The sequence below is a fragment of the Nonomuraea sp. NPDC050451 genome, from assembly GCF_044458585.1.
In genome coordinates this window covers 75,675-305,669 of sequence record NZ_JBITHZ010000011.1, presented here as the reverse complement: position 1 = coordinate 305,669, position 229,995 = coordinate 75,675, and the positions used below count along the sequence as shown (strand labels likewise).

General features: G+C 68.7%; 202 protein-coding genes, 3 tRNA genes, 1 pseudogene and 1 riboswitch (1 of these 207 cut by a window edge). Of the genes and pseudogenes, 102 read left to right on the top strand and 104 right to left on the bottom strand.

Annotated features, from left to right (window positions below; translation table 11 throughout):
• From ACIBI9_RS31740 to ACIBI9_RS31720, 5 genes are all read left to right on the top strand, one after another.
• On the top strand, positions 1 to 1,375 hold the 3' end of the coding sequence (locus ACIBI9_RS31740; RefSeq protein ID WP_397227223.1) for a protein kinase. It extends 2,120 nt beyond the left edge of the window; only the last 1,375 of its 3,495 coding nucleotides appear in the window; the start codon falls outside the window, past its left edge; its stop codon occupies positions 1,373 to 1,375.
• 37 nt (positions 1,376 to 1,412) lie between these two features.
• Complete coding sequence (locus tag ACIBI9_RS31735) at positions 1,413 to 2,465, top strand: NAD(P)-binding domain-containing protein (RefSeq protein WP_397227221.1); 1,053 nt, start codon at positions 1,413 to 1,415, stop codon at positions 2,463 to 2,465.
• A 137-nt stretch (positions 2,466 to 2,602) separates the two neighbouring features.
• Positions 2,603 to 4,246 (top strand): protein kinase, encoded by a 1,644-nt coding sequence (locus ACIBI9_RS31730; protein ID WP_397227219.1) that lies wholly within the window; start codon positions 2,603 to 2,605, stop codon positions 4,244 to 4,246.
• A 113-nt stretch (positions 4,247 to 4,359) separates the two neighbouring features.
• Positions 4,360 to 5,358 carry a coiled-coil domain-containing protein gene (locus ACIBI9_RS31725; protein WP_397227217.1) on the top strand — a complete coding sequence of 333 codons (999 nt, stop codon included), beginning with the start codon at positions 4,360 to 4,362 and terminating at the stop codon, positions 5,356 to 5,358.
• Between the two features lie 12 nt (positions 5,359 to 5,370).
• Complete coding sequence (locus ACIBI9_RS31720; protein WP_397227215.1) at positions 5,371 to 6,381, top strand: aldo/keto reductase; 1,011 nt, start codon at positions 5,371 to 5,373, stop codon at positions 6,379 to 6,381.
• Between the two features lie 358 nt (positions 6,382 to 6,739).
• On the opposite strand, the gene ACIBI9_RS31715 is transcribed toward ACIBI9_RS31720, so the two are convergent.
• The 4 genes and pseudogenes from ACIBI9_RS31715 to ACIBI9_RS31700 all read right to left on the bottom strand — a co-directional run bounded on the left by ACIBI9_RS31715 (position 6,740) and on the right by ACIBI9_RS31700 (position 10,703).
• Positions 6,740 to 7,483: a hypothetical protein gene (locus ACIBI9_RS31715; protein WP_397227329.1), complete on the bottom strand. Its 744-nt coding sequence runs from the start codon at positions 7,481 to 7,483 to the stop codon at positions 6,740 to 6,742.
• 80 nt (positions 7,484 to 7,563) lie between these two features.
• Positions 7,564 to 7,629: pseudogene (locus ACIBI9_RS31710) on the bottom strand (hypothetical protein); the annotation flags it as partial.
• Between the two features lie 209 nt (positions 7,630 to 7,838).
• The gene (locus ACIBI9_RS31705; RefSeq protein WP_397227213.1) at positions 7,839 to 9,320 is read right to left on the bottom strand and encodes a sugar ABC transporter ATP-binding protein; all 1,482 of its coding nucleotides are present in this window, start codon (positions 9,318 to 9,320) and stop codon (positions 7,839 to 7,841) included.
• Positions 9,321 to 9,902: 582 nt separating this feature from the next.
• Complete coding sequence (locus ACIBI9_RS31700) at positions 9,903 to 10,703, bottom strand: DeoR/GlpR family DNA-binding transcription regulator (RefSeq protein ID WP_397227211.1); 801 nt, start codon at positions 10,701 to 10,703, stop codon at positions 9,903 to 9,905.
• Between the two features lie 162 nt (positions 10,704 to 10,865).
• Here ACIBI9_RS31700 and ACIBI9_RS31695 point away from each other — a divergent pair, with 162 nt between their 5' ends.
• The 6 genes from ACIBI9_RS31695 to ACIBI9_RS31670 all read left to right on the top strand — a co-directional run bounded on the left by ACIBI9_RS31695 (position 10,866) and on the right by ACIBI9_RS31670 (position 21,417).
• On the top strand, positions 10,866 to 13,397 hold the full coding sequence (locus ACIBI9_RS31695; RefSeq protein WP_397227209.1) for a PA14 domain-containing protein: 2,532 nt from the start codon (positions 10,866 to 10,868) through the stop codon (positions 13,395 to 13,397).
• Positions 13,398 to 13,685: 288 nt separating this feature from the next.
• Positions 13,686 to 14,753, top strand: coding sequence for an ABC transporter substrate-binding protein (locus ACIBI9_RS31690; RefSeq protein WP_397227207.1), 1,068 nt, complete (start codon positions 13,686 to 13,688; stop codon positions 14,751 to 14,753).
• A 1-nt stretch (position 14,754) separates the two neighbouring features.
• Entirely contained in the window at positions 14,755 to 16,740 is a 1,986-nt protein-coding gene (locus ACIBI9_RS31685; protein ID WP_397227205.1) for an ATP-binding cassette domain-containing protein, read from the top strand.
• Positions 16,733 to 17,692, top strand: coding sequence for an ABC transporter permease (locus ACIBI9_RS31680; RefSeq protein WP_397227203.1), 960 nt, complete (start codon positions 16,733 to 16,735; stop codon positions 17,690 to 17,692). Before ACIBI9_RS31685 ends, ACIBI9_RS31680 begins: the two co-directional genes overlap by 8 nt.
• A complete protein-coding gene (locus tag ACIBI9_RS31675; RefSeq protein WP_397227201.1) occupies positions 17,689 to 18,642 on the top strand; it encodes an ABC transporter permease in 954 nt (317 codons plus the stop codon). The genes ACIBI9_RS31680 and ACIBI9_RS31675 overlap by 4 nt, the downstream gene beginning before the upstream one ends.
• 153 nt (positions 18,643 to 18,795) lie before the next feature.
• Entirely contained in the window at positions 18,796 to 21,417 is a 2,622-nt protein-coding gene (locus ACIBI9_RS31670) for a protein kinase (RefSeq protein WP_397227199.1), read from the top strand.
• Here ACIBI9_RS31670 and ACIBI9_RS31665 read toward each other — a convergent pair.
• The 4 genes from ACIBI9_RS31665 to ACIBI9_RS31650 form a co-directional block, all read right to left on the bottom strand.
• Positions 21,396 to 22,328 (bottom strand): pirin family protein, encoded by a 933-nt coding sequence (locus ACIBI9_RS31665; RefSeq protein WP_397227197.1) that lies wholly within the window; start codon positions 22,326 to 22,328, stop codon positions 21,396 to 21,398. The genes ACIBI9_RS31670 and ACIBI9_RS31665 overlap by 22 nt on opposite strands.
• A 45-nt stretch (positions 22,329 to 22,373) precedes the next feature.
• Positions 22,374 to 23,495, bottom strand: a complete 1,122-nt coding sequence (locus ACIBI9_RS31660) for an MBL fold metallo-hydrolase (protein ID WP_397227195.1) — start codon at positions 23,493 to 23,495, stop codon at positions 22,374 to 22,376.
• A 162-nt stretch (positions 23,496 to 23,657) separates the two neighbouring features.
• On the bottom strand, positions 23,658 to 24,395 hold the full coding sequence (locus ACIBI9_RS31655) for a DUF3152 domain-containing protein (RefSeq protein ID WP_397227193.1): 738 nt from the start codon (positions 24,393 to 24,395) through the stop codon (positions 23,658 to 23,660).
• A 59-nt stretch (positions 24,396 to 24,454) separates the two neighbouring features.
• On the bottom strand, positions 24,455 to 25,693 hold the full coding sequence (locus ACIBI9_RS31650) for an NAD(P)/FAD-dependent oxidoreductase (RefSeq protein WP_397227191.1): 1,239 nt from the start codon (positions 25,691 to 25,693) through the stop codon (positions 24,455 to 24,457).
• Positions 25,694 to 25,855: 162 nt separating this feature from the next.
• Between ACIBI9_RS31650 and ACIBI9_RS31645 the strand changes: the two genes are divergently transcribed.
• From ACIBI9_RS31645 to ACIBI9_RS31620, 6 genes are all read left to right on the top strand, one after another.
• The gene (locus tag ACIBI9_RS31645; protein WP_397227189.1) at positions 25,856 to 26,752 is read left to right on the top strand and encodes a hypothetical protein; all 897 of its coding nucleotides are present in this window, start codon (positions 25,856 to 25,858) and stop codon (positions 26,750 to 26,752) included.
• 119 nt (positions 26,753 to 26,871) lie between these two features.
• Positions 26,872 to 28,791: a primary-amine oxidase gene (locus ACIBI9_RS31640; protein ID WP_397227187.1), complete on the top strand. Its 1,920-nt coding sequence runs from the start codon at positions 26,872 to 26,874 to the stop codon at positions 28,789 to 28,791.
• A 61-nt stretch (positions 28,792 to 28,852) separates the two neighbouring features.
• The gene (locus ACIBI9_RS31635; RefSeq protein ID WP_397227185.1) at positions 28,853 to 29,851 is read left to right on the top strand and encodes a LacI family DNA-binding transcriptional regulator; all 999 of its coding nucleotides are present in this window, start codon (positions 28,853 to 28,855) and stop codon (positions 29,849 to 29,851) included.
• Positions 29,852 to 30,134: 283 nt separating this feature from the next.
• Positions 30,135 to 30,854 (top strand): TetR/AcrR family transcriptional regulator, encoded by a 720-nt coding sequence (locus ACIBI9_RS31630; RefSeq protein ID WP_397227183.1) that lies wholly within the window; start codon positions 30,135 to 30,137, stop codon positions 30,852 to 30,854.
• Positions 30,851 to 33,370 (top strand): PEP/pyruvate-binding domain-containing protein, encoded by a 2,520-nt coding sequence (locus tag ACIBI9_RS31625; RefSeq protein ID WP_397227181.1) that lies wholly within the window; start codon positions 30,851 to 30,853, stop codon positions 33,368 to 33,370. Before ACIBI9_RS31630 ends, ACIBI9_RS31625 begins: the two co-directional genes overlap by 4 nt.
• 24 nt (positions 33,371 to 33,394) lie before the next feature.
• Entirely contained in the window at positions 33,395 to 34,204 is an 810-nt protein-coding gene (locus ACIBI9_RS31620; RefSeq protein ID WP_397227179.1) for an alpha/beta hydrolase, read from the top strand.
• A 15-nt stretch (positions 34,205 to 34,219) separates the two neighbouring features.
• On the opposite strand, the gene ACIBI9_RS31615 is transcribed toward ACIBI9_RS31620, so the two are convergent.
• The 4 genes from ACIBI9_RS31615 to ACIBI9_RS31600 form a co-directional block, all read right to left on the bottom strand.
• Positions 34,220 to 34,651 (bottom strand): type II toxin-antitoxin system PemK/MazF family toxin, encoded by a 432-nt coding sequence (locus ACIBI9_RS31615; protein ID WP_397227177.1) that lies wholly within the window; start codon positions 34,649 to 34,651, stop codon positions 34,220 to 34,222.
• 49 nt (positions 34,652 to 34,700) lie between these two features.
• Positions 34,701 to 35,777, bottom strand: coding sequence for an epoxide hydrolase family protein (locus tag ACIBI9_RS31610; RefSeq protein ID WP_397227175.1), 1,077 nt, complete (start codon positions 35,775 to 35,777; stop codon positions 34,701 to 34,703).
• A 103-nt stretch (positions 35,778 to 35,880) separates the two neighbouring features.
• Positions 35,881 to 37,161, bottom strand: a complete 1,281-nt coding sequence (locus tag ACIBI9_RS31605; RefSeq protein WP_397227173.1) for a hypothetical protein — start codon at positions 37,159 to 37,161, stop codon at positions 35,881 to 35,883.
• 5 nt (positions 37,162 to 37,166) lie between these two features.
• Positions 37,167 to 40,661, bottom strand: coding sequence for a PQQ-binding-like beta-propeller repeat protein (locus tag ACIBI9_RS31600; RefSeq protein ID WP_397227171.1), 3,495 nt, complete (start codon positions 40,659 to 40,661; stop codon positions 37,167 to 37,169).
• Between the two features lie 350 nt (positions 40,662 to 41,011).
• Here ACIBI9_RS31600 and ACIBI9_RS31595 point away from each other — a divergent pair, with 350 nt between their 5' ends.
• The gene (locus ACIBI9_RS31595) at positions 41,012 to 41,785 is read left to right on the top strand and encodes an acyl-CoA thioesterase domain-containing protein (protein ID WP_397227168.1); all 774 of its coding nucleotides are present in this window, start codon (positions 41,012 to 41,014) and stop codon (positions 41,783 to 41,785) included.
• A 57-nt stretch (positions 41,786 to 41,842) separates the two neighbouring features.
• Positions 41,843 to 42,928: a helix-turn-helix domain-containing protein gene (locus tag ACIBI9_RS31590; protein WP_397227165.1), complete on the top strand. Its 1,086-nt coding sequence runs from the start codon at positions 41,843 to 41,845 to the stop codon at positions 42,926 to 42,928.
• 28 nt (positions 42,929 to 42,956) lie between these two features.
• Here ACIBI9_RS31590 and ACIBI9_RS31585 read toward each other — a convergent pair whose 3' ends face one another.
• The 3 genes from ACIBI9_RS31585 to ACIBI9_RS31575 all read right to left on the bottom strand — a co-directional run bounded on the left by ACIBI9_RS31585 (position 42,957) and on the right by ACIBI9_RS31575 (position 45,584).
• Entirely contained in the window at positions 42,957 to 43,307 is a 351-nt protein-coding gene (locus ACIBI9_RS31585) for a VOC family protein (RefSeq protein WP_397227163.1), read from the bottom strand.
• Between the two features lie 96 nt (positions 43,308 to 43,403).
• The gene (gene gndA, locus ACIBI9_RS31580) at positions 43,404 to 44,828 is read right to left on the bottom strand and encodes an NADP-dependent phosphogluconate dehydrogenase (protein ID WP_397227161.1); all 1,425 of its coding nucleotides are present in this window, start codon (positions 44,826 to 44,828) and stop codon (positions 43,404 to 43,406) included.
• 63 nt (positions 44,829 to 44,891) lie between these two features.
• Positions 44,892 to 45,584 (bottom strand): HAD family hydrolase, encoded by a 693-nt coding sequence (locus ACIBI9_RS31575; RefSeq protein ID WP_397227159.1) that lies wholly within the window; start codon positions 45,582 to 45,584, stop codon positions 44,892 to 44,894.
• Between the two features lie 24 nt (positions 45,585 to 45,608).
• Here ACIBI9_RS31575 and ACIBI9_RS31570 point away from each other — a divergent pair, with 24 nt between their 5' ends.
• The 3 genes from ACIBI9_RS31570 to ACIBI9_RS31560 all read left to right on the top strand — a co-directional run bounded on the left by ACIBI9_RS31570 (position 45,609) and on the right by ACIBI9_RS31560 (position 49,886).
• Positions 45,609 to 46,280, top strand: a complete 672-nt coding sequence (locus ACIBI9_RS31570) for an SDR family oxidoreductase (protein WP_397227157.1) — start codon at positions 45,609 to 45,611, stop codon at positions 46,278 to 46,280.
• A gap of 5 nt (positions 46,281 to 46,285) precedes the next feature.
• Positions 46,286 to 47,320 carry an aldo/keto reductase gene (locus ACIBI9_RS31565; RefSeq protein WP_397227155.1) on the top strand — a complete coding sequence of 345 codons (1,035 nt, stop codon included), beginning with the start codon at positions 46,286 to 46,288 and terminating at the stop codon, positions 47,318 to 47,320.
• A gap of 82 nt (positions 47,321 to 47,402) precedes the next feature.
• Complete coding sequence (locus ACIBI9_RS31560) at positions 47,403 to 49,886, top strand: ATP-dependent Clp protease ATP-binding subunit (protein WP_397227153.1); 2,484 nt, start codon at positions 47,403 to 47,405, stop codon at positions 49,884 to 49,886.
• Positions 49,887 to 49,959: 73 nt separating this feature from the next.
• Here the strand turns inward: ACIBI9_RS31560 and ptsP are convergent, their stop codons facing one another.
• The 8 genes from ptsP to ACIBI9_RS31520 all read right to left on the bottom strand — a co-directional run bounded on the left by ptsP (position 49,960) and on the right by ACIBI9_RS31520 (position 56,526).
• The gene (gene ptsP / locus ACIBI9_RS31555) at positions 49,960 to 51,480 is read right to left on the bottom strand and encodes a phosphoenolpyruvate--protein phosphotransferase (RefSeq protein WP_397227151.1); all 1,521 of its coding nucleotides are present in this window, start codon (positions 51,478 to 51,480) and stop codon (positions 49,960 to 49,962) included.
• A 151-nt stretch (positions 51,481 to 51,631) separates the two neighbouring features.
• Positions 51,632 to 51,913 (bottom strand): HPr family phosphocarrier protein, encoded by a 282-nt coding sequence (locus ACIBI9_RS31550; RefSeq protein WP_397227149.1) that lies wholly within the window; start codon positions 51,911 to 51,913, stop codon positions 51,632 to 51,634.
• Between the two features lie 10 nt (positions 51,914 to 51,923).
• Positions 51,924 to 52,928 (bottom strand): zinc-dependent dehydrogenase, encoded by a 1,005-nt coding sequence (locus ACIBI9_RS31545; protein ID WP_397227147.1) that lies wholly within the window; start codon positions 52,926 to 52,928, stop codon positions 51,924 to 51,926.
• Positions 52,925 to 53,353 (bottom strand): PTS sugar transporter subunit IIA, encoded by a 429-nt coding sequence (locus tag ACIBI9_RS31540; RefSeq protein WP_397227145.1) that lies wholly within the window; start codon positions 53,351 to 53,353, stop codon positions 52,925 to 52,927. The genes ACIBI9_RS31545 and ACIBI9_RS31540 overlap by 4 nt, the downstream gene beginning before the upstream one ends.
• On the bottom strand, positions 53,346 to 53,654 hold the full coding sequence (locus tag ACIBI9_RS31535) for a PTS lactose transporter subunit IIB (protein ID WP_225963163.1): 309 nt from the start codon (positions 53,652 to 53,654) through the stop codon (positions 53,346 to 53,348). Before ACIBI9_RS31535 ends, ACIBI9_RS31540 begins: the two co-directional genes overlap by 8 nt.
• Before the next feature lie 3 nt (positions 53,655 to 53,657).
• Complete coding sequence (gene mtlA / locus ACIBI9_RS31530) at positions 53,658 to 54,779, bottom strand: mannitol-specific PTS transporter subunit IIC (RefSeq protein WP_397227143.1); 1,122 nt, start codon at positions 54,777 to 54,779, stop codon at positions 53,658 to 53,660.
• Between the two features lie 32 nt (positions 54,780 to 54,811).
• Positions 54,812 to 55,768 (bottom strand): 1-phosphofructokinase, encoded by a 957-nt coding sequence (gene pfkB, locus ACIBI9_RS31525; protein WP_397227141.1) that lies wholly within the window; start codon positions 55,766 to 55,768, stop codon positions 54,812 to 54,814.
• Positions 55,765 to 56,526, bottom strand: a complete 762-nt coding sequence (locus ACIBI9_RS31520) for a DeoR/GlpR family DNA-binding transcription regulator (protein WP_397227139.1) — start codon at positions 56,524 to 56,526, stop codon at positions 55,765 to 55,767. Before ACIBI9_RS31520 ends, pfkB begins: the two co-directional genes overlap by 4 nt.
• Before the next feature lie 88 nt (positions 56,527 to 56,614).
• Here ACIBI9_RS31520 and ACIBI9_RS31515 point away from each other — a divergent pair, with 88 nt between their 5' ends.
• Positions 56,615 to 57,469, top strand: a complete 855-nt coding sequence (locus ACIBI9_RS31515; RefSeq protein WP_397227137.1) for a hypothetical protein — start codon at positions 56,615 to 56,617, stop codon at positions 57,467 to 57,469.
• 8 nt (positions 57,470 to 57,477) lie between these two features.
• Entirely contained in the window at positions 57,478 to 58,425 is a 948-nt protein-coding gene (locus ACIBI9_RS31510) for a phosphotransferase family protein (protein ID WP_397227135.1), read from the top strand.
• Here ACIBI9_RS31510 and ACIBI9_RS31505 read toward each other — a convergent pair.
• Positions 58,412 to 58,870: a hypothetical protein gene (locus tag ACIBI9_RS31505; RefSeq protein ID WP_397227133.1), complete on the bottom strand. Its 459-nt coding sequence runs from the start codon at positions 58,868 to 58,870 to the stop codon at positions 58,412 to 58,414. The genes ACIBI9_RS31510 and ACIBI9_RS31505 overlap by 14 nt on opposite strands.
• Positions 58,871 to 58,962: 92 nt before the next feature.
• Between ACIBI9_RS31505 and ACIBI9_RS31500 the strand changes: the two genes are divergently transcribed.
• Positions 58,963 to 59,187 (top strand): 4-oxalocrotonate tautomerase family protein, encoded by a 225-nt coding sequence (locus tag ACIBI9_RS31500; RefSeq protein ID WP_397227131.1) that lies wholly within the window; start codon positions 58,963 to 58,965, stop codon positions 59,185 to 59,187.
• A gap of 4 nt (positions 59,188 to 59,191) precedes the next feature.
• Here the strand turns inward: ACIBI9_RS31500 and ACIBI9_RS31495 are convergent, their stop codons facing one another.
• The 5 genes from ACIBI9_RS31495 to def form a co-directional block, all read right to left on the bottom strand.
• Positions 59,192 to 59,539 carry an MmcQ/YjbR family DNA-binding protein gene (locus tag ACIBI9_RS31495; RefSeq protein WP_397227129.1) on the bottom strand — a complete coding sequence of 116 codons (348 nt, stop codon included), beginning with the start codon at positions 59,537 to 59,539 and terminating at the stop codon, positions 59,192 to 59,194.
• A gap of 10 nt (positions 59,540 to 59,549) precedes the next feature.
• Positions 59,550 to 59,966 (bottom strand): CBS domain-containing protein, encoded by a 417-nt coding sequence (locus ACIBI9_RS31490; protein ID WP_394501365.1) that lies wholly within the window; start codon positions 59,964 to 59,966, stop codon positions 59,550 to 59,552.
• An 87-nt stretch (positions 59,967 to 60,053) separates the two neighbouring features.
• Positions 60,054 to 61,460: a pyridoxal phosphate-dependent decarboxylase family protein gene (locus tag ACIBI9_RS31485; protein WP_397227127.1), complete on the bottom strand. Its 1,407-nt coding sequence runs from the start codon at positions 61,458 to 61,460 to the stop codon at positions 60,054 to 60,056.
• Positions 61,453 to 62,073, bottom strand: coding sequence for a helix-turn-helix domain-containing protein (locus ACIBI9_RS31480; protein WP_397227125.1), 621 nt, complete (start codon positions 62,071 to 62,073; stop codon positions 61,453 to 61,455). The genes ACIBI9_RS31485 and ACIBI9_RS31480 overlap by 8 nt, the downstream gene beginning before the upstream one ends.
• 7 nt (positions 62,074 to 62,080) lie before the next feature.
• Positions 62,081 to 62,620, bottom strand: a complete 540-nt coding sequence (gene def, locus ACIBI9_RS31475) for a peptide deformylase (protein WP_397227123.1) — start codon at positions 62,618 to 62,620, stop codon at positions 62,081 to 62,083.
• Between the two features lie 145 nt (positions 62,621 to 62,765).
• On the opposite strand from def, the gene ACIBI9_RS31470 reads away from it, so the two are divergent.
• Positions 62,766 to 63,560 (top strand): class I SAM-dependent methyltransferase, encoded by a 795-nt coding sequence (locus ACIBI9_RS31470; RefSeq protein ID WP_397227121.1) that lies wholly within the window; start codon positions 62,766 to 62,768, stop codon positions 63,558 to 63,560.
• Positions 63,561 to 63,582: 22 nt separating this feature from the next.
• On the opposite strand, the gene ACIBI9_RS31465 is transcribed toward ACIBI9_RS31470, so the two are convergent.
• Positions 63,583 to 64,098 (bottom strand): hypothetical protein, encoded by a 516-nt coding sequence (locus ACIBI9_RS31465; protein WP_397227119.1) that lies wholly within the window; start codon positions 64,096 to 64,098, stop codon positions 63,583 to 63,585.
• Positions 64,099 to 64,272: 174 nt separating this feature from the next.
• A complete protein-coding gene (locus tag ACIBI9_RS31460; RefSeq protein WP_397227117.1) occupies positions 64,273 to 65,202 on the bottom strand; it encodes a hypothetical protein in 930 nt (309 codons plus the stop codon).
• A gap of 130 nt (positions 65,203 to 65,332) precedes the next feature.
• On the opposite strand from ACIBI9_RS31460, the gene ACIBI9_RS31455 reads away from it, so the two are divergent.
• Both ACIBI9_RS31455 and ACIBI9_RS31450 read left to right on the top strand, forming a co-directional pair.
• Positions 65,333 to 66,268, top strand: a complete 936-nt coding sequence (locus ACIBI9_RS31455; RefSeq protein WP_397227115.1) for a GNAT family N-acetyltransferase — start codon at positions 65,333 to 65,335, stop codon at positions 66,266 to 66,268.
• A gap of 36 nt (positions 66,269 to 66,304) precedes the next feature.
• Positions 66,305 to 67,078, top strand: coding sequence for an arylamine N-acetyltransferase (locus tag ACIBI9_RS31450; RefSeq protein ID WP_397227113.1), 774 nt, complete (start codon positions 66,305 to 66,307; stop codon positions 67,076 to 67,078).
• A gap of 14 nt (positions 67,079 to 67,092) precedes the next feature.
• On the opposite strand, the gene ACIBI9_RS31445 is transcribed toward ACIBI9_RS31450, so the two are convergent.
• Genes ACIBI9_RS31445 through ACIBI9_RS31435 form a run of 3 tightly spaced genes read right to left on the bottom strand, consistent with a single transcriptional unit; the run spans position 67,093 to position 71,110 of the window.
• Positions 67,093 to 69,744: an ATP-binding protein gene (locus tag ACIBI9_RS31445; protein WP_397227111.1), complete on the bottom strand. Its 2,652-nt coding sequence runs from the start codon at positions 69,742 to 69,744 to the stop codon at positions 67,093 to 67,095.
• Positions 69,726 to 70,475, bottom strand: coding sequence for a DNA polymerase beta superfamily protein (locus ACIBI9_RS31440; protein WP_397227109.1), 750 nt, complete (start codon positions 70,473 to 70,475; stop codon positions 69,726 to 69,728). The genes ACIBI9_RS31445 and ACIBI9_RS31440 overlap by 19 nt, the downstream gene beginning before the upstream one ends.
• The gene (locus tag ACIBI9_RS31435; protein ID WP_397227107.1) at positions 70,472 to 71,110 is read right to left on the bottom strand and encodes a DNA polymerase beta superfamily protein; all 639 of its coding nucleotides are present in this window, start codon (positions 71,108 to 71,110) and stop codon (positions 70,472 to 70,474) included. Before ACIBI9_RS31435 ends, ACIBI9_RS31440 begins: the two co-directional genes overlap by 4 nt.
• A gap of 45 nt (positions 71,111 to 71,155) precedes the next feature.
• Here ACIBI9_RS31435 and ACIBI9_RS31430 point away from each other — a divergent pair, with 45 nt between their 5' ends.
• Together ACIBI9_RS31430 and ACIBI9_RS31425 are read left to right on the top strand one after the other, a co-directional pair.
• Entirely contained in the window at positions 71,156 to 73,021 is a 1,866-nt protein-coding gene (locus ACIBI9_RS31430) for a propionyl-CoA synthetase (RefSeq protein WP_397227105.1), read from the top strand.
• 74 nt (positions 73,022 to 73,095) lie between these two features.
• The gene (locus ACIBI9_RS31425) at positions 73,096 to 75,909 is read left to right on the top strand and encodes an NACHT domain-containing protein (RefSeq protein ID WP_397227103.1); all 2,814 of its coding nucleotides are present in this window, start codon (positions 73,096 to 73,098) and stop codon (positions 75,907 to 75,909) included.
• Here ACIBI9_RS31425 and ACIBI9_RS31420 read toward each other — a convergent pair whose 3' ends face one another.
• Entirely contained in the window at positions 75,910 to 77,070 is a 1,161-nt protein-coding gene (locus ACIBI9_RS31420) for a sensor histidine kinase (RefSeq protein ID WP_397227101.1), read from the bottom strand.
• A 2-nt stretch (positions 77,071 to 77,072) separates the two neighbouring features.
• Positions 77,073 to 77,729: a response regulator transcription factor gene (locus ACIBI9_RS31415; protein WP_397227099.1), complete on the bottom strand. Its 657-nt coding sequence runs from the start codon at positions 77,727 to 77,729 to the stop codon at positions 77,073 to 77,075.
• Positions 77,730 to 77,881: 152 nt separating this feature from the next.
• Between ACIBI9_RS31415 and ACIBI9_RS31410 the strand changes: the two genes are divergently transcribed.
• The gene (locus ACIBI9_RS31410; protein ID WP_397227097.1) at positions 77,882 to 79,321 is read left to right on the top strand and encodes a hypothetical protein; all 1,440 of its coding nucleotides are present in this window, start codon (positions 77,882 to 77,884) and stop codon (positions 79,319 to 79,321) included.
• 194 nt (positions 79,322 to 79,515) lie between these two features.
• On the opposite strand, the gene ACIBI9_RS31405 is transcribed toward ACIBI9_RS31410, so the two are convergent.
• From ACIBI9_RS31405 to ACIBI9_RS31395, 3 genes are all read right to left on the bottom strand, one after another.
• Complete coding sequence (locus ACIBI9_RS31405; protein WP_397227095.1) at positions 79,516 to 80,742, bottom strand: tyrosine-type recombinase/integrase; 1,227 nt, start codon at positions 80,740 to 80,742, stop codon at positions 79,516 to 79,518.
• Between the two features lie 1,306 nt (positions 80,743 to 82,048).
• Positions 82,049 to 82,113: transfer RNA gene (locus ACIBI9_RS31400), tRNA-OTHER, on the bottom strand.
• 915 nt (positions 82,114 to 83,028) lie between these two features.
• Positions 83,029 to 83,292, bottom strand: a complete 264-nt coding sequence (locus ACIBI9_RS31395; RefSeq protein ID WP_397227325.1) for an HNH endonuclease — start codon at positions 83,290 to 83,292, stop codon at positions 83,029 to 83,031.
• Between the two features lie 119 nt (positions 83,293 to 83,411).
• On the opposite strand from ACIBI9_RS31395, the gene ACIBI9_RS31390 reads away from it, so the two are divergent.
• On the top strand, positions 83,412 to 85,583 hold the full coding sequence (locus ACIBI9_RS31390; protein ID WP_397227093.1) for a bifunctional DNA primase/polymerase: 2,172 nt from the start codon (positions 83,412 to 83,414) through the stop codon (positions 85,581 to 85,583).
• Between the two features lie 841 nt (positions 85,584 to 86,424).
• Here ACIBI9_RS31390 and ACIBI9_RS31385 read toward each other — a convergent pair.
• The 3 genes from ACIBI9_RS31385 to ACIBI9_RS31375 form a co-directional block, all read right to left on the bottom strand.
• Positions 86,425 to 86,652, bottom strand: coding sequence for a hypothetical protein (locus tag ACIBI9_RS31385; RefSeq protein ID WP_397227091.1), 228 nt, complete (start codon positions 86,650 to 86,652; stop codon positions 86,425 to 86,427).
• Positions 86,653 to 86,754: 102 nt separating this feature from the next.
• Positions 86,755 to 87,015 carry a hypothetical protein gene (locus ACIBI9_RS31380; protein ID WP_397227089.1) on the bottom strand — a complete coding sequence of 87 codons (261 nt, stop codon included), beginning with the start codon at positions 87,013 to 87,015 and terminating at the stop codon, positions 86,755 to 86,757.
• A gap of 82 nt (positions 87,016 to 87,097) precedes the next feature.
• A complete protein-coding gene (locus tag ACIBI9_RS31375; RefSeq protein WP_397227086.1) occupies positions 87,098 to 87,334 on the bottom strand; it encodes a hypothetical protein in 237 nt (78 codons plus the stop codon).
• A gap of 1,079 nt (positions 87,335 to 88,413) precedes the next feature.
• On the opposite strand from ACIBI9_RS31375, the gene ACIBI9_RS31370 reads away from it, so the two are divergent.
• From ACIBI9_RS31370 to ACIBI9_RS31290, 17 genes are all read left to right on the top strand, one after another.
• Complete coding sequence (locus tag ACIBI9_RS31370; RefSeq protein ID WP_397227084.1) at positions 88,414 to 88,743, top strand: HNH endonuclease; 330 nt, start codon at positions 88,414 to 88,416, stop codon at positions 88,741 to 88,743.
• 6 nt (positions 88,744 to 88,749) lie between these two features.
• Positions 88,750 to 89,193 (top strand): hypothetical protein, encoded by a 444-nt coding sequence (locus ACIBI9_RS31365; protein WP_397227082.1) that lies wholly within the window; start codon positions 88,750 to 88,752, stop codon positions 89,191 to 89,193.
• A 2,043-nt stretch (positions 89,194 to 91,236) separates the two neighbouring features.
• On the top strand, positions 91,237 to 91,761 hold the full coding sequence (locus ACIBI9_RS31360) for a hypothetical protein (RefSeq protein ID WP_397227080.1): 525 nt from the start codon (positions 91,237 to 91,239) through the stop codon (positions 91,759 to 91,761).
• Entirely contained in the window at positions 91,697 to 93,358 is a 1,662-nt protein-coding gene (locus ACIBI9_RS31355) for a terminase TerL endonuclease subunit (protein ID WP_397227078.1), read from the top strand. Before ACIBI9_RS31360 ends, ACIBI9_RS31355 begins: the two co-directional genes overlap by 65 nt.
• A 200-nt stretch (positions 93,359 to 93,558) precedes the next feature.
• Positions 93,559 to 94,929: a phage portal protein gene (locus ACIBI9_RS31350; protein ID WP_397227076.1), complete on the top strand. Its 1,371-nt coding sequence runs from the start codon at positions 93,559 to 93,561 to the stop codon at positions 94,927 to 94,929.
• Complete coding sequence (locus tag ACIBI9_RS31345; RefSeq protein ID WP_397227074.1) at positions 94,926 to 95,552, top strand: HK97 family phage prohead protease; 627 nt, start codon at positions 94,926 to 94,928, stop codon at positions 95,550 to 95,552. The genes ACIBI9_RS31350 and ACIBI9_RS31345 overlap by 4 nt, the downstream gene beginning before the upstream one ends.
• Positions 95,553 to 97,097, top strand: coding sequence for a phage major capsid protein (locus ACIBI9_RS31340; RefSeq protein WP_397227072.1), 1,545 nt, complete (start codon positions 95,553 to 95,555; stop codon positions 97,095 to 97,097).
• A gap of 405 nt (positions 97,098 to 97,502) precedes the next feature.
• The gene (locus tag ACIBI9_RS31335) at positions 97,503 to 97,928 is read left to right on the top strand and encodes a hypothetical protein (RefSeq protein ID WP_397227070.1); all 426 of its coding nucleotides are present in this window, start codon (positions 97,503 to 97,505) and stop codon (positions 97,926 to 97,928) included.
• 880 nt (positions 97,929 to 98,808) lie between these two features.
• Positions 98,809 to 99,216, top strand: coding sequence for a hypothetical protein (locus tag ACIBI9_RS31330; RefSeq protein ID WP_397227068.1), 408 nt, complete (start codon positions 98,809 to 98,811; stop codon positions 99,214 to 99,216).
• 17 nt (positions 99,217 to 99,233) lie between these two features.
• The gene (locus tag ACIBI9_RS31325; protein ID WP_397227066.1) at positions 99,234 to 99,941 is read left to right on the top strand and encodes a hypothetical protein; all 708 of its coding nucleotides are present in this window, start codon (positions 99,234 to 99,236) and stop codon (positions 99,939 to 99,941) included.
• Positions 99,942 to 100,349, top strand: coding sequence for a hypothetical protein (locus tag ACIBI9_RS31320; protein WP_397227064.1), 408 nt, complete (start codon positions 99,942 to 99,944; stop codon positions 100,347 to 100,349).
• A gap of 466 nt (positions 100,350 to 100,815) precedes the next feature.
• The gene (locus tag ACIBI9_RS31315) at positions 100,816 to 101,331 is read left to right on the top strand and encodes a hypothetical protein (protein WP_397227062.1); all 516 of its coding nucleotides are present in this window, start codon (positions 100,816 to 100,818) and stop codon (positions 101,329 to 101,331) included.
• Between the two features lie 273 nt (positions 101,332 to 101,604).
• Positions 101,605 to 103,356 carry a hypothetical protein gene (locus tag ACIBI9_RS31310; RefSeq protein WP_397227060.1) on the top strand — a complete coding sequence of 584 codons (1,752 nt, stop codon included), beginning with the start codon at positions 101,605 to 101,607 and terminating at the stop codon, positions 103,354 to 103,356.
• A gap of 39 nt (positions 103,357 to 103,395) precedes the next feature.
• Positions 103,396 to 104,577 (top strand): hypothetical protein, encoded by a 1,182-nt coding sequence (locus ACIBI9_RS31305; protein ID WP_397227058.1) that lies wholly within the window; start codon positions 103,396 to 103,398, stop codon positions 104,575 to 104,577.
• 440 nt (positions 104,578 to 105,017) lie between these two features.
• Complete coding sequence (locus ACIBI9_RS31300; protein WP_397227056.1) at positions 105,018 to 105,551, top strand: hypothetical protein; 534 nt, start codon at positions 105,018 to 105,020, stop codon at positions 105,549 to 105,551.
• Between the two features lie 5 nt (positions 105,552 to 105,556).
• Positions 105,557 to 105,844 (top strand): hypothetical protein, encoded by a 288-nt coding sequence (locus ACIBI9_RS31295; protein ID WP_397227055.1) that lies wholly within the window; start codon positions 105,557 to 105,559, stop codon positions 105,842 to 105,844.
• Between the two features lie 91 nt (positions 105,845 to 105,935).
• Complete coding sequence (locus ACIBI9_RS31290; protein ID WP_397227054.1) at positions 105,936 to 106,883, top strand: peptidoglycan recognition family protein; 948 nt, start codon at positions 105,936 to 105,938, stop codon at positions 106,881 to 106,883.
• 393 nt (positions 106,884 to 107,276) lie between these two features.
• Here the strand turns inward: ACIBI9_RS31290 and ACIBI9_RS31285 are convergent, their stop codons facing one another.
• A complete protein-coding gene (locus tag ACIBI9_RS31285; RefSeq protein WP_397227053.1) occupies positions 107,277 to 107,666 on the bottom strand; it encodes a hypothetical protein in 390 nt (129 codons plus the stop codon).
• 776 nt (positions 107,667 to 108,442) lie between these two features.
• On the opposite strand from ACIBI9_RS31285, the gene ACIBI9_RS31280 reads away from it, so the two are divergent.
• Complete coding sequence (locus ACIBI9_RS31280; protein WP_397227050.1) at positions 108,443 to 108,739, top strand: GntR family transcriptional regulator; 297 nt, start codon at positions 108,443 to 108,445, stop codon at positions 108,737 to 108,739.
• On the opposite strand, the gene ACIBI9_RS31275 is transcribed toward ACIBI9_RS31280, so the two are convergent.
• From ACIBI9_RS31275 to ACIBI9_RS31205, 15 genes are all read right to left on the bottom strand, one after another.
• Positions 108,675 to 109,217, bottom strand: a complete 543-nt coding sequence (locus ACIBI9_RS31275) for a WhiB family transcriptional regulator (protein ID WP_397227323.1) — start codon at positions 109,215 to 109,217, stop codon at positions 108,675 to 108,677. The two genes, ACIBI9_RS31280 and ACIBI9_RS31275, sit on opposite strands and share 65 nt — an antisense overlap.
• A gap of 68 nt (positions 109,218 to 109,285) precedes the next feature.
• The gene (locus ACIBI9_RS31270) at positions 109,286 to 109,765 is read right to left on the bottom strand and encodes a hypothetical protein (protein ID WP_397227048.1); all 480 of its coding nucleotides are present in this window, start codon (positions 109,763 to 109,765) and stop codon (positions 109,286 to 109,288) included.
• Positions 109,758 to 110,174 carry a hypothetical protein gene (locus ACIBI9_RS31265; RefSeq protein WP_397227046.1) on the bottom strand — a complete coding sequence of 139 codons (417 nt, stop codon included), beginning with the start codon at positions 110,172 to 110,174 and terminating at the stop codon, positions 109,758 to 109,760. Before ACIBI9_RS31265 ends, ACIBI9_RS31270 begins: the two co-directional genes overlap by 8 nt.
• Before the next feature lie 276 nt (positions 110,175 to 110,450).
• Complete coding sequence (locus tag ACIBI9_RS31260) at positions 110,451 to 112,157, bottom strand: DNA polymerase (protein WP_397227044.1); 1,707 nt, start codon at positions 112,155 to 112,157, stop codon at positions 110,451 to 110,453.
• Between the two features lie 229 nt (positions 112,158 to 112,386).
• Positions 112,387 to 112,938, bottom strand: coding sequence for a hypothetical protein (locus ACIBI9_RS31255; RefSeq protein WP_397227043.1), 552 nt, complete (start codon positions 112,936 to 112,938; stop codon positions 112,387 to 112,389).
• A gap of 185 nt (positions 112,939 to 113,123) precedes the next feature.
• Positions 113,124 to 113,576 (bottom strand): hypothetical protein, encoded by a 453-nt coding sequence (locus ACIBI9_RS31250; RefSeq protein ID WP_397227041.1) that lies wholly within the window; start codon positions 113,574 to 113,576, stop codon positions 113,124 to 113,126.
• Positions 113,566 to 114,363, bottom strand: coding sequence for an AAA family ATPase (locus ACIBI9_RS31245; protein WP_397227039.1), 798 nt, complete (start codon positions 114,361 to 114,363; stop codon positions 113,566 to 113,568). The genes ACIBI9_RS31250 and ACIBI9_RS31245 overlap by 11 nt, the downstream gene beginning before the upstream one ends.
• A gap of 947 nt (positions 114,364 to 115,310) precedes the next feature.
• Positions 115,311 to 116,204, bottom strand: a complete 894-nt coding sequence (locus ACIBI9_RS31240) for a PD-(D/E)XK nuclease family protein (RefSeq protein ID WP_397227037.1) — start codon at positions 116,202 to 116,204, stop codon at positions 115,311 to 115,313.
• 1,325 nt (positions 116,205 to 117,529) lie between these two features.
• Positions 117,530 to 118,369, bottom strand: a complete 840-nt coding sequence (locus ACIBI9_RS31235) for a hypothetical protein (protein ID WP_397227035.1) — start codon at positions 118,367 to 118,369, stop codon at positions 117,530 to 117,532.
• An 887-nt stretch (positions 118,370 to 119,256) separates the two neighbouring features.
• Positions 119,257 to 120,807 carry a DEAD/DEAH box helicase gene (locus ACIBI9_RS31230; RefSeq protein ID WP_397227033.1) on the bottom strand — a complete coding sequence of 517 codons (1,551 nt, stop codon included), beginning with the start codon at positions 120,805 to 120,807 and terminating at the stop codon, positions 119,257 to 119,259.
• Positions 120,808 to 121,007: 200 nt separating this feature from the next.
• Positions 121,008 to 121,080: transfer RNA gene (locus ACIBI9_RS31225), tRNA-Leu, on the bottom strand.
• Between the two features lie 566 nt (positions 121,081 to 121,646).
• Positions 121,647 to 122,042, bottom strand: coding sequence for a hypothetical protein (locus tag ACIBI9_RS31220; RefSeq protein ID WP_397227031.1), 396 nt, complete (start codon positions 122,040 to 122,042; stop codon positions 121,647 to 121,649).
• A 36-nt stretch (positions 122,043 to 122,078) separates the two neighbouring features.
• A tRNA-OTHER gene (locus ACIBI9_RS31215) sits at positions 122,079 to 122,135 on the bottom strand.
• A 372-nt stretch (positions 122,136 to 122,507) separates the two neighbouring features.
• A complete protein-coding gene (locus ACIBI9_RS31210; RefSeq protein WP_397227029.1) occupies positions 122,508 to 122,696 on the bottom strand; it encodes a hypothetical protein in 189 nt (62 codons plus the stop codon).
• A gap of 71 nt (positions 122,697 to 122,767) precedes the next feature.
• Complete coding sequence (locus ACIBI9_RS31205) at positions 122,768 to 123,496, bottom strand: hypothetical protein (RefSeq protein ID WP_397227027.1); 729 nt, start codon at positions 123,494 to 123,496, stop codon at positions 122,768 to 122,770.
• Positions 123,497 to 123,912: 416 nt separating this feature from the next.
• Here ACIBI9_RS31205 and ACIBI9_RS31200 point away from each other — a divergent pair, with 416 nt between their 5' ends.
• From ACIBI9_RS31200 to ACIBI9_RS31190, 3 genes are read left to right on the top strand one after another with little or no spacing between them, the layout of a single operon-like run.
• A complete protein-coding gene (locus ACIBI9_RS31200) occupies positions 123,913 to 124,800 on the top strand; it encodes a hypothetical protein (RefSeq protein WP_397227025.1) in 888 nt (295 codons plus the stop codon).
• Positions 124,801 to 124,823: 23 nt separating this feature from the next.
• Positions 124,824 to 125,732: a hypothetical protein gene (locus ACIBI9_RS31195; RefSeq protein WP_397227023.1), complete on the top strand. Its 909-nt coding sequence runs from the start codon at positions 124,824 to 124,826 to the stop codon at positions 125,730 to 125,732.
• Between the two features lie 21 nt (positions 125,733 to 125,753).
• Positions 125,754 to 126,638, top strand: a complete 885-nt coding sequence (locus ACIBI9_RS31190) for a hypothetical protein (protein WP_397227021.1) — start codon at positions 125,754 to 125,756, stop codon at positions 126,636 to 126,638.
• 142 nt (positions 126,639 to 126,780) lie between these two features.
• Here ACIBI9_RS31190 and ACIBI9_RS31185 read toward each other — a convergent pair whose 3' ends face one another.
• Entirely contained in the window at positions 126,781 to 127,911 is a 1,131-nt protein-coding gene (locus ACIBI9_RS31185) for a UDP-N-acetylglucosamine--N-acetylmuramyl-(pentapeptide) pyrophosphoryl-undecaprenol N-acetylglucosamine transferase (RefSeq protein ID WP_397227019.1), read from the bottom strand.
• A 4-nt stretch (positions 127,912 to 127,915) separates the two neighbouring features.
• Positions 127,916 to 128,731 carry a formylglycine-generating enzyme family protein gene (locus ACIBI9_RS31180; RefSeq protein ID WP_397227321.1) on the bottom strand — a complete coding sequence of 272 codons (816 nt, stop codon included), beginning with the start codon at positions 128,729 to 128,731 and terminating at the stop codon, positions 127,916 to 127,918.
• A 139-nt stretch (positions 128,732 to 128,870) separates the two neighbouring features.
• On the opposite strand from ACIBI9_RS31180, the gene ACIBI9_RS31175 reads away from it, so the two are divergent.
• Genes ACIBI9_RS31175 through ACIBI9_RS31165 form a run of 3 tightly spaced genes read left to right on the top strand, consistent with a single transcriptional unit; the run spans position 128,871 to position 131,529 of the window.
• Positions 128,871 to 130,079: a cytochrome P450 gene (locus ACIBI9_RS31175; RefSeq protein ID WP_397227017.1), complete on the top strand. Its 1,209-nt coding sequence runs from the start codon at positions 128,871 to 128,873 to the stop codon at positions 130,077 to 130,079.
• A 15-nt stretch (positions 130,080 to 130,094) separates the two neighbouring features.
• Complete coding sequence (locus ACIBI9_RS31170; RefSeq protein ID WP_397227015.1) at positions 130,095 to 131,057, top strand: Ppx/GppA family phosphatase; 963 nt, start codon at positions 130,095 to 130,097, stop codon at positions 131,055 to 131,057.
• Positions 131,058 to 131,115: 58 nt separating this feature from the next.
• A complete protein-coding gene (locus ACIBI9_RS31165) occupies positions 131,116 to 131,529 on the top strand; it encodes a hypothetical protein (RefSeq protein WP_397227013.1) in 414 nt (137 codons plus the stop codon).
• 26 nt (positions 131,530 to 131,555) lie between these two features.
• Here ACIBI9_RS31165 and ACIBI9_RS31160 read toward each other — a convergent pair whose 3' ends face one another.
• Entirely contained in the window at positions 131,556 to 131,987 is a 432-nt protein-coding gene (locus tag ACIBI9_RS31160; RefSeq protein ID WP_397227011.1) for an ATP-binding protein, read from the bottom strand.
• Between the two features lie 88 nt (positions 131,988 to 132,075).
• Positions 132,076 to 132,621, bottom strand: coding sequence for a TetR/AcrR family transcriptional regulator (locus ACIBI9_RS31155; protein ID WP_397227009.1), 546 nt, complete (start codon positions 132,619 to 132,621; stop codon positions 132,076 to 132,078).
• Between the two features lie 103 nt (positions 132,622 to 132,724).
• Here ACIBI9_RS31155 and ACIBI9_RS31150 point away from each other — a divergent pair, with 103 nt between their 5' ends.
• Positions 132,725 to 134,296: an MDR family MFS transporter gene (locus tag ACIBI9_RS31150; protein WP_397227007.1), complete on the top strand. Its 1,572-nt coding sequence runs from the start codon at positions 132,725 to 132,727 to the stop codon at positions 134,294 to 134,296.
• A gap of 94 nt (positions 134,297 to 134,390) precedes the next feature.
• Positions 134,391 to 135,347: a GNAT family N-acetyltransferase gene (locus ACIBI9_RS31145; RefSeq protein WP_397227005.1), complete on the top strand. Its 957-nt coding sequence runs from the start codon at positions 134,391 to 134,393 to the stop codon at positions 135,345 to 135,347.
• Between the two features lie 27 nt (positions 135,348 to 135,374).
• Here ACIBI9_RS31145 and ACIBI9_RS31140 read toward each other — a convergent pair whose 3' ends face one another.
• From ACIBI9_RS31140 to ACIBI9_RS31125, 4 genes are read right to left on the bottom strand one after another with little or no spacing between them, the layout of a single operon-like run.
• Positions 135,375 to 136,652, bottom strand: a complete 1,278-nt coding sequence (locus tag ACIBI9_RS31140) for an AAA family ATPase (protein ID WP_397227003.1) — start codon at positions 136,650 to 136,652, stop codon at positions 135,375 to 135,377.
• Positions 136,649 to 138,070, bottom strand: a complete 1,422-nt coding sequence (locus tag ACIBI9_RS31135) for a hypothetical protein (RefSeq protein WP_397227319.1) — start codon at positions 138,068 to 138,070, stop codon at positions 136,649 to 136,651. Before ACIBI9_RS31135 ends, ACIBI9_RS31140 begins: the two co-directional genes overlap by 4 nt.
• 2 nt (positions 138,071 to 138,072) lie before the next feature.
• The gene (locus tag ACIBI9_RS31130) at positions 138,073 to 139,203 is read right to left on the bottom strand and encodes a hypothetical protein (RefSeq protein WP_394501335.1); all 1,131 of its coding nucleotides are present in this window, start codon (positions 139,201 to 139,203) and stop codon (positions 138,073 to 138,075) included.
• Positions 139,200 to 139,970: a hypothetical protein gene (locus ACIBI9_RS31125; protein ID WP_397227001.1), complete on the bottom strand. Its 771-nt coding sequence runs from the start codon at positions 139,968 to 139,970 to the stop codon at positions 139,200 to 139,202. Before ACIBI9_RS31125 ends, ACIBI9_RS31130 begins: the two co-directional genes overlap by 4 nt.
• 148 nt (positions 139,971 to 140,118) lie before the next feature.
• Here ACIBI9_RS31125 and ACIBI9_RS31120 point away from each other — a divergent pair, with 148 nt between their 5' ends.
• Positions 140,119 to 140,577, top strand: coding sequence for a hypothetical protein (locus ACIBI9_RS31120; protein WP_397226999.1), 459 nt, complete (start codon positions 140,119 to 140,121; stop codon positions 140,575 to 140,577).
• A 33-nt stretch (positions 140,578 to 140,610) separates the two neighbouring features.
• Positions 140,611 to 141,252: a TetR/AcrR family transcriptional regulator gene (locus ACIBI9_RS31115; protein ID WP_397226998.1), complete on the top strand. Its 642-nt coding sequence runs from the start codon at positions 140,611 to 140,613 to the stop codon at positions 141,250 to 141,252.
• Here the strand turns inward: ACIBI9_RS31115 and ACIBI9_RS31110 are convergent.
• The 5 genes from ACIBI9_RS31110 to ACIBI9_RS31090 are packed head-to-tail and all read right to left on the bottom strand — an operon-like array spanning position 141,206 to position 145,757.
• On the bottom strand, positions 141,206 to 142,027 hold the full coding sequence (locus ACIBI9_RS31110) for an ABC transporter permease (RefSeq protein ID WP_397226996.1): 822 nt from the start codon (positions 142,025 to 142,027) through the stop codon (positions 141,206 to 141,208). The genes ACIBI9_RS31115 and ACIBI9_RS31110 overlap by 47 nt on opposite strands.
• A complete protein-coding gene (locus ACIBI9_RS31105) occupies positions 142,024 to 142,743 on the bottom strand; it encodes an ABC transporter ATP-binding protein (RefSeq protein ID WP_397226994.1) in 720 nt (239 codons plus the stop codon). Before ACIBI9_RS31105 ends, ACIBI9_RS31110 begins: the two co-directional genes overlap by 4 nt.
• A 22-nt stretch (positions 142,744 to 142,765) precedes the next feature.
• Entirely contained in the window at positions 142,766 to 143,734 is a 969-nt protein-coding gene (locus ACIBI9_RS31100) for a phosphotransferase family protein (RefSeq protein ID WP_397226992.1), read from the bottom strand.
• Positions 143,731 to 144,921: an acyl-CoA dehydrogenase family protein gene (locus ACIBI9_RS31095; protein WP_397226990.1), complete on the bottom strand. Its 1,191-nt coding sequence runs from the start codon at positions 144,919 to 144,921 to the stop codon at positions 143,731 to 143,733. Before ACIBI9_RS31095 ends, ACIBI9_RS31100 begins: the two co-directional genes overlap by 4 nt.
• A 41-nt stretch (positions 144,922 to 144,962) precedes the next feature.
• Positions 144,963 to 145,757, bottom strand: a complete 795-nt coding sequence (locus ACIBI9_RS31090) for a CPBP family intramembrane glutamic endopeptidase (protein ID WP_397226988.1) — start codon at positions 145,755 to 145,757, stop codon at positions 144,963 to 144,965.
• A gap of 60 nt (positions 145,758 to 145,817) precedes the next feature.
• On the opposite strand from ACIBI9_RS31090, the gene ACIBI9_RS31085 reads away from it, so the two are divergent.
• The gene (locus ACIBI9_RS31085) at positions 145,818 to 146,162 is read left to right on the top strand and encodes a DUF6285 domain-containing protein (protein WP_397226986.1); all 345 of its coding nucleotides are present in this window, start codon (positions 145,818 to 145,820) and stop codon (positions 146,160 to 146,162) included.
• A 42-nt stretch (positions 146,163 to 146,204) separates the two neighbouring features.
• Here the strand turns inward: ACIBI9_RS31085 and mctP are convergent, their stop codons facing one another.
• From mctP to ACIBI9_RS31070, 3 genes are all read right to left on the bottom strand, one after another.
• Positions 146,205 to 147,812, bottom strand: a complete 1,608-nt coding sequence (gene mctP, locus ACIBI9_RS31080; protein WP_397226984.1) for a monocarboxylate uptake permease MctP — start codon at positions 147,810 to 147,812, stop codon at positions 146,205 to 146,207.
• Positions 147,809 to 148,018, bottom strand: coding sequence for a DUF3311 domain-containing protein (locus ACIBI9_RS31075; RefSeq protein ID WP_397226982.1), 210 nt, complete (start codon positions 148,016 to 148,018; stop codon positions 147,809 to 147,811). Before ACIBI9_RS31075 ends, mctP begins: the two co-directional genes overlap by 4 nt.
• Positions 148,019 to 148,803: 785 nt before the next feature.
• Positions 148,804 to 149,352 (bottom strand): VOC family protein, encoded by a 549-nt coding sequence (locus ACIBI9_RS31070; protein ID WP_397226980.1) that lies wholly within the window; start codon positions 149,350 to 149,352, stop codon positions 148,804 to 148,806.
• 78 nt (positions 149,353 to 149,430) lie between these two features.
• On the opposite strand from ACIBI9_RS31070, the gene ACIBI9_RS31065 reads away from it, so the two are divergent.
• Positions 149,431 to 150,321 carry an SDR family oxidoreductase gene (locus ACIBI9_RS31065; RefSeq protein WP_397226978.1) on the top strand — a complete coding sequence of 297 codons (891 nt, stop codon included), beginning with the start codon at positions 149,431 to 149,433 and terminating at the stop codon, positions 150,319 to 150,321.
• A gap of 51 nt (positions 150,322 to 150,372) precedes the next feature.
• Here the strand turns inward: ACIBI9_RS31065 and ACIBI9_RS31060 are convergent, their stop codons facing one another.
• From ACIBI9_RS31060 to ACIBI9_RS31035, 6 genes are all read right to left on the bottom strand, one after another.
• Entirely contained in the window at positions 150,373 to 151,317 is a 945-nt protein-coding gene (locus tag ACIBI9_RS31060; RefSeq protein WP_397226976.1) for a helix-turn-helix transcriptional regulator, read from the bottom strand.
• Complete coding sequence (locus ACIBI9_RS31055) at positions 151,299 to 152,885, bottom strand: CocE/NonD family hydrolase (RefSeq protein WP_397226974.1); 1,587 nt, start codon at positions 152,883 to 152,885, stop codon at positions 151,299 to 151,301. The genes ACIBI9_RS31060 and ACIBI9_RS31055 overlap by 19 nt, the downstream gene beginning before the upstream one ends.
• Positions 152,886 to 152,961: 76 nt before the next feature.
• Positions 152,962 to 156,456 (bottom strand): S8 family serine peptidase, encoded by a 3,495-nt coding sequence (locus ACIBI9_RS31050; protein WP_397226972.1) that lies wholly within the window; start codon positions 156,454 to 156,456, stop codon positions 152,962 to 152,964.
• A gap of 129 nt (positions 156,457 to 156,585) precedes the next feature.
• Complete coding sequence (locus ACIBI9_RS31045) at positions 156,586 to 157,209, bottom strand: TetR/AcrR family transcriptional regulator (protein WP_397226970.1); 624 nt, start codon at positions 157,207 to 157,209, stop codon at positions 156,586 to 156,588.
• Complete coding sequence (locus tag ACIBI9_RS31040; RefSeq protein ID WP_397226968.1) at positions 157,206 to 158,027, bottom strand: oxidoreductase; 822 nt, start codon at positions 158,025 to 158,027, stop codon at positions 157,206 to 157,208. Before ACIBI9_RS31040 ends, ACIBI9_RS31045 begins: the two co-directional genes overlap by 4 nt.
• Positions 158,024 to 159,214, bottom strand: coding sequence for a cytochrome P450 (locus tag ACIBI9_RS31035; RefSeq protein ID WP_397226966.1), 1,191 nt, complete (start codon positions 159,212 to 159,214; stop codon positions 158,024 to 158,026). Before ACIBI9_RS31035 ends, ACIBI9_RS31040 begins: the two co-directional genes overlap by 4 nt.
• Before the next feature lie 262 nt (positions 159,215 to 159,476).
• On the opposite strand from ACIBI9_RS31035, the gene ACIBI9_RS31030 reads away from it, so the two are divergent.
• The 3 genes from ACIBI9_RS31030 (at position 159,477) to thyX (ending at position 163,651) form a co-directional block, all read left to right on the top strand.
• Positions 159,477 to 161,603 carry an anthranilate synthase component I gene (locus ACIBI9_RS31030; protein ID WP_397226964.1) on the top strand — a complete coding sequence of 709 codons (2,127 nt, stop codon included), beginning with the start codon at positions 159,477 to 159,479 and terminating at the stop codon, positions 161,601 to 161,603.
• 50 nt (positions 161,604 to 161,653) lie between these two features.
• A complete protein-coding gene (locus ACIBI9_RS31025; RefSeq protein ID WP_397226962.1) occupies positions 161,654 to 162,829 on the top strand; it encodes an amidohydrolase family protein in 1,176 nt (391 codons plus the stop codon).
• Between the two features lie 132 nt (positions 162,830 to 162,961).
• Complete coding sequence (thyX, locus tag ACIBI9_RS31020) at positions 162,962 to 163,651, top strand: FAD-dependent thymidylate synthase (protein WP_397226960.1); 690 nt, start codon at positions 162,962 to 162,964, stop codon at positions 163,649 to 163,651.
• Between the two features lie 7 nt (positions 163,652 to 163,658).
• On the opposite strand, the gene ACIBI9_RS31015 is transcribed toward thyX, so the two are convergent.
• Entirely contained in the window at positions 163,659 to 163,949 is a 291-nt protein-coding gene (locus tag ACIBI9_RS31015) for a hypothetical protein (RefSeq protein ID WP_397226958.1), read from the bottom strand.
• A 305-nt stretch (positions 163,950 to 164,254) separates the two neighbouring features.
• Here ACIBI9_RS31015 and ACIBI9_RS31010 point away from each other — a divergent pair, with 305 nt between their 5' ends.
• Complete coding sequence (locus tag ACIBI9_RS31010) at positions 164,255 to 165,373, top strand: globin domain-containing protein (protein ID WP_397226956.1); 1,119 nt, start codon at positions 164,255 to 164,257, stop codon at positions 165,371 to 165,373.
• Between the two features lie 66 nt (positions 165,374 to 165,439).
• Positions 165,440 to 166,921 carry a sialidase family protein gene (locus ACIBI9_RS31005; RefSeq protein ID WP_397226954.1) on the top strand — a complete coding sequence of 494 codons (1,482 nt, stop codon included), beginning with the start codon at positions 165,440 to 165,442 and terminating at the stop codon, positions 166,919 to 166,921.
• A gap of 37 nt (positions 166,922 to 166,958) precedes the next feature.
• Here the strand turns inward: ACIBI9_RS31005 and ACIBI9_RS31000 are convergent, their stop codons facing one another.
• Positions 166,959 to 167,726, bottom strand: coding sequence for a helix-turn-helix domain-containing protein (locus ACIBI9_RS31000; RefSeq protein WP_397226952.1), 768 nt, complete (start codon positions 167,724 to 167,726; stop codon positions 166,959 to 166,961).
• A gap of 178 nt (positions 167,727 to 167,904) precedes the next feature.
• On the opposite strand from ACIBI9_RS31000, the gene ACIBI9_RS30995 reads away from it, so the two are divergent.
• The 5 genes from ACIBI9_RS30995 (at position 167,905) to ACIBI9_RS30975 (ending at position 172,064) form a co-directional block, all read left to right on the top strand.
• Entirely contained in the window at positions 167,905 to 168,984 is a 1,080-nt protein-coding gene (locus tag ACIBI9_RS30995) for a WD40/YVTN/BNR-like repeat-containing protein (RefSeq protein ID WP_397226950.1), read from the top strand.
• Between the two features lie 3 nt (positions 168,985 to 168,987).
• Positions 168,988 to 169,287 carry a hypothetical protein gene (locus ACIBI9_RS30990; protein ID WP_394501309.1) on the top strand — a complete coding sequence of 100 codons (300 nt, stop codon included), beginning with the start codon at positions 168,988 to 168,990 and terminating at the stop codon, positions 169,285 to 169,287.
• A 387-nt stretch (positions 169,288 to 169,674) separates the two neighbouring features.
• A complete protein-coding gene (locus ACIBI9_RS30985) occupies positions 169,675 to 170,361 on the top strand; it encodes a gamma-glutamyl-gamma-aminobutyrate hydrolase family protein (RefSeq protein WP_397226948.1) in 687 nt (228 codons plus the stop codon).
• 9 nt (positions 170,362 to 170,370) lie between these two features.
• Positions 170,371 to 171,288 carry an alpha/beta hydrolase gene (locus tag ACIBI9_RS30980; protein WP_397226946.1) on the top strand — a complete coding sequence of 306 codons (918 nt, stop codon included), beginning with the start codon at positions 170,371 to 170,373 and terminating at the stop codon, positions 171,286 to 171,288.
• Entirely contained in the window at positions 171,288 to 172,064 is a 777-nt protein-coding gene (locus ACIBI9_RS30975; protein ID WP_397226944.1) for an enoyl-CoA hydratase/isomerase family protein, read from the top strand. Before ACIBI9_RS30980 ends, ACIBI9_RS30975 begins: the two co-directional genes overlap by 1 nt.
• Positions 172,065 to 172,253: 189 nt before the next feature.
• On the opposite strand, the gene ACIBI9_RS30970 is transcribed toward ACIBI9_RS30975, so the two are convergent.
• Entirely contained in the window at positions 172,254 to 172,844 is a 591-nt protein-coding gene (locus tag ACIBI9_RS30970) for a class I SAM-dependent methyltransferase (protein ID WP_397226942.1), read from the bottom strand.
• Between the two features lie 128 nt (positions 172,845 to 172,972).
• Between ACIBI9_RS30970 and ACIBI9_RS30965 the strand changes: the two genes are divergently transcribed.
• The 12 genes from ACIBI9_RS30965 to ACIBI9_RS30910 all read left to right on the top strand — a co-directional run bounded on the left by ACIBI9_RS30965 (position 172,973) and on the right by ACIBI9_RS30910 (position 187,170).
• Positions 172,973 to 174,565: a sensor histidine kinase gene (locus tag ACIBI9_RS30965; protein ID WP_397226940.1), complete on the top strand. Its 1,593-nt coding sequence runs from the start codon at positions 172,973 to 172,975 to the stop codon at positions 174,563 to 174,565.
• Positions 174,562 to 175,236 carry a response regulator gene (locus ACIBI9_RS30960; RefSeq protein WP_397226938.1) on the top strand — a complete coding sequence of 225 codons (675 nt, stop codon included), beginning with the start codon at positions 174,562 to 174,564 and terminating at the stop codon, positions 175,234 to 175,236. Before ACIBI9_RS30965 ends, ACIBI9_RS30960 begins: the two co-directional genes overlap by 4 nt.
• Positions 175,237 to 175,363: 127 nt before the next feature.
• Entirely contained in the window at positions 175,364 to 175,960 is a 597-nt protein-coding gene (locus ACIBI9_RS30955) for a phosphoribosylanthranilate isomerase (RefSeq protein WP_397226936.1), read from the top strand.
• Positions 175,950 to 176,747: a GNAT family N-acetyltransferase gene (locus ACIBI9_RS30950; RefSeq protein ID WP_397226934.1), complete on the top strand. Its 798-nt coding sequence runs from the start codon at positions 175,950 to 175,952 to the stop codon at positions 176,745 to 176,747. The genes ACIBI9_RS30955 and ACIBI9_RS30950 overlap by 11 nt, the downstream gene beginning before the upstream one ends.
• 281 nt (positions 176,748 to 177,028) lie before the next feature.
• A complete protein-coding gene (locus tag ACIBI9_RS30945) occupies positions 177,029 to 177,610 on the top strand; it encodes a CDP-alcohol phosphatidyltransferase family protein (protein WP_397226932.1) in 582 nt (193 codons plus the stop codon).
• A 4-nt stretch (positions 177,611 to 177,614) separates the two neighbouring features.
• Positions 177,615 to 180,119, top strand: coding sequence for a sugar phosphate nucleotidyltransferase (locus ACIBI9_RS30940; RefSeq protein ID WP_397226931.1), 2,505 nt, complete (start codon positions 177,615 to 177,617; stop codon positions 180,117 to 180,119).
• Positions 180,120 to 180,389: 270 nt separating this feature from the next.
• The gene (locus ACIBI9_RS30935) at positions 180,390 to 180,902 is read left to right on the top strand and encodes an FHA domain-containing protein (RefSeq protein WP_185074355.1); all 513 of its coding nucleotides are present in this window, start codon (positions 180,390 to 180,392) and stop codon (positions 180,900 to 180,902) included.
• Positions 180,903 to 180,975: 73 nt separating this feature from the next.
• Positions 180,976 to 181,602 (top strand): MerR family transcriptional regulator, encoded by a 627-nt coding sequence (locus ACIBI9_RS30930; RefSeq protein ID WP_397226928.1) that lies wholly within the window; start codon positions 180,976 to 180,978, stop codon positions 181,600 to 181,602.
• A gap of 132 nt (positions 181,603 to 181,734) precedes the next feature.
• Positions 181,735 to 182,205 carry a bifunctional nuclease family protein gene (locus ACIBI9_RS30925; RefSeq protein WP_090771501.1) on the top strand — a complete coding sequence of 157 codons (471 nt, stop codon included), beginning with the start codon at positions 181,735 to 181,737 and terminating at the stop codon, positions 182,203 to 182,205.
• 147 nt (positions 182,206 to 182,352) lie between these two features.
• A complete protein-coding gene (locus ACIBI9_RS30920; RefSeq protein WP_397226926.1) occupies positions 182,353 to 182,973 on the top strand; it encodes a MerR family transcriptional regulator in 621 nt (206 codons plus the stop codon).
• Between the two features lie 118 nt (positions 182,974 to 183,091).
• Positions 183,092 to 183,191, top strand: a riboswitch (glycine riboswitch).
• A 168-nt stretch (positions 183,192 to 183,359) separates the two neighbouring features.
• Positions 183,360 to 186,188 carry an aminomethyl-transferring glycine dehydrogenase gene (gene gcvP / locus ACIBI9_RS30915; RefSeq protein WP_397226924.1) on the top strand — a complete coding sequence of 943 codons (2,829 nt, stop codon included), beginning with the start codon at positions 183,360 to 183,362 and terminating at the stop codon, positions 186,186 to 186,188.
• A gap of 184 nt (positions 186,189 to 186,372) precedes the next feature.
• Positions 186,373 to 187,170, top strand: a complete 798-nt coding sequence (locus ACIBI9_RS30910; protein WP_397226922.1) for a tetratricopeptide repeat protein — start codon at positions 186,373 to 186,375, stop codon at positions 187,168 to 187,170.
• Between the two features lie 209 nt (positions 187,171 to 187,379).
• Here ACIBI9_RS30910 and ACIBI9_RS30905 read toward each other — a convergent pair whose 3' ends face one another.
• Positions 187,380 to 187,730 (bottom strand): hypothetical protein, encoded by a 351-nt coding sequence (locus tag ACIBI9_RS30905; protein WP_397226920.1) that lies wholly within the window; start codon positions 187,728 to 187,730, stop codon positions 187,380 to 187,382.
• A gap of 82 nt (positions 187,731 to 187,812) precedes the next feature.
• On the opposite strand from ACIBI9_RS30905, the gene ACIBI9_RS30900 reads away from it, so the two are divergent.
• Entirely contained in the window at positions 187,813 to 188,403 is a 591-nt protein-coding gene (locus ACIBI9_RS30900) for an alpha/beta family hydrolase (protein WP_397226918.1), read from the top strand.
• A 1-nt stretch (position 188,404) separates the two neighbouring features.
• Here ACIBI9_RS30900 and ACIBI9_RS30895 read toward each other — a convergent pair whose 3' ends face one another.
• The gene (locus tag ACIBI9_RS30895) at positions 188,405 to 188,596 is read right to left on the bottom strand and encodes a DUF5999 family protein (RefSeq protein WP_185074362.1); all 192 of its coding nucleotides are present in this window, start codon (positions 188,594 to 188,596) and stop codon (positions 188,405 to 188,407) included.
• Between the two features lie 200 nt (positions 188,597 to 188,796).
• Complete coding sequence (locus ACIBI9_RS30890) at positions 188,797 to 189,357, bottom strand: TetR/AcrR family transcriptional regulator C-terminal domain-containing protein (protein ID WP_397226916.1); 561 nt, start codon at positions 189,355 to 189,357, stop codon at positions 188,797 to 188,799.
• 114 nt (positions 189,358 to 189,471) lie between these two features.
• On the opposite strand from ACIBI9_RS30890, the gene ACIBI9_RS30885 reads away from it, so the two are divergent.
• On the top strand, positions 189,472 to 189,870 hold the full coding sequence (locus ACIBI9_RS30885; protein WP_397226914.1) for a hypothetical protein: 399 nt from the start codon (positions 189,472 to 189,474) through the stop codon (positions 189,868 to 189,870).
• Positions 189,871 to 189,955: 85 nt separating this feature from the next.
• Here ACIBI9_RS30885 and ACIBI9_RS30880 read toward each other — a convergent pair whose 3' ends face one another.
• The 3 genes from ACIBI9_RS30880 to ACIBI9_RS30870 all read right to left on the bottom strand — a co-directional run bounded on the left by ACIBI9_RS30880 (position 189,956) and on the right by ACIBI9_RS30870 (position 192,989).
• Positions 189,956 to 191,317: an RNA polymerase sigma factor gene (locus tag ACIBI9_RS30880; protein WP_397226912.1), complete on the bottom strand. Its 1,362-nt coding sequence runs from the start codon at positions 191,315 to 191,317 to the stop codon at positions 189,956 to 189,958.
• Positions 191,318 to 191,484: 167 nt separating this feature from the next.
• The gene (locus ACIBI9_RS30875) at positions 191,485 to 191,799 is read right to left on the bottom strand and encodes a hypothetical protein (protein ID WP_397226910.1); all 315 of its coding nucleotides are present in this window, start codon (positions 191,797 to 191,799) and stop codon (positions 191,485 to 191,487) included.
• A gap of 44 nt (positions 191,800 to 191,843) precedes the next feature.
• Positions 191,844 to 192,989, bottom strand: coding sequence for an AMP-binding protein (locus tag ACIBI9_RS30870; protein ID WP_397226908.1), 1,146 nt, complete (start codon positions 192,987 to 192,989; stop codon positions 191,844 to 191,846).
• An 81-nt stretch (positions 192,990 to 193,070) separates the two neighbouring features.
• Here ACIBI9_RS30870 and ACIBI9_RS30865 point away from each other — a divergent pair, with 81 nt between their 5' ends.
• Positions 193,071 to 193,964 (top strand): o-succinylbenzoate synthase, encoded by an 894-nt coding sequence (locus tag ACIBI9_RS30865; protein ID WP_397227317.1) that lies wholly within the window; start codon positions 193,071 to 193,073, stop codon positions 193,962 to 193,964.
• The gene (gene menD / locus ACIBI9_RS30860; RefSeq protein WP_397226906.1) at positions 193,961 to 195,622 is read left to right on the top strand and encodes a 2-succinyl-5-enolpyruvyl-6-hydroxy-3-cyclohexene-1-carboxylic-acid synthase; all 1,662 of its coding nucleotides are present in this window, start codon (positions 193,961 to 193,963) and stop codon (positions 195,620 to 195,622) included. The genes ACIBI9_RS30865 and menD overlap by 4 nt, the downstream gene beginning before the upstream one ends.
• Here the strand turns inward: menD and ACIBI9_RS30855 are convergent.
• A complete protein-coding gene (locus ACIBI9_RS30855; protein WP_397227315.1) occupies positions 195,619 to 196,512 on the bottom strand; it encodes a 5'-3' exonuclease H3TH domain-containing protein in 894 nt (297 codons plus the stop codon). The two genes, menD and ACIBI9_RS30855, sit on opposite strands and share 4 nt — an antisense overlap.
• Complete coding sequence (locus ACIBI9_RS30850) at positions 196,512 to 197,783, bottom strand: PP2C family protein-serine/threonine phosphatase (RefSeq protein WP_397226904.1); 1,272 nt, start codon at positions 197,781 to 197,783, stop codon at positions 196,512 to 196,514. Before ACIBI9_RS30850 ends, ACIBI9_RS30855 begins: the two co-directional genes overlap by 1 nt.
• A gap of 133 nt (positions 197,784 to 197,916) precedes the next feature.
• On the opposite strand from ACIBI9_RS30850, the gene ACIBI9_RS30845 reads away from it, so the two are divergent.
• From ACIBI9_RS30845 to ACIBI9_RS30835, 3 genes are read left to right on the top strand one after another with little or no spacing between them, the layout of a single operon-like run.
• Positions 197,917 to 199,026, top strand: a complete 1,110-nt coding sequence (locus ACIBI9_RS30845; protein WP_397226902.1) for a M24 family metallopeptidase — start codon at positions 197,917 to 197,919, stop codon at positions 199,024 to 199,026.
• A gap of 6 nt (positions 199,027 to 199,032) precedes the next feature.
• A complete protein-coding gene (locus tag ACIBI9_RS30840; protein WP_397226900.1) occupies positions 199,033 to 199,794 on the top strand; it encodes a protein phosphatase 2C domain-containing protein in 762 nt (253 codons plus the stop codon).
• A gap of 59 nt (positions 199,795 to 199,853) precedes the next feature.
• On the top strand, positions 199,854 to 202,499 hold the full coding sequence (locus ACIBI9_RS30835; RefSeq protein WP_397226898.1) for an AAA family ATPase: 2,646 nt from the start codon (positions 199,854 to 199,856) through the stop codon (positions 202,497 to 202,499).
• On the opposite strand, the gene ACIBI9_RS30830 is transcribed toward ACIBI9_RS30835, so the two are convergent.
• From ACIBI9_RS30830 to ACIBI9_RS30820, 3 genes are all read right to left on the bottom strand, one after another.
• On the bottom strand, positions 202,492 to 202,965 hold the full coding sequence (locus tag ACIBI9_RS30830; protein WP_397226896.1) for a hypothetical protein: 474 nt from the start codon (positions 202,963 to 202,965) through the stop codon (positions 202,492 to 202,494). The genes ACIBI9_RS30835 and ACIBI9_RS30830 overlap by 8 nt on opposite strands.
• A gap of 5 nt (positions 202,966 to 202,970) precedes the next feature.
• Positions 202,971 to 203,552, bottom strand: coding sequence for an RNA polymerase sigma factor (locus ACIBI9_RS30825; protein ID WP_397226894.1), 582 nt, complete (start codon positions 203,550 to 203,552; stop codon positions 202,971 to 202,973).
• A 73-nt stretch (positions 203,553 to 203,625) separates the two neighbouring features.
• A complete protein-coding gene (locus ACIBI9_RS30820) occupies positions 203,626 to 204,963 on the bottom strand; it encodes a S8/S53 family peptidase (RefSeq protein ID WP_397226892.1) in 1,338 nt (445 codons plus the stop codon).
• Positions 204,964 to 205,043: 80 nt separating this feature from the next.
• On the opposite strand from ACIBI9_RS30820, the gene ACIBI9_RS30815 reads away from it, so the two are divergent.
• From ACIBI9_RS30815 to ACIBI9_RS30800, 4 genes are all read left to right on the top strand, one after another.
• Positions 205,044 to 207,647 (top strand): CHAT domain-containing protein, encoded by a 2,604-nt coding sequence (locus ACIBI9_RS30815; RefSeq protein ID WP_397226890.1) that lies wholly within the window; start codon positions 205,044 to 205,046, stop codon positions 207,645 to 207,647.
• Positions 207,648 to 207,756: 109 nt separating this feature from the next.
• Positions 207,757 to 208,608, top strand: coding sequence for a terpene synthase family protein (locus ACIBI9_RS30810; protein WP_397226888.1), 852 nt, complete (start codon positions 207,757 to 207,759; stop codon positions 208,606 to 208,608).
• Between the two features lie 273 nt (positions 208,609 to 208,881).
• Complete coding sequence (locus tag ACIBI9_RS30805; RefSeq protein ID WP_397226886.1) at positions 208,882 to 209,475, top strand: GTP-binding protein; 594 nt, start codon at positions 208,882 to 208,884, stop codon at positions 209,473 to 209,475.
• Positions 209,476 to 209,499: 24 nt separating this feature from the next.
• Positions 209,500 to 209,970 carry an Lrp/AsnC family transcriptional regulator gene (locus ACIBI9_RS30800; RefSeq protein WP_397226884.1) on the top strand — a complete coding sequence of 157 codons (471 nt, stop codon included), beginning with the start codon at positions 209,500 to 209,502 and terminating at the stop codon, positions 209,968 to 209,970.
• A gap of 126 nt (positions 209,971 to 210,096) precedes the next feature.
• Here ACIBI9_RS30800 and ACIBI9_RS30795 read toward each other — a convergent pair whose 3' ends face one another.
• From ACIBI9_RS30795 to ACIBI9_RS30770, 6 genes are read right to left on the bottom strand one after another with little or no spacing between them, the layout of a single operon-like run.
• Entirely contained in the window at positions 210,097 to 211,095 is a 999-nt protein-coding gene (locus tag ACIBI9_RS30795; protein ID WP_397226882.1) for an N-acetylglucosamine kinase, read from the bottom strand.
• Complete coding sequence (locus tag ACIBI9_RS30790) at positions 211,095 to 212,354, bottom strand: 6-phospho-beta-glucosidase (RefSeq protein ID WP_397226880.1); 1,260 nt, start codon at positions 212,352 to 212,354, stop codon at positions 211,095 to 211,097. The genes ACIBI9_RS30795 and ACIBI9_RS30790 overlap by 1 nt, the downstream gene beginning before the upstream one ends.
• Positions 212,351 to 213,256 (bottom strand): carbohydrate ABC transporter permease, encoded by a 906-nt coding sequence (locus ACIBI9_RS30785; protein WP_397226878.1) that lies wholly within the window; start codon positions 213,254 to 213,256, stop codon positions 212,351 to 212,353. The genes ACIBI9_RS30790 and ACIBI9_RS30785 overlap by 4 nt, the downstream gene beginning before the upstream one ends.
• Positions 213,253 to 214,182 (bottom strand): carbohydrate ABC transporter permease, encoded by a 930-nt coding sequence (locus ACIBI9_RS30780; protein ID WP_397226876.1) that lies wholly within the window; start codon positions 214,180 to 214,182, stop codon positions 213,253 to 213,255. The genes ACIBI9_RS30785 and ACIBI9_RS30780 overlap by 4 nt, the downstream gene beginning before the upstream one ends.
• Before the next feature lies 1 nt (position 214,183).
• Complete coding sequence (locus tag ACIBI9_RS30775; RefSeq protein WP_397226874.1) at positions 214,184 to 215,530, bottom strand: ABC transporter substrate-binding protein; 1,347 nt, start codon at positions 215,528 to 215,530, stop codon at positions 214,184 to 214,186.
• Positions 215,531 to 215,555: 25 nt separating this feature from the next.
• Positions 215,556 to 216,752, bottom strand: coding sequence for an ROK family transcriptional regulator (locus tag ACIBI9_RS30770; protein ID WP_397226872.1), 1,197 nt, complete (start codon positions 216,750 to 216,752; stop codon positions 215,556 to 215,558).
• 326 nt (positions 216,753 to 217,078) lie between these two features.
• Between ACIBI9_RS30770 and ACIBI9_RS30765 the strand changes: the two genes are divergently transcribed.
• The 6 genes from ACIBI9_RS30765 to ACIBI9_RS30740 all read left to right on the top strand — a co-directional run bounded on the left by ACIBI9_RS30765 (position 217,079) and on the right by ACIBI9_RS30740 (position 226,317).
• Positions 217,079 to 219,358 carry a HelD family protein gene (locus ACIBI9_RS30765; protein ID WP_397226870.1) on the top strand — a complete coding sequence of 760 codons (2,280 nt, stop codon included), beginning with the start codon at positions 217,079 to 217,081 and terminating at the stop codon, positions 219,356 to 219,358.
• 1,049 nt (positions 219,359 to 220,407) lie between these two features.
• Positions 220,408 to 222,018: an apolipoprotein N-acyltransferase gene (lnt, locus tag ACIBI9_RS30760; RefSeq protein ID WP_397226868.1), complete on the top strand. Its 1,611-nt coding sequence runs from the start codon at positions 220,408 to 220,410 to the stop codon at positions 222,016 to 222,018.
• Positions 222,018 to 222,767, top strand: a complete 750-nt coding sequence (locus tag ACIBI9_RS30755) for a polyprenol monophosphomannose synthase (protein ID WP_397226866.1) — start codon at positions 222,018 to 222,020, stop codon at positions 222,765 to 222,767. The genes lnt and ACIBI9_RS30755 overlap by 1 nt, the downstream gene beginning before the upstream one ends.
• A 76-nt stretch (positions 222,768 to 222,843) precedes the next feature.
• Positions 222,844 to 223,344 carry an FxsA family protein gene (locus ACIBI9_RS30750; protein WP_397226864.1) on the top strand — a complete coding sequence of 167 codons (501 nt, stop codon included), beginning with the start codon at positions 222,844 to 222,846 and terminating at the stop codon, positions 223,342 to 223,344.
• Positions 223,345 to 223,396: 52 nt separating this feature from the next.
• Entirely contained in the window at positions 223,397 to 225,841 is a 2,445-nt protein-coding gene (locus tag ACIBI9_RS30745; protein ID WP_397226862.1) for a molybdopterin oxidoreductase family protein, read from the top strand.
• The gene (locus tag ACIBI9_RS30740) at positions 225,841 to 226,317 is read left to right on the top strand and encodes a hypothetical protein (protein WP_397226860.1); all 477 of its coding nucleotides are present in this window, start codon (positions 225,841 to 225,843) and stop codon (positions 226,315 to 226,317) included. Before ACIBI9_RS30745 ends, ACIBI9_RS30740 begins: the two co-directional genes overlap by 1 nt.
• Positions 226,318 to 226,383: 66 nt before the next feature.
• Here ACIBI9_RS30740 and ACIBI9_RS30735 read toward each other — a convergent pair whose 3' ends face one another.
• From ACIBI9_RS30735 to ACIBI9_RS30720, 4 genes are all read right to left on the bottom strand, one after another.
• Entirely contained in the window at positions 226,384 to 226,728 is a 345-nt protein-coding gene (locus ACIBI9_RS30735) for an RNA polymerase-binding protein RbpA (RefSeq protein ID WP_185074387.1), read from the bottom strand.
• A gap of 124 nt (positions 226,729 to 226,852) precedes the next feature.
• Positions 226,853 to 227,470: a hypothetical protein gene (locus ACIBI9_RS30730; protein WP_397226858.1), complete on the bottom strand. Its 618-nt coding sequence runs from the start codon at positions 227,468 to 227,470 to the stop codon at positions 226,853 to 226,855.
• 138 nt (positions 227,471 to 227,608) lie between these two features.
• On the bottom strand, positions 227,609 to 227,737 hold the full coding sequence (locus ACIBI9_RS30725) for a hypothetical protein (RefSeq protein WP_397226856.1): 129 nt from the start codon (positions 227,735 to 227,737) through the stop codon (positions 227,609 to 227,611).
• 460 nt (positions 227,738 to 228,197) lie between these two features.
• Positions 228,198 to 228,707: a nuclear transport factor 2 family protein gene (locus ACIBI9_RS30720; RefSeq protein ID WP_397226854.1), complete on the bottom strand. Its 510-nt coding sequence runs from the start codon at positions 228,705 to 228,707 to the stop codon at positions 228,198 to 228,200.
• A 33-nt stretch (positions 228,708 to 228,740) separates the two neighbouring features.
• Here ACIBI9_RS30720 and ACIBI9_RS30715 point away from each other — a divergent pair, with 33 nt between their 5' ends.
• Entirely contained in the window at positions 228,741 to 229,265 is a 525-nt protein-coding gene (locus ACIBI9_RS30715; protein ID WP_397226852.1) for a winged helix-turn-helix transcriptional regulator, read from the top strand.
• Positions 229,266 to 229,995 lie beyond the last annotated feature (730 nt).

Sequence of the window (229,995 nt, the reverse complement as noted above, 5' to 3'; positions counted from 1 at the left end):
CGAGAAGGGCTGCGGCACGGAACCGGTCGTGGGATTCAGCGCGGACAGCCGGCTCATGTACTGCGCCGGGGAGCGGTTCCAGCTCCGGGACACCGCGTCGGGCAGGCTGGTCGCCGACTCGGAGGCGGAGGAGGACGGCTTGACCTGGGGGGAGGTAGTAAGCCAGGCGACCCCCGGCACCCGGTGGGTGGTCCGGCTCAGCGCCGACAACCAGCTGGTCGCCGGCGCGCGCGGGCAGCGCGTCTGGGTCTGGGACGTGACCACGCACCAGGAGATCCTCAGTTACGTGGCGCCGGGCGAGGTCACCGACGTGTGGTTCGACCCGACCGGCCAGACGCTGCGCTACCAGGTGGACGAGCGCATCGTCAGCCTCGCCCTGCGGCCCGGCACCGCGAGCACCCGGGCGCCCTCCGGAGCGCAGATCGACGCGATCAGCCCGGACGCGCGCCGGCTGCTGATCAGCACGTCGTCCGCGTACCGGACGTGGGACGTGGCCGCGCGGCGCTCGATCGCGTCGTACCCCAACCCCGGCAACCCGATGCCGTGGCTGTTCAGCCCCGCCAACGACAGCCTGGTCTTCCAGGACGGGGAGGCGATCATCGCGTACAGCCTCACCGACGGGCGGCGGCTGTGGTCGTTCGGGGGCATTCCGGCGTTCCTCCCCATGGGCGGGGCCTACAGCCGGGACGGCCGCCTGTTCGCGGCGGTCTTCGCGCAGAACAACCAGAAACAGGATGACTTCCGCCTGCGGGTGTGGGACGCGCGCACCGGGAAGGCGGTCAGCAGCGTGAAACTGCCGTTCGTCACCCGCGACTTCGTCTTCCTCGCCGACGGCAGGACGATCGCGTCGGCGAGCGGGCACTTCTACGACATCATGACCGGCAAGCCCGTCGGCAACGGGTTCGGCGCGGCGCGGAACCAGGGTTTCATGGTCGCCGATCCCACCGGGCGGCGGCTGGCCACGCACGACGGGCACCGCCTCAGCCTGTGGGACCTGAGTGCCCGGCGGCTCCTGGTGCCTGACCTGCGCGTTTCCGGCCTGGAATTCGACGCCGTCGTGTTCGCCCCCGGGGGTGACGTGATCGCCGTCTCCGACGTGGGCGGAGGGATCCATCTGTGGGACGTGGCGACCCGGCAGCCGCTGGGCGGGGAGATCCGGCTCGACAGCAGCGGCAGCGTGCACCTCATGGCCTTCACCGGCGACGGGAGGCTGCTGCGGGTGGTCGGCGAGTCGGAGCGGGTCCACGACCTGCCGGTCGCGCCGGAGGCGATGGTGAGCGCGGTGTGCGCGCGGGCCGGCCGCACGCTCAGTCCCCAGGAGTGGCGCGACTATCTGGGTGCCACGCCGTACCGGGACGTGTGCGCGAAGACGTGAGGGAAGAGCGCGGGCCCGGCGGCGGTTGCACCTGATCGTGGAAGAGACCGAGGTGGTGATGATCGGCGCCGGGCAGGCGGGGCTGTCCAGCGCGTACTTCCTGCGCCGGTTCGGGTTCGAGCCGGTCGTCCTGGACGCGGCCGGCGGGGCGGGAGGGGCGTGGCGACACCGGTCGCCGTCGCTGACCATGGACAAGGTGCACGGGATCTTCGACCTGCCCGGCATCGCCCGTCCCCCGGGCGTGGACGGGCGCCGTCCCGCCGCCGAGGCGGTCCCCGAGTACTACGCGGCCTATGAGGAGGAGCTGGGGCTGGACGTCGTACGGCCGGTGCGGGTCGCCTCCGTCCGGCACGGCGCCGACGGCCGGCTGGTCATCGGCACGGACGCGGGGGAGTGGTCGGCCAGGGCCGTGATCAACGCGACGGGCACCTGGACCCGGCCCCACTGGCCCTACTACCCCGGCGCGCCGGACTTCGCGGGCCGCCAGCTCCACTACGCGGGCTACCGGGGGCCGGAGGAGTTCGCGGGGCGGCGCGTGATCGTGGTGGGCGGCGGGGCGTCGGCGATGCACGTGCTGTCGGAGATCGCCGGGATCGCCGCCGGCACGGCCTGGGTGACGCGGCGGCCGCCGGTGTTCCGGGACGACGACTTCGGCGAGAACGCCAGGCGCGAGGCCGTCGCGCTGGTCGAGGAGCGCGTGCGCGCGGGGCTCCCGCCGCAGAGCGTGGTGAGCGTCACCGGCCTCGGCTACAGCACGGTCGTACGCGAGGCCCTGGCCAAGGGCGCGCTGGAACGTCTCCCCATGTTCCAGCGCATCACCGCGCACGGCGTCACCTGGTCTGACGGCCTCCACCTGGAGTCGGACACGATCATCTGGGCCACCGGCTTCCGCTCGGCGCTCGACCATCTCGCGCCGCTGCGGCTCAGGGAGCCGGGCGGTGGCATCAAGGTGGACGGCACCCAGGCCGTCAGGGAGCCGGCCCTGCAACTGGTCGGCTACGGCCCTTCGGCCAGCACGATCGGCGCGAACCGGGCCGGACGCACGGCCGCGCGCAACGTCCACGGATACCTGGCGCGGCAGGCTGCCTGACCGAACCTACTATGCGGAGTAGTAAAAATACCGATTGCGGCAGCGGGACGGTCACTCCTGCGAAGGGACTCGACACGGGGTGTGACCCCAGGTTAGCGTCCTGACATAAGGATCTTTATCCGGTCAGGAGGTCCCACATGGAAGTTCCCGGCTACACCGAGATCCGGGAACTCGGACACGGCGGGACAGGCCGGGTGATGCTCGCCGTACGGGACTCAGACGGGCTGGCCGTCGCGATCAAACACCTGTCCGAGCCGCTGCGCGCGGACGGGGAGTTCGTCGAGCGGTTCCGGGCGGAGGCCGAGGTCATCCGCGAGATCGACAGCCCGCACACCGCCCGCCTGCTCGAATACGTCGAGGGCCAGGACGACGCCGTCATCGTGATGGAGCTGGTCGACGGCGTCACGCTGCGGCGGCTGCTGGAGCACGAGGGCGCGACGGGCCCGGAGGCGGCGCTCGTGGTGCTGAAGGGCGCGCTGCTCGGGCTGGCCGAGGCGCACCGGCGCGGCGTCGTCCACCGGGACTTCAAACCCGAGAACGTCATCATCACCCAGGAGGGTGAGAGCAAGCTCGTCGACTTCGGCGTGGCGGCCCACTTCGGGGAGACGGCCGCGCTCGTCGGCACGCCCTCGTACATGGCGCCCGAGCAGTGGGACGACGCGCCGGCCAGCGCCGCGACCGACGTGTACGCGGCCACGCTGGTGTTCTTCGAGTGCCTGACCGGCCACCGCGCCTTCCAGGGCGAGAACGTGGCCGCGCTCGCCTACCAGCACCAGCACATCCTGCCCCAGCTGGGGGAGGTCGAGGAGCCGCTGCGGCCGCTGCTCGAACACGGCCTGGCCAAGGACCCGGCCGGGCGGCCCGCGTCGGCGGAGGCGTTCCTGGCCGAGCTGGAGGGGGTCGCGCTCGCCGAGTACGGCGACGAATGGGAGACCCGCGGGCGGGCCGGGCTCGGCATCCTGATGCTGCCGCTGGCCGCGCTGTTACCCAAGCCGCAACCGGTTGCCGAGAGCGCCACCAGCGTGGTGCAGAGCACGTTGGCGCCGGCGGCCAAGTTCGCGGTGACGGGCGGGCTGGTGCTGGCGACCACCGCCGCGGTCGTGTCGGCGTTCGTCATCCTGGGGGACTCGCCGGAGCCGGGTCCGGGCGCCGCGCTGCCGCCCGCCACGTCCGCCGCGCCGCAACCGTCGCGAACTCCCGCGCCCGCCTCGCCGACCTCCGCGCCGCCGACGTCCGCGCCGACTTCCTTCGGGCCCACTCCGAGCGTGCCGGTCACGGGGACGCCGCTCGTCACGTACGCCGGTCAGCCGACGGCTCCACCCACGGCCGGCCCCGGCGCGCGCCCTCCCACCGCCACCCGGGAGCCGACCGGCAGGCCCACGACGAGGGAGCCGACGAGAGAGCCGACGCGGTCCAGCCGGCCGACCGAGCGGCCCACCACGCGGCCGCCCACCAGCGAACCCCCGGCCACGAGACCCCCGACGACCAGGCCGCCGGACACCGACCCGCCCGCCACCCGGCCTCCGACCACGAGCGCGCCCGACCCCGGCACGCCGCCCGCGACCAGGAACAGGGATCCGCTCATCTCCGTCTCCGTCAAGGTGTCGGTGAACCTGCCGATCCTCGGGGGCGACGACGATGACGGGCTGCTGGACGCCGACATCGACCTCGGGCTGGGGTCGAGTCTCCTGGGGATGGTGGTCGTGCCCGGCTCGGTGCTGGTCGGGCGGCAGATCGTGGCACGGAGGGTACGGCGGCCGCGCGATACCGAAAAGTCGTGAGTTGTGTGCGGAGCGGGGTCATCCTCTACTATCAGCAGTCGGATAGAGGGCGTCCCCCCGGCCTGGATAACTGCTGACCGGAACCTGCCCTGCGGCTCGGGGTGAGGAGAAGTGTGGCGGTTGCGTCCCGCGCCGACCGGCTACGCGGCCTGGTCCGTAGGCTCTCCGCGGCGACGCTCGCCGTGGCGCTGCTGACGACGGGGGCTCCGGCGCAGGCCGCGCCCAAACCCTCGGTGAAGCAGCTCAAGAAGGAGCTGGCCGCACTCCAGAAGGAGTCGGACAAGCTCATCACCGACTACTACAGCAGCAGAATCGCCCAGCAAAAAGCCGAAAAATCGGAAAAGTCGGCGCGGGAGAAGCTGGCAGCGGCCCAGGCGGTCTACGACCGCGAGTCCGCCGAACTCCGCGCCATGGCCGTCGCCCAGTACATCGGCGGCGACCCCGGCCAGATCGCCATGCTCACCTCCGACCGGGACCCGACGTCCCTGCTCGGCCGGATGGCGCTCAACCAGCACCTCGTCACGCTCCAGGAGACCCGGCTGCGCGGCTACGCCCAGGTCAGGGACGCCCACCAGCAGGCCAAGGACGAGGCCGACGCGCGGGCCAAGGAGCTCACCGAGACGGTGGACGAGCTGGACAAGCGCAAGAACAAGGCCGAGAAGCAGATCGAGCGGATCAAGGACAAGATCGACCAGCTGTACATCGGGCCGGGCGTGCGGCGGCCGGACGGCACGTGGGTGCCGCAGCTGCCCGGCGGGGCCGACAACATCACGCCCCGGATGCGGCTGGTCAAGCAGCTCATCCAGGAGCGGTTCGGCGTCCCGAACGGGATCGGGTGCTACCGGGCCATCCAGGACGGCGGCGAGCATCCGCTCGGGCGGGCCTGCGACTTCATGCTGAGCCGCGGCGGCGCGATGCCGTCGGGGGCGGAGGTCGCGCGCGGCAACGAGATCGCGGAGTGGGCGATCAAGAACTCCAAGCGGCTGGGGATCATGTACATCATCTACCGGCAGCGGATCTGGCACGCCAGGACGGGCTCCTGGCGGACCATGTCGGACCGGGGCGGCACGACGGCCAACCACTACGATCATCCCCATATTTCCGTTTATTAGGGGGTATGGGCGATGCGCTACCGGCTGCTGGGCAACACCGGGTTACGGGTGTCGGAGCTGCTCCTCGGGGCGATGACGTTCGGGGAGCAGGGCGGGGTGGGCGCGCCGATCGAGGAGTGCCGCCGCATGCTCGACCTGTACGCCGACGCGGGCGGCAACGTCGTGGACACGGCGATCAACTACCGGGGCGGGGCCAGCGAGGCCATCGTGGGCGAGCTGCTCGAAGGCCGCAGGGACCGGTTCGTCCTGTCCACCAAGTACACCGTCAGCCGTGACGGCGCCGACCCGAACGCGGCCGGCAACCACCGCAAGAACCTGCGGCTCTCCCTCGAGACCAGCCTGCGCCGGCTCCGGACCGACTACGTGGACATCTACTGGGTCCATTTGTGGGACCGGCACACGCCGATCGAGGAGACGATGCGCGGTCTCGACGAGGCCGTGCGGTCCGGCAAAGTGCTCTATGTCGGCATATCCGATGCTCCGGCGTGGGTGGTGTCGCGGGCCAACACGATCGCCGAGTTCCGCGGGTGGGCGCCGTTCGCGGGGTTGCAGGTGCCGTACAGCCTGCTGCAGCGGGACATCGAGCGGGAGCTCCTGCCCATGGCCGAGTCGTACGGGATGAGCGTGACCGCCTGGAGCCCGCTGGCCGGCGGGATCCTGTCGGGCAAGTTCACCCGGGGGACGGCGCAGCCGGGGACTCGGGTGGCGGCCGACTCGGTCAGCGAGCACGACCACCAGGTGGCGCGGGCGGTGCAGGAGGTGGCCGGCTCGCTGGAGGCGTCGAGCTCGCAGGTGGCGATCGCGTGGACCCGGGCGCGGTCGCGGGCCGTGCTGCCGATCGTGGGGGCGCGGACGGTGGAGCAACTGGCTGACAACCTCGGGGCGGTGGACGTCGACCTTCCGGAGGATGCCGTACGACGCCTGGACGAGGCGACGGGCTTCACCCTCGGCTTCCCCGCCGACTTCATCGCACAGACCTCACCCTGGGTCTTCGGCGAAGCCTCCCACCACCTGGACGCCTGACCCTGCCGCCTCCCGCGTCGGTCGAGGCTCAGTGGTCGGCTCCGGAAGTCCTTCAGCGTGACGGTGGTACGCCGGCTCGGTGGGGGAGTCGGCTTTGGCCTCGGCGACTTGTGCAAGGGTGAAGCGCGCGGGCCGTCCCGAGCGTGGGCGGTCGGCCAGGGCGGGCAGCCGGCCTTGGGCGCCGCGCCAGGTGTTCACGTGCAGGCGGGTCTCGGCGGCGGTGACCACCACGGGCACGGCGGAGCAGGCGGGCATCGCGGAGCGGCAGCCGATTCTTCCAGGTCAGGCATGGCGGGCAAGGCCGCTGTGTGTCGCGCCCTGGTCGGACGAGGCGTCAGGGGATGGGCCCGAGCGCGGGTCAGTGCAGCGGCAGGGCGAACTGGCTGTCCGGTCCGGCCCCTTGGCTTGTGGGGTTCGGGATCAGGAGGAGCCGGATGCCTCCGGACGGCCGGCGCTGCTGCCGCGAGGTCCAGGCAGCCAGCGCCTCGATGGCGAGTTCGGTCTGCGTCCCGCTGAGCCACTGCGCCGGCGCGTCAGGGGCGACGCACGCCTCCTGATGTGCGGGCTCCGTGCGGAGAGTGAGGTCGGGGAAGCCGGCTGCGAGCGCGTCGGCCATATCGTCGGGTACGGGCCGGCACCACTCGACCGGGCCGTCGCTGTCGGCGCTCACCTCCCCGTGGAAGATCATGAACGGGGCTCCGGCGACCCCCTCGATCCGTGGGACGCCACCGCGGCGCAGGCGGTGGATGAACAGCTCCCGGCCCATGGGCACCAGCTCGTCCTGGTGCACCCGGCGGATGACGCTGAGGAGGCTTCGGGCGGGCATGTCGCGGACGGTGACCTCGTACATGGCGGACTTCTCTCCGTGAAGGCGGTCAACGAGGTGGCCGACCAGTTCGCGCTGGGCGGCGTGCTCGGCCTCGGTTCCGGCCCGGTAGGCGCGGATCTCCTCGGAGGCCGAGACTGCGTCCAGGGCCAAGATGTCCCGGATCCGGGCCGACGGGACGCGGATCCGGCGCAGCGAGGCCACCAGGCGGGCCTGATCGAGTTGCGTGTCCGCGCACCAGCCGCCGCAGGGCACCGCCGACTGCGGGCGGCCCATGCTGTCGCGCTCGCGCTCGTCGGCGCGGGGCGGTAGCCGGTGCCCGGGTCGACGCGGGCCGGCAACAGCAGCCCGAGCTCGTTGTACAGCCGCAGCGCCTTGGGCGACAGACGCGACAGACGCGCGAACTCACCGATGTTGAGCATGCCCATGGACGGCTCCCTCGTTCCGGGCGGTCACCCGGTCGCGACCACTGTGCGGCTTCCCCAAAGGTGAAGGTCAAGCGCACGCAGGACATGGCGACGGTTCGCGGAACGGGACAAAATGCCAGTCGGTCCGCCGGCTGCCTCTGACCAGCCGCCGGCACGACCGCATCCCTCCGGTCAACTTCCGAACGACTCCCGGAGCCGACCGCTCAGTCTTTGGCCAGGGCTGCCAGCAGCCGGTCCTCCGTGACCTCGGGCCCGACCAGCTGATCGGTGATCGCCCCGTCCCGCAGCACGACCACGCTGTCGCAGTTCTCCACCAGCTCGCTCACGTCCGACGAGATCAGCAGGATCGCCAGCCCGTCCACCGCCAGCTCGTCCAGCAGCGCCTGCATCTCCACCTTCGTCGCCACGTCCACGCCCCGGGTCGGCTCGTCGAGCAGCAGCACCTTCGGGTGCATGGCCAGCCACCGCGCCAGCAGCACCTTCTGCTGGTTCCCGCCCGACAGCTCCCCGGCGGGCTGCCGTGGGGAGACGGCCTTGATCCCGAGCCGCTTCATGAACGTCGCCACGATGCTGTCCACCCGCGCGTCCGACACGATCCCCGCCCGCGACAGCCGGGGCAGGGCCGCCAGCGCGATGTTGTCGCGCACCGACAGCGTGGGCACGATGCCCTCGGTCTTCCGGTTCTCGGGGACCAGGCCGACACCGGCGCGGATGGCGTCCCTGATCGACCACTTGCGGGAACGCGCCCCCGCCACCGTCACCTGGCCCGCGTCCACCGGCAGCACGCCCGCGATGGCCCGGGCCGTCTCGCTGCGCCCCGCGCCGAGCAGCCCGCCCAGGCCGATCACCTCGCCCGCCCGCATCGCGAGCGACACCCCGTCCAGTACGTGGTGGCGGGTCAGACCCTTGGCCTCGAGCACCGGCAGGTCGGCGGACTCGGCCGGCTCGCCGGTGTGCGGGGCGGGCTCCACGGGGTGGAACGGCCTTCCCAGCATGAGCGAGACCAGTCGCAACCGGTCGAGCCCCGCCAGCGGTCCCGTGTGCACGACCCGCCCCTCGCGCAGCACCGTGACCCGGTCGCAGATCCCGTACAGCTCCTCCAGCCGGTGCGTGACGTACACGACCGACCGGCCCTCCTCACGTAGCCGCCGCACGGCCCCGAACAGCGTCTCCAACTCGCCGTGCGCCAGCGCCGACGTGGGCTCGTCCATGATGACCACCCGCGCGTCCGCCGAGGCGGCCCTGGCCAGCGCGACGAGCTGGCGGGCGCCCTCACCCAGCGCGCCGAGCGGCCGGCGCACGTCCACCTCCAGCCCGTACGCGGCCAGCACCCGCTCGGCCCGCGCGTGCACGGCCGCGGAGTCGATCAGCCCGAGCCGCCCTCTGGGCTCCCTGCCCAGCAGGAGGTTACGGGCGACGCTCATGGTCGGTACGAGGTTCGTCTCCTGGTGGACGGTGGCGATCCCGGCCCGCTTGGCATCGGCCGGGCCGGCGAACCTGACCGGCTCACCCATGAGGCGCAGCTCGCCCGCGTCCGGCTGATGGACCCCGGAGAGCACCTTCACCAGGGTCGACTTGCCCGCCCCGTTGCCGCCGATCAGCGCATGTACCTCGCCGGGGCGCACGGACAGGGTGACGTGGTCGAGGGCGGTGACACCCTGGAACGTCTTGAGAACGCCTGCCACCTGTAGCACGGTTGCCTCCGCCTCGATGGTGGTCGAGGAAGGAAACGTTACAGTAACGGCCTTGTCACATTCGATCAGAAACGAGCGCAACCCGTCACCGGTCCCCCTCCAGCACAACAACGCAAACCGCCCAACCCCCGAAGCCCCGGCCCCAAAGAGATCAAGCCCCACCCCTCAACCTTCGACCCCCAGCCCACCCCTCAACCTTCGACCCCCAGCCCGACCCTTGACCTTCGACCCCCAGCCCCCACCCCTCGACCTTCGCCCCCCGCCCCGGCCTCCCCCCGAACCCTGGACCCCCGAACCCTCGACCCTCGACCCTCGCCCCCCGAGCCTCGACCTCCGAGCCCCGATGTCTGACCCCCGAGCCCCGCCCGTCCGCGCTTGCCTGTCGCGCTCGCCCGCCCGTTCGCGCTTGCCTGTCGCGCTCGCCCGCTCGTCTGCGCCTGCGGGCGTTTGCGCCCCCGGCCGTCTGCCTGGCCATGGTTGCCGCGCCTGCTCCGTGCCGGGCCTTCCCCCCGCGCATGCCACCCGCGGGGGCCGTGGACGGGCGGCGCCGCGGGGGTGGCTGGGCGGAGGAGGTCAGAACTGGGCGACGTGGAGGCGGACGCCGCGGGCGCTCAGGTCGTCGAGTACGTCCCGAGGCGCCGCGTCGTCCGTGACCAGGTGGTCGATGCGGTCCGGCGGCACCGTCTGGACCATCGTGTCCACGCCGACCTTGGTGTGGTCGGCCAGCACCACGACCTCCTCCGCGGCCGCCGCCAGCGCTCGGTCGACGCCCGCCACCTGCATGTTGGGCGTCGACAGGCCGCGCTCGGCCGTCAGGCCGTTGCCCGAGATGAACGCCCGGCGCACCCGCAGCCCCGCCAGCGAGTGCTCGGCGGCGCTGCCCACCAGGGCCAGGATCGAGCCGCGCAGCGTGCCGCCGGTGAGCATCACCTCGACCCGCGGCGATCCGGCCAGCACTTGGGCGACCAGCAGGGAACTGGTCACCACCGCCAGCTCGGAGTGCCTGGTCAGGCGGCGGGCGAACTCCTGCGTGGTGGTGCCGGGACCGATCACGATCGCGTCGCCGTCCTCGACGAGGGCGGCGGCCAGGTCGGCGATGGCGGCCTTCTCGGCGGACTCGAGTGACACCTTGTGCGCGTATCCGGCCTCGCGCGACAGCTCGCCCGGCAGGGTGGCGCCGCCGTGGTGGCGGTTGAGCAGGCCCTCCGACTCCAGCGCGCGCAGGTCGCGGCGGACGGTGACCTCGGAGGAGTGCACGGCCTGGGCGAGCTCGCGCAGCGACACGGCGCCGTTGGCGCGCACCAGCTCCAGGATGCGCTGCCGGCGCTCAGCGGCGAACACGGGCCTGCGTCCGTCGCTCTGCGTGTCGCTCACGTCCCGATCATAGTGGACAGGCCAAGATGAGTTCACCTCTGATCGTATGAGAACGAATTTGATCGAAAATCTTGACCGGCTCCGTCCGCAGGTGCTTACTTGAGAGCGTGTCAGGGTCAAAAGCTGTCCGAACCTGATCGGCGCGTTTCGAAAGGACCCCCCGTGCGCAAGCGCCTCGCGTTCCCGCTGGCCGTACTGATGTCACTGTTATGGCAGCCGTCGCTCCCCGCCACTGCCGCAGCTCCCGACCAGGCCGCCGCCGCCCTGAACGGGCTGCGCGGTGACTACTACCTCGCCTCCGGGGCGGGGAAGTTCGACTTCGCCGAGCTGAAGGCCAGCGTCGTCGACCCCAACCTGGAGCTGACAGACCTGAATCCGACGTTCAGGCTGCTGACCGGCAGGGAGGACGACGTCTCCGTACGGTGGACGGGTCAGATCCAACCCAAGTACTCCGAGACGTACACCTTCTCCATCATCGGCGACAACGGCTTCCGACTCTGGGTGGATGGCAAGCCGATCATCGACCACTGGGTGGACGACTGGGACCGGGAGCAGACCGGCACCCCGATCGCCCTGGAGGCGGGCAAGAAGTACGACTTCAAGGTCGAGTACTTCGAGCACTTCGGCGGTGCGAACCTGCGGCTGCGCTGGCAGAGCCCGAGCCAGCCGAAGCAGATCGTGCCCGCGGAGGCGTTCACGCTGCCCGAGGGGTTCGCGCCGCCCGGGCCGTCCGACGCCAGGGTGGACGCGGCCGGTGACGCCGCGACGCTGACGTTCGCCAAGCCCCTGGCAGCGCTGCCGGCGGACGCCCTGAGCAAGCTGGACGTCACGGTCGCAGGCACCAAGTGGCCCACCAGCTCCGCAACCCTGAAAAATCCGCAGACGGTGGAGCTGAAGCTCAAGTATCCGGTCCCGTCCAAGGCCGGCAGCACCGTCCGCGCCGCCTACAACGGCTCGGGCGGCCTCACCTACGCCGACGGCAGCGCGGTCGAGGCCTTCCCGTACGCCTACGTCGCCAACGGCTCCGCCTACATCCTGCGGACGAAGTGGTCTGACGACGTCAACCCGGCCGCCCCGCTGCCCGAGTACCCCCGGCCCCAGCTCGTCCGGGACCGCTGGCGCAGCCTCAACGGCAAGTGGCAGTTCGCCCCCGCCAAGGCGGACGAGGCCGCGCCCGTCGGCCGTGATCTGCCCGAACGCATCGTCGTGCCGTACCCGGTGGAGTCGCAGCTGTCCGGCATCGGCCGGCACGAGGAGCGCATGTGGTACCGCAGGACGTTCGACGTGCCCCGCTCGTGGCGCGGCGAGCGGCTGCTGCTGCACCTCGACGCGGTGGACTGGCAGTCCACGGTGTACGTGAACGGCAAGCAGGTCACCACCCACAAGGGCGGCTACGGCCGGATCACCGCGGACGTGACCGACGCGCTCAAGCGCAGCGGCCCGCAAGAGCTCATCGTCGGCGTGTACGACCCGACCGACGCCGGCGCCCAGGCCATCGGCAAGCAGCGGCTCGACCCGAGCGGCATCTGGTACACCGCGAACTCCGGCATCTGGCAGACCGTCTGGATCGAGCCGGTCGCCAAGCAGCGCATCGACCGCGTCGACACCGTGCCCGACCTGCGAGGCCAGGCACTCTACGTGACCGTCCAGGGAACCGGCGGCAAGGCGACGGTCATCGCCAGGGACGGCCGCCGCGTCGTGGGCAAGGTGACCGGCCAGGTGGGCCGCGAACTCAGACTCCCGGTGCCGAACCCCAAGCTCTGGACCCCGGACAACCCACACCTGTACGACCTGGAGGTCAAACTCAAGGACGACAAGGTCGAGTCCTACTTCGGGATGCGCTCCATCGCGGTCTCCGGCAACCGCATCCTGCTGAACGGACAGCCCGTCTTCCAGCTCGGCCCCCTCGACCAGGGCTTCTGGCCGGACGGCATCTACACCCCGCCGACCGACGAGGCGCTGCGGTACGACCTGGAGCAGACCAAGGCGCTCGGCTTCAACGCCGTCCGCAAGCACGTCAAGGTCGAGTCCGACCGCTGGTACTACCACGCCGACAAGCTCGGCCTGCTGGTCTGGCAGGACATGCCGGCGGCGTTCCGCACGGATGACAGACCCCAGTACGAGGCCGAACTGCGCGAACTCGTCGACCAGCACCGCAGCAGCCCGTCGATCATCATGTGGGTGCCGTTCAACGAGGGGTGGGGCCAGTACGACCAGGCGCGCATCGCCGATCTGGTCAAGAGCTGGGACCCGTCGCGCCTGGTGAACAACATGAGCGGGATCAACTGCTGCGGCGCGGTCGACGGCGGCAACGGCGACGTCAAGGACTTCCACATCTACCCGGGCCCCGGCAACCCCGGCAAGCCGTCGGGGACGCGGGCGAACGTGCTCGGCGAGTACGGCGGGCTCGGCCTGCCGCTGATCGGCCACACCTGGTCGGGCGGCGGCTGGGGCTACGCGGTCGAACCCGACCCGGAGGCCCTCACCACCCGATACGTCGGGATGGTCAAGGAGCTCGAGCGACTGCACGCCTGCGAGCAGCTCAGCGCCGCGATCTACACCCAGACCACGGACGTGGAGACCGAGCTGAACGGTCTGATGACGTACGACCGGGCGGTCACGAAGCCGGACGTGAAGCGCGTACACGACGCCAACACGGCCCTGACGAGCGCCATCAACCCAGCCTGCACCTGAAACACCGCAGCTGGGCCACTGCACCGGTAACACGGCGCAGCTGCGACGCCGCACCTGAAACACCGCACCTAGAAACGAAAACCGCGCCTGAAAGACCGCGCCTGAAACACCGCGCGTGGAAGGCCGTACGCGGGACACCGCGTCTGGAAGCCACGTGCGTAGCTCCTGCTCGAACTTCGGGCGCCGAGCCCCGCCTCAACCGCGGGCGTGAACACGGCGCTCGCGGGTGAACGCCGGTCGTCCGGGCCCCTGTGGTCCGGGCGCCGGGCCTGATAGGAAAGGAACGCCATGACCCCCCATATCCGGACAGCCGCATTAGCACTGGCCGTCCTCCTCACCGCGGCCGCGTGCGCCAAGGCGGAGGCGCCGCAGAGCGCGCCCGCCGCCGCGAGCACGGCGGGGCAGCAGGTCGTGCAGTCGCCCAGCGGCTCGGCCGGGCCGACGTGCACGCTGGATCAGTTCGGCGGGACGAAGTTCGACCTCAAGACGGCCACGGTCGGGTTCTCCCAGTCGGAGAAGGAGGCCAACCCCTTCCGCATCGCCGAGACCAAATCGATCAAGGACGAGGCCGCCAAACTCGGCATCGCGAACCTCAAGGTCACCAACGCCCAGTCGCAGTTCTCCAAGCAGATCACCGACGTTCAGCAGCTCATCGCCCAGGGCGTGCGGCTCCTGGTCATCGCGCCCCTGAACTCCGACGGCTGGGAGCCGGTCCTCCAGCAGGCCGCCGCCAAGAAGATCCCGATCATCACGGTGGACCGGAAGATCAACGCCAAGGCGTGCAGCGACTACCTGACGTTCATCGGCTCGGACTTCTACGAGCAGGGCAAGCGCGCCGCCGACCGCATGATCGAGGCGCTGAACGGCAAGGGCAAGGTCGCCATCCTCCTCGGCGCCCCTGGCAACAACGTCACCACCGAGCGTACGAACGGCTTCAAGGACCGCGTCAAGGAGAAGGCGCCCGGGATCACGATCTCGTTCGAGCAGACCGGCGAGTTCGCCCGCGAGAAGGGACAGCAGGTCACCGAGCAGCTCATCCAGTCCAACCCCGACATCAACGGCATCTACGCCGAGAACGACGAGATGGCCCTGGGCGCCGTCACCGCGCTGAAGGGCGCGGGCAAGGAGCCCGGCGACATCAAGATCGTGTCGGTGGACGGCACCCGCAGCGCCGTCCAGGGCATCGCCGACGGCTGGCTGCACGCGGTCATCGAGTCGAACCCCCGCTTCGGGCCGCTCGCCTTCGAGACCGCCCAGAAGTTCCTCGACGGGCAGCCCATCCCGGACAAGGTGGTCATCTCCGACCGGGACTACGACACAGGCAACGCCAAGGACTCCCTCGGTGAGGCGTACTGACTTGGAACCGGTTCTCGAGGCCCGGGCGGTCAGCAAGCGCTTCCCCGGCGTACTCGCTCTCGACGGCGTGTCCCTCGCCCTCCGCCCGGGCGAGGTGCACGCCCTCGTAGGCGAGAACGGCGCGGGCAAGTCCACGCTGATCAAGGTCTTCACCGGCGTGTACCGGCCGGACGGCGGAGAGCTGCGCTACCAGGGCGCTCCCGCCGTCTTCGGCACACCCATGGAAGCGCAGCGCGCCGGGATCTCCACCATCTACCAGGAGGTCAACCTCGTCCCGATGATGAGCGTGGCCCGCAACCTGCTGCTCGGCCGCGAGCCGCGCGGCCGCTTCGGGGTGATCGACGCGGCCGCGATGAACGGGGAGGCGCAACGCGTTCTCGCCGGGTACGGGGTCGCGACCGACGTCCGCCGGCCGCTGCGCACCCTCGGGGTCGGGGCCCAGCAGATGGTCGCCCTGGCCAGGGCGGTCTCGGTGGACGCGCGGGTGGTCATCATGGACGAGCCCACGTCCTCGCTGGAGCCGCGCGAGGTGGAGACGCTGTTCGGGGTGATCCGGCGGCTACGGGACGCGGGGATCGCCGTCATGTACGTCAGCCATCGGCTGGACGAGCTGTACCGGGTATGCGACCAGGTGACGGTGCTGCGGGACGGCCGCGTCGCCCACTCGGGGCCGCTCGCGGAGGTGGAGCGGCTGCGGCTCATCTCGCTCATGCTGGGCCGTGACCTGAACGAGGTCCGTACGGGCGGCCTCACCCGCTTCTCCCGCACCCGCCACCGGAGCACCACCCTTGCACCGTCCCTGCCGAGCTCCGCAGCATCGGCGGGACCCGTAACGTCGGAGGAGCTTGCGGCCTCGGTGGGCCCGGCAGCCCGTGCCGCATCGGCGGGAGTCTCGACGTCGGAGGGACCGGCGACTTCCGAGGGGCCCGCGGCCTCGGTGGGCCCGGCAGCCCGTGCGGCGTCGGCGGGACTCCCGACGTCGGAGGGACTGGCGACCTCGGTGGGCTCAGCGGTTCCTGCGGCGTCGGCGGGAGCCGTGACGCCGTCGGGGCATGCGGCGTCGCAGGGAGGTGCGACCCTCGGCGGTGTTTCAGCTGCTGTCTCTGGCGAGGGTGATGCCTCTGTGGCGGTGGGCGGCGGTGTTTCCGCCGAAGACGGGCGGGGGAGCGCCGTGGTCGAGGCGCGGGGGCTTTCGCGTCGTCACGTTCTCGACGGCGTGGACGTGGCCATCGCGCCCGGTGAGGTCGTCGGGCTGGGCGGACTGCTGGGCGCGGGACGGACCGAGACAGCGAAGGCCATCGTCGGCGCGCTCCCGCTCGACGGCGGCCAGGTGCTCGTGGCGGGCCGGCCACTCAAAAGAGGGACGACGGCGGCGATCAGGGCGGGGGTGAGCCTGTTGCCCGAGGACCGCAAGGCCGAGGGCATCATCCCGACCCTCTCGGTGCGGGAGAACATCGCGCTGGCCGCCCTCCCCAGTCTCGGTACGGCAGGCGTGGTGTCCGATGCGAAGATCGACCGGGTGGTCGAGATCTTCATGCGGAGGCTGAGGATCAAGGCCGCGTCGCCGCATCAGCTGGTGTCCGAGCTGTCCGGTGGCAACCAGCAGAAGGTGCTGCTGGCCCGCTGGCTGGCCGTACGACCCAAGGTGCTGCTGCTCGACGAGCCCACCCGGGGCATCGACGTCGGGGCGAAGGCCGAGGTGCAGGCGCTGATCGACGAGCTGGCCGAGGAAGGGCTGGGCGTGCTGCTGATCTCCTCCGATCTGGAGGAGCTGGTCGAGGGCGCCGACAGGATCCTGGTGCTGCGCGAGGGCGCGGTCGTCGGGGAGCTGTCGGGCGACGAGGTCACCGAGGAGAGGATCATGGCGACGATCGCGGAGCACACGGCCGTGGATCAGCCGCTCACGGATCAAAGGGCGGCTGGGGATCAGCCGGGCGTGGAGCAGGCGGGCGAGGAGCGGGCGGGCGAGGAGCGGGGCGATGGCTGAGCTCACCGTGCAGGCGCGTGTCGCGGTGCTCAAACCGCGCGTGTTCGCCTGGGTTCAGGACTACGGCGTGTACGCGGCGGTGCTGGCGCTGCTGCTGTTCAACGTGCTGTTCACCCCGCACTTCCTGGACGCGGCGAACTTCCGAACCCAGCTCGTCCAGGTCACCCCCATCGTGATCGTCTCGCTCGGGATGGCACTGGTGATCGGCACCCAGGGCATCGACCTGTCGGTCGGCTCGGTGATGGCGCTCGCGGCCGCGCTGGTCGTGCTCTACCTCGGGTACGGCTGGCTGCCCGCGCTGATCGTGGCCGTGGCCGGCGGCGCCGTGGTCGGGGCGGCCGGCGGGGCGCTGGTGGCGTACGTCGGAGTGCAGCCGATCGTGGCCACCCTGGCGCTGCTGGTCGGTGTACGCGGGCTGGCGAACGTCCTGGTGCCGCAGCTCGTCGAGTTCCGCAACCCGGACCTGATCGCGCTCGGCAGCAGCTCGGTCGCCGGGATCCCGGTCATCGTGCTCATCGCGGCGGCGCTGACGGTGGTCGTGCTGTTCGTGGTGCGGCGGACCACGTTCGGGCGGCAGGTGGTGGCGATCGGCGGCAACCGGTCGGCCAGCGAGCTGTCCGGGCTGCCGGTCAAACGCGTACTCCTGACCGTCTACGTGATCTCAGGGCTGCTGGCGGCGCTGGCCGGGGTGCTGGCCACGGCCCGGCTGCAGGCCAGCGACCCGACCTCGCTCGGGCTCTTCATCGAGCTGTCGGCGATCACGGCGGTCGTGGTCGGCGGCACCCCGCTGACCGGCGGCCGCATCAGGGTGCTGAGCACGGTCATGGGCGCGCTGCTCATGCAGCTGCTGTCGGCCACGCTGATCAAGCACAACCTGCCGCAGTCGTGGACCCAGATGGTCCAGGCGGTCATCATCCTCGCCGCCGTCTACGCCACCCGGGAGCGCCGATGAACCGTGAACAGGTGAGCCGCATCCTCCAGCAGCACGGCGCCATGATGGTGCTCGGCCTGCTGGTCATCGTGGGCAGCCTGGCGTTCGACTCGTTCGCCACGCCGGAGAACGCGGCCAGCGTCGTCGTGTCGTCGTCCTTCCTGGCGATCATCGCGATCGGGATGACGTTCGTCATCATCAGCGGCGGCATCGACCTGTCGGTGGGGTCGCTGTTCGTGCTCGGCGGCGTGCTGGCCGCGTACGGTTCGCAGTACGGGCTGATCGTGGCGCTGCTGCTGCCCCTGGCCGTGTGCGGGGTGGTCGGCCTGCTCCAGGGCCTGGTCATCGCGCGTACGGGGATGGCGCCGTTCATCGTGACCCTGGCGGGGCTGCTCGGCGTGCGCGGGCTGATGCTGGCGATCTCGAACGAGGGCGCCACCACCTATCTCGTGAAAAATCCGGCCTTCGCCACCTTGGGCCAGGGCGAGCTCCTCGGCCTGTCGTACCCCGTCCACATCACGATCGTCCTGGCCCTGCTGGCGATGGTCCTGCTGCAACGCACCGGTTTCGGCCAGAACGTCTACGCCATCGGCGGCAACGAGCAGGCGGCGGCCTTCATGGGCGTCCCGGTCGTACGCACGAAGGTCTACGTGTACGTCATGTCCGCCCTCCTCGCGGGCCTGGCGGGGGCGTTGAACGCCGCCCGGCTCTCCTCCGGGGTGACGATCCTCGGTATCGGCCTCGAACTGGACGCCATCGCGGCCGTGGTGATCGGCGGCACCCTGCTGACCGGGGGAGCGGGCGGCATCACCGGGACCGTGGCCGGCGTGCTGCTGCTCGGCGTCATCCAGAGTCTGATCAACCAGGTGGGGAGCCTGACGTCGGCGTTCCAGCAGGTGGTGAGTGGGATGTTCCTGGCGCTGGTCGTGGTGGCGCAGCGGCTGCTGAGCAAGGCGCAGCGGCTCACGTAAGGGCGAGCGGGCGCCGTACGTGACCGGCGGGGCGGTCTGCCGAAGACCGTCGAGCGGCAGGTCGTCCATGGCCGCTGTACCCACTACGCGGACGGGAAGAAGGCTCACGATTGATGTAAGCCGTTTGCAAGATTCGCCGCTCATAATGCGCCCATGCCGCCGATAACTGAACTCAGAGCAGGAGATCCCTCCGGTCTCGGAGGCTACGAGATCCGGGGACGGCTGGGAGAAGGCGTTCAGGGTGTCGTCTACCTGGGCGTCGACGAGCAGGGGAGGCAGGCGGCCGTCAAATGGCTGCGGCCTGAGCTGGCAGGTGACGGGGCGGCGGCGGAGCGGTTCGCCAGGGAGGTGGCGGCGGCGCAGCGGGTGGCGCCGTTCTGCACCGCGAAGGTGCTGGACAGCGGCGTGCACGAGGGCCGCCCGTACATCGTCAGCGAGTACGTGGACGGCTTGGCGCTGGAGCGGGCGGTGCGCGAGGAGGGGCCGCGCACCGGGCCCGCGCTGCACCGGCTGGCCATCGGCACCGCCACCGCCCTCGCCGCGATCCACCAGGCCGGCATCGTGCACCGCGACTTCAGCCCCGGCAACGTGCTGCTGGGCAGCGAGGGGCCCAGGGTGATCGGGTTCGGCATCGCCAGGGCGCTCGACGTGACCTCCGGCGACACGACCGTGCCCGTGGGCGATTCGGCGTTCCTGGCGCCCGAGCAGCTCCTCGGGGATCCCACCGGGCCGGCGGCCGACATGTTCGCCTGGGCGTGCACCATCGTCTTCGCGGCCTCCGGCGCGGGGCCGTTCGCGGCCGGCAACATGCCCGCGACGGTGCAGCGCGTGCTCAACGCCGAGCCGGACCTGGGGCGGTTGACGGGCACGTTGCGGGAGCTGGTCGCGGCCTGCCTGTCCAAGGACCCCGGTCGGCGGCCGACGGCCGAGCAGGTGATCCACCGCCTTCTGGAGCACCCGACCTCGAACCCGGACGCCCTCCACCACGCCGCAGCCGCCTTCGGCGCCACCCCTCCGACAGGCGGGCCCTCGGTGGGCGGGCCGCCTTCGGTTGGCGGCGGGTCTCCGGTTGGTGGCGCGGCCCCGCCGGGTGGCGCTGCTCCTGTGGGTGGCGCGTCTTCGCCAGGCGGCGCAACGCCGGTGGGCTCCGCGTCTTCGGCGGGCGGCGGGTCGTCGGCGGGTGGCTGGCCTCCTCCGGCGGGCGGGGCGTATTCGCCGGGGGCGGGGCCTTCGGCGGGTAGCGGGCCGTCAGCAGGCGGTGTGCCTTCGGCTGGTGGCGGGGCTTCGCCGGGCGACTCTCCGGCGGGTGGGTGGTCTCCGGCGGGCGGGGCGCCTTCGCCTGGCGGTGTGGGGTCGCCGGGAGGCGGTGTGGGGTCGCCGGGTGGCGGGGTGCCGTCTCGTGGTGTGGGGTCGCCGAGTGGCGGGGTGCCGGTCGGAGGCGGGGGGTCTGTGTGGCAGGTGCCTGGTGGTGAGCGGGCCGGTGGGTCGGGGCCGCAGGGGTGGGCCGGGCAGCCGCCGTACCCCCAGTCGCCGTATCCCCCGCCGACCCCTCCGCCGCCCGGTCAGTATCGGCCGTTGCGTGGGGATCAGCCGCCCGGCGGGCGGCCGGGGTTCGAGCCGCCCGCCCCCTTCCAGCGCCCGGGCACACCGCCCAGGGGCATCCCGTACGGAGGCCCGCCCCCGAGCCCGTCCGGTAACCGGCGGAACTGGGTGATCGGGGGAGCCATCGCGGGCGTGGCGCTGGTGGCGGCGATCGCCATCGTCGTGGTGACCGTCGTCAACCTGCCGCCCAAGCCGAAGGCCCTCCCCACGCCCGTCCCCGCCACCACCACGACGGCGTCCCCGAGCCCCACCGTGTCCCCGGTCCCGACCGCGAACCTCACCCCGGTCCGGCTCCCCGACACCGACGCCACCGTGTACGAGAGCCCGGACGACCCGATCAGGCTGACGACGTACATGGTCATGGACCCCAAGTCCAAGGACTGGGTGTACTACGCCCGCGACTCCCTGACGGGAGGTTTCACGAAATATCGGGGCCAGTGGGAGAGCATGCTCTCCCCAGACGGCCGCTACCTCGCCCAGCGCGGCAAGAACTTCATCGACAACTACGACTCCGTGGAGATCACCGACAAGACGACCGGCGAGCGGTTCTCGATCAAGACCTCGCGGCAGCCGCTCAGCGCGTACATCCAGGCCTGGTCCCGCGACAGCACCCGCGTCCTGGTCAACGTCGGCAACCCCGTCAAGGACACCTGGCAGTCGACCGGCTTCGCCATCGTGGACGTGACCACCAGGAAGGCCACGGTCGCCTCACTCCGGGAGGGCTCGCTGAAGAACATCAGGTACGGCTTCGACGACACCGACACCGGCGTGGTCGCCATGTCGATCAACGCCGAGCAGCAGGCCCTGCGCTTCTTCGACGCCGGCGGCCTGCGCGTCCGCCGCATCCCGAACGTGGGCGCCGGCATCGCCGACGAGCTGTTCTCGCCGTCGGGCAGGCTGTTCGTCACCGACTGCCCGGGTCTGGAAAGCGGCAACAACTGCGTGTACGACAGCCGGACCGGCGCCGAGGTGAAGCGGATCGAGTCGGCCTGCGGCGGCCTGGCCGCCTGGTTCGACGACGATCACCTGCTCTGCTGGGTGCGCCCGGACAGCACCTCCGACAAGCAGCAGGTCCAGGTGATCGACTTCACCGGGAAGATGGTGCGCCTGCTGGCCGAGGTCCCGACCAGGGGCGACGAACTCGAGGTCGTCTACACGTTCCGCAAGGACTGACGCACCCGGCCGCGCGGCTTCAGCCGCGTGGTGGGCAGGACGGGCGCGGGGAGCGGCGCCCCGTCGAACCCCTCGACGGCGCCGAACCCCTCGCCCTCCATCCAGTCCTTCCGGAACGCGGCGATCTCGTCGTGGGAGCGGCCGACGAAGTTCCACCACATGACGATCTCCTCGCCGAAGGGCTCGCCGCCGATCAGCAGGACCCGGCCGCGCCCCGACAGCCGCAGCGCGGACCGCCCCGGCGGCAGGTATACCAGCGGCCCGGGCTCCAGATGCTCGACCGCGCCGTCGAGCAGCAGCACGCCGTGCTCGAACCCGGGCGAGAGCGGCACCTCGCACGCGCCGTCCACCGCGATCTGGGCCCCCACCAGCGGGCTGAACGCGGTGGCGGGCGATTCGACCCCGCCGAGCGACCCCATGACGACGATCGCCTCGAAACCGGGCCCCGTGAGCACGGGCAGCGCCGGATGGTGTTCGAACGCGGGCCCGGTGTGCCGGTGCTCGCCGGGCAGAGCCACCCACAGCTGCACCCCGTGCAGCACCGACTCCGGCGACTCCTCGGAATGGGAGATGCCCCGGCCGGCCGTCATCAGGTTCAGCTGGCCGGGGCGGATCTCCTGCAGGCTGCCCAGGCTGTCGCGGTGCAGCACCTCGCCCTCGACCAGCCAGCTCACCGTCTGCAGCCCGGTGTGCGGGTGCGGCGGCACCCGCATCGTGGCGCGCTGCGGCCCGTAGGCGTCCACGAAGCACCACGCGCCGATCATGCGCCGGTGCACGCCCGGCAGCGTCCTGCTCACCAGCATCGCGCGTGGCCCGCCCAGCGGCACCTCGCGCCCCATCAGCACCTCGCCGTCCGCGCCCGCCTCGGCGCCGCAGCGGATCTCCTGCGGGTCAAGCTCCAGGTTGCTCACGCCATGACTGTACGGGCTGCGGCGCGCCAGGAAGCCGGGCAGGGGTCAGCTCAGGATCTCCCACCAGCCCTCCACCACCTGGGCGGCGGAGGTGTCCACGGCCTCGCCGGGGCGGGGGACGACGATCTTGACGTCCCGCGCCTTGGACTCGCGCCACAGCCGTTCCACCGGCTCGGACCACGGGTGCAGGGCCAGCGTGAAGGTCGCCCAGTGGACGGGGAGCAGCAGAGAGCCGCCCAGGTCGAGATGGGCGTTGACGGCCTCCTCCGGGTTCATGTGGATGTCGGGCCAGGCGGGGCTGTAGGCGCCGATCGGCATCAGCGTCAGGTCGAACGGCCCGTGCTGCGACCCGATGCCCCGGTAACCCTCGAAGTATCCGGAGTCGCCCGCGTAGAAGACCCGCTTGTTCGCCCCGGCCACCACCCAGGACCCCCACAACGTGTCATTACGGGTGAAGGCCCGGCCGGAGAAGTGCCGGGCCGCCGTGGCGACGAAGCGCAGCCCCGCCACCTCGGCCTCCTCCTCCCAGTCGAGCTCGATGATCCGGAACGCCGGCACGCCCCACCGCTCCAGGTGCGCCCCGATGCCCAGCGGCACCAGGAACGGGGCCTTCTGCGTCCTGATCAGCGAGCGCACGGTCGCCAGGTCGAGGTGGTCGTAGTGGTCGTGCGAGATCGCGATGGCGTCGACCAGCGGCAGCTCGCCGAGCTCGACGGGCACCGGGTGGTGCCGCTTGGGGCCGACGAACTGCGAAGGGGAGGGCCGCTTGCTCCACACCGGGTCGAACAGCACCCGCTTGCCCTCGATCTCCACCAGCGTCGAGGCGTGGCCGTACCAGATCGCGCGCAGGCCGTCGGCGGGCGGCGGGTCGGACGGGGGGACGCGCAGCGGGATGGGGCCCGCGGGGCGGCGCTGCTCCTTGTTCTTGGCCAGTTCGCCGAGCAGGCCGGCGGGCGGGGCCGTCATCATGTTGGTCGGCTCCGGCATCGGGTTGAAGAACGTGCCGTCCCTGAACTGCGGTGAGCGCCGCATCCGCGCCGTCCGGTCCGGCCCCGACGTCAGAGGCCGTACGCCCAGCTCGGCGGGGACCTCGCGCAACGCCCAGCCCGCAGCCGCCAGGGCCACGCCGCCCGCGAGGACCCGCCGTGCCGTACGCATTCCTGCCATCAGCCACACTCCCCTGGAAAGTCTGTGCATCCCGCTCAACCGAGCGGGATTCCCCGGTGTTCCCGTCCTAAGATATATCGCGATAGGTCAGGCCGCTTCGATCGCTTCGCCGACGCTCCCCAGCGTGCGGCGACCTCATCGACCGGAAGAACCTACCGGTCGTCATCCTCGCGCCTCGCGGCAGCCCCCGTCGCGATCGGACGGGGTGTCGCCGCACCCGGGTTCGCGGCCTCGATCGGGGAACGGCCACGGGTTGGGACGGCAGCGGCCCAGCGACTTCGACTGCTGGGTCATGACGGGGGCGAGCCGTCCGGGCCCGGGACAGGGCTCGTGGCCGTGCCCCAGGCTGTGCCCGACCTCGTGGCTGATCAAATAGGCCCGGTACGCGGCCAGGTCGCCGCGGTACTGCGGGACACCCTTCGCCCAGCGCAGGGCGTTGATGACCGAGCGGGTGCCGTTCCAGCAGGACAGCTCGCCCCCGGTGCGGAGGGGCCGGCACTGGAGGGTGGTGAGCAAGGGGCTGGACAGGGCGACGCGGACGTGCACCGGGCCGTGGTCGACGCGCTCGAAGCGCGCCCAGCCGCGTACGTCGTTGAGCACCCGATGCACGTCGGCGGCGAACACGGCCGGGTCGAACGGCAGGCCGGACTCCACCTCCACCACGTACCGCACCACCTCCCCTGACCCCGGCCGGGCGGGCGCGCCGCCGGGCACGACCGCGTACCGGCCCGAGGCGGCGTACGGGACCCACACCTCCTTGGCGGGCGGCCGCTTGGCGACGCGCTTCCTGGGGGTGGGGGGAGGCTGGATCGGCGAAGGCGCGGGTACGGGTGCGGGCGGCGCGGAGGCGCAGGAGGTCACCAGCAGGAGCAGCATCAGGAGTGCGAGCAGCGGCAACACGGCCTCCCCACGGCGTCACGGTGGGGAGGAATCCGATGTTACGTGAGTGCTTGCTGGGATTATCCGACGGCGGGCGCGTAGGGCGTGATGTCGATGGGCGGCTCCTCGCCCAGGGCGAGCGCGGCGGCGATCTCGCCGGTGAACGGGCCCGCCGTCAGCCCGTACGCGCTCAGGCCCGTCGCCACCACCACGCGCCCGGTCAGCGGCCCGATGAGAGGGGAGCCGGGGGCGTACACGGGGCGCAGGCCCACCCTGGTCTCCGCGACCGTCGCGTTGAACAGCCCGGGCGCCACCCGCAGCCCCGCCTGGATCACCTCGTCCAGCCCGCCCAGCGTGACCCGCGGGGCGAACCCCACGTCCTCCACGGTCGCCCCGATCACGACGCGGGAGTCGGGGAAGCCCAGCAGGTACGGCCCGACCCTCGGCAGCACGATCGGCCACCACGCGGTGTCCACGCCCTCCAGCGTCACGTGCATGATCTGCCCCCGCCGGGGGAACACCGGCAGCTCCACGCCCAAGGGCCGGCACACCTCGCCCGTCCAGGCCCCGGCGGCCACGATCACCATGTCGGCGTCGAGCGGCTCGCCCTGACCGGCGAACCGGCGCGCCCCCATCGGCACGGGAGGCTCGGCCGCCCGCGCGACGGGCGCGCCCTGGCGCCAGGACCCGCCCTGATCGAGGGGCTCGTCGGGCACGCCCGCGGCCGCCTGGGCCGGGATCCACGGCTCGCCCTCGGCGGGCGCCTCGCCGGCCAGGGCGTGCACGAACACCTCACCGCCCGGGGTGAGCCGCGCGGCGCCCACGCGTACCTCCGCCCCCTGCGACACGGCGGCGCGCAGGAGCTCGTCGCGGACCGAGCAGCCGTCCACGCGCGCCGCGCCCGGCACGAGGATGGCGCTCAGGTCGTCGGACAGCGGCGGGAACAGCTCGGACGGGGTCGCCACGTCGATGACGTCGCCCATCTCGGGCGCGCCGGCGTGGCGGCGGCGCAGCAGGGCGCGCACCGGCTCCAGGTCGGCCGGATCCGCGGCGACCAGCAGCGCGCCCACCTTGGCGTAGCCGATGTCCTCGCCCAGCGCCTCCACCAGCCCCGGGTAGCGGCGGGTGCCCTCGCGGGTCAGCCGGTACCAGTCGTCGTCCTCCGGGTGGTCCACCCACGGGCACACGATGCCGGCCCCCGCCTGGGTGGCCTCGCCCGGATATCCGCCGTCCACCACGGTCACCGCGGCGCCCTGCCGGCTCAGGTAGTAGGCCGCACTGGCTCCGACGATGCCGCTCCCGATCACCACAACACGCATGCGTCCCATGATCCCAGTCCGCCTGGCCTCGGCTGATACGGGGATCGCCCCCTTACCTACCGCATACCCCGGCGCGGGCCTCTCAGTGCTCGGCCCGGTGGCCGGGCACGTCGCCCCCGTGCGGGGGCTGGCACGCGGGGTCCGGACGGCTATGGTCAGCGCATGAACGTCGCCGTCACGAGGATCGACCTGCCGTGGCCCGCCCGGGTCGCCGCGTCGGACGGGACCACGGTCTGGTGCTCGGCGGACGGCCGGATGCGGGTCTACACCGCCTCCGGCGCGCCGCTGGACGGCGGCGAGGCCGTGCGGCTGCCGGAGCTGAGCTCCCTGGCGGCGGTCCCGGCGACCGTGCCGCGCACGGCGGGCGTGCCGGGCACGCTGCCCGAGACCGTGGTCGTGCCCAGGACGTTCGCGGGGCCGCCCCATCTGGGCTCGTTATCCGAAAGCCCGCTGCGGGGAACGCTGGCGGGCACCGCGGCGGGCCGGGTCCACTGGCTCGACCCCACCGGCGCCCCGCTCGCCGGCGCCCCCTTCGACGGCCGCGTGCTCGCGGGCGGCGGCGAGATCTGGGCCGTCGGCGCGGAGCGGGCACGCAGGCTGACCGCCCCCGGCGAGCTCGGCGAACCGGTGGAGTTACCCGGCCTCGACCAGTGCGCGGTCGAGGGCGAGCGCCTGTGGTGGACCTCGAAGCAGGACACCTGGCTGCGCGGCGGCCCGAGGGAGGTGGACCTCTGGACGCGCGAGCGCGGCGGCATGACCGTGTGCGCGGGCTCCCTGTGGATCAGCGTGGCGGGCGGTCTGGAGCGGGTGTCCGCCTGGTCGGGGGAACAGCGCCGGTTCGTGAAGGTGCCGAAGGGGCCGGTGCCGTTCCTGGTCTGCGCGAACGGGGTGCTGGCGGGCGGAGGACGCGACCTGTTCACGCTGGCCCCGGCCGCAGGGGCCGCCGTCCGCGTGATCCGGCTGGGGCTGAAGGCCCGCCTCGCGCTGGTGGTCGCGGCCGGCAAGCACATCTGGGCCTTCCCCGCCGACCGTCCCGAGGCCCTGATCGTGCCGCTGTGAGAGCGCCGCCGGAATCGGCTCGCGCGGTGTCAGACTCGTGGTCGCAGGGCTCGTCCACTTCTCCGCCCGCCTCGTTCTTCGTCCGCTTCGCGAAGCTCAGCACGGAAGGGAATCCCGCAATGACCCAGACGGACAGTCACGTCCCGGCCGGTGCCTCCGTACGCCACCCGCTCGCGCCGCTCACCGAGGAGGAGGCGGGCGCGGCCTGCCGGGCGGCGCTGGCGTCCGGCGCGGTCGAGCCGGGGGCGCGCATCGTCTACTGCGCGCCGGCCGAGCCCGCCAAGGAGGCCGTGCTCGGCTGGGACGGCACGCCGCTGCCGCGCGAGGTCACGGTGGTCACGTACGAGAAGGGCCTCGGCAGGACGAGCGTGCTCACGGTCGGCGTGCCCGGCGGGGAGCTCGTCTCCTGCGTGTACGCGCCCGCCGCGCAGCCGCCGATCATGCTGGAGGAGTGGCGGGCCAACTCCGAGACCTTACGCGGCGACCCCGCCTTCCAGGCCGCGTGCGCCAGGCGCGGGGTCACCGACATGTCCATGGTCCAGATCGACCCCTGGCCGGCCGGCAACTTCGGGCTGCCCGTGGACGCCGAGGGCCGCAGGCTCGCCCGCTGCGTCGCGTACGTGCTCGACGGCCCCGGCGACAACGGCTACGCCCACCCGATCGAGAACCTCGTCGTGCTGCTCGACCGCGACACCGGCGAGATCGTCGAGCTCCAGGACGGCGAGGTCGTCCCGGTCCCGCGCGCCTCCGGCCGCTACGACGAGGGCACCCGCGAACTCGCGCCGCTGCGGATCGTCCAGCCCGACGGACCCGGCTTCACCGTGGACGACGGCGCGCTGCGCTGGGGCCCCTGGCAGCTTCGGGCGTCCATGCACCCCATCGAGGGCCTCGTGCTGCACGAGATCTGCTACGTCGAGGGCGAGCGCGCGCGGCCCGTCGTCTACCGGGCGAGCCTGTCGGAGATGGTCGTCCCGTACGGCTCCACCAGCATGAACCACTGGTGGAAGAACGCCTTCGACGCCGGCGACGTCGGCCTCGGGAAGATGGCCGACGCGCTGGAGCTCGGCTGCGACTGCCTCGGCGAGATCGTCTACCTCGACGCGGTGACCGTGGACGAGGACGGCACGCCCGCCACGATGCCCAACGCGATCTGCGTGCACGAGGAGGACTACGGCATCCTCTGGAAGCACTTCGACCTGATGGGGGACAAGTCGGAGGTCAGGAGGTCGCGGCGGCTGGTCGTGTCGTTCATCGCGACCGTCGGCAACTACGAGTACGGCTTCTTCTGGTACTTCTACCTCGACGGCACCATCCAGGCCGAGGTGAAGCTCACCGGCATCATCCAGACCCAGGCCGTCGCCCCCGGCACCACGGCCCCGTACGCGAACCTGGTCACCCCCGAGCTGGCCGGGCCGCACCACCAGCACCTGTTCAACTTCCGGCTGGACATGTGCCTCGACGGGCCGCTCAACTCGGTGTACGAGGTCGACGCCGTCCGCGTCCCGCCGGGGCCCGGCAACCCGTACGGGAACGCCTTCACCGCCTCCGAGACGCTGCTGAAGACCGAAGCTCAGGCGCAGCGGCTGGCCGACTCGGCGAAGGGCCGCCACTGGAAGATCGTCAACCACTCCTCGCGGAACGCCGTGGGGGAGCCGGTCGCGTACAAGCTGATCCCCACGCACGTCGGGCCCGTGCTCCTCGCCGGCGAGGAGGCCGCGATCAGCGGGCGGGCGGCCTTCGCGACCAAGCACCTGTGGGTGACGCCGTTCGCGGCCGGGGAGCGCCGGGCGGCGGGCGACTTCCCCAACCAGCACCCCGGCGGCGCGGGGCTGCCCGAGTGGACCGCCGCCGACCGGCCGGTCGTGGACGCCGACATCGTCCTCTGGTACACCGTCGGCACCACCCACTTCTGCCGCCCCGAGGATTTCCCGGTGATGCCGGTGGAGTACACGGGCTTCACGCTCAGGCCCGCCGGCTTCTTCGACCGCAACCCCGCGACCGACCTGGCCGCGGCCTCGGACGGAGGTTGCCACACGTAGTGCCGAACCCCTGGTCGAAGGCGTTATGATCATAGCGACGTCACGCCTGCGACGAGGAACGATGTCGAGCATCAAAGAGGTCGCCCGGCTCGCCGGGGTCTCCGTCGGCACGGTGAGCAATGTGCTCAACCGGCCTGACATGGTGGCCCCCGACACCCGGCTGCGGGTGCGGGCCGCGATCGCCCGCCTCGGCTATGTCCGCAACGGCTCCGCCCGGCAGCTGCGGGCCGGCCACAGCCGGACCATCGGCGTGGTCGCGCTCGACCTGGCCAACCCGTTCTTCATCGACGTGCTGCGCGGCGTCGAGACCGCCGCGCAGCGGGCCGAGCTCACCGTGATGGTCTTCAACAGCAACAAGGACGCCGACCGCGAGGCGGGGTTGCTGGAGACGTTCGAGGAGCAGCGCCCGCTGGGCGTCCTGATCACACCGGTCAACGACAGCGCCGAGGAGGAGCGGCTGAGCCGGCTCGTCTCGCGCGGCATCCCGGTGGTGCGCTTCGACAGCTCGGCCCCGCACAGCCACGGGTGCGCGGTCGCGGTCGACGACGTGCTCGGCGGGCGGATGGCCGGCCGGCACCTGCGCGAGCGGGGGCACCGCCACATCGCCTTCGCCGGCGGGCCGTTCACCGTGCGCCAGGTGCGGGAGCGGCACGAGGGCCTGTCCGCCGTGCTCTCGCCGGACGACCGGCTGACCGTCATCCCCCTGCCCGACCTCACCATCGCCACCGGGCGGCTGGCGGGCGAGGAGATCGCCACCCGGCCGCCGTCCGAGCGGCCCACCGCGGTCTTCTGCGCCAACGACCTGGTGGCCATCGGGGTGCTGCAGGAGATGACGCAGCGCGGGCTGCGGGTCCCGGACGACCTGGCCATCATCGGGTACGACGACATCGACTTCGCCGCGGCGGCCGCCGTGCCGCTGTCGTCCATCCGGCAGCCGCGCGAGCAGCTCGGGCACACGGCGGCCCTGATGCTGCTGGAGGAGGCCAACCGGCCCGCCGGCCACGAGCACCGCCAGGTGATCTTCCAGCCCGACCTGGTGGAACGCGCCTCCACCAGGTAACCCCGGCTGCGACGCGAGAGCCCGGCAGCCGGTGCCCCCTGGTGCGCGCAGGATCGGTGCGGCGCCGCGTGTGCGCGTTTCCCGGGCGGAGACGTGCCCCCTCGGCACTATCCCATGGGCCCGGCGGTCGGCGGGCCGCTGCCTGCGCGCCGTTTCCGGGCGGGGCGGCGGTGTGCTCGTCGAAGGCGCGTCGTTCCCTCCTTCCCCGAGCGGGCCTCCAACGCGTGCCGCAGGCTGGGGGTTTGACAAAATCACAAAAAGTGTCAAAGTGACAAACGTGAGCGTGAACGAGCAAGACCGCGAGCAGGCGATCCTGGACGCGGCGGCCGACCTGCTGATCAGGCTCGGCTACAACAAGCTGACGATGGGCGACGTGGCCGAGGCGGTCGCACTCCACCGGGGCCTGGTCTACCTGCACTTCAAGTCCAAGGACGAGCTCGTGGAGGCGGTGCTGCGGCGCGAGGGCGGCCGTTACGCCGGCGCCTGGCGGGAGCAGATGGAGGCCGACCCGCGCGGCGGCGACGTGGCCAGCGTCTACCGGCTGATGGTGCGCGTGCTGAAGGATCGCCCCCTGACCGCCGCCATCGCCGCGCGGGATCCGGAGGTCTTCGGCAAGTACCTGCGCAAGCCCGGCAACCTCTTCGAGCGGCTGCCCCGCACGTTCGGCATGCGTGAGTTCCTCGAGGTGATGCAGCAGGCGGGCACCGTGCGCCAAGACGTGGACACCCGCGCCGTGGCGTACATCCTCGACGCCCTCACCCCGGCCCTGCGGCGCACGTTCGCGGCCGATCGGGCGGGCTCGCCGGACCCCGATCAGCCGACGTCGGACGAGCTGCTGGAAGCGCTCGCGGACCTGCTCGATCGCGCCCTGGCCCCCGCGGACGGCGGAGACCTCGAGAAGGGCAAGGCGGTGCTGCTCGGCGGCCTGAGACAGGTCCGGGCCGAGCTCGCCACCGAGCTGGGCCCAGAAGAAGGCATAGCGGAAGAAGGAGAGGAATCATGAAGGACGACCTACTCGTCCTGGCCCTGGACGACGAACGCGCCGACCTGGACCGGGCCGGGGGCAAGGGCGCCTCGCTGGCCCGCCTGGCCGCGGCCGGGCTGCCCGTGCCGCCGGGCTTCCACGTGACGACGGCCGCCTACCGCCGCTTCGTCGCGGAGCACGGCCTGCAGGAGCGCATCGTCGAGCTCGCCGCCGCCGCGTCCCCCGACCGGCCGGAGACCTGCGACGCCGCGGCAGAGAAGATCTCCGCGCTCTTCACCGAGCAGCCGATGCCGGCGGAGGTGGCCGAGGCCGTCGCCGCCGCGTACGGCGCGCTGGGCGAGGACGGCCCTGCGGTGGCCGTACGGTCGTCGGCGACCGCGGAGGACCTGCCCGAGATGTCCTTCGCCGGGCAGCAGGAGACCTACCTCAACATCCGCGGCACCCCCGAGGTCCTGGACGCGGTCAAGCGCTGCTGGGCGTCGTTGTGGACGGCCCGCGCCATCGGCTACCGCGCCCGCCAGGGCATCGCCTCGGACGACGTCAGCCTGGCGGTCGTGGTCCAGGAGCTCGTGCCGGCGGACGCGGCCGGCGTGCTGTTCACGGCCGACCCGCTGACCGGCGCCCGCGACCGGGTGATGGTCAACGCGGCCTGGGGGCTCGGTGAGGCGGTCGTCAGCGGCCAGGTCAGCCCCGACACGCTCGTCGTCGCCAAGGCCGGCGGTTCGGTCCTGCGCCAGGACGTCAGCGTCAAGGAGGTCATGACGGTTCGCACCGCCGACGGGACCCGCGAGCAGCCGGTGCCCGCCGACCTGCGCGAACGACCTGTGCTCGACAAGGAGCAGGCGGCCGGGCTGGCCCGCCTCGCCGTCGGGATCGAGGAGCTGTACGGGCAACCGATGGACATCGAGTGGGCCCGGCACGACGGCCACCTGTACATCCTGCAGGCCCGTCCCATCACCGCGCTGCCCGAGGCCCGCCAGGTCGACTGGGAGCTGCCCGACCCGAAGGGCAAGTACGTACGCGGCAGCGTCGCGGAGCTGCTGCCCGAGCCGCTGTCCCCGCTCTTCGCGACGCTGGGCCTGGACGCCTGGAAGAAGGCCACGCTGGAGCACTACGCCAGTGTCCGGCTGCCGTACTTCGCCGAGCCCTTCGCCGTCATCGGCGGATACGCCTACTACAACATCACCTACACCGCCGGGATGATGGCGCGGATGGCGGTGGCGCAGCCGCGGTTCCTGACGTTCACCCTGCCCAAGGGGTTGCGGACGGCGCCGGAGCGCTTCCGCAAGGCGCACGCCGACTACGCCGCCGTGGCCGCCCGGCGCGGCGCCGCCGACGTGGAGGCCGCGCCGGCGGGCGAGCTGCTGTCAGGGGTACGCGAGATCGTCGAGACCGCGGCGCACTACTACGGGGCCGCGCAGAGCGGCGTGCTGCCGGCCGCGTACATGAGCGAGTCGATGTTCACCGCGGCGTACAAACTCGTCAAACGGCCGGGCGACCCGTTGCCGGTGACGTTCCTGCTGGGCTTCGAGCACAAGCCGCTGCGGGCGGAGAAGGCCCTGTACGACCTGGCGTGCTGGGGACGCGAGCACCCCGAGCAGGACATCTCCGGCCGGTTCGCCGCCTATCTGGCCGAGTTCGGCGACACGGTCTACGATCTCGACTTCGCCAAGGCCCTGCCGGCGGAGGATCCGGAGCCGCTGCTGCAGACCCTGCGCTTCTTCCAGACCGGCGAGGCGCCCAGCCCCCACGAGCGGCAGCGCGTCGCCGTGGAGGCACGGGAGCACGCCATGCGCCGGCTGGAGGCCCGCCGCGGGCCGCGGGCGGCGTTCGCGCGGCGGGTGCTGCGCTGGGCGCAGAAGATGGCGCCGCTGCGCGAGGACGCCCTGGCCGACGTGGGCCTCGGCTGGCCGGCGGCACGCCGTGCGCTGCGCGAGATCGGCCGCCGCCTCGTCGCCGCCGGGGCGCTGGCCGATCGGGACGACGTGTTCTGGCTGCGCCTGGACGAGCTGGAAGCCGCCGTGGGCGTACTGGACTCCGGGCCGGGCTCCCCGGCCGACTCGCGCGCCGTCGTGGCGGAGCGGCGGGCCACGTGGCGGGCGCAGAAGGCGATCGCGCCGCCGCACGTGCTCCCGGCCGACGGCGGCACGAAGGTCCTGGGCATCGACTTCTCCCGCCTCCTGCCCGGGCACCACGACGACGGCTCCTCCGACGTCATCAAGGGCGTGCCCGGCAGCCCGGGGCGGGTGACCGCGCCCGCGCGGATCATCCACGGCCCCGACGAGTTCGACCGGATGCGCCCGGGCGACGTGCTGGTCGCGAGGATCACCACCCCCGCGTGGACCTCGCTGTTCGCGCTCGCCTCCGCCGTGGTCACCGATGTCGGAGGCCCGCTCAGCCACAGCTCGATCGTCGCCCGCGAATACCGCATCCCGGCCGTACTCGGCACCGGCGCGGCCACCGGGCGCCTTGCCGACGGCCAGAAGGTCGTCGTCGACGGAGACGCGGGAACCGTCACCCCCGTCCACTCCTGACCTCACACGAGAGCAGGCAGCACCATGGAATTCATCCCCTTGTGGGAGGGCGCCTCGCAGGAGGCGATGCTCGGCCACGAGACCTTCCTCCCCGAGGTCGCGGCCCCTGGGAAACTCCGGCTGATCCGCAACGTGCGAGCCCCTTCGCTGACCGTCCACACCCCTGACCCGTCCGTCGCGACGGGCACCGGTGTGATCCTCTGCCCCGGCGGCAGCTTCGCCACCCTTCCCCACTGGGACGACCCCGAGATCGAGGGCATCGTGCGCCGGCTCACAGAGCCGGGCCTGACCGTGTTCGTCCTTAGATATCACCTGATGCCGACGCCGCGCGACGACGGCGAATTCGTGCGGATGGTGATGAACGGCATCATGGACGCCATCAAGACGCACGCCCGCGTCGCCAAGGACGATGCCCTCCTGGCCATGCGCGTCGTCCGCGAGCGGGCCGCCACCTGGGGCGTCGACCCGCGGCGCATCGGGATCATGGGCTTCTCCGCGGGCGGCCTGCTCACGACCGCCACCGCGACGGGCTACGACGCGGACACCCGGCCCGACTTCGCCGCGCCGATCTACGGCACCTTCTTCGACCCGTACACCGTGCCGCCGGACGCGCCGCCGCTGTTCATCTCGTTCGCCAGTGACGACGTGGGCGAGGGGGTCGTGTCGTCCTGTCTCGCGCTGTACGCGGCCTGGCACGCCGCCGGCCGCTCGGCCGAGATGCACGTCTACGCCACGGGCGGCCACAGGTTCGCCGCGGCCCCGCCCGGCCCGCCGAGCAGCTCGTGGACCGACCGGTATCTCGACTGGCTCGGCCACGCGGGATTCATGGGGTGACGCGCCGTGATGAGGCTATCGGGCGGCGTCCCAGCCGTAGCTCTTCATGAGCCGGGCCGCCACCCGCGCGAAGCGGTCGCCGTCGAGCACCGCGCCCTCGCGCCGGATGTCGTCCTCGTCCAGCACGAACACCCGGTCCAGCCGCACGTGCGACACCCGCCCGTCCCGGCCCCAGGCGCCGAGCTCCACCCAGTCGGGCCCGTCGTCGCCCTTGCTGGACAGCATCACGCCGAGGAGCCTGCGCCCGGTCCGGCCCACGATCAGTAGGGGACGGTCCTTGCCGCGGGACGGGTCCTCCTCGTAAGGGACCCAGGCCCAGACGATCTCCCCCGGGTCGGCCAGGCCGTCGAGGTCGGGGGAGTAGGACAGGGTGGCCGAGTCGCCGAGGGAGTGGATCTCGCGTACCGCGCCCCGGACGGGTCGGGGGTCCTCACCTAGATCGCGCATTGGGGGAGCCTACGGCGGCGCGCCGCCGAAATCCAGCCAGGTGGGGTGTTCACAGCCCCGCGAAGAAGGTCCTGATGTCGGCGGCCAGCAGGTCGGGGGCCTCCAGGGCGGCGTAGTGGCCGCCCGCCGCGAACTCCGACCAGTGCACCACGTTGTGCGCCCGCTCGGCGTACCGCCGGACCGTGCTGTCCCCGGGGAAGACCGCCACGCCCGTCGGGGTCTTGCCCGGCGCGTCCGGCACCGCCCAGTCGCCGCCGCTCTCCCGGTAGATCCGGGTGGAGGATCCGGCGGTGCCGGTGAGCCAGAGGATGGTGACGTCGGTGAGGACGTCGTCGGCGGCCACCCCGCCGGCGTCCCGCCCCCAGGAGGCGAACGCGTCGAGGGTCCAGCCGAGCAGCCCGGCCGGCGAGTCCGCCAGGGCGTACGCGAGCGTCTGCGGCCTGGTGCCCTGGACGGCGGCGTACCCGGAGAACTCCTTCTGCCACCGCTCCACGCCCCGGGCCCGCTCCATCTCGGCCTCGGTCAGCCCCGACATGTCGTCGGTGACGAACGCGGTGAGCGCGTTCACGTGCACGCCGGCCACCCGTTCGGGGGCCAGCCGCGCCACGGCCGGGGACACCAGGGCGCCGAAGTCGCCGCCCTGCGCGCCGTACCGCTCGTAGCCGAGCCGCGCCATCAGCTCCACCCAGGCGGCGGCGACCCGGCGCACGCCCCAGCCCGGCTCCGTCGTGGGGCCCGAGAACGCGAACCCCGGGATGGATGGGATGACCAGGTGGAAGTCCCGGCTGAGCGGCCCGGCGACGCGGGAGAAGTCCGCGAACGTGCTGGGCCAGCCGTGCGTCAGCAGCAGCGGCAGCGCGTCGGGCCGGGGCGAGCGCACGTGCGCGAAGTGCACGCGCTGCCCGTCGATCACGGTCGTGTACTGCGGGAACACGTTGAGCCTGGCCTCGTGCGCGCGCCACGAGTAGCCGTCGAGCCAGTACGCGGCCAGCTCGCGCACCGCTTCGGCCGGCACCCCGTACGACCAGCCGACACCGTCGAGGGCGTCGGGCCAGCGGGTGCGCTCCAGCCGCTCACGCAGGTCGTCGAGCCGGTCCTCGGATATGTCGATGACGAATTCGTCCATGTCGACGACGCTATGCGGCAATGCGGTCAGATTCGGGCCGCAACTGGTGTGCATGCAGTACACCTCGGGTCTCGGCGAGACTGCTGCACTGGCTGCGGCTTCCTTACGATGTCGTGAGGGCAACGACTGCGATGAGTGTCGCTGTGAGGCCGCCCGCGGTCACCAGCGCTGCGGCGGCCAGTGGCAGGCTCCGGGTCCACGCGCGCAGTCTGGCGGAGGTCGTCGCGCGCATCAGGGCATCCCTGCCTCGTAGGACGAGGATGCCGGCTCCGGCGAGGGTGGCTGCCATCCCGACGCCGAACGCGGCCACCATGGCGAGGGCGAGCAGCGCCTTCCCCGTGACGAGTCCCGCAAGCAGCAGCAGGAAGGCCGAGGGAGAGGGCAGCAGCCCACCCGACACGCCCATCGTCACGATTCCGCGCCAGGTCAGAAGCGACGCGACGTGCCCGTGCCCGTGCCCGTGTCCATGCCCGCGCCCGTGTCCATGCCCATGTCCGTGTCCGTGTGTGGCGCGATGGCTGTGCAGATGCCGTACGAGGAGGAACAGGCCGACACCGACGACAACGAGCGACGCCACCAGTTGGAGCCACCGCGTCACCACCCCCAGCGAGGGAACGCTGTCCACGGCCAGCCACCACCCCACGGCGAGCACGGCGACCGACACGGTGTGCATGGCCGCCACCACCCCGCCCAGCAGGATCGCGTCGCGGATCCGGCCGTTCCCCCCGACCAGGTATCCGGCCGTCAGCGTCTTGCCGTGCCCCGGCGCGCAGGCATGTGCCGCCCCTGTGACCAACGCGACCAGCAACGCCAAAGGGAACGCGACGTCAGTGTCCACCAGGGAAGACAGCTCAGCCGCCCATATCCCGGCAGGCCCGGCCGGCGGAAGGGACGCATCGGAGGCCGATGCGCCGCCGAAGCGGAGAACGTGAGCGGGTGCCGCCGCGGTGTGCAGCGCGCCCCCGCCGCTCGGTGTGGTGGACACCGTCCGGTACGCCTTGTCCAGATCGGTGAGCGTGGTGATCCTCAAGATGACGGCACGCACCTCCGCTCGGCACCGGAAGCGCAAGACCGCGCCGGAGGCGGCGATGGACTCCGCTCGTACCGACTTCAGCGCGCAAGCCCCACCGTTCTGGACCACCTGGATGTGCCGGCCGAGATAGTCGCCGACGCCCTGGCCGCGACCCGCGAGCGCCTGGTCGAGCCGCGACAGGTCGTCGTCCGCCGCCGACCAGGTCACTTCGACCGTGTCACCGTACGCGGCAACCTTCGCCGCGAGCGGCGGGCCGAAGGGGTGTGCCCACCCCGGGCCCGCCGCTCCCAGCAGGGTCAGCCCCGTCACACCCGCGACCGCGAGCAGCCGGGTCAGCACCCGTGCCAACATCGCATTCACTGACCGAGGACCCTCGTGGCCGCGAAAGCGTGGATCGAGCCGTCGTCGGTGAGCGCGAACAGCAGATCGCCGCTCACCGACAGCGCCGACGCCACGCCGCCACCCAGGTTGTACTCGGACAGCTTGCGGCCGGTCGCGCGGTCGATCGCGACCACGCGCCCGTCCCAGGTCGTCGCGTAGACCACGGTCTCGGTCGCCAGCGTGTGCATCGCCGGCGACCCGGGTCCCGCCGCGGCGCACCCGGCGGCGATCCGCCACTTGTCGTCCATCGGGCTCTCGTCCGGCAGGTAGCCGAGAGGTGTCTCCCAGACCGGCGTGGCGGGGGTGGCGGTGGCGGTGTCGTAGGCCCTGACGACGCCGTCCACGCTCGCGACGTACGCCATGGAGCCTCTGGTCGCCGGGCTCGTCACCGGCGGCGGCCCCGGCTCACAGGCGCTCGACGTGCCGAGCTTCGCGTGCCAGCGGACCTTGGCCCCGTCCTGCGGGTCATGTCCGCGGACGCCGGAGGAGGTCGCGGTCACCAGCCCCGTGTCGGTGAAGGCGGGCGAGGACTGGGTGAACAGGTCGCCTCCCGTGTTCACGGTGGACAGTTGCTTGCAGGTGGTCAGGTCCATGGCGATCAGGGACTGGCTCGATCCCGAGTGCAGGTAGGCGGTGGTGGAGCCGGGCCGCCGTACGGCGACGCTGTGGAACTCGCCCCAGCCGGCGGGGGCGCCGAACCCTCCGGGCAGGGTGTCGCCGGTCTTCGCGTCCCGGCAGAGCACCTTGTCCCACGCCTGGTAGACCGCCACCGCGCGGTCCGGCAGGTCGAAGACGCTGACCGGGCCGCCCGCCCGGCCGTAGCGCCGTACGGTCGATCCCGCGACATGCTCGTCGTCGATCGTCTCCCACACCACTTTGCCCGTCCTCGCGTCGAGGGCGTAGACGCGGCCGACGCCCGTGGTGAGATACACCTTGCCGGCGTGCACGGTGGGGAAGGACTCGGCGTCGCCATCCAGGTAGGTGCGCCACACCTCCGTGCCGGTGGCCGCGTCGTAGGCGAGCATCATGCTGTACGGCGAGTCGAACGCCTGCGAGGCGACGATCGCCTTGCCGCCCGACACGGCGGCGCCGTTGAGGTGGAACTGTTCACCGGTGCTGGCCGCCCAGCGCAGGCCGAGCCGGGCGCCCGGGTCGCTCTGGGCCGATGAGCGGGCCTCCTCGCCGCCGCCCTGCCTGGTCCAGTCCTGGCCGAGCCGGGGTTGGTTGAGCCGGGCGTCGGCGACCACGTCGAAGGCAGTCTTGACCGTCGGCCACGGCTTGCCCGCCGTGTCCACGATGGCGAGCTCGGCTGCGTAGGAGCCGGGGTGCAGCCCGGCGATCCTGGAGCTGACCCTGGTCCAGGAGACATGTGCCTTGGGGCACGGCTCGGGGGTGCCGCCCGGCGGCGCGTAGCAGTTGACCCGGCCCGTGGGCCTGGTTTCGCGGCCGAACTCGAGGTCTCGCCCGCGCCAGGCCACCTTGCCGTTCTTGCCGCGGACGGTCAGCTCCGCCGTGGCCGGGGTGCGGCCGTCGTCCTCGGCGTAGATCTCGAGAGGGACGCCGCCCCTCGCCCCGTGCACGCTGCCCTCGGCCGGGCTGACCAGTGCGACGTCGTCGTCCACCTCGAACTGGCGGTGCGTGCCGGTGACGTAGCCGACGTCCTCGTTGCGCCGGGTGTCAGGGTCGTCGGTGATCCCGCGGAAGTCGAGGATCTTGTAGTCGGGCCTGGCAGAGTCGATGCCGTAGACGCCCATGTTGTTGACCTCGACCGACCTGGAAAACGCGCCCCTGCGGTATTCGGCCTGCTGGTTGTGGCCCGCGGCGAACATCCGCACGTCATACTTGGCCAGCTCGTCGACGGTCGGCTGCATGCCGGCGCCGGGTCCCCAGCGGGTGAACAGCGAGCGGTGGGCGAACACCAGCACCTGCTTGCCTGTCGCGTGCCTGCGCAGGTCCTCGCGCAGCCACTCCAGCTGCGGGGCCAATCCTCTGGCGTCGTAGTTGTCCTCCAGCACGACGACGTGGCGTCCGTTGCGGTCGAAGCTGTACCACTCCGGGCCGACGTTCCTACGCCAGTACTCCAGGCTGCCGCCGTACCCGGTGGAGGCTGCCGTGCCGCCGACGTCGTGGTTGCCTATGACGGGATAGTACGGGTGGCCGAGCCGGCCCTTGCGAAGGCCCTCGCGCAGAATGTCGTAGCCACCCTGGCGGCGTGGTTCGGCCGCATAGTCGGTCACGGTCAGATCGCCCGTGGTGATGGTCATCGTGGCGCCGTGTACCTCCGCCATCGCCTCGACCTGGCCCTGCCAGCGCGGCAGCGCGCTCTTCGCCTCGTCGTCGTCGCGGTTGCCCACTTCGACGTCCGAGACCATCAGCCACTTCTCCGTGGGGTCGGCGGCGTTGGGGTCGGGGACCAGCGCGAAGTCGAGCCCCTTCAACGGTCCCCGCCCGGCGGGCACCTCACGGAAGAAGGCCGGCACGAAGTCGTCGCGCAGGACCGGCGTGTAACCGTTCGGGGAGACGACGCTGACCAGGTCCGTCTCCCTGCGGTTACGGTCGACGGGCAGCGTGTAGCCTCCGTCCGCTCCTGTGGTCGCCCAACCGGCGCCGTCGGTGACGGACACTCCGGGCAGTCCCTTCTCACCGGCGTCCCTGACGCCGTCGCCGTCCTGGTCGGTGAAGACCGTCCCCTCGACGGTCACGACGTCGGAGCCGACTCCGGTCAGGGTGAACGTGACCGGGTCGCTCAGGGATACGTAGCCGTCGTCGGCCAGGAAGTACGCGGTCCAGGAGCCCTCTCCCAGCGGGCCGGTGTCCAGCGTGACGGTTCCCTCGGCGAGCGGCGCGTACACCCAGGTCCTCGAGGCGACGGAGCCCGGCTTGCCATCGGTGCCGTAGATGCCCACCCAGTTGCGCGCGTTCGGTTTGTCGGTGACGTAGCGGAAGGTAATGGGCTGGCCGACCTTCGGATCGGTCGTGGTGAGAGTGAGGCTACTGGCCGAGGCGTCCATGCTCTGTGCCTGCGGGCCCTCCGCGACAGCTTGCGCGGTGCCGGGGGCGAGCACCGCGATCACGGTTGCCGCCGCCACGGCACCCGCCCATCCCGTACGGCGGCGCAGCCACACGAGTCCAGCGATCGCCAGCAGCAGGCCGAGCACCGTCAGCATGACAGGCAGCGACGGCAGGGGCGGCCAGATCGGGGCCGGCGCGTGCGAACCGGTGCCGTCGACGACGGGCAGCACGGGAGTCACGGTCGACGCCGCGCCGTCGAACTCGGCGACCACTTGCGACAGCCCGCCCGCGCGCAGCAGCGGGCCCAGATCCAGCCTGTCCACCGGGCACGACCATGCCAGTTCGATGACCACGCCATCGGGGATGCCGCCGTCCTCGCCTGACACGCCATGCGCGCTGACGGGGCAGTTGGCGCTGAGCAGACCGGCCGCCCACGCACCGGCACGGTCAGGGGACACGACCTCCCTGTGCACAACCAAGCGACCGCTTGTTATCTCGTTGGTGCCACTCACGACCAGCTCGCCGTGCGTGGGCGCCAGATGGGCGGCGGCTGGACCAGCCAAGACTCCGAGGGTGACGGCCAGCGCTGCGGTGAACGCGGCGACGGCGCGGACGCATCGCGATAAGGAATGGGATATAAGGGACATGGAAGAAAGCTAGACAAGTTGCTCTTCAGGGAGCCACTCTCGGCACAGATGTTCACTCTGTGCGCCCCATGAGTTCATGGGCGGACCGGGATGCCGGCCACAGCGCGGCGGTCCGGCTCGTGCCCTTGGTGAACGGCGGCTTTCCTCTAGAATCTGATTCTGTGTCAGCGTTCTTCACCCAGAAGCAGGGCGAGCTGGTGCCCGCGCCGCACGCCCGAGGTCCCTGGTCCCCCGACATGCTCCACGGCCGCCTGCTCGGCGGGCTCGCCGCCCGCGCCATCGAGCGGCGCTACGCCCAGCCGGGGCTGCACTTCGCCCGCCTGACGGTCGACCTGTTCCGCAACAGCCCGATGGTGCCGGTCACGGTGGAGACCTCGCTGGTCAGGGCCGGGCGCAGGATCCTCGTGGCCGACGCGGTGATCATCACCGAGCAGGGGGTGATCGGGCGGGCCGGCGCCGTGCTGCTGCGGCAGGGCGAGCAGCCGGAGGGGGAGCAGACGTTCGTCACGCCCCCGTGGGACACGCCCGCGCCCTCCGAGGCGCCGGTCGACGGGCAAGCCACGTGGAAGCCGCCGTTCGACCTGTGGCGCGTGACGGAGTGGGCGGCGCCGGGGCCGGGGCGGGTGTGGCTGCGGGAGTCGTATCCGCTGGTGGACGAGGAGCCTTTGACGCCGTTCGTACGCGCGGCGCTGGCCGCCGACTTCGCCAGCCCGCTGAGCAACTCCGGGGTGGAGGGGCTGCGCTTCATCAACGCCGACTACACGCTGACGCTCGCCCGGCTCCCGTCCGCGGAGCTGATCGGGGTCGAGGCCACCGGCCACCTCTCCGCCGACGGGGTCGCCACGGGGCAGGTCACCATGCACGACACGAACGGGCCGTTCGGGTTCTGCGTGGTCACGGCGGTCGCCAACACGATCGGCATCGGCGGCCGCTAGGCGGACCGGCCTCGTGCCCGCCGGAGATTGTCGTACCCGCGGCGTAACGTTGCGCGGGTGCGTTCAGCTGTGCGTCTCGCCGCCGGGGACGGGTTCCGGCTCGATGCCGTGACCTGCCTCGATGACCATCGCGGGTGGTCGGCGGCGGAGCTGGGCTCAGGGCACCGCCTGGTGCTGGTGCGCCGCGGCCTGTTCCGGCGCAAGGCCGACGGCCGGGCCGCCGTGATCGACCCGACGATGGCCTACCTCGGGGTGCCCGGCGAGGAGGAGCACTTCGCCCACCCGGCGGGCGGCGACGTGTGCACCTCGGTGTCCTTGACCCCCGAGCTGTGGCGCACCCTCGCCGGGGAGGGCACGCCTACCCGGCCGACCCTTTACGTGGACGCCCGCCTCGACCTCGCCCACCGGCGGGTCCTCGCGGCGGCGCGGGGCGGGGACACGGCTTTCGAGCTGGCCGAGTCCCTGCTCTCCCTCATCGGCGCCACCCTCGCCCAACTCACCCCAGCGCCCACGCCGGCCTCCTCCGGCTCGGGTGCCACCGAGACGACGGGCAACACGGAGCCGCCCGCCCTCGGGCCGGACAGCCCCGAAGCGCCCGCTGTCCGGCCGGGCGGTGCTGAGGCGACCGCCAGGGTGATGCCCGTCCCTCGGCCGGGCGGCTCCGATACCGACGACGCCGTGGCGCCCGCTTCCCGGACGGCCGACGCCGGAGGTCTTACCACCAGGGATCGGAGCGTCGCCAAGGCGCATGCGGCCAAGGGGAGACCTTCTCCGGCGGGCCGCTCCCGGGGTGGCGGCGTGCCGAGATCCGGTGCGGCGATCGCCGACGCCGCTCGGGAGGCCATCGCCGCCGATCATCCGGCGGCCGGTGGGCTGATGTCGCTGGCGGAGCTCCTGGCAGTCTCGCCGTACCAGCTCAGCCGGGCGTTCACCCGGGAGCTGGGCGTCTCCCTGACCCACTACCGCAACCGCGTGCGCGTGGGCCGGGCGCTCGACCGGCTGGAGGACGGCGAGCCGAGCCTGGCCGGGCTGGCCGCCGACCTCGGGTTCGCCGACCAGGCCCACCTCACCCGTACGATCCGCCACCACGTCGGCCACACCCCGACCGCCCTGCGCCGCCTGCTCGCCCCCCGCGCTCCCTGACGGAGAACGCGAGGGGACACCGGACGAGTCAGCCGCTCATGACGCAGAAGGGGTGACCTTCGGGGTCGAGGAGCACGGTCCAGTCGCTGCCGCCCGGCTGGAAGTCGGGCACGGTGGCGCCGAGCTCGGCCAGTTCCTTCATGGCGGCCTCGACGTCGGCGACCGTGAAGTCGAGGTGCGCGTGCTTGCCGCTGTCCGGCCAGGCAGGGCCCTGGTAGCCGTCGATCCGCTGGAAACCGACCGAGACCGGGCCGCCCTCGAGGGTGACGAAGTCGGGGTCGTCCGAGGTGATCCGCCAGCCGGTGGCCCGGGCGTAGAAGGACGCCAGTGCGGCGGGGTCGGCACAGTCGATGACGATGGAGGTGAGTGTCGCTGTCATGCGCCCAGCCTCGCGGCGAAGGGGCGGCCGGGTCTTGAACATCCTTGCACCACCGCCATCCGCACCCCGGCGCGGGTGGCGGTGGTGAGGTGTGGGTCAGGCCGGGTGTTCGGTGCGGTCGCCGGACCAGTCCGTGTGGAAGGAGCCGTCCTTGTCCACCCGGCGGTAGGTGTGGGCGCCGAAGTAGTCGCGCAGCCCCTGGACCAGCGCGGCCGGGAGGCGGTCGCGGCGGAGGCCGTCGTAGTAGGCCAGCGCCGAGGAGAAGCCGGGCGTGGGCACGCCGATCTGCACCGCCGTCGTCACCACGCGCCGCCAGGCCTCCTGCCCCGCGTCCAGCGCGGCCGCGAAGGTCGGGTCGGCCAGCAGGGTCGGCAGGGCCGGGTTGGCGTCGTACGCGGCCCGGATCCGGTCCAGGAACTTGGCCCGGATGATGCACCCGCCGCGCCAGATCGTGGCCATGGCCCCCAGGTCGAGGTCCCAGCCGTACTCACGGGAGGCGGCGGCCATCTGGTCGAAGCCCTGCGCGTAGGCGACGATCTTGGACGCGTACAGGGCCTGCCGCACGTCCTCCACCAGCTCGCGGCCCCCGACCCCGGAAAGGGCGGGCCCCTGCAGCGACGCGGCGGCGGCGCGCTGCTCCGGGTGGCCGGACAGGGCGCGGGCGAAGGTCGCCTCCGCGATGCCCGTCACCGGCACGCCCAGGTCGAGCGCGCTCTGGACGGTCCAGCGGCCGGTGCCCTTCTGCTCGGCCTGGTCCACCACGACGTCCACGAACGGCTTGCCCGTCTCGGCGTCCACCTGGTCGAGCACCTCGGCGGTGATCTCGATCAGGTACGAGTCCAGCTCGCCCCGGTTCCACTCGCGGAACACCGAGGCCAGCTCGGCCGGAGTCGCGCCCAGGGCCTGGCGCAGCAGGTCGTACGACTCGGCGATGAGCTGCATGTCCGAATACTCGATGCCGTTGTGGACCATTTTCACGAAATGTCCGGCCCCGTCGGGGCCGACGTGGACGCAGCACGGCACCCCGTCCACCTTGGCCGAGATGTCCTGCAGGATCGGGCCGAGCGCCTCCCACGACTCCTTCGAGCCGCCCGGCATGATGCTGGGCCCGTTCAGCGCGCCTTCCTCGCCGCCCGAGATGCCGGTGCCGACGAAGTGCAGGCCGCGCTCGCGCAGCGCCGCCTCGCGCCGCCGGGTGTCGTCGAAGTGCGCGTTGCCGCCGTCGACGATCATGTCGCCCGGCTCCATCAGGTCGGCGAGCTGGTCGATCACCGCGTCGGTGCCCGCCCCCGCCTTCACCATGATGATCGCCCGCCGTGGTCGCTTCAGCGAGGCCACGAAGGCGGCCAGGTCCTCGGACGGGACGAACGTGCCCTCCCCGCCGAACTCCTTGACCAGCTGCTGCGTGCGCCCATATGTGCGGTTGTGCACGGCTACCGCGTATCCGTGCCTGGCCAGGTTGCGGGCCAGGTTGCGCCCCATGGTGGCCAGGCCGGTGACGCCGATGTCTGCCAAGTCCATCTCAAGCTCCTTTGTGGGGGATACGCATGATCCAGCTCGGTGGTTCCAAGGGATATTCCAACATCAGTCCGACTGCCGGACGCCCAGCTCGTCGAGCCTGTCCAGCATGTCAGCCGGATCGGCGTAGACCCTGAAGGCGCCGGCGCGTTCGAGCTCGTCCCTGCCGTACCCACCGGACTGCAGCCCGATGCCCAGCGCGCCGGCCCGGCGGGCGGCGAGCAGGTCCCAGACGCTGTCGCCCACCACCATGGCATGCGCCGGGTCCACCCGGACCAGTGCCGCACCGGCCAGGAACAGGTCGGGGTCCGGCTTCGCCCTGCGCACCATGTCACGCGTGATCATCGGGGTGTCGTCCGGCAGGCCCAGCATGCCCAGCGCGAGCCGCGCCGTGCGGGCGTACCCGCTGGTGGCGATCGCCCACGGCACGCCGCGCGAGGACAGCTCCGACAGCAGCTCCGCCGCGCCGGGCAGCGGCCGGACGGAGTGGACCTGCTGCTCGTACGCCTCCATGTGCGTGGTCTGCAACTGGTCGATCTGCTCCCGCGTCAGCTTCAGCCCGGTCTCGCGCAGCAGCGCGCTGACGAACAGCCCGCCGCTCATGCCGATGCGCCGGTGGATCCGCCACACCGACAGGTCGATCCCCATGCTCGACAGTGCCTGCCGCCACGCGATGACGTGCTGGTAGACGCTGTCGATCAGGGTGCCGTCCAGGTCGAAGAGGAACGCGGGCGTCGGGGCCTCCGGAAACTCGCTCATGGGTCCATGACACCATGAGGCACTATGCGGATCATCATCGCGGGTGGTCACGGGAAGATCGCCCTACGCCTGGAGGAACGGCTCAAGTCCGGCGCGGTCGGCATCGTACGCAATCCGGCGCATGTCGCCGACGTCGAGGCCATCGGAGCCGAGGCCGTGGTGTGCGACCTGGAGCGGGCGACCGTCGAAGAGGTGGCGGCGATCGCCGAGGGCGCCGACGCGGTGGTCTTCGCGGCCGGAGCCGGTCCCGGCAGCGGCACGGCCCGCAAGGACACCGTGGACCGGGCCGCGTCCGTGCTGCTGGCCGACGCCGCCGAGCGCGCGGGGGTGCGGCGGTTCATCCAGGTCTCCTCCATGGGCGCGGGCAAACCGCCGCGGGGTGGCGACGAGGTCTGGGCCGCGTACATCAAGGCCAAGACCGAGGCCGAGGAGGACCTGCGCGCCCCTTCGTACGGAGAGGACCGTAGCGACGAAGTCCCCGCGAGAATACGCGACCAGCGGCGGCCCGGGCGGCTGACCGACGAGCCCGGCACGGGGCTGGTGCGGCTGGCCCCCGAGGTCCAGCCGGGGGCGGTGCCGCGCGACGACGTGGCCGCCGTCATCGTGGCCCTGCTGGAAGCCCCCGGTACGGTCCGCAGGACCCTGGAACTCGTCTCCGGGGACACGCCCATCAAGACCCTCCTTGGGACAGAGTGATTTCTGTGACTGAATATCGCGCACTTGGACGTACTGGACTCAAGGTCAGCCCGCTCTGCCTGGGGGCGATGATGTTCGGCGGATGGGGTGAATCCGACCCCGCGGAGTGCGCCAGGATCATCGATCGGGCGCTCGACTCGGGCATCAACTTCATCGACACCGCCGACGTCTACGCCCAGGGCCAGTCGGAGGAGTTCGTCGGCCAGGCGCTCGCCAAGTCGGGCAGACGCGACGACGTGGTGCTGGCCACCAAGGTCCACGGCGTCATGGGCGAAGGCCCCAACCAGCAGGGCAACTCCCGCCGCTGGATCATCCAGGAGGTCGAGAACAGCCTGCGCCGCCTGGGCACCGACTGGATCGACCTCTACCAGATCCACCGCCCCGACCCGGCCACCGACATCGAGGAGACCCTCGGCGCGCTCACGGACCTCGTACGGCAGGGCAAGATCCGCTACATCGGCAGCTCCACCTTCCCCGCGCACCAGATCGTCGAGGCCCAGTGGGCGTCGGAGCGGCGCTCGCTCGAACGGTTCGTGTGCGAGCAGCCGCCGTACTCGCCGCTCGTCCGCGGCATCGAGGCCGACGTGCTGCCCGTGGCCGAGAAGTACGGCATGGGCGTCATCGTGTGGAGCCCGCTGGCCGGCGGCTGGCTGAGCGGCCGCTACCGCAAGGGGCAGGAGCAGCCGCAGACGCGCAGGGCGTCCCGGCTGCCCGAGCGGTACGACATGACCAAGGAGGTCAACCAGCGCAAGCTGGACGCCGTCGAGCAGCTCGCCGTGCTGGCCGAGGAGGCGGGCATCACGCTGGTCGAGCTGGCGATCGCGTTCACGATCAGGCACCGGGCGGTGACCTCGGCCATCATCGGGCCGCGCACCATGGAACACCTGGAGGGCCAGCTCAAGGCCGCCGACGTGCGCCTGAGCGACGACGTGCTCGACAGGATCGACGAGATCGTCCCGCCGGGCGTCACGCTCAACCCCGCCGACCGGGGCTGGCAGCCGCCGGAGCTGGGCGACGCGGGCCTGCGCAGACGTCCCTGACCGGGCCTCAGGCTTTGCCTGGCGCTGGGTGTGACTTTCGGCATCCGCGGTAGGTGTCCCCCGAATCGAGGGGGGACATGCTATGTCGTTTTTCGGCGGGGACCCGTTCAGAGGGTTCGAAGAGCTCACGGGCCGGGTGTTCGGCGGCATGGAGACCTGGCCGCCGACCCGGCCCGGCGTGCAGAGGGTGGACGTCGGCCGGCTGCTGTCGGCCCCAGCGAGGGAGGTCCTGGCGCGGGCCATGGACGCCGCCGGTCAGCGCGGCGCCCCCGACCTGGACGTGCTCGACATCCTCGACGCCCTGACGGAGGACGACGCCGTCCGCAACACGCTGCGCACGGCCGGGGTGGACGTGGGCCGGGTACGCGACCGCATCGACGAGGTGGCCGGGCCCGGCGAGGCCGGCGAGCCGCCCGCCACGCTCTCACCGGCCGCCAAGAGGGCCATCCTCGACGCCCAGCGGATCTCGCGTGCCCTGCGCTCGTCGTACATCGGGCCCGAGCACCTGCTGCTCGCGATCGCCGCGCGCCCCGACTCCAGCGCCGCCCGGATCCTCCAGGATCAGGGCGTCTCCGCGAACGAGCTGCAGGAGGCCATGATGGCCGTCCCGCGCCGGACCGACGGCGAGCCGCGCCGCCAGAGCGACACGCCGACGCTCGACGAGTACGGCAGGGACATGACCGAGGAGGCCAGGCAGGGCAAGCTCGACCCGGTCGTGGGCCGCGAGGAGGAGATCGAGCAGGCCATCGAGGTGCTGTCGCGCCGTACCAAGAACAACCCGTGCCTGATCGGCGAGCCGGGCGTCGGCAAGACCGCGATCGTCGAGGGCATCGCCCAGCGCATCGTGAACAACAGCGTCCCCGACACGCTGAAGGACCGGCGCGTCGTCGGCCTCGACCTGACCGGCATGGTGGCCGGGACGAAGTACCGGGGCGAGTTCGAGGAGCGCATCAAGAAGGTCATCGACGAGGTGCGCGCGCACTCCGACGAGGTCATCGTCTTCATCGACGAGGTCCACAACCTGGTCGGCGCGGGCGCCGCCGAAGGCGCCATGGACGCGGCCAACATCCTCAAGCCCGCCCTGGCCCGCGGCGAGCTGCATGTCATCGCGGCCACCACGATCGACGAGTACCGCAAGAACATCGAGAAGGACGCCGCGCTCGAACGCCGCTTCCAGCCCATCCTGGTCTCCGAGCCGACCGTGGAGGAGACGGTCGAGATCCTGGCCGGGCTGCGGGACGCGTACGAGGCGCACCACCAGGTCCGCATCACCGACGAGGCGCTCGACGCCGCCGCGAACCTGTCCGACCGCTACGTCTCCGACCGGTTCCTGCCCGACAAGGCCATCGACCTCATGGACCAGGCCGGCGCCCGGGTGCGGCTGCGCTCGCGCACGCCCGGCGCCGACGTACGGGAGCTGGAGGAACGGCTCGACGCGCTGCGCCGGGACAAGGACCAGGCCGTCTCCGCCGAGGACTTCGACCGCGCCAAGGACCTCACCACGCAGATCGACAAGATCAGGCCGGAGGTCGAACGCGCCAGGCACGGCACGGACAGCGTGCCCCTGGTCACGGTCGAGGACATCGCCGAGATCGTCTCCCGCCGCACCGGCATCCCGGTCACGCAGCTCACCCAGCAGGAGCGCGAGCGCCTGATGCGCCTGGAGGAGCACCTGCACGAGCGCGTGATCGGCCAGGACGAGGCCGTCACCGCCATCGCGGAGGCCGTACGCAGGGCGCGGGCGGGCCTGAAGGACCCGAACCGCCCGATCGGCAGCTTCCTGTTCCTCGGACCGACGGGGGTCGGCAAGACGGAGCTGGCCAGGGCGCTGGCCGCGGCGCTGTTCGGTGGCGAGGAGCACATGGTGCGCATCGACATGAGCGAGTTCCAGGAGCGGCACACGGTCTCCCGCCTCATCGGCGCGCCGCCCGGATATGTCGGGTACGAGGAGGCCGGCCAGCTCACCGAGGCCGTCCGCCGCCGCCCGCACGGCGTGATCCTGCTGGACGAGATCGAGAAGGCCCACCCGGACGTCATGAACATCCTGCTGCAGATGCTCGACGACGGCCGCCTCACCGACGGCCAGGGCCGCACGGTCGACTTCACCAACACGATCGTCATCATGACCAGCAACATCGGCGCCCAGCTCATCCTGGACTCGCCGGGCGACGTCAAGGACCTCGAAGACCGGCTCATGGACCTGCTGCGGCACTCGCTCCGGCCGGAGCTGCTCAACCGCATCGACGAGACGATCATCTTCAAGCGGCTGGAGAAGGAGCAGCTGCGCCAGATCGTGGACCTGATGCTGGAGCGCACCCGGCAGCGGCTGCGCGGGCAGGGCATCGCGCTGGAGGTCACGGACGCGGCCAAGGACTGGCTGGCGGAGCGCGGCTACCAGCCCGAGTTCGGCGCCCGGCCGCTGCGCCGGACGGTGCAGCGGGAGGTGGACAACCGGCTGGCCACGATGCTGCTGACCGGCGAGGTGGAGGAGGGGGGCCGGGTGTCGGCGGACGTCGAGGGCGACCACCTCACCTTCCGCGCCACCGCCCCCCAGCCCACCACCTGACCACCGCACCCGGCTGGTGTCCTTCGGCGGAGGCGAGCGGCCGCGCGTGGCCGGGGTCCTTCGGCGGAGGCGGTCAGGTGCGGGCCGCGGTGGCGCGGGCGCGGCATTCGGCCAGCGTGAGGCCTGCCAGGGCTTCGCGTACGGCGGGTACACACACCGGGGCCATGGACAGGCTGGTCACGCCGAGCCCCACCAGCAGGGGCGCGAGCAGCGGATCTCCGGCCGCCTCCCCGCACACCCCGACCGGCTTGCCCGCCTCCTGACCCGCCTCGGCGCACATGGCGATCAGCTCCAGCAGCGCGGGCTGGCGCGGGTCGAGCAGGTCGGCGAGGGCGGAGTGCTGGCGGTCGGCGGCGAAGGTGTACTGGGCCAGGTCGTTGGTGCCGATGCTGAGGAAGTCCACCTCCTGCAGCAGCCGCCCGGCCCGCAGCGCCGCCGCCGGGACCTCGATCATCGCGCCCACCCTGGCGATGCCCTTGGCACGGGCGCGCCGCGCGAACCCGGTCGCCTCCGCCATCGTGGTGACCATGGGCGCCATCACCCACGCCTCCGCGCCCGTCTTGCGGGCCGCCTCGGCGATGGCGTCGAGCTGGGTGTCCAGGACGTCCGGCAGCAGCCGGTCCACGCGCAGGCCGCGTACGCCGAGGGCCGGGTTCGGCTCGCCGGGCAGGCCGAGGAAGGGCAGGGGCTTGTCGGTGCCCGCGTCGAGCGTCCGCACGATCACGCTCTCCGCCTGCGCGAACACCTCCGCGTACGCGGCCACCTGCTCCTCGTACGACGGCGCCGTCGTACGGTCCAGGAACAGGAACTCCGTCCTGAACAGCCCGACCCCCTCGGCGCCCGGCCGCAGGTCCTCGGCCGAGCCGATGTTGAGCAGCAGCTTCACCGGATGGCCGTCCGCCGTGCGGCCCGGGCCGCGGCCGGCCGCCAGCCTGGCCCGCTCCGCGCGGTCGGCCTCCCGGACCTCGGCGGCCTCCTCCTCGGTGAGGCCGACGGCGAGCTCGCCGGTGCCGCCGTCCACGCCGACCACGGTGCCGTCCGGGACGTCCACGATCCTTTTGCAGGCCACCACGGCGGGCAGGCCCCGGCCGCGGGCGAGGATCGCGGTGTGGCTCGTCGGCCCGCCCCGCTCGGTCACCAGCGCCAGCACGTCCGGGCCCAGGCCCGCGGTGTCGGCGGGGGAGAGGTCCTCGGCCACGAGCACGTACGGGTGGCCGGGGGAGGGGAGCCCCGGCATGGGGAGGCCGAGCGCGAACGCCACGGCCCGGTGCTTGAGGTCGTCGAGGTCGGCGGCCCGCTCGGCCAGGTAGCCGCCGAGCGCGGCCAGCGTGTCCCGGTGCTGGACGAAGGCCGCGTCCAGGGCGTGGGCGGCGTCCATGCCGTCCCGAGTCCGGGCCTGGGCGTCCTCCAGCAGCATCGGGTCGTCGGCGATCATGGCCAGCGCCTCGAGGATGTCCGCCGCCTCCCCTGAGGCGCCGGCGGCGCGGCGGGTGAGGTCGGCGGCGACCGCCTCCAGTGCGCCGGCCACGGCGGACGCCTCGGCGGCCGGATCGGTGACCGGGCGCGGCGGGGGCAGCGTCGGAGGGGCGGCCATCCGCATCGTCGGCCCCGCCGCCCGCCCCCGGCTGACCCCGAGGCCGATCAGGCGCCCGCCGGCACCCGCCCAGGGACCGCTGCCAGAAGGGGCCGGGTCAGGACGACCGCTGCCCGAAGGGGCCGGGTCAGAGAGGCCGGGAGGGGTCGGGTCAGGCATCGAGGGCCTCTTCCGCGTCGAGGTCGCGCGAGAGCAGCGCCACCAGCGAGTCCAGCGCCTCGTCCGCCCCCGGCCCGTCCGCCTCCAGCGTCACCTCGGTCCCGTGCACGGCCCCCAGCGACAGCACGCCGAGCATGCTCTTCGCCGGGACCGACCTCTCCCCGAGCCGCACCGTCACCGGCACCCCCAACCGTGCCGCCGCCTGCACGAACAGCTTGGCGGGCCGGGCGTGCAGGCCGCTGGCAGAGGCCACGATCACCGTTCGCTGTGCCATCTCGAACCTCCTAGGGCTCAATAGTGACCTTGATGGCCGCGCCCCTGCTGACGAGGTCGATCCCGTCGAGCACCCGGGGCAGCGGCAGCCGGTGGGTGATGAGGTCGGACACCACCACGTCCCCCGAGGCTACGAGCCGCAGCGCCTCGGCGTTGTGGGCGGGGCTTGAGCCGTTGGCGCCGACGATGGTCAGCTCTCGGTAGTGCACGAGGTTGGAGTCCAGGGTGACGAGCGGGTCGTCCTTGGGCAGGCCGCCGAAGAAGCTGATGCGCCCCTGCCGGGCCGCCATCCGTACCGCCTGCTCCTGCGCCACCCCCGAGGCCGCCGCCGTGATCACCACGTCGGCGCCGCGCCCGCCGGTCAGCTTGAGCACCTGCTCGACCGGGTCCGCGTCGATCGCCGCGTCCGGGCGTACCAGCTCGGCGGCCATCGCCAGGCGCTGCGGGTTGACGTCCACGAGGAAGACGCGGGCGGCGCCGCGGGCCCGCGCGAGGCGTACGTGCAGGCAGCCGATCGGGCCCGCGCCCATCACCACCACGTCGTCGCCCGCCCCCACGCGCGCCAGCGACTGCCCGTTGAGCACGCAGGCGAGGGGCTCGGCCACCGACGCCTCGGCGAAGCCGACGCCCGGCGGGATGGCGTTGACGCCGTTCACGGCCAGCACCTTGGCCGGGATCACCATGTACTCGGCGAAGCCGCCGTCATAGTGGTAGCCCATCGACTCCTGGTTGGGGCAGACGGTCAGGCGGCCACGCAGGCACTCCGGGCAGGTGCCGCACGGGATCGCGGCGATCACCTGCACCCGCTCGCCCGTGTCCACGACCTCGCCGGCGATCTCGTGGCCCATCACGCGCGGCGGCCTGATGTGGTGGTGCCCGAACTTGAGGATCTTGGCGTCCGTGCCGCACGTCGAGCAGTTCCGTACGCGGATCTTCAGCTCGCCGGGCCCCGCGACGGGCTCGGGCGCGTCCTCGATCCGGATGTCGCCGGGAGCGTGGAATCTGGCGACTTTCACGCTGTGAGCTCCTTCATCACTTGTGAGACTTCGGTGGCCTCGCGCAGCGTCCTGGCGCGGTCGGGGTCGAGCAGGATCTCGGCCAGCGCCGCCAGCAGCGGCACGTGCCCGTCGTCCTTGGCCGCGATGCCGACGCAGAGCGTGACCTGCTCGCCGTCCCAGTCGATGCCGCCGGGGAAGCGCACCACGCAGATGGCGTCGCGCTGGACGTCCTCCTTGGAGGCGTTGGTCCCGTGGGGGATGGCCACGCCCTCGCCGACGTACGTGGAGATCGTCCGCTCCCGTTCGAGCATCGCCTCGATGTACGGCTCCGCGACCGCCCCCACCTCGACCAGCGCCTGCCCGCACCGGCGGATGGCCGCGGCGCGGTCGGGGGCGCTCTCGTGCAGCAGCACGGCCCGCGGGTCGAGCAGGCCGTCACGCATCGACGGTGCCGCCGTTCTTGATGGTGTTCACCAGCCGGGTCACCGCCGGGTCGCCGAGGAAGATCTGGAACGAGACCAGGACCTTCCCGGGGGCGGCGGCCCTGGCGCGGGCGGCCAGCCCGGCGTGGCACAGGACCACGTCGGCGTCGTCGGGGATGGAGTTGACGGGCGTGTGCTCGACGCTGACGCCGGTGTCCTTGAGCTGCTTGCGCAGCGTGGAGGCGAGCATCACGCTGCTGCCCATCCCCGCGTCGCAGGCCACGATGATCTTGTGGATGTCCTTGCTGTCGATGCCGGCCATGGCTCAGGCCTCCCTGTTGGCGGGTTCGGTGGCGGGTTCGGTGACGGCTTCCTGCGAGCCCTCCGGCTCGTCCTTCTTCTCGCCCCTGCCGAAGCCGAGCAGGATCGCGGCGACGGCGAACGACACGCCCGTGGCCACGAGGATCCCCAGGCTGGAGCCGAGCCAGCCGCCCTTCGGCGTGACCGCGATGTAGGCGAAGATGCTGCCCGGCGACGGCGTGGCGACCAGGCCCGCCCCGGTGACCATGAACGTGAACACGCCGGCCGCGCCGCCCGCGATGACCGCGAGGATGAGGCGGGGCTTCATGAGCACGTACGGGAAGTAGATCTCGTGGATGCCGCCGAAGAAGTGGATGATCATGGCGGCGGGCGTGCTCGGGCGCAGCTCGCGCGGGCCGAACAGCAGGTACGCCAGCAGCAGCCCGAGGCCGGGCCCAGGGTTCGACTCCAGCATGAACAGGATCGACTTGCCCGTCTCCGCCGCCTGGGCGACGCCGAGCGGGCCGAGCACGCCGTGGTTGATGGCGTTGTTCAGGAACAGGACCTTGGCCGGCTCGATCAGCACGGAGGCGACGGGGAGCAGGTTGTGGCCGATGAGCCAGCTCACCGCGTTGCCCGCGGCCGTGGTGACCGTCTGGACGATCGGGCCGATGCCGAACATCCCGACCACGGCCATCGCGCCGCCCACGATGCCGGCGGAGAAGTTGTCCACGAGCATCTCGAAGCCGGCCTTGGTCCGCTGCTCTGTGAACTTGTCCACATATTTCAGGATCAAGGCGGTGAGCGGGCCGATGATCATGGCGCCGAGGAACATCGGAGAGTCCGTGCCCACCACGACGCCCATCACCGCCACCGCGCCCACGACGGCGCCGCGCTGCCCGTGGACCATCCGGCCGCCGGTGTAGGCGATGAGGATCGGCAGCAGGGTCGAGATGATCGGGCTGACCATCTTCGCGAGCGTCTCGTTGGGCAGCCAGCCGGTCGGGATGAACAGCGCGGTGATCAGGCCCCAGGCGATGAACGCGCCGATGTTCGGCATGATCATGCCGGCCAGATGGCCGCCGATGCGCTGGATGGTGGCCTTGACACCGGTGCCGGTGACCGGGGGTGTGTAACTGTCGGCCATGGACTTGCTCCTTCGGGGGGATGAGCAGTTGATCAGCCGCTGTGCGGGACCAGGGGAGAGGCGAGGGGACGGGACGGGTCGGGCGGGTGGACGGCGACGACGACGGGGTCGATGTCGGCGGGGCCGGGCATGCGGCTGCCGGGCAGGCGGACCGCCGCGGCCCCCCAGGCCAGCGCCCGCGCCAGGGCGTCGGGGCCGCGCCCGCCGGCGGCCAGGAAACCGGCCAGCATGGCGTCGCCGGCGCCGACCGAGCTGCGCGGCTCGGTGACGGCGGCCTCGCCGTACCAGATGCCCTGCTCCTCGACGAGGACGGCGCCGTCGGCGCCCAGACTGGCCAGCACGGTACGCGCGCCCGCGGCCCGCAGCTTGCCCGCCGCCTCGACCACGTCGCCCAGGCAGCGGATGAGCATGCCGGTGGCGGCGGACAGCTCCTCGAGGTTCGGCTTGACCAGCGCGGGCGCGGCACCGAGCGCGCAGGCCAGCGCCGGGCCGCTGGTGTCGACCGCCACGTGGATGCCCGCGCCGGCGAACCTGCGGCACAGCCGGGCGTAGACGTCGGCCGGGACCTCGGGCGGCAGGCTGCCCGAGGCAACCACCCAGTCGGCCTCGTGGGCGGCGGCGAGCACGGCGTCGGCGATCGTGTCCAGCTCGTCGGCCGACAGTGCCGTGCCCGGCTCGTTGATCTTGGTGATGGTGCCGTCGGGTTCGGCCAGGGTGACGTTCGACCTGGTCGGGCCGGCCACCGGGACGGTGACCATGTCGAGCCCCTCGGCCGCGAGGAGCCGTACGAGCTGCCGGCCCTCGTCGCCGCCGAACGGCACCACCGCCCGGCTCGCCACGGCGTTGGCCAGCAGGGCGCGTGAGACGTTCACGCCCTTGCCGCCCGGGTCGAGGTGGGCGGCGGCGGCGCGGATGACGGCGCCCCGGTCGAGCGCGGCGATCTCGATGGTGCGGTCGAGGCTGGGGTTCAGGGTCAGGGTGAGGATCATGCCCGGATCACCTCCGGGCCCGCCGCCGCCAGGTCGGCGGCGAGGGCGACGTCCAGCCCGGTGTCGGTGATGAGCACGTCGATCTCGTCCAGGCCGGCGAACCTGGCCAGGTACGTGTTCGTGAACTTCGTGTGGTCGGCCAGCAGCACGCTGCGCTGGGCGGCCTTGACCATGGCCCGCTTGATCGCCGCCTCCGCCGGGTCGGGCGTGGTCAGGCCCCTGGCGAGCGAGCAGCCGTTGGCCGCCATGAAGGCCACGTCCACGTTGAGGTCGGCCAGCGGGCGCAGCGCCCAGTCGTCGACCGTGGCGAGCGTCTTGCCGCGCACCCGGCCGCCCAGCATGATCACGTGCAGGTTGGCGCGGGCGGCCAGGGCGGTGGCCAGCGGCGGCGAGTTCACCACGACGGTGAGCTCGCGGTCGGCGGGTAACACCTTGACCAGCCGGCCCGTCGTGGTGCCCGCGTCGATGATCACGGAACCGTCCTCGGGCAGCTCGGCCAGCGCGGCCTTGGCGATGCGCTCCTTCTCGGCCGTCATCATCTCGTCGCGGGCGGCCAGCGCGGGCTCGAACCCGAGGCGCTCGACGGGGATCGCGCCCCCGTGCACCCGGCGCAGCACGCCCGCCCGCTCCAGCGACGTCAGGTCGCGGCGGATCGTCTCGGTGGTCACGTCGAGCTCGGCGGCCAGCGTCACCACGTCGACGCGGCCCGCGGCGCGCGCCCTCCGCAGGATCTCCTGCTGCCGTTCCTCGGCGTACATGATGTTGGTTCACCGCCGTTTCGGGTTGGTTTCATCTTTGTTTATACCCGCTTTGTTGGCCGGGTCAAGGCTTGGTAGGTATAGGCGAATGCGAAGGAAGCCCCTGGCCGCCGCGGTGGCGGCCCTACCCCTTGTCGTCGGGCTCGCCGCGCCCGCCCAGGCAGCTCCGCGGGTGCCCGCGGGTACGACGGCGTCGTGGCTGGTGTTCGACCGGCAGGCGGGCAAGTTCGTGGCCACGCGTAACGCGCACCGGAAGTTCCGCTCGGCCTCGGTCGTCAAGATCCTCATCGCGATCGACTACCTGGAGCGGCGCAAGAGCGTGCCGGCCGCCGACGCCCGGCTGCTGAAGGTCATGCTGCGCTCCAGCGACGACGACGCGGCCTCGGCGTTCTGGGACCGCGCCGGCAAGGGGCAGATCATCGTGCGGATGGCGCGCAAGCTCGGCCTGTCCGACACCGCGCCGCCGCCCGCCTCCAAGCCCGGCTTCTGGGGCTACACCTCGCTGAGCGCGTACGACATCGTGCGCACCTACCGCTACCTGCTCGACAGGGCCGAGGCCAGGGTCCGCGACACGATCCTGGGGCACCTGCGGCAGTCCACGCCGTGCGGCACCGACGGCTTCGACCAGACGTTCGGCATCCCCGACGCGGTGCCCCGGCCGTGGGCGGTCAAGCAGGGCTGGTCGGGGTTCGGCAACACGCCGCCCACGCGGTGCTCCGGCGCCCGGGCGGTCGGGGCGCCCATCTCGTGGATCGCGCAGCGCGCCACCGGCTCGGGCGTGCCCGACTACGGCCGCCCGGTGCTGCACACGACGGGGCTGGCCGGCAAGAACGAGCGGTACGTGATGGCGGTGCTGACGGCGCACCCGGCGGGCGGCGCGTGGGCGTCCTCGGTCTCCCGCATCACCAAGCTGACGGGTGACCTGTACCGCGGCCTCTCCTGATGGCGGGCATGCCGCACGCGACCGGAGGTCAGCGCATCACCTGGGACGACATGCCCGCCGAGGTGCGGACGGCTACCGAGCAGCTGCTCGGTGGCAAGGTGATCAGCGCGACCAGCCAGCCGGGCGGCTTCTCCGAGGGAGTGGCCGCCCGGCTGCGCCTCGCCGACGGCGGTCGCGCGTTCGTCAAGGCGGCGAGCTCGCTCGTGGCGCCCGGAGTGGCGCGGTTCCACCGCCGGGAGATCGAGGTCTCCCGGCGGCTCCCCGACGGGGTGCCGGCGCCGCGGCTGCTCCACGCCCATGACGACGGCACGTGGGTGGCCCTGGTGTTCGAGGACATCGAGGGGCGGCTGCCGGCCCAGCCGTGGGAGGGCGACGAGCTCGACCGGGTGCTCGCGGCCGCGACGAGGCTGGCAAAGATGCTGACCCCGTCGCCGATCGACCCGGCCGTGCTCGCACGGCCACGGCTCGGCGGGTGGCGCGCGCTGGCGGACGAGGGCGGCGCCGGACGGCTCGCCCCGTTGTCTCGGTGGGCGAGCGATCATCTCGACGACCTGATCGCGCTCGAGGAGGCGGCTGCCCCGTCTCTCACGGGTGAGACGCTCCTCCACGGAGACCTCTACCCGTTCAACATCATGCTCGCCCAGGATCGGGTCCACGCCGTCGACTGGCCCCACGCCTGGGTCGGGGCCCCGCATTGCGACGTGCTCACCCTGCTGTCGAGCGCCTCGCTGAGCGGGGTGGACCCGCAGGCGTACGCCCAGGAGCATCCGCTGACCCGCGACCTCCCACCGGAGGCGATCGACGTCTTCCTCGCGGCGCACGCCGGCTTCCTGGTGCGGTTGGCGGCGAATGCCGGGCCGGGCGCCGACCGCCATCTGGTCGGCATGGCCACCGCGCTGGGCCAGGCGTCGCTGCAGTGGCTGCGGCGGCGCCTCCAGGACGTCAGACGAACGTGAACATGCGGGCGCCCGGATCGAGCGCGACGGGCGGCCCCGCGTAACGGTGGACGCCGACGCCGTACCCGTCGTCCCCCTCCACCTCCACCCGCTCGAACCCGCCGCACACCAGCACCAGGTCCGCGGGCACCGCGCCCGCGTACGCGCCGAGCAGCGCCGCGTCCCCGCGCACCACCTCGACACCCGGAGGGGCGGCCCGCCCGGCGGCGGCGACGTTGTGCTCGTCCAGCTCCACGAGCCGGGCCCGCACCCGGTCGCGCCTGGGGTGCGCGGCGAGCACCGGCAGCAGGTCACGGCCCTGGCCGGCGCACAGGCTCACCACCCGCTCGGCCCCGGAGTCGAGCGCGGCGGCGATCCGCTTCCGCACGACCTGAAGCCGCCGTTCCAGGGGCGAGCCCGGCACGTCGTACGCGTCATGCCAGCCCGCCCAGTCCTTGTCAGTCATGATCGCCATGCTGTCGGGTGGGCGGCACGGCGGCAAGCCGGGTTTGCCCCGAAGGCGCAGGGGCAGGTCGGCGTCCATAGGGGGAACCAACCATGCCACTGATCAACGTGAAGGTCATCGAGGGCGTGTTCAGCGACGCTCAGAAGGCCGAGATGGTGGAGAAGCTGACCGACGCGATGGTCGCCGTCGAGGGCGAGAACATGCGCCCGCTGACCCTGGTCATCGTGGAGGAGGTCAAGAGCGGCGACTGGGGCGTCGGCGGGAAGCCGGTGACGACCGCTGAGGTGAAGGCGCTGGCCGCCGGCCTGCGACCCTGATGAGCTATCGGGCCCGGGCCTGCTGTTCCAGGCGCACCTTCTTCGGCACGCACATCCGCCACGCCTCCAGGACCAGCTCCCGCATCTCGGCCGGGTCGAGGGCGTCCATGCGCGCCACCACCCAGTTGAAGCGCAGGTCGGACTCCCGCGGCATGAGGAACTTGTCGGGTTCGGCCGCCACCAGTGCGGCGCGCTCCTCCTTCGGGAAGCCGAAGCCCATCTGCGTCTCGTCGCGCGAGAACGCCACGTAGACGATCTTGCCTACGCGGAACTTGACCCGGTCCCGGATGAGGTGCTCCGACGAGCGGGGGAGCGTGCGGGCGAACTGCCGTACATCGTCGACTGTGACCACGCGGCAAACGTTACTGGTTGCCCTCCGCGGCCGAAATGTCGGCGAGGGCCGAGTGCGGGTCGCGCTCCAGGGCCAGGTCGCCGAGGCTGACGATGCCCACCGCGCGGCCGTCTTCCAGCACCGGCAGGCGGCGGACGGCGTGCGAGCGCATGATCCGCACCGCCTGGTCGATGGTGGTGTCGGGATCGATGGCCTCGACGTACGGGCTGCACGCCTCGCGTACCGGCGTCTGGGGGGACTTCTCTGCCGCGACGACGCGCACGGCGATGTCGCGGTCGGTGATGATGCCCTGGATCCGCCCGTTCTCGTTGACGATCACGGCGCCCGTGTCGTGGTCGCGCATCAGCGCGGCCGCGACGCACACCGGCTGGTCGGCCTCGACCGCCGCCGGGTGGGACGTCATGACCTCTGCCACGGTGTCGGCCATGGGGATCCTCCTGCCTGATCGGTCCGGCCGACCCCCTACCCGGCAGGATGCGGGGCTCACCCGCCTTTGCCGGGTTACTGCGTTCGGCTAGAGCGTCTTGGCCGCCAGGCGGATCTCCTCCAGCAGGACGGCCAGGTCCCGCTCGGTGGTGTCCGGGTGCAGGAAGCAGGCGCGCAGCGCGTCGCGGCCGCCCAGCCGGGTGCCGGTGATGAACGCGTTCCCGCGGGCCTGCACCGCGCCCGGGATCGCCCGGTTGAGCGCGTCCAGCCCGTCGGGGTAGGGCCGGTGGCGGAAGGCGGTGATCGAGGTGGTGACCGGCGCCAGCAGCTCGAAGTCGGCGGCCTCCTCGACCATGGCGGCGAGCGTGCGGGCCAGCCCGGTCGTGTGGTTGACCAGGCGCTCGACGCCGGAGCGGCCCAGGTGCGACAGCGTGGCCCAGGTCTTCAGCGCGCGGAACGGGCGGGTCTGCTCGGGCCCGTACTCGGAGAACCAGCCCAGATCGCCCGCGTCGTCGTCGATCAGGTACGACGGCACCAGGCTGAACGCGGCCCGCGCCGCCCCCGGGTCGCGCAGCAGCGCGCAGCCGCAGCCCACCGGGACGCCGAGCCACTTGTGCGGGTCGAGGGCCAGCGAGTCGGCCCGCTCCAGGCCCGCGTAGTGTGGCGCGGCGCCGTCGGCCAGGACGCCGAGCGCGCCGTACGCCCCGTCCACGTGGAACCAGAGCCCGTGCTCGGCGGCCACGTCGGCGATCTCGTCGAGCGGGTCGACCGCGCCGGAGTTGACGGTGCCCGCGCTGCCCGCCACGCAGAACGGCCGCAGGCCCTCCCGCAGGTCCTCCTCGATCATGGTACGGAGCGCGCCCACGTCCATCCGGTACGCGCCGTCCACCGGGACCACGCGGACCTGCCGCGATCCGAGGCCGAGGAGCTGGGCGGCCTTGTGCAGGCAGCTGTGGCCCTCCTCGGTGACGTACATGACCATGGGCGGCCGCCCGGACAGGCCCTCCTCGCGGGCGTCCCAGCCGTCGGCGAGCGCGGCCCGCTGGCGGGCGGTGGCCAGGCAGATCACGGTGGCCATGGAGGCGCCGCTGGTCAGCAGCCCCCCGCCCGGCGGGTGCGGGAACCCGACCAGCTCGGCCAGCCACCGCACCACCGCGCGCTCCAGGTGCGGGCCGGCGTGGTCGCCGCCGGCGCAGCTCGGGTTGAGGGCGGCGGCCAGCGGCTCGACGAGCACGCCGGCGGGGTTGGGCGGGGAGTTCACCCAGCCGAAGAAGCGGGGGTGGCCGTTGCCCATGGGGTACGGCAGCACATGCGTACGGGCGTCCTCGAGCAGCTCGCCGAGGGGCCGCCCGCGCTCGGGCAGCTCCTGACCGCTCAGCCAGGCCCGCTCGGCCTCGGGCACCGGCCGCCACACGGGCCGCTCGCCGAGGCTCGCCAGGTGCTCGGCGGCGATCGCCGCCGCCGCGGCCACGTCGGTGAGGTGGAGGTCAGCCATCGGAGGGCTCCTTCCAGGGTTCGTGCTGTCCGGCGCCGCCCAGCTCCATCGCCAGGTAGTAGACGCAGTCGGCGGCGCCGTCGTTGGCGAAGGCGTGGCGGCAGTCGCCCGGGTAGTAGGCCGAGTCGCCGGCCGCCAGCTCGTACGGCCTGCCGTTGATCGTCAGCCGCAGGCTGCCGAGCTCGACCGCGAGGTACTCCCGCGACCCCGGCGCGTGCGGCGCGAACTCGCCCGCGTCCACGCCGGGCCCGAGGGTCGTCCGCATGAACTCGAACTCCACGTCCCCCAGCACCGGCGACAACACGCGGCGCTCCCAGCCGGACGGGTCGCGCAGGACCCGCTGCTCGGCGTGGCGCAGCACGCGCATCGCCGAGTGCGCCGGCTCGTCGAGCAACCGGGCGATCGACGTGCCGAGCGCCGTGGCCAGCCGGTCGAGCACCAGCACCGTCGGGGTCTTGGTGCCCCGCTCGACCTCCGAGACCATGCTCCGGCTGATGCCGCTCAGCGCGGCCAGCCGCTCGACGGTCAGCCCGCGCGCCCGCCGCTCCGTGCGGATCCGCAGCCCGAGCTCGCCCATCGACAGGCCGCTCGACAGGACCCCTTCGCCTTCCATTCCTCCACTATAGCGGTGTTTTGTCCGCGATAGTGGAGTGGGCCTCCTGGTAGGCGGCCAGCACCTGCTTGCGGCGTTTGGCCGGAAGGCGGTCGATGTACAGGTAGCCGTCGAGGTGGTCGGTCTCGTGCTGGAGGCAGCGGGCCAGCAGCCCCGTCCCCTCGACCGTGACGGGCTCGCCGGCGGCGTCGAACCCGTGCACGGTGGCGTGGTCGGGGCGGGGGAGCGGCGCGTACTCGCCGGGCACCGACAGGCAGCCCTCGTCGCCCGCGTCGAGGTGGCGCTCGCCCACCCCGGGGAGCTCCAGGGTGGGATTGACGACGACGCCCTTGTGGTGCTCCCCGTCGGCGTCCGGGCAGTCGTAGATGAACACGCGCAGGGCCACGCCGATCTGGTTGGCGGCCAGGCCCACGCCCTCGGCCGCGTACATGCTCGCGAACATGTCCTCCACCAGCGCCGCCAGCGCGTCGTCGAACCGGGTGACCGGCTCGCACGGGTGATGCAGCACCGGATCTCCGACGTGCACGATCGGCCGGACCTCTCCCACGACCAACGCCTCTCTCTGAAATTGCGAACGTTTCGCAACAGAGTGTACGGTCTCCTGGCGTCTCAATATCCAAGACATTTCTTCTTGGATTATGAGACGCGCGCTAGAGTGATCGGCGTCGGAGCGGAAACGAAGGAGTTTGCCGATGAACGCCGTCTACACGCATGGCCACCACGAGTCCGTGCTGCGCTCGCACCGCTGGCGCACCGCCGAGAACTCGGCCGCGTACCTGCTGCCCCACCTCAAGCCGCACATGAAGGTGCTGGACGTGGGCAGCGGCCCCGGCACGATCGCCGCCGACCTGGCGGGCCTGGTCGGCCACCTGACGGCGTCGGAGGTGAGCGAGGAGACGCTCGAGCTGTCCAGGGCCGAGATCGCCGCCAGGGGGCTGGACAACGTCGACTTCGCCGTCGCGGACGTGCACGCCCTCGACTTCCCCGACGACACGTTCTGCGTGGTCCACGCGCACCAGGTGCTGCAGCACGTCGGCGACCCGGTGCGGGCGCTGCGGGAGATGCGCCGGGTGACCAAGCCGACGGGGTACGTGGCGGCGCGCGACAGCGACTACGCGGCGTTCGCCTGGTATCCGCTGCTGCCGGAGCTGGACGAGTGGATGGCGCTGTACCAGAAGCTCGCGCGGGCCAACGGCGGCGAGCCGGACGCGGGGCGGCGGCTGCTGTCGTGGGCCAGGGCGGCGGGCTTCACCGACGTCACCGCCACCTCATCGACGTGGTGCTTCGCCACGCCGGAGGACCGGGCCTGGTGGGGCGGGATGTGGGCGGACCGGATCCTGCGCTCGGCCATGGCCGAGCAGGCCCTGTCGACCGGCGCCGCCACGGAGGCCGACCTGCGGTGGATCTCGCAGGGGTGGCTGAAGTGGGCGGAGGCCGAGGACGGCTGGCTGTCCATCGCCCACGGCGAGATCATCTGCCGCGCCTGACGACGCCCGGCGCGGGCGGGGATCAGAGGCCCAGGGTGCGGGCCCGCTGCCATTGGGGGTCACGGTAGAGGACCATGTCCGAGCCGATCATCTCGTCCGGCGCCGACAGCATGGTGATCTCGCCCGCCGCCTGCATCTCCAGCAGCAGGTCGCGCACCCGCGGGCCGACCGGCAGCCGCCCGGCGGGCAGCCCCATCCCGGCCCGCACCGCGTCGGCGGCCTCCGACAGGTGAAATGGCCCGTCGAAGTTCGCCACGATCCCGCGTACGACGGCGATCGTGATGAGGTGCTCGGCCTCGGCGTAGGCGAGCTGCCAGATGACCTGCTCCTTGCGGCCCCCGGTGGCCGCGCACGCACTGCAGCCGTGCGTCAGCCCGGGCGCCATCTCCTCCTGGCCGGATCCGAGGCAGACCGAGCACATGCCGTTCTCGGCGGCGTGCAGCTCGGCCGTCATCCGCCCGGCGAGCAGGGCGCCGCACTCGCAGGCGAACGCGTCACCCAGAATGCCGGTCTGCGGGGAGATCGCATGCGTCGTCACCGGGCCGACTCTACCGCCGCCCGCCGCCGTCCCGGGCACCCGGCGCACCCGGGCCATCCCCGGGCCATCCCCGGGTGCGCCATCCGCGCCCGTCAGCCACGAGCGCCGGCCACGCACCGCCGCAGGTCAGCCGCGCAGGTCCTAGAGCCCGTGCAGCCGTCGCACCGGCGCTGGTCAGCCGCGCAGGTCCGCGAGCCCGTGCAGCCGTCGCAGGGCCTTGCGGGCCGCGGCGGCGACGCGCTCGTCGGGGTGGTGGTCGATGAGCACCCGCAGCACCTGCCCCGTCCACGGATGGTCCCCGAACGCCAGGATCGCGATCGTCCCCGCCTGCTCCTCCGCGTCCATCCCCATGGCGATCGACTCGATCACCTCGCCCGCCTCGCCGCCGAACTCCAGCAGCGCCGCCGCCATGTCCACGAACACCCAGGCGATCTCCTCCGGGGCGGTCGGGCGGTCCTCGCGCTCCGTCCTGGTGGCGATCACCGCCCCGAGCCCCGGCTCCTCCAGCAGCCCGGCCAGCGCCCGCTTCCCGTCCTCGCCGAAGTCCGACGACAGCAGTTCGACGCCGACCGCCCGGCTGAGCGGGCTCACCGTGGCCAGCGCCGAGGCGATCTCGGCCGCCGCCGCGTCCGTGTCCCGGCCCTTGAGCCACCCGGCCAGTTCCTCGCCGCGTTCCGCCTCCGGGTAGGAGCGCAGGCCGTGCAGCAGCGTCGTGGCGTCGGCGTCGGCGAGCGAGCCGATGACCGGCACCTCCTGCCCGGTCGTCTCCGCGATGACCAGCCGCGCCGCCCACAGGCCGAGCCAGCTCAGCGTGTACGGCTCCGCCTGGCGTACCAGGCCCAGACCGGTCAGCTCCTCGGGCGCCTTGCCCGGATGCGGCTCGCGCGACAGGAACATCCTGATGAGCTCCAGCAGCAGCTCTTCGTCGGCGGCCAGCCGTTCGCGGCAGTGGTCCGCCCAGAAGGCCAGCACCTCCGCGTCGGAGCCTTCCGGCTTCAGCTCCTCGGCCTGGGGAGCGGCACGGACGGCCGCCGCGAGCGTGGCCTCCTCGGGCAGCCGGATCGGGGGCTGCAGGGGCAGGGTGTCGTCGTCGTAGGACCTCACGAGCCCATCCTGTCGCGATATTTCCGCTACAGTGCCCCATGACGCCGAAAAGTCGGAAGAAAGGAGGCGCTGAGATGTTCTGCACTGCTTCGGGCGCTCACTGCGCCCGCTTCTACTTCTCGGAGGAAACGTGCTTTTCCGTCCCGCGGTCGAGGGTGATCTAGACCGCCTGCTCGGCTGCGTCGTCGACGAGTCCATCAGCTGGGCGCATCCCGAACGCCTGCTCTCGTTCCTGGAGAGCGGCAACTACCGATACGACCGCATCTGGCTCGCCGTCGCCGACGACGGCGAGATCCTGGCCCGCGCCGTCTGGTGGAGCTTCGCCGACGGCGACAAGCCCCTCGCGCTCGACTGCCTGTACGTCCATCCCTCGGTGGACGATCGCGTGGGGCTGGCCGCCGAGCTGCTGCGCCGCGCCCACGACGCGTACGGGCAGGCGATCGAGTACCACGTGTTCGTCACCAACGGCTGGCGCGACAACCCGAAGACCGCGGCGGCCATCGCCTGGCGCTGGAAGGCGGCCGGCCACGCCGGGCTGACCGAGGAGCTGGAACGGCTCCGCTACGAATGGACGGCCGGGCCCGTCCCCGAGCCGTCCGACCGGCTCGTCTTCCGCGGCGAGGACGACGACGAGGTGTTCGTGGAGGCGTTCCGCCGGGTGGCCGTCGGGACGCTCGACTTCCACACCCGGCAGGCCCTGGTCACGATGGACGCCCTGGAGCAGGCGCGCGAGGACGTCCGGGACTACCGGTCCATGCGGGGCGACCGGTCGTGGTGGCGGCTGGCGTACGACAAGAGCGGGGACCTCGTCGGGGTCGCACTGCCGTCGGCCAACGACGGCGGGCCCGTGGTCGGCTACCTCGGCGTGATGCCCGAGCACCGGGGCCACGGGTACGTGGACGACCTGCTCGGCGAGATCACCCGCGTCCACGCCGAGCACGGCGTCCAGCAGATCCGGGCGGACACGGACTCCGGCAACGTGCCGATGGCCAGGGCGTTCGAACGCGCCGGGTACCACAACTTCGCCATCAGGCTCGTCCTGTCGCCGAATCCCGTGAACGCGTGATGCGGGCGGGCCGTCGCGTACGAGATCGTCGATCCCATGACATGGGACATCGACAAGCTCGATCTCGAGGCGTACCTGGCCCGGATCGGACACGACGGCCCGCTCGCGCCGACATATGAGACGCTGCGCGCGCTGCACCTGGCGCACGTGCGCTCCATCCCCTTTGAGAACCTCGACGTGGTCCTCGGCCGGGGCGTCGCCCTCGACGTGGGCAGCCTCCAGGACAAACTCGTCACGGGCGGGCGCGGCGGCTACTGCCACGAGCAGAACCTGCTGTTCGCCGCCGCGCTCGAACGCCTCGGCTTCGCCCTGACCCGGCACCTGGCCAGGATCCGGCTGGGCCGCCGCCACCTGCCGCGCTCGCACGCCACGCTCACCGTCGAGGCGGACGGCCGCACCTGGCTGGCCGACGTGGGCTTCGGCGGGGAGGGGCTGGTGGTGCCGATCGCCTTCGAGGACGGGGCGACGGCGCGGTCCGGCCCGTGGGAGTGGCGGCTGGGCCGGGACGGCGACTTCTGGGTGCTGCACGCGGGCCCGACCGAGCTGTACGCGTTTCGCCCGGACGAGCCGCACTATCCCAGCGACTTCGAGGTGGCCAACTTCTACGTCGCCAACAGCCCCCGCTCGCCGTTCGTCCACCACGTGCTGGCCCAGCGCACCACGGCCGACGCCCGCGTCCGCGCCGAGGACCTGGCGGCGAGCACGGCCGCGGAGCTGGCCGAGGCGCTGCGCGAGCACCTGGGGATCGAGATCACCGAGGAGGACGCGCGGGAACTGCTCCCCAGGCTGCGGGCGGACCTCACGGGCTGACCTCACTGGCTGACTCATTGGCCGGGCTCGTGCGCCAGCACCTGCCTGGTCAGCTCCACCCGGCTGTTCACCCCCAGCTTGGCGAACGCGTGGCGGAGGTGGCTGTCGACCGTGTGCGGCGACAGGAACAGAGCGGCCGCCGCCTCCCGGTTCGTCATGCCCTGGGCGACGAGCCGTACGACGCGCAGCTCGGAGTCCGTCAGCGCCGCCCACCCCCGCCCTGTCGCGCCCCGCCGCACCCTCCCCGTGGCGGTGCCGCACGCCCGGTAGACCTCGAGAGCCTCCTCCCGCCGCCCCGCCTCCTCCAGGGCCCCCGCCAGCCCGAGCGGCCGCGGGGCGTTCCGGTACAGCTCGATGGCCTCCTCCAGCCTTCCCTCCGCGTGCGCGAGCCCGGCCGCCAGGGACGTGACGCCGGGGTTGCGGCGGGCGAGGTCCCGCGCGCACGCGAGCACCCGCGGATCGCCCCGCCACCGCGCCGCCGTCCACGGCTCCTGCACGATCAGGTAAGCCAGCGCCCCGCCATAGGACGGGCCGCCAGGCGGGCCTCCGGACGGGGCGGCCTGGCCCGTCGCCTCGTCGAGGAGGTCGCGCCGCCACCGCAGCTCCTCGAACACCAGGCCGGGCCCCTTCCCGGCCAGCTCGCGGCCCCGGTCCAGGTGCTCTCGCGCCGCCTCCGTCTCGTCCCGCAGGAGCGCCACATGGCCGAGCACGCCGAGCAGCGCCGGGGCCAGCGCCATCGCCGAGAGCTGCCCGGCCACCCGCAGCCCCGCCTCGGCCTCGGCCGCCGCGTCGTCGAGCCGCCCCCAGGCCAGCAGCAGCTCGGCCCTGAACCGGTGCAGCAGCGGCAGCGCCCACGCCGTGCCCAGCCGCCCGGCCTCCCGTTCGACCACCGCGTACAGGCCCTCGGCCTCCTCGAACCGATCCAGCGCCGCCATCGCCGCGCCCAGCCACAACCGCGGATGCCGGTGGGCCGCCTCGCCGCCCGCCGCGTCGGCCAGCTCCACCGACCGTTCGGCGTGCCGCAGCGCGCCGTCGAGGTCGCCCCGGAACAGCGCCACGGTGGATCGCGCCTGCAACCCCACCACCTGGGCGAACACCTCGCCCTCCGCGACCGCTCCGGCCGCCGCCTCCTCCGCCGCGTCGATCTCGCCGGTCATCATCAGCGCATGGGCCCGTACGGCCAGCAGCCGCGCCCGCTCCCGCCCCGGCACGCCCGAGCGGCCCAGCACCCGGCCGGTCCGCCGGATGACGCCCCGGTCGTCGCCGGCGTGCTTGAGCGCCTCGGCCAGCCCGAGCGCGACCCCCGCCTCCTCGGCCGCCGCGAGCGGAACGCCCAGGGAGTCGGCGAGCTCCCGGGCCTCGCCCAGCCGCCCCGCCGAAGCCAGCAGTCGCACGGCCCCGGCCATCAGCCCCGCATCCTCCGCGATCTCCGGCCCGGTGTCGCGGGGGTGGGCCAGTTCGAGGGCGCGCAGCATCAGGTCGGCGGCGGCCGAAGGGGCGGCGGCCGTCATCTCCTCGGCCGCCGCCCGCAGCTCCCGGATCGCCGCCGCGTCCCCCCGGCGGGCCCCGTGCCTCAGGTGCTCGGCCAGCTCGGCGGGCGGCCGGCCTTCGGCCCGCAGCACGGAGGCCGCCTCCCGGTGCAGCGCCGTCCTGATGGGCGCGCCGAGCCCGCCGTAGACGGCCTCGCGGATGAGGTCGTGCCGGAACGCCAGCCGATCCCCCTCACCGACGAGCGCACCCGCGCCCACGGCCTCCTGCACGCGCCCGAACAGCGCCCCCGCCGTCACCCCCAGCACTCCGGCCGCCTCGTGCACCGAGAACGGCCGCCGCAGCACGGAGGCCGCCTCCAGCAGCCGCCGCGCCTCGGCGGACAGGTCGCGCAGCCGTCTCTCGACCGCCGCCACGAACCCCGCAGGCAACTCCACCGTGCCCATGACCGGGTCCGCGCCGCCCGCCACGACCTCGGCCACGCCGCCGCGCACCGAGATCCGGCCCTCGGCCCGCAGCCCCGTCAGCACCTCCTCCAGCAGGAACGGATTGCCGCCGCTGCCCCGTACCAGCTCCAGCACCGACGGGCCGGGTTCGGCGCCGATCAGGCGCGCGCTGAGCTCGGCCGCCTCCTCTGGGCCGAGCGGAGGCAGCGGCATACGCGTGGCGCCCTCCTCGATGAGCCGGTCGACCGCCTCCTGCTCGGGGAGCGGCCGCCGTCCCAGCAGCCACACCACGGGGGACCCGGCCAGCCCCGGCACGAGCTGCCGCAGCGCCAGGCAGGTCAGCTCGTCCGCCCATTGCACGTCGTCCAGGACGATCGCCAGCGGCCGGGAGCGCGTGAAGCGCTCGACCGCCTCGCCGACCCGCTCGATCAGCCGGAACCCGCCACCCCCGAACCCCGTGCCCAGCGGCCCGCCGTCGGAGGCGAGCGGGCGCAGGAGGGTGGACAGGGGGGCCACCCGGTCCAGCTCGGTGGCACGGCCGAGCGCCACCGCCGTCCCGCGCGCCCGCGCCCGCCGCGCGGCCTCCTCCAGCAGGCGGCTCTTGCCGATGCCCGCCGGCCCCTCCACCACCACGCACCCCGACCCCGCCGCCAGGACCCCGCCGACGACCCCGAGCGCGTCTTTCCTGCCCACCAGTTCCCGGCCTGCCGACGTCACGTCCGGGAGTCCCACCCGCGCACCCGCGCCCGCACCACCAGGTCGTGCAGCGCCGCCTCCGCCGTGGCCCGCTCGGGCAGGGCGGAGGAGTCACGCGCCTCCTCCAGCGCCGCCGTCATCCGCTCCACGTCCGCCTCCAGGCCGAGCGTGGAGGGCGCGCGCACGTGCTCGGCCTCCACCTTGGCGGCGACCAGGTTCGGCAGGTACGCGGGCCCGTACGCGTACAGGCGCGTCAGGTCGGCCTCCAGCTCGCCGGTGCGCATGAGGTGCGTCCCGGTGGCCAGCACGCGGAAGGTGTAGAGCAGCGGCTTCAGCTCCAGGCGCTTGCTGAACAGCCGCCACTGCGTCCGCGCGAACCCCAGATAGTGGTGGGCGTGGTTCCGCGTCAGGCAGCCCGGGGCCAGCGCCACCAGCTCCTCGTGCACCGGCGACGACGCCACGACCAGCGGCGACAGCAGCTGCTCCAGCACATAGCCGTTGCGGCCCAGCAGTAACCGGCAGAACTTGGCCAGGTCGTGCGTCACCAGGTCCACCTCGACGCCGTCGCGCGTCCACATCCGCTCCAGCGTCCCGGGCCCGTGCCGCAGCCCCGCCACCTCCTCCACCGGCAGCACGTGCACGCCGCGCAGGTCCACGTCCGAGTCCACCGAGGGGAACCCGTACAGGTGCGCCCCGCTCACCGTCGCGAACACCAGCGGGTACGGCTGCTCGCCGGGGATCTCGGGCAGCCATCCGGGCAGCTTCACAGGTGCTCCTTCCGCACGCCGACCAGGAACTCCTCCACCCGCTCCCGGTCCGGCCGCTCGGGCAGCACGCTGCCGGCCGCGGCCACCTCGGCGGCCAGCTCGGCCCGCCAGGCGTCCACCTCCGCCCACGGCACCTCGCCGCGCCGGATCGCCAGCAGCCGCTCCCGGTGCGGCCCCACCTGGACCAGGGGCTCCCCATGGCGGATCAGGTGCAGGCCGCTGAGCAGCAGCCGGATCATGTGCATGGCCTGCTTCCACTTGGGCGCGGCCGGGTCGATCCGGCGGAACTGCGACTCGGCGTACCCGGCGAACGACTGCCGCGCCCGTTCGGACAGGAAGGCCCGGCGCAGCTCGCGCAGCCGCCGCCCGGCAGGCGTGATCACCTCCACGATAGGGGACCACAGGCACTCCAGCGCGGTGGGGTTCGCCTCCAGGGCGAGGACGCAGAAGCGCTCCACCTCCCACGAGAACTGCTCGGGCAGCGGCCCGTCCCGGTGCGTCGCCGGTTTCTCCAATCGCCAGAACGCGGCCGTCGGCGCCACGAAGACGCCCCGCCGGTCGGTGTCGGAGGCTTCGGTTTCCAGCCCGTACGCCCTCGACCCCATGACGACGGTAAGGATCATGTCATCGGTCACCCGGATATCTTGCGCCATGGGGCCGTGGACTGGTCTGATCGATAAGTGAGCGGTTATGGCGAGGCTTACCGGTGCAGCATCCGGCAACCCGACGACTTCTGGTCCGAGGCGGCACTGGGGATCTCCTGGGACGTGGCGCCGGCGACCGTGACGGCCGGCGGCCGGTGGTTCCCCGACGGGCGGCTCAACACCTGCTTCAACGCGGTCGACCGGCACGTGGCGGCCGGGCGCGGCGACCAGCCGGCGCTGATCCACGACAGCCCGGTGACCGGGACGGCCCGCACGTTCACGTACGCCGAGCTGCTCGACCAGGTGGCCAGGACGGCCGGCATGCTGCGGGACCTCGGCGTGACGGCGGGCGACACCGTGGTGATCTACATGCCCATGGTGCCGGAGGCCGTCGTCGCGATGCTGGCCTGCGCGCGGCTCGGGGCGGTGCACTCGGTGGTGTTCGGCGGGTTCGCGGCCAGGGAGCTGGCCGTGCGGATCGACCACGCCAGGCCCAAGGTGGTGCTCTCCGCGTCCTGCGGCATAGAGCCGACGCGGGTGGTGGCGTACAAGCCGCTGCTGGACGCCGCGCTGGAGCAGGCCGAGCACCGGCCCGCCGGATGCGTGATCCTCCAGCGGCCGCAGGCCCTGGCCGAGCTCGAAGAGGGCCGCGACCTCGACTGGGCGCGGGCGGTGCGCGACGCCGAGCCCGCCGGGTGCGTCAGCGTGGCCGCCACCGACCCGCTCTACATCCTCTACACCTCGGGCACCACCGGCCTGCCCAAGGGCGTGGTGCGCGACAACGGCGGGCACGCGGTCGCGCTGCACTGGAGCATGTCCCACGTGTACGGCGCCGCCCCGGGCGAGGTCTACTGGGCGGCCTCCGACGTGGGCTGGGTGGTCGGGCACTCCTATATCGTGTACGGGCCGCTGCTGGCCGGCTGCACGACCGTGCTGTACGAGGGCAAACCGGTCGGCACCCCCGACCCGGGCGCGTTCTGGCGGGTGGTGTCCACGTACGGCGTGCGCACGCTGTTCACCGCGCCGACCGCGATCAGGGCCATCAAGAAAGAGGACCCATCCGGCATTTTCGCGAAAAAGTGGGACCTGTCCGGGCTGCGTTACCTCTTCCTCGCCGGCGAACGCCTCGACCCCGACACCTACCACTGGGCCTCCGACCTGCTCGGCATCCCCGTCATCGACCACTGGTGGCAGACCGAGACCGGCTGGCCCATCGCCGCCAACTGCGTCGGCATCGAGCCGCTGCCGCTCAAGCCCGGCTCGCCCACCAAGCCCGTCCCCGGCTGGGACGTACGCATCCTCGACCCCGACGGCGACGAGTGCCCGCCGGGCGTGGACGGCGCCGTCACCGTCAAGCTGCCGCTCCCGCCCGGCGCGCTGCCCACCCTCTACCGCGACGAGGCCCGCTTCGCCCGCTCCTACCTGGAGCGCTACCCCGGCCACTACCTCACCGGCGACGGCGGCCACGTGGACGCCGACGGCTACCTCTACGTCATGGGCCGCATCGACGACGTGATCAACGTCGCCGGGCACCGCCTGTCGACCGGCGCGATGGAGGAGGTGATCGCCTCCCACCCCGACGTGGCCGAGTGCGCGGTGATCGGCGTGGCCGACGAGCTGAAGGGCCAGCTCCCCGTCGGGTTCGTGGTGCTCAAGGCGGGCGCCGAGCGCGACCCGGCGGAGATCGAGCGCGAGCTGACCGCCCTGGTGCGCGAGCGCATCGGCCCCGTCGCCGCCTTCCGCCACGCCGTCGTGGTGGCCCGGCTGCCGAAGACGCGATCGGGCAAGATCCTGCGGGCGACCATGCGGGACATCGCCGACGGCAACCCGTACACCACGCCCTCCACGATCGAGGATCCCGCGGCGTTGCCGGAGATCGAGGAGGCCGTGAAGCGAACATGACGGCCCGGTAACTTCCGCCAGAAAGCCCGGCCGAACAGCGCATGATGGGACATCCCAGTCCCGGGAGAAGGTACATGATCGAGACCCCGAGCTACGCCGATGCCCTGAGGATCCTCGGGTGCAAGGACGCCCGGCTCGTCAAGGTGGTCGGGTTCGCCGCGGCGGCGGCGCGTACCGGCTGGGCGCTGGCCGGGGCGGGGCAGCTCGCGACGGGCCTGGTGGACATGCGCAACAGCATCGTCGGCTACGGCGAGGACGTCGTGCGGCGCATGCCCGAGCTGAAGAGCGGCGTCGACCGGTTCACCCGCACCCAGCGGCTGGCCGCCGCGCACGCGGTGATCGTCATCTCGGCCTACTTCGAGGCGTTCGGCGAGGCGAAGCTGCCGTTCACGCTCGACCAGCTCGACCGCGGCGGCAAGATCTCGCACGGCGTGCCGACCGCCGAGCGCTTCGCCCGGCTGGTGGCGAGCCTGCTGCTGGAGCGGCTGCCCACGCCCGAGCCGCACCTGCCCTACTCCGAGACCCGCCTCGCCGTGGAACGTGCCTACCAGCGCATGTCGGAGGCCATGGCCGGATACGTGGGCGGGCTGAGCGTCTGGGACGACCTGACGGTCGACGATCAGCTCCTGCTGCCCCGCATGCTGGCCGAGGGCCCGCCCGCCCGCGCGCTGCGCATCTACGACGAGGACTACCGGTCGCTGGCGCTCGACAGCCACGAGTTCGGGGTGCGCAGCCTCGTCTCCGAGAAGCCGCCGCCCGCCACGGCGCTGTCGCGGGTGGCCTGGCTGCTGGCTGAGCTCGCCCCGCCCCGGGTGGGCGACCGGCCCGTGATCCACCTGGCCAGGATGGCCGCCAACGCGCTCGACCAGCCCCTCCTGCACGCCGGGAAGTCGCCGGAGGACGTCTGGCTCCCGCTGCTCGGCGAGGGCTACCTCAGCCCCCGCTTCCGGGTCGCCGAGCTGACCCAGGACGCCGCGCCCGCGCAGCTGAGCTGGTGGGAGGAGCAGCGGTCGCTGCCCGACACCGAGGCGTTCCTGGTGGGCCACCTGACCTCGCTGCGCGCCACCCAGGCGCCCCTGCTCGTGCTGGGCGAGCCCGGCTCCGGCAAGACCAAGCTCACCGAGGTGCTCGCCGCGCGGCTGGCCAGATCGGAGTTCCTGCCGATCCGGGTCGAGCTGGCCGGCGTGTCCGTGCGGGCGAGCGTCACCGAGCAGGTCGAGCAGGCCCTCGGCACGATGCTGGGGGAGGAGGTGGACTACGCCGAGCTGGTGACGGCCGCCGACGGGGCGATGCCGGTGATCCTGCTCGACGGGTTCGACGAGCTGGTCCAGGGCGGGGTCAACCGCCACGACTACCTCGAACGGGTGCAGGAGTTCCAGGCCAGGGAGGCGGAGCTGGGCCGGCCGGTGGCGGTGATCGTGACCAGCCGCACGGTGGTGGCCGACCGGATCCGGTTCCCCAAGGGGCTGCTGGGGCTGCAGCTCCAGCCGTTCGACGACGACCAGGTGCGGCAGTGGCTCAACATCTGGGGCCAGCGCAACCGCGGCCTGCTCGCCCGCCGCGACCTGAAGCCCCTGCCCGCCGAGGCGGCGCTCGTCCACGGCGAGATGGCCAGACAGCCGCTGCTCCTGCTGCTGCTGGCCCTCTACGACGCGGGCAGCAACGCGCTCCAGCACGACCACGGCCCGCTCGGGCGCGCCCGCCTGTACGAGGTGCTGCTGCGCGACTACACCGAACGCGAGACCGGCGGCGTGCGGCGGGTGGCCATCGACCAGGAGCTGGTCCTACTCGGCGCGGTGGCCCTGTCCATGCTGTCCCGCGGCCGCCAGGTCATCACCGACGAGGCGCTCAACCGCGACCTGCCCGCCCTGTGCCAGGGCGGCGAGGACGACCCCGGCGACGAGGAGGCCCGCGTCGACTGGGCGCGCAAGGCCACCGAGCGCTTCTTCTTCGTGCGCAGGAACGGGCACGCCTTCCTGCACGCCACGTTCGGCGAGTTCCTGGTGGCCTGGCTGGCCATGTACGCGCTGCGCGACCTCGACCGGCGCCGCCGCCTGGCCGGGGACGAGCCGCTCGCGCTGGTGCAGGCCGTGGACGACGACCTGCTGTACGCGGTCACGTCCCACTCGTGCCTGGCCGAGCGCGGGCCGATCGTCGGGTTCGTCCTGGAGCTGCTGGACGAGGTGCCCTCCGCCGTACGCGAGCGCTGCGTGGAGCTGCTGGCCGGGCTGCTGCGCCGGTCGCTGCACGAGCGGCCCCGCCGCCACTTCACCGGATTCAGGCCGGTACGTCACACGATGACCCGCCGCCTGGCCGCCTACTCGGCCAACCTCACCCTGCTCATCGTCTGCGCGTCCGAGCAGCCGGTCCGTGTGTCGTCGATCCTGTCCGGGCCCGACCACCTGGAGCAGTGGTCCTCGCTCAGCCACCTGTGGAAGGGGCAGCTCGGGCAGGAGGGCTGGACCGGGCTGGTGACCGCCCTGTCGGCGCACCGCGTGCTCGAGGACGGCAAGGAGGACGTCGTGCTCGGCGGCGCGGAGACCGGCGGCATGGGCGACGTCGTCGTCGCGGTCGCCACCGGCCACACGGTCCGGCACCGGCGCCTGCTCGACCTGCTGGTCGCGGCGCTGGGGGAGGGCCGCTTCCTGCCCTACCGGGACCGCCTGGCCATCCTGGACGAGCTGGTGCGGACCGTGGCCGTCCGGTCGCCGGCCATGCACCGGGCCCTGGGCGCGATGTGGACCGAGGACGGCGCCGACCACGCGGAGCTGCGGCCGCTCCTGCGCGCCATGCTCGCCGACCCGGCCGACCGGGTGGGCACCTGGGAGCAGCTCGTCAAGGCGGGCATCCCGGAGACGGCGCTCTGGGAGATCCAGGGACTGGACTGATCAGGACGTCTCGGAGCCGACGGGCAGCTCCACGCTGATCGTCAAACCGCCCTCGTCCCTCGGCGTGGCCGTGACCGTGCCGCCATGCGCCTCGGTGATCACCCGTACGATCGACAGCCCCAGCCCGCTGCCCCGGTCGGAGCGCAGCCGGTCGCCGTGCAGCCGCCGGAACGGCTCGAAGATCGTCTCGATCTCGTACGACGGCACCTGCAGCCCCGAGTTGGCCACGACCAGCTCGACCCGATCGGCCCGCCGCCGCGTCGTGACCCACACCTCACCTTTCGCGTGGTTGTGCCGGATGGCGTTCTCCACGAGGTTCTGCACCAGCCGCTCCACCAGCACCGCCTCGCCCGCCGTCGGCGCGGGGTCGAGCAGCCGGTGCATGGTCACCTCCCGCTCGGCCGCTTCTGCCGCCGCCTGGTCGAGCACGTGCTCGGCCACGTCCGCCAGGTCGAACGGCCGCCGGTCCAGCACCGCCTGCTCGCCCTCGGTCAGCGCCAGCAGGCCGTCGATCAGGCGCTCGTGGCGGGCGTTGACCAGCAGCAGCGACTCGCCGAGCCGCTTGACGTCGTCGGTCGCGTCCGGCCGCCGCACGGCCACGTCGACGAGCGTCCTGTTGATCGTGAGCGGGGTGCGCAGCTCGTGCGAGGCGTTCGCGACGAACCTGCGCTGGCCGTCGAACGAGCGCGCCAGCCGGCCGAGCATGGTGTCGTAGACGTCGGTCAGCTCCTTGATCTCGTCCTTGGGGCCGTCGTAGCCGATCCGCTCGCTCAGGTTGTGGCTCTGGGCGACCCGGCGGGCGGTGTCGGTGACGTTCCTGAGCGGGCGCAGCACCATGCCCGCCGCCCGCCAGCCGATCCCGAACGCCAGCCCGGTGCCGGCGAGCACCGCGAGCCCGCCGGCGGTGCGCAGGTTGGACAGGACGCTGGTCTGGTAGGTGGCGTGCACCTGGAGCGCGAACCCCCGGGCAAGCTCGTACCCGTCCTCGTACCGTGAGGACCACACGCGGTAGCCGGTCCGCGGGGCGCTGATGTGGTCGGGGGTGAACACGGAGGCCCGGTACTGGAACGTCGTCTGGACGACGAAGTAGACGGCGACCAGCGCGAGGGCGGCGACCACGAAGAACACGCCCGCGCTGACCAGGGCGAAACGCAGGCGCATGCTCATGGGATGCGGTACCCCGATCCCGGCACGGTCTCGATGACCTGCGGCTCGCCGAGTTTCTTGCGCAGCTTCATCATCGTGGTGCGAACCGTGTTCGTGAACGGGTCGATGTGCTCGTCCCACACCTTCTCCAGCAACGTCTCCGCCGAGACCACTGCTCCCTGGGCCCGCAGCAGCTCGGCCAGCACGCCGAACTCCTTGCGGGCCAGCGGCACGTACCGGCCCTCCCTGAACACCTGCCGGTGCGCCCAGTCCAGCCGCACCCCGGCCCGCTCCAGCATAGGCGGGTCGGCCCGCCTGGCCCGCCGCCCGAGCGCGTGCACCCGGGCCACCAGCTCCTCGAACGCGAACGGCTTGGGCAGGTAGTCGTCGGCCCCCAGCGACAGCCCCGCCACCCGCGAGCGCACGTCGCTCGCGGCGGTCAGCATGAGCACCCGCACCAGCCAGCCGCGCTCGACCACGGCCCTGCACACCTGGTCCCCGTGTACCTGCGGCAGGTCACGGTCGAGGATGAGCACGTCGTAGTCGTGCACGCCGAGCCGTTCGAGCGCCGCCTCCCCGTCATAGGCGACGTCGACGGCCAGTGCCTCCCCGCGTAACCCCTCGGCGATCGAGTCGGCGAGCATCCGCTCGTCCTCAGCGACCAAAACGCGCACCGTGCCCCCAAAAAGATCTTAAATGCCCGCCAGTCTGGCCTGGCAGGCATAACGCGCGCATAACCAGAATCGGTGACGTTCAGGTTATAGGCGGCGCGCTGGACTGGCCCCCCTGAAGCCGGGATCCTCCCGGCTGTCTCGGGGAGAAGACCATGGCGCCCACGCTCGTGGAGCCGCGCCCGGAACCTCTCGGCCCCCTGCGCGCCCACGGGCTGTTCGGGTGCGTGCTCGCGCTCGCCGCCGCGCTGCGCGTGCTGGTCATGCTGGGGTACGACACGGTGCGGCTCTATTGGTACGACTCGTTCACCTACCTGAACACGGCCGTGCACATGCGTCCGCAGGGCGCGTTCCACCCGGCGGGCTACTCGTGGTTCCTGTGGGCGCTGCGGCCGTTCCAGAGCGTGGAGCTCGTCGCGGGGGCGCAGCACGCGATGGGGCTGGGCGTCGGGGTGATGATCTACCTGCTGCTGCGCCGCCGGTCGCTGCCCGCCTGGGGAGCGGCACTGGCGGCGGCGCCGGTGCTGTTCGACCCGGCGTTCGTGCGCCTGGAGCACGCCGTGCTGTCGGACACGCAGGTGATCTTCCTCATCGTGGCCGCGCTGCTGGTGCTCATGTGGCGTGGTGAGGTGTCCACGCGGGCGGCGGCGGTGGCCGGAGTGCTCCTCGCGCTGGCCGGTCTGACCCGTACCGCCACCGTGCCGCTGCTCGGCCTGGCAGCCCTCTACCTCCTGCTGCGGCGGACGCCGTGGCGGGCGGTCCTCGCCCTGGTGGTGGCCGGAGCGCTGCCCCTGGCCGCCTACGCCGGCTGGTACGCCCAGCACCACGGCAGGTTCGCGCTCAGCGGCTCGGACGGCGTCGCCCTGTGGGCCCGTACCATGACCTTCGCCGACTGCTCGATCATCAAGCCGCCCGCGGACCAGGCCGCGCTCTGCCCGAACGGCACCGTCCTGGACGCCGCCTCCGAGTACGTCTGGGCTCCGGGGGCCTCGCTCAACCGCCTGCCCGGCGACCGGTTCACCCACAACGACCTGGCCAGGGCGTTCGCGCTCAGGGCCATCGCGGCGCAGCCCCTGGACTACCTGCGCGAGGTCGTCCGGGACACCTCGCTCGCCTTCACCTGGGAGCCCGTCGCCCACCCGAAGCGCATGAGCCCGACCACGGCCTTCCAGAAGGGCTCCTGGCCGCTGCCGTCCGGCCAGCCCCTCGTGGACCGGGTCAGGAAGGAGTACGACCCGGACATCCGGGGCATGCGGTCCGTCGAGCCGTTCGCCTCGATCCTGGCCGCCTACCGGTACCCGTGGTTCCTGCACGGCACGCTGTTCGGCGTCCTGCTGCTGGCCGGCGGCGTCGGCGCGGTGCTGCGCCCGCGCCCGGCGCTGCTGCCGTGGTCATTCGCGGTGTTCCTGCTCGTGGCGCCGGTGGCCGCGCTCGACTTCGACCACCGCTACGTCCTGCCCGCCATCCCCGTCGCCTGCGTGGCGGCCGCCCTGGCCGCGCGGCGGCTGACGCCGAGCCGCTCGGGTGGTTACCCCCATGGCTACGATCATGTTGCGCGCCCGAAGGCAACGGCGAGCGGGTCTCACGCGTCTTAAGAGGGTGGGGTGGCCGCCGCGGTGCTGGTGGGGGCCACCGTGACGAGCCCGTACGGTCATGGACGCGCTCCGCGATCGCCTCCGCAGGTCCCCCCGACTGACCTTTCCGATGCTGACACTTCGCCGGAATGTTACGTAATATCCGGTGGATCGTTCTGTGACCTGGCACTACGTGTTGTTGCCAGGGTTGTAGGTCACACGTCGGGCACATCGCCATCGATCGCCCTACGGACGTCGTCACCAGTGCCGATCATGAAATGACAGTACCGACTGAGCGTGAACGCGGGATCGTCGTGTCCTAGGTACAGAGCAAGAGAACGAATGTCCACACCCCGACGAAGGAGACGACTTGCGTAGGTGTGCCGTAGCTTGTGGTACTTATCCTCATAGGGGACTCGTACGATGCCGGCCTTAGCTAGAGCTGTGTCCCATGCGAGGCTGAGTGCCGAATAGCTTCGTAGGCGCCCATTACGACCCATGAAAACGCGCACGGTTACCGGGGGACCGGAAACCTTGTCCCATGGAAGTGTGACGGTTGTAGTCGGAAGTCCTAGCAGGAACGACTTCAGCGAGTGAGGGAGAGGAACGGTTCTAGTCTTTCGGCCCTTAGGAAGGGCAAACACCATTCCGCCCTTATGTTTGTTGTTCTCCCGAACCTGGCGCCTGATGTGAAGGTCATCCTCTACGATGTCATCAGGGGAGAGCCCCCAGATTTCACCGATACGCAACCCCGCTTCTGAACCAGCCTTCACTACGGGGTGATAGTGCTGACGAAGATTGGCGCTGATATCCGCCAACTGTTCGGGGGTGTAGGGAACGATGGTTTTGCGATCAGGCTTAGGCGTACTGATCAGCGGATTGTGCGGAACCGGGTTTGCAGGAATAACCTTTTTGTGAAACGCGAACTTGAGAATAGACGAGAGATTTGCTCTTAACTCGCGTTGCGTTGTTTGAGCTAGCCCCTTAGCTCCGAGACCCTTGAGCCACTGTTGGATAAGGTTCGGATCCTCGTAAAGATCGAATGCCTCCAGATCTCCGAACCCGTCGCAGAGAATATGGTTGGTGACTCGACTCGTGAGGGTCCTCATTGAGGATTCAGCGATGTTCCGAGAATTCAACCACTCTTGCCCGATGTCTCTGAGACGCATGATTTGCGGAGACTCAGGCTCACTAGGCGCATTCAGTTCAGTCTGAATCTGGATAACGAAAGCATCAGCGTGCTTCTCGGGATCCTTGCCGACCTTGTGACTGAAGTTGCGCTTAGGCTGATGCCGCTTGCCGTCTATCCAGACATCCCAGCGAACTTGCCAGCGTTCGCCTTGTCCGTGTGCCTTACTCGGAACTAGTTTGTGTTCCTTGCACTTCGGTTCGTCCGGTTTCGGGCGCGACTTGTGCCAACGGTCATAAACTACAACCGCCATTGACTCACCTCACCTCTTGGTTGAGGTTCCGTGCAGAGGTGAAGGGCTACACGTAGGGGGCACCTTTTTGAGGGGGGAAGTGCCCCTACGGGCATTGCGTCACTTCGTATTAGACTCTAGTGCTTCATCCTTTTCTTTCTGGTCTTGAAGCTGAGTGCGTAGATCAGATTCGGACTCCTCTATGAGGGTGTCACGTAGCCCCTGATCTATACGAGTGTTCGTGAGAAGCATTGGACGCTTGCGCCTCGCGACCCATGCGCCCCCTGTGGTCTGCTCTATGTTCCACGAGGGGAACTCTTTTTGCAGACTCTTCAGGCTCATACGGATTAGCCCTTCACCTCTTTGTTAGAACCTGTTGATAGCTATCGCGGTTTCGCTATCTGAGCGACTGTTCCTTTCTCTAAGTCCATGGCCGCTACTTCTAGTAAGTTGCTCCCCGAATCCCCGCCGTACCCCTAGAAGTAACGTCCCAAAGCCTTAGAGCATTAGTGGCGTTCCGCCGGTTCCATGCTCCATAGCATCTCTAGTTCGTTTTGTTCCACTTGCGACTTTAAGCGCAGATGCCTTTCTACATGTGCGATAGCCTGCTCTTCTGTCATCGGTCCCACACCAATGCACTTAGGGTCATCGCACACGAAGAAGGTTTGTTCGCGAATGGCCATTGCTACCTAACTGTAGTGCTGCCACTTTGGTGCTATTGTGTGTTGCCTCCCTGAGCCCCGTTGTCTACGACTATTACGTCTCGGCTCCATCCTCCATCAGCTCGAACGATAGCGACACGAGTAGTCCATGGACTAGACCTAATCTCTGTCACTATTCCACGCGCACGAACGACCCCCACGTAAAAATTCTTCGCAGCGTCGTGCCGTACTGCAACTTCTCGCCTACGTGCCCGACTTGCGTTGAAGTATGCAAGAACACTACTACGGGGGTCATCAGATGCAAGGATCGCCCACACAAGACCGTGACGAGTCGTCTCTAGCCGGGCTGGCACTAGTTGTCCTGCAACGTTGAAGAGTGCAGGGAAGAGAGCCCAACCCCCATCACTGGCTAGTTGGGACGCTAGTTCAGCTTTACGTTCGGTAACATCCGTTATCGCTTCTGTTACATACATCCCCCGTGCCCCCTCTAGTACAGATGAGACCCCCACAGCTCACTAAGGGGAGGTGAGCAACGGGGGTAGACAAGGGTAGTTGTCTAGTACTTCAGATAGATGCCTTCCACCCCGTACGTAAGCAGCCATCCTTATTGATGACCACCCTGGTATTGGTTGACGTACCCGGGTTACAGAGGGGTGGAAGGCCAGAGCTGGGAGCAGGATTCGAACCCGCATTACGGTGCCCCGTGTTCTTTCCGTTGAACTATCCCAACAAGGATGCCCACATGGATATGGGTATCGGAACCGGATTATGTGATGTCCGAGATAACCGATCCCGTTCGACCCATGCCGGCATCTCAGAGTGAGGCACTGTTTATCAAGCACTGTCGTTTAATACCAGCCTGCCTAGCTGGTACCTCACTCTGTCGTACTCTCTTCCTTTAAAGTCGCGTGAGGCTGTTCACAGTCCTTCATCTCACGCTGTTTGGGGTGTGGCGCGTTCCATGACTGTGAGCCACACCGAAACCCGGAACTTGCAGTGATGGCTAGATGAGAACACCTAGTCGAACACTCAAGTAGTCCGGGGCAATGACTAGATGGCGAGAGTCGGAACTAACCGCTAAGTCTCGCGTTGTCTCCTCTTACCTAACGGCAGACCATCTAGTGAAGACTGAAGTCTTGTATGCAGCTTTCTTCGTCTTCAGCACTATCTCTCCAGGCTTAGCGCTACGCCCAAAGTCTTAGGTGTCAAACCTGCTTCAAAGTCATAGGTCTAACAAAGAGTTTCCTTCATCCACTGTTCAATTCGCCCTGGTCAGGGTGCCTTTTCACTCGCATAGGGAGGCATGACCCCCGTTCACCGATCTTGGGGGCTGGTCGTGCCCGCTTCAAGATCGGATCCCGTTCTGCTGTTGTGGGTCTGACACTACCCCTTGAGGTAAGCATGTCCATAGGCAATGGATAACGGTCAGATAACAGCTAGGAAGTTGCTGATCCACTGTCTAGAGCTAGTCTGTGCAGACGTCACTGCCTACAGCTATGCAGTCTCTCTAGAGTGGTTACGGAGCGTGAGAAAGGGTCGAATGCCCCTGTACGGCCCTGAGAGCCACGCTGACGGGCTTAACCCCCTCTTGGGTACCCGTGGACCAACAGAACGAGAAAGGGGCTTCCACGTCCACTACCAGCGACTATATTGCTTGTTGATCTTGATTCAGCCTGGCACCCTTGGCAAGGTTGCACCGAAGATGGGCAGCTTGGACATTACTAAGGGTGTGTCGGCCATCTCTGGCGATAGGGATGATGTGGTCTAGTGACGCGCTCTCAGGATGCGGGTACTCCAAGAACTTATTGATCTTGTTTTGACAGATACCGCAGATCCATCGATCCCGATTGAAGACGTACCCGGGACTGAACGTCTCAGCACTAGGCGCTCTAGTCACATGGTTGCGCATTGATGACTGGTGGTTGCGTCTCTTCCTAGCTTCCTCTCTCTTCTCATCCTTGCAGTCTGAACACGTCTGTCCCACAGACGGAAACATGTCCAAGTACTTGCTCTCTTTACAAACCTTGCATGTCTTCTCTTCTGGCACTTGGGGGTCTCCGATTGACTACTGACGTCATGGCTAACGCGGCCTTGTACTACACCAGGATTCTTGAGCTTAGGATCTTCCCGCTTCATGACGTAGCACAGGGACACTGCTCGTGCGATGAAGGGACGAACTGTACTCGACCGGGTAAACACCCCCGCATCGCGGATTGGCAGAAGGAAGCGAGCAAGCGACAGACCAAGGTTGCCCGTTGGTGGGAGAGGTGGCCTGATGCCAACGTAGGCGTCTTGACAGGACGCGCAAACGGACTACTGGTCATTGACATAGACCCTCAAAACGGTGGGTGGTTGTCATACCAAGATGCACTTGCAGGCCACTTGCCGTCTACTTACTCACCGATCACAGGGGGTGGAGGGCAGCACATCTGGTTGCGCTACCCCACGGGTAAGCAGATCACCAACCGGAACAACTTCCCCCGTGGCTTGGACGTACGAGGGGATGGGGGCTTTGTTGTTGCAGCTCCTAGCGTCACGAACAAGGGCCGGTACGAGTGGCCAGACCCCATGCTTGTCAGGATGGAGGACCTAGCCGAGTGCCCACCTCACATCATTGAGCGCTACCTGACTCCGGAGGACAGTGAGGGGGAGTTCGTTGCTGCCGGCTCTACAGAGCAGTACCAACGCCTGAACAAGGACGAACGCCACCGTATAGATAGGTACGTACAAGAGGCACTAGACCGTGAGCTAGACCAGCTTGAGGACCTAAACGAGACGGCAGAGTGGGACTCCGAGACGTTCAAGATTTCGTGCAGGATCCTTGAACTAGTCAAGGCGCCATGGTCTCCGCTGACGTACGAGGATGCAGTGAAAGCTATCTGGCGTGCAGTACCGGCGCCTGATGGAGCTGGTTGGACTGAGGAACGGATCCGGCAGAAGGTTGCTAGTGCATGGCAGCGTGTGAACTCGCATGACCTCGTTAGGCCCTTCCCGGAAGCTAAGACCGGCAAGACGCCTTCCACCCCCGATCAGGCTAAGGACGAACCCCCTGAGGAGTCTCGTCTAGTCCTGGTGTCGTTCGACTCCATGGAGCCCGAACCGTACGAGTGGTACGAGAAGAACCACATGCCTAAGCGGGGTGTCGTCATTCTTGCCGGCGAACCAGGAACCGGGAAAAGCACACTCGTTTGTTACTACCTCGCACAGGCTACCGGGGGTGCATGGGGAAGAGGCGGTATTGGGAATGCTCTCTACCTTGCAGGCACTGAGGACTCATTGAAGGACATCGTTAAGCCTCGTTTGATTGCCGCTAAGGCAGACGTTTCCAAGATATTCACGGTAGAGGTTCAAGTACGAGACGGTGAGGACGAGTACAACCGTCGCGCCTCGTTTAAGCAAGACATGCTAGCCCTACGCAAGACGGTGCGGGATCACAACATCAAGATGATTGCGATGGATCCTGCTAATACCTTCCTGGGGATCGATGAAGAGAGGGACTCCTACAGTGAGATTAGGGCAACGCTTGAGAAGGTTGTGCGCTTCGCTGATGAAGAGGGCATCTTGGTTGTCCTTATCAAGCACTTCAAAAAGAACCAGTCAGTTGGACCGCGTCTTGACGCTATGTCCCGACTGTTTGGCAGTGCTGCATGGGGTGAAGTTGTCCGCCATATGCTCGTGTTGCGGAAAGTCGATGACGAGATTAGAGAACGCAAAGCCCTTGATAGTGAGGATCCTGTCTCAGCGATCCTGAGCGTTGAAAAGAACTCCTACGGCAGGAACGCGGCAACCGGTCTGGCACCTACAGGATTCGCACTTGAGGAAACCAAGCTCAGCATTGGCAAACTGAAGGATCAGCCAACCTCTAAGTTCACGTACTTAGGCGAGCGCAAAGACCTCAGTGACTTGGACACGATTGCCGTCATGACTGATGAGCAAGTGGACAAGCGCATCAAGGATGAAGACTCAGCTAAGGAATGGCTGATTGAGACGTTACAGGGGGTGGGGGGCAGAATGGAGATCCAAGAACTTAAGCGAATTCATGGCAATGACGAGCGTTGCGGGGTGTCCTGGCGCACCCTCATGCGTAAGGCAGAGTCGTTAGGCATCGTGAGTGAGAAGATTGAAGGCGCTGAGAAGAACCGGAAAGCTTGGGTCTTGCCGGCCGATCTCATGCCTGGTCCTGATGAACTGAAGATGTAAGGACATGCGAAAGCCCCCGACTTTGAGAGTCGGGGGCTTCTTTACACCTCATAGTCTAGTAGGTCTTTGTCGGGACGGATGGACTCGGGAAGCTCTCGGAACTCTGCTACAGCTTCCTTGTATCGGCGAGTGAAGTAGTCGAGACTGCCTCGTGCTGCTTCCAAAACCACGGGGGTAGTGCAATCGTCACCTAAGATTTGCTTGGAACTCTCTATCATGCGCTTCATGTTAGAGAGATCCGAGTAGAGAGCACTCCTCACGTAGAGCGCTGCGGATTCGGGAATCTCAATCATGAGAGTTGCCATGAGGACACTGTGGTGTACCGGCGAGATGTAGCTTAGCGGGATCCCATAGTCCTTTGCCGTTGACGTAGACCTGTTGAGTGACGGACTCGCACTTGAAGTTGACCCTTTTAACCTCAGGGTCAAGAGATGCCATCATGGCCCATCGTTTCGCGACTGTGTAGTTTTCGCCCTGTCTTTCATAGACAGTCTTTGGCTGGTGGTAGATGACGCTGATTCGGAAAGTCATTGTTCCCTCCTCTGGTAGACCCATGGGGTAAGGACAGTCCCCGAGACTGCCCATCCCCAAAGACCTACCTATCGTTCATCTGCTTTGGTTCTTACCCGTTGGAAGAGAGAACAGAGAACCGTTACAGTCTGCGTTTCCCAGGTTGAGAGCCACCGTAGAGTCTCTAGGTCACCTTCACCTAGTTCGATGCCTTCTAGGCACATCTGAAGTGCGTTGTACCTATCGTCTTGACTTGCGAATCTGCCGTCATCATCTGTGATGGCGTCTTGGGGAACTTTCTGAATAGGTCCAGTGGGTATGTTTAGATACGTCACTGTCCATTCCTCGCTCTCGCCTTTTCTGCGGATTCGATGAAGTTCTGACCGATGGTTTCTGCCTGGTCTGGCGTGAGTTCGAGAACCACCATGCGACTAGGGTCTCTCTCCAGTACCAGAGCAATCTTAACTACGTACTCTCTTGCCGTGCCGTTGTTCTTGAGACCGTAGCCACCTATTGAAGCTCCCGGCTTAGCAATCCATACGTCTTTTTCTCTAGCCACCTGTGTACCTCTCGCTTGGGGATGACTAAAGGAGTCGGCACAATCGCCGGCTACCATAGCCAACACCTGTAGAGGTGAAGCCTCCCCCGTAGGGGAGGCTAACTACCAGCTCAGTTTCTTAAGATGGTCTATGACCTCTTCTATCTCAGTCAGGTGTGTCTCATCGTAGCCACCTGCCCGTTCAAAGATAGTGAAGCGCGACTTCTCCACCCACACCGATACCGGGGAGAGAGTGGAACCGCTCGTGGTCACGTAGTAGATGTGAGGTCCCCCGTGCTGAGCGGTAAAACGGCTGTAGAACTCGCTTGCGTCAAGGACCTTCCTCAGTTCCTTGGACATCTGAGCTTTGGTGGTGAACGTCATTGCTACCTCTCTTGGTTGATAGATCTATGGGGATAGACGGCTGTGACGCCATCCACCCCCATAGAGCGATCAGTCCGCGAACTCAGGCATCGTTGTTCTCTGTCTGGCAGTAGGTAGGTAGGGGAAGCTGTTGTGTCCATGTAGCGCCAGGAAGGCGACCAAGCCAGTTAGCTACCGCCTGTGCTGCCTCTTGAGGATCGATGCCCTTTAGCGTCTCGTACTGAGGGTCGGACACGATTTTCTCAGACCAGAACTCAAAGAGAGTTCCAACCTCACCGATGATGAATCCTGCTAGCGCTTGCTTCTCTTCTCTGTTCACGTGGCTACCTCTCGGGGTTGATAGATCTATGGGGAGTAGGCAACTGCCGTTGTCTACCCCCAGAGACCTATCACTCACGCTTTGGTAACTTCGGACGCTGCGACCCACACAGACTTGTTGCGAGAGTCTAGAACGTGAATGAACTCTCCATTGACATCGGTAATCTCTCCATCGAATGGCGAGCGTCCCTCGTACGTCACAGTGACTCTGTCGCCAACCTCGTATGCCATGGTTTTCCTACTCTGCCTCGTGGGGACCAGGGAGGGTACCAAACATGAAGGGTGCGTTCGTGCACTCCCAACTGTCGTCTTTGGCGTAGTACAGGTCAGTTTCTACGTCGTAGACAACTTCGGACTCACAATGCCGGCATACGTCGGTGGACTTTGTAGCCGTGAGTTCCTGAAACAGTGTCATCGTTTTTCCCCTCCCTTGCTGTTCTCGTCTTGCAGTTCAAAGACTAGTACTAGAGCTAGGCTGTGTCTAGAGGTTGGCCTAAGGTTAGTTCAGATTCTTTGCTAGTACTAACATGATCTGCTCGTACTGTTGGGACAAGATCAACTGTTAGTGAAGTTGTGATCATGGTCCATGGGGGGTGTGTGGCAACACTGTCCCAACTTCACAACACCCTCTGACCTGGGGATACGTGTTGTGACACGTGGCGCAACTGCCCTGTTGTGACAAACCCTGTTGTGTCAGTATTGACAGTATATATTGATCTTGTCTTAACTATATATGCAGGTCAGGGCCTGTTTTGAAGTTGTGACACGAATATGTACACACCCCCCCCCCCAGGGATAGATCATTACTGGCAAGTAACAAATGACTGCCTAGGTTAGGCAGTCATCAGACATGAACTAAGCCCTAGTCCTGAGACGGAGACTAGGGCTTAGTGGGACAGATGGTTGGACCCTCTTACTTGTTGACCACCAGACCCAAGACCAGCGTAGGTCTCGGGGGGTGGAAGGCGGTATGACCTGGGAAAATAGGTGGTCACGGATGGGTCACAAAAGGGTCACGATGGGGTAACATGGCGGTAGGGCGAGACCCGAGCGACCTTGACAACTGAACCCCTATGTCGGATGACCTGGGGAAACCATATGAAGATCATGATCTGTAGTGCCTGCCAGAAGCTGATCATGCCTGGTCAGCAGACCAGGGCAACCAAAGGCCGGCATCGGAGACCTATCCAGATGCACGCTGAGTGCTGGACTCGGAGACGAGCCCAGCTCAAAGACAGCGTGCATCTGGCTATGACCGCGCACTACAAAGCCATCGGTGCTAAGTGCGCCAGATGTGGGAGCGCTGAGAACATCACTGCTGACCACATCATCAGTAGAGAAGATGGCGGAACTAACGACCCTTGGAACTACCAACCACTTTGCCAAGGTTGCAACAGTAGTAAGAAGTGAGCGCACATGGCTAACTTTGTCTTTAACGTCGCACTAGGAATCTGGGGTTACTACGCCGGCCTACCGGCTACCAACGATGCACTGATCATGATTCCGATTGAGTCATCTGGTGTCGAGTCGGATGCGACGCTTAAGGACAAGGACACCTTTGCCGATGTGGTGTCGGGTGCGACGAATGAGCAGACCACGCTAGGACGTAAGACGCTAGGGTCCATCACTAACACTGTGAACGACACCAGCGATAAGCGCATTCTTGACTGTGCTGATGTGACATGGACTAGCACGGCAGGGAACGCGGTCAGTGATGTAGTGGTCTGCTACGACCCTGACACTACTGGTGGAACAGACGCTGACCTGATTCCGCTGTTCCTCTTTGACTGTTCGTTCACACCCGATGGCACAGACTTCACGGCAGTCATTAACGCTGCTGGATTAGCAGAAGCGGTGTAGTGATGTGCCAACCTTCGTCACAAGCTACAACGCTGATAGCGGAGCGTCATCTAACACCAACACGCTAACTACCACGACGTTCACGCCATCCAATGGGGACATCCTCATAGTGAAGATGGCAACGTGGGACACAGGGTCCACAATGAACGCGCCAACCGGAGGAAGCCAGACCTACACATCACGTGTGGTCTACAGTCCTCCGAGTAACCGTTGTTGGGTCGCTATCTACACTGCGGTTATCAGTGGTAGTCCGGTCAACATGAGCGTGTCATCCACGCACAGTGCTACAGCCTCTATGCATAGCCTGTGTGTAGAGAGATGGTCGAGTGCGTCATTAGCAGGGACGCCAGTCACACAGACTGCCAACGGGGATGGCGGAACTCCATCAGCATCGCTCACTACCAGTGCAGCTAACTCGGTAATCAGCGTCGTCAATGCCGACTGGAACGGGAACAGTCCTACGGGCACGACGTACTTAGGTAGCTCCACACAGACCTTTGTCTATACGGCACCCTCTGAGGGACTAACCACTCAATGGTATTGGAGACAAGCCGTAGCGAGTGCAGGCGCCACGACGTTCGGACTGTCAGCGCCTTCAGGACAGACATGGACACTCGCCGGCATTGAACTGCTTCATGCAGGGGGACAATCAGTCACGCTCGGGACTGTGACAGACACCAGCTCTGCACTGACGGCTAGCAGAACGAAGCGACGAACTTTCCTCGTGGTGACGGACACAGCTAGTGCTCAGGTCCTAGCGAGGATCAAACGTCGCACCTTGAGCGTGGCCAGTGAGACCAGCACAGTAGTAGGACCCCACAAGGCTAGAACCCTGGGGGTGGGGGGCGAGACAGACACCGCCCTAGCAGTGGGACGAAGCAAGAGGCGTTCACTAGGGGCTGTGAGTGAAGCTGAGAGCTTGCCGACCCTGGGACGGACTAAGTCCACGGGGCTAGGGTCGGCAAGCGAAAGCGATGGACTCGGAACACTGAGCAGGACCAAGACTCGGGGACTCAGCACGGTTGGGGAGTCCGGTTCGGCATCAGGAGTCAGCGAGGCTAAGACTCGTGTCCTGGGGGCTGGAGTCGATAGCACTACGGTGCTGAGTCTTGCTCGTGCTAAGGTCCGTGGGATTCAGGTAGTCAGTGAAGTCGAGTCGGCTCATGGGATTGTGGCGAGAGCCAAGGTTCGGAATCTCGGATTAGCGAGTGAGACGGACAACGCCCTACTCCTAGGATCAGGGCTCGCTGTTGTGCTCGGACTCGTCAGCGAAACGAATAGTGCGCTAGCGCTGAGTCGAGTGAAGCGCGGTGCGCTCAACCTAGCGAGTGAAACGAGTGCGGGGATCGGGGTTGCGAGAACCAAGCTTCGTGGACTCGGGACTGTGGGAGAGTCGGGATCCGGATTCGGGATCTCGCGAACTAAGCAACGCGGGATTGCGAATGTCTCGGAATCTGACAATCCCTATACCCTGGCTAATGGGCAACGTCTAGTACTCGGGGTAGTACAAGAGATTAGTGCAGCACTTTCCTTGGTACTAGAGAGTGCCGTTGTTGTAGAACAGGGGCTCACGGATTCATGGGCTTTGAGAAAAAACAGGGCCAATGATTTTAGGCGAGCCTAGGAATTTTAGGTAAGCCAGGATTTTAGGGCAGGCTAGGATTTTAGGTTGGCCTAGGATTTTAGATTCTAGGTAATTCATGGATTAATGCTAGGGGGTGGTGCCTGATGGCAGGCATGCCCCCTATGTATTTATGTAGGGATATATGGTGCTGGCTAGTACCCCATAGCGCATACCCCATAGTGTGTGGTGCATATAGGTGTACTAGTAGGGCTGTTATATACCCCATGTGTAGTGCTTACGCATAGTGATGAACCCCCATGCTGCATAGTGCCGATAGGCATAAGAAATGTCCCATAGGGGTCAAAAATGAGTGCTATGTCCGAATTTCTCTAGGACCCTGGTCTCTTGCTAAAACTGAGGGAGTGTTTAGCGATCTTCCTTAGTAACTAACAGTAGTCAACCTCTGGGAGAAACCCCTCATGACTAGAGGGAGACCTAAACAAGCCAATGTAGTTGATAGGCGCGATTACCAGAAAACAACGCTCGCACATAAAAAGACTGGCTATTTCGATCCGCCGGCGGGAATTAATAAGTACGCGTTAGAGGTATGGCGCACTTATTGGGATGACCCGGTTAGTGATATTGCGGCGACGGTAGATAAGTCGCTTATTACGCGATGGATTAAGCTGGTTAGTTTCTATCATCAATTGGTAGAGCAGTATGAAGAAATGCCAGTCACCTATGACGAGCGTATGCGCATGCGCCCTAACGTCACTTTCACCATGGCCCAACAGGTGTTGAAGAGTTTGGAACTCTGCGAAGCACAGCTAGGCATCGGTCCCAAGAACCGAGTCAATCTCGGCGTGACGCTAGCGAGTGCTGCGAGAAGCTTGGACGCCATTAACAACGAGTATGAGGGGGGAAAGGTGCAACCTAGCAATGACCAGCAACGCGTTAGAACCGATCCCCGCGTCTCCCATATCGTTGGAAGAGTTGAGACGTAAGGCAACAGCCTGTCTTAACTGCGACTGGATGCCGGGGGTGGAAGGCGGGTATCTCTGGCCAACCATGGGCGATGTCGCAGCTAATTGGATAGAGGACAACGTAGTCCTAGGTGAAGGCGACTACTACGGACAGTTGATGGTCCTCCGAGAGGACCAACTCAACTTCCTCTACCGCTGGTATGAGTACTGTCCGAACTGTGGTTACTGGCACTATGACCGTGCACTGAGATTGGCTGCTACTGGTGACGGAAAGACTCAGTTCTTCGCTGCGATCATCACGCTTGAGTTTGCCGGCCCTGCTGGTATCGCCCCTGAGTCGCCTAACATCCCTGTTGCGGCGGCAAGCTGGGAGCAAGCGGACTTGCTTTTCAAGGCAGTGTCCGTCATGTGTGGAGGTACCAAAGACGCTGCCGTCCCTCAATCTCCGCTCTATGGACAGTTCAACGTTCGAGACGCTGAGATCTCGTTTGCTGACGGCAGACCAGGACGGGTATTTCGTACGGCTGCTGTTGCAGGAACCAACGAGGGCGGCTTGCCCTCACTCTTTGCCTGCGATGAGATCCACGAGTGGGGAGCGTTAGGCGACACTAAGGCTCGCCGGCATACCGTCATTAGCAAGTCCACTAAGAAGCGGAACATCAAGCTCAATGACGGTAGCGGTAGGTCACGCGGCCCTGGTCGAGTCATCAACATCTCTACTGCGGGGTTCGACAGACACACCACGATGTTGGGTGCCATGTATATGCACGCTAAGCGTGTCCTTCATGACCCCACCATTGATCCCAAGTTCTTAGCGGACATCTACGAAGCGCCTGAAGGACTCGACTATGAGAACCCTCAGCATCGCGAGATAGCGGTAAAGGCTGCTTCTAAAGGCGCTGGAATCATCTGGAACGTTCGGGACAGAGTGAATGCCTGGCACGATCCAACAATGGAACATCACGAGTGGATTAGGTACTTCGCTAACCGTTGGGTTGACGTCGCTGAAGACTCGTGGATGAAGGACCATCCTCAAGCGTGGTCTCGTTGTCAGGGTGAATGGATTCGCAGCAATGAGAATCCGTTCGTTATTGCTGTAGACATGGCGCTCAAGCATGACAGCGTTGCCGTGCTTATCGTCGAACAACTTGAGGATGGGCGTACAGGCGTCACGCCTAAGTTCTGGCGAGCTAAGGACTACGGGGGTCGCATCCCACACAGCGACGTGTGGCGTTATATCAAGAGTCAGGCAACGGGGCTTGGTTTCAAGGGTGTTGTCTACGATCCCCGCTACTTTGAAGTGCAAGCCAACCTCTTAGAAGAGGAAGGCATTCCGGTCATTGAGTACGACCAGAATCCGCAACGTATGGCGCCAGCATGTGGACTCGCTTTCGACAAGATTCTGAGTAAGTCAATAGTTCATGACGGCAACCCTGATCTGTGGTCCCACATTCAAGGCGCCTGTAGAGCAGAGCAAGAGCGCGGGGGCTTCACTTTAAGGAAGTCAAAGAGCAAGGGTCACATTGACGGGGCAGTTGCTCTGTGCATGGGTGTGTGGGTACTCCATGCAATGGATATCGGACCATTCACACCTATTCACGGGAAGTTGTACGCATGACGACTATGACTCAGAGGGTGGAAGGCGTCCTAGAGGAGTCCAGAAAGATTGAATTCCTCAAGACAGTGCAACTCTGGTTTGCCGCCATCTTCTACGCCATCGGTTGGGTAGTCGGCAAGTCGTTCGTAGTGCTCTGGCGGATTCTGACGTTCTTATGGGTCGCGTTAGTTGTGGGCTTTAAGTCTGCGAAAGGGGGGTAAGTGGGCATCCTGGATAAGATCCGGGCGTACAAGGAACGAAGTTTCGCGCCTGGTGTAGCCGGCCTTCCAAACTTTGGATTCGGCGATTACTTCGGACACGAGGGTGTTCACAGCCCTGAGGAGTATGGCGACTTCTTAGCCACCAGCAATGAGATCTTCTCTGCTGCGATGCTGAGAGCGCGTCTACTGTCCTCTCTCAACCTCAAGCTGTACAGAGGTAGAGGTCAGAGTAAGCAGATTGCGGAGAACTCGCCGGCAGGTAAGCTACTCAATTACGTTAACCCGTTCTGGACTCCCAAGCGCTTAGCCCGTATGGATGAGTTGTCCATGTGCCTATGGGGCGAGACCTATTGGGCCATTGAGCGCAAGAACGGAAAGCCTTCTGAGATCTGGTGGATGAAGGCGCCTAGGGTTCGTCCCGTACTTGATGCTGAGAACTACATCAAGCATTACCTCTATGAGCCTGTTGCAGGTTCACAGCCCATCAGGTTTGAGCCAAATGAGATTGTCTGGTTCCGCTACCCGAACCCGCTAGATGAGTTCACGGCTATCTCTCCAGTGGTTGCTGCCCGGTTAGCTGCCGAGAGCGCGTCAGCCATGATGAAGTCCAACAAGAACATGTTTGTCAACGGGCTTAGGTTGGGTGGCATCATCACCCCAACCGACAAGGTGACGTTTACTGAGGAACAAGCTACTGACGTAGAGATGGCACTAGAGCGCCGTGCTACGGGGGTCGATAAGGCGCACAAGTGGCTGATCCTGCGGTATGAGGCACAACTTCAAGGCTTGAACGTCAGTCCTAAGGATGCTGAATTCTTAGGTGGCCTTCAGATGACCCTGAAGCAGATTGCCAACGCCTACGGCATTCCGGTTGCGCTCCTCAACGACATGGACTCTGCGACGCTCACTAACTCGCGAGAGTATCAATCCATCCTCTGGACTAATGCCCTCAAGCCTGACGCCGAACTTAAGGCAGAAGAGATAGAGGAGCAATTCCTACCGCTGTTTCCTGGCACTGTTGACCATTGCGCCTACGACTTCACAGAGGTTGAACCTCTCCAGGAAGCCAAGAGCGAATCGTGGATGCGAGAACGCCAGGCCATCGACGTAGGCCGGTACACCATTAACGAGATTCGCGCTCGCAACGGTGAACCGCCCGTTCCATGGGGTGATGTCTGGTGGGCGCCTGTGAACAAGTTCGCGGTCAGCAATGCCGAGTCTGAACCGCCTTCCACCTCACAGCCGGCAGACGACACGGACCCTGAGACTAAGAAGGGCGAGACGGACGATCCGACTCCCCCTGAGGTATCGGAAGACGATACACGAACCCTCTTTAAAGCACTGGAACTAAACGGAAGGATGCCGCGATGAATCGTGGTTACATCCGTGGCCACGTGGAACGGGGGAGTGCCAAGGATGGCCCAATCCGTTTTGTTGCAGCCACGGAGGGTGTGAAGAGAGACGGCATTGATCTCAGGATGCAGGGTGCAGAACTCGATAGGTTCCGTGCTAACCCTGTCATCCTGTTCGGTCATAACTCGTGGGGACGTCAGAACCTTCCCATTGGTCGTGCTGACAATGTGGGGGTGGAAGGCGATGCCCTCATGATGGATATCAGCTTTGACCAGGAAGACGATTTCGCGCGGACTGTAGAGCGCAAGATTCGCTCTGGCTTCCTCAATGCCGTGTCCATCGGTTTTGATGTTCGAGGTTGGGAAAAGCCAGGACAGAACATGTGGAACGGCGGTGTCGCGACTAAGTGGGAACTGTTCGAGACGTCCGTTGTCCCCGTTCCCATGGATGAGAGAGCCACCGTCGAAAGTGGTCGCTCGTTGCATGACGAAAACCTACGTCAGTACATCCAAGAGCAGATTGCCAAGGGCTTTAAAGAAGAGTTCCAACGGTACTTTGCTGAGATTGACAAGCGAGTGCAGGTTACCGGAGTGGACGCCCAACGAGTGATGGCGTCGCTTAAGTTTGGAGGGGAAAACTAAATGAGTGACACTATCACTCTTGAGCAGTTAGCCGAGAACATCAAGGCGCGTCTTGACGGCATCAGCGATGACGTTACCGAGCGCATCTCGGATGCCAAGCTGAATGAGCTGATCCGGACTAACCTCACGAGCGTTCTGAGTGACCCTGAGGTTGTTCGTAAGATTCGGTTTGCCCAGGATGAGCCTGCCGGCCAACTTGTGGGTACGAAGTACGCCCGTTGGGGTCTGAGCGTCTCTGACGTTGAATGGCTGTATGACCTTCAGACGTCTCTGCGTGGCCTTCCTAGGCGCGGTGGGGGTGTCCATGGGGGTCCGTCTGAGGAGCTGACTCGGACCTTTGAGGCTATCTCTGATGCTCGGTTCGTTCCGATGGACCAGGTACGCGAGATGGACCGTAAGGCGATTGATGATGTCTTCCCGCGCATTCCCTTCTCTGCCTTCCATGGCGCTGACCGCAAGTTAGTTAAGGCCGGCAAGTACGAACTGACGGAAGCCTACGCTAACGCTATTCGTGCTATGGACACTGCCGAAAGCGGTTTTGGGCAGCAACTCATTGGCGCACAGTACGTGCATGACCTCTGGGAGGCACCTCGCCGGCTAGGCCGTGTGGCGCCTCTTATCAATACCTTTGAGATGACGGACCCTACGGCTTACCTGCCGGTTGAGGCTAGTCTTCCTGAGCTGCTGTTCGTCGCTGAGTCCACTCTGAATAACTCTTCCAACTACCCGACTGTGAAGACGGGTAGCAACAGAGTTCAGGTGGACGCTAAGAAGTTCGTCATTCATCAGATGTGGTCTGGTGAGATGGAGGAAGACAGCATTATCCCGTTCGTTCCGTTCCTGCGTATGCAGGCTGCTAACAGCCTCGCTCACTACCTGGATTCGCTGGTTCTGAACGGTGACAACACCAATGCTGCCACGGGCAACATTAACCTTGACGATGCCGACCCGGCAGACACTAAGCATTACCTCGCTTACGATGGCATTCGTCACGCGGCCCTGGTGGACAACACCGCTAATGCTCAGGACGTTGGTGGTACGGCTTACACTTACGATCACTTCCTGAACATCAAGGCTAAGATGCTGGACTACACTAACCTCATGGATTGGGGCCACCCCGTCAATCCGGAGGATTTGGTTTACGTCTGTGACCCTGAGTCCAGCGACAAGATTAGTGCCCTTGATGAAGTGCTGACCGTTGACAAGTACGGTCCTGGCGCCACGGTGCTTAATGGCGAGTTGGCGCGTATCGCTGGTCGGCACCCTCTGATTTCGAGCATTGCCGTTCCTAAGACGGAAGCTGACGGCAAGGTTTCCAACACTGGCGCGAACAACACTCTTGGTCAGACTGTGGTGTTCAACCGTCGGGGTGCCGTTCTCGGTTGGCGTCGGCGAGTCATGGTTGAGACCGAACGTCTCCCCGCTACTGACCAGACTCGCATCGTCTACAGCCTGCGTAATGGCTTTGGCCGCTTCACTCCTACCGGTGCTGCTTCCGGCATTGAGTGGGCTGCTGTTCTCTACAACGCTTCGTTGGCGCCGTAATGTCTGTTGTAACGGTTGTTCCAGCGGGGACGCGCACGGTTTCAGGGTCGCAATCGTTCAATGGTTGGTCTCCTGATTTGCCGTTGCACGTCCAGACGCAAGTATCTAGCGTTAATGGCACATCCCCATCTTTAACTGTCGCTATTGAAGTGTCGCTAGATGGCGGTAGCACTTGGACAAGCATCGGGCAAAGCATGGCCATTAGTGGCATTGGCGTAGCGCGACGTACCTATCTGAACGATTCCGCGTTTAGTTTCTCAGACTTGTTGCGGGTCTCATGGGTGATTAGCGGAACCAGTCCGAGTTTTGACTTTAGCGTAATTGTCCACGCTAAGCCTTAGTTTCTAGGGGTCGCTCTGTCTTTTTGAGGGGAGGACAGAGCGACCCCTCTTTTGGAGGTTTCTTATGCTCACCACTCGTATTGAGCGAATCATTGCTAAGGGTCAGTTAGTCCCGATCACCTTTGGCCTGAACGACGTAGCCGTTTCTCAGACCGACGTCCAACTGCCGGCCTTCACCGGTAACGCGGTAGGCGCGATTATGCCGTTTGCCGGCGAGATCGTAGCTGTCTCCTACTTGCTGAGTGCTAACAAGACTGCCGGCTCTCTCACCATTGGCCCTACGGTCGGTGGCACTGAGAGAACGGCTCTCACGCTCTCTGCTGCTAACGGTGTGGCGTCTGGTCGAAAGCTGGTCAAGCGCATTACGGCTACGTTCGCTGCTGGTGCTGAGATTGGCGCCGAGATTACGACTGACGGTTCTTTCGCAGCAGGCGCGAACCCAGATCTGAGTGTAACGGTTTGGGTCATCCTCAGTATTGAGGGGATCTAGTGGCGAACTATCGTGTGCACCACGTCTATTACTCGGAGAGAGACGGCAAGCATTACGGGCCATGGACTCCAGGGGAGATTGTAGAACTCGACCCTGAGACGGCGGAGTGGATGAATCGGGACTCTGAAGGGGTCCTAGAGCTGGTCCCCGAGAGTAAGCCGGCCGAACGCGAGATGCCTTCCACCCCCAACCGTCAGCAGAAGCGTTCCCCCAGGAACCGTTAGTGAGGGGAGGGTTGTATGCCCGTTGTTAATGGCTACTGCACTGAAACTGAACTGAGAGCGTGGATGGGGGATGGGAGTACGATCCTCTCCACCAACGTGTTAGAGGGTGCGATTAATACCGCGTCCCGAATGATTGACAGGCATTGCGGTAACCGGAAGTTTTGGAAGGACGCTAGTCCGACTACTCGGGACTTCAGGGTTCGAGACTCCGACGTTGTTTGGATTCAAGACGTCACGCTTGATACGCCGCTAACTGTGAAGACTGACGACATCGGAGATGGGTCGTTCTCTACTACATGGGCAACGTCTGACTATGAACTGAGTCCGTACAACCAGGAAACCCCAAGTGCGTTCTACCGGATCCATGCGCTAGGACGTTCGTTCCCTGTGAACTCGTTTCGTCGAACGTTACGGATCACAGGGACGTTCGGATGGACGGCTGTTCCCGACCAGATCCACCAGGCATGCCTCATGAAGGCGAACCTTCTCGTACTTCGCAAGGATTCGCCTTATGGCGTTGCGGGATTCTCCGAGTACGGGCCTGTACGCCTGCAACGCATTGAGGATCCTGAGGTGGTCAGACTCCTAGCCCCGTTCGTGCGTTCTGAGATCGGCGTTATCTGATGGCAGACATTAAGACGATTCGCACTGCCGTCATGAACACCATTCAGACAGGCATTCCAGGTATCAAGTGCTACCGGAATATTCCCGAGAACGCGCTAGTGCTTCCCGCTGTCATTGTCCAACCGGTCACGGCTGACTTTGATGTGGCGTTTGGTAGAGGCACAGACCAGATTGATTTCACGTTGCTCGTGCTGGTGGCGTACAACCACTTAGAGGTTGCACAGGACAACTTAGACCCCTATCTCTCCGGTAGTGGTTCCAAGTCCATCAGAGAGTGCATCTGGAATAACAAGACTCTGGGGCTGGAGGGCGATGTGAACGCCCACATTAGCCGTATGTACGACTACGGGAAGCGCTACAACGGTGAAGGCCAGGGACAAGCGATTGAACAGCTAGGCGCCCGGTTGGATCTGGTTGTTTACACAAGGGGGACTGTCTAATGGCTAGCTTTCCGCTGTTGGACGTAACCACGTACGTAGCGGGTTACAACTTCACGACTGACATGAACCAAATCAGTCTGAACCTAGGTGCTGAAGAGTTAGATAACACCACCTTTGGTAGTGGGGGATGGCGCACTCGGGTTGCTGGTCTTAAGGACGTCGAAGCTGAGCTAGCCGGCTACTGGCAGGCTGGTTCCCCCTCGCTGGATAGTGAGGCGTTCACCAGGCTAGGGCTAGCCGATGAAGTCGTGTCCATGAGCCCTACGGGGGTGGAAGGCGACACAGCGTATGTCTGGCGCGGTGAGAAGTTTGGCTACGATGCTTTCGGATCCATCGGAGAGCTAACCCCCTTCAGCCTGAGCATGAAGGGCTCGCATGGACAAGGCGCTGCTAGAGGCACCTTTCTGAAGACGCGTGCCAATGTCTCCGCTACGGGAGCAACAGGAACGTCTTTCCGCATCATTGGCGGTATCCCCTCTGGTTTTGCTCTGTATTCGTCGTTCCACGTGTTCACGGCAGGTACGACGATTACGGCTCTTGTTGAGAGTGACGACGCAAACACCTTTGCCAGTGCCACGACTCGACTGACCCACGGACCCATCACGGCTGTTGGTGGAACGATCCAGCGGATTGCAGGACCAATCACTGACGACTGGTTCCGAGTTCGCGTGTCTGCAATTACTGGCACGTTCAGCATTGCGTGTGCTATTGGAGTAGGGGTTTAGATGGCTTCCTTTGCCTTCCTTGATGGACGATTAACTGTCAACGCTGTGAACCTCTCACAGTTCGTGACCTCCATGACTCTGAATGTGGAGGTTGAGGAACTTGAGGACACGGCTATGGGTGACCTCTGGCGTAGCCGGCTAGGTGGTCTGAAGGACTACAGCCTAGATGTGGAGTTCAACAGCGACTTTGCGGCTTCCGCTGTTGACGTCACCCTCTGGGGAATCTTCGGCACTGTAGTGCCCTTCACCATTCGCGCTACGACGGCAGCGATTAGTGCGACGAACCCCGAGTACGCCGGCAGCTTGCTTATCTCGCAACTCACCCCTCTTGACGGTTCTGTGGGTGACCTGGCTAAGACCTCTGTTACCTGGCCTGGTAGTGCAGCCCTGGCGAGAAACACCACCTAATGGCAGCGCCTACGGGGGGGCTTAAGAAACTCGCCTTTGACCTAGCGAAGGTAAGCAAGGAAACCCGTAGCGAACTCCGTAGGGGCATGCGGAAAATCGCTACGCCTACTCTTCGGAAGATTCGGACCGCTGCTGGTTGGTCAAGCCGTATTCCAGGGTCTACGAAGTTGGCCACGGGTTTCACTGCACGGTTCACCGGTATCCGCATTGAGACGAGCGCCAAGATTTCGCCTCATGCGCGACCATACGAGCATGGCGGGGAAATCGGCACCTATCGCCACCCCGTATACGCGGATAGCTCTCAGGCAAGGGAACTGTGGACGTGGGTTAGCGCGCCTGCACGTCCCTTCATGTACCCGACAGCGGTTGAAGACTTGCCCGAAATCGGTGACCGCATGTTGGACGTCATTACAGAGGTTGCCCTCAAGAACGGATGGCATTCGAGTTGAGTACTCATCCCCTCAAAATGCAAGACAAGCTGAAGGCTAAGAAGCGTCCTACCACGAGATGCCGAATCTTCGTTGGGGATCCGGACGAACACTCTAAGGCGTACGAGACATCGTTCCTGGCGCTGGTCGAACTGTTCAAGGACTATAAAGCCGGTGACGAAATGCCGGAACCCATGAAGATTGCCGGCAGGCAACTTTTGGAAGATCTCGCCAAGGTACAAGAGCCGTACTTTCAGACGTTCGTGTTCCGAGCAATGAAGCCTGATGCCTTTGAGAAGTTGCTTGACGTGCATCCCCCACGTCCGAACAGTGACGACATCGCGTACAACGAGGATACCTTTCCCCCTGCTGTCTTCAAAGAGTGCCTGATTGAACCAGCCTATGACACTCTCACGGATGCGGAGTGGAAGGCATTCTTTGACGAGTGTTCCCACAAAGAGCATGTCTTGCTTCACAACACGGCTCTAGACGCCAACATGAGGAATATTGAGCCCTCCACCCCAAAAGATTTGATGACCCCCTCGTTGAAATAGAGATGTATCTGTGTGCAGAGGTCTACCGCATCGCGCATACAGAATTCCTCAAGTGGGACGAAGGGGATCGCCAAAAGGCGATTGCTTGGGAGATTCGCCGGCGTCAGACGTGTCCCTCGTGTGGGACTAGGAACGAAGAGTGGGAAGGCGGGAAGCGACCCTACGTTCCCAAAAAGCATGAGTGCATCGGGTGTCGTGAGCTTGAGAAGACGAATAAGACCATCCCAGATAAGGCAAGGGGGTGGATGAGAGCCATATTTGTGAGGGGGCACAGTGGCGGGAAACGCTAACCGTAATGTCAATGTAGATATTACTGGCGACCCCTCAGACCTAAATCGGGCGTACGACAACGTCTCGGATAGAGCCGACAAGCTTGATAAGCAGTTAGAAGAGAACGATAAGAAAGACAGGGACCGTCGCAAAAAGACGGTTGAAGATGCGACGAAGGGCTTTCAAGGGCTCTTTGATACTCTGAACTCATTAGCTGGTTCTGGTGTAAGCACCATGGGCTTGGTGCTCGCTGGAATCCTGGCGCTAGGTCCAGCGTCGTCTCTTATTGCGGGTACGATAACCCTAGGCTTGGGTGGGGCGTTACTCGGAATAGGGATCATAGCCGCCTCTCAAAGTATGCTTGTGCGTGGCGAGTTCAAGCAACTTTGGGAAGGCATAAAGTCAGATCTATCTGAGATCGCAGGACCTATTGAGCAGTCCTTATTGCGGATTCCTGGGGTTTGGCAGTCTGTTTTTGGACGGTTCCGACCTGAATTAGAGACTGCGTTCTCCAATCTGGCGCCTACGGTTGACCAGTTCATTCTGAACATGGGTCAAGGGTTTCAGAAACTGATCCCCGCCATCCAGCCCCTACAGCAAGGTTTCTCGGCGCTTCTCACGTCTATTGGCTTAGAAGCGCCAACCATTTTCGGAAACTTCGCTGATGCAATTGCAACACTAGGTGATACAGCCACAAAGCACGCTGACGATTTCACTAGCCTCTTAGTAGGTCTCTCAAGCTTTGTCAGTGGAACAGCAAGCTTTATTGGCACGATTGCTGACGAGTGGGACCGTGAGATGGGCCTACTAGAAATAGGCATTAATGGTGTAGGTAACCAGCTCATTGGATGGCAACCAGACCTTGATAACTCAGGGCTGAAGTGGCGAACGCTGACACAGAGTGCGATCGATGCTGCTAATAGCCTAAAAGACAACCAGATCGTCATGCGTGACTTGACCGTTGATGCTGATGCATTGTCCCAATCTCTTGACGCTTTAAGTGGCGCACACATCAATGTGGACTCTGCTCAGCTTGCCGTCATTGACAAATTCCAGAAGACTATAGACCTTGTTCGCCAGAACAAAGAGGGTCTTGACCTCAACACGGAAGCCGGCCGTACTAATATGCGGTCCGTTCTTGACCTGGCTACCGCGTCGCAACGGTTGATTGAGGCTAAGGCGAAGGAAGGCTCTACGGCCTTAGATCTCGGTCTTACGTATCAGCATCTTCGGCAGAACATGCTTGATGTGTTTCGCGAGATGGGACTTAGCGAGAAAAAGGCGCGGGAGCTAACGCAGCGCTATCTTGAAATCCCCAAGGAAATAAAGACTGCTATCTATGCGAATACCGGGGATGCACAACGCTCGGTTGACGAGTTCATCACCCTGAACAGTGGGCGCCAGATTCCTGTGTACCTCATTCAGAAGCAGGAAGGCCAGGCTAAAGACGGTGGCTATTTCGGTTACGCGTCTGGTGGTCCTGTTCGCGGCCCTGGTGGCTCTCGTACAGACAGCATTCCAGCCCGTATCAGTCGGGGTGAGTACGTCGTCAATGCTGCTGCGACTAGGCGCAATCTGCCATTGCTAGAGGCTATTAACAGTGGACGGGGGGTGGGAGGCATGGGAACGACGGTTATCTACCAAATCAACACCACCGTGTCGCCTACCGCAAACTTAGCTGCTGTTGGCGCTGAAATCGTAGAAGCAGTTCAGGCGTACGAAACTAAGTCTGGTCGTTCCTGGCGGGCAAACTAGATGCCTACGACTCCTGAAATCATCGGTCCTATCGTGTCGGTGGAAGTGATGTTCAATCCACCGACATGGACCAACGTAACAGCAGACGTTAAGAGCATTGAGACGCGTCGCGGTGCGAACCGTGTGGTGAACCCCGCTGCCCTCCGGTACAACGCGGGGAACGGCTCCATCGTCCTAAGCAATAACAACCGTCAGTATGACCCTACGAACCTCTCAGGCCCGTACGTCTCAGCGGGAGAGACCCTAGTCCTTCCGATGCGCCAGGTACGCATCAGAGGAACGTACAACGCCATCACGTATGGCATCATGCGTGCCTACGCGGACAGTTGGAACTTGGATTGGAACGGCCCCAATTGGTCTCAGGCGGAAGTTCCCTTCACAGATGGCTTTAAGGTCTTAGAGGCTAACGAGAGGCTTGCCGTTGCACCGGTAGGCGCCAGTGAGAACAGCGGAGCAAGGATCACCCGAATCCTAGACTCTGCTGGTTGGCCGGCAGCAGACAGGGACATTGCCACGGGCAACAGCACTATGCAGGCGACTACCCTAGCCGGCTCCGCTCTGACGGAATGCTTCCTCGTGGCTGACTCCGAACTAGGCGAGTTTTATGTTGACGGTGACGGAAACATGACCTTCCGAAACCGTCACGCAATGCTCTTGGAGTCTAGGTCGAACTCCGTTCAGGCTACTTTCGGGGATGGTGTTGGGGAACTCCAGTACTCCAATAACGGTCTTACCCTTAGCTACGACCATGAGACGTTGGCCAATAGGGCTCAGATAGCTAGGACTGGTGGGACTCAGCAAGTAGCATCAGATGCGACTAGTATTAGCAAGTACTTGACTCGCACCTTCAACCGTACAGACTTGCTACTTGAGAACGACGCTGAGACTCTAGCTTACGCACAATGGATCCTCTTTACATCAAAGGAGCCGGAACTCCGGTTTGATGCGATTAAGATTAATCCATTGAGTGATCCTGCCACGCTGATGGCTCAAGTCTTGGGACGTGAAATCGGGGACCGGATCCGTATTCTTCGTCGTCCCCCTGGTGGCGGAACCCCTATTACGCGTGACGTCTTCATTAGAGGTATCTCTCATAAGATTACGCCTTCTACGTGGCAGACCACTTGGGTTCTTCAGTCGGCTACTAAGTACGGGAATTTCTTTGTTCTCGACAGTCCCATTCTCGGATTGTTGGACTCTCAAATCGGTTTGGGTTACTGACCATGTTTCGATCTAAGTTGCTCTTTGCCGGCGACATCTTCCCTAGCCCTACTCGTATCGTTGATTGGCAAGGGTATTGGGACTTCATAGATCATCACTATCCGCGTGGTTTATTCAGGCCAACTGCCTACAATCCAAGCGTGAAGACTCTAGCCCGTGTGGATGAAGGCCGCTGGATTGCGGATTGCCCCTGGGGATGTGGCGCGGCTCTTAATCTCCCTGAGAATGCGCAAGAGTACTGGTGTACGGAGTGCATCGGGGGAGGGTTCGGTTTGTCGTGCGCTCTTGTGTGGCCTAGGAACCGCAAGAACTTGACGACGAATCTAGAGACTCTTCCGCAAATGCTTCAGTACTGGCCGTGCGTTCAATGTGTGCCTAAAGCTCTGGAACTCTCAGAACTGTGTACGTCTGATGAGACGATGCTAAGGGGGGTGGCATAAATGGCAGTTTTACCTAATCCCCGCACATGGACCGTGGGAGAACTGCTTACGGCAGCGAAGTTGAATACCGATCTCAGAGATGGTTTGAATTTCCTGCTGGCAACTAAGCCGCTATGCAAGTTGAAGCTTAGTGCTGGTGTTAACCTTTCCAGCCAAGACATCCCATGGTCCGCTGAAGATATCGATAGAGATAACGGCCATAGCACGGTAACCAACACAACCCGCTATACGGCTCAGACGGCAGGATGGTACAGTGCTATCGCTGCTATTGAGTGGGTAGATGCATTCACTACAGGTGAAGCAAGATTAGTTCGTATTGGTCATATAAACTCGGGTGGCTCCCTAGTTTGGAGCACTGGTAGCGGTTGCCTATCTCTTGGTACCGGCAACAACACCCAAGTTTCCCTATCGGGTATATTTCCTATGGCCGTTGGTGATTACCTTGTTGTCACTGTTGTTATCAGCGGTGCAGGTACAGAGCTGATTAGCAACTCTACTAGCTTCTCAATTGAGTGGATCAATAAGACGCCATGATTAGCGTGAAAGACTTCGGTGACGTAGTCATCTACCTTGGCGCTGTTGCTGCTGCTCTTGCCGCGATTGCCGTTGTGTTCCGGTTTGCCGTACTGAACCCATGGAAGCGCTGGACTGAGAGGCTAATAGCCACTCGCGTTACAGCTCCACTCGACAAGGTTCACAACGAGGTATCTCCTAACGGGGGTGGCTCCATGAAGGACCAGGTCAACCGCATTGAACTAAAGGTCAATCTCATCAGTGAGCGACTGGATAGACATCTTGAAACGCATACTTGGAAAGATATGCCGTAGTTGGGAGTGGCATTGGACGTGCGCCTGTGGCGCCACCAATGCGCCCGAACGTAGTCATTGCCGCATCTGTAGTACGCCTAGGGAGTAGTCCATGGATTTAGTCAGGCGTAGCGAATGGAAGGCCAGACAGCCCACTGGTAGCTATTCTGCGATGCCTTCCACCCCCCGTGGCGTGAAGGTTCATTACACCGGTAGCCGTGAGAACACAGGCATGCTGCAAGACCATGAGCTGTGTGTGAGTCGAGTTCGCTCTATCCAGACTGCCCACATGGGCGGGAACGGCTGGATAGATGTCGGATACAGCTTCCTAGTCTGTGCTCACGGGAAGGTCTTTGAAGGACGGGGGATAGGCCACCTACCTGCCGCTAATGGGGCTGGTCTGAACTCTGGCCACTACGCAGTCTTAGCCCTGGTCGGCAATGCCGGCCTAGTCGAACCTCCCAACGCCATGGTGGAAGGTCTCCGAGATGCCATTGCGCATATCCGGGAACGCGGTCACGCGGGTACCGAGATCAGAGGGCACAGAGACGGCTACTCGACTGACTGTCCTGGTGACCCTCTCTACCGCCTCGTGACGAGTGGCGCCCTGGAACCCCGATCGGAGGATGACGACGACATGCCTAGCTATCTCAGTCTTGGACTCGACAAGGACCAGCCCTTAGAGCTGACTGCCGGCGACTGGACAACCCTCGCGTTCGATGTCGAGTACGCAGACCCTGATGACCAGCATGCGAAGGGTCGCTACCCGTCCTTCCTGTCTGGGAAGTGTCGCTTCAACCTGACTCTTAGTGCCACCCTCTCTGGGCTCATGCGGGGGGTGGAAGGCCAGGTCCGTCTGTACGAGGTGGACAAGGACGGCAAGACAGTCAAGCGCTACGACATTGAGGAATGGACGGCTAGCCAGGGCTTGACCTACGTGCATCACAGTGCCGTTGGAACAGTGGATGAAGGAAACAAGCTCAGGGCTGAAGTGATCCAATTCGGCGATACGTCAGCCGAGATCACGAGTTGTGGCGTCAAGGTCCTCTACTGGCGTTGATTCAGACAATACGGACAAAGCGGAAGCTCTGTAGCCCACGCTAAGCGCCTAACTCGTGTGCCCTGGGGTGATGCCCCCGGGAAGGCGTCTAGGCGCTCTGTGTGCATCTCAGGGCCATACAGCTAGAATTAGTGAGGATCCCATGAAGGACTACCGTAAGGCATTGGTTGCAGTTGGCGTAGTGGTAGTTACAGCCATCCACTCTGCTCTAAGTGATGGGTCGCTGACTCTGCCTATCTCTAGTGAGTGGGTGTCAGTCGTCATAGCCCTAGTGGGTGCCGTGCTGGTGTGGCTGGTACGGAACGGTGACGCGCCTGAGGAGTAGCAGACATGGAAATGCCCCCGTAACCACATGGATACGGGGGCATTTTGGGTTGTGTGTGCATGTCGTTCCTAGGCTACTTGTTGTTTCCCCTCCTCTCTGCGCACTTTCAGCGTGTGGTGTGCGAAGAAACGGGCTCGCCTGGTGATGCGAAATGATTCGGATCTTTCGTCAAGTCCCATCGTGATAAGGAGTAGGCGGAACCGTTCCGCATCTAGTTCTAGTTCTTCTGGGGTTACGTCTCGAATGAGTTCCGCTATTATCGTGGGTTGCCGAACGTGAATATTGCCTACGTGTTCTTCTATCATGTCCGTTGCGTGTGATAGCCCGATGATGGTCCACCAGACGGCAGGATGGTTAGGCATGCGTAGGAGGGGTTCTACAGGATCTTCTTTGTACAGTTCGATCTCGTCTCCTATCTTGAGTGCCGATGCGGGGATCTTCTCTGGTAGTTCTCTCATGTCGGTTACCGTACTCCTACCTTGACAACTAAAGCTAGCCTCTCATACTGAAGGTGACCACTCGACTACTGAGGAGGGGTAGGGATGGCGCCTGACTGTGGGTGTGGAACCCAAGGGTGTGGGGATGAAGTGCTGTCAGGGATAGCAAAGCCCCGATGGAGTGCGCAATACCTCCAAACAAGGGCATAACAACAGAAAGCCCCCGTGTCATCTCCCACCCCTAAAAAGGGGTTGTCTGATGGGAGATGACACGGGGGTTTCTTTGTGTCACGGGTTATGCTTCCCTTACCCCTCCTAGGAAGGTCAGCTATACCCGCCTCAACAGGGGTGATGCGCCTGTTGAAGTCATTGGGTGGGACCCCCGGACGGGCGTGTTCAAGCCTACGGATAGGAAGGCTTTACCGGGGGTCCCTATTTAGTTGTTTGGATGCCACCCTCACATACACGGGCCGAATCTCCACCTGCATGCGAGGGTGACGCCTATTGTGGCTCGTGATAATCGAATGCGCCGGAACTGAAACCAGCCAAAGGACGTCCTTTGCATTCGATCGTCAGTGCAACGCCCTCCTGAGGGTGAATAACAAACCAGCGAACCGCCGCATCTGAGCCGACCCACCGTTGCACGATTTCGTCTCGGCAATACCGGCATGTGCATGTCTGTTTGCTGGTCAACTTGGACTCTCCCTAGAGTCGGGTTGCCGAACCAGTGCCAATACTAGAGAGCTTCCCTACACATGTCTACCCTTGCCTACTCTCAAGGGTGGGCATAGGCCAGTGTGGACCCTGATCAGGGGCTTCCTAGCGTTGTCCGCGTGACGGACGCTTGGGAGTTCGACCCTACATCGCCTAAAAGTGAACAGATTGCCGCAGAGATAGAAAGGCGGATACGTAACGGTACATATCCGCCCAAACACCCCATCTTTGAGGTACGCCTAGTTCAGGAGTTCGGGGTTGCACGGGACACTGCCAGGAAGGCAACCGCCATCCTGAGGGAACGCGGCATGATCTTCACTGTCCGGGGGATGGGTAGCTTCGTCTCTGACCCTTCCGCATGGGAGGCAGAACCTCAATGACCCTGCCGGCAGTGTCCCTCACAGTGCCGACCAGCTCTGACCCTTGCCGCTTCTGCTCCCTCACCAGGATCAGGTGCCCACCCTTGGGGGTAGCAGCAGTGTGCCTGTAGACCACAAGGCCGGTAGTGGGGTGAGAGAGCGTGACTGTGTAGCGGCGTGACTGTGGAGCTGGAGGGCGAGAGATAGGTAGGCCATGAAGCCATCGCATTACGCCTTCAACCACACAGAGCTTGCTCTCTCTGATCTTCCGTCTCAGGGTGGCTCTCTGCGCTCGGGTGGCGCCCCCTTGAATGCCCTGTGACGTGTACTTGAGGGCTATCTCCTGCTGTATGCAGGCCAGTAGGCACTCACCACGCACAGGACAAGGGGCACACCACTTGTCGATGACTTCCTGGTACTGCTCAGGTGTCGGTCTCCCCGGAAGCCAGAAGTTCTCTGTTCCCCTCTTCCGGCATAGGGCTAGTTGGCGCCACTCCATAGGTTCTGTGCTGACAGCAGCAATGCGTTCCACCCTTGCACTTCTCGTGGGTGCGGTCTTTGCATCCGTCACAGATCATTGTTCCTCTTCACTATGAACTCACAGGCCAGGTCTAGACAGACGCTCTTGCCGTCAAACGTGCCTATGAAGTGAAAGCCAGTCACCTTAGCAATGCCGAACATCTCACGCGTGTAGAAGCTCACGCGGTCCCCGTGATTCACGTCCCTGTTGTAACGCGGAACAGTGATGGATACCCTCTTAGGTCCTGGGATGGACTCGTGTGTGATGCCCCCTGCTAAGAAGTGCGGCTCTACAAACTCGTTGCAGATAGCACAGTGAGGTACGCCATACTCGTTGTATATGAGGGTGGGAAGCGCTAATCCGCCATTCTCCAAGTTGAACGCATGAAAGTGCCCCTGTGTATCAACATGAGACCATGCGGGATCGGGTTGCGGACTCGAAAGGGAATACCCCTCTATATGTGACGTCTCGTCTCGCATCTCGTATGCATACGGACCTTTGTTGTCTATGAACAGTCCTTCAAGCATTAATGTCTTTCACTCCGTTCTTGCGTAACCAGTACTCCCCTAATGCTTCAGCGTCGGGACCATGGGACTTGCTGTGATTGGACGGGGGACGCTTCCCACTCCAGGCGTAGCCGATCCTTTTGTACTTAGGGTCAATGCCTTCACAAGGAACGTTGTACTTCAGTGCCAGGTATTCAATGATGCCGATCACCTTTGCTGCCGGCACATCGCTACCTGTGAGGTTGACATTGCCGAACACCTTAAACGTCTCGTACAGGATACGACGCACTCCACCCCCGTGTAAGGTCTCCTCAAGGGTCATACCGCACGAGGTAACCCCCGAGATCTGCGTAACCTTGAACACGCTGCCGGCATCATCGAACTCGGCTAGGCCGGTAGTCTCGCCAGGGTCTAAGACAAGGAACGTCACTTAGCAAACCTGATGGATTCCTTGTCGCAAATCACGCACTTGATGAAGATGACGTTTCCGACGGATCCCGTCGCAACCCACTTGTGTTTCCAGGGTAGGCAGTACTTCATGCGTCCGACCATGGGTAATCCGGGTAGTCGCTACGCCGATAGGGAGCAAGATACAGAAAGGGGCGCCTCCACTCACTGAATGCGTCTAGCATCAGTGGATTCGGGCTAATGAACGTGTCAGGTCCGAAAATAATAGGATCCGGTGTTCTAGCAAAGATGCCTACGTTCATCCTCCGAACTCCTTAATATCAACAGGGAACGGCACAGTGCCGAATTGGGGGTGGAAGGCTGATACTCGCTCCATGGTTTCCCTGATTAAGGGAAGCCACTTGTCCTCTGTGCCTATGGCGATTTCAAAGACAACTGAGTCGTGAACCTGTAGCAGCATTCGGCACTCAACCCAATCAATTACTTCATCAAGTGCGAGCATCACAGACTTCACTAGCTCTGCTGCTCCACCCTGCAACAGGGAATTGAAGGCTTTGTAGCCTTCCTTTTGCGTGAGGTGACGTCGCCGGCCAGTCCACATTGCGACGTAACCCCTACGCTCCGCAAGCCTAGCGGCTTTCTGGCTAGCCTTTAGGATCTCGGGATAGGCGCCGAACCAATCAGAACGACGCTTCTTAGCTTCCTCGTGTTCCAGTCCAAAGACGTCCTTGAGTCGCTTGATGCCGCTACCATAGAGCGTCATATACGTCTGGACTTTGACGTCCTGGCGCTGTTGGTCGGTGTACTCGACTCCATGCAACAGTTCCGCCATGGAGTCGAACGGTTTGTATCCCTGTTGCAGGGGACCAACTAAGTTGGGTTCCTTGGAGTAGACGGCAGCTAGTCTCAGCTCAAGGTTTGAATAGTCAGCTTCAAAGAGTCGGTATCCTGGTCTAGCTCGAAAAGCTCTCTTAAGAGAACCATTCCAGCGCTTCGGACTAGATCTAGGGATTTGCTGGAGATTTGGCTTTTCACAGGAGAGACGTCCGGAACGTGTTCCGTGAAGCTTGAATGAAGGGTGTAGAGTCCCGTTGCCGGATTGAAGCTCAAGGTAAGAACGGTAGTTGCTACTAAGGGTCTTTTGCCATCCTCTGTATTCAAGGATGGCTTGCGCTGTTCTGTCGTTTCGTTGTTCAAGGATTGTTTCATAGAGTCCCATTGCTTCTTTGTCGAATGAAGGCCGGCCAGTAGGGGTGTCTTTCTGGGATGGGATGCCCATCTCGTCAATGAGGAGTTTCTTAAGGTCTGCCCCCGACATGGGGTTGTGTTTCAGTTCCCTAAGAATCGTCTCCATGCGCTCTGTGCCGTAGGCAATCTCTTGCTCGCATAGGTCCTGGTCGATGGGGACGCCTAGACGTTCCATGCGCATAATGAGATCGGTGAACTTCCGTTCGCGCTCCCACAGTTCCCCGTCATAGCCTTCAGCCTTGAAGCGGGGATACATCTTGTCATGGATGTAATAGGCTAAGCATGCGTCGTGTTCGGCGTATTCCCAAATAACGTCGCTCGGGATTGCCTCCCACCCTCCCCACTTGATGAACTTAGCCATGAGGTCAGACTTGACCTTAGGAGTTCCCCCTAGCCACTTGGAGACGTAATCGAGTCCCTTGTTAGGAAGGTTCTCGTTGACGAAGTGCGTTTCCAGCATGGTGCAGTAGTAGAGCTTGTCCCGAACATTGATGCCTAGGTTCTCCAGTGCCAGAATGTCGTGCTTAGCGTTGTGCATGACTAACACGACGTCGGGACGCTCTATCCAGTCCTTCAGGTACTCACGGACACCATAGAACGTAGGCCAGACATGGTTGAAACCCATCTCGTGTTGGAAGGGGAAATAATCGCCATTGTTGACGCTGGTCGCAATGGATACACCAGTGGTCTTGGCTAGGGGGTCATGTCGGTAGTCTCTGCCGTTGCTTTCAGTGTCAATCCCTAGGACAACGGTCACTCGTCAACAACCATCTTGAGCGCTTTAGCAATAACTTTTGAGAGAAGCTCCATGTCAGCATGCTTGACTAGATCGTGAGAGAAGCAGACAGACAGATACCTAGGAGAGTCGCCAACGGTTACAAAGCAATCGCCCCGGTCAGTAATTACCGTGACTTGCTTGATTTCCATATGCCCTCACATGAAAAAAGGGACCTCTCCATGTGGAGGGGTCCCTTTCGTGTTACAGACTAGGCGTAGTAACCGCCACTGAAGTCGTACGTCTTAGACTTCCAAGACCCCCCGAGACCAATCCACAGAGTCTCACGTGGGAAGTTGTTGAACACGTGGCCGTTGTAGCCACACACCTTGTTGGAGTTCATGTAGACGTAGTGCCTCTTGCTACCGTCGAACGCGGGGGTACCGGCGCCCACGTAGATGCGGAGCGTGTGACCAGCCGGCAGGAAGGTGCCCGTACCGGTGCCGTCAGCGCTACCAGCTCCACCAGGGACAGACGTCACCTTGTACGCGTTGCAGCCAACACCATCCTCGTTGTTGGCCTTCCCCCACGAGTCCACGAACACCAGCCCGTTCACGTCAACAGCGGTGGCGCCAGTGTTGGTCACGTCCTGGTACTCGTCATTGCGAGTCCAGTAGGTGTCAGCCCCGGGGGTGTTGTACCCCGTACGACCAAGAGACAGGTTGGACACGTCAGCAACGGCAGCATGACCGGAACCAGTCGTCAGCACAATGAAGGCTAACGACAGAACGGCGAGCATGATACCTGAGAGTGCCTTACGCATGATTACCTTTCACTCGGGAATAGAACGCTAGTGCCCCCGGAACAGCTCCCATGGACGATGGTTCCTTACCGTCATTCGGGGTGTCGGAACCGTCCCCATTCCGGGGACACTAGGATGTTGTGTGCCTTAACCCCGTTATCACACTCACCAGCCCCTATGCTGCCCAAGCTGGTTTCCCACGTGCTTTAAAGCAGTGTCACCGAACGAACGTTGACGTACTTCGTCTTCACGGGCCTGCCGTTCTCGTCATCCTTAGTGGAAGACGAGACTTCAACCGTGACACTCACTCGCAAGCCGGCGAGAGAATCCCAATCGTTAAAGTTATTAAGCTTGTCCTCCGAGACGTTAAGGGACTCAAGGCGCTCTTGCTTGCGACGAACCGCGCGACGCATGGCCGTACGCTCCGAAGCCGTGAAGTCCTTGAGGTCATCCTTCTTAAGGTGAGAGAAGTCCTGGTACATCTCGGAGATTTCTTCACCGTTGATGTCCGAGTTCTCGTCATCTACGACGTACTTGAAGACACACCAAACCCGACCATCCTTAGAAGACGTGACGAGTTGGACGTTATCAACAATGCACTCGTGGGTGCCCTCTTCATCGATGCCGGCTAGGAACTCTTCAAGCGAATCAGTCGCCAACCTTACTCCATGTTCTAATGATGCTTGGTAACTCATCAGCGTCTATGACTTGTCCGTCTAGTTGACGGATCCGACTCTTAACCTCTTCCTTGGTCGAGTCGGTACGGAACGAAATAGTGCGCTTGTCTCCCTTCCTGGTCATGTGCCCCATGATTCCGACGTACTTGGAAACGAGTCTGTACGTCTGTGTGGGGAGGTCCGCGCGTAAGGCCGGTAGGGGAGTACCGAGAGTCTTTTTCTTGTTTTCGTCAGCCCACGTAGGCTCACGCACGTGTGCCGTGAAGATGAGATTAACGGGGAGACGGCACAGTTCCCGGATAGCGGGTCTCAGACCATCTCGGAGGAACCGGTAATCATCTGTACCCGCTACTTCCAGCTTTCGCAAACGGGTACCCGGCTTAGGTTCGGCTACTGGTCGCGTGTCCTTAGACGGTTTGTAGCCGGCCACCAGGTCATCAAGCATGATCTCGGTAAGTTCGTCTACCGTGTCGATGATGAGTGTCGGGTGGTCCGCGAAACGGCCTTCCCTGTACGCGCTCGCTAGCTCCCCGAGCATGCTGATACCGCCGTAGTCCATGACGGTGGTTCGCTCCAACAGCTCTGGCCAGTCTTCTAGCGTCTCGTCTCCAGGCTCAGTGGGGACATAGAGACAGCGCTCCCCAAGCTCTAGGGCGATGCGTACGGCTAGGACTGTCTTTCCGGTACCGGGGGATCCGTAGTACAGGGCACGATGCCGGCGATTACGGGGGTGGGAGGCATCACGGATGAAGTCGTCTAGATCAGCCATAGACTTCTGACATCCAAGCGAGGAAGCCTATAAACACTAGGAACGCGACGAACGCCAACAGCTCAGTGAGGTTGTCACTCATCATAGGTCTTGTTCTGGCACTTGCTGTTGAGTCGGAATCCAGCATCCTGAAGTGCGTCACTAATGGTGGTTAACGCCTTCCACCCCACACCAGAGATGTCAAGAACTCCACAGTGACAGAGCTTGGTCAGGTCACCGATCGTCTTCAGGTGCGCTATCTGGAGAACGGTGTTAAGGCGTGGCTCTAGTTCCAGCTTGGAAAGTGGACTCTCGTATGAGAGCTTGGCACACGTCATCGTGTGGACCCTAAGACGCCTTCACGGATGTTCTTAACCTTGGAGTCTGCCAGCAGGGCAACGCACTGTAGATAAGCCTCACGCCTACCCGCGTGAAAGTCGCGCTGATCTTTGGGGAGCAAGGGATCTACAGACCTGGCGTCTGCCCTCTGTGCCCGACCAACGAGCGTGGCAACAAGTTCAAGAGTTGTCATTCTTCTTTGCCCTTTCCTTAGCAGTAGCGACAAAGTTTGCAGCCCAAACGCTGAGAAACAGGATTAAGCCAAGGTTCAGCATGGCCCACCCCAATCCAGCTATCATGTAAACACCAGTGAGCCATGCAGCGTAGGCAGCCCAAAGGAAGTATTTAAGTTTCATTCGTCTTCCGCAGATCTAGAAAAGCCGTACAGTCGGTAGTGTTCTAACTTCTCTTCAAGACAGGTGACGGTATAGTTCAACTTGTCCAACATGCTTTGCATTGACTGTGCGTTGTCTATCTGCCTAATCAGTTCTTGGGAAATTCGGCAAGTGAGATTAACGGAGTCAGCGAGTGTAAGTTCCAGTAAGCGAATGCGTGTGTGCGTGTCGCCGGCGTCTATTCTCAATGACCCCTCTGTGTTCGCCAAATCTTGAGATTTGACGTTGAGGTCTTCAGTATCCATAAGGCCGATAGAAGGTAGAGGGATCCTCTGGGGCATAGTTGTTGGCCAACGTGGCAGACGCATCCTTGCCTAGGAGTTCCTGCCGGCAAGGGATGCGGAAATAGCAGTGACCGCAGTCACGCATATTGAGGCGCCTGTGAGCATGCTTGCCGTACCACGAGACAGGTTGCTGTTTCGCAGTCTCAATCTCACTGCTGACTGCCATGTGCTCAGACATGATGCTCTCAAGCTGAGTTTCAGTCGGCTCTAGGATCTCCCGCTTTAGAAGCTTGTCGGGATCCTTGACGCCATCTCGGTAACGCAACTGATTTAGGATGCTCCGCTTGATGGGGTAGCCAAGTTTCCTCAGTGCCCAGATGTATTTGTAGGTCTGGATATGCATGGACAGTTCATCAGGCGTGAAGAAGTCGTAGCGGAACTTGTGATCGATAGCCACGTACTGACCAGCCCACGGACCAGAGGTGTACTCCACTAGGAGGTCTACCGTTAGGGGGTACGTCGTGCCATTGTCCAACGGAACCGAGAAGACGCCTTCCACCCCCATAACACGGAAGGAATCCTTCTGGTACCTCTCGTGATACAGCATGAACCGATTGCTGACGACACGGACAATGTCAATATCCTCGTGGTCATACGACAAGATGATCTGATCCATGCCGGCTTGAAACGCGTCATCACGTCCGGCGCCGTTCATCATCGCTCGGTAGTAGTGCTCTAGAACATGGTGACCAAGTAGGCCAATATGATTGGCTCTTGAGAGAGTGCGAGGGTAGAGCCCTAAAGCGTACTGGTAGTAGTGCAAGCGCTGACACTTCAGGTAGGTGTCATATTCGGAATTGGAAATGAGCACATTAGGGCTTCCGGTGATGCCCACGTTCGGCATTGATGGTCAGTGTAATAGGTCCCGTATCGGGGTCTGTATCTCGATAACGGTGAAGCATGGCTAAGAACGCTTGGTACCCGTTTTCTCCGTACCCTACGAACGTATCGCCGGCATCCGTCGTCATCTTGCAATGCCAGACATCCTCTTGAGCCTCTATGAGCAGGGACTTATAGCGAGGTTCCGCAAGGAATTCAACGGCGCTTAGCATACTTCCATTCCAACGAGCAACCACAACATTCGTGATCTCGGGACCGATGATTAGCGGTGATCCGGCATAGGTGCCACATGCTCTTACGGTCCGGACACCAGCCGTACAGAGTTTGATTGCACAGGCGCTTGTGTTGGCGCCTGTGCCACCATTCCGTCATGAACCAAAGAGCCGGCGTAGCCGAGACGTGCCACCAGCGGAGCGAACGGCCCTATCCTCTTCAGCCTTGACTTTGGCCTTGTTCCCACGAGAGTCCCTTAACAGCCACTCCTGGGCGAACTCGGAGTCGCTTCGTGTTCCCGTAAGACCCTGGGAAGTCTCCGCAGCTTTGCGTCTGGCCTGTGACTTAGCGTTCTTCTCGTGAAGGCGCTGAAGTCGGTCTAACTGTTTCTTCGTTGCCACCTAGACATCCCACAAGGCATAGATTGCACGGCGTAAGTCGAGAGACAAGGCGCCCACGAAGCATGCACGACACGTGATGATGACGGCAGTCACCTTGTTTAGAGGATCCTGCGTACCGAGAGGGAAGACATCTTCCCGGGGGGTTGAACGCTTACAGAGGTTACATTCCATGCCTTCCACCCCCTCTGAGGTGGACTCGGCTATTTGAACCTCAAGCGTTGCTGTAGTCATGGGGAGATCCCATCCGATGAAGTGAAGTTAAGGAACGTTGTTGGCCTAACCCACCCTCACTACCAACTCACCTAGGCCCATTACCGGAGTGTTCGGGACATGCCCTAGGATTCCCACCGTTGGGACTAGTCCTCTACTGATGCAGGTTTCCAGTCCAAGTGCGCAATGTAGGTTTGCTTGTGTTGCCAAACACTATTAGCTTCAGCCCCACGTCTGCGAAAGCGTTCGTCGGTTGGTGGCTTTTCGACCGAACGGCGCATGCGCTCGGGACCAAGGAAGCGAGTTCGACGTGTTTGCAAGTTGTACCATTCGGCAGCGTAGGCAACACTTGGAAGCTTGGAAGCTCCCTTAGTCGTGCAAACGTGTGGAACGAACTCGTTGGCTTTCTTGTCGTAGCGGTAGAGATTCCCGTCTGAGTCTTTGAAAATCACTTGTGCAGTGCATTCGGGGAGTCTCGGACACTTGTCGATTCTCTGAGGAAGACTCATCTCGGAACCGCCATGTTGTCACGGGAGACCAGGCCAGACGGGAACTGAAGACGGGTAAGTTCCTTGGAGTCACGGAAGGCGTTCCACGCCTGGAACGTCAGATGCGCGTACTCGTTGCGCGTGTAACGTTCCTCTGCATCGTTCCGGAGTCGTTCCCTGAGAGTGTAGATGGGCTGACCCTTGCGAAGGTTCTCTCCCTCTGCGACTCCCACCATGAATGTCTTACAGTCGGTGGTGTCAAGCTGTCCGAGACTCCACCAGGCGAACGCCACCATTGCAGGGGGCATGTCCACCTTGTATGAAGTAGACACGGTGTTAGAGATAGCCCAATTGATACTATCCATGTTCTTGTTGTGAACCGCATCAAGCTCAGGGGGAGTGCGTCTCTTAGTGTCTCCCAGACTCAGACCGTTGTTCCATCGGTCAATGAGTTTGATGAGTGCAGTACGCATGGACACGTTGTTGTAACCGCGTCTCCTCAGGCTGTCTGCGTAGGTCCGCGCTAGACCTGAATCCGTAGTGTCATACGCCTTGACAGGAAGGCCGGCAATAACACAGAAACGCTGTGTGGTCTTGCTTTTCCTGACAGCATTAAGCCTGTGCTGTCCATCAAAGAGGTTTTCCTCTATGTCGATACGGATTGGACTTCCGTCAAAGTTCCAATTGCCATTCTCCATGTCCCTTGCCAAACCTTCGGCGTAGGACGGACGGAACTTGCGATAATCCACCTTGTACGTCTTGAGAAGCTCATCGGCTCTTGAGGGTCCGATGTCCTCAAACCAGACAGTCACATCACCATCAGTCAGCGTGGGATAGGTGACTTCTGTTTCTGTCATGTGCTTAGTCCTCTACTGTTGGTCTAACCTTGCGAGTTTTCCTTGTTGGATTAGTGGCGACAAACCCTTCGTCGCACATCTCATAACGATGGAACAGACTGTTAAAGCCCAACACGATAGCTGTCTGTACTGTCTCGCTACCCCCGTGTAGGCGATAGGGCAGCGTGGACTTTTTGTGTTGCACGTGAATGCATCGTGCGTGTCGTTTCCGCATTAGTTTCCAATCACCGTGGAGTAGGGGTGAGCAACTTGTCTAGCGACTGGAGTAGCTGTTCTAGTAGTTGAGGGTCACGCCAGACAACTACAGCAATCACGATGACGATGAAAACGACAAGACCTCTGCTCAATAGGGAAGCTTCTTTCCGGTAGGTGTGCGTAAGTCCAAGGGATCTTTGGACTTAGGTGTCTTGGGTTTCTGTCTCTGTTCCTGCTTAGCCATACGTGTTTCCCCATGGGTTAATAGCGTTCTTGATTGCTTTCACGTGGCACTCTGGGGAACAAGCGAAGTAGTCATAAGACATTCCACCTGCACTGTTATGCACGAAGAACGACCCTACGATGCCCTCCACCCCCTCTCCGATTTGCCCATACTGGAAACCGTGGCAGCCATCACACTCGTACTCGTCAATGGTGACCTGTAGACGAATGGGCATCAGGGGAACAGCTCCATGCAGGTGCTACAGGGGCAACCACTACCAGGGTGTTCCACTTCAACGGCGTGTTTGATGATGGCGCCTATCTCTTCATCGCTTAGGTTGTTCCAGTCAATTTCACTCATTGTTTGCTCTTAACCATGTCAATGATGATGATCGTCGCTACGCACAGGAAAGCAAACGCAGGAACACCCACAATGGCAAACGCTAATATGTGATCAGCAGTTGGACATTTCACGCAACCTCCATTGCTTCTAGGATGCTTGCTCTCAGGCTTTCTGAGTCAATGCCGGCCTTGAAGTCGTTAAGCTTGTCCATCCACACGTCAACCGTGCCAAGAATGGTGGGAACGTGGATACCAGTAGCTTGCTTCTGGCCGATACGGTCAAGGCGCTTCCATGCCTGGTCATTGCGCCCAGGGGACCAGTCCTTATCTAGGACGATTGCCTGTGTGGCACCAACGAGGTTCAGTCCTTCACCAGCAGACCGGTAGTTGCACAGGGCTGCATTCCATCGCGGGGGGTGGGAGGCATCCTCAAAGTCGGCCCTGATAGCCTCCCTGAGCTTCTTAGGCGTGTCCCCGTCGTAGACAACGGACTGTGCGCCTAGACGTCTCTCAAGCTCTCTCAGGGGCTCTCTGAAGTGGCTGAAGACAACGATCCTCTGTCCAGCCTCAAGGAACTCCCGAGTTAGGTCAGTGACGAGATCTAGCTTGAAGGATTTCCGGACGTTGACACCTTCAATGCCTGCCGGCCAGACGAGCATTTGCCGTAGGCGTAGGAGTTGGACCACTACCTCAGTGATGCCGACCGTTTCGGATTCAAGGTCAAGCTTGAACTGCTTTTGTACGCGTTCGTATGCCTTCCACTGTTCGGGGTAGTTCGCCTTGTCAAACTCGTACTCCCGAACCTGAACGGTTTGAGGGGGAAGTTCAATACCAGCATCTTCTCGCTTGCGCGCCAAGTAGTGCGGTGCGATTCGCTCGGTTAATCTGGCACGTCCCCGATCGGTCCAAACATGCCGGCCTTGAAAGTCAATTCGGCAATGCTCGTCTAGGTAGCGCTTCTTACTCGTCAATGTGGGGTTCCACAAGGACTCAAGCCAGAAGAACTCTTCACACCGGTTAAGGACTGGTGTTCCTGTGATGGCTAAGAAGTTCTCAACACTTCGTGTCGGCTGGTGTAGACATACCTCACAGCGAGGAACGGAAACTTTGGCGGCAACTTTCCCGCATCTCAGACACCAACGATGTGGGAACCTCTCGTCATACTGAGTGCAAAGAGTACGCCGGCATGTGTACGTCGGCACAATGAGCTGGGAGCAATACGGACACTTGTTGAAGGCATAGACGATCTCGCGTAATCCCTTATAGCTGAGTGTCCGTCCATTGTTCACATGGTGTGCTTCGTCGATGACGACGGAATCAAGCTGAAGGCGCACGAGTCTAGTGATAAGAGACTGGTCGCCCCGCCATGCCTCAATGTTCAATAGGGCAATAAAAGAGTCAAAGTGGTTTAGCAGTTCAAAGACGGTTGAGCGATCGTCTCGTTTATGCCCTCTGAGGTCAATGACAGGTCGGTCATCAATCCATTTAGGTACTTCATTGCGTAGGTTGCTCGTGATCTCGTAAGGGCCGGTAAGGAGAGTGCGTTTAGCTCCCACTCGTTGAAGCCACGTGAAGGCCGTTCCCCCCTTACCTAGCCCCATCTCATCAGCGAGCAATCCCTTATGGGATTTGGCGAAATGGTCTGCCCCCTCTAGCTGGTGGGGGAGTGGAGCTAACACAGTCTCCTTAGACGTAGGGAATGTTCAGATCCAAAGGGAGTCCACGTAGGAAGTTCTTAAGGACTGCCGTCAAATGTTTGTCTGGTTGTGCTTCGTAGTAGAACGCGCCATGGCTTCCCCACCATTCCACGTATCCTCTACTTGTTGGTTCGCACCAATCGCACATGCCTTCCACCCCTCTCAGTCAATGTGTTGAACAGTGCGCGCGGGGGGATTCGAACCCCCACTGACCGGGACTTAAATCCGGTGCCTCTTCCGTTGGGCTACGCGCGCAATAAGCCCCCTCCAAAGTGCTGGCACACAAGGGAGAGGAACTTACCGCCCTTGCCAGAGGACTTGCCGCCATCGGGATTACGAATCCGGACGCGACCATTAGGGGGTGGGACGCTGGCGCATCATAACGTGGGTCAAGAGGTGGTACCCCCACTCTGCAACCATTAGCCAACTTCCACTAGTTAACGTCCCACCCTATTGCTTACAGGGCTCGCTCAATCAGGTCTGCTATGTCGCTGAACGGCATGTCCCTATCGTTCGCGTCTGCCAGGCTGGATTGGTCCTCCGTAGTGATACCCGCCCATTGGCAAACCTTGTTGGGGAGGAATCCCACAGAGCGTTCGTTCTCTTCCCCTTCATACCGTGAGACTGCGTGGCCGAGAACTTCGGCAGGTTCGGGAATCTCACGAGTGATACCAACTGCAACCGCGATATCTCCGAGCACTCCGAGACAGCAGTGTCTGACAGTGCCATCACTAGTAGTGCGCTTGAGGACTCCCGTTCCTTGCGTGTACTTGCCTGAACGGAGCGCGGTAAGCCAGAGCGCTTTGACTGAGGGATTCATGTCAGTAAGACTCCTCAATCTCGTCAGCGATGAGAGCGAAGGGCTTCCCGTTATCGTTCATTCGAGCGAGACGCTGCGCTTTCTCGAACGACATTCCAGCCCACTCAAGGACCTTGTTAGGCGGATAGATGATGTCACGCTCATCTGTGCCGTAGCTGTATTCCGACCAGTACTCTTTGGGTGGCTTGCATGCGTCGCAAGTGCACACCAGTGCCATCGGATTGCGCTTCTCTATCTCAGAGACGAGACCAACTGCGACCGCGATTTCACAGAGAACGCCCAGACAGCAGTGCTTAGTTTCGCCGGCAGGACTAGTGATCTTTAGGGCTGAACGTCCCTGGGAGTACTTCTCAGACCTCAGAGCTGTAAGCCACAGCTCCTTAACGGCAGGATTCATGGACATACCTTTCTTGGTTGGTTGAGATTTGATGAGAACTACCGGGGGGATTCGAACCCCCATCACTAGGCTTTGCCATTAAGCTACGGTAGCCACTCAATCGCGCGTGGCCAAACGCCATTGAGACTTACCCGGCATCTTCAGGGTAAGGAGAGCAAGGTTTGTTTCATGAGAGCACGAACAACTCTGTCTAGAGATCTCCTCTAGCACCATTTCCTTGCTCAGGTCTAGTAACTAACCTTCGGTGAAGTGTCGTATGGCTCATTGTCGGGGAGGACTTCATACGTCGCACGGATGGTTTGAAGGCGGATTTCGCCACGGTGCTTTCTAGCGAAGCGCTTCACCTTCACGTAGCTTGTGCCCCGGGGGAACACGACTCGAATCTCTCCGTCCATGGCGATAGCGAGAACTTGTAAGATCTCAGTCTCGATGCATGCGGTAAGAGCCAACGGGAGAGATTCCATACTAATCCTCCGGAGTGATGAACCCATTGCGGATAGCCTGGTAACGCTTGTTCCTGCGGCGGTTCCAATTACCCGAGTCCAGCAGCCTGCCCGTAGGCCGGCCCTTCTCATCCTTCTCGGGGAAGAACCCACGGTCATTGGCGTCAGTCGGGAAATGGTAGGTGCTGGACATCCACACAACAGTCTTCACGGGGCACTCTCCTTTAGGCAAAACAAAAGGCCCCTCTCCAGTGAAGGAAAGGGGCCTTAGGGGGAGGCTAGTTACTCTTCCGAGTCAGCCTCACGGGGAACGATAGTGACGGTGCAGTCACCAACCTTGAACTCGTGCGTGTCGGTCACGTCCTGCCACTGAGTGACACCAGCAGCCTTGAACCAAGCTGCGTAGATGTCAGCACTCGTCAGCTTGGACCACGCAGCGAGAACGGAAATCTTCTTATCCGTCCGAGACTTTCCGTCAGCACGAACAATGGTGCAGCTTGTGATGCTAGGACGGGGGCCACCCTCAACTGAGGTTCGGCCCTTGTTGCCGGCAACCGAGCGAAGGTTGGGAATCCGGTATTTGTCTACCGCCTCCACAACACCGTTGGTGTTGCTCATCATCTCGCCATAGTCACGCAGCATGCCAACCGCCTTACGAACGCGGTTGTACTGCGCGGCGTACTTGGTTGTGAGTTCCTTCAGTTCATCCTCAGAGAGGGTCTTGTACCCCTTCAGAAGGTGCCTGTGAGCATCCTCGCGAGCGACCTTCAAGGACTCCTCAGCACGCTTGATGGCTTCCCGGTACTCCACAATCATGGGATCTTCCGAGCGCGCCAACTCCTCATCCAGCTCAGCAACCGGGGGAGGGCTAGCAGCCTTGACCTGTGCCTGGATCTCCTCAAGGGGAGCGGATTCCTTCGTTACGACGTCCCACATTTCCCGAACGGTCTTGTTCGGGTGCTTGCTAAGGATCTCCCCGGGGGCGGGGGTCTGCTCAGTAGGCGTAGTCATCACTTCACTCCTCATTCACCATTAACTAGCGCTAGGAAGAGGGTATGCGACTGTCTAGCCCTAGTCAACGCGAGGTAGGCGTTGACGTCCTGTACGTCCCTGAGACTGAGTCCAGCCTGGTTGACCAGGTCCTGAAGGTCATGTCCTTGTTCGTGTAGACGGATGATGAGAGAGGCTTGAGGACTCATGGGGACCCACTTTCCAGAGAACGGCCCTCCACCCCCTTGAGGGGTGGGGAGAGGGGTGGAGGGCACAGTGAGGGCACACGCCCGGAAGAGCAGACCTCCAGGTCAGAGCGTTATGACCTTTTCTCCTGTCTTTTGTCCGTTGTGGCTGGTCAGCTAGCTCTGTGCCTGAAAGTTACGTAATATCCGAACATCACGAGCGTTGGGGGCGCCAGGGTGCCAGGACAGAGCGTGGGTGTGGTCGTCGATCCCGGAGTGCCTCCGGAAGTAGCCGGACTGCTGCGTGCCAACGCCCCGCTGCTGTCCAGGGTCAGGGCCGGATGGGTGCCGCCCGCCGAGCCGGCCTCGTCCCGCCGCAAGAGCCCGTCCAGCGCCATGCTCCTGGCCGCGACCCCCGTCGTGGTCGCGCTCATGGCCGTCCTGCTCGCCTCGCGGTTCGCGCCGGCCGGGTTCGTGCTGCTCGGCACGTACGTCTTCATCGTCCTCGTCAAGATCGCCTCCATGAGTGAGGTGCCCGAGGACGACCGGCCGCAGGAGCGCGCCGTGTACGAGCAGGCCCGCTGGTACGACGGCCGCTACCTGCTGACCGAGGACTTCGACCAGGAGGCCAGGGCCGTCCTGGTCAGGGCGCAGCGGGCCATCGGGTCGGTGCTGCGCTCCCACGTCAACGCCGAAGGACTGCTCGACGACGCCCGCAACGCCGTGATGCTGCCCGCCCAGGAGTGGGAGATCGCCCGGCTGCTCGCCAAGCTGTCGGCGCTGCGCCTGGAACACCGGGAGCTGCTGGCCAGGGGCATCGCGCCCGAGGTGGCCGCGGTGATCGAGCCGCTCGAACGGGCCCTGGTCAACAGCGAGGCCGCCGTCGTCGCCCGCGTCGAGGCGCTGGAACGTTACGCCGGCCACGTGGCCGAGGCCGAGCGCGCCTACCACGCCCGCGGCCAGATCGAGGAGCTGCGCGCCCGGCTGCCGCGCTACGAGGAACTGCTGGCGGAGTCGGGTGCGGACAAGCTCGCCGTGCCCGAGATCGAGCGCCTGGCCGAGGACGCCGACGTGCTGGAACGCACCTTACGGCGCAGCGTCCGGTCCGCTCACGAGGCGTTCCGCTATCTCGAAGGCTGACCCGCGGACATAGGATCAAAAACGTGCCCGGACGTCATGCGAAGGTGATAGTCGATCCGGCGGTGGCCGACGACGTCGCGGCCCTCTTACGTGACAACCGCAAACTCCTCGTACGCATCCACGCCGGCTGGGTGCCCGCGCACAAGCGCCACCGCCCGCTGGTCGGCATCGTGACCAGGCTGGCGGCCACCGGGACCGCCGCCGTGGCGGCCGTCTACGGCCTGGCCCTCTTCGTCGCCGAACGCTACACCCCCTTCGCCGTGATCATGACCGGCGCCGCCCTGCTCGTCGTCAGCGTCCTGCTCAGGCCCAGGCCCGACGCCGAGGTGGAGCGCGCGCACGCGCTGGAACTGGCCGTCTACGACGGCGCCCGCAGGCACGAGGGCCGTTACGTCGTGCGCGAACAGCTCGACGAGCCCGCCAGGGCCCTCATGATCCGCGCCCAGACCGCCATCGACCAGGTCATGGGCTCCGGCGTCAACGCCGAGGGCCTCCTGGACGACGTACGCAACGCCGTCATGCTGCCCGCCCAGGAGTGGGAGATCGCCCGGCTGCTCGCCAAGCTGTCGGAACTGCGGGCCGAGCACGAGGAGGTCGTCTCCGAGGGGCTCACCCCCGAGGTGGCCGCCGTCGCCGAACCCCTCGCCCAGGCGCTCGACAGCAGCCAGCAGGCCGTGATCGCCCGCGTCGAGGCGCTGGAACGTTACGCCGGCCACGTCGCCGACGCCGAGCGCGCCTACCGCGCCCGGCACCAGATCGAACGCCTCAGCGCCAAGCTGCCCCGCTACGAGGAGCTCCTCGCCGAGTCGGGCGCCGACGGATCGGCCGTACCGGAGCTGAGCCGGTTGTCCGATGACGCCGACCGCCTCGAACAGGCGCTCCGTGACAGCGTCAGCTCCGCGCACGAAGCTTTTCGCCACCTGAGGGGGTGATTTCCCTTAGGATCCGATTTCGTGGCGGATGTGGTGGTAGACCCCGAGGTGCCGCCGGATGACGCGCAGTTGCTCAGGGAGAGCCGGCGGGTGCTGCTCAAGATGCGCCAGGGCTGGGTCCCGGAGTCGAGGCGGGCCATATCGAGCGCGCAGTACCGGATAATCGCGGCGTTCGGATCAGTGGCGCTCTTCGGAGTGATGGCCGGCAGCGGCCTGGTCGGCCGGGGCCTCGGCCTGCTGATGCTCGTCCTCTTAGGCATCCCCCTGATGATCGTGCTCTTCGTCCGCAACGACCTGCCGGACGACGACGAGGAGGAGTACGAGCGGGAGGTCTACGAGCAGCTGCGCTGGTACGAGGGCCGCTACGTGCTCACCGACGACCTCGACGAGGCCTCCGCCCGCCTGCTCGCCCGCGCCCAGCGCGCCATCGCCGTCGTGACCGAGTCCCGGGTCAACGCCGAGGGCCTGCTCGACGGCGTGCGCAACGCGGTGATGCTGCCCGCCCAGGAGTGGGAGATCGCCCGCCTGCTGGCCAAACTGTCCGCGCTGCGCACCAAGCACAGGGAGACCGTGTCCAAGGGGCTCACGCCTGAGGTGGAGGCCGTGGCCGAACCCCTCGCGCGGGCCCTCGACGGCAGCGAGGCGGCCGTGCTGGCCCGCGTCGAGGCGCTGGAACGTTACGCGTCCAACGTCGCGGACGCCGAGCGCGCGTACCAGGCCCACCACCAGATCGAGGAGCTGCGGGGGCGGCTGCACCAGTACGAGGAGCTGGTGGCCGAGACGGGGGCCGACGGGTTCGCGGTGCCGGAGCTGGAACGGCTGGCGCAGGACGCGGACCGGCTGGAGCAGGCGCTGCGGCGGAGCGTCACCTCCGCCCACGAAGCCTTCCGCTACCTCGACCCCTGACCCTCCCACCGCACCGGCCCGGGGCGCGGCTGCGCGCGCCGTACTCCGGCCGGTGTCCTTCGGGCCGCCGGACGCGCGGCGGCGCGCACGGGCGGCATCCCTCACCTCGAAGGGACCTCAGCCGGAGTGCGGCCGGTGGGCTTCAGGTGGGGCGGGCGGTCTCCAGGAGGAGGTCGCACAGGGCGTCGGCCGCGTCCACGCGTCCGAGCTTGGCCGACGCCTGGCCCATCGTCTGGCGCAGCCCCGGGTCGGCCAGCAGGGGCATCAGCTCGGCCAGCAGCTGCTCGGCCGTCGGATGCGGCTCCAGCAGGGCCCGCGCGGCCCCCGCCGAGACCAGGTACGCGGCGTTCTTGCGCTGCTCGTCACCCCCGGTGGGGATCAAGGGCACGAGCACGGAGGGCTTGCCGATGGCCGTCAGCTCCGACACCGTCCCCGCCCCGCTGCGGGAGATCACCACGTCGGCCGCGGCGAACAGATCGGCCAGCTCCCCGCCCACGTACGGCACCGGATGGTAGCGATCGGCCAGGTCGGTGGGCAGCGCCACGGCCCGCATCTGGTCGATCCACGCCGGCCCGCACTGGTGCACGACCTGCGCGTGCGGCAGCAGCCGCGGCAGGATCTCCGCGATCAAGGTGTTGACCTGCTTGCTGCCCTGCGCGCCGCCCGTCACGTAGATCAGCGGCACCTCGAACGTCAGCCCGAACAGGTCGTAGGCCGCCGCCCGGTTGCCCTGCAGCAGCTCGGGCCTGATCGGGTTTCCGGTCACCACGGCCTTCGAGCGCGCGGAGGCGGGCAAATACTCCAGCGACGACTCGTGCGACAGCGCGATCCTGGTCGCCAGCCTGGCGAGGATGCGGTTGGCCAGCCCCACGACGGTCGTCTGCTCGTGCATCACCAGCGGCCGGCGGATCAGCTTGGCCGCGACCCCGATGGGCACCGCCACGTACCCCCCGGTCGACAGCACCACGTCCGGCAGGTAGCGGGCCGCGTGCCCCACCGCCTGCAGCACCCCGATCGGGATGCGGAAGACGTCGGCGATGTTGGTGCCCAGCTCCTTGAGGTTCGGACGGCGGCGCAGCTTGCCCGTGGTGATCGCCTTGAACGGGATGCCGTGCTCGGCCGTGATCCGCGCCTCCAGGCCGTTGGCCGTGCCCACCCAGAGCACGTCGTGGGGCACCTGACGCCGCTGGACGGCCGACAGGGTGGTCAGAGCCGGATAGGTGTGACCACCGGTGCCGCCACCGGTGATCAACAGTCGCAGGGTTCGTGACATGCGATCAGACTAGGGCCGCACAGCGGAAACCCGTGTGCCCGGTGGCGGAGTCAGGCGTGTTGGAGGTGCGGGCGGCCACGCGGTAGCGGTTGCAGTAGGAGTCGTGGCACATGTACGAGCCGCCACGGATCACCTTCGCCGAGCCCTCCGCAGGACCGGCCGGGTTGTCGGCGGACGCCTCCCAGGTCGTGCCCCACCAGTCGGCCGTCCACTCCCAGACGTTGCCGGAGACGTTGTAGAGGCCGTACCCGTTGGGCTGGAACGACTTGACCGGCACCGTCCCCTTGCTCGGCGCCACCGGGAAGCGGCCCTGCCAGATGTTGCACCGCTGCCGCCCCTTGGGCGCCAGCTCGTCGCCCCACGGGTAGCGCTTGCGCTCCAGGCCGCCGCGGGCGGCCATCTCCCACTCCGCCTCCGTGGGCAGCCGCTTGCCCGCCCACGTCGCGTACGCGGTCGCGTCGTTCCAGGACACGTGCACGACGGGGTGGTTCTGCCGGTCGCCGGCCGACGACCCCGGGCCCTCCGGCGAGCGCCACGAGGCGCCCTCGACGCCCACCCACCAGGACGCGCCGGGCACGGTGGCGTCCATCACCCCACCCGTGGCGAACTGGGCGAACACGAACGACCAGCCGATCCGCTCGGCCTCCGTGACGTAGCCGGTCTCCTTCACGAACGTGGCGAACTGCGCGTTCGTCACGCACGTCGGATCGATCATGAACGGGTCCAGCCGCACCTCGCGCACCGGCCCCTCGCCGTCCTCGGGCCTCCCGTCGGGGTCGTCGCCGCCCATGAGGAACGTTCCGCCGGGCACGCGTACCATCCCGCGCGGCGCCTCCCGCCGTACGGCGATCACCGGCTGCGCGTACGGCTCCGCGGCGCCGTCTCTGCTCGGCCCACAGCAAGCGCTCAAAAGTCCCCCAAACGTGTCCACGACACCAAGGAAGGGTAGTCCCTGGAGCATGTCCACGATCACACGGCTGCCCCGGGTCACGGCCGCGGAGACCCTGGCCCTGGCCGCCGCCGTGGCGCTGCCGTCGGTCGTGCAGGGCCCCGTCGCGCGCCGCCCGCTCGCGGTGCGGCTGGCGGAGCTCGCCGACGCCGACGGCCGGGCGATCCGGCTGCTCGCCCGGCTGCGCGCCGAGCACGGCGAGGGCCCGCTCCTGGTACGGGTGCCCGGACGCGGCTGGGTGATGCTGCCGCTGGCCTCGCACGACGTGCGCGCGGTGCTCGAGGACCGGGCGTTCACCCCGGCGGCCAGGGCCAAACGCGGCGCCCTCGGCCACTTCCAGCCCGACGGCCTGCTGATCACCCGCGACCCCGGCCTGCGCGAGCGCCGGCGCGCCCTGAACGACCAGGTGCTCGGCTCCGGATTCGCCCCCTTCGCCCGGGTCGTCGAGGAGGAGGTGGCCACGCTGCCCCGCGACGGGCTGCTGACCTGGCCGCGCTTCCACGCCACGCACTGGCGGATCGTGCGGCGCATCGTGCTCGGCGACGGCGCGCGGGACGATGTGATCCTCACCCGGCAGCTCGACCGGCTGCGCGCCGACGCCAACTGGTCGGAGCTGCGCGGGCGCCGTACCGACGTGTTCAACGCCTTCCGGCGCCGGCTGGCCCGGCACCTGGCTCGGTCCGAGCCGGGCAGCCTGGCGGCCGAGCTGGCCCGCGCGCACGCCGCGGCCGACGTGCACCCCGAGGGGCAGGTGCCGCAGTGGCTGTTCGCCTTCGACGGGGCCGCCGCGGCCGCCTACCGGGCCCTCGCGCTGGCCGCCGCCCATCAGGGGCCCGCGGACCTGAGGGCCACCGTGCTGGAGTCCGTGCGGCTGTGGCCCATCACGACCGCCATCGTGCGCGAGGCCGCCGACCCGACCGAGTGGGACGTTCCCGAGGGCACGACCGCGATGATCTACAGCCCGTACGTGAACAGGGCCGAGCCCGGCGACTCCTACCGCCCCGGGCTGTGGCGCGAGGGCGGCGGCGAGTGGGCGGGAGTGCCGTTCAGCGCCGGGTTCGCGCGCTGCGCGGGGGAGGACCTCGTGCTGTTCACCGCCGCCGCTCTCCTGGACGCCGTCCTGCGTGAGCGCTCAGTCAGACCGTCCGTACGCTTGGAGGGGGCACTGCCGGCCATGCTCAACCACTTCCGACTCAACTTCGCCGTAAAAGCGGCATAACGGTAGCGTTTTCCCATGCGACTCGGCGTGCTGGACATCGGCTCGAACACTGTCCATTTACTGGTCGTCGACGCCCACAGGGGCGCCCGGCCCATGCCCGCCTACTCCCACAAGGAGGGGCTCCGCCTCACGGAATACCTCGACAAGGACAACCGGCTGGGCGACGAGGGCATCGAGCGGCTCGGGGCCTTCGTGGAGGAGGCCGTGCACCTGGCGGAGGACAAGGGGGTGGAGGACCTGCTGGCCTTCGCCACCTCGGCCGTGCGCGAGGCGGCCAACGGCGAGGAGGTCCTGGCACAGGTCGAGGAGCGCAGCGGGGTGCACATCGAGGTGCTGTCCGGGCGTGACGAGGCCAGGCTGACGTTCCTGGCGGTGCGGCGGTGGTTCGGCTGGTCGTCGGGGCGGCTGCTGGTGTTCGACATCGGTGGTGGCTCGCTGGAGATCGCCTCCGGGGTGGACGAGGAGCCCGACGTGGCCGTGTCGCTGCCGCTGGGCGCAGGGAGGCTGACGCGTGACTGGTTCAGCGCCGACCCGCCGTCCGCCGAGGAAGTGCGCAAGCTGCGCAAGCACGTACGGACCGAGATCGCCCGCACGGTCGGCGACGTCGTCAGGAACGGCGAGGCCGACCGCGCGGTGGCCACGTCCAAGACGTTCAAGCAGCTCGCCAGGATCGCGGGCGCGGCGCCCTCCAGCGACGGGCCGTACGTCTCCCGCCCGCTGTCCAGGCAGGCCATGGCCGACTGGGCGGTCAAGCTGACCACCATGGGCGGCGCCGAGCGGGCCCAGCTGCCCGGCGTGTCAGAGGGGCGGGCGGCGCAGCTGGCGGCCGGGGCGCTGGTCGCCGACGCGGCCATGGACCTGTTCGAGGTGGACCGGCTGGAGGTGTGCCCGTGGGCGCTGCGCGAGGGCGTGATACTGCGCCGGCTCGACATCCTGCCGGGGCGGTTCGACCTGCGCACCGACAGCGCGCTGGAGTAAGGACGATCTATCCCGGAAAATTGGCATAAAGCGCTGGGCGCCGGGCATTCTCCGCCGAATGATGGAGGTGCTCGGCACGATCGGCTCCCTCGCCGTCGTGCTCCTGCTCATCGTCCTGTCCGTGCTGGCCATCTCGGTGGTCGCCCTGGTCGTCCTCGGGTGCATGGCCGGCTCGATGCTGACCGACTGGCGCGGCCTGCGGCGGCGGCTGGCCAGGCTGGCCCGGGGCGGGCCGAAGCTGACGCTCAAACTCAGCGGGGACGCCGTTCCCGCCCGGCTGCGGGCGCAGCTGAGCGGGAGCACGTCACGGACGCGCCGCCGCTTCCTGCTCGGCGGCGCCCCGTCCAAGGTACGCGAGCCCAGGGAACGCGGGCCCAAGGAGCATGGGCCCAGGGAGCATGGACGCGGCGGGGATCTGCGTGGTCCGCGGATCCACGGGCATCGCCCGGTGGAGCGGCGTACGAGCCCTTGATGACCCTTCAGTGACCGGGGGCCGGTTCACATGGCCATGAGGTAGAGCCCGGCCGCCCCCGGCGCGTACCGCAGCTGCTTCTCCAGGCAGACCACCGCGCCGTGCTCGTGCCTGTTGACGAAGCGGATGTCATCGGCGAGCGCGCGCATGATCAGCAGCCCGCGGCCGTGCTCGGCGCCCGGCTCGGGGTTGATGATCGTGTCCGGATCGAAGCCGACTCCGTTGTCGATGACCTTGATGATGCACCGGTCATCGAGGACGGACGCGCTGACCGTGTAGTCGTCGCTGGGCCCCGCGTGCCTGATCACGTTGGAACACGCCTCGGTGAGCATGAGCTCGATGTCGTCACGGATCTGCGGGTCGACGCCGAGGGAACGCAGCGTACCGTCCAGCATCTGTCTGATCAGGGGGACGCTCGCCGCATCCCTGGGCAGTCGGAGCGCTATCGTGGCCTCCACTTGGGCTTCCTCCCGTCTGGATGCGTTCCCGTCCCCTTCCCTCGATATAGCGTGCCAATCGTCCCGTTAGGGCTTTGAAGTCCGAAGGCTATGGCTCCAGCAGGCGCATGGCGACCTCCAGGGAGGCCTTTTCGACCTCGTCCTCGGAGAGCCGGCCCTCGTCGATCATCCATTTCCCCGCGTGTATCGCGAACAGCGCCGTCGCGCGGCTGACGCGCTCGACGGGCGTGGCACCGGGCTCGTTCAGCTCGTTCACGAGCTCCATCATCAGCTCGCGGGTCTTGGTGAGCGTCGGATGGTCGCGCAGGGCGGTCTGGTTGCGCTCCAGGAACCTGGCCACCCCGATGTGCTGGGTCCGCCTGATCCCCGCGGCGTAGCGCTCGACCAGCTCGCGCCGCGTCTCCGGCGTCTTCGGCCGGCTCCGGGCCCACGAGAGGAGCTCCTCGAGCTCCACCAGCCGGTTGCCGACCAGGCTCGTGACGATGTCGTCCTTCGTCTTGAAGTGGTAGTAGAGGGCGGCCTTCGTCACCCCGAGCTCCTCGGCGATCTCCCGCAGGGACGTCGCCTCGTATCCCTGCTCGGTGAACAGCCGGAGCGCGACTTCCTGAATCCGGGTCCGAGTGTCTTCCCGCACTTCACACCTTTTCGACTTGACGGCCGGCAAGTAAGTATCTAGCTTATTCTATGCTTGCCGGGCGGCAAGTAAGCAAGATCCAAAACACAATGGGGGGTGTCTGGTGGCGGAGGCAGTCGGACGGCGCCGCGAGGTCATGGTCGTTCTGCCCGGACTGATGTTAGCCATGGTCCTGGCGATGCTCGACAACATGATCGTGGGCACGGCCATGCCGCGCATCGTCGGGGAGCTCGGCGGTCTGACGCATCTGTCCTGGGTCGTCACGGCGTACGTGCTGGGCACGACCGTCTCGACGCCGATCTGGGGCAAGATCGGCGACCTGTACGGTCGCAAGACCATCTTCATCGTCTCGATCGTCATCTTCATGGTCGGCTCCGCGCTCTGCGGCATGGCGGGTTCGTCGCTGCTCGGCGGAGCGGACGGCGGCATGGCCGAGCTGATCGCGTTCCGCGCGATCCAGGGCCTCGGCGCCGGCGGCCTGATCGTGAACGTCATGGCGATCATCGGGGACCTGGTGCCGCCCCGCGAGCGCGGCCAGTACCAGGGCATCATGGCCGGCGTCATGTCGCTGGCGATGATCGCGGGCCCGCTGGTCGGCGGCTTCATCACCGACCACCTCGACTGGCGCTGGGCCTTCTACGTGAACCTGCCGATCGGCGCGGTCGCGCTGGCCATGATCGTGACGCAGCTGCACCTTCCGAAGCTGCGCAACAAGGTGCGCATCGACTGGGCGGGCGCAGGCCTGCTGTCCGTCGGCATCACCGCCCTGGTGCTCATCACGACCTGGGGCGGCAACGAGTACGCCTGGGGCTCCTGGCAGATCCTCACTCTCGTCGCGATCGCCGCGGTCACGCTGGCGCTGTTCGTCGCGGTCGAGCGGAAGGTCGAGGAGCCGATCATGCCGCTGCAGCTCTTCGCCAACCGCAACTTCACGCTGATCTCGATCATCGGCTTCCTGCTGGGCTTCGCCATGTTCGGCGCGATCAACTTCCTGCCGCTGTTCCAGCAGATGGTGCAGGGCTCCACGGCCACCAACTCCGGCCTGCTGATGCTGCCGATGATGGGCGCCGCGATGGTCGTGTCGCTGTTCGTGGGCAAGGCGATCACCGTCACGGGCAAGTACAAGATCTACCCGGTGCTCGGCGGGATCGGCATGGCCGTGGGCATGTGGCTGCTGTCCACGATGGACGTCAACACCGCCGCCTGGGTCACCGGGATCTACATCGCCGTGCTCGGCCTCGGCATGGGCTTCCTCATGCAGACCACGATGCTCATCGCGCAGAACAGCGTCGAGCAGAAGGACCTGGGCGTCTCCAGCAGCGCCACCACCTTCTTCAGGTCGATCGGGGGCTCGTTCGGCGTCTCGCTGTTCGGAGCGATCTTCAACAACCACTTCCTGTCGGAGCTGACCTCCCGCTTCGGCGAGCAGGCGGCGGAGCGGGTGGCCAAGAGCGGCGGCAGGATGGACCCCAGCGCGGTCGCCCAGATGCCCGCGCAGATGCGCACCGGGCTGCTGGAGTCGCTGGCGACCTCGATCTCCGGCGTCTTCTGGTGGGCCATCGCGTTCGCGGTCGTCGTGCCCGTGCTGGCCGCGTTCGTCAAGGAGATCCCGCTGCGCGGCGGCGCCCCGACACCCGCCGAGGACGAGCAGGCCGTCAGCCCCGCGGCGGGCTGAGCACCCGGCCGAGCGCGCCTCCGGGTCAGACCTCGTGCTTGACCTCGTGAAAAATGGGAGGCGCGCGGCCGGTGTTTTGTGGACAATCCCCGCTATGCACCACACCCTCGGCCGCCCGCGTCCGGAAGACGCCGCGGCCATCCACGAGCTGATCTCGGCCTATGACACCGCGGTGATCGGCGGCCCCGACATGACGCTCGACGACGTCGCCGACGAGCTGGCCGAGCCCGGCTTCGACCGTGACAGGGACGGCTGGCTCGCCCGCGACGGCGACGGCCGTCTCGACGGCTGGGCCTGGGCGTGCCGCGTCGGCGACAGCGACACGGTGGACGTCGAGGTGATCGTACGGCCCGGCCCTGATCTAGAGCGGGCGGGCCTGGACGACCGGCTCTGGCCCCTGGTGATCGGCCGGGCCGGCGAGCTGGCCGCCGAGGCCGGCCACGACGGCGCCACCCTGCACATCGGCGTCTACCGCGCGGACGTCGCCAAGCGGGCCACCGCCGAGGCGCGGGGTTTCGCGCCCGGCACCAGCTTCCACCGCATGCGCATCGACCACCGCATCGACCACGGGGCGCCCGTGGAGCCGCCCGCCCCGCCCGCCGGGCTGACCCTGCACACGGGGGAGAGCGAGGACGCGCGGCGCGATGCGCACCGGGTGCACCAGGAGGGCTTCGCCGAGCACTTCGGGTTCGTGCCGGTCGACTACGACGTGTGGTACTCGCGCAGGCAGGCGCTGTCGACGACGGACTGGTCTCAGCTCACCCTCGCCCGCCTCGACGGCCGCCCCGCCGGGGTGCTGATCGCCAACAACCAGTTCGTCCCGGACGAGGGCTGCGGCTACGTGGCCACGCTCGCGGTCGTCCCGGAGTTCCGCGGCCGGGGCCTGGGGCGCTTCCTGCTCCGCCACGCCTTCGCCGCCGACGCGGCGCGCGGCCGCAAGGGCACGATCCTGCACGTCGACTCCAACAACACCACCCCGGCGCTCGGGCTCTATGAGTCGGCCGGCATGCGCCCCGTCCTGGTCATCGACGTCTGGCAGCACCGCGTCTGACGACCGGGCCCAGCGTCAGACACGGCGTCAGACCCGGTGGTGGGACAGGTGGTCGAGGATCGACTGGTTGGCCTCCCAGCCGTCGGGGAACTTGACCGGCACCCCCAGCTGCACCGGCTCCGCCGACGGGTGGGCGTCCAGGAGCTCGGCGATGCCCGCCCGGGCCACCACGACGCAGGCGTGCCGGTGCCGGGACGCCAGCACGCACAGCCGCCCCGACTCCAGGTGGAAGGCCGTGGCGTCGCGGCGGCCGGACAGCGGGTGCAGGACGATCGTCACGTCGTACTCGCGCCCCTGCAGGCGGTTGGCCGTGTCCACGGTGATCTCCGCCGGCACCCCGGCGGCCCGGATGGCGGCCACCTGGTCGCGGTGGGCGGCCCCGACCGCGATCCGGTCCGCCGTCACCGGCCGCTCGCCCTGCTCGGACGAGGCCACGGCGCCGCGCTGCAGCAGCCGCTCGGCCAGCAGGGCCACCGCCTGCACGGCCTCCCCGTCGGTACGCACGGTGTGCCGGTTGGGCAGCTCCAGCAGCGCCCACCCCGACCGGGCGGCCTCCTCCAGCGCCCGGTCGTGCACGGTCCCCATGCCGCCGGTCGTCAGCTCCAGCCGCCGGTCACCGTGCGAGGTGCCCGACCGGAACCCGGTGAACGGGTAGAACGCCTGCGACACCACCGGCGCGGCCGAGGCCGGCAGGCGCCACGACACCGGCAGCCGGTGCACCGGGATGTCCGGGTTGTGGCGCAGCAGCACCGACACCGCGCTCTGCAGCGGATCCCACGACAGCCCCGACCACCGGTCCCCGTCCACGATCGAGAACGGGTCGAGCTGCCCCGGATCGCCCACGAACAGCGCCCGCTCGAACAGCCCCGCGATCCGCAGCAGCTTGTCCGAGCGCATCTGGTACGCCTCGTCCACGATCGCCCACGGCCACACCCGGCCGCCGATCCAGGCCCACTTGTCGGCGGTCGCGATGACGATGTCCGGATCGCCGAGATCCTGGATCCGGGTGCCGACCCGGACGCCGGGCAGCTCCAGCAGCCGCAGCGGCGGCACGTAGCCGCCGGCCGACAGCCGTCCCACGGTCAGGTGGGGATGCTTGTCGGAGATGCGGGTCACCAGGTCGTCGACCTGCTCGTTCGTCTGGGCGACGATCATCAGGGGCTCGCCGGTCGCCGCGATGTGCGCCGCCGCCCGTACCACCAGCGTGGACTTGCCGGCGCCCGGCGGCGAGTCGACCACGACGCCGCGGTGCCGGGGCAGGTCGGCGAGGACGTTCCTGATGACCTGCTCCGGGCTGTCGGTCACGACCACTCCTCCTGGGCGTCCTCGTCGTCGGGCACGTACTCCTGCGGCGGCCCGCCGTGCGTCCACGGCGTGGCCTCGGAGTCGGGCAGGTGGGGGGAGCCCTGGAAGTCGTCGGTCAGCGAGGTGTAGCAGACGCGCTCGCCGACCTCGGGCACCGCTCCCGGCGCGGCCGTCTTGCCCCGGCCCATGCCTTTGGTGATCTTCAGGGTGACCAGGCCCTGGCCGGCCTCCACGAGCTCGGCGCCCTGGCTGCGGCGCTGCGGGGTGCCCAGCGAGGTGCCGGGCGCCAGGCGTACCGGGTCGTCGGTCTTGATCACCACCAGCGGGCGGAGCTTGCGTGAGCGGCCCTCGCCCTCGGTGTTGTCGGGGACGGTCTCGATCACCTCGCCCGCGAACGCCTCCCCGGTCAGCCGGTACTCGGCCATGACCAGGGGGTCGTCGTAGGCGCGCTGCACGTCGTACGCGGCCTGGGCCCGCTCCATGCGGGCCAGCTTGGCCGCGGCGGCGACCGCCCCGTCGCGCCTGGCCTGCGGCGGCGCGCCCTCGGCGATGTGCACCGCCATGCCGCTGAACGAGCCGCGGTCCTGCTCCCAGCGCTGCGCGACGCTCGAACCCTCCTCCAGCCCGGCCAGCAGGTCGACGGCCTGCCACATGAGCCGCCACGTGGGCTCGAGCTGGGTGCGCAGCGCCTCGGTGATGCGCTCGGGAGACTCGCTGTCCATCGCCGGCGCCAGCACCTCCGCGTCGAACCCCGGATCGGTCGCGGGCCCGGCGGGCGGCCAGATCAGCGGGTCCTCGGCCTCGTCGTCCGGCCCCCTGGTGATCCAGGCCAGCAGCGCGGCCAGGTTGGCGTCCTCCAGGGAGCTCTGCCCGCTCGCCCAGTGCCGCCCCAGCTCCTCGGTCGCGGCCAGCATCATCGACGAGCCCGGGTACGCGGCCCGCTCCGCGAAGTACGTCAGCCACCGCCCCAGCAGCGGCACCGCCTCGGGCACCGGATAGGGCCCGTCGGCCCGGCGGAAGCGCGTGGATCGGCCGAGCAGCCTGGTGAAGGCCACCCCGGTCTGGTTGGGCACGATGAGCTGCGGCGCGTCCAGCACGCGCTCGTAGGGGTCGGCGTTCTTGCGCTCCACCGTCTCGGTGTCGGCCATGAAGCCCTCGACGTACGGCAGCAGCACCCCGGCCAGCTCGGCGGCCCAGGCGAAGCGCAGGTCGCGGTTGCGCGGCTGGGTCACCACGAGCAGGCGCGGCCGCCGCCTGTCGGTGCCGAGCATGGCGGCCAGCGGCGCGGCGGCCTCGCCCGACAGCTTGAGCGGGATGAACACCATCGGCCGGTCGGACAGATGGCAGTGCCTGACGGTCGCGACGGGCTGCGCGATGCCCTCCTCCAGGGCCCGCAGCCGCGCGAGCGAGGTCAGCATGCTCACGTGAGGCACTCCCTGCGCAGGCGTTCGGCGTTGCGGAGCAGCCGGGCGATCTCCTCCTGGCCCTCGGCGGGGTCGCGGGCGCCGTCGGCCAGCCCGAGCGCCTCCGCCACCGAGGCCACCCCGCCCAGCTCGTCGCGCACCTGCCGGCCGAGCAGGTCGGAGGCGCCCTCCTGGCGGGCCTCGTCGCGGCAGAAGAAGCACAGGTCGCACGCGGACATGCAGTCGGGCGCGTAGCGGGCAGTCGCCCTGCGCAGCGCGTCGGCCAGCTCGGCGACGGGCCTGGTGGGCCGCCCGTCCTCGCCGGGCCGCAGGTCGAACGTGAGGTCGTCGGGCAGCCCTTCGAGCAGCCGGTCGAGCGTGGTCATCCGGGTGAGCTGGCGGCGCAGCACGGCCATCTGCTTGCGCACGTCGACGAGGGTCGCGACGGGCCGGTTGGCGAAGTTCTCAGGGCAGACCAGGACCACGTCGTGCGAGACCTTCGCCGGGTCGTGGCCCAGCTCCTCCAGGAGCGTGCGCAGCGCCAGCACGTACACCGCCGCCTGCCGCGCGGCCGCGGCGACCGCCGCCGGGTCGGCCTGCCCGTCGATCACCGCGAACGACTTGATCTCCACGATGTGGAAGCGGCCGCCGAGCTGGAAGGCCACCACGTCGGGCTCCAGGTAGGCGGTGTGGCCGGCGATCTCCAGGGTGAGCAGCGGGTGGTCGTACAGCGTGCCCGCGTCCTGACCCTCGCGGGCCGCGCGGTCGATCAGCGCGCGGGTGTGGGCGTGGCGCAGGTGGGCGCCGACGTTCTCGACGTCGTGGTAGGCGACTTCGGCGACCGGCAGGCGCAGCAGCTCGCGCAGCATCCGCAGCAGCTCCGCGCATCCGTCGGCCTTGACCAGTGATTCGAACATGTTGCCGCGCGTGATCGCGAACGGCGACTGGCCGAACGGCGCCGGGAAGCCGAGGTGCCGGGCGGCGGCGTCCTTGTCGATGCCGGCGCCGTCGAGCAGGGCCCGGCGGGTGCAGCCGGGGTTGGCGGCCAGGGCCGCGATGGCGCGGGCGTCGTGCGGGCGGGGCGGCGTCGTGCCGCGCAACGCGTCAAGCCGCTGGATGTGTTCGCCTTCGCGCTTCAAGCCGCTCACTTCGCGTTCTCCTTCTTGATCGTGCTCAGCGTAGCGGCGCCGAACAGGCGGGCGGCGTCACCGAGCTGCGCGCCGGCGCGTTCTGCCAGCTCGGCGCGATCCCGCGTGTCGCGGTCGCCGTGCACGAGCAGCTCGGCGCGGGCCGCCTCGATCACCCGATCCGGGTCGGGCGGGCCCAGGGCGCCGTCGGTGGCGCCGGGGATGTTCCTGGCCATCCGCAGGAGTAACCGGTCGGCCCGCCCGTCGGGTGAGTCGTGCGAGGCCACCGCGATGGCGCAGGTCAGGAAGTCGACGCGGGGGCTGAGCGGGCCGACCACGCGCCGCTCCAGCGGCCAGGTGCTGAGCGTGAGCAGCCCGCGGGCGGGGGAGAGGCGGTCGGTCAGCGCGGCGCACAGGTAGTACGGCCGCCCGTGCGGCGACGAGCGGAACGAGCGCTCCTCGTCCCTGCGCAGGCTGGTGAGCTGGGCGCTGCGGATCGTGCCGCCGAAGAACGCGTCGCTGACGGCCACGACGAGCCGCGGCTGGGCGGCCGCGCCGAGCAGCCGCAGCCCCTGGTGGACCTGCTCGCGCACGGTCACCAGGCGCGGCGGCTCCGGCTTGGTCTGGGGAGGCTCGCCGCTCACGAGGGCGTCCCACTCGCGCTCCGCGGTACGCAACTCGGCACGCAGGGCGCGGGCCGTGGCGCCGTCCCTGACCCGCATCGCCTTGCGCACGCCCGCCCGGAGCTCGTCGATCCGCAGCTCGAGATCGTCCAGCCGGTCACTCATGGCGCGAGCGTACCAACAGTCCCAGTATTTTCCAGTAATTTCGCGATTTCGAGGCGAACGTGTGATCTACGACGTAAAGGCGGTCGCGCTGCCGGAGGGCAGAGGTCTGACGTGCGTAATCGGCGCGCGAGGCGGGGACGAAGGCGGTGTGACCCGTGAGAATCGACATCTGGTGGGAGCCGCCGCAGGCGTGGCCGCCCTCGTGCCCGTCTACTACCTGACCGAGGCGGCCGCCAGAGCCCTGCGTACGAGCAACGCCACGTTCGGCCCGGCGCCCGCGGCGCTCGGCTACCTGGCCGCGGTGGCCCTCATCGTCACCCTCCTGACCGCCTGGCCCGCGGCGGCCCTCGGCTGCGGCATCCCGCTGGCGGCGGCGGGGGCCGTGTTCGCCCTCGACCTGAACGCCGCGCTCGGCGTGGCGGGCAGCCTGCCCTGGGCGAGGGAGGGCGGCCTGCCGTGGTCGCAGCCGAACGGCGTCCCCTGGGCCGAGCTGACCGAGCCGCCCGGCACGATGGCCGGGATGACCGGCCTCTACACGATCATCGGCGCGCTGCTGGTGCTCTCGGCGCTGCTGCCCGGCAGGTTGCGGTCCGTCCTGGGCAGGTGAAAGGCGGATTCCGGGGCGGCCTATCCTGGGCGGGTGAGTGGACGGGACCCCGACCGGCGCAGGGCGCTGCTCGACGCGGCCGACCGGGTCATCCTGGCCCAGGGCCCCGAGGTCTCGATGGCGGCCATCGCCGCCGAGGCCGGCATCACCAAGCCCATCCTCTACCGCCACTTCGGCGACAAGAGCGGGCTCTACCAGGCGCTGGCCGACCGTCACGTGCGCACGGTCATCGCCCAGCTGCGCCCCGAGCTCGTCGCCCCGGGGGGCGACCTGCGGGGCCGGGCGCGGGCGACCATCGGCGTCTACCTCGACCTGATCTCGGCCAACCGCAACCTCTACCGGTTCCTGTTCCACCGGGCCAGCGCCGAGGACTCCAGGATCCGCTCCCACATGACCGCGCTCGTGCGGGGGCTGGGCGAGGAGCTCGGCGGCCTGCTGGTCGGCGAGCGCGCGGTGCCCGACCCGGTGCGGGCGCAGGTGCTGGGGCACGCGTTCGTCGGCATGGTGCAGACGACCGGCGACTGGTGGCTGGAGCACCCCGAGGTGGACCGCGTGGAGGTGGTCGAGGGCCTGGTGGACGTGATCGCCGCCGCGCTCGCCCCCCGGCCCGCGGCCGCCGTCGGAGCGGTCAGTCCCCGAAGCGGGAGAGCTTCCCGTGCCGCCGGGCGTACCTGAGCGCCCACGCGAACAACCCCACCGTGCCGGCCAGGTAGACCACGTTGAGCCCGCCCGCCCAGGCCAGCCGGTCCCACGGCACCGCGCCGCCGCCCATGACCGTGCGCATGCCCTCGAACACGTGCGAGGCCGGCAGCAGCCACGAGATCGTCCGCAGTGGCTCGGGCAGCACCGAGATCGGGTAGAAGATCCCGGCCAGCGGCTGCACCACGAACACCAGCGACCAGGCGATCACCTGCGCGTTCTCGCCGAAGCGGAGCACCGCCGCGATGCCGACCAGGCCCAGCGACCAGCCGAGGACGAGCAGCACCCCCATGAACGGCACCAGCCCCACGCCCATGCTCGTCAGCCCGAACCCGTACAGGCCGAGGGCCAGCCCGGCCATCACCGCGAACGCGAACGCCACCTTGCCCAGCGAGAACAGCACGAGCCCGATCAGGTATTCGACGCTCGACAGGGGGCTGACCTGCACGTTGAGTAGGTTGCGCGACCAGATGTCCTCCAGGAACGCGATCGAGATCTCGTTGCTGGCCTTCTGCAGCACCTGCCAGAGCAGCACCGCCCCGAGCAGGAACGCCACCACGAACGGCACCCGCTGCGCCTGCAGGAACAGCGTGACGAAGCCCCACAGCACCAGCTCGATCGTCGGCCAGAACAGGATCTCGAACATCCTGACCGGGCTGCGCCGCAGCGCCGCGAGGTCGCGCCGGACCACGCCCATGACGCGCGTGCGCCGGGCGGCCAGGCTCAACGGGGGCAGAGTCACCGAGGTCATCCGCGTGCCACCTTCAGGAACACCTCTTCCAGGTCCTCGGCCCCGTAGTGGCCGGCCAGCTCCTTGGCGCTGCCGGCGGCCACGACGACGCCGTCCGACATGAAGTGGATCCGGTCGCACATGCGCTCGACCTCGCGCATGTTGTGCGAGGTGATCAGCATGGCGCTGCCGTTCTCACTGGCCAGGCCGGACAGCAGGCCGCGGACGCGGTCGCCGGCGTCGGGGTCGAGGTTGGCCGTGGGCTCGTCGAGCACCAGCAGCCTGGGCGCGTTGAGCAGCGCCTTGGCGAGGTGCACGCGGGTGCGCTGGCCCGACGACAGGTCCATCATCTTCCGCCTGCGCAGCGGGCCCAGCTCGAACAGCTCGATCATCTCCTCCACCCGGCGGCGCGGGTGGCGCAGCGCATAGAGCCGGGCGAACGCGTCGAGCACCTCGTGCACGTGCAGCACGCCGGGCAGGTCCACGTAGCTGGCGGCGAAGTTGACCTGGCTGAGCGTCTCGGTGCGGTGCCGGGCCAGCTCGAGGCCGAACAGCCGGATCGTGCCCGCGTCGGGGGTGATCAGGCCGAGCAGCATGTGGAGGGTGGTCGACTTGCCCGCGCCGTTGGGGCCGAGCAGGCCGACGACCTCGCCCTCGCCCACGGTGAGGCTGAGGTCGCGCACGGCGGTCACCCCGCCGAACCGCTTGACCAGATGGGACGCTTCGAGGATGGCCACCGGTCAAGCGTGCGATCCGGGGTCACGCCGGGGCAACGGGTTTTTCGCGCAGCATGCGCAGCAGGTCCCACTCGTTCTCGCACACGCGCCGGCCGATCGCGGCCAGCTCCACCGACCGGGCGCCGCCGCGCAGGTGCCGCATGGTCTGCATGACGCAGATGATCCCCCATTTGAGCACGCCGAACGTCTCCCACCAGCGCAGCGCGTCCCGGTCCACCGGGTGGCCGCCGGCGGTCTCGTACGCGTCGATCAGCTCGTCGTAGTCGCCGAAGCCGCCCACCGGCAGCGGCGAGCCGAACCGCCACGCCTTCACACAGAGCCAGCCGAGGTCTTCGAGGGGGTCGCCGAGGTGGGCGAGCTCCCAGTCGAGCACCGCCCTGATCCCGTCGGGGCCGACGATGAGGTTGCCGTTGCGGAAGTCGCCGTGCACGACCGTGCGCCGCGCGTGGTCTGCGGGGCGGTCGGCGGCCAGCCGGCGCAGCGCCAGCTCGAACACCGGGTGCGGCTCGCCGAGCAGGTCCAGCACGTCCCGCCAGCGCCGCACCGGATCCTCCGCCCCCTCTTCTGGCGCCTCCTGTGCCAGGCAGGAGGGCGGCATGCGATGGATCGCGGCCAGGGCCCGCCCGCACTGCGCGGCCAGCAGGGGCCGGGCCGCGGCGTAGGCGTCGTCGCGCAGGATCTTGCGCGGGATGGTCTCGCCGGCCACGCGGGTCATGAGGATGTACGACTCATCGGCGGCGACGACCGCGGGCACCGGCACCCCGGCGTCGGACGCGGCCCGCATCAGCGTGGCCTCCGACGCGAGAGAGGCGCCCGCCTCCAGCGCGGCCCCCGGGGAGTCGAGCCGCAGGATCAGCTCGTGCCGCCCGAAGCCCGTGACGACGTCGAGGGCCCAGGTCTCCCGGGACGCCCCGCCGGGCAGCCGGGCGCTGAACGGCACCGACGCGCCCGCCCCGAACACCTCGCCGACGATCTCGTGGAGCCGGGTCATCGCAGGCCGAACTCCCAGTTGCCGCCCGCCGCGTACTCGCCCAGGATGCGCCGCCCGACCGCGTCGATGTGCACCTCGTCGGGCCCGTCGTAGATCCGCCCGGCCCGCGCGTGCCGGTACATCCGGTCCAGCGGCGTGTCGGGGGTGAGCCCGGCGGCGCCGTACACCTGGATGGCCCGGTCGATCACGTTGTGCAGCGTGCGCGCCCCCACCACCTTGATCGCGCCGATCTCCACCCGGGCCTGCGAGCCCGCGTCGACGGCCTCGGCGGCGTGGAGCGTGAGCAGCCGGGCGGCCTGGATGTCGGCGTAGGAGTCGAACACGTGCTGGCGCATGAGTTGCTTCTTGGCCAGGGGCTCGCCGAACGCGGTCCGCTCCTGCAACCTGCGGCACATCAGGTCGAACGCCCGCTGCGCCTGCCCGAGCCAGCGCATGCAGTGGAAGATCCGGCCGGGCCCGAGCCGCTGCTGCGCGATGACGAACCCGTGACCGCGGGGGCCGAGCAGGTTGGCGGCGGGCACGCGGACGTCCTCGTACCGGACCTCGCAGTGCGCCCCGTCGAGCCCCAGCACGGGCGTCTCGCGGACGATGCGGTAGCCGGGCGTGTCCGTCGGCACGAGGATCATGGAGAACGCCAGGTGGGGCGGCGCGTCCTGCTCGGTCCGGCACATCACGGTCGTGTACGCGGCCCGCGACGCCCCGGTCGTGAACCACTTGTGCCCGTTGATCACCCATTCGTCCCCGTCGAGCACCGCGGCGGTCCTGATCTGGGTGGGGTCGCTGCTGGAGATCGACGGCTCGGTCATGGCGAAGCTGGGCCAGATGTCACCCCGCACCAGCGGCTCGAGGTAGCGCTCGCGCTGTTCGGGGGAGGCGTGCTCGTGCAGCATCAGCGAGTCCTGCAGCGTGAACGTGCCCAGCGCGAGCTGCCCGAACTCGCTGCGCCCCTGCACCTCGTTGACGTAGACGTAGTCGAGGAACGGCAGGCCGCCGCCGCCCAGCTCACGCGGGTGGCCGAGCGCCCACAGGCCCTCCTTCTTGGCCTCGGCCCGCAGCTCGTCCAGCGCCGCCGCGGCCTCGGGCCCGCCCGCGTGGAGCACCGGCTCGGCCGGCTCCACCCGCTCGGTCATGAACGCGTAGACGGCGTCGCGGATCGGCCGGACACCATCGGGCACGGCGAAGCTCATGTGAGGATCTCATCCCGAAACCAGTTGCCCAGTCAATCATTTCACGGCAGCCAGCTCACGCGCCCGTGCAGGAAGGCGTACCCGACGAAGGCGACGGCGTCGATCAGCGTGTGCGCCACCACCAGCGGCATCGCGCGCCCCCAGCGCTGGTAGAGCCGCCCGAACACCACGCCCATCACGACGTTCCCGACGAACCCGCCGAACCCCTGATACAGGTGGTACGACCCCCGCAGCAGCGCCGACACCGCGACGGCCTTCCACGGCGTCCACCCGGCCTGCCCGAGCCGGTGCAGCAGGTATCCGGCGACGAGCACCTCCTCCAGCACGCCGTTCTGCGCCGCCGCGAGCAGCAGCACCGGCACCTGCCACCACACCTGGGGGAGCTGGCCGGCGACGACGGTCAGGTTCACGCCCGTGGCCCACACGGCGAGGTAGAACGCCAGCCCGGTGCCGCCGATCGCGGCCGCCAGCAGCGCCCCGCGCACCGTGTCGCGACCCTTCTCCCGGAAGTCCACGCCGATCGTGCGCAGCGACTCCCCGGAGCGCACCATCAGGTACGCCACCAGCGCGACCGGCGCCACGCTGATGGCGAGGTCGGCGAGCTGCAGCGCCAGGTCCAGCCACGGCCGCCCCGGCGCCATCGACCTGACCAGCACGGCCTGCTGGCCCTTCAGCTGCTCGGGCGCCGTCAGCGAGCCGATCAGCCGCAGGAGCGCCAGCAGGCCGCTGGCGCCGAGCGAGACCGAGAACACGACGAACAGCTCGGCCCGGATGAGCCGGGGCCCGAGCGCCGGGGGCGGTCCCAGGGGAGAGGCGGTGGGAGACTCTGTGCGCATGGCCGCAGGCTAGCCGTTCATCGATCGGATGCGAGTAAATAGCGACTTGAGGGGAAATCGATGACATCTTCTCCGCACGACGTGCCCACGGCGTCCCAGCTCGTGGCCGCCGTCCGCGACTTCCTCCAGAGCGACGTGCTCCCGGCCGTGGACGGGCGGGTGCGCTTCCACACGCGGGTGGCGATCAACGTGCTCGGCATGGTGGAACGGGAGATCTCGCTCGGCCCGGAGCAGGCGCGCGAACACGCGGCGCGGCTGGCCGCGCTCGGCATGGCGGACGACGCCGAGCTGGCCGCCGCCATCCGCGAGGGCCGGATCGAGGACGACCACGCCCTCGTCACCGCCCTGGAGCAGGCCGTACGGGCGAAGCTGGCGGTCGCCAACCCCGCCTACCCGGAAGACTGACGGCCCGCCCCGCTCGCGGCGGGACGGGCCGTCACCCGGGGGTCAGTGCGAACCGGTCAGATCCAGGTCCTTGACCTTCGGGTCGCCCTCGTCGGCGAAGTAGTCGTCGCGAGCCGTCGCGTCCTCGCCGTCGGCCACCTTGGTCGCCCGGAACAGCAGCGTGACCAGCGCCGCCACCGCCAGGTTCACGGCCACCGCCACGAACCCGGGGTAGATCGTCATCTTGGTGTCGAAGCCCAGGTTCGACAGCGCGAACGCCGAGCCGCCGAAGTGCAGCTTGCCGTTGACGGGGTTCGGGATGAGGTACAGCATCCACATGCCCGCCACCAGGCCGGCCGCCCAGCCCGCGATCAGGCCGCCCTTGTGGAACCAGCGCGTGTACAGGCCCAGGGCCACCGCCGGCAGCGTCTGCAGGATGATCACGCCGCCGATGAGCTGCAGGTCGATCGAGAACTGCGGGTCGAGCAGCAGGATGCACAGCACCGCGCCCACCTTGACCACCAGTGACACGATCTTGGAGACGTTGGCCTCCTCGCGGTCGCTGGCGTTCTTGTTGAAGTACTCGCGGTAGATGTTGCGGGTGAACAGGTTCGCCGCCGCGATCGACATGATCGCCGCGGGGACGAGCGCGCCGATGCCGACGGCCGCGTACGCGACGCCCGTGAACCAGTCGGGGAACATCTTGTCGAACAGCAGGGGGACGATCGTGTTGTTGTCGGCCTTGCCGTTGGTCATCACCGGCTTGACGCCGGCCGAGATGGCCATGAAGCCGAGCAGCGCGATCAGGCCGAGCACGAAGCTGTAGGCGGGCAGCGCGGACATGTTCCGCTTGATGACGTTGCGGTTCTTCGAGGCCAGCACGCCGGTGAGGCTGTGCGGGTAGAGGAACAGCGCCAGCGCCGAGCCGAAGGCCAGCGTCACGTACTGGAGCTGGTTGTTGGCGTTCAGGAGGATGCCGTCGCCCGGTGCCGGGCTGGCGTCGAACTTGGCCTTGGCCGCGTCGAAGATCGAGTCCCAGCCACCCAGCTTGGCCGGGATGTAGATGACGGCCGCCAGGATCACGATGTAGATCAGCGTGTCCTTCACGAACGCGATCAGCGCGGGCGCCCGCAGGCCCGACTGGTAGGTGTACGCGGCCAGGATCGCGAACGCGATCACGATCGGCAGGTGCCCGGTGATGCCCATCGCCTTCAGCACCGCCTCGATGCCGATGAGCTGGAGCGCGATGTACGGCATCGTCGCCACCAGCCCGGTGATCGCGATCACCAGTGCCAGCGTCGGCGACCCGAAGCGGGCCCGTACGAAGTCGGCAGGGGTGACGAACCCGTGCACGTGCGACACCGACCACATCCGCGCCAGCACCAGGAACACCAGCGGGTACACCACGACCGTGTACGGCAGGGCGTAGAACCCGATCGCGCCGGAGCCGAACACCAGCGCCGGCACCGCCACGAACGTGTAGGCGGTGTAGAGGTCGCCGCCCACCAGGAACCACGTGATCCAGGACCCGAAGCTGCGCCCGCCGAGCCCCCACTCGTTGAGGCTGGCCAGGTCGTTCGGCCGCCGCCACCGCGCGGCCACGAACCCCATGGCGGTGACCAGGAGGAACAGCAGCACAAAGACGACCAGCTCGGTCGTGTGCCCGCTCACTTGGTCATCCTGTAGACGATGGTCGTGGACACGACGCCGACCACGATGAAGGCGAGCTGGAGCCAGTAGAAGAGCGGAAAGCCCAGCAGGCGGGGCTCGTCGGCGTTGAACAGGAACGTCAGCAGCGGCAGCACGATGGGCAGGAGCAGCAGCCAGTTCCAGGGGCTGCGGTCGGTGCGTGGCTGCCCGGGTTCCCCGGTAGTCATCAACCCTCCGATGAGTGGATCTGGAGCCGGCTGTGACCGGTTCCTGACGGGTAGTCAATGGAGGGAGAGTAGCTTTGCGGTGGTATTAATCCAAATGTCGGCAATATTACGGTTTGGCCTAAAATCCTCAGCCATTGCCGCCATGCCACACGCGTCACCCCAGAAACCATAAACACTCGCCCGCCGCACGCCTCCCCCAGATCGCCGAATGGTCCCTTCCCCGCGACGAACGGTCCCCACCCCACCAGAGCACCGCCCCGGCGACGCTGCGCTGGCGGGGGCTGCGCTGGCGGGGGCTGCGCTGGAGGACGCTGAGCTGGAGGACGCTGAGCTGGCGGGGCTGCGAATGGCGGGGCCAGGCGCCGGGCCAGCCGTTGTGGGGCGGCGCTGGAGCGGCGGCGAGCCGTCATAGGCCGGCGCATGACGGGGTTACGCGACGTGGCACCGTCGCGTGGCGGGGTTTCGCGGCGTGGGACCGTCGCGGGGGAGAGGTTACGCGGCGTGGGACCGGCGCGGGGTGGCGCGTCGCGGGGATGCGCGCCGTGGGGCGGCAACGCGGGACGGCGCGTCGGAGCGCCGCGTCGGTGGGTCGGGGTGCGGTGGAGCTCGGCGCCGTCGACGGTGCCCGGCCCTTTGGGGGGCGCTTGCCGAGCCGTGCGCCGCCGCGCCACCAGGCCGCCGCGCTGGACGGGCGCTGCGGTGGCGGGCTGCGGATGGCGGGGTCGGGTGGGCGCGAGCCGTCGTGGTGTGGCGGTGCGGGACGGGGTTGGGGAGCGCTCGGTGGGTCAGGTGGTGCGGTCGGCGGCGGTTTTGGGGTCGTGGCGGACGTCCCCCGGCTGCCCCACCCGGCGCGTCCAGGCCGCGAACTCCACCAGCACCCCATCGGGATCCTTGAAGTAGATCGACCTGACGAACACCCCGTCATGCATCTCCGGCGCCACCCCGAACTCGCTGTCGTCGTGGTTGAGCACCACCCCCACATCCACCCCCTTGGCCATGAGCCGTTCCCGGTACTCCTCGATCCGCTCCGGCGGCACGTCGAAGGCGATGTGGTTCATGGACCCGACCGCCGACAGCAGTTCTCCCCGATCCGGCAGGTTCTTCGGCGCCGACACCCCCGGCACGCCCTCGGGCGCGTCCGGGAACCAGAAGAACGCCAGCGCGTTCCCACCCCCGCAGTCGAAGAAGAAGTGCTGGCCCCAGCCCATGGGCAGCTCGATCGTCTTGATCAGCGGCATGCCCAGCACGCCGGAGTAGAAGTCGACGGTCTGCTTCATGTCCGAGCAGACCAGCGCGACATGGTTGACCCCGCGGAGCTCGAATTCGCTGTTCATAGTAACTCCGTACTTATCACAGGGTTCTACGAAAAAACATGACACGAGATGTCGGGTATTCGGGGAACGATCGGCCACATGATTGCTTTGGTAGCGGGGGCGACCCGCGGAACGGGACGGGGCATCGCGGTCGCGCTGGGCGCGGCCGGCGCGACGGTCTACTGCACGGGCAGGAGCACGCGGGAGCGGCGTTCGGAGATGAACCGGCCGGAGACCATCGAGGAGACGGCGGAACTGGTGACCGCGGCCGGCGGCACGGGCATCGCGGTCCAGGTCGACCACCTGGATCCCGGCCAGGTGGAGGCGCTGGCCGAGCGGGTGGAGCGCGAGCAGGGCAGGCTCGACGTGCTGGTCAACGACGTGTGGGGCAGCGACCACCTCTGGGAGTGGGACACCCCGGTCTGGAAGCACGACATGGACAAGGGCTTCCGGCTGCTCAGGCTGGCGGTCGACACGCACATCATCAACAGCCGCCACCTGCTCCCGCTGCTGATCAGGAACGAGGGCGGCCTGGTCGTCGAGGTCACCGACGGCACCTGGGCCTTCAACGAGACCCGCTACCGCGAGAACGTCTACTACGACCTGGCCAAGGTCTCGGTGAACCGGCTGGCCTTCGCCTGGTCGCGCGAGCTGCGCCCGTACGGGGGGACCGCGGTGGCGGTGACGCCGGGGTTCCTGCGCTCGGAGGCCATGCTCGACAACTTCGGCGTCACCGAGGACAACTGGCGCGAGGCGAAGGTGGACGTCACCTGGATGGTCTCCGAGACCCCCGCGTACGTCGGCAGGGGCGTCGCCGCCCTCGCCACCGACCCCGACCGGCAGCGTTGGTCGGGCAGATCGGTCTCCAGCGAGGACCTGGCCGGCGCGTACGGCTTCACGGACGTGGACGGCAGCCGCCCGCGCGTGTGGAGCTACATCACGGAGGTACGGGAGCCGGGCAAGGACATCGACCCGGCCGACTACCGCTGACCCGGGCAGCGGTCAGGCCCGTCAAGGCCGGTCAGGGCCGGTCAGGGCCGGTCAAGGCCGGTAGAGGGCCGACATGCGGGCGGCGGCGTCGGCGACCAGCTCCCGCAGCTCGGCCGGATCCAGCACCTCAGCCTCCGGCCCGAACCGCAGCACCTGCGAGTACGCCACCGGCACCGACTCCACCGCCAGCCGCACCGTCCCGTCCGGCTGGAGCGAGGCGAGCGCGTCGTCGAGCGCGGCCGGGTCGGCGATGTGCCGCAGCATCCGCACGCCCCGCTCGCTGAGCCGCAGCGTGACCACGTCCCGCAGCAGCGACCGGGTGAACTCCGCCGACTGCTCCGCCCAGAAGACGGCCAGGTCGAAGGAGGGCTCCCGGTCGAACGGCTCCGCGAGCACGGACACCGCGCCGAACCGGTGCACCCGGAAGATCAGGAACCGGGTTCCGAGCCGCGCGGCCAGGTACCAGGCGCCCGCCTTGAGCACCAGCCCGTACGGCTCCAGCGTGCGCACGTTCCCCTTGTAGACGGCCGAGACGCGGCGGTCGTTCCACACGGCCCTGGCCAGCGGCGCGAGCGCCTGCGGCGGCGGGTCGTCGCCGACGAACCAGCCGGGCGCGTCCAGGTGGAAGCGCTGCGCCGCGACGGCGGGCGCGTCCCGCAGCGCGGGGGAGAGCGCGGCGGCGGCCTTCAGCCGGGCCGTGGCCGCCACCTCCTCCAGTCCCATCTCCCGCAGCGCCGCCGGCACCCCCGACAGGAACAGCGCCTCCGCCTCGGCCCGGTCCAGCCCGGTCAGCCGCGTCCGGTACCCGTCCAGCAGCCGGTAGCCGCCGCCCCGTCCCCGGTCGGCGTAGACGGGCACGCCCGCCTCCGACAGCGCGAGCACGTCCCGGTGCACGGTCCGCTCGGAGACCTCCAGTTCCTTGGCCAGCTCGGCCGCCGTCATCCCGCCGCGGCCCTGCAGCAGCAGGACCAGCGACATCAACCGCGAGGCGCGCACAGCGGCAGCACCACGACGGAGGGACGGTCAGGGGAGTGGAACACCTCGACGTCGGCGGGCACCATCGCGCCGCCGCCCCCGCCGAGGGGGTCGCCGTTGCCGGGATTGCGGGCGATCGTCGGGTACGCCCCGGCCGCCACGTGCACCCTGATCCGGTGGTCGCGCCCGAACCGGTGCGCGATCGGCCACAGATCCACGCGGACCCGCCGTACCCCGTCGACGGCGTCGGAGGCGGAAAGGCGGCGCACGCCCTCGCACACGTTGAACGAGCGCCCGTCCGGGTGCACGTCGCACACCCGCACCACCACGTCCACGTACGGCGTGCTCGACCGCACGAACAGCTCGCTCCGCACCGGCCCGATCATCTCCACGTCCGACTCCAGTGCCGCCGAACTGTACACCAGCACGTCGCGACGCTGTTCCAGCCGCCGCTGATCACGCGGCCGGGAGTCGCCGAGCAGGACCGGCCCGCCGATCACCGGCGTCGGATGGGAGGGGTGGTAGCGGAACAGGTCGGGCGGGGCGTCCAGCGGCCCGTCGGTCCCCAGCCCGAACCCGTGCTGCAGGTGCCAGCGCTGCTCCCGCATCCCCGGCACCGGCCAGTCGGGGTGGTCGCGCCACTCCTCGGCCCCCGTCACGTACAGGCGCACGGGGTCGGGCCGCAGCCCGGAGCGGTCGCCCAGCAGGTGCGCGCGGAACCAGGTCAGCGCCTCGGTCATGGCGGGCCGTCCGTGCCGGGTGTCGATGTGGTACCAGGGCCCGATCGTCAGGTACGGCCGCCGCCCCGCGGCCCGCATCGCCGTGTAGTCCTTGAGCTGCCACGGCAGGAAGACGTCGTACCAGCCGCCCAGCATGGTGACGGCCGCGTCCACCTCGCCCACCTTCGGCGAGAAGTCACGTTTGTCCCAGTAGGGGGCGTCCGGGTGGGCGTGGTGCATGAGCAGGTCCTGGTAGAACCGGAGCGGCCGCCCGGCCGAGGCCAGGTCCAGCTCGGCCACGGGGCGGCCGGACAGGACCGCCCTGCGGGTCAGCCGGGGCGCGGTCAGCACGGCGGCGCCGCCGAACCGGCGCGACATGCCGTCGGTGAGCGTGGTCCAGCTCAGCGCCGACTCCAGCGCGAACGCGCCGCCCACGTAGGCCGCGTCCCTGAACTGGGAGGCGGTGATCTGCGTGGCCATGGCCTTCAGCTCCGGCCCGGCGTAGGGCGCGACGGCCCACTGCGTGTAGCCGAGGTAGGAGGGGCCGAACATCCCGAACGAGCCGCCGTACCAGGGCTGCTTGCGCAGCCAGGCGATGGTGGCCAGGCCGTCGTCGTGCTCGTCGCCGAGCGGGTCGAGCAGCCCGCCGGAGCCGAAGCCGCCGCGGCAGCTCTGGATGACGACGTGGAAGCCCTGCCGCGCGAAGCCGCGGCCGAAGTACCAGCCGAACAGGCCGCGCCGGCCGTACGGTGAGCGCATCAGGATGACGGGGGCCCGCTCGCCTCCGGCCGGGGCGTAGTGGTCGGCCAGGAGTGTCACGCCGTCGGGCATCGGAACGGGAAGGTCCCGCTGGAGCCGCACGCGTCTCATGTACTAACCAGTAACAGATGCCCCCGGGCCGTGGTAGCCCGGGGGCACCCGTCCGCGCGGGTTTACCCGGGGGCCGCTACGGGGTCGCCCGGTCGGGGCGCTCCGAGATGCGGACGGCGTTCACGATCGTGGCGCCCTGCCGGGTGGCGAAGCGCACGTTGAGCTGGCCGTCGGTGACCTTCACCGTGTACTGCCTGCTCACCGCCGTGTACGTGCCCGCCTCCAGGGCCAGATCGAGCGCCGGGATCGCCAGCTGCCCCTCGACGAGGACGTCGAAGACCCGCTTGCCCGGCTGCGTGCTCTTCAGATCGGCGAAGTCCAGCTCGACGGTGTACGTGCCGGCGGGCACGTTGTCGAACCGGTACTCCAGCATCTTCTCCCTGGCGGTCTTGAACAGCGCCTGGTCGGCGGTGCCCGCGATGGTCCTGGACGTGCTCGACGTGCTGGTCGAGGTGGCCACGTAGCCGTAGCCGCCCGCGGCGTACTTCTTGTCGGGCGTCCAGGTGTCACCGGCGCTGTCGACCACGTTCTTCGTGGCGCCGGTGTCGATGGCGACCTGCAGCTTCGGCACCACGACCGACACCTTGATCTCGATGGTCGGCTGCCTGCCGCTGGCCGACCGGACGAGGAGCGTGCCGGTCTTGACCGTGCCGGGTGCGACGCCGGCGCTGGAGAGCGTGGCCTTCAGCGTCACCTTCTGCCCCTTGGCCAGCTCGCCCGAGGCCGGCGTCGTGGCGAACCACGGCTCCGAGGCCACCGTGTACGGCGTCGGCGAGCCCAGGTTCGTCAGCTCCAGCGTCCTGGTGCGGGTGGACTCGGCCGGCATCACCACGGTCAGCTCGGCCGCCGACGCGCTCACCTGGCCGGTGACCAGCGCCGTGTCGATCCGCGTCACCGTGGTGGGCGCGATCGTGACGGCCTTGGTGAAGGTGCCGTAGTGCTCCTTGGACACCACGACCTCGTAGTCGCCGGCCAGCACCTGCCCGTAGAACGAGCCGTCCTCGCCGGTCGTGAACGTGGCCACGTCGCCCACCTTGACCGTCGCCCCGGCCAGCGGCTTGCCGTCGTTGGCGTCGGTGACCGCGCCGGTGACCAGGCCGTGCCGGCTGGCCGTGAACGTCAGGCCCTGCCCGGTGGACAGCACCGGCTCCTCGTAGGAGTACAGCATGGCGTCGGTGCCGCCCGCGTTCTCGATGCCGACGGTGGCGCTGGAGCCCTGCTCGCGCTCGCTGTCGATGTCCTTGTACCGGAAGCCGATCGAGCCGTCCTCGCCCAGCAGCGCCGAGAACGACACCCGCAGGTCGTCGGAGTTGTAGAAGGTCGCGTTGCGCCACTCCACGACGAACGTCCGGTGCGGCGCCGTGCCCGTCACCGCGGTGTAGACCCCGGCCTCGGCGTCCACGATGAGGTCGTCCCAGTACGGATAGACCGCGTTGTTGGGCGTGGTCGTCGTCGGCAGCCGGCCGTTGCTGCCGGTGGTGATCCGGTCGGTGGCGAACGAGACGTACCCGTTCGTGCCGATCCACGCCTTGCCGTACCCCGTGCCGTAGTACGGGACCGGGAACGGCAGCGTCACCTGCACGGCCTCGTCGTCGCCGCTCAGCGCCAGCTTCTCAGTGCCCGCCACGTACGCCTGCGCGCCGCTCCGGCAGGTGTAGCCGAAGTTGTCGCCGCGCAGCGGCAGTTCGATGTCCTTGGTCACGTCACCGGCCACCGAGACGGACGCCGTCGTGCCGCTGGAGCAGCGGGACACCGGCGTGATCTTCAGCTCGTAGTCGCCGCGCGGCAGCGTCAGGCTGTAGCGGCCCGAGGCGTCGGTCACGGCGCTCACCGGCGTGCCGGTGGCCTCCACCGTCGCGCCCGCCTCCGGCGTGCCCGCGGTGCTGACCGTGCCGGACACCACGCCGGACTGCTGCCTGGTCATGGCCACGTCCGCGGTCGTGGACTGCCCGGTCGTGATCGTGGCCGTCGCGCTCGCCTTGTCGTAGCCGAACTTCTCCGCGCTGACCTGGTAGTCGCCCGGCAGCAGGCGCGGCACGGCGTACGTGCCGTCCTGGCCGGTCGTCACCGTACGGCTCAGCGGCCCCGAGACCGTGACCGTCACGCCCGCCACGGGCGAGCCGCCCGAGGTGACGGTGCCGCGCAGGTCGCCGAGGTCATCGTGCGGCGCGGCCTGCACGGCGGCGTACGTGTCGAGCCGGCCCTCGCCCCAGACGTTGTTGTCGGCCGCGGTGCCGCCGCAGCTGGTGTCGCTGACGTCGACGGCGGTGCTGTCGAGCAGCGGCCGGGTGGCCGCCACCTTGCCCTGCAGGCCCGGCGAGCCCGACCAGATCAGCGCGACCGTGGCCGCCACGTGCGGCGAGGCCATCGAGGTGCCGGTGAAGCTGCTGTAGGTGTTGCCCGGCGTCGAGGAGCGCACGTTGACGGCCGGGGCCGCGATGTTCGGCTTGATCTCGCCGTTCTCACCCTCGCCCTTGCTGGAGCGGTTGTACAGCGCGTTGTTGATGTCGAAGCCGCCCGCGCTGTAGCCGTCCACGTACTGGCCGGGCGAGCCGCTGGTGCGGCAGGCGGGGCCCTCGTTGCCGTTGGCGAACGCCGGGAAGATCCCGGCCGCGACCCACGCCTCGACCGTCTCCTTGTACCAGGGGTCGTACCCGTCGCCGCCCCAGGAGTTGTTGACGATGTCGGGGGCCAGGTCGGGGCGCGGGTTCTGGCCGTTCAGGTCGGTCGGCGCCAGGACCCACTGCCCGGCCGCCAGCAGGGAGGCGTCGGTGCAGGTGTTGACCTCGCAGCCCTTGGCGGCGATCCACTTGGCGCCGGGCGCGACGCCGATGCCGTTCGCGCCGACCATCGTGCCCATGGTGTGGGTGCCGTGGCCGTTGTTGTCGCAGGGCGCGGAGGTCGGGCAGACGCGCGCCGGGTCGAACCAGTTGTAGTCGTGCGTGAACGTGCCGTCCTGGTTCCTGCCCCGGTAGCTCTGGACCAGCTCGGGGTGGTCGAACTGGGCGCCGGAGTCGATGTGGGCGATCACGATGCCCTCGCCGCGGTTGCCCAGCTCGCTCCAGACGCGCGGGGCGTTGACCCGGTCGATGTTCCACTCGACGGCGTTGAGCTTGACCTCGGCCTTGCCGGGCGTCGGATCGGGCAGCTTGACGGTGCGCACCGGCTGGATGCTCTCGACCTCGGACAGCTTGGCGATCTCGCCCGCGAGCTTCGCGTCGGCGGTCACCCGTACGGCGTTGACGATCCAGTACGGGGTGTAGTCGGTGTGGCGGGAGTCGAGCAGCTTGCGCAGGGCCGCCTGGGAGGTGGCGGCCCGCTCGGTCTTGGCCTCGAAGACCAGCTCGGCCTTCGTGTCCTTGGCGACGGCCCGGCGGGCGCCGCTCAGGTCGGCCGCCCCTTTCATCCGGACCCAGAAGGTGGCCTTGTCGTCCTTGTCGAGCTGCGCCCGGACGGCGGCGTCGATCTTCGCAGGCTCCGGCGCGGCCAGCGCCGGAGCCTGCGGGACGCATAAGCCTGCGGTGACGGCGATCCCGGCCAGGACCGCACGCCAGCGGGGGGTGTTGAGCACGCGACTCTCCTTCGAGTCCCTCGAGACAAGAGGTGATCTTTACGCCTCTGTCGAGAAGCGTGAAGAGATCTTGTCGGGAAAGCAAGAGGTGTCGCGAAATGTAACGTGACTGCCTGAAATGTAATCTGGTCAGCTGAAATGTCGCTGGTAGCCGACCTGTCGCATGATCGCCAGGAAGTACTCCTTGATCTCCTCGACGCCCTCGTCGTCGGGGTGGCCGACCAGGTGGCCCGTCACCGCGCTGGTCAGCAGCTCCTGCACCACGTCCAGGTCGAGGCCGGGCGGGAGCTCCCCGCGCTCGCGGGCCGCCGCCAGCGCCGCGTGCACCACCGTCGCCCGCCGCCCGCCGTTGGTCTCCCGGTACGTCCTGACCAGCTCGGGATAGTCGTCGACCGTGCCGAAGACCCGCCGGAGCAGGACCCGGTTGCGCGAATCGGCAAGGTGCAGCGCCCATTCGGTGAACATGTGGTCGAGGTCGCGCCAGCCGGTGAACGCGGGGTCGTTGTCGTGCAGGGCCCACTGCAGGGTGCGCACCAGCAGCGCCGTCTTGTCGGCGTACCTGCGGTAGACCGTCGCCCTCGTCACGCCGGCCCGCTTGGCGACCTGCTCGATGCTGGTCTGCTGGGCGCCGTACTCGATGAGCAGGTCGAGGGCGGCCGCCAGGATGGCCGTGTCGGCCTCCTGGTTGCGCGGCCGTCCGGCCGGTCGCGCGGCTGGCGTGCCGGTCGTGGCGAGGTCGTCGGTGCTCATCATGCGCGGCGGGTCACCATCTTGTCGTAAAGGCGGTCCGGCAGGAGTCTATTGACCCACAGCAGCAGGCCGGCCAGGTAGCCGACGGCGTAGCGGGGCTTCGGGTCGCGCGCGGCCACGATCCGCACGACGGCCCGGCCCACCACGCGCGGGTCCGACGCCCTGCTCCCCGGCCCGAACCCCGCCTCGGCCCGCCGCGCCATCCACTGCGCGACGTCCGCGTACGGCCCGTGCCCCGAGATCTCCCGCAGCTCGCGCGGCGTGTCGTCGCCGAACTCGGTCCTGATGATCCCGGGCTGCACCACCACGACCCGCACCCCGAACCGCCCGACCTCCTCCCGGAGCGAGTCGGAATATCCCTCCAGCGCGTGCTTGGAGGCGTGGTACCAGGCGCCCAGCGGCAGGGCGATCTCGCCGCCGATCGAGGAGATGTTGACCATCGTGCCGGAGCGGCGCTCACGCATGTGCGGCAGGACCAGCTGGGTCAGCCGGGCCAGGCCGAACAGGTTGACCTCGAACACCTGCCGCGCCCGCTCCAGCGGCACCTCCTCGGTGGCGCCGTACACGGACGTGCCCGCGTTGTTCACCAGCACGTCGATGCGGCCCTGCGCGTCGAGGACCGTCCGCACGGCCCGCTCCAGGTCGGCGTCGCTGGTCACGTCCACGCCGATCGCGTGGCCGCCGGCGTCGCGGATCACGTCCATCCGCTCCACGCGGCGCGCCAGGCCGTACACGGTGTGGCCGGCGCGCAGCAGCTCCAGCGCGGTGGCGCGGCCGATGCCGGACGACGCGCCCGTGACGAGGCAGACCCGGCCGCTCATCCCCGGACGTCCCACGTCACCGGGAGGCTGTGGACCCCGTAGATGAGCATGTCGGTACGGAGCGGCACCTGGTCCGGCTCGACCGCCAGCCGCAGCGACGGGAACCGCCTGAACAGCGCCGGATAGCCGGCCCGCATCTCCACCCTGGCCAGCTGCTGGCCCAGGCACTGGTGCACACCGTGGCCGAAGCCCACGTGCCCGCTGGTGTCCCGGCGCACGTCGAGGACGTCGGGGTCGGGGAATCGGCCCGGGTCGCGGTTGGCGGACGGCACCGAGATCGTGACCGTCTCACCGGCCCTGACCAGCTCGCCGCCCAGCTCGACGTCCTCCAGCGCCGTACGGACGAGGAAGGGGATGATCGTGAGGTAGCGCAGCAGCTCCTCCACCACCTGGTCCGCCCGGCCGGGCTCGTCGCGCAGGACGGCCAGCTGTCCGGGGTGGCGCAGCAGCGCGAACGTCCCGAGGGCGAGCATGTTGGCGGTGGTGTCGAGGCCGGCGCCGAGGAGCATGAAGCCGATGTTGGCCAGCTCCTCGTCGGTGAGGTCGCTCCTGGTCAGGCCGCTGAGCATGTCGTCGGTGGGCTCGGCCCGCCTGGCCACGACCAGGTCGCGCATGCGCGCCTGCATCGTCAGGAACGTGGAGATCTTCCGCTCCTGCGTGGCGTCCGGGCGCACCAGCTCGGTGGCCTCGGCCATGAAGCCCGCCCGCTCCTCGTCGGGCACGCCGAGCAGCTCGCAGATCACCACGGCCGGGACCGGCGCCGCGAACGCCTCCACCAGATCGACCGGCGGGCCCTGCCGCTCCATGAGGTCCAGCCGGCGTTCGGTGATCTCCTCGATGCGCTCGCTCAGCATGCGCATCCTGCGCACCGTGAACTCGCCGGTGAGCAGGTGGCGGTAGCGCGTGTGCTCGGGCGGGTCCATCCCGATGAACATCCCGGGCGGGCTCGGCCGGCCCGCGCCGGTGCTCTCGATGGGGACGTGGCGCAGCTCGGAGCGGGCGCTGAAGCGGCGGTCGGCCAGCACCTCGCGCACGAGCTTGTGACTGGTGACCAGCCAGCCCACGTGGCCGTCGGGGTAGGCCAGGCGGGTGATGGGGGTCGTGGCGCGCAGCTTGGCGAGGTCGTCGGGAGGGTCGAACGGGTTCGGCCGCACGGTGGGGAGGGCGATCGCCTCGGTATCGGACATTTTGGGTCTCCTCTCGATCCCACGAATACAGTACAGCTCTGTATTCAAACTCGCGCACGGGGGCGGATCGGTGGGTCGGCGTTGCGCGATCATGGTCCGCCGGTTAACCTGTTCGCATGCGAAATCACGCTCAGCTCCAGTGGTGGCGCCGCTCCTAGGCGGCGCGTGTTTCGCATTCCTCAACGGACGGCCGCCCCGGATGGCGGCCTTTCTCGTGTCCGCCCCCGGGGCTCGATCATTTGACGTGGTAAAGGGGCATGGAGTGGAGACGAGCGGATATACCACCGCCGGGGGCATCGGTGTCGAGCGCGAGGCGCGCGAGGTGGACGAGGCCGCACTCGAAGAGATCGTGACCGCGCTCGGGCACAGGCGCGGCGGCGCGTTCTCCTCGGGCATGGACTACCCGGGCCGTTACAGCCGATGGGCCTTCGGCTACGTCGACCCGTGCCTGGAGCTGGTCGCCAAGGGCCGCGTCATCTCGGCGACCGCGCTGAACGAGCGCGGCAGGGTCGTGCTGCCCGCCGTCGCCTCCTGCCTGCTGGCCGCCGGCAAGCCGGTCGCCGAGCCGACGCCGGACCACGTCGAGGTGTACGTCGCCGAGTCGGAGGACCTGCTGCCGGAGGAGATGCGCAGCCGCCGGCCCACCGTGTTCACCGCGATCCGCGAGGTCATCGCCGCCTTCAAGGGCGACGACCCGCACCTCGGCCTGTACGGCGCCTTCGGCTACGACCTGGCCTTCCAGTTCGAGCCCATCAGGCAGGAGCTCGTCCGCCCCGACGACCAGCGAGACCTCGTCCTCCACCTGCCCGACCGCATCATCGTGATCGACCGGCAGCGCGAGTCCAGCGTCGAGTTCCGCTACGAGTTCACCGTCGACGGCGCCACCACCCGCGGCCTGGAGCGCACCGGCGCCACCGCCGAGCCCGTCACCCCCGGCGAGCTGCCCGAGAACCCGGAGAAGGGCACGTACGCCAAGGTCGTGGCAGCCGCGAAGGAGAGGTTCAAGCGCGGCGACCTGTTCGAGGTCGTGCCCGGCCAGGTCTTCCACTCCGTCTGCGCCGACCCGTCGGCCTTCTACCGCGGCCTGCGGCAGAGCAACCCGGCGCCGTACGAGTTCATCATCAGCCTCGGCGAGGGCGAGCACCTGGTCGGCGCCTCGCCCGAGATGTACGTCCGGGTCAGCGGCGACCGCGTCGAGACCTGCCCCATCTCCGGCACCATCGCCCGCGGCAGCAACCCGGTCGAGGACGCCGAGGCCATCCGCACCCTCCTGTCCAGCGTCAAGGAGGAGTCGGAGCTGACCATGTGCACCGACGTCGACCGCAACGACAAGTCGCGCATCTGCGTGCCCGGCACGGTCAAGGTCATCGGGCGCCGCCAGATCGAGCTCTACTCCCGCCTGATCCACACCGTCGACCACATCGAGGGGCGGCTGCGGCCGGAGTTCGACGCGCTCGACGCGTTCCTCACCCACATGTGGGCCGTGACGGTCACCGGCGCGCCCAAGACGTGGGCCATGCAGTTCATCGAGGACCACGAGGCCACGACCCGCAGGTGGTACGGCGGCGCCATCGGCTTCATCGGCTTCGACGGCTCCATGAACACCGGCCTGACCCTGCGTACCGCCCAGATCAAGAACGGCGTGGCGACGGTCAGGGCCGGGGCGACGCTGCTGTTCGACTCCGACCCCGAGTCGGAGGAGCGCGAGACCGAGCTCAAGGCCAGCGCCCTGCTCGGCGCCCTGGCCGCGGTCAACCGGCCGGGCACCGTCCCGGTCCCCGAGCCCAGGCCGCAGCCGGGCCAGGGCATGAAGGTGCTGCTCGTCGACCACGAGGACTCCTTCGTCAACACGCTGGCCGACTACTTCCGCCAGGAAGGCGCCGACGTGGTGACGCTGCGCCACGGCTTCCCTGTCCACATGATCGACGACATCGCGCCCGACCTGGTGGTGCTCTCGCCGGGGCCCGGCTGGCCGTCCGACTTCGGCATGTCGGCCCTGATCGACCAGATCTACGCCCGCGACCTGCCGGTGTTCGGCGTCTGCCTGGGCCTGCAGGCCATGGTCGAGCAGGCCGGGGGCACGCTGGAGCTGCTCGGCTACCCCGAGCACGGCAAGCGCGGCCAGGTCTCCCGGATCGCCGACAGCGCGCTGCTGGAGGGGCTGCCCGACGAGTTCACCGCGGCCCGCTACCACTCGCTGCACGCCAAGCAGCCCGGCGTCGTCGGCTTCGCCGCGACCGCGCTCACGCCCGACGGCAACGTCATGGCGATCGAGGACGTCGAGCGGCGGCGTTTCGCCGTGCAGTTCCACCCCGAGTCGATCCTCACGCAGGAGGGCGGCGCGGGCGCGAAGATCATCGCCAACGTCCTGCGTCTGTCCCGCAGATAACTACGGTAAAACCGCCGCGGGAGCGTGCGGAGCTCCCCTAGAGTCTCCGCATGCTCCCCGTAGACCTGCCCGGCACGGTGCGTGACGCGCTGCAGGCCCCGCTCGTCGACCACCACTGTCACGGGGTGCGGCGGGACGACCTGAGCAGAGCCGAGTTCGAGCTGCTCATCAACGAGGGCGGCAGCCCGGCGCCGCCCGGCACCACCCACTTCGACGCGCCGCTGGGGATGGCCGTGCGCCGCTGGTGCGCGCCGCTGCTCGACCTGGAGCCGCACGCCCCGCCGGCCGTCTACGTCTCGCGCCGGGAGGAGCTGGGCGCGGCCGAGGTCAACCGGCGGCTGCTGGCCGGGGCCGGGGTGGTGGCGTTCCTGGTGGACACCGCTCCCGCGGAGATCGGCCCAAGGGAGATCGGCGCAGGGGACATCGACCTGCTGACCGCCACCGAGATGGGCCGCCACGGCGGGGCCGCCGCCGACGAGCTCGTACGGATCGAGCAGATCGAGCGGGACGTGGCCGAGGACGCGCCGCTGGCCGTGGACTACCTGGACGGCATCGGCGAGGAGCTGACCGCCAGGGCCGCCAGGGCGGTCGGGCTGAAGACCGTCATCGCGTCGCTGTACGGCCTCGACTTCGACCCGGGCAGGCCCACCAGGGGAGCGGTGATCGCAGCGGCCAACCGGCGGCTGTCGGACCCGAAGCAGCCGCTGACGGACGAGGTCCTGCTGCGCCACCTGCTCTGGAGCGCGATCGACGTGGCCAGGGAACGGGGGCTGCCCGTGCAGTTCCACACCGGCTTCGGCGGCTCGGGGCCCGACCTGCACCGCACCGACCCGGGCCGGCTGGGCGCGTTCGCCAGGATGCTGCAGCCGGTCGGCGTGCCGCTCATCCTGCTGCACTGCTACCCCTACCACCGCCAGGCCGCCTACCTCGCCGAGGTCCACCCGCACGTCTACGTGGACGTCGGCCTCGCGCTCCCGCACACCGCCGCGGCCTCGGCCAGGGTCGTGGACGAGCTGCTGGAGCTGGCGCCGTTCCACAAGCTGCTGTTCAGCTCCGGCTGCCACGGCGTGGCCGAGACCTGTCACCTGGGCGCGCTCTACTACCGGCAGGCGCTCGGCGCGGCGCTCGGGTCGCGGCTGGCGGCGGGGGAGTGGAGCGCCGCGGACGCCGCCCGCATCGCCCACATGATCGGCTCGGGGAACGCCCGCCGCGTCTACCGCCTGTGAGTCCCGGGGGGCCGACTCGCGCCGGGCGGGTCCCACCTGGTTTGCTGGGGGCCGTCACAACACCCGACCTGAGCAGGGGGCTCTTCTGTGGGCACTGTCGAACCCGAGGCCGAGATCACGTTCCGCAGCGACGTGGACGTGGAGCTGGTGAAGGCCGCCGCGTCAGATGCCGACGTGCTGTGGGCCGCACGCGTCTCCACGAAGGGCGAGAGCTCTCTGGAGGAGATCGAAGCCGATCCCCAGCGTTCCAAGGGCCTCATCAACTTCCTGATGCGCGACAGGCACGGCACGCCGTTCGAGCACTCTTCCATGACCTTCTACGTCAGCGCGCCGATCTTCGTTTTCCGGGAATTCATGAGGCACCGGACCTTTTCCTATAACGAGGAGTCCGGCAGGTATCGGAAGTTGACGCCGGTTTTCTATGTGCCCGGGCCCGAGCGGAAGCTGGTGCAGGAGGGAAAGCCCGGCAAGTACGTGTTCCTGGACGGCACCGCCGAGCAGCACAAACTGGTGACCGAGGCGACCCGGGAAAGCTACCGGCAGTCCTACCGCGCCTATCTGGAAATGCTCGAGGCGGGGGTGGCGCGCGAGGTGGCCCGTACGGTGCTGCCGGTGGGCCTCTACTCCTCGATGTACGCCACCTGCAACGCCCGTGCCCTGATGAACTTCCTGTCGCTGCGGGTGAAGCGCGAGGACTCCACGTTCCCGTCGTTCCCGCAGCGTGAGATCGAGATGGTCGCCGAGAAGATGGAGGCCTTGTGGGCGGAGCTCATGCCTCTGACCCACGCGGCGTTCGAGGCCAACGGGCGGGTCTGCCCCTGACCTGGCCTCAGGGCAGGCGGGACGTGGTCTCGCTGATCATCTGAGTGAGGATCGACGCGGTCGCGGGGTGGGTGTCGAGGAGCTCGTCCAGGCGGGCCCGCCACGCGCCCGCCTCCGCGTAGATCGCGTCCGCCTCCGCCTGCAGCCGCAGCCGCGTCTCGCACAGCTGCAGCTGGTACATGATCCCCAGGTAGTGGCCGACCGTGTCGCTGAGCCACCAGTAGGCGTCCGTGGTCGCGGCGGAGACGAAGGTCCGGGCGCCTTCCCAGGCCACTCGCCTGGGATGGAGGACTGCCATGGCCGGATGGTACGCCCCTCGTGCCGGGACGGGAATGACTCCAAGCGCCAACTCCACCGGCAAATACGATTTTTCTTCGCATTTTCCGACCGAAATTCGAATGCGAAGCATGACGAGGTAACTACAGATGGTGCGCTTCGCGTCGTATTGAGGAGAAACGGTTGTGACGCGTCATCAGTGGTGTAAGACTCAATTTTGAGCGCATCGGTTGTACCGGGGAGGGGCCGGCGCTCAAGACCCGGAGCCGTCAGGGAGGTGAACGACACGACCGGAACCCGATTCCGGTCCATAGGTGGGGTTGGTAAATGTCGTTGAATCCGCGCCTGGTAAAAGAGAGTTTCTCCGTCATCGAACCGGTGGCCGACAAGGCGACGGCCTACTTCTACGGCCGGCTGTTCGCCGAGAGCCCGCATCTGCGGGGCATGTTCCCGCCCGCGATGGACGTCCAGCGGGACCGTCTGTTCAGCGCGTTGACCCGCATCGTGTGGAGCCTGGACAGTCCGGACAGCCTCGCGGCGTACCTGGGCCAGCTGGGGAGGGACCACCGCAAGTACGGCGTGATCGCCGACCACTACACGGCCGTCGGCAACGCCCTGCTCGCCACCATCCGCCGCTTCGCCGCCGAGATCTGGAACCACGAGATCGAGGCCGCCTGGGTCGCCGCCTACACGGCGGCCGCCAGTCTCATGATCGAGTCGGCCGAGTCCGACTCCGGGGTCTCGCCCGCCTGGTGGCCGGCCGAGGTGATCGACCACGAGCTGCGCCACCGCGACATCGCCGTGCTCACGCTGCGCCCGGCCGAGCGGCTGCCGTACACGCCGGGCCAGTACCTCAACGTGCAGACCGCGCGCTGGCCGCGCGTCTGGCGCACGTTCTCCATCGCGAACGCGCCGCGCGCCGACAACACGCTCAGGCTGCACGTCCGCTCGGTCCCCGGCGGCTGGGTGTCCACCACGCTCATCAGGCACACCCGCATCGGCGACACGCTCCTGCTGGGCCCGCCGATGGGCACGATGGCGCCGTGCGAGAGCAGCATGCGCGACGTGCTGTGCGTGGCGGGCGGCACCGGCCTGGCCCCGCTGAAGGCGATCATCGAGCACATCATCGCCTCGGGCCGCCGGCCCAACATCCACCTGCTGTACGGCGCGCGCACGGTCGAGGAGCTCTACGACCTGCCCGACCTGATCAGGATGGAGTCGTCGTTCCCCTGGCTGCGGGTGCTGCCCGTGGTGTCCGACCAGCCGGGGTTCGACGGGATGCGCGGCCACCTGCCCGAGGTCACGCAGCGCTTCCACTCCTGGGCCGAGCACGACGTGTACGTGTGCGGCCCGCCAGGCATGGTCAACGAGACCGTACGCCGCCTCCAGATCGACGGCGTGCCCCTGTCGCGCATTCACCGGGACATCGTCCAGGCCGAACGCTGACAGATATTGACACTTCGCGTCGAAAGGTGCGAGGTGGAGGATGACACGCCAACGTGGAGGTGGACTGTGCCATCCCCCGCCGGGCGCCGAGGAATCGGCGGGCTGCTGACCCTGGTGCTCCTCCTGGCCCCGCTGCCCGCCCTGGCGTCGTCGGAGGCCGTCGCGCTGACGGAGCTGGGAACCGGCACGCAGGCCGGCACCGCGGTCCAGGCCGGGGCCGGCACTCAGGCGGGGTCTGACACGTTTCAGGCGGGCACTCAGGCCGGGCCCGACACCTTCCAGGCGGGCACGACGATCGTGGCCGCCCAGCAGGTCGGCAGGTTCGTCGACGGCGGGGCGTCCGGCATCGCGTACGCGACCTCGCCCGACAACGGCGCCACGTGGACCAGGGGAGTGCTGCCGGGGATCACCACGTCCGGCGGCGGGCTCCATCGGCGGGTCAGCGACCCGTCGGTGGCCTACGACGCCCGGCACGGCGTCTGGCTGATCTCCTCCCTGGCGCTCACCGACCAGGACGGGGTCGCGGGGACGGCGGTGCTCACCAGCCGCTCCTCCGACGGGGGCCTGACCTGGGACGATCCCGTCACGACCGCCGTCGCGGGCGGGGGCGACCTGGACAAGAGCTGGGTCGTCTGCGACAACGGCGCCCGCAGCCCGTACTACGGCCGCTGCTACGCGGTCTACGACGACGTCGCCGCGGGCAACGCGATCAAGGTGGCCCGCTCCGCCGACGGCGGCCTGACCTGGGCCGAGACCGGCACGTCCGCGACCGGGCTGGGCGGGCAGCCGGTCGTGCGGCCGAACGGCGCCCTCGTCGTGCCGTACCTGAGCGACGAGGGCCAGATCCGCTCCCTGCGCTCCCGCGACGGCGGCGAGAGCTGGGGCCGCAGCGTGCTCGTCGCCACGGTGCAGCGGCACAGGGTCGCGGGCGGGCTGCGGGCCGCGCCGCTGCCCTCGGCGGAGGTGGACGCCGCCGGCACCGTGTACGTCGCCTGGTCCGACTGCCGCTTCCAGTTCAGCTGCGGCGGCAACGACATCGTCATGAGCACCTCGGCCACCGGCGCCGAGTGGAGCCACATCCTGCGCGTCACGGACGACGGCGGCGACCACTTCATCCCCGGCCTCGGCGTCGACCCCGCCGGCGCGGGCGAGACGGCCAGGCTGGCGCTCGCCTACTACCGCTACCCGGCCGCCGCCTGCACGGCCGCCACCTGCCGCCTCACGGTCGGCTACACCTCCTCCGCCAACGGCGGCGCGAGCTGGTCGGCCCCCGTCGAGCTGCACGGGCCGATGGAGCTCGGCTGGCTCGCCGACTCCGCGCAGGGCCGCATGGCGGGCGACTACATCTCCACCTCGGTCGTCCCCGGCGGCAACGCCTACGTGGCCTTCACCGCCGCGGCGGCACCGGTGGACGGGGCGTTCGACATGCGGACCTACACCGTCACGGGCGGGCTGCCGATCATCGGCGGAGGCCGCCCCACGCTCGCCATCGAGGCGCCGATCGCCGCCGGCGAGGAACTGCCCGGCCCGCCCGCCTCCGCCCGCTGACCCTGGAGGAACTGCCCGGCCCGCCCGCTTCCGCCCGCTAACCCTGCAGACCCTGATGGAACGCGGCGGCGGTCTCCTCGTCGTTCGGCCAGAACGTCTCGATGGCCAGCTCGGAGAGCGTCACGTCCACCGGCGTCCCGAACGTCGCGATCGTCGTGAACATCGACAGCACCCGGTCCCCGGCCGCGATCCGCAGCGGCACCAGGATGTCGGCGGGGCCCGGCACGTGCGCCACGTTCAGGTCCACCCCCGGATACTCGTACGCGGCCAGCTCGTCGTACAGCGCGGCCAGTCGCGCGTCGCCCGACCCCTCGGCCTGCCTGCGTAGCTGGTAGAGCAGGTGCGCCCGGACCTCGGCCAGGTTCAGCAGCCGGCCGCCCATCGCGTCGGGGTGCAGCGAGAGCCGCATCACGTTGATCGGCTCCTTCAGCAGCTCGGCGGGCACCCCGTCCATGAACATCGCGGCCGCCGAGTTGGCAGCCACCAGGTTCCACGCCGCGTCCACCACGACCGCCGGGTACGGCTCGTGCCCGGCCAGGATCTTGTCCAGCGCCTGGCGTACGACCTCCATCTCCGGGGCGCGGACCTCGCGTTCCGGATAGACCGGGGCGAACCCGGCGGACATCAGCAGCCTGTTGCGCTGCCGCAGCGGCACGTCCAGCTCCTCGGCCAGCTTCATCACCATCTCGCGGCTCGGCCGGGCGCGCCCGGTCTCCAGAAAGCTGATGTGGCGGGCCGAAACGTCGGCCTCGATGGCCAGGTCCAGCTGGCTCACCCGCCGCCGCTGCCGCCACGAACGCAACAACTCACCAAATGTCTCTTCATTTACGGCTACAGCTCCCATGCCCGGCACAGTAGCCGCTGGAGGGAAGCGTCACGATTACCTGCCGGGTAATGCGGCTTCGCGGGCGGAAAACTCCCAGTCCTCTGAGACTGTCGGTCCTACGTGGCACGATGGCCGCAGACCAACAAGGGAGCACGCCATGAGTGACACACTGCTCGCGATCGGCACCCGCAAGGGCCTCTTCCTCGCCCGCTCCACCGGCGGCGGTTCGTTCGACATCGAGCCGATCCAGTTCTCGACGGTCGCCGTGCACTCGGTGGCGATCGACACGCGAGGCCCCTCGCCCCGGCTCCTGGCCGGGATCGAATATGGTCATTTCGGTCCGTCCGTCATGTATTCGGATGACCTCGGGAAGACGTGGAAGGAGGCGGAGCAGCCGCCCATCGCCTTCCCGGAGAAGACCGAGGCGACCCTGACCAGGGTGTGGCAGCTCGCGCCCTCGCCGTCCGAGCCCGGCGTGGTGTGGGCCGGGGTCGAGCCGGGCGCGCTGTTCCGCTCGGAGGACGGCGGCGTGACGTACCGGCTGGTCGAGGCTCTGTGGGAGCACCCGCACCGGCCGCAGTGGCAGCCGGGCGGCGGCGGCCTGTGCCTGCACACCATCGTCCCGCACCCCACCGACCCGCGGATCATCGGCGTCGCGATCTCCACCGGCGGCTTCTACCGCTCCTTCGACGGCGGGCTGTCGTGGGAGGCCGCCAATCGCAACATCCGGGCCGCGTTCCTGCCCGAGGGGGCGCAATATCCGGAGTTCGGGCAGTGCGTGCACAAGGTCACCATGCACCCCTCCCGGCCCGAGCGCCTCTACCTCCAGCACCACTTCGGCGTCTACCGCAGCGACGACTTCGGCGGGGCCTGGCACGACATCGGCTCCGGCCTGCCGTCCGACTTCGGCTTCCCGATCGCGGTGCACCCGTCGCGGCCGGACACGGTCTTCGTCCTGCCCCTGACGGCCGACAGCGACCGCACCCCGGTCGGCCACCGCTACCGCGTCTTCCGCAGCGACGACGCGGGCGCGACGTGGCAGCCGTTCGCCTCGGGCCTTCCCGAGGGGCCCGTGTACGCGGCCGTGCTGCGTGACGCGATGACGGCCTCGGAGGCGGGGGTGTTCTTCGGCACGCGCGACGGCGAGGTCCACGGCTCGCGCGACGGCGGCGAGACCTGGTCGCCGGTCGCCCGCCACCTGCCCGACGTGCTCACCGTGCGGGCGGCGGTGCTCTAGCCGATGGTCACGATGGTGGTCTTCGTGCTCCCCGGCATGCTGCGGCGATGGGTGAGCGGGCGCTCGGAGGTCAAGGTCTTCGCCGTGGCCTCCGACCGCGACTCACCGCCCACCCTGGGGGCGGCACTCGACATGCTCCGGCGTACGCATCCGCTGCTGGAGGAGCGGCTCCGCGACGAGTACGGGCGGATCCGCCGGCACATCAACATGATCGTGTGCGGCGAGAACGCCCACGGGCTCGGCGATCTCGACTACGCCCTCCCCCCGGGCGCCGAAATCTACGTCACCCCCACCCTGGCCTGACCCACCGCCCCACCCGAGTCCGCCCGCCCCGCCCCTCAGCACCCCGCCCTGACCCCACCCCTGACCCCACCGCCACCCCAGACCCCAGCGCCTCGCCGCCGCACCGCTCTCGCGGGAGCGCCGATGTGGCGCGGCTGGATGCAGGGCGGGTGCTCGATCGTGCCGCGGCGGGCGCGCCCCGAGTCGCCGAGCCCGCTGTGCCCGGCCGCGCTGTGCCGTGCCGTGCCGGGCTGGGCGGAGGGGGTGGGGCGGCGGGGTGGGGACAGAAGTGGTAGATCTTTGGGAGACCTGACATATCGGAAAGACCTTGCGCCATGATGGGGCGTGCGGCCGTCATCTTGACAGGCTGATGGCGGCACCGACTCCACCTTGCCCCCTGGAGATCGCATGTCCCGACCGCTGATCGGTATCACCGCCTACTTCGAAGCCGCCCGCTGGAGCGACTACGTGCGTGAGGCCGTACTGTCGCCTCCCTCCTACGCCAGGGCGGTCGGGCGGGCCGGGGGCGCTCCCGTGGTGCTCCCGCCGATCGGCACCCCCGCCATCGAGGACTACATCAGCGGCCTGCAGGGCATCGTCCTGGCCGGCGGCGTGGAGGTCGGCGCGGGCAACTACGGCGGCGAGCCGGAGGAGCGGGTGGCCGAGGCGCAGCAGCACCGCGACCGGTTCGAGCTGGCCCTGGCCAGGGCCGCCGTCCGCGCCGACCTGCCGATCCTGGCCATCGCCAGGGGCATGCACGTGCTCAACGTCGCCCAGGGCGGCACGCTGATCCCCTGGCTGCCCGAGGTGCTCGACAGCGACCGCCACGGCGAACCGGGCGCGACCCACACGATCCAGGTGAGCGTCTCCAGCAAGCTCGGCAAGGCCGTGGGCGACCGGATCGAGGTCGCCGCCCCCCACCACCAGTCCGTACGCCGGCTCGGCACCGGCCTGCTGGCCGTGGCCTGGGCCGAGGACCAGATCGTCGAGGGGATCGAGTTGCAGGGGCACAGGTTCGGCGTGGGTGTCCAATGGCATCCGGAGCGTGACGGAGATGCACGGATCTTCGATGCGTTCATCGAGGCGGCCCGATAGGCTGCGATCATGCCGCTGCACCCTCAGGCGCGGGACTATCTCGCCCGTTACGTGCCGGACGCGGGCACCGACTTCGACGCGTTCGGCCCGGCAGAGATCCAGGAGACGCGCGCGCAGCCCGACCGGGTGGCGATCCACCGCGGCCCGCTCACCAAGCTCCCCTTCGTCCGTGACGAGCAGGCCGAGGGCGTGCCCATCAGGATCTACCGCGCCGACCCCGGCGACGGCGCGCTGCCCGTCGCGGTCTTCTTCCACGGCGGCGGCTGGGTCTACGGCGGCGTCAAGCGGAGCGACCGGCTCTGCCGCGACCTGGCGATCCGCACGGGCGCGGTGGTGGTGTCCGTGGACTACCGGCTCGCCCCCGAGCACCCGTTCCCGGCCGCCGCCGACGACGCGTGGACCGTCGTGCGCGACCTGTTCGCCCGGCCGGCCTTCTACCAGGGCAACGGCGGCGTCGCGGTCGTCGGCGAGGGCGCGGGCGGCAACCTGGCCGCCGTCGCCGCCTGGCAGGCCCGCGACGCCGGGCTGGGCCTCACGCACCAGGCGCTCGTCTGCCCGGTGCTCGACCTGGCCATGGAAACGCCCAGCCACAGCGAGTACGCCAAGGGCTACGCGCTCGACGCCGCCGAACTGGCGTGGTACGCCCGTCAGTACGCCGGTGACGCCGATCCGGCCGACCCGCGGCTGTCCCCGCTGCGCCTGTCCGACGTCGCCGGCCTGGCGCCCGCGACCGTGGTGACGGCCGAGTACGACGTGCTGAGAGACGAGGGCGAGCACTACGCCCGGCGCCTGGCGGAGTCGGGCGTGCCCGCGGAGAGCCGCAGGTGGGACGGCGCGGTGCACGGCTTCTTCGGCCTGCCGGGCCTGTTCGACCAGGCCGTCGAGGCCCGCGGGTACGTCGCCGAGCGGCTGCGGGGGTCGTGGTGATGTACGACAAGCTCAAGCTCGACACCCCGGCCGACGGCGTCCTGCGGATCACGATCAGCGAGCCGGGCCGGCTCAACGCCGTGGACGCGACCGCCCACCGCGAGCTGGGCGAGATCTGGCGCGACGCCGACCGGGACGACAGCGTCAGGGCCGTCGTCGTCAGGGGAGAGGGCGGGGCGTTCTCCGCGGGCGGCGACCTGTCCATGATCGAGGACATGACCCGCGACCACGCGACCAGGCTGCGTGTGTTCGCCGAGGCCCGCGACATCGTCTACAACGTGCTCAACTGCTCCAAGCCGATCGTCTCGGCGATCCAGGGGCCGGTGGTCGGCGCGGGGCTCGCCGTGGCCCTGCTGGCCGACATCTCCGTCGCGGGCCGCACGGCGCGGATCATCGACGGGCACACCAGGCTCGGCGTCGCGGCCGGCGATCACGCGGCCATCGTGTGGCCGCTGCTGTGCGGCCTGGCCAAGGCGAAATACCACCTGCTGCTGTGCGAGCCCGTCACGGGCGAGCAGGCCGAGCGGATGGGGCTGGTCAGCCTGTGCGTGGACGACGACCAGGTGCACGACAAGGCCATGGAGATCGCGGTCAGGCTCGCCTCGGGTGCTCAGGAGGCGATCCGGCTGACCAAATACTCGCTCAACAACTGGCTGCGCCTGGCCGGGCCCTCGTTCGACGCCTCACTGGCCATGGAGTTCCTCGGTTTCACCGGCCCCGACGTGGTCGAGGGCGTGCGCGCGGTGCGGGAGAAGCGGCCGCCGTCGTTCGGCTGACTCGCGGGTGTGCTTCCCCCGCGCCCGGGTAGCGGGAGGTGGACGGGGCGGCCTGGTAGCCGCGCGGATGTCGAGGGCCTGTTCACCGAGGCCGAGAACGTTGCTCCGGGGACGAGGCAGAGGCTCACCCCGGCCTGCGCGCACCACGGCCGCCTCCGCCGAATCCTTTGCCAGAGATCTACGGGCCCTTTATGAGCGCGGCCTCCGTGCGTTGAACACGAAGGCGGGAGGAGTGTTGCGCCACACCGTACGCCCCGCCACGACCTCCTCGAACCGCTCGGCCAGCAGCGCCCGGAACCGGCGGGCCGAGCTCAGCGGGATGGCGTGAATGTAGGAGAACGTCGTGAACGCCGCACCAGGGCTCATCACTGACGTCACCGCACTCAGCAGCGAATGCTGCAACTCCTGCGGGAACGCCGCCCACGGCAACCCGCTCACCACCACGTCCGCCTGCTGCAACCCGCGCTCGGCCAGCAACTCGCCCAGCCGCGCCGCATCGGCGTTCACCACGTCCACGGCAGGGAACCGGGACTTCAGGAGCCGCGCCATGGGCTCGTTGACCTCCACGGCCAGGTGGTGGCCGCGCCCGCCCAGCCGCTGCTGGATCTCCGCCGTGAACGGGCCCGTGCCAGGGCCCAGCTCGACCACGGTCGGTTCGCCGCGCTCAGGGATCGGGGCGCAGACAGCCGAGGCCAGCCGCCGCGAACTGGGCGCGACCGCCCCGATCGTGGCCGGCGCCCGGAGAAACTGGCCGAGAAAAAGTGCGGTGTCATTGGGCATGCCCCGAACCTAAGGCAAGATCGCAGGTGGACGCTCCGCCCTCCGGACGGACCTCCGGCCACTTGGAGGAGGCGGGGTCCTCCGCGAGGAGGACCCCCGCCGACAACCTCCACGGATACCGTGTGTCCATGCGTTGGCGTGGTTTGCCGCTGGATGTCCTGCTCGCGGTCTCAGGTGTGGGTCTGGACCTGTTGACGACGGCGCACGCGGGCGACACCAAATACCTGCCCGCCGCGATGAACATCCCGATGGCGCTGCTGGTGGGCCTGCCCATGGGGCTCGTCCGGCGCCGGCCGGTGCCCGTCGCGCTCTACCTGGCCGGACTGCTGGTGGTGACCGACCAGCTCGAGTCGTTCACGTCCAACACGGCGCAGATCCTGGTCTGCGTGGCGCTCGGAGTCGTGGGCTACCGCTCCGGCTGGCGGGCCACCGTGCTCGCCGTGGCCGCCGCGATGGTCGCGACCGCCTGGAACATCGTCGACCCCGGCATCCCGGTCGTCATGAACACCTGGGTGTACTCGGTCTTCCTGGCGGTCTTCCCGGCCGTGCTCGGGGCGTACCTGCGCGGCTCGGCGGGGCCGCTGGAGGAACGGGACGTCACGCCCGACGCGCTGCTGGCGGCGGGCGGGGTCGCGATCACCGTGCTCAGCACCTGGACTTCCTGGCACGCGGGCACCCAGCCCGTCTGGGTGGTCGGCCTGCTCGCCGTGGTCGGCGGCCTGTCGCTGGGCATCGCCCGGCGGCTGCCCGGGGTGGTGTTCCTGCTGCAGGGCGTGCTGCTCGTCTCCGCCGACACCTATCTGAACCAGGTCGTCAACACCTGCGTGATCCTCACGCTCATCGCGATCGGCGTGTTCGCGATGCGGGTGACCTCCTGGGCGTGGACGATCGTCGCCTACGCCGCCGGCTGCATGCTGACCGCGATCGCCGTCGTCGGCGAGGAGACCCAGACCACGCCGTTCCGCGTCGGGATCCTCATGACGCTGGTGGCCACGCCGATCGCCATCGGCCGCTACCTCGGCATGCGGCAGGCCGCGGCGGCCGCCGAGCGGCTGCGCGCCGAGGAGGCGGCCCGCGCGGCCGTCGCCCAGGTACGCGCCGACCAGCTCGCCGAACGCGAACGCATCGCCCGCGACGTGCACGACATCGTCGCCCACCACGTGGGCGCCATGGTCCTGCGGGCCAGCGCCGCCCGCTACACCGCCCCCGACGGCCCCGTCGCCGACGCGCTCACCGACATCCGCGAGACGGGGCACCAGGTGCTGCAGGACCTGCGCGACCTGCTCGACCTGCTGCGCGACCCCGAACGCCAGCCCGACCTGCTGGCCAACCCCGCCGACGTGGTGCGCGAGTCCGCCGAACGCATGGCCGCCGCCGGGCTCGTCGTCGACCTCGAACTCGACCCCGCCACCGACCAGGCGCCCCTCATCGCCCGGGCCTCCGCCGCCCGCATCGTCCAGGAAGGACTCACGAACGTGCTCAAACACGCCGGCCCCGGCACCCAGGTCCGGGTCAGCGTCACCCCCTCGGCGGAGGGGCTGTCCGTACGGATCCGCAACGGCCGCCCGCCCACCGTCGTCGAACGCCTGCCCTCGTCCGGGCGCGGCCTGGCGGGCATGCGCGAACGCGTCCGCACCCTCGGCGGCACCCTCACCGCCGGCCCCGACGGCGAGGGCGGCTGGCTGCTGTCCGCCAGCCTCCCGGCCAGGAGCGTCGCATGATCCGCGTGCTGGTGGCCGACGACCAGGCGCTCGTACGGGCGGGCGTGCGGATGCTGCTGCAGGCCACGGGCGACATGGAGGTCGTGGGGGAGGCCGTGGACGGGGCCGAGGCGGTCCGCCTGGCCGAGCGCCACCTGCCCGACGTGATCCTCATGGACCTGCGCATGCCCAGGGTCGACGGGCTTGAGGCGATCAAACGCGTGCTCGCGGCCCGGCCGGGCGCCCGGATCGTGGTGCTGACGACGTTCGCGGACGACGCCAACGTGTATGCGGCGCTGCGGGCCGGCGCGGTCGGATTCCTGGTCAAGGACGACGAACCGGAGCGCATGGTGGACGCCGTGCGCCGGGCGGCGGCGGGGGAGCAGCTCCTGGCGCCGTCGGTGCTGCGGCGGGTCGTGGAGCGGTTCCTGGACGCCGAGGAGCAGGCCGCCGCGCCCCCGCCCGCCGGGCTGACCGAACGCGAGCTGGAGGTGCTCGCCCTGGTCGGCACCGGGCTGTCCAACGCGGAGATCGCCGAGGAGCTGCACGTGGGCGTGACGACGGTCAAGACCCACATCGCGGCGGCCATGGAGAAGCTGGGGCTGCGCAACCGGATCCAGGCCGCCGTCGTGGCCCACCGCACCGGCCTCGTGGACGCCTCCTTCCGCCCCGTACGCCTGCCGCGCCCCTGACCCCGCCCCTGACCCCGCCCCTGACCGCGCCCCGCTCGTCCGCCGGGCGGGGGACGGCCGATCATCCTCCGGGCGGACCGGCCCGGCACGGTCACCGGTGGCCCCCGGCGCCGCTAGGGTCGGGGGTGTGGTGTATGTGAAGATCTGCGGATTGAGCGAGCCCGAGCATGTGACCACCGCCGTGGAGGCGGGCGCGGACGCGATCGGGTTCGTGATGACCCGGAGCCCGCGCAGGATCGCGCCCGAGCGGGCCGCGGAGCTGGCCGCGCTGGTGCCCGGCCATGTGCTGACCGTCGGGGTGTTCCGCGGCGAGGACCCTGACACGGTGCGCGCGGCGGCGCTGGTGTCCGGCGTACGGGCCATCCAGCTGCACGGCAAGCACCCGCACGGCGACTTCACCGCGCTCAAGGACCTCGGCCTCAAGCTGATCAGGGCCGTCGACGCGGAGGCCGACCTGCGCTGTGGGGCCTACGACGAGGACCTGCTCCTGGTGGACGCGCCGCACGCCGGCTCCGGGCAGGCGTGGGACTGGGCGGCCGTCCGCGGCCGCGCGTCGGGCCAGTGGCTGCTGGCCGGCGGGCTCACCCCGTCCAACGTGACCGAGGCTATCGCGGCGGCCGCCCCGTGGGGCGTCGACGTTTCCAGCGGCCTGGAGACCTCGCCCGGGGTGAAGGACTCGGCGCTCATCCGGGCGTTCATCGAGGTGGTGCGGCGTGTCGGCTGAGCTCGTCCCGGACCTGGCCCGCGCGGTGGGCTTCCAGCACGCCTTCGCGCGCCGCAGGGCGCCACGGGAGACGGCCGTCCCGGGCGGGTTCGCGGTGCTCGACGACCGCTATCCCGGCTCGCACGACGACAACAAGCTCATCGTCGGCGCCGGCCCCGGGCCGGTCCCGGACACGCCGCAGGAGGCCCGGGACGCGGCGGAGCGGCTGCTGCGGGCGGCCGACGAGGCGCTCGCGGAGCGGGAGCACCGGCTGGTGTGCGTGGACGACGACCGGCTCGGTACGGCGCTCGCGCCCGCGTTCCTGGCCGCCGGCTACGAGCACGAGACGAACCTGATCATGGCCTTCCGCGGCACAAGCCCGTCCGAGTCTGTGGCGGCTGAGCGGCTCTCCCTGGCCGAGCTGCTGCCGGTGCTGCGGCGCGACTGGCGCCACACGCTGCCGCAGGCGCCGGACGAGGTGATCGACCGGCTCGCCCGCCGCGTGGAGGGCCGGCTGCGCGGCGCCGACGCGGTGAGCTTCTGGGGGGTACGCGCCCCGGACGGGGAGATCGCCGCCCGGGCCGACCTGTACGAGCACGGGGGCGTCGCCCAGATCGAGAGCGTCTTCACCGGCGCGGATCATCGGGGCAAGGGGCACGCGCGTGCCCTCATGACCGCGCTGCTCGCGGAGGCGGCGCAGGCCGAGCTGATCTTCCTGGTGGCCGACGCGGCCGACTGGCCGAAGGACTTCTACGCCAAGCTCGGCTTCGAGGATCTGGGCCGCACCCACGCCTTCCTCCGCACCTGACCCACCGGCCGGGAGCGCGGGCATGCCGTGCGAGGCTCCCGGCCGTCGCTTCCGAAGGCGCCCGCCGCTGCGTTGGAAGGTGTCCGCCCGTCCCCCGAGAGGTGCCCGTACCCCGGGATGCCGGCCGTTGCCCAGGGGGCGACGTTCCGTGACCTCGGGTGGGGATCGGCCATCCGTTGCCCGTGGGGTGTGGGAGCCGTCTGGCGTGGGCGGGAAGGCCGGAAATGTGAGCGTCCGATGCGGGGCCGCTGTGTCAGAGTTCCACGCAGTAGGGTCTGCTCGTGAGCGAAACTTCCGCCGAGGACCGGATCTGGACGGTTCCCAACCTGCTGAGCTTCCTGCGACTCCTCGGCGTCCCCGTGTTCCTCTGGCTGGTTCTCGGGCCCAAGGCGGACGGATGGGCGATCGCGATCCTCGCGGTGGCCGGTTTCACGGACTGGCTCGACGGGAAGATCGCTCGCGCCTTCAACCAGACCAGCAGGCTCGGCCGGATCATCGACCCCGCGGCCGACAAGCTCTACGTCTTCGCCACCATCATCGGCCTGGTGCTACGCGACGTGATCCCGTGGTGGCTGGTCGCGGTCATCCTCGGACGCGAACTCTTCGTCGCCTGTTTCATCCCCGTACTTCGCAAACATGGATACAAGGCACTTCAGGTGCATTACCTGGGCAAGGCCGCCATGTTCAACCTCATGTACGCCTTCCCTCTCCTCTTCCTTGCCTCCCACACGGGGTGGTATGCCGATATAGCACGAATTGTCGGGTGGGCATTCGCGCTTTGGGGAACGGGCCTGTACTGGTGGGCAGGCGTGTTGTATGTGGTACAGGTGCTGCAACTCGTAACCTCGGCCAAAAAGGAGTGATCGGGTGAAGGCGGTCGTCATGGCAGGCGGAGAGGGAACTCGGCTGCGTCCCATGACCGCCAACCAGCCCAAGCCCCTGCTGCCCGTGGTCAACCGCCCGATCATGGAGCACGTGCTGCGCCTGCTGAAGCGCCACGGCATCACCGAGACGGTGGTCACGCTCCAGTTCCTGGCGGCGCTCGTGCGCAACTACTTCGGCGACGGCGACGAACTGGGCATGAGCCTCCAGTACGCCACCGAGGACCTGCCTCTCGGCACGGCCGGCAGCGTCAAGAACGCCGAGGACCGGCTCCGCGACGACCGTTTCCTGGTGATCTCCGGCGACGCCCTGACAGATATCGATTTAACCGACATGATCCGGTTCCATCGTGAAAATTCGGCACTTGTGACAATCGGTCTCAAACGAGTGCCGAACCCCCTCGAATTCGGGATCATCATCGTCGACGACGGGGGGCGCGTTCAGCGGTTTCTCGAGAAGCCCACCTGGGGCCAGGTCTTCTCCGACACCGTCAACACCGGCATCTACATCATGGAGCCGGAGGTCCTCGACGCCGTCGCCGCGGGCGAGCCCGTCGACTGGTCCTCCGACGTCTTCCCCGCCCTCCTCGACCGCGGCGCCGCCATCTACGGCTACGTGGCCGACGGCTACTGGGAGGACGTCGGCACCCACGACAGTTACCTCAAGGCCCAGGCCGACGCCCTGTCCGGCCGGGTCAACCTGGAGATCGGGGGCTTCGAGCTCTCGCCGGGCGTCTGGGTCGCCGACTCGGCCTCGATCGACCCCGACGCCGTGCTCAAGGGCCCGCTGCTCATCGGCGACTACGCCAAGGTCGAGGCGGGCGCGGAGCTGCGCGAATACACCGTGCTCGGCAACAACGCGGTCGTCCGTGAGGGCGCCTTCCTGCACCGCGCGGTCGTCCACGACAACGTCTACCTGGGTCCCGGCGCCCACCTGCGCGGCTGCGTCATCGGCAAGAGCACCGACATCATGGCCGGCGCCCGCATCGAGGAGAACGCCGTCATCGGCGACGAGTGCGTCATCGAACCCGAGGCGTACGTCTCCAGCGGCGTCAGGGTCTACCCGTTCAAGACCATCGAGGCCGGCGCGGTCGTCAACACCAGCGTCATCTGGGAGTCTCGCGGCCAGCGCAACCTGTTCGGCCCCAGGGGTGTCAGCGGCCTGGTCAACGTCGAGATCACCGCCGAGCTGTGCGTCCGGCTGGCCAGCGCGTACGCCACCACCCTCAAGAAGGGCGAGTACGTCGTCACCTCCCGCGACTGCTCCCTGGCCGCCAGGGCGCTCAAGCGGGCCGTCATCGGCGCGCTCACCGCGGGCGCGATCAACGTCCTGGACCTGGAGGCCGCCCCGCTGCCGGTCACGCGCTTCCACACGGCCCGCGAGTCGGCCGCGGGCGGCATCACCCTGCGCACCACCCCGGGTGACCCGCAGAGCGTGGACATCGTGATCATGGACGGCCGCGGCGTCGACCTGCCCCCGGCCGCGCAGCGCAAGCTGGAGCGGGTCTTCTCCCGGCAGGAGTTCAGGCGCGCGTTCCCGGGGGAGATCGCCGAGCTCACGTATCCGTCCAGGGCCGTCGAGGACTACACCCACGAGCTGCTGCGCCACGTGGACGTGGGCGACGTCAGGGACATGAAGGTCGTCGTGGACTGTGCTGGGGGCACCTCCTCGCTGGTGCTGCCCACGCTGCTCGGCCGCGTCGGGGTCGAGGTGCTCACCGTCAACGCCCGCCTCGACGACGTCTCGCCCACCGAGACGCTCGCCGAGCGCCGCCGCGACCTGCAGCGCCTGTCGGAGCTGGTCAGCTCGTCGCGGGCGGCGTTCGGGGTCCGGTTCGACCCGGTCGGCGAGCGCATCGCCCTGGTGGACGAGATGGGCCAGCTCATCAACGACGAGCGCTCCCTGCTCGTCGTGCTCGACCTCGTCGCCGCCGAGCGCAGGGGCGGCCAGGTGGCCCTGCCGGTCACCACGACCAGGGTCGCCGAGCAGGTCTGCCGCTTCCACGGCGTGCAGGTGCAGTGGACCTCCACCGCGCTCGACGCCCTCACCTCGGCCGCCGCCGGCGCCGACATGATCTTTGCGGCGGACGGGCGCGGCGGCTTTGTCGTGCCGGAGTTCAGCCCCGCCATCGACGGGCTGGCCTCGTTCATGCGCCTGCTCGGGCTGGTGGCCCGAACCCGCCTGTCGCTCAGCCAGATCGACGCCAGGATCCCCGAGGTCAAGATGCTCAAGCGCACGATCCCCACGCCGTGGGCGGCCAAGGGGGCCGTCATGCGCTCGGTCATCGAGACGGCGGAAGCCGAGCACGAGAGCCGGCGCATCGACACCACCGACGGCGTCCGGGTGGCCCACGACGACGGGAGCTGGGTGCTCGTGCTGCCCGCCGCCACCGAGCCCGTGACCGATCTGTGGGCCGAGGCGGGCGACATGGACGGCGCCCAGGCCCTACTCGAACGGTGGGCCCGCATCGTGGAGCAGGCCGCCATGTGAACAATGGTCGCGGAGAGTGACGAAAAAGCCATTACGGTTGACGCGCCCAGACAGTGCCGCAAGATCGTAATGTAGAAACGCGCGGCGGCATGGACCACGGGGCGGAAGCGGCGGTAACTTTGTCTGCGTCCAAACCACAGTCCAGTGCCCCGCCTTGACCTTTGCCGCTGATCAGCGTATGTTGCGGCATTCGCAAACTTGAAAAAGCGAAGCGAGGCGCGTCTTTGAGCACCGTCGCCGCGTCTTCGCGGTAGGAGGCCGAGCCGATCGATGCCGAGCGTCTACTGCACGCAGTGCGGGCACGCCAACCCCGAGGATGCCCGTTTCTGTTCCCGCTGTGGGTCACCGCTGACCAGACCCGAGGTCTCCGGGGACACCACGTCGACGATCTCCATCGCGGGAATCGAGGCATACGAGGCTGAGGCAGGCGACATGCTCCTGGCGGAGCGGGCGCTGGTCGAGCAGCTGCCGCCCGGCACGGCGCTGCTCACGGTGACCAGAGGCCCCAACCAGGGGAGCCGCTTCCGGCTGGACAAAAACCTCACCACGACCGGTCGCCATCCGGAGAGCGACATCTTCCTCGACGACATCACGGTCTCCCGCCGCCACGTCGAGTTCTACCGCCATCCCGGCGGCCAGTTCTCCGTGCGTGACGTGGGCAGCCTCAACGGCACCTACGTCAACAGGGAGCGCATCGAGGAGGTCCCTCTGCACTCCGGAGACGAGGTGCAGATCGGCAAGTTCCGCCTCGTCTTCCTGATGCGGACTCACGCCGGCGCATGATCGGGCCAAGTGGGCGACTCGTGGACGCGCCGTCCTGGGAGGTCGGATGACCTCCCAGGCGGCACGCTCTCACATGAGCATCGGGGAGGTGCTCGCGCTCCTTCAGGGCGAGTTCCCCGATGTGACGATCTCCAAGATCCGCTTCCTGGAGGGTGAGGGGCTGATCGAGCCCGAGCGCAGCCCGTCCGGCTACCGCAAGTTCACTCACCTGCACGTGGAGCAGCTGCGCTTCATCCTGCGCGAGCAGCGCGACCATTACCTGCCGCTGCGGGTGATCAAGGACAGGATGGCCGAGAGCTTCGGCCGCCCGCGCGCCGTACAGGAGAAGCAGGAGGTCCGGCTCAGCCGGGCCGAGCTGCTCGAGGCGGCGGGGATCGACGACGAGACGCTCACCGAGCTGGAGGACTACGGCCTGCTCGCCCCGGTGGCCAGGCGCTACGACGAGGAGGCACTCAACGTGGCCCGCAGCGTCGGCGCGCTGGCCCGTTTCGGCCTGCACGCCCGCCACCTGCGCGCGGTCAAGGCGGCGGCCGAGCGCGAGTGCGGGCTCGTCGAGCAGACCGTCGCCCCCATACTCAAAAGGCGGGCCCCCGGCGCCATCGGGGAGGCCGACGAGGTCGCCAGGGAGCTTTCCACACTCCTGCTCGACCTGCACGCATCCCTTGTGCGGTCGGGGATCCGGTCCGTGCTGGGGCGTTGAGACCCTGGCGAGCTGGGAGGCGGAGGCGCATTCCATGCCCGCCGGGTGTTACGTTGAATTGCAGTAGCCAGTCAGCAGTAGCGACCCGCAAATAGCTGTGCCGGGTGACCGGTCAGGAATACGGAGCAGCCCGTGTTGCAGATGGAGGTCGTGGGCGTTCGAGTTGAGATGCCCACAAATCAGCCGATCGTCTTGCTCAAGGAGGCACACGGGGAGCGGTTCCTTCCTATATGGATTGGCATGACCGAGGCGACGGCCATCGCTCTGGCCCAAGCGGAGGAGCCGCCGCCGCGGCCGCTCACCCACGACCTCTTCCGAGACGTGCTGAGCGCTCTGGGTGTCGGCCTGCGAGCGGTCAACATCGTCGCCCTGCGCGACGGCATCTTCTTCGCCGACCTGGTGTTCTCCAACGGCGTGGAGGTGAGCGCGCGGCCGTCCGACTCGATCGCGCTCGCCCTGCGCACCGGAGCGCGCATCTTCGCCAGCGAGGAGGTCGTCCAGGAGGCCGGGGTGATCATCCCGGACGACCAGGAAGACGAGGTGGAGAAGTTCAGGGAGTTCCTTGACACGATCACTCCCGAAGACTTCGGCAGGGCGGGGTAGGTATTTCGGTGCATTTACGCTTCACGACGCGCCGAGCCGGATCGTTGACTGAGCATGGTCACGGTCCTACGGTGCAAGTGAAACCCGTGGTCGCCCTTTACGAACCCCCAGATCAGGCCACGGGATGAGAGAAAGCCGGAGGTCCGCGTGGCGGTCAGCAGCGGCGAGGGAAAGACGGCCGGCCAGGAAGATCCGGTTCGGCGCGAGAGCGCGCGGCAGCGTGCCGGGGAGCAGGGCCTGCTCTTCGACGAACAGCCGGCGACGCTGCCGGCGGACATCGGATACCGCGGGCCGACGGCCTGCGCGGCGGCCGGCATCACCTACAGGCAGCTCGACTACTGGGCGCGCACAGGCCTCGTGGAGCCCACGATAAGAGCCGCGCAGGGCTCGGGCTCCCAGCGGCTCTACAGCTTCCGCGACATCCTGGTGCTCAAGGTCGTCAAGCGGCTGCTCGACACCGGGGTGTCGCTGCAGCAGATCCGCACGGCCGTGCAGCACCTGCGTGACCGCGGGGTCGCCGACCTCGCGCAGATCACGCTCATGAGCGACGGCGTCAGCGTCTACGAGTGCACCTCGGCCGACGAGGTGATAGACCTGCTCCAGGGCGGTCAGGGCGTGTTCGGCATCGCGCTCGGCCGGGTCTGGCGAGAGGTCGAGGGCTCCCTCGCGGAGCTGCCGGGGGAACGAGCGGCGGTCGAGGACACCGTCCCGGCCGACCACCCCGCTGACGAGCTCGCCCGCCGTCGCCGCGCGCGGCGCCTCAGCTAGCACACCCCCTCCTGCCGTGGGCCGCAGGACGCGGCCCACCGGGCAATCCGCACATAACGCGTTACCGGGGAAATTCATGCGTAACGCGGAGGGTTGTAATCTAGGACAGCAAGGCTGACGACCCCGTGCGGGAGAGTCCTTGAGACCCCCGGGTCTCAGGGCGCCGAAGGAGCAACCCTCCCCGGAATCTCTCAGGCACCCTGTACCGCTCGGGTGAGGCAACTCTGGAAAGCAGGCGCACCCGCCAGGCGCGCCTCACCGACGGTGCAAGCCCCAGTCCCGGGGTGAAGCTCTCAGGTCGCGGCGTCGCCGCGCTGACAGAGGGGGAGATCCGGCACTCGCCCGCGCCACGGCGCCGGTCTCCATAGCCTCAGGAGGCACTGTCCATGACCGACCTGTCAGCTCCGCCCTTCTCGTCCAGGCACATCGGCCCCTCCGCGGCCGAGCAGCAGCGCATGCTCGAGGCCGTGGGCTTCGAGTCCGTGGCGGATCTGGTGGCCGTGGCCGTCCCCGAGGCCATCAGGGCCAAGGACCGGCTCCAGCTGCCCGCCGCCGTCGGCGAGGCCGAGGCCATCGCCGAGCTGCGCGCCCTGGCCGGGCGCAACCGCGTGCTCACCTCCATGATCGGCCTGGGTTACCACGACACGATCACGCCCGCCGTCATCCGGCGCAACCTGCTGGAGAACCCGGGCTGGTACACCGCCTACACCCCGTACCAGCCGGAGATCTCGCAGGGCCGCCTCGAGGCGCTGCTGAACTTCCAGACCGTCGTCTCCGACCTGACGGGCCTGCCCGTCGCGGGCGCCTCCCTCCTCGACGAGAGCACGGCCGCCGCCGAGGCGATGACCCTGGCCCGCCGCTCGGGCAAGTCCAAGAGCAGCGTGTTCGTGGTGGACGCCGACGCGCTGCCGCAGACCAAGGCCGTGCTCGCCACCAGGGCCGAGCCCCTGGGCATCACGCTGGTGGAGCACACCCTCGAGGGCGAGCTGCCCGAGTGCTTCGGCGTGCTCGTCCAGTACCCGGGCGCGTCCGGGCGGCTGCGCGACTTCCGCGCCGTGGCCGCCGCCGCGCACGAGGCGGGCGCGCTCGTCGTGGCCGCCGCCGACCTGCTGGCCCTCACCCTCGTGGCCGCGCCCGGCGAGCTGGGAGCCGACATCGCGATCGGGTCCTCGCAGCGGTTCGGGGTGCCGTTCGGGTTCGGCGGGCCGCACGCGGCCTACATGTCCGTACGCGAGGGCCTGCAGCGCCAGCTCCCCGGCCGCCTGGTGGGCGTGTCGGTGGACGCCGACGGCGACCCCGCGTACCGGCTGGCCCTGCAGACCCGCGAGCAGCACATCCGCCGCGAGAAGGCCACCAGCAACATCTGCACCGCGCAGGTCCTGCTCGCCGTCATCGCGAGCATGTACGCCGTCTACCACGGCCCCGAGGGGCTGCGCCGGATCGCCCACCGGGTGCACCGGCACGCCGCGGCCCTGGCCGGCGGGCTGCGCCAGGCGGGCCTGGAGGTCGTGCACGGCGAGTTCTTCGACACCGTGCTCGTACGCGTGCCCGGCCGGGCCGCCGAAGTGGTCGCCGCCGCCGTCGAGCAGGGCGTGAACCTCTGGCGGGTCGACGACGACCACGTGTCGATCTCCTGCGACGAGAAGACCGGCGCCGCCGAGGTCGCCAAGGTGTGGGCCGCCTTCGGCGTCGAGCGCGGCGACGTGCTCGCCCTCGACGCGGACGCGCTGCCCGCCTCGCTGGCGCGCGAGTCCGGCTACCTCAGCCACCCGGTCTTCCACAGCCACCGCTCCGAGACCGCCATGCTGCGCTACCTGCGCAAGCTGCAGGACAAGGACATCGCGCTCGACCGCTCCATGATCCCGCTCGGCTCCTGCACCATGAAGCTGAACGCGACCACCGAGATGGAGCCGATCACCTGGCCCGAGTTCGCCGCGATCCACCCGTACGCGCCGGACGACCAGGCCGAGGGCTACCGCGAGCTGATCGGCACGCTGGAGGACTGGCTGGCCGAGGTGACCGGCTACGACCGCGTCTCCATCCAGCCGAACGCCGGCTCGCAGGGCGAGTTCGCCGGGCTGCTGGCCATCCGCGCCTACCACCGCGCCAACGGCCACGGCGAGCGCGACGTCTGCCTCATCCCGTCCTCCGCCCACGGCACCAACGCCGCCAGCGCGGTCATGGCGGGCATGCGGGTCGTGGTCGTGGCCTGCGACTCCGACGGCAACGTGGACCTGGCCGACCTCGACGCCAAGATCGCCAAGCACCGTGACGCGCTGGCCGCGATCATGGTGACGTACCCCTCGACGCACGGGGTGTACGAGGAGACGATCACCGAGGTGTGCGCCAAGGTGCACGAGGCCGGCGGCCAGGTCTACGTGGACGGAGCCAACCTCAACGCGCTGGTCGGGCTGGCCAAGCCGGGCGAGTTCGGCGCAGACGTGTCCCACCTCAACCTGCACAAGACGTTCTGCATCCCGCACGGCGGCGGCGGCCCCGGTGTCGGCCCCGTCGCGGTCCGCGGCCACCTGGCGGCCTTCCTGCCCGGCCACCCGCTGCACAACGGCACGCCGGTGGGTCCCGTCTCGGCGGCCCCGTACGGCTCGGCCGGGATCCTGCCGATCTCGTGGGCCTACATCAGGATGATGGGCTCAGAGGGGCTCACGGCTGCCACCGAGCAGGCCATCCTGTCGGCCAACTACCTGGCCAGGCGGCTCGCCCCGCACTACCCCGTGCTCTACACGGGACGCGGCGGGTTGGTGGCCCACGAGTGCATCGTCGACCTGCGGCAGATCACCAAGGAGACCGGGGTCACCGTGGACGACGTGGCCAAGCGGCTCATCGACTACGGCTTCCACGCGCCGACCATGTCGTTCCCCGTGGCGGGGACGCTGATGATCGAGCCGACCGAGAGCGAGGACCTCGGGGAGCTCGACCGGTTCGTGGACGCGCTGATCGCCATCCGCGGCGAGATCGACAAGGTGGCGTCGGGGGCCTACGACTCCGTGGACAACCCGCTGCGGAACGCGCCCCACACGGCCGAGTCGGTCAGCGCCGACGAGTGGACCCACCCGTACACGCGCAGCGAGGCCGCCTATCCGCTGCCGTCGCTGCGGGACGGGAAGTACTGGGTGCCGGTGCGCCGGATCGACCAGGCGTACGGGGACCGGAACCTGGTGTGCTCCTGCCCGCCGCTGGAGGCGTACGAGGACTAGGAGCCTGGCGGCCCCACCACGGCGCCCGCGCCCTCCAGGCGGGCGTCCGTGGCGGCGGCAGGGGACTCGTTCGCGGTGCTGCTGCGCCGGGGTCCGAAGCCGGTCAGTCCTTCCGCGTCAACTGAGCAGACATGATCGCCAGAAATCGTTAGGCTCGGTGCGACCGTCGCCAGAAGGAGCTCTCTTGACGTTCTCAGAGCTGGAGACCCCGCCTCTCGACGCCGCCCGCCGCCTGGCCGAACGCGGTGATCTCGACGGCGCCGCCGCCATCCTCGCCGAGCTGGTCGCCGACCCCCACGGCCCGGACCGGGCCCAGGCCGCGGTGGGGCTCGCCGTGGTGCTGGAGGAGCGCGGCGACGTGGAGGCCGCCCGGGTCGCCGCCAGGACCGCGCTGGCCACCGGCCACCCCGAGTACGCCGCTCAGGCCGCCTGCCACCTGGCGCAGGGGTTCGAACGGGAGGGGCGCGCCGAGCAGGCCAGGGCCGCCTGGCAGGCCGTCCTGGGGGTCGGCACGGCCGCGTACGTGCCGCTGGCCCACCTCGCGCTGGCCCGGCTGGCGACGACCGCGGGCGACCCGGAGGAGGCCGAGAAGGAGCTGCGGGCCGCCATGGAGAGCGGCGACCCGGGCGTCGGCGCGCGGGCGGCCCAGGAGCTGGCCTACCTGCTGCTGGAGTACGGGGAGCCGGGGGCGGCGGCCGACGTGCTCCTGGACGCGCTGGAGGACGCCCCGGCCGATGAGGTGCCGGGGCTGCGGGTCCAGCTCGGGATCGCGCATCTGGAGCTGGCCTGCGCGGAGTTCGCGGAGACGGTCGAGTACGGGGCGGACCCGCAGACCAGCGCCCTGGCCATCGAGCTCCTGGCCCGGACCCTGCCGCTGCGGGGGCGCGCCGACGACGCGGGGCGAGTGTGGTCGTACGGGCTGGAGCACGAGGACGAGACCCTCGCCGCCGAAGTCCGCCTCCGCTACCACCGAGACGCCTGACGCCCGCCCGTCTGACGCCCGCCCGTCTGACGCGCCCGCCTGACCCCCGTCCGTCTGGCGCGCACGCCTGCAGTACTCGCTGACGCGTGTCCGCTTGACGCGCCCACCTGGCGAACCCTCGGCGACCCCTGAGGGCGAGGCGGGCAGCGGAAGGGGCGGGGGCGCTCCCGTGGGCCTCCGCCGTGTGTCCGCCGCGTATGTGCGGAAGGTCAGTTGCGGCGCATGATGGCCGCGGCCGAGGCCACGTTGATGACCACGATCGCGATCCACGTGATCGTCAATCCCACCAGCCCCGCGTTGCCGGCCGCGATGGCCGTCAAGGGGATGCCGATGCCCATCGAGCCCAGCGCGATCGGGATCATCGCCGCGCCGGGATTGCTCTTCTGCCGGTGCGGCGTGGCGCCGTGATGGTCCAGCTCGGCCCGTACGCGGGCGGAGATCGTGGCGTCGAGCCGCTCCACGAACGATTCGACGAGCGCGGCTTCGTACTCGGGACCGAGGTCCCGGCGGGCGTCCAGGGTGGCCTGGAGATCATCCCGGATGGGGCGCTTATCTGGCATGACAGCAATCATCCACCGCCGCCGCCACGCCGTCATCCGACCTGAGGGCTAAGGCGCCATCCTCCCCAGGTACGGTGCTGGCATGGAGGTCATGACCCCGCGAGGGCCCGCGCTCGTCCAGGTGGACGAGGTGGCGGACCCGCGGCTGCTGCTGGTGCTCACCCACGGTTCGGCCGGGGGAGTGGACGCTCCCGACCTGCTCGCCGTACGGGACGCCGCGCTCGAGGCCGGGGCGGTCGTGGCCAGGGTGACGCAGGCGTTCAGGGTGGCGGGGGCGCGGGCGCCGGGGTCGGCGATCAAGCAGGACGAGGCGTGGGAGATCGTCCTCAAGGAGGTGCGCGCGCTCTGGCCGGGGCTGCCGCTCGTGCAGGGAGGGCGGAGCAACGGGGCGCGGGTCGCCTGCCGTACGGCCGGGGCGGTCGGCGCGGCGGCCGTGGTGGCGCTGGCCTTTCCGCTGCACCCGCCGGGGAAGCCGGAACGCTCCAGGGCCGACGAGCTACGTGGCGCCGGAGTGGACGTGCTGGTGGTCAACGGGGACCGGGATCCGTTCGGCGTGCCGGACGCCGCTGACGCGGCACGCCTGGTGGTGCTGCCGGGGGAGGGACACGACCTCAAGAAGGACCCCGCCCGAGTGGGCGAGGTCGTGGCGGAGTGGATGGTCCACTACGCCTAGCTCACGCAGCGCCGACCACGGGTCGGTGTGGCGCGATGGCGGCGCCGCTGGGAAGCAGCTCCCCGGTGTCCTCGAACAGGACGACACCGTTGCAGAGCAGGCTCCACCCCTGCTCGGGGTGGCAGGCGAGAGTGCGTGCCTTCTCGCGGTCGGGCGCCTCGGCATCCGGACAGGCCGGGTCGTGCGGGCACATCGGCGTGCCTCCGATATCTCGTGGGATGCTCCCGTTTGGAGGGTCGGGAGCCGGCTCGGGTAATTGTTCTGGCAAGTGTGCGACGGATGTCACACTCCCGGACATAGTCCATGAGGACTGTTACAGAAGGGATCCCCGTTCGTGTGACCTTCGACACAGCGTGCCGTATGCAGGATAACGGGCCAAGCGCGACACGCGCACTACGTTTGCAATCCCTTGAGCAGAGCGTCGAGTCCGCGCTCGAAGTCGATATCGGCTCTTTCGTCCCGCCTGACCCATTCGTCAACTTCAGGATCGGCCCAGCCTGACTGCTGCACCTCGACGGCCACGCTCCCGAACACGAAGGCTCTCAGCGCGCGTACGGCCTCCGCGGCGTCGGGCAGGCCGCCGTCGGCGAGCTGCTCCGTCTGCTCCCTGATGGCGAGGGCCGTGGCGCCCTTAGGGGGCTTGGTCAGGGCCAGCGCGAGCACGCCCGGATGCTCGCGCAGCAGCTCCCGCCCCGCCCGGCACCAGGCCTTGGCGGTCTCCTGCCAGGTGGCCGCCTGCTCGACGCGGACCGCGGTGACGTGCTCGGCCAGGGCGTCCATCAGCGCCTCCTTGCCCCTGGGCAGGTGGTGGTAGATGGCCATGGCCTCCACCTGCAGGGCGTCGCCCAGACGGCGCATGGTGAGCCGGCGCAGGCCCTGGCTGTCGGCGATGTGGAGTGCGGCCTCGATGATGCGCTCGCGGGAGAGCGGGACGGGCGGTCTCTTGGCGGGCATGGAGATCATCTTACTTCGTAAAGCCGCTCGCGCCGGGTCGATTTCCCGCTGTGTCGCACGACGGCGTACCCTTGGCGGTTGAACGAGTACCGGCTGTGTGAAAGGGCAGGGTCGATGGCGTTTTTCCGTCCGCGGGTGAGCCGGGAGGCCGAGGTTCGCTACCACGCGGACCAGGAGATCTCCAAGGGGTTCCCCGAGTTGCTCGACAGGGCCCGGGAGGCCGAGGAGACGCTGCGTGAGCTTCGGGCCGCGGCGGCGGACGAGATCGAGCTGATGGCAGCCGGGCGGGCCTTCGATCGGGCGCTCACCGACGCCCTGCGCGCCGCCGAGGCGGGGCAGCGGGCCACGTTCGGGGTGAAGGCCTACGACGACCGGATCGCGCGCCGCAAGGCCAAGGCGACGCCCACCGGGTCGATGTGGACGGCCGAGGTCGACCGGCTGCGCACGCTGCGCGAGGACAACCGGATGTGGGGGATCCCGCGCGTGCCGCGCCCGGTGCCCGCGACCCTCTGACCTCCCGCGAGCCCGGTCCCGCGGGTTCCAAGGGCATGAAGAAGCCCCGGCACAGCCTCCCTCGTTGTGCCGGGGCTTCGGGTTTTCAGCTCGCCCAGTCCAGCAGCGGGCGGGTGTTGCTGGGGTGGCGCAGCTTGGACAGCGACTCCTTCTCCAGCTGACGGATCCGCTCCCGGGTCAGCCCCAGGTGCTTGCCGATCTCGTCCAGCGTGTGCGGCTTGCCGTCCACGAGACCGAAGCGGAGCGCCATGATCTTCGACTCCCGGGGCGAGAGGTTGTTGAGGACGCCGCGCAGCTGGTCGCCCAGCAGCTGCCGGTCGACGATCTCCGAAGCCTCGGGCGAGTCCACGTCCTCGATGAGGTCGCCGATCGTGGTCTCCCCGTCCTCGCCGATCGTGGCGTTGAGCGAGATCGGCTGGCGGCTGGTGCGCAGCAGCTCCTCGATCTGGTCGGGCGTCTTGTCCAGCTCGACGGCCAGCTCCTCGGGCGTGGGCTCGCGCCCCAGGCGCTGGTGCATGTCACGCTCGATGCGCGACAGCTTGGACAGCATCTCCAGCACGTGCACGGGCAGCCGGATCGTACGGGCCGAGTCGGCGAAACCGCGCTGGATGGCCTGCCTGATCCACCACATGGCGTACGTGGAGAACTTGAACCCCTTGGTGTAGTCGAACTTCTCCACGGCCCTGATCAGCCCCAGGTTGCCCTCCTGGACCACGTCCAGCAGGGACATGCCGCGGTCGGTGTACTTCTTGGCCACCGACACCACGAGCCGGAGGTTGGCCTCCAGCATGTGGTCCTTGGCCCGCTTGCCGTCCTCGATCACCAGGTGGAGGTCCTCCTGGGCGGAGACGGGCAGGTCGGGCTCGGTCTCCAGCTTGTACTCGGCGTACAGGCCCGCCTCGATCCGCCGGGCCAGCTCGACCTCCTGCGCCGCCGTGAGCAGCGTGCGGCGGCCGATGGACTTGAGGTAGGTGTGCACGGAGTCGCCCATGGCCGACTGGGTGTCGTCCAGGTCGATCTGCTCGTTCTCGATCTCGGCGTCCTCGGCGCTGAGCTCGAGGTCCTCCGGCACGTCCTCCTCGTGCTCCGGCTTGGGCTCGGACCGGGTCACGGCCTTGGCAGCGGCCTCTGTGGCGTTCTTGGCCGTGCCGTTTCTCGGCGGGGCGGTTTTTGCCTCCGGCGCCTTGCGGCCGGTAGTCTTTGCACGCGCGGGCTTCCTGGAGGTCTTCTTCGGGGCGGTCTTGCTGAGAGACGGCTCGTTCTCGGCGGCCAGGCTCACACCGCTCTCCGAGAGCTCGCGCAGGATCGTGCGGCCTTCAGAGGGGCTGATACCGGCCTCCGCGAACGCGTCACGCAGCTCCGCGAGAGAAAGGTGACCCTGGGCTCGCCCTCGTTCAATGAGTTGGTCGAGAGTCGCAGATGGGGTCGCTACGGCGGTTCTGGGCATGAGGACACCTCCTCCGTACGGAGTCGAAGCGATCAGGCAGGTTGTGGTGGGGCGGCTTCTGTCCGCACGGCGCACCAGTATCAATAACGCCAATCGCTGTCATTTGTTCCCGGTGGGACGAAAAAGGGGCGGATCGCCCAATGGACGAACCGCCCCTCCCCTGGGTCCTATTCCCGGATCTTGATCTCCCCGGCCGATACCTCGGGCATGGGCATCGGCTGAGCGTCCTGCAGGCGCTGGTCCGTCCAGTAGTCGACGACCGCGTCGGGGTCCGGGTTGACATCGTGAGAGACCACGATGCCATCGTCGCTGGTCGTGGGCGTCGGCGACGATGTCGGCGGTACCTTCTCCACCACGGCTCGGGTCTCCTTGGCGACCTGGTCGAGCTTGCCCGCCGAGGCGGCCGCCGCGACTGAGGCGCCTCCGACGACGATGACGCCGACGACTGCCGCGGATGCCCACATCTTGCGGGTCTGATCCATGAAGGCTCCCTCCCTCTCCCCAACTAAGACGCAGCCGCAACTCATCAGGTTCCTGCCCGGAGCCGGACGAAGTCGGTCTTCCCGTTCGGCAGCAGCGGGAGCTGGGGCACCAGGCGCAGGCTGCGCGGGGCGGCGTGAGGGGGAAGCCTATCGCGGCAGAACGCCCTCAATTGAGGAAGCGTGAGTGGCGTGTCGGGATTGGCGGGCACCACGATGGCGGTGACCAGTTCGCCCCACTCCGCATCGGGCGTGCCGATCACGGCCACGTCGGCCACCTCCGGATGGGTGCCGAGCACCGCGGCCACGGCGCCGGCCACCACCTTCTCGCCGCCGGTGTTGATCACGTCGTCGGCCCGGCCCAGCACGCGCAGCCGGCCGCCGGTCAGTTCGCCCAGGTCGGAGGTGCGGAACCAGTCGCCGTCGAACGGGTCGGAGTCGCCGAAGCGGTAGCCGGAGAACAGTACGGCGCCGGCGATCCTGATCAGCCCGTCCTCGCCGATCTTGACATCGACGTTGTGCAGGGGCAGGCCGTCGTAGACGCAGCCGCCGCACGTCTCGCTCATCCCGTACGTCGTCACGATCCGGGCGCCGAGGCCCCGGGCCTGCTCCAGCAGCCCCGGCCGGGGCGCGGCGCCGCCGAGGAGGATCGTGCGGAACCCCGACAGGTCCGCCCCCAGCTCGACCAGCCGGTGCAACTGGGTGGGGACGAGGGAGACGTGGTCGGCCCCCGAGGCGAGCACCTCGTGCGGGTCGAACCGGGCGTGGATGATCGGCTCGCTCTCCGACAGCAGGGCGCGTACCAGGACCTGGAGGCCCGCGATGTGGGCGACGGGCAGGCAGCACAGCCAGCGCTCGCCCTTGGAGGCCGCCACGCGGCGCAGCGAGGCGGCGGCCGAGGCGCGCAGGGCGGTGGCCGAGAGCATCACGCCCTTGGGCGCGCCGGTGCTGCCGCTGGTGGCGATCACGACCGCCACGCCGGAGGGGACGCCCTCGCCGCCGCTCCGGAGCGCGCCGTCGACGTGCGTGGGGCGCAGCGCGGCCAGGGCGGCCTCGGACTGGCCCGGGGCCAGAGGGAGCACCGCCGGGCCCTCGCCGCTCAGGGCGTCGCGGATCGCCGCGTACAGGGCGGGTCCCGGAGGCTGCACAATGGCATGCAGCGGACGGTCCGGATGCGACGGGTTCCTCCACATGCTCGTAAGGTTAGTGGCGACAGGTCGGACAGAGGCGCAGGGAGGGTCGTGACGCGTTCTCCCGTGGTCTTCCGCATCCCCATGCGCACTCGGTTCCGTGGGCAGACCGTCAGGGAAGGCGTGCTGCTGCACGGTCCCGCCGGCTGGGGGGAGTTCTCCCCGTTCCCGGAGTACGGCCCGCGCGAGTGCGCCCGCTGGCTGGCGTGCGCCCGCGAGGCGGCCTTCGAGGGATGGCCGGAGCCGGTACGCGACAGCGTCCCCGTCAACGCGACCGTCCCCGCCGTGGGGCCCGAGCAGGCCCATGACATCGTCCGGCGCTCGGGCTGCGGCACGGCCAAGGTCAAGGTGGCCGAGCGGGGCCAGACCTTCGACGACGACGTGGCCAGGGTGGAGGCCGTACGCGACGCGCTCGGGCCGGGCGGCCGGCTGCGGATCGACGCCAACGGCGCGTGGGACGTGGCCGAGGCGGTTCGGCGGCTGAAGCGCCTCGACCGGTTCGACCTGGAATACGCGGAGCAGCCGTGCGCCACGCTGGAGGAGCTGGCGGCGGTGCGGCGGGCCTGCGACGTGCCGATCGCGGCCGACGAGTCCATCCGCAGGGCGGAGGATCCGCTGCGGGTGCGGGCGGCGGAGGCGGCCGACATCGCGGTGGTCAAGGTGCAGCCGCTCGGCGGGGTGCGCGAGGCGCTCAAGGTCGTGGAGGCGTGCGGGCTGCCCGCCGTGGTCTCCAGCGCCGTGGAGACGTCCGTCGGGCTGGCCGCGGGGCTGGCGCTGGCGGCGGCGCTGCCGGCGTTGCCGTACGCGTGCGGGCTGGGCACGATGGCGTTGCTGGCGGGCGACGTGGTGGACGACTCCCTGGTGCCGGTGGAGGGCTCTCTGACGGTACGGCGTCCCTCGGTGGATTTTCAGCATTTGTCGGCTTTTGAGATTGAATCTCCCCAGTGGCTTCGCCGGATGCAGGAGGCGTCACTTTGAACCCCGCTACCGCACTGGCCACGGTCCTGGTCGACGAGCTGGTGCGCTGCGGCCTCACCGACGTGGTGCTGGCCCCCGGCTCGCGCTCCGCCCCGCTGGCGCTGGCGCTGCACGCCGAGTCGCGGGTGCGCCTGCACGTGCGCATCGACGAGCGGTCGGCGTCGTACCTGGCGCTGGGGCTGGCCAAGCGCGGCGAGCGGCCGGTGGCGCTGATCTGCTCGTCCGGCACAGCCGTGGCGAACTTCCACCCCGCGGTGATCGAGGCGAGCGAGTCGGGCGTGCCGCTGCTGCTGCTGACCGCCGACCGGCCGCCCGAGCTGCGCGGCACGGGCGCCAACCAGACGATCGACCAGATCAAGCTGTTCGGATCGGCGACCCGCTGGTTCGCCGAGGTGGGGGTGCCGGAGGACCGTCCCGGCCAGGTGGCCTACTGGCGCTCGCTGGCCTGCCGCGCCTACCAGCGCGCGTCGGGCCCGTCCGACCCGGGGCCCGTGCACCTCAACCTGGCCTTCAGGGAGCCGCTGATCCCCGACGGCGACACCTCCTGGTCCGAGCCGCTCGACGGCGGCGCCAACGGCCCGTGGGTGCGGGCCAGGGTCGCGCCCCCGCCCGTCGCCCTGCACATCGCGCCGACCAGGCGCGGCGTGCTGGTGGTCGGCGACGGCGCGGCCAACGTGCGCCGCTACGTGGCGGCGGCGGGCATGGCCGGCTGGCCGGTGCTGTCGGAGCCCAACGGCGGCGGCCGCTACGGCGACCACGCGATCTCCACCTACCACTACCTGCTGGGCACGCCGGAGTTCGCGGACACCCACCGGCCCGACGTGATCGTGACGCTGGGGCGGCCGGGGCTGTCGAGGCCGCTGCTGTCGTGGCTGAAGCGGGCCGGGGAGCACATCGTGGTGGCGCCCGACCTGGGCCGCTGGCCCGACCCGACCCGCTCGGCCACGCAGGTGGCGCAGGCCGTGGAGATCCCGGTGGCGGCCGGCGACGACTCGTGGCTGCACGCCTGGCGGCAGGCGGACGCGGCGGTCAGGTCGGCCACGGACGCGGTGCTGGACGCGTCGGGCACGAGCGAGCCGCGCCTGGCCAGGGACCTGGTGGACTCGCTGCCCAACGGCGCGCTGCTGTTCTGCGGCTCCTCGATGCCGATCCGCGACCTGGACCAGGCGATGCGGCCCCGGCGCGGCATCAGGCTGATGGCCAGCAGGGGCGCCTCCGGCATCGACGGCGTGGTGTCCGCGGCGATGGGGGCGGCGCTGGCGCACAACGGCCCCTCCTACGCGCTGATCGGCGACCTGTCGTTCCTGCACGACCAGAACGGGTTGATCCTCGGCCCCCGCGAGCCCCGGCCCGACCTGTGTTTCGTGGTCGTCAACAACGACGGGGGCGGGATCTTCTCGCTGCTGCCCCAGGCGGCTGTGCGCGACCCGTTCGAGCGCGTGTTCGGCACGCCGCACGGGGTGGACCTCGCGTACGTGGCGGCGGCCACGCGGACGCCGTACACGCTGGTGGAGGACATCTCCGACCTGTCCAAGGCGCTGCGCGGCGAGGGGCCGCGCGTGGTCGAGGTCCGCACCGACCGCGAGGAGAACGTCCTCGTGCACGCCCGCCTGCGCGAGGCCGCGCAAGAGGCCGTCCGTTCGTACCTGGAGGGTTAGCGGCTCAGCACGTCGAGCAGGCGGTTGAGCGGGCCGTCGAGGCCGTGGCGGTCGGCGAGGGCCACGAGGGCCTCGGGGTCGCGCGGCTTGGCCGGAAGGGTGAGGTCGGTGCCGGGCAGCGGGGCGTCCGAGGCCACCTCGACGACGGCGGGGGCGGCGCTCAGGTAGTCGCGGGCGGCGCCCAGCTTGGTGCGGGCGCCCGCGGGGAAGCCGTCGGTGACGCCCGCGTCGAGGGCCTGGAGCAGGGCGTCGAGCGAACCGAAGCGGGTGATGAGGGCCGCGGCGGTCTTCTCGCCGACGCCGGCCACGCCGGGCAGGCCGTCGCTGGGGTCGCCGCGCAGGGTCGCGAAGTCGGCGTAGGCGCGCCCGGGGATGCCGTACTTGGCGGTGACGAACGCCTCGTCCACGATCTGCAGGTTGCGGATGCCGCGGGCGGTGTAGAGGACGCGTACGGGGCGGGCGTCGTCGACGAGCTGGAACAGGTCGCGGTCGCCGGTCACGATGTCGACGGCGCCCGGGGCCCGGTGGGTGAGGGTGCCGATGACGTCGTCGGCCTCGTAGCCGGGCGACTCCAGGCGGGCGATGCCGAGCGCGTCGAGCACGTCCTGGATGACGGCGATCTGCGGGACGAGCGCCTCGGGGACCTCCTCGGTGTTGCCGTGGGCGACGCGGTGCGCCTTGTACGTCGGGATCGCCTGGACGCGGAAGGCGGGCCGCCAGTCGGCGTCCATCGTGGCCGCGAGCTCGGTGGGGGAGTGCTGGCGGACAAGGGTGGCGATCATGTCGATGAGTCCGCGCACGGCGTTGACCGGAGAGCCGTCCGGACCCTTGATCGACTCCGGCACGCCGAAGAAGGCGCGGAAGTAGAGCGACGGGGTGTCGAGAAGCATCAGCACGGGTCTATGGTCGCACCCTTGACGAGCGGTTCCGCGCTTTGTGCCGGTATGGAGACCGCCAGCAGGCAGGCGTCGTCCTCGGGGTTCGGGCCGCCGATGTCGGCCAGGAGGTGGTCGAGCCCGGAGTCCAGGTCGCGGGCTGGCACGTCGCGGGCGGCGGCCAGCACCAGGTCGAGGCCGACGTCGATGTCGCGGGTGCGCCGCTCGACCAGCCCGTCGGTGAACAGCAGCAGCAGGTCCCCGGGCAGCAGCCGGGTGGTGGCCAGCTCGTACGGGCGGCCCGAGGCGGCGCCGAGCAGCACGCCGCGGGGCTGGCCGAGCTGCCTGGCAACCCCGTCACGCACGAGGATGGGCGCCAGGTTGCCCGCCTGGCCCCAGGCGAACACCCGGGTCTCCGGGTCCAGATGGCCGATGATCGCCGTGGCGGTGGTCTCCTTGAGCTGGTGCAGGACGAGGTCGTTCAGCCAGGTGAGCAGCCGGTGGGCGGGCTGGCCGGTCATGGCCAGGCCGACGAGGGCGTGGCGGAGCTGGGCCATGTGGGCGATGGCGGGCAGGCCGTGGCCGGAGACGTCGCCGATGGCCAGCAGCAGCCGGCCGTCCGGCGCGGGCGCGGCCTCGAACCAGTCGCCGCCGAGGCTCGCGGTCTTCTCGGCGGGCACGTACCGGACCGCGATGGTGGTGTGCGGCAGGGCGAGGCAGCCGGGGTGCTCGGGGAGGATGGCCTCGCGCAGGGCGAGCATGACGTGGCGTTCCTCGGCGGCCTGCTCGCGGGCCTCGAGGAGCTGGCGGCGCGACTCCGACATCAGGCGCTCGGCGCGGCGGCGGCCGGTGATGTCCTGGATGACGCCGTGCAGGCCGATGGGGCCGCCGGGGGCCATGAGGGGTTCGAGGACGACGCGCAGGTCGCGAAGCTCGCCGCGGCGGCGGATGCGGAACTCGGCCTGGACCGGCTCGACGCTCTCCACGGCCGACCACAGGAGCCGGTCGAGCGTGCCCATGTCCGCCTGCTCGACGTGTTTGGCCAGGTCGGGCAGGGCGATCGGGCCGTCGGCCGGGTTGCGGCCGAAGATCAGGTAGACCTGGTCGGACCAGATCGTCTCGCCGCTGTGCATGTGCCATTCAGCCCAGCCCATGTTGCCGAGCCGCTGGGCGTGCGCCAGCCGTGCGGCGAGCATCTCGGCGTCGTTCTCGTGGCCGGGGTGGTCAGTGTGGCCTTTGTTGCTCTTGTGACCGAGCGGCTCGGCCGCGCCTGCGACGTCGACCATGGTCCCACTTTCAAAGATGGACAATTGACCCCACACTACGTGATCAATCTTGAACGGAGTGTAGCGGGGGCTTGCCGTGTTGTGAGAGCTTTTCGCGGATTTTAGGTGGCGCGGTCCGAGTAGATTATGGGCTGTGACGTCCTCAGATCTGTATCCCGTGTCCCGTCTCACCGCCGTCCAGGAGGCCACCGCCAAGGCCGGTCTCGACGCCCTTTTGCTGACGCCCGGCCCCGACTTGCGCTACGTGAGCGGCTACGAGGCCAAGCCGCTGGAGCGGCTGACGTGTCTCGTGGTGCCCGCCTCCGGCGAGCCGTACATGATGGTGCCCCGTCTGGAGCTGCCCGCGGCGCAGGCGTCGCCCGCCTCGCGGCTGGGGCTGGAGTTCGTGGCGTGGGACGAGACCGACGACCCGTACGCCATCGCGGCGGCGCGGCTCGGGCAGGTCGAGAAGGTGGGCCTGGCCGACCGGATGTGGGCCATGTCGTCGCTGCGCTTCCGCGAGGTGCTGCCGGGCGCGGAGCAGGTGCTGGCCGGGACCGTGCTGCGGGAGCTGCGCATGCGCAAGTCGGCCGCGGAGGTGGCGGCGCTGCGCGAGGCGGGGGAGGCGATCGACGCGGTGCACCGGCGGGTGCCGGAGTTCCTGCGTGCCGGGCGCACGGAGCGCGAGGTGGGCCGGGACATCGCCGAGGCGATCCTGGCGACGGGCCACGCGACCGTCGACTTCGTCATCGTCGCCTCCGGGCCCAACGGCGCCAGCCCCCACCACGACGTCTCCGACCGGGTGATCCAGGCCGGGGAGCCGGTCGTGGTGGACATCGGCGGGCAGCTGCACAACGGCTACTGCTCCGACTCGACGCGCACGTACAGCGTCGGGGAGCCGCCCGCGGAGTTCGCCGCGTACTACGAGGTGCTGCAGCGGGCGCAGGACGCGGCCTGCGCGGCGGTGCGGCCGGGCGTCTCGTGCGAGTCGATCGACGCGGCCGCCCGCGACATCATCGCCGAGGCGGGCTACGGCGAGTACTTCATCCACCGCACCGGCCACGGCATCGGGATCGAGACGCACGAGGAGCCGTACATCGTCTCCGGGAACGGCGAGCCGATGGAGCCCGGCTTCGCCTTCTCCGTGGAGCCCGGGATCTACCTGCCCGGCCGCCACGGGGCGCGGATCGAGGACATCGTGGTCTGCACCGACACGGGCGCCGAGCGTCTCAACAACACCCCGCGCGACCTCGTCATCGTGTAGGAGGTCGTGTTCGCGGAGGTCGCCTGCGCCAGCAGGCCCGGGTCCGGGCGGCGCAACGAGGACCTGGTGATCGCGGGGCCGTCGTGGATCGTCGTGCTCGACGGGGCCACGGCCGCGCCCGGGGTCGTCAGCGGGTGCGCGCACGACGTGCCGTGGCTGGTGGGGCGGCTCGGGGACGCGCTGGCGACCGGGCTGGACGCCGATCCCTGCTCGCCGCTGGCGGAGATCCTGGAGGCGGCCATCGAGACGACGATGGCCGCCCACTCCGGCACCTGCGACCTGGACAACCCCGACTCGCCGTCCTCGACGGTGGCCTTGGTGCGGACCGGCCGGAGCGGGGTCGAATATCTCGTGCTGGGCGATACGTCCGTCGTCTTCTCGCTGGCGGGCGGCGGTGTCCGGGCGGTGAGCGACGACCGGGTCGAGGGCCTGCCGGGCGGGCGGCCGTACACGGTGGAGCTGGTGCGGCGGATGCGCAACGCGCCCGGTGGGTTCTGGGTGGCGGGCAGCCGCCCGGAGGCGGCCCGGCAGGGGCTGTGCGGCGTCGTGGCGGACGCGCGCGGCGTCGGCGCGCTCACCGACGGGGTGTCGCGGCTCGTCGACTGGTACGGGTGGAGCTGGCGCGACCTCGTCGCGGCGCTGGACGGGCAGGGGCCCGAGGCGGTGATCGCGGCGGTCAGGGAGCTGGAGAGGCAGCGGGGGCCCGTGCGCGGGAAACGGCACGACGACGCCACCGCCGCCTGGACCCGGGTCGGCGCCTGGCACTGAGGTGTATCAGGGGCCGCCGCCCGCCCTCTGGGAATGCGAGGGCGGCGGAGGGAGTGCGCATGTTCGTCGGCAGGACAGCGGAGCTCGCCCTGCTGGGCGCGGAGCTGCGCGCGGCGGACGGGGGATCCGCCAGGAGGGTGGTCGTCGAGGGGCCCGAGGGGATCGGCAAGACGGCGCTCATCCACCGGCTCGTCGCACCCGGGGGCGTGCGGGTGCTGGCGGCCAGCGGCGAGGAGAGCGAACGGGAGCTCGAACTCGGCGTCGTGCGCCAGCTCCTGGACGAGGCGGCGTATCTGGGGGCGCCCACGGGGGCGGGGCAGGACCCGTGCGCCGCCGGGCAGGCGGTCTGCGAGGCGATCGACGCGCTCCAGGCGCAGGGTCCGCTGGTGGTGCTGATCGACGACGCGCAGTGGGCGGACGGCCCCTCGTTACGGGCCCTGTCCTACGTGCTGCGGCGGACGCGGGCCGGGCGCGTGCTCGTGCTGCTGGCCTGCCGCGACGTCGCCGGGCCGTGGCTGCCGGAGGGGCTGCGGCGGCTCCTGACCGGCGACGACACGCTCCGCATCACGCTGGACGGCCTGAGCGCCGCCGACCTGACCGGCCTGATCGGTCTGGCCGATCCGGAACCTGGCGGGGATGAAACCGCAGACGGCGCCGCGGCGGGCCCGGCCGGCTCGCCGGTGCTCGGACGGGCCGCCGCGCGGCTGCGCGACCACACGCTGGGCAACCCGCTGCACGCCCGTGCGCTCCTGGCCGCCCTCCCCGTCCACGCCCTGGCCGACCCGGGCACCCGGCTGCCCGCCCCGGGCACGTACCTGCGCTCCTTCGCCCGCCGACTGCACGCCTGCGCCCCCGCCGCCCGCGGGCTCGTCGCCGCGTGCGCCGTCCTCGGCGAGAGCAGCCCGCTGCACGTGGCGGCGGCCGTCGCGGGCGGCGTGGACGAGCCGCTGGACGCGCTGGAGGAGGCCGTCGGCGCCGGGTTGCTGCGCGAGCTGCCCGGCCGCCTGGTCGGCTTCGCCGAACCGCTGGCGCGGGCGGCCGCCTACGACGGGCTCGGCGCGGGCGTCCGGGCGCGGCTGCACCTGGCCGCCGCCCGCCTGGCCGAGGAGACCGGTACGGCCCTGCGCCACCGGGCCGCGGCCGCCGGCGGACCCGACGAGACGCTGGCCGAGGAACTGGCCGGATTCGCCGCCAAGGCCGCACAGCACGGGCAGTGGCAGGAGGCCGCCGCCCACCTCGACCTGGCCGCCGGGCTCACCGAGTCGGCCGCCCGCCGCGACGAGCTGTCCACGGCCGTGCTGGAACACGTCCTCGTCGGGGGCGACGTGGTCCGCGCAGCCGAGCTCGCCGCCGTCCGCAACGCCGATCCGCGCCCGGTCCGCCGCTACGTGCTGGGCCGGCTCGCGCTGGCCTCGGGACGCTTCGACGAGGCGGCCGAGCTGCTGGCGCAGGCGTGGCGGCACCGGGAGCCCGGGTTCGCCGCCGACGTGGCCGAGCAGCTCGCCTGGCTGCACCTGGTCAACGGAGACCGGGAGGCGGCGGCGAGCTGGGCGGGCCTGGCGATCGGACAGCCCATCGCGGGCGCGGTCGCCAGGCCGTACGACGTGCTGGCGCTGGGAGGGGCACCCGGCGCCGGCGCGCCGCCCGACGGTCTCACGGCGGCGCTCGCCCACCTGGCTCGGGGTGCCCCCGAGCAGGCGTGCGCGGTGCTCAGGCGGGTCGTGGGCGCGGCGGCGAAGGCCGGGCTGCCGCACCACCGCCTGCTGGCCGCCGCGCTGCTGGCCGTCGCCGAGCACCGGAGCGCGCGCTGGGATGAGGCCGCCGCACGCGCGGAACAGGCGCTCGCCGAGGCGCGGGCGCTCGGGCAGCGGTGGCTGCTGCCGTGCCTGGAGGTCGCGTGCGTGGCGCCGCTGGCGGCCCGCGGCGAGCACGAGCGGGCGCTCGCGCACGCCGGCGCCGCCCGCGCCACCGCCCGCCGCCTGCGCCACGCGATGGGGGAGCGGCAGGCGGAACTGGCCCTGGCCCTCATCGGCGCCGAGCCCGCCGGGCCGATGGACGGGCCGATGGATGGGCTGGTGGACGGGCCGGGTGACGTGTTCGTGCCCGACCCGCGGCCGGGGCGGATCGAGGCGCTGGTGGCCGACGGGCGGCTGGAGGAGGCGGAGCGGAGGCTGGCGGCGTTCGGCGAGAGCGGCCCGGCGGGGCCGCCCGGGCAGGCCGCCCGGCTCAGGCTGGAGGGTCTGCTGCTCGCCGCCAGGAACGTTCCAAACGAGGCCGAGCAGCGCTTCGCCCGCGCGCTCGCGCTGGTGGAGGGAGTGTGCCCGCTGGAGGAGGCGCGCGTGCTGCTCGACCTCGGCAGGCTGCTGCGCCGCACGTGCCGGCGCAGAGCGGCCGCCGACCGGCTCGGCGCCGCCCGCGCGATCTTCCAGCGGCTGGGGGCACGCCCGCTCGTGGACCGCTGCGCGCAGGAGCTGGAGGCGTGCGGGCTGGAGCCGCCGGCGACGGTACGGCTCGGGCTCACGCCCCAGGAGCTCAGCACCGCCACGCTGGTGGCCGGCGGGCTGACGAACCGGCAGATCGCCAGAGAGCTGCTCATCAGCGTCAAGACCGTCGAGTACCACCTCGGCAAGATCTACACCAAGCTCGGGATCGGATCCCGGGTGGCGCTGGCCGCCAAGCTGGGTGACCTGACGACGGTCAGATGAGGATCCAGGTGGTCACCACGGGGCCGCCGCGGTCGGGGCTGACCCGCAGCCGCAGCGGACCGGGCGCGAGCTCGCCCGTGGTGAACCGGCCCAGCTCGTCCGCGCGCACCGGCGTGCCACCGTCCCGCCGCTGCACCACGATCTCGGCGGGCGTACCACCTGACACCCGCCCGACCAGCCGCCTGCCGGTCACCTCCAGCTCCACGACGACCTCCCCGGCGGCGAACGACAGCAGCCGCGCCCGCCCCCCGCCGCGCACCCGGGTGGCCGACAGCTCCTCCCACGAGTCGAACGTCAGCTCGGCCAGCTCCGCGTCCAGCGACCTGAGCGCGTAGGCCAGCATCGCCTCCTCGAACAGCCCGGCCGGGACCGGATCGAGCCGCTCGGCCGTCGCCCGCAGCCGTTCCTCCAGCTCCATGTCCCCGTCCATAGGGTCGTCCATGGCGCCGTCCATGGCGTCGTCCACGCCGTTCACCCCCGGATGCCGTTCACACCGCGCCGGTTCATCAGGGCGGCCAGCCGCTTGAGGCACCGCCCCCTGTTGGGGCCGATGCTGCCGACCGGCATGCCCAGCCCGTCCGCGATCTCCTGGTAGCTCGGCCGCGGCTCGGCGATGAGGACGCGCAGCAGCCGCCTGCAGCGCTCCGGCAGCTCCTCGAACGCGCTCCACAGCTCCTGCTCGCGCTCGGCCTGCTCGTCCGCCTCCTCGGCCTCCAGCAGCAGGAACTCGGGCGAGCGCTCGTCGGAGTCGAGGCCCATCAGCTCCAGGTCGCCGACCGGCAGGGCCCTGCCGCTGGTGCGCAGGACCCGCAGCGCCTCGTGCCTGGCGGTGCTGGCCAGCCAGGAGCCGGCCCGCTCCGGCTCCCGGAGCCTGGTCAGGTGCTCGGCGAAGCGGTACCACGTCGTCTGGCACACGTCCTGGGCGTCGGAGTCGTTCACGAGATAGCCCCGCGCCACGGCCCACACCAGCCCGCTGTAGCGCTGGTAGAGCTCCTTCCATGCCCCGGCGTCGCCGTCCGCGGCAGCCGCGACCAGGGTTGCGGTGTCGTCCACTGCGGCGGCTCCCTATATCTGGGCGGGAAGCCCAATATATTTCGCATACCGCCGCCGGGCGGGTAACTCGCCATCATCGGAGAAAACCGCTCAAATCCGGTACGGCCAGCCGCCCCGCGAGGAGCTGCGCCGCGGCCGCCCGCGAGGACACCTGCTCCTGCGACATGCGGGCCGCGATCATCCCGGCCACGATCGGCGTGGCGAACGACGTGCCGCTCCAGGCCGCCAGACCGGAGAAGGTGGCCTTGTCGCCGTCCTGCAGCGTGGCCACGCAGGTGCAGCCGGGGTAGTGGGCCGGGTCGGCGAAGCGGCAGGTGGTGCGGTGCGGGTAGCCGTACTGGTAGGGGCCCGTGGTGAAGGCGTTGACCAGGCGCTCGCCCGGCGCGTACACCGTGACCCAGTCGCCGTGGTTGCTGAAGCAGGCCCGGCCGAGCCCGTCCTCGCGCAGCGCGCCCACCGACAGCACCACGTCGCCGGAGGCGTTGACCGGCTCCGTGGCGAACGCGGCCGGCCAGAACGGCAGCGTCTCTCCGTCGTTGCCCGCCGCGGCCACCAGAAGCGTGCCGGGGTGGGCGGCCAGCTCGTCCACGAAGTCGGCCAGGCCCAGCAGCGCGCCGGCGTCGGCGGTCCTGGTGCCGGCCGACAGGGAGACGATGTCCGGCCAGCCGTGCTCGTCCAGGATGTGCAGCAGGGTCTGGCCCAGCTCGTCCTCCAGGGCGGCGCCCGCGTACGGGAAGGCGTTGTAGACGCGCACGTCGGCGGCGGGCGCCACGCAGCGCAGCACGCCGGCGATGAACGTGCCGTGGCCCACGTACGGCTTGATCAGGCCGTCGGGGTCGAGCTCGTCGCCCGGGGCGGTGACGTCGCCGTCCACCTTGGGGATGTTCGGGAGGCCCGAGCTCTCGGCCAGCCACTGGTGGTCCAGGTAGTCGTGGACGAGGCCCGTGTCGAGGACGGCGACGCTCACCCCCGCGCCCCGGTCGCGGCCGGACAGAGGCGGGTTGAGCGGCCCGGCGCTCGGGACCGGCTCGTCGCCGGGGCACAGGTTGACGCCCGCGACGGTGACGAAGTGGACCAGGCTCGACGCGATGTCCTCGCGGGCCAGCTGCTCGACGGTCCTGTGCAGGTTCCTGGAGCCGACGGAGAGCCGGCGCATGGAGGTCCGGCCGAGGGTCCTCGGCCCGGCCACGCGGACCGCGTCGGGGCCCGGCTGCAGGCGCTGGACGGTCGCGGCGGCCCGGCCCGCGTCGGCGTCGCGCACCAGGACGTGCCCGGCGAGGTGGGCGAACCGCGGCTGCACCGCGGATCCGGGCGTGGCCCCTTCGGGACCGGCGACCGCGCGCATGCCGTCCGGCAGCGCCGCGTTGAGTATCTCCAACTGCTCCCAGAACCGGGTGTCCGACGGTGTCATCCTCACTTCTTTCTTCCTGGCGTACGTATGTATGAGGCATCACCGGGCCTGCTGATACAGCAGGGGTCTACGATCGTGGCGTGTCCCGGGAAGATCCGCATGACCTGCTGGCCATGGTCTTCGCGAGACCCCGGGAGGCCCTGGCGGCCGCCAGGGCGCTGCTGGCCGACGGGAGCGGGCCGTACGAGTCCTCGATCGCCAGGCAGGCGCTCGGGATCCTGCACCGTGAGTTCGGCGACCTCGAGGCGGCCATCGGGGAGCTGCGGCATGCCGTGCGCCTGGCGCGGCGCTCCGGCTCGGCCGACCGCGAGACCGACGTGCTGGCCACACTGGGCATCGCGCTGCTGCAGTCCGGGCGTACGCGGGCGGGCCTGTCGGCGCTCGACCAGGCCGCCACGCGGGCGGACGGCACGACGCGGGCGCGGGTGCTGTTCCGCCGCGCGGGCGCGCGGTGGATCCTGGGCCGGCACGGTCAGGCCCTCGACGACCTGCGGGACGCGGTGCCCGCGCTGCTGGCGGCGCGCGACACGGTGTGGGCGGCGCGGGCGCTGACCCTGCGCGGGCACGTCCAGCTCGCCCTCGGCGCCGTCCGGCCCGCCGACGCGGACTTCCGCACGGCGCAGGACATGCTGGGCCCGACCCGGCAGGAGCACGACTCGGCGGTGGCCGTGCAGAACCGGGGGGTGGCCGCGTTCCGCACGGGAGACCTGCCCGCGGCGCTCGCCCTGCTGGACGATGCCGAGCAGCGCTTCCGCTCGCTCGGCACGCCGATGTTCGACCTGGTCGTCGACCGGTGCGCGGTCCTGCTCGCCGCCGGGCTGGCCCGCGACGCGCTGGAGCACGCGGACGGAGGGCTGCGGCTGCTGGCCCGGCTGCGCGGCCAGGCGACCCGGCGCGCCGAGCTGCTGCTCATCGCCGCCCGAGCCGCCCTACAGAGCGGCGACCCGGCCACCGCCGGGGAGCGGGCGGGGGAGGCCCGCAGGCTGTTCGCCCGCCAGCACCGCGCGTGGTGGTCCGAGCACGCCCGCCTGATCGTCCTGCAGGCCGAGCACGCCACCCCGGACGTCCCGGCGCGGCGGACCGCGCTGGGCGAGGCCCGGAGGCTGGCCGCGCGGCTGGCCGGGCTGGGGTCGCCGGAGGTGTGGCAGGCCCACCTGCTGGCGGGACGGATCGCGCTCGCCCTGGGCAGAGCGGGAGTGGCCGAGCGGCACCTCGCCAGGGCCGCCGACGTCCGGCACAGGGGACCCGCCACGTCCCGGGCGGGCGGCTGGCTGGCCGAGGCGCTCAGGGCCGAGGCGGCCGGGGATCCGCGCCGCCTGCTGCACGCCTGCCGGGCCGGGCTGGCGCTCATCGAGGAGCACCGGCTCACGTTCGGCTCGTCCGAACTGCACGCGCTGGCCACCGCCCAGGGTGCGGAGCTGGTCACGCTCGCCCAGCGGCACCTGCTGCGCGAGGGGCGGCCCCGCCGGCTCCTGGCCTGGACGGAGCGGTGGCGGGCCACCTCGCTCGCCGTGCCCGCCGTGAGCCCGCCCGAGGACGGCGAGCTCCTGGCCCGGCTCGCCGCCCTGCGCCAGGCCGAGCACCTGCTGGCCCAGGCCCGCCAGGACGGCGCCGCCTCGGCCGCCGCCCTGGAGCGCGACCGCAGCCGCCTGGAGTCCCGCGTACGGTCCGCCACGCTGCACACCAAGGGGCGTTTACGCGGCGGGCGCGAGCGCCGCGACCGCGACGACGACCGGACCGGGCGGCTCCTGGACGCCCTCGGCGGGGGCCGGCTGGCCGAGCTGGTCGCGGTGGACGGCACGCTGCACGTCCTGCTCTGCGGCGACGGCACCGTACGCCGCCACACCGCCGGGCCCATGGACCGGGCCGTCGCGGAGGTCGAGTTCGCCCGCTCCAGGCTGCGCCGCCTCGCCTACGAACGCGACCCCGACCAGGGCGAGCTCCACGACCTGGGCGCCCGGCTGGAGCGGGCGGTGCTCGGCCCGGTCGCGGGCCTGCTCGGCGAGGAGGCGCCGCTGGTCGTGGTTCCCCCCAGCACGCTGCACACCACTCCCTGGGGCCTGCTGCCGTCGCTGCGCCGCCGGCCCTTCACCGTCGCGCCCTCCGCCGGGGCGTGGCTGCGCGCCAGGTCCACGCCGCGCCCCGACGGAGGCCGCATCGTCCTCGTACGCGGCCCGGGAGTCGCCCACGCCGACCGCGAGGTACGCGAGATCGCCCGCCTGTACGCCCAAGCCGACCGTGACGCGTCCCTCCTCGAGGCGGGGCGGGCCACCGCGCCCGCGGTGCTGGCGGCCATCGACGGCAGCCTGCTCGCCCACCTGGCCGCGCACGGCACGTTCAGGGCCGACAGCCCGCTGTTCTCCTCGCTCCACCTCGACGACGGCCCCCTGACCGGCTACGACCTCGAACGCCTGCGCCGCGCCCCCCACCACCTCGTCCTGTCCAGCTGCGACTCCGGCCAGATGGCCGCCGTCGGCGCCGACGAGCTGCTGGGCCTGGCCACCGCCCTGCTCCGCCTCGGCACCGCCGGGATCGTCGCCAGCGTCGTCCCCGTGAACGACGAGACCGCCGTGCCGGTCATGCTCGGCCTGCACGACGGCCTGCGCCGCGGGCTCGGCCTGGCCGAGGCGCTCTGCCGGGCCAGGGGCGACGACGTGTCGTTCATAGCCATCGGGGCAGGCTGATGGGCCATTGATCGGACGCGCGCGATCATGAAACAATTCTCTGACAGATGGATATCGGGGTTTGGGGGACGGTCGCCCATGATCCGCGAGCTGATCGAGCGGCCCTAGGATGCCGGACGACGAGCTGGACGAGGCGTTCGAGCTCGGCAGGACGTGCGCGCTGGCCGCCGAATGCGGCAGGGACCTGCGGCGCTGCGCCCAGATGTACAGCGGGCTGTTCCCCGCGGCGGCCTTCGGCGCCGAGTCCTACACCGCCCTGACCCTCTCCACGGCCTTCAGCGCCCCCTGGGCCAGCGCCGAGCGCCTGAAGGTCGCCAACCGGGCCGCCCTGTGGGTCCTGGCCGTGGACCGCCTCGTGGACCACACCGCGACCACCCGCGAGCAGGTCGACCGGCTGATCCGCGAATGCCTGTCGGTCGCCGACGGCGCCGTGCCCCGCTCGGCGGTGACCCGGTTCCTGGCCGACCTGCGCGACGAGCTGGGCACGGTCAAGGAGTTCGACGACCTGCGGTGGATCTGGCGCGACCAGCTCGCCGAGACGCTGACCGGCATGGGCAGGGCGTGGGTGTGGCGGGACACGCGGACCGTTCTGACGCTGGAGCGCTTTCTCGACAACGCCGACAGCCGCGGCTCGTGCTTCGTCGACGTCTCGCACTGGATCTACACCGCCGACGACTGGGCCAGAACCCACCTGGAGGACCTGCGGGCGGTCAGCAGGCAGGTCCAGCGCTACCTGCACCTGCTCGGCGACATGGCCTCGTACCGCAAGGACATGAGCTGGGGAGACCTGAACGTCCTGGCGCTCGGCGTCAGCCGCGCCGAGGTCACCGAGGCGATGGCCGTCCTGGCCCGCAAGGCCGCCGGGCTCATCGAGCCGGTACGTGCCGGCAGCCCCCGCACCGCCGTCTACCTGCGCAGACAGATCGGCTTCAACGCGGGTTTCGTCGGTATTTCGGGCTGAGGACCGGCGCGCTAAAGTACCTGTCGGATTCCCTGACAAACCCGCTTGACACATTGACCGTCAGATCGGCGAATAAGTGCGCGTCAGACGACAAAACGTGACATTTTGATTCTTGTAAAATATTGCGGCTTGAGTGCAAAATGTGGCGTTGCTAGGGTGTCTGGATGCCAGGCATGTGGAGCGACCTTCTCAACGCACCTTGACAGGTACCACTGACCACGGCACCTCAGGGGCGGGGTTGTGCATGCGCGGGAGAGGTACAGGCGGTGCTGGATGGAATTCGGTCGCTCTGACCGTTGGCGGCTGCCGACAGCGATCAAGATCCTGGTCGCCGGGGGATTCGGTGTGGGCAAGACCACCATGGTCGGCGCCGTCTCCGAGACCCGGCCATTGCGGACGGAAGAGGCGCTCACCCAGGTAGGGACCCACATCGACGACCTGTCGGGCGTCGAGAGGAAGCTCACCACCACCGTGGCCATGGACTTCGGCCGCATCACCATCGCCAACGACTACATGCTCTACCTGTTCGGCACGCCCGGCCAGGAGCGGTTCTGGTTCGTGTGGGACGAGCTGGCCATGGGCGCCCTCGGCGCCGTCGTGCTGGCCGACACCCGCCGCCTCGACGACTGCTTCCCGGCCGTCGACTACTTCGAGAAGCGCGAGCAGCCGTTCATCGTGGCGCTCAACTGCTTCGACGGCTCGAGGCCGTTCACGGTCGGCGAGGTGCGCTCGGCGATCGGCCTGGAGCCGGAGATCCCCATCGTGCGCTGCGACGCCCGCAAGAAGGACTCGGGCAGGGAAGTGCTCATCACGCTCGTCGAGCACGCGATGCGCATGGGGGCCTCACCCGTCGGGACCATGTCGTGACCATGACCGGCTAACCTTTTGGCGATGGAGGAGATCGACCGCCGGATCGTCACGCTGCTGGCCCGCGACGGCCGCATGAGCTTCACCGACCTGGCCAGGGAGACCGGGCTCTCGGTCTCAGCGGTGCACCAGCGCGTACGGCGGCTGGAGAAGCGCGGGGTCGTGCGCGGATACGCCGCGATCATCGACCATGAGGCGGTGGGGCTGCCGCTGACCGCGTTCGTGTCGATCAAGCCGATCGACCCGGCCGCGCCCGACGACGCCCCCGAGCGGCTGGCCCACCTGACGGCCATCGAGGCGTGCCACAGCGTGGCGGGCGACGAGAGCTACATCCTCAAGGTCCGGGTGGCCTCGCCGTCGGCGCTGGAGGACCTGCTCCAGCAGATCCGCGCCTCGGCCAACGTCTCGACCCGCACCACGGTGGTGCTGAGCACCCCGTACGAGCACCGGGCCCCCGAGGTGGCCGGCGAGTTCCCTTCCACCCCGGACACCTGACCGCCCACCCCCGCCGTCAAGCCGCCACCCCGGCTCCCCGCGACTCACCCCGTCGCCGTCACGCTGCTCATCGCGGCCCTGGTCCCAAGTTGCTCCCCCGAACCGCCACGACCTGACAGGGGCCTCTCAGCCCCGGCCAGGCGGCTCGTAGCGGGCGCGCAGGCGGGCCTTGGCGCTCTCCGCCGCCCCGAGGTGCTCCAGGCCGAGCAGGCCCGCGCCCATGATCGGGGGCACGTCGGCCAGCACCGGCTTCGCCCGCGGCGTCCGTACCGCGAAGCAGGAGTCCAGCAGCGACGTCAGCAGCGGATCGCGGGCCGTCAGCATGCCCCCGCCCAGCACCACCTCGGTCGGCGTCTCCAGCAGGCCGAGGCGGCGCAGGCACACCTCCGCCATCACCGTCACCTCCTCCGCCTGCCGCTCCACCAGCGACCTGGCCACCGCGTCCCCGTCCGCGGCCGCCGCGAGCACGCCCGGCGACAGCTCGTGCAGGCGGTCCTCGCTCAGGCGGCCGAAGTGCACCTCCAGCACGAGCTCCTCGACCGTCGCCGTGCCGAAGTGGGACGTGATCAGCCCGGTGAGCGCGGTCGGCACGCCGCGCCCGTCCTCGGCGCGTACCGCGTGCCACAGCGCCTCCTCCGCCAGGCCCTGGCCGCCGCCCCAGTCACCGCTGATCCGCCCGAGGGCGGGGAAGCGGGCCACCGCGCCCGAGGGGGAGACGCCGACCGCGTTGATGCCGGCCCCGCACACCACCGCCACCCCCCACGCGGCCGACGCCCCGGCCCGCAGCAGCGCGAACGTGTCGTTGCGCACCACCACGTCCCCGCCGAACCCCCTGGCCGCGAACTCCCGCGCCAGCGCCTCCTCCTCGACCGGCAGGTCCGCCCCCGCCAGGCAGGCCGACACGTGGTCGAACCCGCCCTCGGGCCCAGCGTCGGACCACGCGTCCGGCCCCAAGGTGGCGAGCGCGTGCCGCACCACGCCCACCGCCGCCGCGACCCCGTCGCGCTGCGGCACGAACGGCCCCGAGCGGCCTGTGGCGAGCACCTCGCCGTGCTCCGAGACCACCGCCACGTCGGTCTTGCTGTTGCCGCCGTCCACCGCCAGCACGAGCCGCGGGCGCCCCACTAGCCCACCGCCCACGGCAGATGCGCGCGGTTCGCCTCGAGGAGCAGGCCCGTCAGCTCCTCGGCGATCTCGTCCTGCCCGACCAGCGGATGGGCGAGCAGGGCGTCGCGCACCCGGTCCGCGCCGCCGTGCAGCGCCGCGTCCAGGGCGAGACTCTCGTACGCGGACACGTGCGCGATCAGCCCGGCGTACAGCGGCTCGACCGGCGGGACCGGCAGCGGCACCGCGCCCCGGGCGCCGACGGCCGCGGGCACCTCGATCACCGCCGCGTCGTCGAGGAACGGCAGCGTGCCGCCGTTGCGCACGTTCACCACCTGGACGTCACCCCGGTCCCCGAGCAGCGACGCGATCAGCGCCACCGCCGCCTCCGAGTAGAACGCCCCGCCGCGCTCCGACAGCAGCTCCGGCTTGGTCACCACGGCCGGGTCCGCGTACATCTCCAGCAGCCGCCGCTCCAGCGCCGCGACCTCGGCCGCCCGCGACGGCTTGGCGCGCTGCTCGCGCACCACGGCGTCGTGCGCGTAGAAGTAGCGCAGGTAGTAGGAGGGGATCGAGCGCAGCCGCTCCAGCAGCTCCAGCCGCAGCCCGAGGCTGTCGGCGATCTCCTGCCCGTGCGAGCGCAGGACGGCCGGCAGGACGTCCTCGCCGTCCAGGTGGACGGCCCGCTCCCAGGTCAGGTGGTTCAGCCCGACGTGGCCGAGCGAGATCCGCGAGGGCTCCACCCCCAGCCAGGCGGCGAAGCGACGCTGGAAGCCGATCGCCACGTTGCACAGCCCGATCGCCCGGTGCCCGGCGTCCAGGAGGGCACGGGTGACGATGCCGACGGGGTTGGTGAAGTCCACGATCCACGCCTGCGGCGCGAGCGCGCGCACCACCGAGGCGATCTCCAGCACGACCGGCACCGTGCGCAGCGCCTTGGCCAGCCCGCCCGCGCCCGTCGTCTCCTGCCCCACGCACCCGCAGCGCAGCGGCAGCGTCTCGTCCACCTCCCGCGCCGCCTGCCCGCCCACCCTGAGCTGGAAGAGCACCACCTGCGCCCCCGCGACCCCCTCCTCCACCGAGGAGGTGGCCAGCACGCGCGCCGGGTGCCCCGCGTGCGCCAGCATCCGCCGCGACACGCCCGCCACCAGCTCCAGGCGCGCGGTATCGGGATCAATCAGGGCGATCTCCGTCACCGGCAGCTCGTCGCGCAACCGCGCGAAGCCGTCGACCAGCTCAGGCGTGTACGTCGAGCCGCCCCCGACCACGGCCAGTTTCAACCCTTCACTCCCGTCAAAGTCACGCCCTCGATGAACACTCGCTGGGCGAAGAAGAACACGATGATCACCGGTGCGGTCACCAGCAGCGTGGCCGCCATGGTGAGGTTCCACTGAACGCTGTGGAACGCCTTGAACGTGGCCAGGCCGAGCGACAGCGTCAGGTGGTCCTGTTCGACGCCGGCGTACAGCAGCGGCCCGTAGTAGTCGTTCCAGCAGTAGAAGAACTGGAACAGGGCGACCGCCGCGATGGCCGGGCGGGCCATCGGCAGGATCACCCTGACGAGCGTGGTGAAGTCGGAGCAGCCGTCCACCCTGGCCGCGTCGGTGTAGTCGCGCGGGATCGTGACCAGGAACTGCCGCAGCAGGAAGATCGAGAACGCGTCCCCGAGCAGCATCGGCAGGATCAGCGGCCACAGACTGTCCGTCAGCCCCAGCCGCGCCCACACCAGGTAGATCGGCACCGCGATGACCTGCGGCGGCAGCATCATCGCGGTGATCACCAGCAGGAACGCCAGCCGCCGCCCGGGAAAGCGGAACTTGGCCAGCGCGTACGCCACCGGCACCGACGACACCACCGTGAACACGGTCCCGAGCACCGCGTACATGAGCGTGTTGGCCGTCCACCGCAGCAACATCGACTTCTCGAACACCACGGCGAAGTTGTCCCAGTTCCAGCTGTGCGGCCACAGGTCGCTGGTCAGCGCCTGCTGGTCGGTCATCAGCGCGGTCAGCGCCATGAACACCACCGGCGCCAGGAACATCAGCGCCAGCGCGATGGCCAGCGCGTGCGTGGCGATCCACACCAGCACCCGCCGCCTGCGGGCCCGGACGCCGTCCCGCCGGGCGTGCGCGGCCACCGGACGGGGCGGCGCGGTGCCCGGGTCCACGATCGTGGCGCTCATGATGCCTCCTCGGCCCGGCGGAACTGCCGCAGCAGGATCAGCGTGAAGATCATCGAGGTGGCGAACAGAAGCAGCGCGAGCACGCACGCGTACCCCATGGAGAAGTCGCGGAAGCCGGCCTGGAACAACCACTGCGGCAGCGTCAGCAGCGACTCGTCCGGGTAGCCGGGCGAGAACGAGCTGCCCGGCGAGTCGGTCTCGCCCGAGGCCACCCGGGAGGCGATCATCGCCTGCGTGAAGTACTGCAGGGCGTAGATGACGTTCGTGACCAGGGAGAACATCAGCACGGGCGCGATCGCGGGCAGCGTCACGCTGCGGAACTGCCGCCACGGGCCCGCCCCGTCGATGGCCGCGGCCTCGTACAGGTGCTTGGGCACGTCCAGCAGCGCCGCCATGAAGATCACCACGAGCTGGCCGCAGCTCCACAGCGACAGCAGCGTCAGGCTCGGCTTCGACCAGGCAGGGTCGCCGAACCAGTCGGGCCCCTGGACGCCGAACAGGGCCAGGAACTGGTTCCACGGCCCGGTCGCCGGGTTCATCAGGAAGACGAACGTGATCGTGCCGGCCGCCATCGGCACCAGCGACGGCAGGTAGAAGATCGTGCGAAACAGCCCGACGCCGGCCTTGAGCCGCACCACGAGCTGCGCCAGCGCCAGCGAGCACAGCACGGTCGCCGGCACCATGATGATCACCAGCCACAGCGTGTTCTTCGCCGAGGTCAGCACCCTGGGGTCCTGGAACAGGTAGCGGTAGTTGTCCAGGCCGGTGAACTCGAGGGTGTACATGTCGTAGCGGTGGAAGGAGAAGTACACCGTGGACAGCAGCGGGTAGACGAAGAAGATCGACACCCCGGCGATCCACGGCGACAGCCACACGAGGGCCCGCAGGCCCTCGCGGCGCCGCCACACGTGAGCGAGCGCGGCCACCTCAGCCCCCGGACAGCTTCAGCTTGTCGTCGATCTGCTTGTCCACGCCCTTCAGCCCGGCGTCCAGATCGGATACGGAACCCTTCTCCCACTTGGTCATGAACGTGCTCATGACCTCCTGGTTGAAGACGCTGTTCACGCTGGCGGGGATGGTCGAGGTCTTCGGGTGGGCGAAGATGTTCAGGAACGTCGTGAAATTGGCGTCCTTGGCCAGGTCGGGGGACTCCATCGACGCCTTCGTCGTGGGCACGTTGCGCAGCGCGTTCGACAGCGTCACCAGCGAGGCGGTGTCGGTGGTGAGGTGCTTGACCAGCTCCCACGCCTGCTGCGGGTGCTTGGCGCCCTTCGGCACGCCGATCACGGTGCCCGCGGTGAAGCCGCTGCCGTACAGGTCGGGCCGGTCGTCGGCGACGGGCAGGGGAGCGGTGCCGTAGTCGAGGTCCTTCGCCTCGTTGGCGATCATGGCGTTACGCCACTCGCCGTCCAGGACCATGGCCACCTTGCCCTGGTAGAACGGGTGCTTGGCGCTCCACTCGTCGCCCAGGCTCTTGCGGAACTTCTCCAGGTTGGCGTAGCCGTACCAGTCGACGAGCTCCTTCTGCCAGGTCAGCAGCCGCTTCCAGGCCGGGTCGGCGCCGATGGCCGAGGTGCCGTCGCCGTTGTACCACTTGGCGCCGACCATGGGGGCCAGGTGGGTGGGGCTGTTCTCGTAGTACTGGACGCTCGGGATGAACCCGGCCACCTTGATCGTGCCGTCGGGGTCGCGCACGGTGAGCTTCTTGGCCAGCGCGGTCAGCTCGCTCAGCGTCTTGGGCGGCTGGCTGCCCTTCATCAGCGCCTTGTTGTAGTAGAGCCCGTACGCGTCCGCCAGCAGCGGCAGCGTGCACTGCCTGCCCTCGAAGCCCGAGTACGAGCGCGCCACCTCCGGCAGCACAGACAGGTCGATCCCGTCCTGCTTGATCACCGGAGTGAGATCCTGGAACGATCCCGACTTGCACCATTGGGCAACGCTGTCGGTGGTGAAGGACGCCGCCACGTCGGGTGCGTTCCCGCCCCGGATGGCCTGGGTGATCTGGTCGTCCTGCACGTTCTTGACGGCCTTGACGGTGATCTGCGGAAATTTCTTATTGAAGCCCGCGATGGCCTCCTCGAACGCCTTGACCTCGGCGTCCGTGGAGAACCCGTGCCACAGCTCCAGCGTGGCCGCCGGGAGCGCCTGCGAGGCCGAGCCTGAGGGCCTGGGCTGGGCGCCGAGCGACGGCCCTGCCTGTTTGTTCGCGGTGCACCCGGTCAGGGTGCAGGCGGTCAGCGCGAGAGCCGCGGCGACCGACAGAGGGACGAAGCGCACGGGGGGTGCCTCCTGCCGTGGTGGATCATGTCGGAACGGTTGAGCTGAAGACCTCTTCGCGTACGGTGGCAAGGGCCAGATCGAGGGCGCCGGCGAGGACCGGGTTGCCCTCGACGCTCGACAGCCGGACCCGGGGCTGCGGGATGGTGAGCGCGTGCAGCTCGTGTTCGACCAGCTCGCGCAGGGTCTCGCCGCCCGACAGCACGACGCCGCCGGTCAGCACGATCAGCCCGGGGTCCACGACGGACGTGATCGCGGCCAGGCCCACGGCCAGGCGGGCGGCGATGTCGCGCAGCCCCGCCCTGGCGTCGTCGGCCTTCTGGCCCTTCCCCTCGGCCGCCCGCACGGCGTTGGCGACGGCGTGCTGGAAGTCGCCGCCGCGCACGCCGTACGAGCGCAGCAGCTTCAGCACCGCCGGGCCGCCGGTGAGCGCCTGGTAGCCGTGGTTGGCGTAGCGGCCGGCCTCGCGGGCCGTCTGCGCGCCCGGGGTCGGCATGTAGCCAACCTCGCCCGCGCCGCCCGTGGCGCCCCTGTGCATCCGGCCGCCCAGCACGATGGCCGAGCCGATGCCCTCGTCGGCCCACAGCAGCACGAAGTCCTGATGGCCCTGGGCCGCCCCGTGCGCCTGCTCGGCCACCGCGACCAGGTTGACGTTGTTCTCCACGTCCACCGGCACGCCCAGACCCGCGCTGAGGGTGGGCACCAGGTCGGGGATCTGCCAGCCGGGCACGTCCTTGGCGGCCGCGTAGCCGAGCCTGCCGGTGGACGGGTCGATCGCGGCCTGCACGCCGATGACGACCCGGCGCAGCTTGTCCGGCGGGCTCGCGCCCTCCAGGGCCGCGTTCAGGCGGTCCACCAGCTCGCCGTGGGGCCGGCGCGGGGTCGGGAGCGTGTGCTCGCCGACGATCGCGCCGGTGATGTCGGCCACCTTGGCCTCGATGCGGTCGGGCGTGACGTCCAGCGCGGCCACGTACGCCGCCGCCGGGTTGATCCGGTAGACCTCCGCCGTACGCCCCGGCAGGCCCTCCCTGATGCCGTCGAGCACCACCAGCCCGGCCTCCTGCAGCCGGGCGAGGAGCTGGGACGCCGTCGGCTTGGACAGCCCCGTGAGGGTGCCGATCTCGGGGCGGGTCAGCGGGCCGCGTTCGAGGAGTGCCTGCAGGGCGGCGCGATCATTGATGGCACGTAGCAGACTGGGGGTCCCCGGTACCGGACCGCTCACGGATGGACTCCTTGCGAGTTAGGAAACTTTCCTAACTCGGAACATAGGGAGTCGGGCTCTGTGGGTCAAGAGCCGGATGCAGGTGAAACCAAGCCGTAACAAGGAAAGGGATCAGAGGAGAAAGCAGGTGGGAGTGCCTCAACAGGCGTGCTAATGTCGTCGTTTGTCGTAACAACAAGCAGAATGGCCCGGAGTGTCTCATTAACCACAATAACGGTCAGGCGGCAACTCGTCAAACAGAGCTCGCCAGGGAGCAGGCGTACGTCACCCGACTCTACGACCGCCTCGACGAGCTGCGCGAGCGTACCCAGCGCCAGCTCAAGGAGGTGCTGGCCACGGGGGCCGTCGGCACGATGCAGAACAGGTCGGAGCGCGACACGTTCGCCGACATGTACGCCTCCCGGCTCGCCCGGCTCTGGGCGGTCGAGCGCGGCCTGGTTTTCGGTCGCCTCGATCACGTCGACGAGGGCCGGCTGTACATCGGCAAGCTCGGCATGACCGACGACGAGCAGCTGCGCCTGCTGATCGACTGGCGCGCGCCGGTCGCGCAGCCGTTCTACCGCGCCACTCCGGCCGCTCCGATGGGCGTGACCAGGCGCCGACACCTGCAGACCAAGGGCCGCTCCGTGATCGGCGTCGACGACGACCTGCTCGACCTCGACTCGCTCACCGACGACGACCGCGCCACGCTCAACGGCGAGGCGGCCCTGCTGGCCGCGCTCGACGAGCGGCGCACCGGCCGCATGCGCGACATCGTGGCGACCATCCAGGCCGAGCAGGACCGTGTCATCCGCAGCGACCTGAACGGCGTGCTGGTCGTCCAGGGCGGGCCCGGCACCGGCAAGACCGTCGTCGCGCTGCACCGCGCCGCGTACCTGCTCTATACGCACCGCGAACGGCTCGAGCGCCGCGGCGTGCTCATCCTCGGGCCCAACCTCACCTTCCTGCGCTACATCGAGCAGGTGCTGCCCTCGCTCGGCGAGACCGACGTGCTGCTGTCCACGGTCGGGGAGCTGTACCCGGGCGTGACCGCCACCGCCAGGGAGCGGCCCGAGGTGGCCGCGCTCAAGGGCGACGCGCGCATGGCCGAGGTGATCGCCAAGGCCGTACGCGACCGGCAGCGGGTGCCGCGCAAGCCCGTCGAGCTCACCATCGGGCGCATCACGCTCACCATCGACCGTTCCATGCTCGACGCCGCGCGCAACAAGGCCACCCGCTCCCGCCGGCCGCACAACCAGGCGCGCGCCGTGTTCGTCCGGTCGCTGCTGAACGCCCTGGCCAGGCAGCAGGCCCGCAAGATCGGCAAGGGGCTCATCGACGACGACGAGCTGGCCGACCTGCGTGAGGAGCTGCGTACCGAGCCGATGGTCAAGTCCGCGCTCAACCGGCTCTGGCCGTACCTGACGCCGCAGCGGCTGCTGCTCGGCCTGTACGGCTCCCCGGAGCGCCTCGGCTACGCCGCCTCCGACCTGAGCCCGCAGGAACGCGCCCTGCTGCGGCGCGACGGAGGCGAGTGGACCGAGTCGGACGTGCCGCTGCTGGACGAGGCCGCCGAGCTGCTCGGCGAGATCGACGAGCAGGTGCTGCGCGCCAGCGCGATGCAGGCCGAGGAGGAGCTGGCCGCCGCCAGGCAGGCCGAGGAGCGCGAGCGCGAGGCCGAGCTCGCCTACGCCCGCGAGGTGCTGGAGCTGACGGGGCTGTCCGACGTCATGGAGGCCGAGCGCCTGGCCGAGCGCCAGCGCGGCGAGGGCCCCTACCTCACCACCGCCGAACGCGCCGCGGCCGACCGCACCTGGGCCTACGGGCACGTGATCGTGGACGAGGCGCAGGAGCTGTCGCACATGGCGTGGCGGGCGGTCATGCGGCGGTGCCCGACGCGGTCGATGACGATCGTCGGGGACATCGCGCAGACCGGGTCGGCGGCCGGGGCGCGGTCGTGGGAGGAGGTCCTCGACCCGTACGTGGCCGGGCGGTGGCGGCAGGAGAGGCTCACCGTCAACTACCGCACGCCGGTGGAGCTGATGGCGGTGGCCGCCCGCGTTCTGGCCACCATCGATCCCGCCTTGGAGGCGCCCACGTCCGTGCGCGAGCTCGGCGTGGAGCCGTGGTCGGCGCCGCTGTCGGCGCTGGCGGAGCTGGCCAAGGCCGAGGTGGGGGAGGGCGGCAAGGTCGCCGTGGTGGTGCCGGACGCGCTGCTGGAGCCGCTCGGCGCGGAGGTGGCCGCCACGGTGGCGGGCGCGGTGGTGGTGGCGCCAGGCTCGGGCCGCGGCGGTAACCCGGGATCCGGGGCGGGACGCGCGGCGCCTCAGCCCGGCACGGGCCCGGCCGGGGCGGTGGCGACGGGCGTGGGGCGGGCCGGGGCGGCGGCGGCTCTCGACGCGCCGGTGGCCGTGATGGGGGTGGCCGACGCGAAGGGGCTGGAGTTCGACTCGGTGATCGTGGCCGAGCCCGACCTCATCGCCGCCCAGTCGCCACGGGGCCCGAGCGACCTGTATGTTGCTCTCACCCGTGCCACGCAACGGCTCGGAGTGGTGCACGAGCGGCCGCTGTCGCAGGCTCTGAGGGGCTTGCCGAGCCGCTCCCCGGCGTCCGCAAATGACCTTTGACCTGGCTTACGCCCCATGTCCTACCTGCGAAAACTTGATGTTTCTGCTGATCGGGACACGGTTGACATCTGAGGTGGAGTCGGTAGTTTGCTGCGCAGTCCAGCACGGGACTTGGCCGGTTGGCCGTCTCTGACATCGTCGGATCCTGCGTCCGTGACGGAGTGTGACTCCGTCCACACAGCCAGGTGCAGGGCCGTCGGTCCGTCGAGTCGGGGCACCCCAACCGGGCGGGGGGTTGGACCCGGGACGGGTCCGGGAGCCCAGTAGACAACGGAATTCCGAGCTCGCCGCCGACGAGACGGGTCCGGTCCGAAGGGTTTCCGGGCCCTCTTCCCGCTCTCGTGCGCAGGACCGACATGTGCGCCGGGTGGTCCCGTAGGCCGCGGGATCACCCTGCCGCCTCCCGGTGTGAAACGCCGATTCTTTCGATCTTCCGGTGCTGCGCTGGCTCCGAGCGCCCTTGCGGGGCGGTAGCGTTTTCGCAAGCAGGTGTGCGATTCGGCGGAGGAGACCCCGGAGTGGTTCAGGAGAGAACGAGCCTACCGCCCACCCCCGGGGGGGGGCCCGCCCGCCCCCCCCCCCCCCCCCCCCCCCCCCCCCCCCCCCGGGCCCCCCCCCGCCCCCCCCCCCCCCCCCCCCCCCCCCCCCCCCCCCCCCCCCCCCCCGTCCCNNNNGGGGGCCGTGGGGGGTGGTTTGATTTTTCGTCTGGTGGTGTGTGAGTGGGCGGCGCCGCCGGCGGTGTTTTTCTCTAGACCCCGCCCCCCCCCCCCCCCCCGGGGCCCCCCCCCCCCCCCCCCGACACCCCGGACACGGCGCTCACCGACGCGGTGCCCGCCGACGGCCCCGAGCCCACGCTCCCGCCCACCGCCACCCCTGCCGCGCCTGCTTCCGACGCCGCATCGCCCGCCGATGCCGCCTCCGCGCCCGCGCCCGCTTCGCCCGCCGATGCCGTCTCCGCGCCTGCTTCGCCATCCGACGCCGACCCCGCGCCTGTCCCTTCCGGTGCCACGCCCGCGCCCGATGCGGCGTCGTCCACCGCCGCCGGCCCCGTGTCGCCATCCGCCCTCGACGCCGCTCCCGCGCCCGTGTCCGAGGGGGCTGCTGCGCCCGAGCCGGCGAGTCCGGGCCGCGTGGAGCGGGAGCCGGGGCGGGTGCTGCTGGCCCGCGTGGTGGCGGGTGTGGCCGGCGGGGTGGCGCTGTACACCGCGTTCCCGTCGCTCAACTGGTGGCCGGCCGCCCCGATCGGCGTCGGGCTGATCGTCGCGTCGCTCTACGGCACCCGGCCCAGGAGGGCCGCCTGGCTCGGCTATCTGATCGCCCTGGTGTTCCTGCTGCCCACCCTCGCCTGGGTGCGCCCCATCGGCGACGACGTCTGGCTGATGCTGGTCGCCACGGAGAGCGTGTTCTACGCCGTCATGGCCGCCCTGGCCGCGCTGGTGTTCAGGCTGCGCGCGTGGCCGTTGTGGTTCGGCGGGCTGTGGGTGGCCATGGAGTGGGCCCGCAGCCAGGTGCCCATCGGCGGGTTCCCGTGGGCGCGCCTGGCGTTCAGCCAGAGCGAGTCCCTGTTCACGCAGTACGCCGCGCTGGGCGGCGCGCCGCTGGTGTCGTTCGCCGTGGCCGTGTGCGGCGCCCTGCTGGCCTACGCGGTCCTGGTGCGGCCCGAGGCCGAAGGCGTGTGGCGCCGGGCGGTGCCGGCGGCGCTGGCGCTGGTCGTGCCGGTGCTGACGCTGGCGCTCCCCAGGCCGGGCGACGAGGGGCGGACGGTCAACGTCGGCATCGTCCAGGGGAACGTCCCGGGAAGGGGCATGGGCTTCCTGGGGGACGAGCCCGCCGTTGTCCTGAAAAATCATGCCAACGAGACGAAGCGCCTGGCCCAGGCCGTACGCGAAGGAAAGCTCCCCAAACCCGACGCGGTCGTCCTCCCCGAGAACTCCACCGACATCGACCCCTACCAGGACCCGTACGCCCGCGAGATCATCCAGGACTCCGTCCGCGACGTCGGCGTCCCCACGCTGATCGGAGCCGTGGTCGCGATCGGCGAGGAATCCCGCGCCACCCGCAGCCTCGTCTGGGACCCGGTGACCGGCCCCGGCGCCTACTACGACAAACAGCATCTGGTCCCGTTCGGGGAGTACACGCCGTTCAAGGAGATCGTCCTGGCCCTGTGGGAGCGGGCGAGCCTGGTCGGGCGGCAGTCGGTCCCGGGGGACAAGCCGGGCGACCTGAAGCTGGGCCCGATCACGATCGGCGCGGTCAACTGCTACGAGGTGGCCTACGACGACACCGTGCGCGGCACCGTACGCGCCGGCGGCACGGTCCTGGCGATGCAGGCCAACAACGCCACGTACGCGCTGTCGAATCTGCCGACGCAGCAGCTGGCCATGTACAAGCTGCGCGCCGTCGAGCACAACAGGGCGGTCGTGGCCGCCGCCACCACGGGGATCTCCGCCTACATCCGACCTGACGGTAAGGTCTCCTGGCAGACCCGCGAACTGGTCGCGGACATGAACGTGGTCAAGGTGCCCGTACGCACCCAGGAAACGATCGCCACCAAGGTGGGCGCGGTTCCTGAGTGGGCATTGATGATGATGGGAGCGGCGGCGGCCGGAGTCGCCGCGTGGCGGGGCAGGCGGCGAGGCGATCGGATGAGGAACGACTGATGATGGAGACTCTCGGACGGGTGCTCGTCGTCGTGCCGACCTACAACGAGCGCGACAACCTGCCCATGATCGTGGAGCGGATCCGGACGGCGCTGCCGGAGGTCCACGTGCTCGTGGCCGACGACAACAGCCCCGACGGCACCGGCGAGGTGGCCGACGGGCTGGCCGACGGCGACGACCACGTCCACGTCCTGCACCGGGAGGCCAAGCAGGGCCTCGGCGCCGCGTACATCGCGGGGTTCCGCTGGGGTCTGCGGGAGGGCTACGACGTCCTGGTCGAGATGGACGCCGACGGCTCCCACCAGCCCGAGGAGCTGCCCAAGCTGCTCGAGGCGCTGGCCGACGGCGCCGACCTGGCGATCGGGTCGCGTTACGTGCCCGGTGGCAAGGTCGTCAACTGGCCGCACCGGCGCGAGCTGCTGTCCAAGGGCGCCAACCTCTACACCCGGGTGATGCTCGGCCTGCCCGTGCGCGACGCGACCGCCGGGTTCCGCGCCTACCGCGCCGCCACCCTGGAGAAGGTGGGCCTGTCCGGCGTGGAGTCGCAGGGCTACTGCTTCCAGGTCGACCTCACGCTGCGCACGTCCAGGAACGGGCTGCGGGTGGTGGAGGTGCCCATTACGTTCGTGGAGCGTACGGTGGGCAAGAGCAAGATGAGCGGCAAGGTCATGTCCGAGGCGCTGTGGCGCATCGGCCTGTGGGGCGTCACGGGCCTGCCCAAGCGCCTGCGCGGCGGCCGCGACCAGTAGCGGCCCGGGCGGAACGCTTTGCGGCCGTCGGCCGTTGTTCCTGGTGTAACGCGCTGGTGCGGAATCGAGGAAAACGATGCGGCTGCTGCTCTTCCTGGCCTTCCTGGTCGTCCCCGTCCTGGAGATCTGGCTGCTCATCCAGGTCGGTTCGGTGATCGGCGGGCCCGCGACCGTGGCCCTGCTCATCGCCGACAGCCTGCTCGGCGCCTGGCTGGTGCGCCGCGAAGGGCGCAGGGCCTGGCGGGCGCTCCAGGATGCGATCGGGTCCGGCCGGATGCCCGAGCGCGAGCTGGCCGACGGCGGCCTGGTCCTGGTGGGCGGCGCGCTGCTGCTGACGCCGGGCTTCTTCACCGACGTCTTCGGGTTCCTGTGCATCCTGCCGTTCACGCGTCCTCTGATGCGCCGCCTGGGCGCCTGGTTCTTCGAGCGCCGGTTCAAGCGGCTGGCCGCGAGCTCCCCGTACGCGAACCTCTTCCCGTCCCACCAGGACCCCCGCCAGGACCCCCGCCACGACGCTGCGGCGCCGAACGGCGGCCGGGTGGTGCACGGCGAGGTCATCCGCGAGGACCGCGACTGATCGTCCCGGTATGGGGCATGCGTGCGGGATCTGACGACCCCCGGGAGGACGCATGCCTTACGTGGACAGGATCGCCGAGCCATGGGGGACGCGGACGCCGTACGGGCCGGGCGAGCCCTGGCCGGTCCGCGTCGACTCCTTTCTCGAGAGCGGGCTGCGCGCGCAGGACGTGGAGCGCTGGGTGCAGAGCGCGACGATCCTGCACAGCAACGGCGACGGCCTGGACATCGCGGTCAAGGACGGACGTGTCGTCGGGGTGCGCGGGCGCGCCCAGGACCGCGTCAACCACGGCCGCCTCGGGCCGAAGGACCTGTACGGCTGGCAGGCCGTCAACGCGCCCGACCGGCTCGTACGCCCTCTCGTCCGCGAGAACGGGCGCCTGGTCGAGACCGACTGGGACACCGCGATGGACCGCGTGGTCGGCCACGTCAGGCGGCTCCTCGACGAGCAGGGCCCCAGCGCGGTCGGCTTCTACACCACCGGCCAGCTGTTCCTGGAGGAGTACTACACGCTCGCGCTGATCGCGCACGGCGGCATCGGCACCAATCATCTGGACGGCAACACCCGCCTGTGCACGGCGACGGCGGCGGCCGCGCTCAAGGAGTCGTTCGGCTGCGACGGGCAGCCCGGCTCCTACACCGACGTCGACCATGCCGACGTCATCGCCCTTTACGGGCACAACGTCGCCGAGACGCAGACCGTCCTGTGGGCGCGGATCCTCGACCGGCTCGCCGGCCCGAACCCGCCCGCCCTCGTCTGCGTCGACCCGCGCGAGACCCCGGTGAGCCGGGCCGCCGCCGTGCACCTGGCCAACCGCCCCGGCACCAACGTCGCCCTGATGAACGGCCTGCTCCACGAGATCCTCGCCAACGGCGGGATCGACGAGCGGTACGTGCGCGATCACGTGGTCGGCTTCGAGGAGCTCGAGAAGCGGGTGCACGACTTCCCGGTGGAGGAGGCCGCGAGGATCTGTGACGTGCCCGCGGACGCGCTGCGCGAGGCCGCCCGCCTGATCGGCACGGCGCGGCGCCTGCTGTCCACCGTCCTGCAGGGCTTCTACCAGGCGCACCAGGTGACCGCCGCCGCCGTCCAGGTGAACAACGTCCATCTGGTACGCGGCATGCTCGGCCGGCCCGGCTGCGGCGTGCTGCAGATGAACGGCCAACCCACCGCCGAGAACACCCGCGAATGCGGCGCCGACGGCGACCTGCCGGGTTTCCGCAACTGGTCGAACGACGCCCACGTGCGCGACCTCGCCCGAGTCTGGAACGTCGACCCCATGGACATCCCGCACTACGCGCCGCCGACCCACGCCATGCAGATGCTCCGTTACGCGGAGGAGGGCTCGATCCGCTTCCTGCACGTGACGGGGACGAACCCGGCGGTGTCGCTGCCCGAGCTGGCGCGGATCCGGTCGATCCTCGCGCAGGAGCGGCTGTTCCTCGTCGTACAGGACATCTTCCTGACCGAGACCGCGCAACTGGCCGACGTGGTGCTGCCCGCCGCGACATGGGCGGAGAAGACCGGCACGTTCACGAACGCCGACCGCACCGTGCACCTGTCGGACAAAGCCGTCGAACCGCCCGGCGAGGCCCGCCCCGACCTGGACATCTTCCTGGATCTCGCGCGCCGGCTGGACCTTCGCGACAAGGACGGCGCGCCGCTGGTGAAGTGGAGCGACGCCGAGGGGGCGTTCGAGGCCTGGAAGGAGTGCTCGCGCGGCCGTCCGTGCGACTACAGCGGCCTGTCCTACGCGCGGCTGCGGGGGAGCGGCGGCGTTCGGTGGCCGTGCGACGACGGTAACCCGGAAGGGACCGAGCGTCTGTACGCCGACGGCCGGTTCTGGAGCGCCCCGGACTACTGCGAGGACTACGGACGCGATCTGGTCACGGGGGCGCCGCTGTCGGACATCGAGTACAAGGCGCTCAACCCCGACGGCAAGGCGATCATCAAGGCCGCCGAGTACGTGCCGCCGCACGAGCAGCCGGACGGCGACTTCCCGTTCTGGCTGACGACCGGGCGTACCATCTATCACTTCCACACCAGGACGAAGACCGCGCGGGCGCCCCAGCTCCAGCGGGCGGCCCCGGAGCCGTGGGCGGAGATGTCCCCGCGGGACGCCTCGCGACTGAGCTTCGCCGAGGGCGACCTGCTGGAGGTGGCCACGGCCCGGGGCGCGGTACGGGCCCGGCTGCGGGTCACCGCGATGCGCGACGGGGTGATCTTCCTGCCGTTCCACTACGGCTACTGGGACCGCCCGGACGGGGCCGGACCCGGGGAGCCGCCCGGGCGGGCCGCCAACGAGCTGACCATCACGGAGTGGGATCCGGCCTCCAAGCAGCCCGTCTTCAAGACCGCCGCGGCGCGGGTCTCGCTGGTGACGGCCGGCTCCGGTGCCCCGTCACCGGCGCCGACCACCGCGGCGGCCCGCCCCGTCTCCGCCGACGTCCCCGAGACGGCCGGAGGCGCCGACGCCCAGGCCGAGGAGGCCATGTGATGAAGCTCGACCTGGTGATCCGTGAGCTGCACCGCTCGGAGAACGAGCTGGCCCACCTGCTGCTGCGGATGTCGGAACGGCACAAGACCGACCGCGAGACGTACCACGTCGCCCGCGACCTGGTGGACTGGTGCCACGACCACGTCCGCGAACTGGCCGAGGCGGGCAAGGACTACGGCCTGGACCTGGACCCCTCCCATGACGTCTCCGTGGCGGAACGCCTGCGCGAGAAGGCCGCGGAGTGGCTCGGCCGCCGCTCCGAACCCGGTCTGCTCCTGCTGGCCGACCTGCGTCACCTGTACCTGGCGGCGTCGGAGGTGTCCCTGGACTGGGAGCTCCTGGCGCAGGCCGCCCAGGCGGCGAAACAGGAGGAACTGCTCGCGCTGGCGCAACGCTGCCATCCGCAGACGCTCCGGCAACTGCGGTGGGCGAACGCCCGCCTCAAGGACTCGGCCCCCCAGGCCCTGCTGTCCTGACCCCCGCACAGCGGGCATGAAGAAACCCCCGGGCGGGTAGCCCGGGGGTTTCACCGTGAGAGGAGGTCAGGCGCTCTTACGACGCTGGGCCCGCAGAACCGCGAGCCGCTCGTTGAGCACCTCCTCAAGATCTTCGATCGACCGCCGCTCCAGGAGCATGTCCCAGTGTGTCCGCGGGGGCTTGACCTTCTTGGACTCCGGCTGCTCGCCGTCCACCCGGACCGCGGTCGCGCCGCACATGCGGCACTCCCAGGTCGCGGGGATCTCAGCCTCGGCTGCAAGCGGAACCTCGAAGCGATGGCCCTTAGGACAGGTGTAGGACACCTCCTGGCGCGGGGCCAGATCCGTGTTACGGTCGTTCTCGTAGCTGGTTGCCCCGAGCCGGGTGCCACGAAGCGCGCGCTCGCCCATGTCTAAATGCCTCCTACAGGGCCCCCTTGCGTGGGGGGTCTGTCTCCCACGGTGTCTAACGCTTGGTACCGTGATGGGATTCCCACCCGCGGGGTGATCCAATCGCGCTTGGGGCGTCGGTTCTTCACGCAGTCGCCGATTGGGCCCGCCTCCGGCCCGTGACCAGGGCCGCGGCCAGCCAGAGCGCGCCCATCATGATCAGTACGCCGTGCGCGATCCGTAGCGGGTACGGGGCGAAGAACTGCGGGATGAACAGCACGAAACCCATCGCCAGGGCCGTCCCGCTCCACTTGGGCAGCGTTCCGGACCGCCAGACGGAGATCGCGGCCATCACCGCGCCGACGGCCAGAACAAGGAGCCCCACGGCGAACATGGTGATCGCGACGGGCCCGTACCTGAACTCCTCGGCCAGTTCCATCAGCGCCGGCGCCTGGTCGTGGAGGGAGCGCCGGGCGATCACGTTCAGGCCGAAGTCCTCAGCGCCGTAGTACGGAAGCGTCAGGCCCGCGCCCACCCAGGTCACAGCGGCGGCGCGCAGGGAGAGGCGATCGCCGAGCACCTGGTGCAGGCCGAGCACGGCCAGGCCGAGCAGCACGAAACCGAGCATGGCGGCCGCGTGCCCGGCGACCCACGCGGTGGAGGCCATGGCCGCGGCGTCGTCGCCGGAGGGGCGGATCGCGGGATAGGCGAGGAAGAGGATGCCGGCGGCGGCGAAGGCCACGGAGGTGAGCCTGGGGGCCATCAATGCTCCTTGAAGAGGGCGTTGCTCTTTATCGAGAGCAATGCTCTCTGTTGTGCATGACGATGTCAAGAGCGCTGCTCTCTCTTCAGATCGGTGACCCTCCAGGGCTGGTGTGTGGGTGTGGCGGGGTGTGGGCTCTCATGCGGCTCGGCTGAGCTTCCTGGACCCGGCGAACGCGGCCATCATCCTTACGGAGCCGAAGCCGAAGCCGAAGCCGAAGCCGGGATCGGGGTCCGTGGGGTTGGGGTGGGGCAAGGCAGCCGCCATTCCGCCCCTTCCCGCGTGTGCCTCCGCCGTCGGCGGCGCGGGTAAGGCGCGGCGGCGTGCGACAGGCAGCGTGCAACGGATCGGCGGCCAAAGGCGCAGCAGCTCCGCGCCCAGCCGCCGCTGGCGCCCATCGTGGGAACGGCGGGCACCGTGAGATCGGCACTCTGGCCACCTGAGACGGCCGCCTGAGATGGCCACCTGAGATGGCCACCTGAGATGGCCACCTGAGATGGCCACCTGAGATGGCCACCTGAGACGGCCACCTGAGACGGCCACCTGAGACGGCCACCTGAGACGGCCACCTGAGACGGCCACCTGAGACGGCCACCTGAGACGGCCACCTGAGACGGCCACCTGAGACGGGTGGGGTGAGACGGGCGGTGGGCGCTCGGCGTGCTGAGGGAGGCGCGGGGCTGGAAGGCGGGGTTCTCGGCTGGGCGGGGCGGGCGCTCGTGGGACGCTAGCGCGGACGCCTGCGGGTCAGGAGCGGGACCAGCGTCCTGTCGCCGAATCGGGTCATCGCCGCCAGCGGCTTGACGGCGGCGGCAACGAGCCAGGGGAGGCCCGGCTTGCCGGTGGCGCGCGCCAGGCCGGGGCCGAGCGCGGCCATCATCGCCGTCAACCCCGGCAAGGGTCGGATCCACATGGTGATCTCCTTGACCAGCCCGTCCTCGCCGACCTCGACCAGCGCCGCCTCGTGGATCTCCTGGCGTCCCAGCCGAGCGGTCGCGGTCAGGGCCCGCGTACGTTCGTCGCCGATGTCCTTCTGATAGCGCAGGTCCGACAGCACGCCGAACACGACCGAGAACAGCTCCCGTACCTCCTCCTTGCCCTGGAAAGCGGCATTGGCGCTGAGTGGCGAGCGGAAGACCACGTCGTCGGCCAGCGTGGCGATGAGGGCGTCGACGTCGTGCGCCTCACCGGCCCGGCGGTAGGCCGACGCAGGTGAGTCCTGAATGTGAACCGTCATGAGTTCACTTTATCAACCCACTATCCTGGGTCCATGAACAGGTTCGGTGAGATGCACTGCTCCATCGCCCAGGCCGTCGGCGTGGTCGCCGAGCCGTGGACACCGCTGATCCTGCGCGACCTGTTCCTGGGCTTGTGCAGGTTCGACGATCTGGCAGAGGACCTGGGCATCTCGCGCAACCTCCTGACCCGCCGCCTGGAGCATCTGGTGTCGGCCGGCGTGGTGGAGAAGAGGCCGTACCAGGAACGTCCTGTGCGCCACGAGTACGTCCTCACCGAGGCGGGCCGCGACATCGTGCCGGCCCTGCTGACGCTGATGGCTTGGGGCGACCGCTGGTCCACGCCACCAGGTGGCCCTCCCGCGCTCCTGGTGCACTCCTGCGGCGAGCGCTTCACCCCAGTCGTCACCTGCCCCCACTGCGGCGGCGAGGCCACCGCAGACACGGTCTCAGCCGTAGGCGGTCCGGGCGCGGCCCAGGGCCCGGGCACCATGCTCCTCGCAGCACCATCGCGACCGGACACGCCGCCGTCTGCCGTGACCAGCCGCACACGCCCGTAACTGGACTGAGCCCCTGAACGTCGTGAAGAGGCCGCCGCCCGTACTGCTGCGCCCGGAGAGCATGGCCTGATCGCCGCGACCGGATCACCGGCCGCACCGTCGTGCCCGCAGTCGTCCTCCGACTGTCGTGATCAGAGCCGCGCGCCTTACCGCGACCCGAGTGCCGCCGTTTCCGGGATTGGGGTGCCCGCCTTTTGATGAGAGACCTCTCATCCGCCGCTAACGAAGGCGCCATCGCTGACCCTCAGGCTGAGAACCGGCAGCGTACGGGACGACCGACGGGAGACGCCGATGAGACGGGGACCACGATGGCTCCTGCTGGCCGTCACCGTCGCACTCGTCCTGGGCGCCACGGCAGCGCTGCCCGGGCGGCGGGACACCCGGATGGCGATGCCGTTCGGCATGGTCCACGTCGCCGCCGCCTCCGCGGATGACCACGGAGGCGATGATGATGGGGAGGGCGACGATGGGGACGGCAAAGCGGCGCGCACCGGTCAGGCGAAGGACCGCCCAGGCGGGGGCTCAAGACCACGCAACGGGCCGCAGCCTCCCTCCGACGGCGGACGATCCCGGGGCGGCGCAGAAGTACAACCGTCCCCCTCCAACGATCCTTCGCACGGCCCGGGTCAGGGTGCTTCGCACGGCCCGGGTCAGGGTGCTTCGCACGGCCCGGGTCAGGGTGCTTCGCACGGCCCGGGTCAGGGTGCTTCGCACGGCCCGGGTCAGGGTG

Bases quoted from the DNA above. Each gene is read 5' to 3' on its own strand.
- ACIBI9_RS31730 (WP_397227219.1), top strand. From the start codon at position 2,603: ATGGAAGTTCCCGGCTACACCGAGATCCGGGAACTCGGACACGGCGGG.
- ACIBI9_RS31720 (WP_397227215.1), top strand. From the start codon at position 5,371: ATGCGCTACCGGCTGCTGGGCAACACCGGGTTACGGGTGTCGGAGCTG.
- ACIBI9_RS31715 (WP_397227329.1), bottom strand. From the start codon at position 7,483: ATGGGCCGCCCGCAGTCGGCGGTGCCCTGCGGCGGCTGGTGCGCGGAC.
- ACIBI9_RS31690 (WP_397227207.1), top strand. From the start codon at position 13,686: ATGACCCCCCATATCCGGACAGCCGCATTAGCACTGGCCGTCCTCCTC.
- ACIBI9_RS31680 (WP_397227203.1), top strand. From the start codon at position 16,733: ATGGCTGAGCTCACCGTGCAGGCGCGTGTCGCGGTGCTCAAACCGCGC.
- ACIBI9_RS31675 (WP_397227201.1), top strand. From the start codon at position 17,689: ATGAACCGTGAACAGGTGAGCCGCATCCTCCAGCAGCACGGCGCCATG.
- ACIBI9_RS31670 (WP_397227199.1), top strand. From the start codon at position 18,796: ATGCCGCCGATAACTGAACTCAGAGCAGGAGATCCCTCCGGTCTCGGA.
- ACIBI9_RS31660 (WP_397227195.1), bottom strand. From the start codon at position 23,495: ATGGCAGGAATGCGTACGGCACGGCGGGTCCTCGCGGGCGGCGTGGCC.
- ACIBI9_RS31650 (WP_397227191.1), bottom strand. From the start codon at position 25,693: ATGCGTGTTGTGGTGATCGGGAGCGGCATCGTCGGAGCCAGTGCGGCC.
- ACIBI9_RS31645 (WP_397227189.1), top strand. From the start codon at position 25,856: ATGAACGTCGCCGTCACGAGGATCGACCTGCCGTGGCCCGCCCGGGTC.
- ACIBI9_RS31640 (WP_397227187.1), top strand. From the start codon at position 26,872: ATGACCCAGACGGACAGTCACGTCCCGGCCGGTGCCTCCGTACGCCAC.
- ACIBI9_RS31635 (WP_397227185.1), top strand. From the start codon at position 28,853: ATGTCGAGCATCAAAGAGGTCGCCCGGCTCGCCGGGGTCTCCGTCGGC.
- ACIBI9_RS31625 (WP_397227181.1), top strand. From the start codon at position 30,851: ATGAAGGACGACCTACTCGTCCTGGCCCTGGACGACGAACGCGCCGAC.
- ACIBI9_RS31620 (WP_397227179.1), top strand. From the start codon at position 33,395: ATGGAATTCATCCCCTTGTGGGAGGGCGCCTCGCAGGAGGCGATGCTC.
- ACIBI9_RS31615 (WP_397227177.1), bottom strand. From the start codon at position 34,651: ATGCGCGATCTAGGTGAGGACCCCCGACCCGTCCGGGGCGCGGTACGC.
- ACIBI9_RS31610 (WP_397227175.1), bottom strand. From the start codon at position 35,777: ATGGACGAATTCGTCATCGACATATCCGAGGACCGGCTCGACGACCTG.
- ACIBI9_RS31605 (WP_397227173.1), bottom strand. From the start codon at position 37,161: ATGTTGGCACGGGTGCTGACCCGGCTGCTCGCGGTCGCGGGTGTGACG.
- ACIBI9_RS31585 (WP_397227163.1), bottom strand. From the start codon at position 43,307: ATGACAGCGACACTCACCTCCATCGTCATCGACTGTGCCGACCCCGCC.
- gndA (WP_397227161.1), bottom strand. From the start codon at position 44,828: ATGGACTTGGCAGACATCGGCGTCACCGGCCTGGCCACCATGGGGCGC.
- ACIBI9_RS31575 (WP_397227159.1), bottom strand. From the start codon at position 45,584: ATGAGCGAGTTTCCGGAGGCCCCGACGCCCGCGTTCCTCTTCGACCTG.
- ACIBI9_RS31570 (WP_397227157.1), top strand. From the start codon at position 45,609: ATGCGGATCATCATCGCGGGTGGTCACGGGAAGATCGCCCTACGCCTG.
- ACIBI9_RS31560 (WP_397227153.1), top strand. From the start codon at position 47,403: ATGTCGTTTTTCGGCGGGGACCCGTTCAGAGGGTTCGAAGAGCTCACG.
- ptsP (WP_397227151.1), bottom strand. From the start codon at position 51,480: ATGGCCGCCCCTCCGACGCTGCCCCCGCCGCGCCCGGTCACCGATCCG.
- ACIBI9_RS31550 (WP_397227149.1), bottom strand. From the start codon at position 51,913: ATGGCACAGCGAACGGTGATCGTGGCCTCTGCCAGCGGCCTGCACGCC.
- ACIBI9_RS31540 (WP_397227145.1), bottom strand. From the start codon at position 53,353: ATGCGTGACGGCCTGCTCGACCCGCGGGCCGTGCTGCTGCACGAGAGC.
- ACIBI9_RS31535 (WP_225963163.1), bottom strand. From the start codon at position 53,654: ATGGCCGGCATCGACAGCAAGGACATCCACAAGATCATCGTGGCCTGC.
- mtlA (WP_397227143.1), bottom strand. From the start codon at position 54,779: ATGGCCGACAGTTACACACCCCCGGTCACCGGCACCGGTGTCAAGGCC.
- pfkB (WP_397227141.1), bottom strand. From the start codon at position 55,768: ATGATCCTCACCCTGACCCTGAACCCCAGCCTCGACCGCACCATCGAG.
- ACIBI9_RS31520 (WP_397227139.1), bottom strand. From the start codon at position 56,526: ATGTACGCCGAGGAACGGCAGCAGGAGATCCTGCGGAGGGCGCGCGCC.
- ACIBI9_RS31515 (WP_397227137.1), top strand. From the start codon at position 56,615: ATGCGAAGGAAGCCCCTGGCCGCCGCGGTGGCGGCCCTACCCCTTGTC.
- ACIBI9_RS31510 (WP_397227135.1), top strand. From the start codon at position 57,478: ATGCCGCACGCGACCGGAGGTCAGCGCATCACCTGGGACGACATGCCC.
- ACIBI9_RS31505 (WP_397227133.1), bottom strand. From the start codon at position 58,870: ATGACTGACAAGGACTGGGCGGGCTGGCATGACGCGTACGACGTGCCG.
- ACIBI9_RS31500 (WP_397227131.1), top strand. From the start codon at position 58,963: ATGCCACTGATCAACGTGAAGGTCATCGAGGGCGTGTTCAGCGACGCT.
- ACIBI9_RS31490 (WP_394501365.1), bottom strand. From the start codon at position 59,966: ATGGCCGACACCGTGGCAGAGGTCATGACGTCCCACCCGGCGGCGGTC.
- ACIBI9_RS31485 (WP_397227127.1), bottom strand. From the start codon at position 61,460: ATGGCTGACCTCCACCTCACCGACGTGGCCGCGGCGGCGGCGATCGCC.
- ACIBI9_RS31480 (WP_397227125.1), bottom strand. From the start codon at position 62,073: ATGGAAGGCGAAGGGGTCCTGTCGAGCGGCCTGTCGATGGGCGAGCTC.
- ACIBI9_RS31470 (WP_397227121.1), top strand. From the start codon at position 62,766: ATGAACGCCGTCTACACGCATGGCCACCACGAGTCCGTGCTGCGCTCG.
- ACIBI9_RS31450 (WP_397227113.1), top strand. From the start codon at position 66,305: ATGACATGGGACATCGACAAGCTCGATCTCGAGGCGTACCTGGCCCGG.
- ACIBI9_RS31425 (WP_397227103.1), top strand. From the start codon at position 73,096: ATGATCGAGACCCCGAGCTACGCCGATGCCCTGAGGATCCTCGGGTGC.
- ACIBI9_RS31420 (WP_397227101.1), bottom strand. From the start codon at position 77,070: ATGCGCCTGCGTTTCGCCCTGGTCAGCGCGGGCGTGTTCTTCGTGGTC.
- ACIBI9_RS31410 (WP_397227097.1), top strand. From the start codon at position 77,882: ATGGCGCCCACGCTCGTGGAGCCGCGCCCGGAACCTCTCGGCCCCCTG.
- ACIBI9_RS31405 (WP_397227095.1), bottom strand. From the start codon at position 80,742: ATGGCGGTTGTAGTTTATGACCGTTGGCACAAGTCGCGCCCGAAACCG.
- ACIBI9_RS31395 (WP_397227325.1), bottom strand. From the start codon at position 83,292: ATGCGCAACCATGTGACTAGAGCGCCTAGTGCTGAGACGTTCAGTCCC.
- ACIBI9_RS31390 (WP_397227093.1), top strand. From the start codon at position 83,412: ATGTCTTCTCTTCTGGCACTTGGGGGTCTCCGATTGACTACTGACGTC.
- ACIBI9_RS31380 (WP_397227089.1), bottom strand. From the start codon at position 87,015: ATGACGTTCACCACCAAAGCTCAGATGTCCAAGGAACTGAGGAAGGTC.
- ACIBI9_RS31370 (WP_397227084.1), top strand. From the start codon at position 88,414: ATGACCTGGGGAAACCATATGAAGATCATGATCTGTAGTGCCTGCCAG.
- ACIBI9_RS31365 (WP_397227082.1), top strand. From the start codon at position 88,750: ATGGCTAACTTTGTCTTTAACGTCGCACTAGGAATCTGGGGTTACTAC.
- ACIBI9_RS31360 (WP_397227080.1), top strand. From the start codon at position 91,237: ATGACTAGAGGGAGACCTAAACAAGCCAATGTAGTTGATAGGCGCGAT.
- ACIBI9_RS31355 (WP_397227078.1), top strand. From the start codon at position 91,697: ATGACCAGCAACGCGTTAGAACCGATCCCCGCGTCTCCCATATCGTTG.
- ACIBI9_RS31345 (WP_397227074.1), top strand. From the start codon at position 94,926: ATGAATCGTGGTTACATCCGTGGCCACGTGGAACGGGGGAGTGCCAAG.
- ACIBI9_RS31340 (WP_397227072.1), top strand. From the start codon at position 95,553: ATGAGTGACACTATCACTCTTGAGCAGTTAGCCGAGAACATCAAGGCG.
- ACIBI9_RS31335 (WP_397227070.1), top strand. From the start codon at position 97,503: ATGCTCACCACTCGTATTGAGCGAATCATTGCTAAGGGTCAGTTAGTC.
- ACIBI9_RS31330 (WP_397227068.1), top strand. From the start codon at position 98,809: ATGAACACCATTCAGACAGGCATTCCAGGTATCAAGTGCTACCGGAAT.
- ACIBI9_RS31320 (WP_397227064.1), top strand. From the start codon at position 99,942: ATGGCTTCCTTTGCCTTCCTTGATGGACGATTAACTGTCAACGCTGTG.
- ACIBI9_RS31315 (WP_397227062.1), top strand. From the start codon at position 100,816: ATGCAAGACAAGCTGAAGGCTAAGAAGCGTCCTACCACGAGATGCCGA.
- ACIBI9_RS31300 (WP_397227056.1), top strand. From the start codon at position 105,018: ATGGCAGTTTTACCTAATCCCCGCACATGGACCGTGGGAGAACTGCTT.
- ACIBI9_RS31290 (WP_397227054.1), top strand. From the start codon at position 105,936: ATGGATTTAGTCAGGCGTAGCGAATGGAAGGCCAGACAGCCCACTGGT.
- ACIBI9_RS31285 (WP_397227053.1), bottom strand. From the start codon at position 107,666: ATGAGAGAACTACCAGAGAAGATCCCCGCATCGGCACTCAAGATAGGA.
- ACIBI9_RS31275 (WP_397227323.1), bottom strand. From the start codon at position 109,217: ATGGAGTGGCGCCAACTAGCCCTATGCCGGAAGAGGGGAACAGAGAAC.
- ACIBI9_RS31270 (WP_397227048.1), bottom strand. From the start codon at position 109,765: ATGCTTGAAGGACTGTTCATAGACAACAAAGGTCCGTATGCATACGAG.
- ACIBI9_RS31255 (WP_397227043.1), bottom strand. From the start codon at position 112,938: ATGCGTAAGGCACTCTCAGGTATCATGCTCGCCGTTCTGTCGTTAGCC.
- ACIBI9_RS31245 (WP_397227039.1), bottom strand. From the start codon at position 114,363: ATGGCTGATCTAGACGACTTCATCCGTGATGCCTCCCACCCCCGTAAT.
- ACIBI9_RS31240 (WP_397227037.1), bottom strand. From the start codon at position 116,204: ATGCCGAACGTGGGCATCACCGGAAGCCCTAATGTGCTCATTTCCAAT.
- ACIBI9_RS31235 (WP_397227035.1), bottom strand. From the start codon at position 118,369: ATGACAGAAACAGAAGTCACCTATCCCACGCTGACTGATGGTGATGTG.
- ACIBI9_RS31220 (WP_397227031.1), bottom strand. From the start codon at position 122,042: ATGAATCCTGCCGTTAAGGAGCTGTGGCTTACAGCTCTGAGGTCTGAG.
- ACIBI9_RS31205 (WP_397227027.1), bottom strand. From the start codon at position 123,496: ATGACTACGCCTACTGAGCAGACCCCCGCCCCCGGGGAGATCCTTAGC.
- ACIBI9_RS31185 (WP_397227019.1), bottom strand. From the start codon at position 127,911: ATGTCACGAACCCTGCGACTGTTGATCACCGGTGGCGGCACCGGTGGT.
- ACIBI9_RS31180 (WP_397227321.1), bottom strand. From the start codon at position 128,731: ATGGTACGCGTGCCCGGCGGAACGTTCCTCATGGGCGGCGACGACCCC.
- ACIBI9_RS31175 (WP_397227017.1), top strand. From the start codon at position 128,871: ATGTCCACGATCACACGGCTGCCCCGGGTCACGGCCGCGGAGACCCTG.
- ACIBI9_RS31170 (WP_397227015.1), top strand. From the start codon at position 130,095: ATGCGACTCGGCGTGCTGGACATCGGCTCGAACACTGTCCATTTACTG.
- ACIBI9_RS31165 (WP_397227013.1), top strand. From the start codon at position 131,116: ATGATGGAGGTGCTCGGCACGATCGGCTCCCTCGCCGTCGTGCTCCTG.
- ACIBI9_RS31145 (WP_397227005.1), top strand. From the start codon at position 134,391: ATGCACCACACCCTCGGCCGCCCGCGTCCGGAAGACGCCGCGGCCATC.
- ACIBI9_RS31135 (WP_397227319.1), bottom strand. From the start codon at position 138,070: ATGCTGACCTCGCTCGCGCGGCTGCGGGCCCTGGAGGAGGGCATCGCG.
- ACIBI9_RS31125 (WP_397227001.1), bottom strand. From the start codon at position 139,970: ATGAGTGACCGGCTGGACGATCTCGAGCTGCGGATCGACGAGCTCCGG.
- ACIBI9_RS31110 (WP_397226996.1), bottom strand. From the start codon at position 142,027: ATGACCTCGGTGACTCTGCCCCCGTTGAGCCTGGCCGCCCGGCGCACG.
- ACIBI9_RS31100 (WP_397226992.1), bottom strand. From the start codon at position 143,734: ATGACCCGGCTCCACGAGATCGTCGGCGAGGTGTTCGGGGCGGGCGCG.
- ACIBI9_RS31095 (WP_397226990.1), bottom strand. From the start codon at position 144,921: ATGAGCTTCGCCGTGCCCGATGGTGTCCGGCCGATCCGCGACGCCGTC.
- ACIBI9_RS31090 (WP_397226988.1), bottom strand. From the start codon at position 145,757: ATGCGCACAGAGTCTCCCACCGCCTCTCCCCTGGGACCGCCCCCGGCG.
- ACIBI9_RS31085 (WP_397226986.1), top strand. From the start codon at position 145,818: ATGACATCTTCTCCGCACGACGTGCCCACGGCGTCCCAGCTCGTGGCC.
- ACIBI9_RS31075 (WP_397226982.1), bottom strand. From the start codon at position 148,018: ATGACTACCGGGGAACCCGGGCAGCCACGCACCGACCGCAGCCCCTGG.
- ACIBI9_RS31070 (WP_397226980.1), bottom strand. From the start codon at position 149,352: ATGAACAGCGAATTCGAGCTCCGCGGGGTCAACCATGTCGCGCTGGTC.
- ACIBI9_RS31065 (WP_397226978.1), top strand. From the start codon at position 149,431: ATGATTGCTTTGGTAGCGGGGGCGACCCGCGGAACGGGACGGGGCATC.
- ACIBI9_RS31055 (WP_397226974.1), bottom strand. From the start codon at position 152,885: ATGAGACGCGTGCGGCTCCAGCGGGACCTTCCCGTTCCGATGCCCGAC.
- ACIBI9_RS31045 (WP_397226970.1), bottom strand. From the start codon at position 157,209: ATGATGAGCACCGACGACCTCGCCACGACCGGCACGCCAGCCGCGCGA.
- ACIBI9_RS31040 (WP_397226968.1), bottom strand. From the start codon at position 158,027: ATGAGCGGCCGGGTCTGCCTCGTCACGGGCGCGTCGTCCGGCATCGGC.
- ACIBI9_RS31035 (WP_397226966.1), bottom strand. From the start codon at position 159,214: ATGTCCGATACCGAGGCGATCGCCCTCCCCACCGTGCGGCCGAACCCG.
- ACIBI9_RS31025 (WP_397226962.1), top strand. From the start codon at position 161,654: ATGCTCCCCGTAGACCTGCCCGGCACGGTGCGTGACGCGCTGCAGGCC.
- ACIBI9_RS31015 (WP_397226958.1), bottom strand. From the start codon at position 163,949: ATGGCAGTCCTCCATCCCAGGCGAGTGGCCTGGGAAGGCGCCCGGACC.
- ACIBI9_RS31010 (WP_397226956.1), top strand. From the start codon at position 164,255: ATGTCGTTGAATCCGCGCCTGGTAAAAGAGAGTTTCTCCGTCATCGAA.
- ACIBI9_RS30995 (WP_397226950.1), top strand. From the start codon at position 167,905: ATGAGTGACACACTGCTCGCGATCGGCACCCGCAAGGGCCTCTTCCTC.
- ACIBI9_RS30990 (WP_394501309.1), top strand. From the start codon at position 168,988: ATGGTCACGATGGTGGTCTTCGTGCTCCCCGGCATGCTGCGGCGATGG.
- ACIBI9_RS30985 (WP_397226948.1), top strand. From the start codon at position 169,675: ATGTCCCGACCGCTGATCGGTATCACCGCCTACTTCGAAGCCGCCCGC.
- ACIBI9_RS30980 (WP_397226946.1), top strand. From the start codon at position 170,371: ATGCCGCTGCACCCTCAGGCGCGGGACTATCTCGCCCGTTACGTGCCG.
- ACIBI9_RS30975 (WP_397226944.1), top strand. From the start codon at position 171,288: ATGTACGACAAGCTCAAGCTCGACACCCCGGCCGACGGCGTCCTGCGG.
- ACIBI9_RS30970 (WP_397226942.1), bottom strand. From the start codon at position 172,844: ATGCCCAATGACACCGCACTTTTTCTCGGCCAGTTTCTCCGGGCGCCG.
- ACIBI9_RS30965 (WP_397226940.1), top strand. From the start codon at position 172,973: ATGCGTTGGCGTGGTTTGCCGCTGGATGTCCTGCTCGCGGTCTCAGGT.
- ACIBI9_RS30960 (WP_397226938.1), top strand. From the start codon at position 174,562: ATGATCCGCGTGCTGGTGGCCGACGACCAGGCGCTCGTACGGGCGGGC.
- ACIBI9_RS30935 (WP_185074355.1), top strand. From the start codon at position 180,390: ATGCCGAGCGTCTACTGCACGCAGTGCGGGCACGCCAACCCCGAGGAT.
- ACIBI9_RS30930 (WP_397226928.1), top strand. From the start codon at position 180,976: ATGAGCATCGGGGAGGTGCTCGCGCTCCTTCAGGGCGAGTTCCCCGAT.
- gcvP (WP_397226924.1), top strand. From the start codon at position 183,360: ATGACCGACCTGTCAGCTCCGCCCTTCTCGTCCAGGCACATCGGCCCC.
- ACIBI9_RS30905 (WP_397226920.1), bottom strand. From the start codon at position 187,730: ATGCCAGATAAGCGCCCCATCCGGGATGATCTCCAGGCCACCCTGGAC.
- ACIBI9_RS30900 (WP_397226918.1), top strand. From the start codon at position 187,813: ATGGAGGTCATGACCCCGCGAGGGCCCGCGCTCGTCCAGGTGGACGAG.
- ACIBI9_RS30895 (WP_185074362.1), bottom strand. From the start codon at position 188,596: ATGTGCCCGCACGACCCGGCCTGTCCGGATGCCGAGGCGCCCGACCGC.
- ACIBI9_RS30890 (WP_397226916.1), bottom strand. From the start codon at position 189,357: ATGCCCGCCAAGAGACCGCCCGTCCCGCTCTCCCGCGAGCGCATCATC.
- ACIBI9_RS30885 (WP_397226914.1), top strand. From the start codon at position 189,472: ATGGCGTTTTTCCGTCCGCGGGTGAGCCGGGAGGCCGAGGTTCGCTAC.
- ACIBI9_RS30880 (WP_397226912.1), bottom strand. From the start codon at position 191,317: ATGCCCAGAACCGCCGTAGCGACCCCATCTGCGACTCTCGACCAACTC.
- ACIBI9_RS30875 (WP_397226910.1), bottom strand. From the start codon at position 191,799: ATGGATCAGACCCGCAAGATGTGGGCATCCGCGGCAGTCGTCGGCGTC.
- ACIBI9_RS30870 (WP_397226908.1), bottom strand. From the start codon at position 192,989: ATGTGGAGGAACCCGTCGCATCCGGACCGTCCGCTGCATGCCATTGTG.
- ACIBI9_RS30865 (WP_397227317.1), top strand. From the start codon at position 193,071: ATGCGCACTCGGTTCCGTGGGCAGACCGTCAGGGAAGGCGTGCTGCTG.
- ACIBI9_RS30855 (WP_397227315.1), bottom strand. From the start codon at position 196,512: ATGCTTCTCGACACCCCGTCGCTCTACTTCCGCGCCTTCTTCGGCGTG.
- ACIBI9_RS30850 (WP_397226904.1), bottom strand. From the start codon at position 197,783: ATGGTCGACGTCGCAGGCGCGGCCGAGCCGCTCGGTCACAAGAGCAAC.
- ACIBI9_RS30835 (WP_397226898.1), top strand. From the start codon at position 199,854: ATGTTCGTCGGCAGGACAGCGGAGCTCGCCCTGCTGGGCGCGGAGCTG.
- ACIBI9_RS30820 (WP_397226892.1), bottom strand. From the start codon at position 204,963: ATGACACCGTCGGACACCCGGTTCTGGGAGCAGTTGGAGATACTCAAC.
- ACIBI9_RS30810 (WP_397226888.1), top strand. From the start codon at position 207,757: ATGCCGGACGACGAGCTGGACGAGGCGTTCGAGCTCGGCAGGACGTGC.
- ACIBI9_RS30805 (WP_397226886.1), top strand. From the start codon at position 208,882: ATGGAATTCGGTCGCTCTGACCGTTGGCGGCTGCCGACAGCGATCAAG.
- ACIBI9_RS30800 (WP_397226884.1), top strand. From the start codon at position 209,500: ATGGAGGAGATCGACCGCCGGATCGTCACGCTGCTGGCCCGCGACGGC.
- ACIBI9_RS30785 (WP_397226878.1), bottom strand. From the start codon at position 213,256: ATGAGCGCCACGATCGTGGACCCGGGCACCGCGCCGCCCCGTCCGGTG.
- ACIBI9_RS30755 (WP_397226866.1), top strand. From the start codon at position 222,018: ATGATGGAGACTCTCGGACGGGTGCTCGTCGTCGTGCCGACCTACAAC.
- ACIBI9_RS30750 (WP_397226864.1), top strand. From the start codon at position 222,844: ATGCGGCTGCTGCTCTTCCTGGCCTTCCTGGTCGTCCCCGTCCTGGAG.
- ACIBI9_RS30745 (WP_397226862.1), top strand. From the start codon at position 223,397: ATGCCTTACGTGGACAGGATCGCCGAGCCATGGGGGACGCGGACGCCG.
- ACIBI9_RS30740 (WP_397226860.1), top strand. From the start codon at position 225,841: ATGAAGCTCGACCTGGTGATCCGTGAGCTGCACCGCTCGGAGAACGAG.
- ACIBI9_RS30735 (WP_185074387.1), bottom strand. From the start codon at position 226,728: ATGGGCGAGCGCGCGCTTCGTGGCACCCGGCTCGGGGCAACCAGCTAC.
- ACIBI9_RS30730 (WP_397226858.1), bottom strand. From the start codon at position 227,470: ATGGCCCCCAGGCTCACCTCCGTGGCCTTCGCCGCCGCCGGCATCCTC.
- ACIBI9_RS30725 (WP_397226856.1), bottom strand. From the start codon at position 227,737: ATGGCGGCTGCCTTGCCCCACCCCAACCCCACGGACCCCGATCCCGGC.
- ACIBI9_RS30720 (WP_397226854.1), bottom strand. From the start codon at position 228,707: ATGACGGTTCACATTCAGGACTCACCTGCGTCGGCCTACCGCCGGGCC.
- ACIBI9_RS30715 (WP_397226852.1), top strand. From the start codon at position 228,741: ATGAACAGGTTCGGTGAGATGCACTGCTCCATCGCCCAGGCCGTCGGC.